At 30.8% G+C, this 205,243-nt stretch carries 154 protein-coding genes and 2 tRNA genes; 101 read left to right on the forward strand and 55 right to left on the reverse strand.

Annotated features, from left to right (window positions below; translation table 11 throughout):
• The 5 genes from BVC87_RS07455 to BVC87_RS07475 all read left to right on the forward strand — a co-directional run.
• Nucleotides 1–1,213 (forward strand): non-ribosomal peptide synthetase (locus tag BVC87_RS07455; protein ID WP_143569737.1); only part of this gene is annotated, 1,213 nt, incomplete at its 5' end.
• Nucleotides 1,210–5,919 (forward strand): non-ribosomal peptide synthetase, encoded by a 4,710-nt coding sequence (locus BVC87_RS07460; RefSeq protein WP_075341742.1) that lies wholly within the window; start codon nt 1,210–1,212, stop codon nt 5,917–5,919. The genes BVC87_RS07455 and BVC87_RS07460, both read left to right, overlap by 4 nt.
• Before the next feature lie 123 nt (nt 5,920–6,042).
• Nucleotides 6,043–9,063 (forward strand): cyclic peptide export ABC transporter, encoded by a 3,021-nt coding sequence (locus BVC87_RS07465; protein ID WP_159439334.1) that lies wholly within the window; start codon nt 6,043–6,045, stop codon nt 9,061–9,063.
• 450 nt (nt 9,064–9,513) lie between these two features.
• Nucleotides 9,514–10,632 carry a glycosyltransferase family 9 protein gene (locus BVC87_RS07470; protein WP_143569738.1) on the forward strand — a complete coding sequence of 373 codons (1,119 nt, stop codon included), beginning with the start codon at nt 9,514–9,516 and terminating at the stop codon, nt 10,630–10,632.
• Nucleotides 10,633–10,645: 13 nt separating this feature from the next.
• Nucleotides 10,646–11,365, forward strand: a complete 720-nt coding sequence (locus BVC87_RS07475; protein ID WP_075341745.1) for a thioesterase II family protein — start codon at nt 10,646–10,648, stop codon at nt 11,363–11,365.
• A 121-nt stretch (nt 11,366–11,486) separates the two neighbouring features.
• Here the strand turns inward: BVC87_RS07475 and BVC87_RS07480 are convergent, their stop codons facing one another.
• Nucleotides 11,487–12,833 carry a sensor histidine kinase gene (locus BVC87_RS07480; protein ID WP_075341746.1) on the reverse strand — a complete coding sequence of 449 codons (1,347 nt, stop codon included), beginning with the start codon at nt 12,831–12,833 and terminating at the stop codon, nt 11,487–11,489.
• Between the two features lie 9 nt (nt 12,834–12,842).
• Nucleotides 12,843–14,201 carry a sigma-54-dependent transcriptional regulator gene (locus BVC87_RS07485; RefSeq protein WP_317041727.1) on the reverse strand — a complete coding sequence of 453 codons (1,359 nt, stop codon included), beginning with the start codon at nt 14,199–14,201 and terminating at the stop codon, nt 12,843–12,845.
• A gap of 206 nt (nt 14,202–14,407) precedes the next feature.
• On the opposite strand from BVC87_RS07485, the gene BVC87_RS07490 reads away from it, so the two are divergent.
• From BVC87_RS07490 to BVC87_RS07515, 6 genes are all read left to right on the forward strand, one after another.
• The gene (locus tag BVC87_RS07490; RefSeq protein ID WP_075341748.1) at nt 14,408–15,766 is read left to right on the forward strand and encodes a TolC family protein; all 1,359 of its coding nucleotides are present in this window, start codon (nt 14,408–14,410) and stop codon (nt 15,764–15,766) included.
• Between the two features lie 3 nt (nt 15,767–15,769).
• Nucleotides 15,770–17,020: an efflux RND transporter periplasmic adaptor subunit gene (locus BVC87_RS07495; protein WP_075341749.1), complete on the forward strand. Its 1,251-nt coding sequence runs from the start codon at nt 15,770–15,772 to the stop codon at nt 17,018–17,020.
• A gap of 24 nt (nt 17,021–17,044) precedes the next feature.
• Complete coding sequence (locus BVC87_RS07500) at nt 17,045–17,746, forward strand: ABC transporter ATP-binding protein (RefSeq protein WP_075341750.1); 702 nt, start codon at nt 17,045–17,047, stop codon at nt 17,744–17,746.
• Between the two features lie 41 nt (nt 17,747–17,787).
• Nucleotides 17,788–20,205, forward strand: a complete 2,418-nt coding sequence (locus BVC87_RS07505) for an ABC transporter permease (RefSeq protein WP_075341751.1) — start codon at nt 17,788–17,790, stop codon at nt 20,203–20,205.
• A gap of 152 nt (nt 20,206–20,357) precedes the next feature.
• Entirely contained in the window at nt 20,358–21,089 is a 732-nt protein-coding gene (locus BVC87_RS07510) for a head GIN domain-containing protein (RefSeq protein ID WP_099098843.1), read from the forward strand.
• Between the two features lie 4 nt (nt 21,090–21,093).
• Nucleotides 21,094–21,756 carry a 4'-phosphopantetheinyl transferase family protein gene (locus tag BVC87_RS07515; protein WP_075341753.1) on the forward strand — a complete coding sequence of 221 codons (663 nt, stop codon included), beginning with the start codon at nt 21,094–21,096 and terminating at the stop codon, nt 21,754–21,756.
• A gap of 67 nt (nt 21,757–21,823) precedes the next feature.
• On the opposite strand, the gene BVC87_RS07520 is transcribed toward BVC87_RS07515, so the two are convergent.
• Both BVC87_RS07520 and BVC87_RS07525 read right to left on the reverse strand, forming a co-directional pair.
• The gene (locus BVC87_RS07520; protein ID WP_075341754.1) at nt 21,824–22,627 is read right to left on the reverse strand and encodes a hypothetical protein; all 804 of its coding nucleotides are present in this window, start codon (nt 22,625–22,627) and stop codon (nt 21,824–21,826) included.
• Entirely contained in the window at nt 22,624–23,208 is a 585-nt protein-coding gene (locus BVC87_RS07525) for an RNA polymerase sigma factor (RefSeq protein WP_075341755.1), read from the reverse strand. The genes BVC87_RS07520 and BVC87_RS07525 overlap by 4 nt, the downstream gene beginning before the upstream one ends.
• 85 nt (nt 23,209–23,293) lie before the next feature.
• Between BVC87_RS07525 and BVC87_RS07530 the strand changes: the two genes are divergently transcribed.
• Complete coding sequence (locus tag BVC87_RS07530; protein ID WP_075341756.1) at nt 23,294–23,809, forward strand: hypothetical protein; 516 nt, start codon at nt 23,294–23,296, stop codon at nt 23,807–23,809.
• 22 nt (nt 23,810–23,831) lie between these two features.
• Nucleotides 23,832–26,519, forward strand: coding sequence for a CHAT domain-containing protein (locus tag BVC87_RS07535; protein ID WP_143569739.1), 2,688 nt, complete (start codon nt 23,832–23,834; stop codon nt 26,517–26,519).
• A 229-nt stretch (nt 26,520–26,748) separates the two neighbouring features.
• On the opposite strand, the gene BVC87_RS07540 is transcribed toward BVC87_RS07535, so the two are convergent.
• The 8 genes from BVC87_RS07540 to BVC87_RS07575 all read right to left on the reverse strand — a co-directional run bounded on the left by BVC87_RS07540 (nt 26,749) and on the right by BVC87_RS07575 (nt 35,756).
• A complete protein-coding gene (locus tag BVC87_RS07540) occupies nt 26,749–26,955 on the reverse strand; it encodes a hypothetical protein (RefSeq protein WP_075341758.1) in 207 nt (68 codons plus the stop codon).
• Between the two features lie 57 nt (nt 26,956–27,012).
• Nucleotides 27,013–27,276 carry a hypothetical protein gene (locus tag BVC87_RS07545; RefSeq protein WP_075341759.1) on the reverse strand — a complete coding sequence of 88 codons (264 nt, stop codon included), beginning with the start codon at nt 27,274–27,276 and terminating at the stop codon, nt 27,013–27,015.
• A 447-nt stretch (nt 27,277–27,723) separates the two neighbouring features.
• Nucleotides 27,724–29,130: a vanadium-dependent haloperoxidase gene (locus BVC87_RS07550; RefSeq protein ID WP_075341760.1), complete on the reverse strand. Its 1,407-nt coding sequence runs from the start codon at nt 29,128–29,130 to the stop codon at nt 27,724–27,726.
• A gap of 439 nt (nt 29,131–29,569) precedes the next feature.
• Nucleotides 29,570–32,014 carry a TonB-dependent receptor plug domain-containing protein gene (locus tag BVC87_RS07555; RefSeq protein ID WP_075341761.1) on the reverse strand — a complete coding sequence of 815 codons (2,445 nt, stop codon included), beginning with the start codon at nt 32,012–32,014 and terminating at the stop codon, nt 29,570–29,572.
• A complete protein-coding gene (locus tag BVC87_RS07560) occupies nt 32,015–32,941 on the reverse strand; it encodes a FecR family protein (RefSeq protein ID WP_075341762.1) in 927 nt (308 codons plus the stop codon). It abuts the gene before it with no gap.
• A 56-nt stretch (nt 32,942–32,997) separates the two neighbouring features.
• Nucleotides 32,998–33,519, reverse strand: coding sequence for an RNA polymerase sigma factor (locus tag BVC87_RS07565; protein ID WP_075341763.1), 522 nt, complete (start codon nt 33,517–33,519; stop codon nt 32,998–33,000).
• Nucleotides 33,520–33,818: 299 nt separating this feature from the next.
• Nucleotides 33,819–34,982, reverse strand: a complete 1,164-nt coding sequence (locus tag BVC87_RS07570; RefSeq protein WP_075341764.1) for a cytochrome-c peroxidase — start codon at nt 34,980–34,982, stop codon at nt 33,819–33,821.
• Between the two features lie 246 nt (nt 34,983–35,228).
• Nucleotides 35,229–35,756 (reverse strand): LytR/AlgR family response regulator transcription factor, encoded by a 528-nt coding sequence (locus BVC87_RS07575; RefSeq protein WP_075341765.1) that lies wholly within the window; start codon nt 35,754–35,756, stop codon nt 35,229–35,231.
• Between the two features lie 408 nt (nt 35,757–36,164).
• Here BVC87_RS07575 and BVC87_RS07580 point away from each other — a divergent pair, with 408 nt between their 5' ends.
• The 27 genes from BVC87_RS07580 to BVC87_RS07705 all read left to right on the forward strand — a co-directional run bounded on the left by BVC87_RS07580 (nt 36,165) and on the right by BVC87_RS07705 (nt 70,248).
• A complete protein-coding gene (locus tag BVC87_RS07580; RefSeq protein ID WP_075341766.1) occupies nt 36,165–36,920 on the forward strand; it encodes a hypothetical protein in 756 nt (251 codons plus the stop codon).
• 42 nt (nt 36,921–36,962) lie between these two features.
• Nucleotides 36,963–38,189 (forward strand): DUF2586 family protein, encoded by a 1,227-nt coding sequence (locus tag BVC87_RS07585; protein WP_075341767.1) that lies wholly within the window; start codon nt 36,963–36,965, stop codon nt 38,187–38,189.
• A gap of 21 nt (nt 38,190–38,210) precedes the next feature.
• The gene (locus BVC87_RS07590; protein ID WP_075341768.1) at nt 38,211–38,636 is read left to right on the forward strand and encodes a hypothetical protein; all 426 of its coding nucleotides are present in this window, start codon (nt 38,211–38,213) and stop codon (nt 38,634–38,636) included.
• 128 nt (nt 38,637–38,764) lie between these two features.
• Complete coding sequence (locus BVC87_RS07595) at nt 38,765–39,109, forward strand: hypothetical protein (protein WP_075341769.1); 345 nt, start codon at nt 38,765–38,767, stop codon at nt 39,107–39,109.
• A 116-nt stretch (nt 39,110–39,225) separates the two neighbouring features.
• Nucleotides 39,226–39,324, forward strand: coding sequence for a DUF6890 family protein (locus BVC87_RS23940; RefSeq protein WP_394331629.1), 99 nt, complete (start codon nt 39,226–39,228; stop codon nt 39,322–39,324).
• Nucleotides 39,314–41,251 carry a phage tail tape measure protein gene (locus BVC87_RS07600; RefSeq protein ID WP_075341770.1) on the forward strand — a complete coding sequence of 646 codons (1,938 nt, stop codon included), beginning with the start codon at nt 39,314–39,316 and terminating at the stop codon, nt 41,249–41,251. Before BVC87_RS23940 ends, BVC87_RS07600 begins: the two co-directional genes overlap by 11 nt.
• Before the next feature lie 23 nt (nt 41,252–41,274).
• Nucleotides 41,275–42,042: a DUF6046 domain-containing protein gene (locus BVC87_RS07605; protein ID WP_075341771.1), complete on the forward strand. Its 768-nt coding sequence runs from the start codon at nt 41,275–41,277 to the stop codon at nt 42,040–42,042.
• Between the two features lie 12 nt (nt 42,043–42,054).
• Nucleotides 42,055–43,392, forward strand: a complete 1,338-nt coding sequence (locus BVC87_RS07610; protein ID WP_075341772.1) for a hypothetical protein — start codon at nt 42,055–42,057, stop codon at nt 43,390–43,392.
• 22 nt (nt 43,393–43,414) lie between these two features.
• Nucleotides 43,415–44,278 (forward strand): hypothetical protein, encoded by an 864-nt coding sequence (locus BVC87_RS07615; protein WP_075341773.1) that lies wholly within the window; start codon nt 43,415–43,417, stop codon nt 44,276–44,278.
• 7 nt (nt 44,279–44,285) lie between these two features.
• On the forward strand, nt 44,286–44,645 hold the full coding sequence (locus tag BVC87_RS07620) for a PAAR-like protein (RefSeq protein WP_075341774.1): 360 nt from the start codon (nt 44,286–44,288) through the stop codon (nt 44,643–44,645).
• 10 nt (nt 44,646–44,655) lie between these two features.
• Nucleotides 44,656–44,943 (forward strand): hypothetical protein, encoded by a 288-nt coding sequence (locus tag BVC87_RS07625; protein ID WP_075341775.1) that lies wholly within the window; start codon nt 44,656–44,658, stop codon nt 44,941–44,943.
• Nucleotides 44,930–45,184 (forward strand): hypothetical protein, encoded by a 255-nt coding sequence (locus BVC87_RS07630; protein ID WP_075341776.1) that lies wholly within the window; start codon nt 44,930–44,932, stop codon nt 45,182–45,184. Before BVC87_RS07625 ends, BVC87_RS07630 begins: the two co-directional genes overlap by 14 nt.
• A 31-nt stretch (nt 45,185–45,215) precedes the next feature.
• A complete protein-coding gene (locus BVC87_RS07635) occupies nt 45,216–46,208 on the forward strand; it encodes a hypothetical protein (RefSeq protein WP_075341777.1) in 993 nt (330 codons plus the stop codon).
• 6 nt (nt 46,209–46,214) lie between these two features.
• Nucleotides 46,215–46,865 (forward strand): hypothetical protein, encoded by a 651-nt coding sequence (locus tag BVC87_RS07640; protein ID WP_075341778.1) that lies wholly within the window; start codon nt 46,215–46,217, stop codon nt 46,863–46,865.
• Nucleotides 46,866–47,132: 267 nt separating this feature from the next.
• Nucleotides 47,133–49,646, forward strand: coding sequence for a PKD domain-containing protein (locus BVC87_RS07645; RefSeq protein ID WP_075341779.1), 2,514 nt, complete (start codon nt 47,133–47,135; stop codon nt 49,644–49,646).
• Nucleotides 49,647–49,695: 49 nt separating this feature from the next.
• Nucleotides 49,696–51,240: a PKD domain-containing protein gene (locus tag BVC87_RS07650; RefSeq protein WP_075341780.1), complete on the forward strand. Its 1,545-nt coding sequence runs from the start codon at nt 49,696–49,698 to the stop codon at nt 51,238–51,240.
• Nucleotides 51,241–51,572: 332 nt separating this feature from the next.
• Nucleotides 51,573–53,663: a cohesin domain-containing protein gene (locus BVC87_RS07655; RefSeq protein ID WP_075341781.1), complete on the forward strand. Its 2,091-nt coding sequence runs from the start codon at nt 51,573–51,575 to the stop codon at nt 53,661–53,663.
• A gap of 1 nt (nt 53,664) precedes the next feature.
• On the forward strand, nt 53,665–56,073 hold the full coding sequence (locus tag BVC87_RS07660; protein WP_075341782.1) for a hypothetical protein: 2,409 nt from the start codon (nt 53,665–53,667) through the stop codon (nt 56,071–56,073).
• 21 nt (nt 56,074–56,094) lie between these two features.
• Nucleotides 56,095–58,074: a carboxypeptidase regulatory-like domain-containing protein gene (locus tag BVC87_RS07665; RefSeq protein ID WP_075341783.1), complete on the forward strand. Its 1,980-nt coding sequence runs from the start codon at nt 56,095–56,097 to the stop codon at nt 58,072–58,074.
• 1,010 nt (nt 58,075–59,084) lie between these two features.
• Nucleotides 59,085–60,602: a pyridoxal phosphate-dependent decarboxylase family protein gene (locus BVC87_RS07670; RefSeq protein ID WP_075341784.1), complete on the forward strand. Its 1,518-nt coding sequence runs from the start codon at nt 59,085–59,087 to the stop codon at nt 60,600–60,602.
• Nucleotides 60,599–61,942 (forward strand): lysine N(6)-hydroxylase/L-ornithine N(5)-oxygenase family protein, encoded by a 1,344-nt coding sequence (locus tag BVC87_RS07675; RefSeq protein ID WP_075341785.1) that lies wholly within the window; start codon nt 60,599–60,601, stop codon nt 61,940–61,942. The genes BVC87_RS07670 and BVC87_RS07675 overlap by 4 nt, the downstream gene beginning before the upstream one ends.
• A gap of 299 nt (nt 61,943–62,241) precedes the next feature.
• A complete protein-coding gene (locus tag BVC87_RS07680) occupies nt 62,242–63,417 on the forward strand; it encodes an MFS transporter (protein ID WP_234974648.1) in 1,176 nt (391 codons plus the stop codon).
• Nucleotides 63,418–63,420: 3 nt separating this feature from the next.
• Nucleotides 63,421–65,841, forward strand: coding sequence for a GNAT family N-acetyltransferase (locus BVC87_RS07685; RefSeq protein WP_075341786.1), 2,421 nt, complete (start codon nt 63,421–63,423; stop codon nt 65,839–65,841).
• Nucleotides 65,838–66,404 carry a GNAT family N-acetyltransferase gene (locus BVC87_RS07690; RefSeq protein ID WP_075341787.1) on the forward strand — a complete coding sequence of 189 codons (567 nt, stop codon included), beginning with the start codon at nt 65,838–65,840 and terminating at the stop codon, nt 66,402–66,404. The genes BVC87_RS07685 and BVC87_RS07690 overlap by 4 nt, the downstream gene beginning before the upstream one ends.
• Before the next feature lie 330 nt (nt 66,405–66,734).
• Nucleotides 66,735–68,558, forward strand: coding sequence for an IucA/IucC family protein (locus BVC87_RS07695; protein WP_075341788.1), 1,824 nt, complete (start codon nt 66,735–66,737; stop codon nt 68,556–68,558).
• 1 nt (nt 68,559) lies between these two features.
• Nucleotides 68,560–69,138, forward strand: a complete 579-nt coding sequence (locus BVC87_RS07700; RefSeq protein ID WP_075341789.1) for a nitroreductase family protein — start codon at nt 68,560–68,562, stop codon at nt 69,136–69,138.
• 3 nt (nt 69,139–69,141) lie between these two features.
• Nucleotides 69,142–70,248 (forward strand): heparan-alpha-glucosaminide N-acetyltransferase domain-containing protein, encoded by a 1,107-nt coding sequence (locus BVC87_RS07705; protein ID WP_075341790.1) that lies wholly within the window; start codon nt 69,142–69,144, stop codon nt 70,246–70,248.
• A 1-nt stretch (nt 70,249) separates the two neighbouring features.
• On the opposite strand, the gene BVC87_RS07710 is transcribed toward BVC87_RS07705, so the two are convergent.
• A complete protein-coding gene (locus tag BVC87_RS07710; protein ID WP_075341791.1) occupies nt 70,250–71,215 on the reverse strand; it encodes a helix-turn-helix domain-containing protein in 966 nt (321 codons plus the stop codon).
• 167 nt (nt 71,216–71,382) lie between these two features.
• On the opposite strand from BVC87_RS07710, the gene BVC87_RS07715 reads away from it, so the two are divergent.
• A complete protein-coding gene (locus tag BVC87_RS07715; protein ID WP_075341792.1) occupies nt 71,383–73,782 on the forward strand; it encodes a TonB-dependent receptor in 2,400 nt (799 codons plus the stop codon).
• A gap of 78 nt (nt 73,783–73,860) precedes the next feature.
• Here the strand turns inward: BVC87_RS07715 and BVC87_RS07720 are convergent, their stop codons facing one another.
• Complete coding sequence (locus tag BVC87_RS07720; protein WP_143569740.1) at nt 73,861–74,085, reverse strand: hypothetical protein; 225 nt, start codon at nt 74,083–74,085, stop codon at nt 73,861–73,863.
• A gap of 113 nt (nt 74,086–74,198) precedes the next feature.
• Between BVC87_RS07720 and BVC87_RS07725 the strand changes: the two genes are divergently transcribed.
• Together BVC87_RS07725 and BVC87_RS07730 are read left to right on the forward strand one after the other, a co-directional pair.
• Nucleotides 74,199–74,501, forward strand: a complete 303-nt coding sequence (locus tag BVC87_RS07725; protein WP_075341794.1) for a hypothetical protein — start codon at nt 74,199–74,201, stop codon at nt 74,499–74,501.
• Nucleotides 74,501–76,540, forward strand: a complete 2,040-nt coding sequence (locus BVC87_RS07730; RefSeq protein ID WP_075341795.1) for a PepSY-associated TM helix domain-containing protein — start codon at nt 74,501–74,503, stop codon at nt 76,538–76,540. Before BVC87_RS07725 ends, BVC87_RS07730 begins: the two co-directional genes overlap by 1 nt.
• Before the next feature lie 89 nt (nt 76,541–76,629).
• Here the strand turns inward: BVC87_RS07730 and BVC87_RS07735 are convergent, their stop codons facing one another.
• The 4 genes from BVC87_RS07735 to BVC87_RS07750 form a co-directional block, all read right to left on the reverse strand.
• Nucleotides 76,630–79,302 (reverse strand): TonB-dependent receptor, encoded by a 2,673-nt coding sequence (locus tag BVC87_RS07735; RefSeq protein WP_075341796.1) that lies wholly within the window; start codon nt 79,300–79,302, stop codon nt 76,630–76,632.
• 16 nt (nt 79,303–79,318) lie between these two features.
• Entirely contained in the window at nt 79,319–80,083 is a 765-nt protein-coding gene (locus BVC87_RS07740; protein ID WP_075341797.1) for a GLPGLI family protein, read from the reverse strand.
• Nucleotides 80,084–80,144: 61 nt separating this feature from the next.
• Nucleotides 80,145–80,381 carry a hypothetical protein gene (locus BVC87_RS07745; RefSeq protein ID WP_075341798.1) on the reverse strand — a complete coding sequence of 79 codons (237 nt, stop codon included), beginning with the start codon at nt 80,379–80,381 and terminating at the stop codon, nt 80,145–80,147.
• A gap of 11 nt (nt 80,382–80,392) precedes the next feature.
• On the reverse strand, nt 80,393–80,629 hold the full coding sequence (locus tag BVC87_RS07750) for a hypothetical protein (RefSeq protein WP_075341799.1): 237 nt from the start codon (nt 80,627–80,629) through the stop codon (nt 80,393–80,395).
• A gap of 387 nt (nt 80,630–81,016) precedes the next feature.
• Between BVC87_RS07750 and BVC87_RS07755 the strand changes: the two genes are divergently transcribed.
• From BVC87_RS07755 to BVC87_RS07775, 5 genes are all read left to right on the forward strand, one after another.
• Complete coding sequence (locus tag BVC87_RS07755) at nt 81,017–83,251, forward strand: lantibiotic dehydratase family protein (protein WP_075341800.1); 2,235 nt, start codon at nt 81,017–81,019, stop codon at nt 83,249–83,251.
• Nucleotides 83,232–84,113 (forward strand): thiopeptide-type bacteriocin biosynthesis protein, encoded by an 882-nt coding sequence (locus tag BVC87_RS07760; protein ID WP_075341801.1) that lies wholly within the window; start codon nt 83,232–83,234, stop codon nt 84,111–84,113. Before BVC87_RS07755 ends, BVC87_RS07760 begins: the two co-directional genes overlap by 20 nt.
• Entirely contained in the window at nt 84,106–85,806 is a 1,701-nt protein-coding gene (locus BVC87_RS07765; RefSeq protein ID WP_075341802.1) for a tetratricopeptide repeat protein, read from the forward strand. Before BVC87_RS07760 ends, BVC87_RS07765 begins: the two co-directional genes overlap by 8 nt.
• A gap of 148 nt (nt 85,807–85,954) precedes the next feature.
• Nucleotides 85,955–86,143: a hypothetical protein gene (locus BVC87_RS07770; protein ID WP_075341803.1), complete on the forward strand. Its 189-nt coding sequence runs from the start codon at nt 85,955–85,957 to the stop codon at nt 86,141–86,143.
• Nucleotides 86,144–86,221: 78 nt separating this feature from the next.
• A complete protein-coding gene (locus BVC87_RS07775; protein ID WP_075341804.1) occupies nt 86,222–87,862 on the forward strand; it encodes a S8 family serine peptidase in 1,641 nt (546 codons plus the stop codon).
• A 31-nt stretch (nt 87,863–87,893) separates the two neighbouring features.
• Here BVC87_RS07775 and murI read toward each other — a convergent pair whose 3' ends face one another.
• From murI to BVC87_RS07815, 8 genes are all read right to left on the reverse strand, one after another.
• A complete protein-coding gene (murI, locus tag BVC87_RS07780; RefSeq protein WP_075341805.1) occupies nt 87,894–88,694 on the reverse strand; it encodes a glutamate racemase in 801 nt (266 codons plus the stop codon).
• A 72-nt stretch (nt 88,695–88,766) separates the two neighbouring features.
• Complete coding sequence (locus BVC87_RS07785) at nt 88,767–89,276, reverse strand: OmpH family outer membrane protein (RefSeq protein ID WP_075341806.1); 510 nt, start codon at nt 89,274–89,276, stop codon at nt 88,767–88,769.
• 51 nt (nt 89,277–89,327) lie between these two features.
• The gene (locus tag BVC87_RS07790; RefSeq protein ID WP_234974649.1) at nt 89,328–90,056 is read right to left on the reverse strand and encodes an OmpH family outer membrane protein; all 729 of its coding nucleotides are present in this window, start codon (nt 90,054–90,056) and stop codon (nt 89,328–89,330) included.
• Between the two features lie 151 nt (nt 90,057–90,207).
• Nucleotides 90,208–92,769, reverse strand: a complete 2,562-nt coding sequence (gene bamA / locus BVC87_RS07795) for an outer membrane protein assembly factor BamA (RefSeq protein ID WP_075341808.1) — start codon at nt 92,767–92,769, stop codon at nt 90,208–90,210.
• Entirely contained in the window at nt 92,762–93,514 is a 753-nt protein-coding gene (locus BVC87_RS07800) for an isoprenyl transferase (protein WP_075341809.1), read from the reverse strand. Before BVC87_RS07800 ends, bamA begins: the two co-directional genes overlap by 8 nt.
• 3 nt (nt 93,515–93,517) lie before the next feature.
• Nucleotides 93,518–94,201, reverse strand: coding sequence for a type IX secretion system protein PorG (gene porG / locus BVC87_RS07805; protein ID WP_075341810.1), 684 nt, complete (start codon nt 94,199–94,201; stop codon nt 93,518–93,520).
• 108 nt (nt 94,202–94,309) lie between these two features.
• Entirely contained in the window at nt 94,310–95,209 is a 900-nt protein-coding gene (locus BVC87_RS07810) for an NAD kinase (RefSeq protein ID WP_075341811.1), read from the reverse strand.
• 35 nt (nt 95,210–95,244) lie between these two features.
• Complete coding sequence (locus BVC87_RS07815) at nt 95,245–95,904, reverse strand: CBS domain-containing protein (RefSeq protein WP_075341812.1); 660 nt, start codon at nt 95,902–95,904, stop codon at nt 95,245–95,247.
• Nucleotides 95,905–95,964: 60 nt separating this feature from the next.
• Between BVC87_RS07815 and BVC87_RS07820 the strand changes: the two genes are divergently transcribed.
• Genes BVC87_RS07820 through BVC87_RS07830 form a run of 3 tightly spaced genes read left to right on the forward strand, consistent with a single transcriptional unit; the run spans nt 95,965 to nt 98,456 of the window.
• Nucleotides 95,965–96,678 (forward strand): pyridoxine 5'-phosphate synthase, encoded by a 714-nt coding sequence (locus tag BVC87_RS07820; RefSeq protein ID WP_075341813.1) that lies wholly within the window; start codon nt 95,965–95,967, stop codon nt 96,676–96,678.
• Nucleotides 96,678–97,451 carry an alpha/beta fold hydrolase gene (locus BVC87_RS07825; protein WP_075341814.1) on the forward strand — a complete coding sequence of 258 codons (774 nt, stop codon included), beginning with the start codon at nt 96,678–96,680 and terminating at the stop codon, nt 97,449–97,451. Before BVC87_RS07820 ends, BVC87_RS07825 begins: the two co-directional genes overlap by 1 nt.
• A 3-nt stretch (nt 97,452–97,454) precedes the next feature.
• Nucleotides 97,455–98,456: a hypothetical protein gene (locus BVC87_RS07830; RefSeq protein ID WP_075341815.1), complete on the forward strand. Its 1,002-nt coding sequence runs from the start codon at nt 97,455–97,457 to the stop codon at nt 98,454–98,456.
• Between the two features lie 70 nt (nt 98,457–98,526).
• On the opposite strand, the gene BVC87_RS07835 is transcribed toward BVC87_RS07830, so the two are convergent.
• From BVC87_RS07835 to BVC87_RS07850, 4 genes are all read right to left on the reverse strand, one after another.
• Nucleotides 98,527–99,231, reverse strand: coding sequence for a hypothetical protein (locus BVC87_RS07835; RefSeq protein WP_075341816.1), 705 nt, complete (start codon nt 99,229–99,231; stop codon nt 98,527–98,529).
• A gap of 63 nt (nt 99,232–99,294) precedes the next feature.
• Entirely contained in the window at nt 99,295–99,759 is a 465-nt protein-coding gene (locus BVC87_RS07840) for a hypothetical protein (RefSeq protein WP_143569741.1), read from the reverse strand.
• Nucleotides 99,760–99,819: 60 nt separating this feature from the next.
• A complete protein-coding gene (locus BVC87_RS07845) occupies nt 99,820–100,629 on the reverse strand; it encodes a TerC family protein (protein WP_075341818.1) in 810 nt (269 codons plus the stop codon).
• A 157-nt stretch (nt 100,630–100,786) separates the two neighbouring features.
• Nucleotides 100,787–101,086 (reverse strand): hypothetical protein, encoded by a 300-nt coding sequence (locus BVC87_RS07850; RefSeq protein WP_075341819.1) that lies wholly within the window; start codon nt 101,084–101,086, stop codon nt 100,787–100,789.
• A 101-nt stretch (nt 101,087–101,187) separates the two neighbouring features.
• Here BVC87_RS07850 and BVC87_RS07855 point away from each other — a divergent pair, with 101 nt between their 5' ends.
• Nucleotides 101,188–101,565 carry a hypothetical protein gene (locus BVC87_RS07855; protein ID WP_075341820.1) on the forward strand — a complete coding sequence of 126 codons (378 nt, stop codon included), beginning with the start codon at nt 101,188–101,190 and terminating at the stop codon, nt 101,563–101,565.
• A 4-nt stretch (nt 101,566–101,569) separates the two neighbouring features.
• Here the strand turns inward: BVC87_RS07855 and BVC87_RS07860 are convergent, their stop codons facing one another.
• Entirely contained in the window at nt 101,570–103,684 is a 2,115-nt protein-coding gene (locus tag BVC87_RS07860; RefSeq protein ID WP_075341821.1) for a M48 family metallopeptidase, read from the reverse strand.
• Between the two features lie 104 nt (nt 103,685–103,788).
• Here BVC87_RS07860 and BVC87_RS07865 point away from each other — a divergent pair, with 104 nt between their 5' ends.
• A complete protein-coding gene (locus BVC87_RS07865) occupies nt 103,789–104,136 on the forward strand; it encodes a phage holin family protein (RefSeq protein ID WP_075341822.1) in 348 nt (115 codons plus the stop codon).
• Between the two features lie 187 nt (nt 104,137–104,323).
• Complete coding sequence (tig, locus tag BVC87_RS07870) at nt 104,324–105,646, forward strand: trigger factor (protein WP_075341823.1); 1,323 nt, start codon at nt 104,324–104,326, stop codon at nt 105,644–105,646.
• Between the two features lie 64 nt (nt 105,647–105,710).
• On the opposite strand, the gene BVC87_RS07875 is transcribed toward tig, so the two are convergent.
• From BVC87_RS07875 to BVC87_RS07890, 4 genes are all read right to left on the reverse strand, one after another.
• On the reverse strand, nt 105,711–106,373 hold the full coding sequence (locus BVC87_RS07875) for a CPBP family intramembrane glutamic endopeptidase (RefSeq protein ID WP_075341824.1): 663 nt from the start codon (nt 106,371–106,373) through the stop codon (nt 105,711–105,713).
• A 108-nt stretch (nt 106,374–106,481) separates the two neighbouring features.
• Nucleotides 106,482–107,297 (reverse strand): LytR/AlgR family response regulator transcription factor, encoded by an 816-nt coding sequence (locus tag BVC87_RS07880; RefSeq protein ID WP_075341825.1) that lies wholly within the window; start codon nt 107,295–107,297, stop codon nt 106,482–106,484.
• Between the two features lie 6 nt (nt 107,298–107,303).
• Nucleotides 107,304–108,014 (reverse strand): DUF3592 domain-containing protein, encoded by a 711-nt coding sequence (locus BVC87_RS07885; RefSeq protein ID WP_075341826.1) that lies wholly within the window; start codon nt 108,012–108,014, stop codon nt 107,304–107,306.
• 33 nt (nt 108,015–108,047) lie between these two features.
• Entirely contained in the window at nt 108,048–108,509 is a 462-nt protein-coding gene (locus BVC87_RS07890; protein WP_075341827.1) for a Na(+)-translocating NADH-quinone reductase subunit F, read from the reverse strand.
• A gap of 68 nt (nt 108,510–108,577) precedes the next feature.
• On the opposite strand from BVC87_RS07890, the gene BVC87_RS07895 reads away from it, so the two are divergent.
• From BVC87_RS07895 to BVC87_RS07905, 3 genes are all read left to right on the forward strand, one after another.
• On the forward strand, nt 108,578–109,933 hold the full coding sequence (locus BVC87_RS07895; RefSeq protein ID WP_075341828.1) for a DEAD/DEAH box helicase: 1,356 nt from the start codon (nt 108,578–108,580) through the stop codon (nt 109,931–109,933).
• Nucleotides 109,933–110,292 (forward strand): Na(+)-translocating NADH-quinone reductase subunit F, encoded by a 360-nt coding sequence (locus BVC87_RS07900; RefSeq protein ID WP_075341829.1) that lies wholly within the window; start codon nt 109,933–109,935, stop codon nt 110,290–110,292. Before BVC87_RS07895 ends, BVC87_RS07900 begins: the two co-directional genes overlap by 1 nt.
• A gap of 465 nt (nt 110,293–110,757) precedes the next feature.
• A complete protein-coding gene (locus BVC87_RS07905; RefSeq protein ID WP_075341830.1) occupies nt 110,758–111,327 on the forward strand; it encodes a uracil-DNA glycosylase family protein in 570 nt (189 codons plus the stop codon).
• 16 nt (nt 111,328–111,343) lie between these two features.
• Here the strand turns inward: BVC87_RS07905 and BVC87_RS07910 are convergent, their stop codons facing one another.
• Complete coding sequence (locus BVC87_RS07910; protein WP_075341831.1) at nt 111,344–112,615, reverse strand: DUF6734 family protein; 1,272 nt, start codon at nt 112,613–112,615, stop codon at nt 111,344–111,346.
• An 84-nt stretch (nt 112,616–112,699) separates the two neighbouring features.
• Nucleotides 112,700–112,930 (reverse strand): hypothetical protein, encoded by a 231-nt coding sequence (locus BVC87_RS07915; RefSeq protein WP_159439335.1) that lies wholly within the window; start codon nt 112,928–112,930, stop codon nt 112,700–112,702.
• Between the two features lie 435 nt (nt 112,931–113,365).
• On the opposite strand from BVC87_RS07915, the gene BVC87_RS07920 reads away from it, so the two are divergent.
• Nucleotides 113,366–114,790, forward strand: a complete 1,425-nt coding sequence (locus BVC87_RS07920) for a KAP family P-loop NTPase fold protein (RefSeq protein WP_075341833.1) — start codon at nt 113,366–113,368, stop codon at nt 114,788–114,790.
• On the opposite strand, the gene BVC87_RS07925 is transcribed toward BVC87_RS07920, so the two are convergent.
• Complete coding sequence (locus tag BVC87_RS07925; protein WP_075341834.1) at nt 114,782–115,294, reverse strand: GNAT family N-acetyltransferase; 513 nt, start codon at nt 115,292–115,294, stop codon at nt 114,782–114,784. The two genes, BVC87_RS07920 and BVC87_RS07925, sit on opposite strands and share 9 nt — an antisense overlap.
• Before the next feature lie 12 nt (nt 115,295–115,306).
• Nucleotides 115,307–118,120: a DNA polymerase I gene (gene polA / locus BVC87_RS07930; RefSeq protein ID WP_075341835.1), complete on the reverse strand. Its 2,814-nt coding sequence runs from the start codon at nt 118,118–118,120 to the stop codon at nt 115,307–115,309.
• A gap of 123 nt (nt 118,121–118,243) precedes the next feature.
• Here polA and BVC87_RS07935 point away from each other — a divergent pair, with 123 nt between their 5' ends.
• The 3 genes from BVC87_RS07935 (at nt 118,244) to BVC87_RS07945 (ending at nt 121,042) form a co-directional block, all read left to right on the forward strand.
• Nucleotides 118,244–119,377, forward strand: a complete 1,134-nt coding sequence (locus tag BVC87_RS07935; protein WP_075341836.1) for a serine hydrolase domain-containing protein — start codon at nt 118,244–118,246, stop codon at nt 119,375–119,377.
• A 59-nt stretch (nt 119,378–119,436) separates the two neighbouring features.
• Complete coding sequence (locus tag BVC87_RS07940) at nt 119,437–120,660, forward strand: metallophosphoesterase (RefSeq protein WP_075341837.1); 1,224 nt, start codon at nt 119,437–119,439, stop codon at nt 120,658–120,660.
• A gap of 88 nt (nt 120,661–120,748) precedes the next feature.
• The gene (locus BVC87_RS07945; RefSeq protein WP_075341838.1) at nt 120,749–121,042 is read left to right on the forward strand and encodes a thioredoxin family protein; all 294 of its coding nucleotides are present in this window, start codon (nt 120,749–120,751) and stop codon (nt 121,040–121,042) included.
• 60 nt (nt 121,043–121,102) lie between these two features.
• On the opposite strand, the gene BVC87_RS07950 is transcribed toward BVC87_RS07945, so the two are convergent.
• The 3 genes from BVC87_RS07950 to BVC87_RS07960 all read right to left on the reverse strand — a co-directional run bounded on the left by BVC87_RS07950 (nt 121,103) and on the right by BVC87_RS07960 (nt 128,137).
• Complete coding sequence (locus BVC87_RS07950) at nt 121,103–122,143, reverse strand: NAD(P)/FAD-dependent oxidoreductase (RefSeq protein WP_075341839.1); 1,041 nt, start codon at nt 122,141–122,143, stop codon at nt 121,103–121,105.
• Between the two features lie 6 nt (nt 122,144–122,149).
• Nucleotides 122,150–124,576 (reverse strand): LodA/GoxA family CTQ-dependent oxidase, encoded by a 2,427-nt coding sequence (locus tag BVC87_RS07955; RefSeq protein WP_075341840.1) that lies wholly within the window; start codon nt 124,574–124,576, stop codon nt 122,150–122,152.
• 402 nt (nt 124,577–124,978) lie between these two features.
• Nucleotides 124,979–128,137, reverse strand: coding sequence for a DUF2723 domain-containing protein (locus BVC87_RS07960; RefSeq protein WP_075341841.1), 3,159 nt, complete (start codon nt 128,135–128,137; stop codon nt 124,979–124,981).
• Nucleotides 128,138–128,337: 200 nt separating this feature from the next.
• Between BVC87_RS07960 and BVC87_RS07965 the strand changes: the two genes are divergently transcribed.
• From BVC87_RS07965 to BVC87_RS07985, 4 genes are all read left to right on the forward strand, one after another.
• Nucleotides 128,338–128,408: transfer RNA gene (locus tag BVC87_RS07965), tRNA-Gln, on the forward strand.
• A gap of 315 nt (nt 128,409–128,723) precedes the next feature.
• Nucleotides 128,724–130,313 carry an alpha-L-fucosidase gene (locus tag BVC87_RS07970; protein ID WP_075341842.1) on the forward strand — a complete coding sequence of 530 codons (1,590 nt, stop codon included), beginning with the start codon at nt 128,724–128,726 and terminating at the stop codon, nt 130,311–130,313.
• Nucleotides 130,314–130,408: 95 nt separating this feature from the next.
• Nucleotides 130,409–130,732 carry a T9SS type A sorting domain-containing protein gene (locus BVC87_RS23680; RefSeq protein ID WP_075341843.1) on the forward strand — a complete coding sequence of 108 codons (324 nt, stop codon included), beginning with the start codon at nt 130,409–130,411 and terminating at the stop codon, nt 130,730–130,732.
• Between the two features lie 72 nt (nt 130,733–130,804).
• A tRNA-Gln gene (locus BVC87_RS07985) sits at nt 130,805–130,875 on the forward strand.
• A gap of 56 nt (nt 130,876–130,931) precedes the next feature.
• Here BVC87_RS07985 and BVC87_RS07990 read toward each other — a convergent pair.
• Nucleotides 130,932–131,525: an N-acetylmuramoyl-L-alanine amidase gene (locus BVC87_RS07990; protein ID WP_075341844.1), complete on the reverse strand. Its 594-nt coding sequence runs from the start codon at nt 131,523–131,525 to the stop codon at nt 130,932–130,934.
• Between the two features lie 212 nt (nt 131,526–131,737).
• Between BVC87_RS07990 and rimP the strand changes: the two genes are divergently transcribed.
• The 9 genes from rimP to BVC87_RS08035 all read left to right on the forward strand — a co-directional run bounded on the left by rimP (nt 131,738) and on the right by BVC87_RS08035 (nt 160,700).
• A complete protein-coding gene (rimP, locus tag BVC87_RS07995) occupies nt 131,738–132,199 on the forward strand; it encodes a ribosome assembly cofactor RimP (protein WP_075341845.1) in 462 nt (153 codons plus the stop codon).
• A gap of 10 nt (nt 132,200–132,209) precedes the next feature.
• Nucleotides 132,210–133,466, forward strand: coding sequence for a transcription termination factor NusA (gene nusA, locus BVC87_RS08000; protein WP_075341846.1), 1,257 nt, complete (start codon nt 132,210–132,212; stop codon nt 133,464–133,466).
• Nucleotides 133,467–133,556: 90 nt separating this feature from the next.
• A complete protein-coding gene (gene infB / locus BVC87_RS08005; RefSeq protein WP_075341847.1) occupies nt 133,557–136,424 on the forward strand; it encodes a translation initiation factor IF-2 in 2,868 nt (955 codons plus the stop codon).
• 296 nt (nt 136,425–136,720) lie between these two features.
• Nucleotides 136,721–141,478 (forward strand): hypothetical protein, encoded by a 4,758-nt coding sequence (locus tag BVC87_RS08010; RefSeq protein WP_075341848.1) that lies wholly within the window; start codon nt 136,721–136,723, stop codon nt 141,476–141,478.
• Between the two features lie 26 nt (nt 141,479–141,504).
• A complete protein-coding gene (locus BVC87_RS08015; protein ID WP_075341849.1) occupies nt 141,505–143,601 on the forward strand; it encodes a fibronectin type III domain-containing protein in 2,097 nt (698 codons plus the stop codon).
• Between the two features lie 3 nt (nt 143,602–143,604).
• Entirely contained in the window at nt 143,605–148,641 is a 5,037-nt protein-coding gene (locus tag BVC87_RS08020; protein WP_075341850.1) for a T9SS type A sorting domain-containing protein, read from the forward strand.
• 5 nt (nt 148,642–148,646) lie between these two features.
• Nucleotides 148,647–150,017, forward strand: a complete 1,371-nt coding sequence (locus BVC87_RS08025; RefSeq protein ID WP_075341851.1) for a PKD domain-containing protein — start codon at nt 148,647–148,649, stop codon at nt 150,015–150,017.
• A 1-nt stretch (nt 150,018) separates the two neighbouring features.
• Entirely contained in the window at nt 150,019–158,256 is an 8,238-nt protein-coding gene (locus BVC87_RS08030) for a ParB N-terminal domain-containing protein (RefSeq protein WP_143569742.1), read from the forward strand.
• 23 nt (nt 158,257–158,279) lie between these two features.
• Entirely contained in the window at nt 158,280–160,700 is a 2,421-nt protein-coding gene (locus BVC87_RS08035) for a hypothetical protein (RefSeq protein WP_075341853.1), read from the forward strand.
• Here the strand turns inward: BVC87_RS08035 and BVC87_RS08040 are convergent.
• The 4 genes from BVC87_RS08040 to BVC87_RS08055 all read right to left on the reverse strand — a co-directional run bounded on the left by BVC87_RS08040 (nt 160,687) and on the right by BVC87_RS08055 (nt 163,793).
• Nucleotides 160,687–161,073: a hypothetical protein gene (locus BVC87_RS08040; protein WP_075341854.1), complete on the reverse strand. Its 387-nt coding sequence runs from the start codon at nt 161,071–161,073 to the stop codon at nt 160,687–160,689. The two genes, BVC87_RS08035 and BVC87_RS08040, sit on opposite strands and share 14 nt — an antisense overlap.
• The gene (locus BVC87_RS08045) at nt 161,063–161,335 is read right to left on the reverse strand and encodes a hypothetical protein (protein WP_075341855.1); all 273 of its coding nucleotides are present in this window, start codon (nt 161,333–161,335) and stop codon (nt 161,063–161,065) included. Before BVC87_RS08045 ends, BVC87_RS08040 begins: the two co-directional genes overlap by 11 nt.
• 135 nt (nt 161,336–161,470) lie before the next feature.
• Complete coding sequence (locus tag BVC87_RS08050; protein ID WP_075341856.1) at nt 161,471–163,135, reverse strand: CRTAC1 family protein; 1,665 nt, start codon at nt 163,133–163,135, stop codon at nt 161,471–161,473.
• Nucleotide 163,136: 1 nt separating this feature from the next.
• Nucleotides 163,137–163,793 (reverse strand): DUF6796 family protein, encoded by a 657-nt coding sequence (locus tag BVC87_RS08055; RefSeq protein WP_075341857.1) that lies wholly within the window; start codon nt 163,791–163,793, stop codon nt 163,137–163,139.
• A 104-nt stretch (nt 163,794–163,897) separates the two neighbouring features.
• Between BVC87_RS08055 and BVC87_RS08060 the strand changes: the two genes are divergently transcribed.
• From BVC87_RS08060 to BVC87_RS08075, 4 genes are read left to right on the forward strand one after another with little or no spacing between them, the layout of a single operon-like run.
• Nucleotides 163,898–165,727 carry a fatty acid desaturase gene (locus BVC87_RS08060; RefSeq protein WP_075341858.1) on the forward strand — a complete coding sequence of 610 codons (1,830 nt, stop codon included), beginning with the start codon at nt 163,898–163,900 and terminating at the stop codon, nt 165,725–165,727.
• Nucleotides 165,728–165,730: 3 nt separating this feature from the next.
• Entirely contained in the window at nt 165,731–167,326 is a 1,596-nt protein-coding gene (locus tag BVC87_RS08065) for a GMC oxidoreductase (protein ID WP_075341859.1), read from the forward strand.
• Between the two features lie 6 nt (nt 167,327–167,332).
• Nucleotides 167,333–168,541: an NADH:flavin oxidoreductase/NADH oxidase family protein gene (locus tag BVC87_RS08070; protein ID WP_083629337.1), complete on the forward strand. Its 1,209-nt coding sequence runs from the start codon at nt 167,333–167,335 to the stop codon at nt 168,539–168,541.
• Between the two features lie 3 nt (nt 168,542–168,544).
• Complete coding sequence (locus BVC87_RS08075) at nt 168,545–169,144, forward strand: TetR/AcrR family transcriptional regulator (RefSeq protein ID WP_075341860.1); 600 nt, start codon at nt 168,545–168,547, stop codon at nt 169,142–169,144.
• Between the two features lie 51 nt (nt 169,145–169,195).
• Here BVC87_RS08075 and BVC87_RS08080 read toward each other — a convergent pair whose 3' ends face one another.
• Nucleotides 169,196–169,555, reverse strand: coding sequence for an SPOR domain-containing protein (locus BVC87_RS08080; RefSeq protein WP_075341861.1), 360 nt, complete (start codon nt 169,553–169,555; stop codon nt 169,196–169,198).
• 217 nt (nt 169,556–169,772) lie between these two features.
• Here BVC87_RS08080 and BVC87_RS08085 point away from each other — a divergent pair, with 217 nt between their 5' ends.
• The 14 genes from BVC87_RS08085 to BVC87_RS08150 all read left to right on the forward strand — a co-directional run bounded on the left by BVC87_RS08085 (nt 169,773) and on the right by BVC87_RS08150 (nt 188,511).
• The gene (locus BVC87_RS08085) at nt 169,773–171,071 is read left to right on the forward strand and encodes a c-type cytochrome (protein ID WP_075341891.1); all 1,299 of its coding nucleotides are present in this window, start codon (nt 169,773–169,775) and stop codon (nt 171,069–171,071) included.
• Nucleotides 171,072–171,138: 67 nt separating this feature from the next.
• The gene (locus BVC87_RS08090; protein WP_075341862.1) at nt 171,139–174,357 is read left to right on the forward strand and encodes a TAT-variant-translocated molybdopterin oxidoreductase; all 3,219 of its coding nucleotides are present in this window, start codon (nt 171,139–171,141) and stop codon (nt 174,355–174,357) included.
• A gap of 24 nt (nt 174,358–174,381) precedes the next feature.
• Nucleotides 174,382–175,782, forward strand: coding sequence for an NrfD/PsrC family molybdoenzyme membrane anchor subunit (nrfD, locus tag BVC87_RS08095; RefSeq protein ID WP_075341863.1), 1,401 nt, complete (start codon nt 174,382–174,384; stop codon nt 175,780–175,782).
• Nucleotides 175,772–176,299, forward strand: a complete 528-nt coding sequence (locus BVC87_RS08100; protein WP_075341864.1) for a DUF3341 domain-containing protein — start codon at nt 175,772–175,774, stop codon at nt 176,297–176,299. Before nrfD ends, BVC87_RS08100 begins: the two co-directional genes overlap by 11 nt.
• Nucleotides 176,300–176,308: 9 nt before the next feature.
• The gene (locus tag BVC87_RS08105) at nt 176,309–176,857 is read left to right on the forward strand and encodes a c-type cytochrome (protein WP_200799175.1); all 549 of its coding nucleotides are present in this window, start codon (nt 176,309–176,311) and stop codon (nt 176,855–176,857) included.
• A gap of 23 nt (nt 176,858–176,880) precedes the next feature.
• On the forward strand, nt 176,881–178,659 hold the full coding sequence (locus BVC87_RS08110) for a transporter permease (protein WP_075341865.1): 1,779 nt from the start codon (nt 176,881–176,883) through the stop codon (nt 178,657–178,659).
• A 27-nt stretch (nt 178,660–178,686) separates the two neighbouring features.
• Nucleotides 178,687–179,700 carry a cytochrome c oxidase subunit II gene (locus BVC87_RS08115; RefSeq protein ID WP_075341866.1) on the forward strand — a complete coding sequence of 338 codons (1,014 nt, stop codon included), beginning with the start codon at nt 178,687–178,689 and terminating at the stop codon, nt 179,698–179,700.
• Nucleotides 179,701–179,735: 35 nt separating this feature from the next.
• Nucleotides 179,736–181,514, forward strand: coding sequence for a cytochrome c oxidase subunit I (locus BVC87_RS08120; protein WP_075341867.1), 1,779 nt, complete (start codon nt 179,736–179,738; stop codon nt 181,512–181,514).
• Nucleotides 181,515–181,782: 268 nt separating this feature from the next.
• Nucleotides 181,783–182,970: a hypothetical protein gene (locus BVC87_RS08125; protein WP_075341868.1), complete on the forward strand. Its 1,188-nt coding sequence runs from the start codon at nt 181,783–181,785 to the stop codon at nt 182,968–182,970.
• 1 nt (nt 182,971) lies between these two features.
• A complete protein-coding gene (locus tag BVC87_RS08130) occupies nt 182,972–183,862 on the forward strand; it encodes a mechanosensitive ion channel domain-containing protein (RefSeq protein ID WP_075341869.1) in 891 nt (296 codons plus the stop codon).
• 89 nt (nt 183,863–183,951) lie between these two features.
• Nucleotides 183,952–184,977: a Holliday junction branch migration DNA helicase RuvB gene (gene ruvB, locus BVC87_RS08135; RefSeq protein WP_075341870.1), complete on the forward strand. Its 1,026-nt coding sequence runs from the start codon at nt 183,952–183,954 to the stop codon at nt 184,975–184,977.
• Complete coding sequence (locus tag BVC87_RS08140) at nt 184,978–186,705, forward strand: SulP family inorganic anion transporter (protein WP_075341871.1); 1,728 nt, start codon at nt 184,978–184,980, stop codon at nt 186,703–186,705.
• 12 nt (nt 186,706–186,717) lie between these two features.
• A complete protein-coding gene (locus BVC87_RS08145) occupies nt 186,718–188,118 on the forward strand; it encodes an MBL fold metallo-hydrolase (protein ID WP_075341872.1) in 1,401 nt (466 codons plus the stop codon).
• A 9-nt stretch (nt 188,119–188,127) separates the two neighbouring features.
• On the forward strand, nt 188,128–188,511 hold the full coding sequence (locus BVC87_RS08150; protein WP_075341873.1) for a rhodanese-like domain-containing protein: 384 nt from the start codon (nt 188,128–188,130) through the stop codon (nt 188,509–188,511).
• A gap of 99 nt (nt 188,512–188,610) precedes the next feature.
• Here the strand turns inward: BVC87_RS08150 and BVC87_RS08155 are convergent, their stop codons facing one another.
• From BVC87_RS08155 to BVC87_RS08180, 6 genes are all read right to left on the reverse strand, one after another.
• Nucleotides 188,611–191,025 carry a TonB-dependent receptor gene (locus tag BVC87_RS08155; RefSeq protein WP_075341893.1) on the reverse strand — a complete coding sequence of 805 codons (2,415 nt, stop codon included), beginning with the start codon at nt 191,023–191,025 and terminating at the stop codon, nt 188,611–188,613.
• Between the two features lie 341 nt (nt 191,026–191,366).
• The gene (gene arfB, locus BVC87_RS08160) at nt 191,367–191,771 is read right to left on the reverse strand and encodes an alternative ribosome rescue aminoacyl-tRNA hydrolase ArfB (RefSeq protein WP_075341874.1); all 405 of its coding nucleotides are present in this window, start codon (nt 191,769–191,771) and stop codon (nt 191,367–191,369) included.
• Between the two features lie 4 nt (nt 191,772–191,775).
• Complete coding sequence (locus BVC87_RS08165) at nt 191,776–192,429, reverse strand: AAA family ATPase (RefSeq protein ID WP_075341875.1); 654 nt, start codon at nt 192,427–192,429, stop codon at nt 191,776–191,778.
• Nucleotides 192,393–193,022 carry a nicotinamide riboside transporter PnuC gene (gene pnuC, locus BVC87_RS08170; protein WP_075341876.1) on the reverse strand — a complete coding sequence of 210 codons (630 nt, stop codon included), beginning with the start codon at nt 193,020–193,022 and terminating at the stop codon, nt 192,393–192,395. Before pnuC ends, BVC87_RS08165 begins: the two co-directional genes overlap by 37 nt.
• Nucleotides 193,006–193,266, reverse strand: a complete 261-nt coding sequence (locus BVC87_RS08175; RefSeq protein ID WP_075341877.1) for a thiamine-binding protein — start codon at nt 193,264–193,266, stop codon at nt 193,006–193,008. The genes pnuC and BVC87_RS08175 overlap by 17 nt, the downstream gene beginning before the upstream one ends.
• Before the next feature lie 488 nt (nt 193,267–193,754).
• Entirely contained in the window at nt 193,755–194,381 is a 627-nt protein-coding gene (locus tag BVC87_RS08180) for a 4'-phosphopantetheinyl transferase family protein (protein ID WP_075341878.1), read from the reverse strand.
• Between the two features lie 181 nt (nt 194,382–194,562).
• On the opposite strand from BVC87_RS08180, the gene ahcY reads away from it, so the two are divergent.
• The 3 genes from ahcY to BVC87_RS08195 all read left to right on the forward strand — a co-directional run bounded on the left by ahcY (nt 194,563) and on the right by BVC87_RS08195 (nt 199,007).
• Nucleotides 194,563–195,879, forward strand: a complete 1,317-nt coding sequence (gene ahcY, locus BVC87_RS08185; protein WP_075341879.1) for an adenosylhomocysteinase — start codon at nt 194,563–194,565, stop codon at nt 195,877–195,879.
• Between the two features lie 155 nt (nt 195,880–196,034).
• Complete coding sequence (locus BVC87_RS08190; protein WP_075341880.1) at nt 196,035–197,213, forward strand: DUF4200 domain-containing protein; 1,179 nt, start codon at nt 196,035–196,037, stop codon at nt 197,211–197,213.
• A 132-nt stretch (nt 197,214–197,345) separates the two neighbouring features.
• Nucleotides 197,346–199,007: a GAS domain-containing protein gene (locus tag BVC87_RS08195; protein ID WP_075341881.1), complete on the forward strand. Its 1,662-nt coding sequence runs from the start codon at nt 197,346–197,348 to the stop codon at nt 199,005–199,007.
• 83 nt (nt 199,008–199,090) lie between these two features.
• Here BVC87_RS08195 and BVC87_RS08200 read toward each other — a convergent pair whose 3' ends face one another.
• Nucleotides 199,091–200,125: a TlpA family protein disulfide reductase gene (locus tag BVC87_RS08200; protein ID WP_075341882.1), complete on the reverse strand. Its 1,035-nt coding sequence runs from the start codon at nt 200,123–200,125 to the stop codon at nt 199,091–199,093.
• A 132-nt stretch (nt 200,126–200,257) separates the two neighbouring features.
• Between BVC87_RS08200 and BVC87_RS08205 the strand changes: the two genes are divergently transcribed.
• The 6 genes from BVC87_RS08205 to BVC87_RS08230 are packed head-to-tail and all read left to right on the forward strand — an operon-like array spanning nt 200,258 to nt 205,127.
• Nucleotides 200,258–201,376: a DUF2891 domain-containing protein gene (locus tag BVC87_RS08205; protein WP_075341883.1), complete on the forward strand. Its 1,119-nt coding sequence runs from the start codon at nt 200,258–200,260 to the stop codon at nt 201,374–201,376.
• Nucleotides 201,369–202,595, forward strand: a complete 1,227-nt coding sequence (locus BVC87_RS08210; RefSeq protein WP_075341884.1) for an Nramp family divalent metal transporter — start codon at nt 201,369–201,371, stop codon at nt 202,593–202,595. The genes BVC87_RS08205 and BVC87_RS08210 overlap by 8 nt, the downstream gene beginning before the upstream one ends.
• Nucleotides 202,585–203,313 (forward strand): LamB/YcsF family protein, encoded by a 729-nt coding sequence (locus tag BVC87_RS08215; RefSeq protein WP_075341885.1) that lies wholly within the window; start codon nt 202,585–202,587, stop codon nt 203,311–203,313. The genes BVC87_RS08210 and BVC87_RS08215 overlap by 11 nt, the downstream gene beginning before the upstream one ends.
• The gene (gene pxpB / locus BVC87_RS08220) at nt 203,306–204,034 is read left to right on the forward strand and encodes a 5-oxoprolinase subunit PxpB (RefSeq protein WP_075341886.1); all 729 of its coding nucleotides are present in this window, start codon (nt 203,306–203,308) and stop codon (nt 204,032–204,034) included. The genes BVC87_RS08215 and pxpB overlap by 8 nt, the downstream gene beginning before the upstream one ends.
• A complete protein-coding gene (locus tag BVC87_RS08225) occupies nt 204,027–204,872 on the forward strand; it encodes a 5-oxoprolinase subunit C family protein (protein WP_075341887.1) in 846 nt (281 codons plus the stop codon). The genes pxpB and BVC87_RS08225 overlap by 8 nt, the downstream gene beginning before the upstream one ends.
• A 45-nt stretch (nt 204,873–204,917) precedes the next feature.
• The gene (locus tag BVC87_RS08230) at nt 204,918–205,127 is read left to right on the forward strand and encodes a hypothetical protein (RefSeq protein ID WP_075341888.1); all 210 of its coding nucleotides are present in this window, start codon (nt 204,918–204,920) and stop codon (nt 205,125–205,127) included.
• Nucleotides 205,128–205,243 lie beyond the last annotated feature (116 nt).

A 205,243-nucleotide genomic window follows, 5' to 3' on the forward strand; every position in this document is an offset into this window, starting at 1 on the left:
TGATAATAGTACAAAATATGCCGGTTTAGGCTTTGATGCTTCCGTATGGGAGATTTTCCCTTATCTTATTAAAGGTGCTACACTACATATCTTAGAAGATGCAATAAAGTATGATGTAGCAAAGCTTAATAGCTATTTTGAGACACATGATATTACTATTGCATTTTTACCTACACAATTATGTGAACATTTTATTAGATTAGAGAATAGTTCACTACGTTTTTTATTAACAGGAGGAGACGCATTAAAATCTATAGAAGCTACAAACTATAGCTTAGTAAATAACTATGGTCCTACCGAAAATACGGTAGTTACCACAAGCCATATTTTTACAAAAGATAAAACGTATAGTAGTTTACCTATAGGAAAACCAATAGCCAATACAAGTGTTTACATTTTAAATAAAGAAGGTAATCTAGTTCCGAGAGGAGTTATCGGTGAGTTATGCATAGGAGGCTCAGGTTTATCGCAGGGTTATATCAACAGAGCGGAGTTAACATCAGAGAAATTTATAGTTCACCCTTTTAAGGAAGGAGAACGCTTGTATCGTACAGGTGATTTAGCTCGTTGGTTAGAAGATGGTAATTTAGAGTTTTTAGGTCGTATAGATAGCCAGGTTAAGCTTAGAGGTTTTAGGATAGAGTTAGGAGAGATAGAGAATCAAGTGTTAGGTTACCCAAGTATTAGAGATGTAGTAGTAAATGTTGTAGAGCAAAATCAAGACAAGCATTTGGTAGGCTATTATGTATCAGAAACATCGATAGACTCATCAGCGTTACGTTCTTTTCTGCAAGGCAAGCTGCCGGAGTATATGCTACCTAGTTATTATGTGCATTTAGATGCCTTACCGATCACCGTGAATGGAAAGGTAGATCGTAAGAATTTACCACATCCAAGATTAGATATAGAAGATCATTATGTTGGTGCTTCTAATGCTACAGAAGAAACTTTAATTAAGATCTGGAGTGATGTTTTAGCTATAGAAGAGAACTTGATTAGTGTTGAGCGCAGCTTTTTTGAACTAGGCGGACACTCTTTAAAAGCTACGGTTATGGTGAATCAAGTATATAAAGAGCTAGAGGTAACTATAAACCTTAAAGATGTTTTTGAAAAACCAACAATAAAAGAAATCTCAGATTACATTATCACAATGACCCAAATAGGTGATGAAGTTTTAGAAAATGGATCAGATGTGATTAAAATAACGATATGAAAATAGACAAATTTATAACGGACTTAAGAACCAACAATAATATTATCATTTCTGTTACTGGTGATCAGTTAGATATTACTGCTGAACGACAAGCTTTAACACCGGATATTATTCAGGAAATTAAGGATAAAAAGGAAGAGATATTAGCATTTTTTAAGAAAGTAAAAGATGATAACAACACCATTCCTATTGTTTCAAAAAAAGAATATTATGAGCTATCACACGCTCAAAGAAGATTATGGGTGTTGGATCAGTTAGTAGAGACAAAAGGAATTTACAATGTACCGCTAATACATACTTTTAAAGAGCTTGATATTGGAGCGTTTAAAAAATCAATTATAGCTTTAATTGAACGACATGAAGTATTGCGTACAACAATTCAGATGATACAAGGGAAACCGATGCAAGTTGTTGAATCGATTGATGAATTTAAGTTTGAGATAATTCATAATAAAAAGAGTAATGAGGAATTAAATACCTTTATTAGAGAAGAGACATTCTTCCCTTTCGATTTAACTCGTTCTGCTGTAAGAGCGTCTATAATTGAAAAAACAGATGGTAGTGTAGTTTTTATCTTTATTTTACATCATATTGTTACAGATGGATGGTCATCAAAGGTATTACAGCATGATTTGAAGCTTTTTTATGATCATTATGCTAATAAAGCTTTACTACAATTACAACCATTAAGAATTCAATATAAAGACTACTCACATTGGCAAAATGGACAATTAAAGTTAGGTAAACTCGATGTTTCTCGTAAGTATTGGAAGAATAAACTATCTGGAGAAATTCCAGTTTTAGATTTACCATTGGATAGAAAAAGAGGAAAAGTTAAGAGTTATGAAGGAGCAAGTGTTAGTTATACTATTCCAGCTAGTCAAGTAGAAGATTTAATAGAATTAGGAAATGAGCATGGAACCACTTTATTTATGGTGTTAGTTACTATGCTGAATACATTGTTTTACCGCTATACCAATCAAACAGATATTATTCTTGGTACACCAGTTACAGGAAGAGATCATCCAGAATTAGAAGATCAGGTTGGATATTATAGCAATACTATTGTTTTCCGATCTACATTTAAAGCTACAGATACTTTTATAGAATCACTAGAAAATGTAGGTAAGGTAATGATAGGAGGGTATGAGCATCAATATTATCCTTTCGATCTATTAGTTGATGAGTTGAATTTGGACAGAGATATAAATAGAAATCCATTATTTGATGTAATGGTTTCATATAATGATATAACAGATCATTCAGTATCTCAAAAACAAAGAAATAAGTCTTCACAAAAGATAACTAGTTTGGAAGAAGATGTGAATAAATTTGATCTTTCTTTCTCTTTTATAAAAAATAATCTAGGAGCATTAGTTGTTCATATAAATTATGATAAAAGTATTTTCTTTAAGGCGAAAATACTAAGAATGGTAAAGCATATAGAAATACTGTTAACAGATATTTTAAAAACCCCAAATAGAAAATTAAATGAAATAACTTTATTATCGCATAGAGAACAGTTAGAAATCTTAGATACTTTTAACAACACTTCTAAGAATTATGATTTAGTTGAGAAATATAAAGTTGAAATAAACGATATTATCAGTTCTTTTAGGGAGCCAATCGCTAATTTGAAATTATATATTATTGATTCAAATAATCAATTATTACCAAAAGGAATTCCAGGAGAGATAGCAATTGGAGTGATGGGCTCGGTAAAAGAATATTTAAATCAAGATGAATTAATTACCGAGAAATTTATTTCTAATCCATATTGGTTAGAAAATAATCAAGAAATATATAAAACGGGAGATGTTGGGTGTTGGAATGAAGAAGGAAAAGTAAAATTTTTAGAAGGTCGAAATACTCAAAAACGTATATATGAATCAGATAAAAGATTAAGTGAAATAGAAAATATTTTAATAGAACACTCAAGAATCAAAAACGCAGCAGTAATTATAGAAAAAGACGAGGAAGGTGTAGATCATTTAGTTGCATATTATGTGAAAAATGAAGAGGAGTTAAAAAATAAAGAGATTAAAAATGAAAATATTGATTCTCGAGAAAAAAGGTATATAAATTCAGAACCAAGTTTTCCTAATGTCATTTATAGAGTAGATGAGTTGTTTGATCAAGCAGTTCAAAATTACAAGCATAATATTGCTATTAAGATAGAAGAAAGAGAAGTTACATATAAAGAGTTACAGAGTAAAGTAGATAAACTTGCAACGTATTTAAAAGTTGGATGTGGCGTACGTAAAGGAAGTACTATTGGTATCATGACAGGAAGATCTGAGAAAATGATCGTAGCTATGTTAGCAATACTTAAAGTAGGCGCCATTTTTGTTCCGATTGATGCAGAGTATCCAGAAGATAGGATTTCTTATATGGTTGATGATGCAGCTATACAATGGTTAATTGTAGATGAGAGTATAGTAATACCCAAAATTTCTGAAAAGGTAACTACAATATTTTATGAAAGTATAGAAGAGGAACCAATATATGATCTTTGGGATAAAGAACAGACTATATCATTATCTGATCTCTGTTACATTTGTTATACATCTGGTTCAACAGGCACTCCTAAAGGTGTAATGGTTGAGCATCAATCAGTATCGGATTATGTACAAACATTCACAAAATATTTTGATATTAAAGACACAGACGTTGTTATTCAACAATCATCTATTTCTTTTGATACTTCTATAGAAGAAATATTTCCAACTTTATGTGCAGGAGGAACGTTGGTAATTATTCCCAAAGGAGGTAGTGATATTGACGGTATAATACAGGCAATTAATGAAAAAGAAGTTACGTTGTTAAGTACTACTCCTTTAGTAATTAATGAGTTGAATTTAAGATATGAAGAGCTGAACCGTTTCCCTAAAACTATGATCAGTGGAGGAGATGCACTTCAGCTATCATACATAAACAAACTTATCAATCACACGAATTTCTATAATACTTATGGACCAACTGAGGCCACGGTATGTGCTACTTTTGGTTTGGTACATAGTTCAGCCAGTAACATTGGAAGCCCAATAGCAAACTATGCAGTATATATAGTAGATAATAATGAACAATTATTACCCGTAGGCTCTATTGGAGAAATATATCTTGCAGGACCAGGAATAGCAAGAGGTTATATTAATAAAGAAACAGAAACTCGAAAAAGTTTTATTTCAAACCCTTTCGGAGAAGGCAGATGTTACAAGACTGGAGATCTTGCCCGTTGGACAATGGATGGAACATTAGAATTCTGTGGAAGAAAAGATAATCAAGTAAAAATAAGAGGATATAGAGTAGAACCGAATGAAGTGAATATTAGTATAGCTAAACTTGAAGCAATAAAACAGTGCATTACGGTAGTTAAAAAAGATTCAGAGCAGAAGAATCATTTGGTAACATATTATATTTCTGAAAAAGAATTAAGTGGTGATACTATTCGTAACTTTATAAAAGAGAAGTTACCACATTATATGATTCCAAGGTATTATACCAATATCAAAGAATTTCCTAAAACAATTAATGGTAAAATTGATGTTAAAGCATTACCTACACCAGAAATTTTATCACAAGATATTTCCATTGATTTAGAATTAAAAAAACTTTTAAAAGAAAAGGTAGCGGGTTATATAGTACCTACTTATTATAGAAATTTGGAACGTCTTCCTATTACCATTACTGGAGAGGTAGATAGAAAAGAACTACAAAGAAGAGCAAGAAGACATATACAAAAGCGAATTAAAATTACACCAGTTAATAGCACAGAAAAGAAATTATTAGATATATGGGAAAAATATCTTAAGTTTTCAGGGATTAGTACAGATGATAATTTCTTTGAAATAGGAGGAGATTCACTAAAAGCGATGCAAATAGTATCTGCAATTTATAAAGAAATAGGAGGAGAGATTACGCTTAGAGATATTTTTAGTGCTCCAACGATTAAAGAACTATCAGAATTGATTCTTGGAGAACAAAAAGAAAAAACATTATTGCTTAAATTGAATAATGAAGTTGAAGGCTTACCAAACATCTTTTTTATACCTCCAATATTGGGTTCTTCTACAATTTTCAAGAGTTTAGCAATGAAAATGGACAAGGAATATAATGCTTATGGATTCCAATATAAAGGTTTTGATACAGAAGAAACTTTTGATACATCCATCAAAGCTATTGCTAAAACATTTATAGCTGAGTTAAAAGCAATGAATATTAAAGAGTCTATTTCTTTAGTAGGATATTCTATGGGAGTTCCTATTGCTTTTGAGATGGCAAAAATCTTAGAAAAAGAGCATGATCAGATATGTTTAGTATTTATTGATAGAGGAGTATACAATCAAAAAGTTTCTAAAAGTAATATGTTGCAAATTGATAAACTTTTAGAAAAGGAATTATCTTTTTGGTTAAGCACCACGTTGAATAATTCAGAACGTATCAAACGATTGATGAAACATAATCTAAATCTATTAGATAATTATAAAGTGAAAGGAAAGATAAAAAGTCGCATTTTAACTATAGAAGCAACAAGGAATGCTGTTTCTGCTTCCATGCAAGATTGGAAAAAACATACACGTAATGATATTGTTCATACCTTTATTGAAGCCAGTCATTATGAAATATTGAATAAAGAGAATGAAAATGTAGTATTAGAAATACTATCAAAAGAACCATATTTTCAAGTAAAAGAAGAATGGTTATAACTTTCTACACTGTCAATTTTATAACAAATCTTAACTAAATATTGCTAATACATTTTAAGCATGCAATGTACATCTATAAAAAAAGTGATGTTCTTACTTTTATTTCCACTGATGCTATTCAGTATGGAATACAAAAAAGAACCATCTGATAAGTCTACAAAATTACTCGATGTAGCATTTGAAGAGCAAATCTTAGAATTAATGAATTATGGAGATATTCCTGGATTGAGTATTGTGCTTATAAAAGGAAATCAATATAGTATCAAAAGCTTTGGTTATGCTAATGAGGAAAAGCAAATCCCAGTAACAGCCTCTACAAAATTTGAGCTAGGTTCTTGCAGTAAGGCTTTTACAGCTTTAGCGTTAACAATACTTGAAAAGCAAGGAAAAATAAATCTGGATAGTTATGTGTCAGACTATCTTCCATGGTTCTCAACAACATATAAAGGAAAATCGATTCGAATAAAACTCCGACAAGTACTACATCATACTAGTGGAATTCCTTGGGAAACCATCGCTGAAATTCCTGAGTCTAATGATAAAAATGCATTAGAACAAACTATCAAAAAACTTATAGGAGAAGAATTAGATACTCCTCCAGGAAAAGAATTTCAGTATGCCACAATTAACTATGATATTCTAGCATTAATTATACAAAAGGTTACAGGAATATCCTTTGAAAAGTATATGCAGACGTATGTTATTGATGCTTTAGGTTTAAAAGAAACTAGTATTGGAGAGGTAAAAAAGAACGCAACTAAAGCACAAGGATATAAAATAGGTTTTTTACAAGCTCGTCCTTATAGCGCTCCTAAATATAAAGGGAATAATGCAGCAGGATATGTTATTTCTGATGCTAAAGACGTAATGAAATGGCTAAAGTTTCAAATGGGAATGACTCCAAATCCATTATACAGTGAAGCAAAGATTACACATCAACGAGATGCCTCTGTCGCACTTCATAATATGTCGTCTTATGCTCGAGGATGGGAAATAAATCTTGACGGAACAGGGGAAATTTTCCATAACGGACTTAACCCAAATTTTAGTTCATATATCACATTTAGACCAGAAGAAAAAATAGCTGTAGCCGTAATGGCTAACTCTAATAGTAATTATACCACCTATATAGGTAATAAAATAATGAAGCATTTAGCTGAAGAAAGTATAGAAAAAGATTATAAGCCTGCTGATGGGGGAGACAAAACATATTCTGGTATATCTATAGCTATAGGATTTTATATTCTTATTGTGATGGCATTTTTAACTATGATTTTTATAGATGTATTTAATAAGAAACGTTCGTTTGAAAATATATCAGTTAAAAAATTATATAAGATTTTAGGAACTTTCATTTTAGTTGTTCCATTTTTATATGCGTTATATATATTTCCGAAAGCATTAGTGAATTTTACATGGGAAGCTATACTTGTATGGATGCCAGAGAGTTTTAAAATATTAATTATCTTACTCTTAATTGCTGTGGGAGTAAGCTTTTTAGCCTATGGTTTGTCATTATTTTTCCCGAATAAAGATTCGTTAAAACAAAAAGCTCCTATGATTTTACTAATGACCGTTTTATCAGGATTAGCTAATGTGTTGGTAATTGTTATGGTAACGGCTTTTGTAGGTTCAAATATTAATATGAAATACATGTTTCTTTATTTCGGACTAATAGTTGCTGTATATTTATTTGGAAGAAGATTTGTTCAAATAAGTTTAACAAAAATCACTAGAAGTATAGTATATGATTTACGTATACGATTGGTGAATAAAATATTTTCTGCTTCGTATGAAAAATTTGAGGGAATCGATAGAGGACGTGTTTACACAGCATTAAATGATGATGTAAATACCATTGGGGGCTCTATTAATGAAATTATTTTATTAATTACCAGTTTTATTACAGCGGTAGGTGCCTTTATTTATCTTGCTTCTTTAGCGTTTTGGGCAACTATTGTAGCCATTTTTATTATTGTTTCCATAGCCACATTATACTACATAGTAAGTAAAAATGTGAACCCTTATTTTGAAGAAGCTCGTAATTCAAGAGATGATTTCATGCGTTTAGTAAATGGAATGATAGATGGTTTCAAAGAATTAAGTCTACATCGTAATAAAAAAATAGAGTATAGAGGAGATATAGGAGAGAGTGCAGCGGAATTTAGAGATAAGATGACTACAGCTGATATAAAATTTACTAATGCTTTTATGGTAGGAGAATCTCAATTAGTAATTTTACTTGGGTTAGTTTCTATAAGTATGTCTGAAGTTTTCCCAAGTGTAAAAGCACATACGGTAATGAACTTTGTTGTTGTATTTTTATATCTAATTGCTCCAGTAAATGGAATCCTAAGTAGTATACCTAGTCTTATGAATTTACGTATAGCTTGGGATCGTGTTCAAAAGTTTACTCAGGAAATCCCTGAGAATATAGATCTTTCTGTAATTCCTGAAAAACTAATCGCAAAGGATTATGTGTTGGAGGCAAAAAATATTACATATCAATATCCAATTCCAGAAGGAGAAAAAGAAGGCTTTAGTGTTGGACCAATTAATTTAAAAATTAAAAGCGGTGAAATATTCTTTATTATTGGAGGAAATGGAAGTGGAAAAACAACATTAGCAAAGATGTTAACAGGGCTATATGAATCTCATAGCGGTCAAATTTTACTCAATAATAAAATACACAAAGGCCATGAACTAAGTGAGTATTTTTCATCAGTATTTAATCCAGCATATCTTTTTGAAAAGTTGTATAATATTAATACAAATGAAAAACAAGATGCAATAGATAAATATCTGAAAGTATTAAACCTCGATCATAAGGTTCAAATTGTAAACGGAAAGTATAATACTATTCATTTATCTAGTGGACAACGAAAAAGATTAGCTTTATTACAATGTTATTTAGAAGATTCACCAATATATCTATTTGATGAATGGGCTGCAGATCAAGATCCTGAATATAGGAATTTCTTTTATAGAAGTTTATTGCCAGAAATGAGGGCATTAGGAAAAATTGTTATTGCAATTACTCATGATGATCATTATTTTGATGTAGCAGATAAAGTAGTGAAACTTGATAGAGGTGAAATAGAAACTTTAGATCCGCTTTATATTATAAATCAAAGCATGAATTAAAAATATTAATCGTTATGTATATTACTAAAAATTATAAAAAAGAAAAACATTAAAATCAACTCAAGATATAAAACAAGTATTTAAACAAAGAATACTACATTAATAAATTTATAATATAAATATTTCCATCACTGGAGATAAACTGAATAAATCTGTCTAAAAATTTTATTGATAGAATACTATTATTGATTTAGTATTTTTAAATTCCAAAGTATTAGAATTACTTCAGAGCTTACTTTAATAATACTTATGAATGATAGTGTTGTACTAATTTATAATACTTTCTACTAAATTTAGAAAAAAGATAAGATAGATTATATCTTTAAAATCAAAACAGAATACCCTTAAAATTTATCAACCTTATATTTAAAAATTATGCTACAATTCATAAAAAAACAACTATTAAAAAACTATTTAAAAAAGCAATCGAAAAAATTTAATAGAGAGAAAATGAACTCTGTACTTATTTTTTTTGATTTTGAAACCTTTTTTGTAGGAGGAGCATTACGTCATACTTCTCAATTTAGATTGTTGCAACAGTTTTTTCCAAATGCAGAAATTCATTTTACTTCATCAGATTCTAGAGTAGTTGAATTAGCTTTGAATTCTCCTGAACTTAGAAGCCTTGAATTAAAGCAGTATAAAGAAGTACCTTATGATGAGTATGATTGTGTGGTTTTTCTGTCTGAAAGAGAAACAGAAATTGCAAATCATATAGTTAGTAAGTATTATAAATTATTTAGTCGTAAAATAGATACTATTATGTTTTCTATTAGTTCATTTTCTTATGCTGAAGACGTAAAAGTATTTTTTCCTGTATTATTGGAATTAGTAGGTATGAAATTCGATCAGGATATTAGACTAGATTGTCATAAGAATAAAGTTCACCTAAGTAAAGAAGAAATAGACTGGGCAAATACATATCTAGCAGAGAAAGGAGTGAAAAAAGATGATATGTTAGTTATAATTAATGATAGTAGTGCTTTAGATGGAAAGGTAATTAAGGAGGGAGAGTTTATAAATCTAATCAAGTTAATATTAGAAAAACAAGATACAAAAATATTAATTTACGATGTAAAGAACGTAGGGAAACGTTCACATTTTAAAGAGTATCTCAATGAAGAAATGCTAGATAGAATACTATTCGTGGCAGAAACATCACTTAGAGAAGATATATCCTTAATGGCAGGAAATAATGTAAAAGCAATTATAGGACCATGTACAGGAATGATGCATTGTGCTTCTGGAATTTATAATGTATCTAAAGATAAGAAAGCGCCTTTGATACTCGTTTATAAAGGAAATTTTGAAGACATGGGATCGGCATATGGAACCAATTATTGGTGGGGTAAGAATGACCTTGTAGATTGTGTGCTAAAAATGAAAGGAGTTGGAGAATTAATTCATTTATCTGATATAGAAGACCAAGATAATATTATCGATTATGAATTTTTATATGAAAAAGATATCCATTTAAATCAAAAACTAGATGATACAAAATTAATAACAGCCACAGATCTAATGGATAAGGTTACACCTAGTTTATTAATTGAAGTAGAACATTATTAATTAAAAACACCAATTGAAAACAAAACTATACTGTCTTCCTTACGCAGGAGGAACTTCCAAAATATTTAGCAGTTGGACAGCTTATTTGAATCCTCAAATTGAATTTGTTCCATTGGAATTATCAGGAAGAGGAAATCGTATGTTTGATGAATTATATGAAAATAGAGGGGAAGCTGTAGAAGATACTCTTTCTATGATTAAAGAAGATATTCTAAATAATAATCCGTATATGATTTTTGGCCATAGCTTAGGAGCTTTAATAGCTTATGAACTAGTACAAAAAATTAGAGCATTACAATTTCCCTCTCCATTACATATTTTCTTTTCAGGTTCAAGTGCCCCTCATTTACGTTCTGATGCAAAGAAATTCAGTTTATTAAATGATATAGACTTTAAAAAAGAAGTGCTTAATTTAGGAGGAACTCCTTCCGAGTTTTTTGAAAACCCAGAATTGATGGAGATTTTTTTACCTTTATTAAAAAACGATTTTAAATTAGCTGAAGAGCAAATAAAATTAGATAACACGTCTCCTTTAAATCAAGATATTACAGTCTTTTTTGGAACGGAAGATGAACTAACGAAAGGAAAATGTGAAGGATGGAAGGAACATACTCATGCAAAATGTCATTTATACCCATTTGTTGGTGGACATTTTTTTCTAAATGATCAACAAGAAAAATTAGTTGGACTTATAAATAAAATGTTTTCCAAAGATCAATATAAAGAGCATTAGATAAATAAATAGTCTTTGTAAATATAAAAAAGAGTGGTTTTTATTTTAGAGTAAACTTCCTAAGAAAATGAGATTTTATAATTAAACTAAAAAATATTCTCATTTTTTTAGGATTTTTTAATTAAAATTTTAAGGTAAAAGAACTTCCTTTATCAGGAATAGAATTCACAGTTAAATTGCCACTATGCATTTGCATTATTTGTCTTGAAAGACTCAAGCCAATTCCAGATCCATTTGACTTTGTAGTGAAGAAAGGTACAAATATCTGTTCTAACAAGTCAGCAGGAATACCAGTTCCATTATCGTTTACCTTAATAAATTTATCACCATTTTCTATACCAGATATAATCTCAATTACAGGACCTTCTTTACCTTCTAAAGATTGTATTGCATTTTTAATAAGATTAATAAGTGTTTGTGAAATCTGTTTTTTATCAGCAAAAATATCAAAATCACCTGAAAGATGTTTTATATTAAAAACAATCGCTTTAGATTCTTTTTCTTGAGAAGTTAAAACTTTTATTTCATCAATAAGTTGGGGAACGTTTACAGGTCTTTTATCTGGTATAGGTAAATTCAATATATCTCTGTAAGAATGCACAAAATCAACTAAACTATCACCTTGCTCTTTAATAATTTCTAATCCTTTTATTGTTTTTTTGATATGAAGTTCAGTAATCTGATTAAAAGGAATTTCTGTATTGTTATTTTTATAATAATTTAATATTGAGTCTGATATAGAGCTTAGTGGAGCAATTGCATTCATGATTTCATGTGTTAATACCCTAATTAATTTCATCCAAGAATCTGTTTCTTTTTCACTTAATTCACTATTAATATCTTGGATAGTAATTAAGTTCAATCTTTCTTCATTTAATAATGTGGTAGTAGTTTTTACAACAAGGCTTTTAGTTTCTCGTTCGTTAGTAAGTTGAAATAATTTTCTTTCAAAAGGTTCAAGCGTAGATAGTAAATTAAATAATTTTTCATCTACACGTTTCAATTGATTTAAATGGTTTAATTGAGGTGTGTTTAGTAAACGTTTAGCAGTAGGATTAACAAACAAAATGTGACCCTTTCTATTAATAGTAATTACACCTATATTAATCTCTTTAAGTAATTCTTGATAATAATTTTCTTGCTCTTTATTTCTAATCTGGGTTTCTCTAATGAGGCTTTTAACTTTATTAATACTTTTATGAAGTTCATTTAAAGAATCTGGACCTTTTTCTTCTAAAAAATGAACTGAAAAATCATTGTTGCTAATAGAGTCAAAGAAATAAGCTATTTTTCTATTGGTTTTGTTAAGGTACCTTATTAATAAAAAACCTTGCAAAAGTATAAGCAAACCACAAATTATAGTAAAATACAAAAAGTCTTCTTTCCACAAGAATGCAAAAAGTAAGGCAAATGCTATGATTATAGCTACTCGTAAAAGAATTTGAATGTAATAAACCTTGCTTGCCATTTATTACTTTTATTGTGCTTTTTTAATTTTATTATATAATGTTTGTCTAGAAATTCCCAATTCATTTGCAACGGCTGTATAATTTCCTTTGTGTTTGTGCATAGAATTAGTAATCATTTGTTCCTCAACTTCTCTTAAAGTTTTAGCTTCAAATTGTATTGAATGTTGAGGAGGAGGTAATAATAAGAAATCATTAGGTTTTAATATGGTATCTTCACTAAGAATAACAGCTCTTTCCATTGTATGTTGTAGTTCTCTAACATTACCAGGCCAATGGTATGAATTAAGCTTTTCTTTTCCTGGCGAATTTATCTTTAATACTCCTTTTCCATATTTTTTAGCAAACTTATTTAAAAAGAATTCAGCTAAAACTACAATATCATTACCGCGTTCTCGTAAACTAGGAACTTCTATTTGTATGGTATTTATTCTATACAATAAATCTTCTCTAAAAAGTCCATCTGCTACCATTTGATGTAAATTACAATTAGTAGCGCATATTAATCGTATATCAATTGGAATAGGAACATTAGATCCTACTTTAATGACCTTCCTTTGTTCTATAACGGATAACAATTTAGCTTGCATTTGTAGCGATAGGTTTCCAATTTCATCTAAGAAGAGTGTTCCTTCATTCGCAGCTTCAAATTTACCTATTCTGTCTTCTTTAGCATCTGTAAAGGCACCTTTAATATGGCCAAATAGCTCGCTTTCAAAAAGTGTTTCAGATATCGTTCCAACATCTACATTTATAAATACTTCATTATTTCTTTTAGAAGCATAATGAAGTTCTCTTGCAATAAGTTCTTTCCCAGTCCCATTTTCTCCGGTAATTAAAACACTAACATCAGTAGCTCCTATTTTTTCTGTTAGTTGTAATACTTCATGTATTGCTTTAGAATTACCAACAATGGTGTTTCTTTTTTCATTAATAACTTGTTTTAGTCTATTTTCTTTTTGTTTTAGCTGATTAATTTTTGCTTTAGATTTACGAAGTTCATAAGTAGCTTTTATAGTGGCTAATAACTTACTATTATTCCATGGTTTTAAAACAAAGTCTACAGCTCCATTTTTAAGAGCTTGTACAGCCAAATCTACGGAACCATATGCAGTCATCATAATAACAGGAAGGTCTGGAATTCTTTTTTTAATTTCATTTAACCAAAACAATCCTTCATTTCCTGAGTTAATTCCTGCAGAAAAATTCATATCTAATAATACAACATCTATTTCTTCTAAATTTGGGTAGGAAGTAATTTGATTAGGATTACTAATGGTATGCACTTCTTTACATTCAAATTGAAGCAAAATTTCTAGAGCATTTAAAATACTTTTATTATCGTCGATTATGAGAATTTTTGCATCCAAAATTCAATAGTTTTTTACTGTAATCAAAAATACAAATTGATTATTTAGATATAAAATGAGTGTAAAATTTTTTTACACTATTTGTATAGTTATTTTACACGTCTTCTTAGTTTTTTTATTAAGTTGAATTTTATATTGTTAATAATCAATCACTTATGTTTTTTGGCATAGCATTCGCTTACTATTTGGCATAATTATCTTTAAATATGTACAAATTACATAAACTAACTATTGCAATACTACTTTGTTTACAACTATCACTTTTAGCACAAGAAAAATGGACATTAGATACTTGCGTTGAGTATGCGCTAGAACATAATTTAAAGCTTAATGATTTAACATATGATACAGCTTCAAACAAAGAAAACTATAGACAAGCTTACAGAGAATTGTTCCCAACAATAAGTGCTGATGCTAGTTATAATATTCGAGGTGGTCGTTCTATTGACCCAAATACAAATCAAATTTCAACATCTAATTTTTTCTCTAATAATTATTCATTAAATGCTCAAATTGACCTTTTTCAAGGGTTTAAAAAGCTGAATACAATTACTGTAACACGTTTTTTGTACAAAGCAACTCAAAAAGGAAAGCAACAGGAAAAGTATTTATTAGCTTTTAGAGTTATGAGCGCTTTTTTTGATGTACTATTTAATCAAGAATTAATAAATATTTCTAAGGAGCAAGTTAACTTATCAGAGTCTAATTACAATTTCATAAAAAGACAAATAGAATTAGGACTTAAAGCTAAGGCTGATTTATATGAGTCAGAATCAGCACTCATTTCAGATCAATTAACGCAAATACAAAATGAAAACAACTTAAAGGCAGCTAAACTCAAGTTAATGCAAGAAATGAACCTTGAAAATAGTACAGATATAACAATAAATTCTTTTCATAATGCTCTTGAAGAAAGTTATGAAAAGCAACCTAAATTTCAAGCAGATTCAGTCTATCAAAAAGCACTTACGTTTATTCCTAGTATACAATCAGAGGAACTTAAAGTAAAAGCAGCTGAAAAAGATATAGCTGTGGCAAGAGGAGATCTATATCCTTCTTTATCATTGTATGCAGGATATGAAACAGGGTATTTTGAAACCAATGTAAATGATCAAGGAAATGTAATTCCTTTTAGAACACAAATAGATAATAATGCTTCTCAATATATTGGTATTTCTATTAGTATTCCAATAAGTAACCGTTGGAGTAGCCGTTCAAACATTAAACAAAAGAAAATATCATTGTCAAAAGCTACTAATAATCTCAAATTACAAAAGCAAATACTTAATAATACAATTCAAGAAGCTGTTAGATCATATGAGGCTTCATTAATAGAATACAAACAATCAAAACAAAGTGAAGTCTCTGCAGAAAATGCTTTTAAAATTGCTCAAAAGAGATATGAAAAAGGCTTAATTAGTATTTTAGAGCTTAATCAAGCTAAAAATTTATTTGCTACAGCTCAAAATAAAAATATACAAGTAAAATTTAAATTAAAAGTTCAAAAAAAGACTTTGGATTTCTATAAAGGAATTCCTGTGTTTAACATTATAGACAACGAATAGATTATGGATATACAATTAGAAAAAAAGAAAGGATTGCGTCCAAAGCATTATGGGTTTATATTACTTAGTTTAGTAATAGTATTTCTAATTTGGAAATTTATTACTAATAGCTCAACGTCTACTTTTAGAATTGAACGTGACAAACTTTCCATAGGTCAAGTTAAGCAAGGGAAATTTGATGATTATATAACAATTAATGGTTTTGTAGCTCCTATTACTACTATTTATATGGATGCATATGAAGGTGGAAGAGTAAAAGAAAAATTTATTGAAGAAGGAGCTACAGTAAAAAAAGGGGATATTATTTTACAACTAGAAAATATGGAGTTATATGAACAAATTCTAGCAAGTGAGAATAATTTAGCTTTGAAACAAAACGATTTACGTTCAACAAAATTAACATTTGATTCTAGACAAGTCTCAGGTAGGAAAGAACTTATTAAATTACAGTATGATCTTCAGAAAAATCAAAGGAGTTTTGAGCAAAATAAAGCATTATATGATGATGGTCTTATTTCTAAAGAACAATATTTGGTTGCTAAAGAAAATCTTGATTTTTCGAAAAAACAGTATGATCTTATAAAGATTCAAACCGAGCAAGATGATAATTTAAGAAGCACTTCGTTAAAAGATTTAGATTCAGATTTAGCCAGAATGCGTAAAACTTTGTCTATGGTATATGAACGTATAGATCATTTAAATGTTCGTGCTCCTGCAGATGGTCAGTTAGGTTTTTTAGATGCAGAAATTGGACAAAGTATTAATAAAGGACAACGTATAGGTCAGATTAATGTATTAACGAATTATAAGATTGAAGCTTCTATAGATGAGCATTATATAGATCGTGTAAAGAGAGATCTTACAGGAATTTTAGAACGAAACGGTAAAGCTTATGAACTTCGATTAAGAAAAGTATATCCTGAAGTTCGTAACGGAAAGTTTAAAGTCGATTTAGTTTTTACTTCTGAAAAACCAGAAACAATACGAACGGGACAGAGTTATAGTATTAAATTACAGCTAGGCGAATCTAATAAGGCTTTACTATTACCTAAAGGAAGCTTTTTTCAGAGTACAGGTGGGCAATGGATTTTTGTAGTAGAGCCTTCTGGTGAGGTTGCTTGGAAGCGACCTATTAGAATTGGAAAACAAAATTCAAGATTTTATGAACTAATTGAAGGTTTACAATCAGGAGAAAAAGTAATAACTTCAAGTTATTCAAATTTTGGAGATGCAGAAAAAATTATATTAAAATAACCAATAGTATAAAAACAAATAGAAATGATACAGATAAAAAATTTAAAGAAAACGTTTAGAACTGAAGAGGTAGAAACATTAGCACTTAATAATGTGAATTTAGACATTAAAGAAGGTGAATTTGTAGCTATTATGGGACCTTCTGGTTGTGGTAAATCTACATTACTAAACATTATTGGAATGTTAGATAATCCTACAGAAGGAAGTTATAAGTTTGGAGGACATGAAGTTGCAAATTTAAAGGAACGTCAACGAACTCATTTAAGAAAAGGAAATCTTGGTTTTGTTTTTCAAAGTTTTAATCTAATCGATGAATTAACCATCTTTGAAAATGTAGAACTTCCTTTAATTTATTTAAATGTAAAGAAAGAAGAACGTAGAGAACGTGTAAAAGAGGTTTTAGAACGTATGAATATTAGTCATAGAGAAAAGCACTTTCCACAACAATTATCAGGAGGTCAACAGCAACGTGTGGCAATTTCTAGAGCGGTAGTAACAAATCCAAAATTAATTCTTGCTGATGAGCCTACTGGGAATTTAGATTCTAAAAATGGTATTGAAGTAATGAACTTGTTAACAGAACTTAATAGAGATGATACTACTATTGTAATGGTAACACACTCTGATAGAGATTCACATTATGCACACCGAGTTATCAATCTTTTTGATGGACAAATTGTTACAGAAAGTCAAAATAAACCTATTACTGCTTCTGTGTTATCATAATTTGATTTTATAGTTACGTTTACCATATTAATATTTTTCCAATGCTTAATCTATATATAAAAATAGCTATCCGGTATTTATTAAAGAATCCGATGTATTCTCTTATAAACATAGGAGGTCTTTCTACAGGTATTGCCATATTTATATTAATTATGGCTTACGTTAAATATGAAAAAAGTTATGATAAATTTGAAGGATCTAGTTCAGTATACAGAGTATATTTAGATTATTTAGAAGGAGATTCTTTTGTGCCTGGTGATGCCATGACATACAATAAAACTGGGCTAACACTTAAGGAAATATTTCCCGAAATAGTTGAATATGTCAGATTATATTATTTCGAAAAAGTAACGTTTATAGTTGGTGATAAAATATTTGAACAGTCTTCAGGATCATTAGCAGATAAGAATTTTTTTAAAATTTTTTCCATTCCTTTAGTAAAAGGAGATCGCGAATTAGCTCTTCAAGAGCCCAATTCAATTGTTTTAAATGAATCTTTAGCTAAAAAACTATTTGGTGACGTAAATCCTATTAAAAAGACTTGTGAAATTTATCAAAACGGTAAAAAGATATTGGTAACAGTAACTGGAGTAATGAAAAACATTCCAGAAAATTCACATTATAAAAATTCATTTCTTATTTCATTTTCAACACAAAAAAAATGGGAAGCCTTTAGTAAGAATGACTACGAATTAAACTGGAATAACAATAATTGTTACACTTATATAAAAACAATACCTTCTACAAATGAAGAAGTTCTTAGGAATAAGATTATTGATAGTGATATTGAAAAAAATAAAGAAGAAAGACACAATATAGAGTCCATAGAAAGTATTCACTTACATTCTAATAAACCGTATGAAGTTAACGAAAATGGTAGTGCAAAACGTATTAAATTTCTTACAACTATTGCTTACATAATCATCATTATCTCTTGGCTTAATTATATTAATCTTTATTCTACAAAATTCTTAGATAGAGGAAAGGAAGTAGGAATGCGAAAAGTAGTTGGTGCCGTTCGTTATCAACTCATTATTCAATCTTTAATAGAACTAATGGTACTTAATAGTATCTCAATTATTATAGGAATTTCTGTTGCTATTATATTTTTACCTTTATACACATCCTTTTCAGGACATATATTATACTTTAGTTTTAATGATGTTATAAATCTCTTACCTACATTCTTATTTTTATTTTTTGGCGTTTTATTTATTGGTTTATACCCAGCTATATTATTAAGTAATTCGTCTCCTATTATTACTCTAAAGAAAAAAATAAATGCCTCTTCCCGTAAATTTAATATCAGAAAAATACTAGTTGTATTTCAGTTTATTATAACTACTTCTTTACTTATAGGAGCCATAGTTATTCATAAACAGATGCAGTTTATGGGAAAACAATCTACTGGAGTTAATCTTAATGGGGTGATAGCAGTAAAAGGTGAAGTTATTGGAGTTAAGAATGATTCATTATTAAAGAGAAAATTTAATGTTCTTAAAAATGAACTTGTAACCCTTCCTTTTGTTTCCAAAACAGCTGCTTCAGATACATATCCTGGAGATCATCAAGATAATTTATCCTCTAACAGAGGGATTATAATACCTAGTAAAAAGGAAAGTCTAAAAAAAGTATTTTACAATTATGCTGTTGACGAAAATTACTTTAGTATAACAGGAATGAAGTTTATTTCAGGAAAAACATTTAATCCTTCTGTAGAAAATTCTAATACTGAAGTTGTAGTCAATGAAACTTTTTTAAAAGAAATGGAGTTAGGTAATGCAAAAGATGCAATCGGTGAAACATTAAAATTTTGGAATATAAATTGGACAATTGTAGGTGTTATAGAAGATTACAATCATTTTGGTCTAAAGAAATCTATAACCCCAATGCTTATTCGTTATAAAGATAATTCGAAGAATCTTTTAGTACAATTAGAAGCACAAACCGAAGTAGAGTTTGCAGAAGTTTTAGAAAAAATAGAAAAAAAATGGAGTGCTATATTTCCAGTCAGTACTTTCAATTATGAGTTTCTAGAAAAAAAATATCAACTACTTTACAAGGATGATAAAAAATTTAGTGATGCTTTCCAAATATTTACTTTACTGGCTATTTTAATTGCTGCTATGGGGTTATTTGGACTTACTTCCTATACATGCTTTCTTCGTAAAAAAGAAATTGGAATAAGAAAAGCTAATGGAGCTTCTGTTTATCAAGTTGTTACGATTTTGAATAAAGATTTTATTAAATGGGCATTTTTAGGTTTTATAATATCTATTCCTATTTCTTTTTACACAATGAATATTTGGTTGGAAGATTTTGCTTATAGAATATCTATTAGTTCAGGTGTGATTATCCTAGCTGGAATTCTTACATTATGTATTACTATTTTTACAGTAAGCGGACAAAGTATTCAGGCTGCTTTAAATAATCCTACTAAAGTATTGAGAGAAGATTAATGAAGAGGTAATCTTATATATTATGATCTAAATAACTGATTGTTATTAAAATAAGAATGTAGAGGCTTGCTATTCTTCATTTGGAGTATAGCTTAAAATTATTGTTTAAAAATAAAATAATTAGAAATATGAAAAATACAATGCTAAAAATAATGATACTTAGTTTAATAATTATCATTGGTATACAAGACCTATTAGGGCAATCAAAAACTATTCAGTTAAATAGTTTTGATAAGGTAATTGTTAGTCCTCATATTGAGGCTGTTTTTAGAAAAGGAGAAAAAGAATCCGTTACAATTAACGAATTAAAAGTTCCTATGGAAAAACTTAATATCGAGGTTGAAAAGAATACCCTACACATATTTTTAGAAGGAGCCAAAATAACTACAAAAACAAAAGTCATTAAAGAAAATGGGTATAAAAAAAAGGAGCCTATTTATAAAGGAACACAAGCAAAAATTATAATAACATATAAAAATGTTGACGTTTATTCTTTAAGGGGAGAAGAAAAGTTTGAATTAGAGGGTGTTGTGGAACAAAATAAAGTTAAGTTTAATATTTATGGAGCTTCTCAAACTTTAATTAATGAATTAAATGTTGATGATTTACGAGTTACTATTTATGGAGAAAGTTTTCTAGAAATAAAGAAAGGTAATATTGATAGACAAAAATTTACTGCTTATGGGGAAAGTAAAATTAATACACTAGGAGTTGTTAATAATACTACAAAAATTACAGCATATGGAGATGGAGATTATCGGTTCAATGTTACAGATTTATTAAAAGTTACAGCTTACGGAGAGGCAGAAGTAGGATATAAAGGATCTCCTAAAATTAAAAAAGGATTAATTATTGGAAATACAACAATAAAGAGTATTGAGTAGTTCCATGGTTTACATTTATTATGCTTATATAGACGAGAAAAATCACCGTAACTTAATACAAAACAGTTTAACGAAGTTCTCTAAAAAGTATCAACAAAAAATTTTAAAATACCGTAGATGGCAAGATGCTCAATTGTCCTTATTAGGTAGGCTTTTATTATTAAACGGTATGAAAGATTTAAATAGTGAATTAGAAGTGTTTGAGTTAGAGTATACGGAATACAACAAACCCTTTTTTTCAAATTTAGACTTAAAATTTAATATTTCTCATTCGGGTAATATCGTTTTATGTGCTATTTCTAAATCTTACGATTTAGGAGTAGATATTGAACTCATTAAAGATGTGGAAATAGAAATTTTTAAAGATCAAATGACTATTTATGAATGGAAGAAAATAGAAAAGAATAATTATCCAGAAATTGCTTTTTATGAGTATTGGACACAAAAAGAAGCAATAATAAAGGCACATGGAAAAGGTTTATCTATACCGTTAAAATCATTTGAAGTAAAAGATAATAAAACACAAATTGATAATGATGTATTTTATGTTTCCAATATTACAATAGAAGAAGGGTACACTTGTAACATAGCCTCCCAAAATGCAATTCATAAAAAAGACATAATCATTAACAAAGTAGATACAAGGAATTTAGTTACTATACGGTAATTTACTTATGTACCTAGTGTTTTAACTTTTGAGTTATCAAGCTTTATTCTGTTTTTAGTGTAGAAGATTACAACTCTTTTAGAATTTTTTTCGCCTCTTTATACTTGTAATGGTTAGGATTAGTAATAATAAGATTAAGTACTTTTCGAGCACTTTCTCGATCTTCTTTTTTCAAAAATAATAATGCTTTATACCAATGTCCTTCCTGAGAAACAATATATGTGCTAGAACTAATTGTCTTGAAAATTTCTAGTGCTTGATCATAATTTTTGAGCTCTAAATATGCAATACCTTTATAAAGTAATGTAACTCCGCTAATTTTCTGTGTTATTTGTTCTTCTTTAAGAATAAGTTCTAACGCTTTTTGAAACTCTTTAGCTTCAAAGGCTTCTTGAGCTAAGTTAAGGTTTACAGCACTATTAGTATTTCGAACAACCATAGAAGGTAATTCTGATAAATCTATAGATTCAGCATACAACTCTTGTGAAGAACTTTTTCTAGGAAGTAAAAAAACTAAACTTCCAATAATAAGTATTGCAGCTGCAGCAGTATACCATTTTTTGAAACTTTTTTTAGAAGAGTTTCGTTGCGTACTTTGATATTCGGTGTTTACTTGTTCTAATGTCTTTTTAAAACCCTCAGTTGCCTTACTTTTATAAACTTTCTGATAAAGCTCTTTTTTTTCAGAGGAAATATTTTTAGCTAAACTCCATTCATCAGGATTCAATGTTTCAAATAGTTGTTGTTCTATAAGTACCTGTTCTCGAAATGTAGAATCAATACGCATGCGTTGCTCTACTTCTACAATTTGAGTAGAAGAAAGTCGATCATTGAGATAATCAGAAATTAATTCGTGCTCTTCACTAGTCATAATTCTTTCAAGTCTTTAAAACGAGGATCTTTAGTTATAATTTCAATAAGTTTATTTTTACATTTAAAAACACGTTGACGAACTACAGATTCAGAGTTATAATTAAATATATTCTTAATTTCTAGATACGATTTCTTCTTAAAATATAAAGATAAAACTTGTCTACAGTTTTCAGAGATTTGCTCTAATTTTTCATTGAATAATTCCCAACGTTCTTGCTCTAAAGCTAGTAAAGCAAGTTCATGCTCTTCATTTTGAAGTTCAAAAAAAGTGTCTTTTGTTACCTTAGTTTTCGAATTTTTAAGCTCTCGTCTCCAAATGTTTCTACAAACGGTGAAAAAATAAGCTTTAAAAGAACCATTAATTGTAAAAGGTTCATTTCTGTAACGAATCATGAGCTGTATTAATCCTTTCTGAAAAACATCTTCAGCGATCTCTTGGCTACCTCCGTTTTTTATAATGTAAGATTGTACACTAGGAAAAATACGATCATAAATTTCTCGTATAATTATAGAATCGTTAGCTACTAATGCTTCTAAGTATTCAGAGCTTTTTAACACTTCATTTTTTCTTTCTACCACTCACAAAAATAAACTTTTATATTTGCTAAGGTAACATTTGTGATTTTTTTAGCACAAATAGGTATATAAACCTAATTTGTATTTTATGAAGTTTTTTTTAAGAAAAAGCAAGCTTTTATTTTTAAGTATGTTTTTAACTCTTATTGCCTGCTCCTCAGATCGTCAATTAGATGAAGAAATCGTAATTATAGAGTCATTAAAAGTTAAGAATACTATTGTTTCCAAAAATAGAAATCCAAAAAATTATACAGGTATAATTGGTCAAGGTCGAATGTACGATTGTTCCTCAATTATTATGTCTGCAAATGAAGTGTTTTCATTTTATGTAGAGTGGGAAGATGGTGTAACAGAGGAAGAAAAGCATCAAGCACGATTAAGTCATTTAGCTACAGGGTATTTACTTTGTGTTGACTTAGATTTTTGTCCAGACAATCTTAATGGAGAGTTATGGAAGGTACAGGGATATTGTCCTGCAGAAGTTGAGTGTAAACCAAGGGTACAAATTCCAACACATCCAGATCTTAGACTTGCTGTTTTTGTAGATAATCCATCAACATTCAATTGTCCAGTATCAATTTTAACCCATCCTATTGACAACTAATATTAAAATACTTTTTTGGCTTTTGGTCTTACTTTTTGTAGTTGAGGTTAGAAGTCAAAATTATTTTAAAGAATACCAAAATCTTGATTTCACTAAAGAGTATCCTTTGCTTAAAAAGGAAGTCGATAGTTTGTTAAGATTGTGTGAGAATGAGATGACTTTTGTAAAAATATCAGGAGATTTTTCAAAAAGAATATGGTATTCACATTTAGATGATGCAATTTACTATGTAAATGTATCGATTACGTCTTTAGAATCAATTAAAAATCAAGAAACTGAACTATCTGCGCTATATTTTAGAAGAGGTTATTTTCACTACAGACAAGGCAAAAACTCACAAGCATTAATTAATTATAAAAAAGTAATAGCATTAAATGCTGTGCAAATAAGAGTTGCTCAGAGTTATTGTGAAATTGGTCGTATTTATTTGGATGAAGGAGATTTCTATGAAGCTGTTGAATATTATAAGGAAGGGATTCGGATTCTTGAAGAGTTAAAGGATTATAAAAAGATAATTAATCAATACCTAAACCTAGCTATTGTTTATGATGGGATTGGAGGGAAGAACGGCATAGAAAATAAGATTCGTTCATTACAAAAGGCAGAATCGTTATTAGCAAAAATCCCTTTTGATTATAATCAAGAAATTAGTTTAAATAATAGCCTAGCTTTTTTATACATAGAAAATGGTTTGTTTGATTTTAAGAAAGCTAGAAAATACCATTTCAAAAATTTAGCACTATATCGAGAAAATAACGATTCAGAAAATACATGTAATACATATGCAAACTTAGCTGACTTATATAATTTAGTTAAAAAAGATAGTGCCAAAGTATTTATAGAAAAAGGAATGAACTTTTGTAATGATTCTATAACAATAGCCAAATATAAGCATCAGTTGAGTACCTTTTTTAAGCATAAAAAAGAGTACACAAAAGCATTAGGTACATTACAGTCTACATTAAATACAATTGGAAATTTAAATGACGAAATTAAAGATGTTCAAAATATTTCAATCTTAAAAAAGTTATCCAATATTCCTTATATAGTAGATGTTTTAATAGACAAATCTAATCTTTTAATGTTAAGAGGAACATCTGAGAATGTTAATGATGATCTTGTCATAGCTCTTCAAAATATAAAATTGGCGGATCAGTTATTATCATATTTACATCAAGAAAACAGAGAGGAGCAATCGAAGCTCTATTGGAGGTCTAAAGCATCTCAATTATATGCATTAGGAGTTTCAATAGCAATGATTTTAAATGATCATAATGCGGCATTCTATTTTATTGAGAGAAATAAGGCCATTATACTTATTGAAGGAATTAAAGAGAATGTAGATGATAGACTTCCTTTAAGTGTAAAGGAGCGAAAACATACTTTGAAGAAGGAAATTTTAAAGAAGGAAAAAGAAGAACCCAATAGAATAGAAAGTGATTTATTTCAATATAAACAGCGTTATCAGAAATTTATAGATTCTTTAAAAGTAACTTTTCCTACATATAATGATGCAAAAAGTCAAGCAGAAGTTATTAGTGTAGAAGAAATACAACAGAAACTAGAAAAAAATACAGCAATTGTTTCTTACATATGGAATGCGGATGATAAAAATAACCCTACATTACATGGCGTACTAATAACTAAAGAAGAGGCTCATGTTTTTGATGTAAAAGAAACAAGAAATGTAATTTCCCTTGTAGCGGATTTTAGGCAACGTATTTCACAACCTTTTGAGACTATAACAAATAAAAAGAGCTTTCAAGAAACAGCTCATGATCTATATAAATTGTTATTTCCTGAAGAAAAAGTAAGAAGATTACTTACTGGAAAAAAACTTATTATTGTACCTGATGGAGAATTACAAAATATTCCGTTTGAAGCGTTGATTACGAATAAAAATACAAATGAATATTTGATAGAAACAAACCAAATTAGCTACGCATATTCAGTTTCTTTTTTAGTATATAATAGTAGTTTACAAAGAGAAGTTAAAAAAGGTTTTGTAGGATTTGCACCTATATCTTTTAGACATGATTCATTAAGTACTTTGAAAAAAACAGCTGATGAATTAAAAAGTATCCAAGCCGTAATGAATGGACGTAAGTTTTTACAGAATGAAGCTACAAAAAACACTTTTTTTTCCGAAGCACCAGGAAATAGTATGCTGCATTTAGCAACGCATGCAGAAGCATCAGGTAATCCATGGATTGCTTTTCATGATAGTAAATTGATGACTTATGAATTATATACAAGCTCTATTCCAGCTGAGCTAGTAGTTTTGAGTGGTTGCGGTACATCATTAGGAGAAATTTCACAAGGAGAAGGAGTGATGAGTTTGTCTCGCGGGTTTTTCCATGCTGGAGCGAATACGGTAGTATCTACTTTGTGGAACGTTAACGACAAAGCCACTGCTAAAATCATGGAGAGTTTTTATAAGAATTTAAAATCAGGACAATCAAAAGCTATGGCATTGCACAATGCAAAGTTACAGTATTTACAAACCACTAAAACTTCTGAAGTTGCTCCGTATTATTGGGCATCTATAATTTTAATGGGTGATGGAGAAATAGTTTTATACACATCATTTTTAGATAAATTTCTATGGGTACTGGGAGGAATTGTATTGTTTTTAGGCGTATTTTTTATCTTTATTAAGCGTAAACTAAACTCTTCTCGTTATTTCGAGCGTTTTTACGAAGCAATATGAAATAAAAGTGCTAAGAAGATTTATTAATTAAAACGCTACGTTTTCTATTGACAAGTTTTTTCCATAATATTTTGTGCTAATCTTTGAACAAGTTAAACTATAATCTTTCGCTTCTGTTTGTTTATACAATAGAAATTTAGGCAGTAAATAAATTGAGATATAAAGGCTATTTTATTTAATGTTAGATAATGACTCTCTAAATGGATATAAAGAGTCATTATCAATTAAATTAACATGTCGTTAGAATTGACATATGACATTGTTTATCTCGACTACAATAAACTTTATAACAAGTACTACCTGTTGGAGTGTGAACATAAACTGATTCTCCACAATCTTCATCAGTATCACATTGAGGAGCAAGTTTTAAACCACCACAAATTTCTTTTTGTTCTACTTTAGATAAGATTTTACCTACATTTTTTAAATTTTTCATAATTAAATATTGAGTTTTAAATTAAGTAAAAAGTTAATGCCCTCTGCCTGTTAATTATTAACATCCTGCAGGGGTTGGTATTATTGCACTAAAAGAAACAGGAAACATGTTTATTGTTGGATCAAATTCTGTAGTTGTATGAAAAGTAGATGTATCAGAATCATGATAGTCTGGATCGTTACGATCTGGGTGACTCCAATAACCATAAGTTATAGTATAACATACTACATAATTTTGTGGATTAGGATCTTTTATTCCTCCATTGATTGTTTTTTGTTCTACTTTAGTTAGGGGTTGCCCTATGTTTTTTAAATTTTTCATAATTAAAATATTAATAAAATGATATTTACTGTGAACATTTACAGACACTCACAGTTTGTGTCTATCCTTCTCGAGAGAATATTGTTTATGTAAAACTGTTTTGTTTGAGTTTCACTATTGTCTGTTAGTAATGTCTTGACATATTTTGTGGGTATAACTAAAGCGTGTATTAATTCATAGTGGTTGTTACCCTAAGAATTAATTTTTTTAATAAAAAAATGATTTGGAAGATAAGTTGGGGCAAATCAAATAGTAAGAAAAAAAAGAAGTATAATTAAATATAATGACTAAACAGAATTAAATCATTATACGTAAAACAAGAGAAATGTTTATTTATGGATAATTAGTAAATACCCCGAGACTAACTTTATTCTTATGAAACCAAAAACTACTATAAAAACCCTTAAAATATTATAAAGTTTCGTCTCGGAGAAATTTACCTAAACCCTAATTATTATGTAAATTAAAATTGTTTACAGCATTCGCAATTTCATATCCCAATCGTAAACCCTCAATTGCATCCTGTTCAATATGTACGCCCAAAGGCACTCGAGAATATGCATTTTCTCTTGCCATTTCAGTAAAAGAAGTAAAACTTCTTGCTGTTCCGTTAAATGAGATATTTATATAATCACTGTAAGTTTGATCTGTAAAATTGATACTATCGGTTTTAAAAAAGCCGATAAAAACACCTGCTGCTGCACCTGCAAATGTTGCATGTCCCGATGGATAACTTGGAAAAGCAGGATTTTCTTCGTCTATAAATCGTGATAAATTAGTTGTGAAATCTTCATCAATATATTTTGTAATATAATTGCTTGGACGCTCAATATTATAGGTGTACTTATCATCCCAAGCTGAAACAGCGGCATCATTAATCGCAAAACCTAATCGTAGTAAAAGTTCTAAGGCTTTATCATAATCTAGGTTATATTGCTCTATCAATTGTTTGGCAATTGAAAACTGTCTACCTGGAGGACTAATCATTAATCCTTCCACATCATCTGCCCAAAATTCTGCAATCCACAAATCTTCATTATTTTCTGCTGCTGCTGTAATTGTAGTTTGATATACCTCATTCATTTGTTGGTAATAAGCACTAGATGTATCTGTACTGTATTGCAAAACCGAATTAAAATCAACGCTACTAGACTCTTCAGGAGTAATGGTAAATGTTCTTACTTTTCGCCAATAAGGAAACCAAGCTTCTTCATTTCCATTTGCTTGCCATAAACCTGTACCAACAGGAGCTATGTAACTATTAGGTGTGGGATTATCAATTTGTATTTCGGCATCTCTATCAGTTTGACTATACTTAATGACACGTATTGCTACATACTTTCCCCATTTTTCTGAGTTTTCTATTTCAGATTGCGAAAGTTCTTGTATTAATTCTGTTTGTTTTTGATGATGAAAATTGAATATATTTTGTCTCACACCATCTTCAAGATTCATCATAAAATGATCAATAACCAATGCATATGCAGTATTCAAAGCCAAGTTTAAGTTAACATTGTCTTCTAAATTCGAAAGATTAATATTAAAGTCAGTTAACCTTTCGGTATTTGAAGAATAGTCATCCATAAAAGGAGCAGCTGTTTCATAACCTGTTAGGTGAATATATGCTAGAGCTCTGGTTATGGTATTAGGTCTCATACTTTTGGTATATTGATCTATAGATAACCAAAGATTCGTCCAATCTATAATTAATGCTGTAGTATTATCAGCTATTTCAAAAGATTCATTTGTTTCTTCAGTATCATTGATTAAAACGTCTTCCTCTGTATTACAAGACTGAAATATTATAATGTTTATGAATAATAAAGCTATCCACTTTACATATTTTGCTTTCATAATTTTAGCGTTTTTTAAAAACTTAAATCGTTTCAATTCAAGTTTATAATTCGTGAAAATGTGCTCTTTTCTCGTTTTTTTAGGCCGTAAATAATTTTGAAAAGGGTAATTGTATAATCAATAATTTAAATTTTATGTGTTCAAAATTTTTATTACCCTGAGTTCGATTGTACTAGAAAGTTAAATTCCCATAAACACTAATCCCCTAATTGGTTTCGGAATGTTATTTTCTAATAGTAGTTAATTTATCGAACTCAGGTCTTAATAAAAACTATATTACATCCATTTGTGTTTAATACGTCTGAATTGTTTTTTACCCAACCTCTTTTTTTAAAAAAAGTACTTTTTTTTAATATTAATGTGGGTTTTTAGGTGTAAGTAATTGTTAGTCAATAATTTGTTTAAAAAGAAGGATAAGGTGAGTTATTTTTTTATTGTATTAAAATGATAGATTAACCTGTAGATTAGGAGCAAAGCTGCTGGTTTTACGAAAAGTATTTGCAGTAGGATTTTGAAAAATATTTACGGTATTATCTTGATCATAAACATTTAAAATAGATAAACCAATTACCGTTTTAAAACTTTTTGAAGTATTATAAAAAGTATAAGAAGAAGAAAAATCCAGTTGATGAGATCCGTCAAAACGATCAGAAAGCATCAAATTAGAAGTATTAATAGTAGGATCGTTTGGATATATTACTGGCATTCCAGAAAAATAACGCCAAGAAAGTGCAAACTTCCATTTATTTAAATTTAGTAAGCTTGTTAAGTTTAGGATATGACGTTGGTCAAAAAAAGCATCTGAAGTAGTATTATCAAAAGTGGTTTCTGTTTTACTTAAAGAATAGCTAATCCATGCTTCTATTTTGTTCCATGTCTTTTTAACAAATACATCAGCGCCAATACTTGAAATACTTCCACGTTTATTATCGATCTTTTTTGTAATATTATTCGATTCCTTTTTGAAAAACTCTAAGTCAATTAACCATTTTTTAGGATTGAATACAGCACCAAACATAAATTGAGTTCCTTTTAAAGGAGCAATTTCTCTGTTGGGTAAAAACCAAAATTGATTGGTAATGTTAAAATCATCAAAATCATTTACGAATTTCTTTTGTATAAACTGATTAGAAGTTCCTAAAGAAGATTTTACATATAGTCTTTTATGTATAGCATAACTGGCTGTAAGTCTTGGATTCACATAAAAATCACCTGAAGGGGTGTAATAATTATTATGAAATCCAAAATTGATATTTAACTTATCATTCCAATTCTTTTGAAATGATAAGTAGGTTGAATGAATGGTTGCTTTTTGGTCTCTCCTTAGATCCAGGTTATTTTCTTGTTCCATCTCATTACTAGTTAATTCATGATTTATCACATTATAGCCACCTTCTAGTATGGTATTTGGATTGAAACTATAAGTAGCTTCAGCAATAAAACGCGTATCTGAAATTATATTTTCATATTTAAGAAAACTAAAGCGTTGATCTCTTGCAAAACCTTCACTAATATTATTGATTCGCATATTAGATTTGCTAAATCGTAATTCAGTACTCAATTTATCAGAAAATTGAGCTTTCCATTTACCAGTAATTCCCCAGTTGTCTAAGTCTAAATCTATAAAATCAGTTTGATTAGGATTTTGAACTTCTCTTACTTCAGCAAATAAATCATTTTCAATATTTATAAAACTTACTGTAGTGGAATGACGCTCGTTGATCTTATAATTCAGGGCAACATTCATATCCGAAAAACCAGTATCAAGATTAGTAGAACCAACCACAGTTTCGATACGACTTCCTTGAAATATTAACGTTGAAATGGTTTCTAATTTAGGAGAATTAATGCCTGGGTAACTTGTTCTGTAAGCAGCTAAAAGGGAAAGTTTATCTTCTAGAAGTTTTGTATTAATTGAAAGACCGGCAAATAAAGTATTTGCAATAATTTCATAACTGTTTTTGTGAGGAATTTTATTTTTTGTTTTCATATTAATCAATCCTCCAACACGACCACCAAACTTAACGGGTAGCATATTTCTCTGTATCTCAATATTATCAATAACAGCAGCATTGTAAGGGGAAATAGCTCCTAAAAAATGACCTGAATGATAAATAGGAATATCATCAATCTGAACCAAATTCTGATCATAGGTATTGCCTCTAAAATTTAAATTTCCTGATTTTCCACTCGGCGAATGTATACCTGGAATATTACTAATTACATTAAAAATATCGCCATCAGTTTCACCAGCTAACAAACCCAAGTTTTTTGTTTTAATTTGAATGCTATGATCGCTTATTTTTGAATCAATTCCCTTGGTTAAATAGTTGGTTAAAACAATTTCATTTAAACGAAATTGTTTGGTGTAAAATTTCAACAGACTATTTTTTTCTAAGTCTTTAGCTTGTATATGAATGGTTTTATGAAAGTAAGATTCTAAATGTATGGAATCTAACGGAAATATATTTTTAAGTGTAAAAACTTCGTTAGAAAGCGTAAGATTTTGCTTGGGTTTGTCCTGAATTTGATACACTAAAGAAGTAATAGGTTCATTTGTGTCATTTTCAACTATTGTAAAGCTGAAATCTTTTCTTAGAGGAATAATTAGATAATTAGTGTCATTCTTTTCAAATTTTACAGGAATTTTCTCTTCAATTATGGTAATACATTCTGAAATCGTAGTACAATTAAAATCACTCTCTAAAAAAATAGTGTTAAAAAAGGTGTGATTATAAGAAAGATTAACCTTGAATTTTTTTTCAATTTGATTCAGCTTATCTGAAAGTGTAATGCGATTACCCTTTTGTGCAAAAAGAGTATTAATAGTACATAACCAATAAATTAAAAAAAGTAATTTATAAGAGAAAAATCTCAAATTCATTTATTCAAAAATTACGGTATTATCTTTACCAATAACATACTTTATTTCCATAGTTACAAATAAAGTTTGTAATGCCGTATCTAAGTTTTTATGAGTTAAAGTTCCTGAGAATTCTAAATGTTCGTACTTTTTAGGTAATTGAATTTTAATATTATAGTATTTTTTTAAATCTGTAAGAACCTCTTGTAAGCTAGTCTTATTGTATTTACTATAACCATTTGTCCAATCTGGGGCAGTGTTAATATGTGTTGTTTCTTGTAATTCGTTTTTCTGAACCAAAGCAGATTCTCCTTTAGTTAAAATTAACTCATCATTTTGATAAGTAACTTTTACTTTACCTTCATAGCAGATTACTTCAAAAACAGCATTAGAAGTATTTACATTGAACTGTGTGCCTAATACATTAATATTTCCTCTATCTGTAATTACCTTGAACGAAGAACCTTTTGTAACATCAAAAAATGCTTGACCTTTTAAATGTATTGTTCGATCGTCATTCCAATTTTTTTCTTTGTAAGATATTTCAGATGCTGCGTCCAGTTTTATTGTGGAACCACTAGGTAATTCAATAGTTTTATTCTCTGCAATTTGTGTCTTTATTGTAATGGTTTGATTAAACAATAGATTCCATGAAAAATATCCCGCACTAACTAAAATTAGGATGCTTGCAGCAATTTGTAGCCAACGATTACTAAAACTAGATTTCTTTGGTGGAGGAGGAGCAATGACTAGTTTTTTTCGTTTCTTGAGTTCCACTAAACCGTTTTCAGTATCGAATTTTTTAACTTTCCAAGTATCAATTTCATCCAAAACGACCTTAAGCTCATCTAATTCGCCAGAGTTTTCTAGTTCCTTTTTTTGCTCATCGCTTACACTATTATCGAGCCATTTAGCAATTAAATTATCTTTAAGTAATTTTTTATTCACGCTTAAACATTTTACTATTCAGTTACTTAACGTTTTAAAAGTTCTATTACCCAACCTTATATGGAACGTTTTTGTAATTCAGTTATTTCTTTAAGTTTAATTAATGCTTTGCAAATACGTTTTTCAACAGCTGTTTGACTAATTTCAAGTTTTTCAGCTATTTCTTTATAAGTGAGTTTCTCAATTCTATTTAATAAAAATGCTTCTCTTTGTTTTTCTGGTAATTCCGAAATTACAGCTTCTAATTTTTGTTGAAACTCTTTCGTTCTTAAATGAAAATACGGATCCTCTATATCATGTGTTGGTAGACTATTTTTTTCAAATTTTAAGGCTACTTTTTTAGATCGTATTACATCAATAAATAAATTTTTAGAAACTGTATATAGAAAAGCAGCGGCTTTTCCATAAATAATACTGCTACATTTTTGCCAAAGCTTAATAAAAGCTTCCTGTACAATATCTTCAGCCTGATTTAAATCTCCAAACTTAAAGTATAAATGATTTCTTAAACTCTCAGCATGAGTTTTATATAATTCATCATAAACATCTTCCTGACAAACAGAGAAAGTACTTTCCATTGTGTCCAAATTAATTCAAGTAAAGATAGAATAATTTTAACGATTGTTATTTTTTGAATTGAGCAAATTCATAAAGGAATTTCAATGTTTTTTGAGGAGTTGTTTCTCTATTTTTTGATTTAGTTGAAATTTTAGGTTCTTTTTAAAAAGAGTTTTTTAACGCAAGATTGCTTCACTCTTTCTATATAGAAAAAATGTGAAGCAATCTTGCCATTTCCAAATTAAGAAGATCTTAGTTTTAACTAGGTTCCTTAATTTTATTACGTTTAATTACCATTTGAGAGAATAAACATAGTAACTTATTGAATAAAAGGATCGCCATATTTCTCGTCGTTAATAAAGTTATTATCAGTAAGTGTTAATAGAAAATCAATTAAGGATTGTTTTTCTGCATCAGATAAATTTAAACGACGTACGCCATTTCCTCTTCGTAATCTATTATCCAAGTTAGGATTATTTTGTACACCATTATCGTAATGTTCAATTACTGCAGCTAAAGAGGTAAAACGGCCATCATGCATGTATGGAGCAGTCAATTCAATATTTCTTAATGAAGGCACTTTAAACTTTCCTAAATCATTTGGGTTTTCTGTAACTCCTCCAAGACCTTCGTCAGTAATGGTCGGATCTAAACCAATGTTTCTTGGAGCATCTCCAACAAATACCGTAGTGTTATGACATTGAAAACATTGTGTTCGATTACTCATAAAAAGTGTTTTTCCCATGTTTTCAGACGCTGTAAAATTGGGGAAATTATCAGCAATATTATTTACTTGAGCTAAACCTTCGTCAAATTTAGATTCATAAGAAACCATAGAACGTATAAATTGTGATAATGCTAAAGCAACTCTTTCGCTGGTGATAATTTCATCACCAAAAGCATTGGTGAATAATTGGTTGTAATAATCTTCTTGTGCTAATTTATTTTCTAATTCAGGAAGAGTTAATCCCATTTCTACTAAATCCTGTACAGGCATTAACGTTTGGTCTTCTAAACTTTCTGCTCTTTCATCCCAGAAAAAACGACCATTATCATAAAATCTAGCATTAGCTAACCCCATTGAATTTCTAGCAGTTAAGCCACCTTCAAAACCTGTGCTAAATTGATTAGGATCTGAGAATCCATTTGCTTGAACATGACAAGAGGCACAAGAAATCGTATTGTTTTTTGAAAGATTAGTGTCGTAGAATAAAACTCTCCCTAAGGTAGCTCCATGATCCGTAATAGGATTGTTATTAGGAGTATTATCTTCATCTCGTACGAGGTTATTTAAAAAAGAGTTTGGCAACTCGATATTTGCATAATTAAATGGCGATTCTGGTAAGTTTAAAATCGTAGAATTAATAACTAAATCAGTCGTTTCATTATCTTCAATAAGTGCAACATAATCATCTCCGTCATCATTAGAACAAGATGTAAAAACTAATAGAGATACTATTATATGGATAAAACATTTTTTCATACGTTAAGGTTAAATTAACTTGTTAGTTTTTATGTGTAATTTCTTGTAATACGTTGCAGAAACTATTTTACCCAACCTCTATGAATTGTTTTATTCTAAATTTTTATATAAAATATTTATTAGTCGCTTAAAATCAGAAGTATATAAATATATAAAGGCTCTCAATTTTGAAAGCCTTTTAACTTGTTCTTAAATATGAAAGTATACTAAGAGTTTTTTTTAATACTAAATAAAGTTCAGGTTTATTTATTTTTTTGAAGAAAGTAATTTTAAAAACAGTTCTTTTTTTCGAGAAGCTAAGGGAGTTTTATACCCATTTTTTAAAACTAAAAAATCACCTTCTCTTTTATCATAGCGAATCAAATGATTTAAATTAACAATATAAGATTGATGAGACCTAAAAAAATTAGCACTAGGTAGTACATTTTGATATTCTTTCAGGCATTTTGAAGTCACTAAACTATCTTGATCCTTTATAAAAAATTCTGTATAACTTCCATTAGCTTGCAAATAGTAAATATCATTAATATTAACTATTTGTATCCCATACTTATCTTTCAAGATTATTTTTTCTGAAAAGCTAATTGTACTTGTAGTTGTTTTTTTTTGATGTTGATACGTGAGTAGTTCAGTCTTTACTTTTTCAGCTAAAGCAGTAAAATTATTTACATTTAAAAAATTCAGTAGATAATCAAAGATGTTTTTGTTAGTAGCATTCTTCTCAAATAGAGAAATGTAATTGTATGATTCTAAACGTTGCTCATTAGTCTTCATAACATGTGTTTTATTTAGATTGGTTAGTTGATTTCATATCCATAATTCCCATATTTAGAGAAAATAGGTATTTAAATGTTTGGTGATTTTTTTCTTAGAGCTGTTCACAAAATTACCCTATATCCTTTAAAAACAAATCACCCAAAAAGGGCTATTTTTAATAATTAACAGTAACGATATTTAATATTTTTTCTTGTTAAGAATTAAGAACATATTACTATAATTATAAACCATTTTTTACACTTACCAACTTAGATATTACACTTACAAAAGAATCGTATTCGAATATCAAATAAGCAAAATTTAGAGTTAACCAGACTATATATTTGGAGTGAATTAAAGCCAAATAAACAATTCATATCACATTACAAATAATTGTTTTTAGGGGGGCGAAAAGAAAAAAGAAAGATGGTATTATTAGATTTTTACAATCAAATAAAAGAACGATTACGTATAGTAAATAGTTCAGAAAATGGCAAAGCAGTTAAAACTGTTTTGTATAATGACACTGTTTTTTTATCTGAGCAATTAAATGATTTTCCTTCATTCTTATTTAAGTATAAAGATATAGAATGGCAAACATCATCTGAAAGGGAGTATAAAGCTTCCGTATTGTTTAGCATCTATATTGTTTTACCACCTAACGCAACTCAAGATTATACTACAGGATTACAACTAGCACAAACAGTTAATAAAGTTTTATTGTCAAAACCTTCGACATTTATAATTAAGGAGGAAAAAGAAGAGACGGTTTTAAAAGAAGAAATAAAAGAAACTTTTGAAGAGGTGCCAGTAGAAGAAGCAGAACTAGGGCAACTGGCAGGAGAAGACCTTATTACTGATTCCATTCAAAAACTACGAGAAAAACAATGCACTGTAGAAGGAGAGTATTGGAAGAAAAATGATTTTTTCATTTGGGAAATTCAATATAAAACAACGCTAGTAGAAAAAAGTTACAAGAAAAGGTACACACTACTAACCAACGATGCTTTCAAAATAGAAGATTTAAATAATCCTATCAATAAAGAAAAAATACGTCTACTCTTAGCAGAAATAGGAATCAATTTAGAAGACTATTTGGGATTAGATGAAAAGGAAAAAGTACGATTACTAGAGCAAAGTATACAACACATTATTCAAACAGGAAAAGAATTCACTCTATAACAAACTAGAGTTAAAAATTAATCAATAAATAAAATAAATACTATGGGCGTACTATTAAACGATGTAGTCATAAACAAACTATCTGGTGGGTTGGGAAGAAGAAGTCCTAGCCAAGATATGGTTTCTGGGTTACTATTCAATGGGGCTGATGCTACTGGTCCTAAATTAGGAAATGATGATCCATTAAAATTGGAAGACAAGAAACTATACCGACTAGCTTCTGTTGAAGATGCAGCATTAATTGGAATTACTAAAGAATATGATACAGGAGGAGAGTCAGCCTTTTATCAAATTTCTCAGTTTTTTAGAATGAATCCATCAGGAGACCTATTCATTTACAAAGATAGTACTGCAAAAACATATGCAGATCTAGTAAAAGAAGCAGGGACAATGCAAATGGAAGCTAATGGAGAGATGCGTCAATTAGCCGTTATTTTCAAAGGAGAATATAGTGCTAAATCAAAATCAGATTCACCTTTTAATCAAACATTACAAGCGGTTGCAACTGCAAAAACTGCAACAGAAAATGCATTTACAGCTCATAGACCGTTAGAGATTTTATTAGAAGGAAAAGGCTTTGATGCTTCTCAAAATGCTGTTGATTTATCTGGAAACGGAGCCGCAGGAGTTTCAGTTGTAGTAGCAATGGATGCAGAAAAAGCGAATGAAGCAACCTACAAAAATACCGCTGCAGTAGGAGTGTTATTAGGAGCAGTATCTAAAGCAAAAGTTTCAGAAAACATTGCTTGGATAGAAAAATTTAACCTTTCTGGAGAAGGATTTAGATCTGTTGGTTTTGTAGGTGGTAAAAAGCTTGCAACAGAAGGAGCAATGAAAACATTGAATGATAATAGATACATTTTTACACGTTCGCATATCGGTATTGGTGGAGTATATTTTAATGATAGTCATACCTGTACTAAAAAAGAATCTGACTTTGCGTATATCGAAGCTAACCGTACCATACATAAAGCGACAAGATTAGTAAGACAAGCTTTATTACCAAAGGTAAATTCACCAGTTTTGGTAGATCCAGAAAATGGAACATTACCACCATCTGTAGTAAAAGGATATGAAACATTATGCCGTTCAGCATTAGAAAATATGTTGTCTAATGGAGAAATTTCTGCAATGGATGTGTTTGTAGATCCATTACAAAATATTTTATCTACTAGTGAATTAAAAGTAAAAGTAGAGGTTATTCCTACGGGAACAGCTCGTAGAATAGTAGTAGATCTTGGCTTTAAAAATCCATTTGGAAGAAACTAATAATTTAAAAAGAATTGTATTATGGATCACTTACCATTAGTAAATGGCCAACGTCATGCTTGGTCTTCTGTAGAAGTAAATATTTTAGACAGAATTGTTACGGGAATAACTGCGATTAGTTATGATGATGCCCAAATTAAAGAAAATCATTATGGAGCTGGAGATATGCCAGTATTCAGAGGAAGAGGGAAATACGAAGCAAAAGCCTCTATAACATTATTCGATTATGAGGTAGAAGCAATACAAAAAGCATTACCAAAAGGAAAACGAATTCAAGATGTGCCTTTATTTGATATTAAGGTAAGCTTTTTAGATAACAGTAGCGATATCATTACACATGTAATTCGTAATTGTGAATTTAAAAGTAACAAAAGAGATATGAAACAAGGAGATACTAAAATTGAAGTACAACTAGATTTGATAGTGTCTCACATAGAGTGGAATTAATACAATACTCTATAGTAAAAACCATTTACTGGGGAATCTTTGAAGGGGGATTAAAAATGGGGGTTCCTTTTTATGAGGAACTCCTCCAGTAAATAAAAATAAAACCAAAAATATTTAAAAACGAAAACATGGAAGCAGTAGCAGACAAAACAGTAAAAGTAATAGACGGTAACATCACAGAATCACAGTTATACGCTTGGAAAAATAAATTTGGAAAATTGATTAAAGTGGAAGGAGAAAATGATGAAGGGGAACCTCGTTTTGCCTATTTCAGAAAACCTACGATGGCCACTAGAGCAGCAGTTTTACAAACTTCAAAAGCTGATGAATTCAAAGCCTTAGAAGTATTGTTTAAAAACTGTTACTTAGGAGGAGACGAAGAAGTAGAACAAGATGATGACTTAAAGTTATCTATGATTACTGCTTTTGCAGACCTAACACAACCAAAAGAGGCTAAGGCAAAAAAGATCTAGATCCTTTCCTTATTTCTTCTGAAGAGGGAGAGGACGACCTACTAAAAGCGGCTGCCTTAATACGCTATTATTTTAAGGTAGATCCATACCAACAATCTGATGAAAATTTTCACAGGATGTTAGGGGAAGCCATCTGGTTACAAGAATATTTAGATACAAAACAAGAACATATTATGGCAAGTGCCATAGCTAAAGCATTTGGGGATGACGGATAAACAGTTACAAGAGATAAAAAAATCAATTTCTAAGGTTAGCCTTGGTATAAGTGGTGTTAATGGAGCGATTGATACTACTAATGAAAAATTAGATATTGTAAAGTTTTCCATTGATAAACTAGCTAATATTACACTTAGAGGAATTGCTGCAGAAATACAAACTGGTAATAAACATTTAGAAAAAAGTTATCAAAGTATTGATAAAGGCTTTAAAAGTATTATAACTGCTATAACAAAACCATCAGCTAAAAGTCCAGCTAAAAAAGATACGGTAGGACTTACAGTTTCCAAAGGAATAGGACTTAAGGTTATTAAAAATGATAAACCAGAATCCAAAGTTACACCTATACGAAAAGAAAATGCAGGTTTAATTAGGAGTATTCCTCAGCAAAAAGGATCTCCCCTAAGTGTAGTAAGTAAAAATTCAAGTACTACCGTTAGGACTATTTCGGGAGCCCTAAAACCAGGCGAATTAAAGTTAACTCCTTTATTAAAACCCCTGAATGTATTAGAGAAAACAATTCACAAAATTTCAGGAGTTGCTAAAAAAGGTTTTGACGAAGTACAAAAGTATCATAAACATTGGGAAAAAGATCTTGCAAAGTTTAGCGAAGGAGATAAACCACCTAATAAAGCGGAAAGAACAATTAATAAGCAATTAGGAGCTTTGTTTGGAAATGTGGCATTAACCTATGATAAAACAATCGGGAAAGTTCTAAGTACAAATTATAAAGCTTTATTTGGTAAAATAGGAAAAACTTTTGGATCTGAAAACAGAAAAAAGTTATCTGAAAAGATTAAAAGTAGGGGAGCAAAGTTAAATGAAAAAAGGAAAAAAGTAGGGGCCGCAGCAATTTCAGCAACAACAAAAACAGTCAAATTTGCAGTAAAAGCAGTAGGCGTTGTAACTGGAGCAAGTTTACTTTCTGTTTCATGGTGGAGAAAAAGGCTAGGTGCAGTTAAAAAGTTTTCTTTAAAATCTATAAAGGGATTAAAAAAGAAAATAGAAAACATGACTATCAATCCCAAAAAGATGGTAGCAGGTTTAAAAAAGGGATTCGATAATATTTCTAAATCTTTTGCTAAGGGGGTTGAAGGAATGACCAATGTCAAGTCAGGATTAGAAGGTATGAATTCCCTAATGAAATCTGCAGGAATAGAATCCGAAGGAATGTCTAAAGCCATCAAGGGAGTTACACTAGTTTTAACCATATTGTCTACAGCGCAAGCCATAGCAGCAGCAGGAAAATGGGCAATGTCTTTAGCGCAATGGAATCTAAATGCAGCCATAGCAGCGAATCCAGTAGGAGCGATTGTCTTAGGAATTATTGGATTAATAACAGTTATAGCTATTGCATGGGATAAATTTGAAGGATTTAGAACTACTGTGATGGGAATGTGGGAAGTACTAAAATCTTTTGGATCTGTGATTAAAGATTTTGTGATTAATAGAATAAAAGGAATATTATCTGGAATTACTGGTTTAGGATCAGCATTGGTGAAATTGTTTTCAGGAGACTTCAGTGGAGCATGGAAAACAGCAAAACAAGCGGTAAAAGATTTTGTAGGAGTAGATGATTACGTGAAAGCGGGTAAAGGATTGGCAAATGCGGCAACAAATATTAAGGAAAATTTTAAAGAAGGTCAGAGGAAAGGAGTGAATGCTAAAATTGGACCTGAGTTAAAAAAAATCCTTTCTGGAGGAAAAGTATTACCTCCTAAACCAACTGGGACTAACGGAGGTAAGACAGGTGGAGGGAATCTCCCTGCAACAGGAAAGACAATTCAGATTAATACACCACTAGTAGAAGAAATAAATGTCTATAATCAGAACAAGGGCACTCTGAAAGAAACTTCGGCTACCATAAAACAAGAAATCATAAAAGTTCTAAAAATTGCATTACAAGATACCACTCAAACCGCATAATGTAGAATCAACTATTTATAATTATGAGTTTTTCATACAATATACCTAATTTATTGAATAGTCTAAAGTTACAACAAAGTAGAGGATTACTAAGGAATGTAGCAAATGTATTAACAGCTTCAGATGCTAATACTTATAATGACAGTCTTAAAAATTTAACTGAAGAGTATTTTTTTCAACCCTTAAAAGATTATACTGAAGTAGATGAATTTATAATGGCAGGAGGAAGCTTTAACTTACCTGTTTTTGCCCCTTTAATTATAGAATTACCCCAAGCAGAATTACTTGAAAAAACAAGAGGGACTAAATTAGGAGAGGAGTTAAAATCAAATAGTTTTTTAACGGAACTTTCGAGTGCTTTAATAGGTTTTCGGTTAGATGGTGTTGCCATTTCTGTAAGTAGAAGTAAAAATATAGTGACTACTGCAATTCAAGGAAGAAACCATACAGTTAAAGAGTTTATTTCTAATGGAGATCATGAAATTACTGTAGAAGGCGTATTGGCTACAAATGGGAAAGGATATCCTACCGCACAGGTAGTTCAACTTAGACGAATTTTTGATAGTAATAAGTCACTAAAGGTAATTAATGTGCTGTTACAGAAGATGGGAATCTTTGAATTGGTGATTACTAATTATGATTTTCCAAGCAACGATGGATTAAAGAATATTCAGCCTTTTAGTTTTAGTGCATTATCAGAGCAGCCTTTAGAAATAAAGAAAAAAATCAATGAAGAATCATTAAAGGATATAAAGGAAACTATCGCAATATCAGTTGCCTCACGTTTTTAATTCCATAGAATTATGTTGACATTAAACTGTAAGATCATCATCCATGAAGTAAATGAAAAAGGTCTACTTACCAACAATGAAATTAGTATTGATTTTGTGAATCAAGTAGAAATAGAGAGTAGTTGGAAAGAGTTTACAGATATAGCTACAATTACTTTACCAAGAAATATTGTACCTGCGATAAAAGAGGGAGTAAATAGTAAAACTGAGGTATCTAACGTTTCTAAAAAAACGTTTAGACAACATTTACAATTATGGGCTAAATATCATCCACATATTGAAATTTATTTAGGGTATAACGGTAGAGAAAATCTAGCTTTTAAAGGAATTGTTAGAGATGTAAAAGGTGGAGTTCCAGTTACCTTAACTTGTGAAGATGATATGTACCATTTTAAAACCAAAATGATAACCTATTCATCTAAAGAAGCAAGTCTTAAAAGTATTGTTGATAGTTTTGGAGTTACTGAGAATGCAAAAAAAGAATTAATACATGTAGACTTTGAAGAAGAAAAATTAGGCGCTTTTATTACAGAAGAACCTATGACACCTGTACAAGTATTAGAAAAACTGAAAGACGATTTTGGTATTTATAGTTTTATAAGATACGATAAAGATGGAAAATCACATTTAGTTATTGGTAAGGAGTATGAAATAAATCATGGTAGTAATGTTTCAGGTATCAAAACTAAGTTCGGAGGTAATTTTATTTTTCATCATACAATTATTGAAGATGATTTAGAGTATAAGTTCAAAGAGGATATTAAAGTAAAGGTTACCTATGTGGCTAAAGGAATAGATGAAAATGATGAAGTCAAAGCAACCTATCCAGATAAAGATGCAAATAAAGATCAATTTACAGGGATAGATACAACAGGATTGAGTAATGATTTAGACTTTTTCTTAAATGACCCTTTATTAGATGAAAATCAACCAACAGAGCGTGTATTAACAAATCAATCTTATGAAGACTTATCTGAAGAAGCGGAGGAACTTACTTTTTACATTTTTGAACATGATCTTAAGAAGAAAATGAAAGACGGTATTATGTTAGGAGAGCTAAAAGAAAAACTAAGAAAGATGGCAAAAAGACGTCTTGAAATTATGAAATATAACGGTTTTAGAGGCGGATTTACCTCTTTTGGAGATGTCTTATCTGAAAATGATGATCCTAAAAATACTATTGGAGGGTTTGTAAAGCATGGTGATTATATCCAATTAAGAGAACAATTCAAAAGATTCGATTTAGGAGTGATTAAAAGAAATCAGAATTATTTTGTAGATGCAGTTACGTACAGTTTTGGCGAAAGTGGTTTTAGACAACAAATACAATTAGGAAGAGAAAAAAGTTAGAGTAGAAAGAAAATAAAGAAGGATGGATAACATAAGTGGCTTACTAAGAGAGTTTATAAAGAAAAATATGGTTTCTGATACTTTTCCAGCTATTGTTGTAGGATATGGAGAAGAATCAAAAGATGGAATAAAAGAATATACTGTTGATGTTCAGAAAATTCCACAAAATGTAGAAGATAAAGTTCAAGTATATAAGCAAATACAAGTAGGTTTAGACTCTACCTATGTTACTGATGCAGACAAGAAAAATACTAAGATAGAAGAAAAAGAGCATAAAAATTCAGATATAATATTTCATGGAGTACGCTTAAAAGCCTCTGTAAATGATTTAGATGAAGGAATAATATGCATACCTCGTATAGGAAGTTGGGTGTTGGTTTCAACAATAGAAAAGGCAAAAAAACAATTCTTTATTTCACAATATTCAGAAGTAGATCGTGTAATCTTCCGTATGAATAATATGAAAGATACAGATGGAGGGAATAAGAAACCTAAAGAATTCTTCGATATTGATATTGATACCAAATCTTTAAAAATAAATTACGGAGATGTCTTTCAGGCTGAGATGAATAAAGAGGCGCTAAATATTAACTTTTTAAAAGCTAAAGGAGATAATGATAAAGATGCAGAAGCTAAGATTCAATCGCAGCTTACTTATTCAAAAGAGGAGTTAGGTATAGCTTTTTTAGATGCTAAAGAAAAACCAACTTTTAAGGCAACGTTCGGAAAAGATAAAGCATCATTAGAAACTGCAAACGCAGCAAAAAAAATAGCAATTGTAAATTCTGGAGACAAGAAAGGAATAGAGCTAATAAGTGATGAACATATAACTATTGAAGGAAAAATAGTAACTATTAAAGGAACAGAAGAGATCAATCTAAACTAAAAGTGACATGACTAAAATAACTGAATACGCAAAGAACGGAGCTAAGGTTATTTGTGATCAAGCTAATCTACCAGTACCACCAGCGAAACCACCAACATATACAATTATAACGAGTAATAAAACGATAAAAGGTCAATCAGAACCTTTGGCAAATCAAAAAGACACAAGTGTGGGAGCAAATATACCTCTTTTTGGAACTTGTAAACAATTGAATAATGGAGCTTGTACACCAATATTTAATAGAGATTGGGACATGGTAAAAAATAAAGTAAAAATAAAAGGTGAGAATGCATTACTAATATCATCAGAGCTTAAATGCAATGTAGGATCAGGAGGAAAAATCACATTTTCAAAAAAAGAAGAATAAAGATATATACATGAACGATTTTATAATAGACGAAGATTTAGAATTTAAGAACGGAGACCTACACATAGCCGAATCAAGTCAGCAAAATATAGGACATATGTTAGTTTCTCAAAAAGGATCATACAAAGAATATCCACTATTAGGTGTTGGAATCGAAAATTACTTAAAAGGAAATTCAACCATAAACAGATTACGCTTAGAAGCTGAAATAGAAAAACAATTATTGTATGATAATTTCAATGTCAAAATAATTGATGTTTCAGACATACAAAACATAACTATCGATGGAAACTATTAAACCACAACAAAATCAGAATATTCTAGATATCAGTTTACAGGAATATGGCAGTATCGAAATGATATTTGATATCGTAGAAAAAAACGGATTTAAAACATTAACACCAGAGATATCGGTGTATGAGGATGTGCTACTACCCAACAAAACAATAGAAGAAGATATAACAGGATACTACAAGGCTTCGGGGCTTTATCCTGCTACATTGCATAGCCAAGAAGATTTGGATGCACTACAAAAATAACAAGCTTTAACCATTACTTAGTATACAAACTATGGCACGAACAATTGCAGAAATACAAAAAGAAATCATACAACGAAAAAATAGTATTGCAGAGCTAAATCAATTAGATAATACCTCAAAAACTTCCATATGGAAACTTTGGGCTTATGTAACGGCTACAGCAATCTGGTCACATGAACGTATTGTAGAACGTAATACATTAGTTTCTCGTCCGCATACATTAAACTGGTACAGAGAACAAGCATTAAATTTTGTATATGGACATCCATTAATATGGGAAGAAGGTTTTTTCAAGTTTGATAGCATGGGGCTGTCAGAGGCTGAATTAATCGCCAAAAAGGTAGTAAAACATTGTGCAGTAGGTGAAGTAGATTTAGAGACTATTTTAAGTGAAGAATTACCCAAAACACAAGATGATGTAAATAATACGATTGCACAATACTTCCATAATCAAGTTGGGGTTATTTTTATGAAGGTTGCGGGAGAAAATGGTGCAGGAAACATAGAAAAGTTATCTAAAGATGAGTTAACCATCTTTAGAGAATATACGCGTCAAATAAAAGATGCAGGGAATCAAATTCAAATTATTTCTGTAGATGGAGATCAATTACATCTAAAAATAGACGCATATATAGATCCGCTAAAAATATATGTGAACCCTTCGGATGTAGAACATTATACAAATCCAGATCCAGCTTTAGATCATCAATTTGATACAAATAATGGAGTGTTAATTGCTGATTCAGGCGTTCGTCCAATAGAGTTAGCTATTCAAAACTTTTTAAAAGGCTTAGAATTTAATGGAGGTTTAGTGAGAACTTTTCTTACAGATGCCATTCAACAAGCAGAAGGCGTAAAAATTCCAATCATTAGAGAAATTAAAACAGCTGCAGCTTCATTAGATGTAGAAATTGTACCTAATGAAAGAGAATACTTCATTCCACAATCGGGGTACTTTGATATTGAAAAATTGAATATAGAAATCAAGTATATCCCTTATACATTTTATAGAAATTACATATAAAAACTGATGAAAAGTTATTTAACAATCAACTGGAATAAAATGCTGTTATGGATGGTGCCATCTATACTAAGAAAGCAAAAGCACCTATTATTGCTACAAACTTTTTTAGAACCGCTTTTTAATTTATATCAAACAAATCTGTACAAAACACAACATAGCGGACAAGTAATTTATTTAGAAAAAGTATTAAATGAGCAATTCAATCCAGAAAAAAAATACGATCCGAATTACAGTACACAACAAAAAAAACAAGAAGAACTGATATATATAGCCGAATCTTTAAAGCCTAGTTTACAACACATTTATTTACATGAAGAACATGATCTGGGTTATGAAGCACCTCTAGTTTATAAACGTAATGAAGTGACTCCAGATTCAGGAAAAGGGATGTATTTGGTTGGAGTAAAAGATTACACAGAAATAGAATATGCCAATTTCCGAATCATGATTCCAGAATCCTTAAATATTAAAGAGAAACTAGACGGAATTGAAGGTGCAGAAAAAATTCAAAAACTAACAAACGAATTATATTTTACCGACAACGCAAATTCTCAACATCAAGAATTAGGACCAGTAGATGTAAAAACATCAAAATTTCATGAGCTAATACGCTTCTATAAGTTAGCAGGAAAAACCTACGAAACCTATAAGTATTAGTAGATAAACTGATTTCGACTGTTTTTTGATATGTAAGTTATAGTAGATAAATGATTGTCAGTTCGAGTATCGACCTTTGGGAGATGTATCGAGAACTATTTGATAATGTTTCGATAGTTCTGCTGAATCTGATTCAGTACATTTTTTCCCTCCCTTTAGTTTGAAAAACCAATCAATGTGACAAAAAGAATATACAAGTAATTAATTATCATAAGAATAGTAATCGAATTCAGATAAATAATAATAAAATCAGAAAAAATTCAAGTTATGAATCATGTAGATTTTACCCAACCGGGTGGATTTCCCCTAGAACAAAATACATTAGCAAGATTACAAGCAGCATATAAAGATGAGTTATTTATGGTCTTTAAAAAACACTTGGGTGTTAAAGAAGACAAAAATTATCTGTTATATCCAGCATCTAAGGAAGAGAAAGGATGGTTAATCATTCAAGGAAATTTAATACCTGTAGATGCTATTGAAAATCCTACTGGATTTATTCAAATGACAGAAACACATGATGAGCTTGTTTTTCGTTCAGGTAAAAAACATAAAGTATTCATAACAAGAGTTGCTGAACATGTAGATAGCATACCAACAGATGTAACAGTATTTCATCAGTTTGAAAAACAAGATGTATATGTTACATACTATAAATTAGAAGATTTAGAGGTAATTACCAATATCCCAGATTTAGGGAACATATACTTGCCTCTGGATGGAAGCACCGCAATGACTGGGGATTTAAATTTAGGAGGACATAAAATCAGTGCTTTAGATGTACAAGAACAACAACAGGCAACGATTCGTTCGAAAGAAATTCTAATAGGTCATACTACAGGAAAAGGAACGGTAACTCCAAGTAATCCATTAGGAAGAGTATTAGTAGATGAAGGAGCTACATTGAGTATTAATCATGAAGCAGACTGGGAATATCTTCAATTGAGCGGTAATATAAATATGCCTCAATTACCGGATACTGTTGGGAATGACAAGAATCCAATTTTGGTTGATGAAAATGGCGTATTAACCAGAAGTAAAGGAAGTTTTGTAGGAAGTATCATTCCAGGATTAATAGCCTTATGGGATCAGGCAGAGATCCCTTTTGGCTGGATTTTATGTGATGGTTACTTAGGAAGAAGTGTCAACGGCTTTACAATTCCTGATTTACGCAACGACTTTTTTAATAACGTACGATATATTATGTACGTAGGTAGATATAATAAGTATCCAATAGTAGATATAAAAAGTACGAAAATAATAAATGATAAAATCGATATAGAACTACCGTGGTTACTAAATGATCCTGAGTATATTACGTTGTTTGGAGAAGTGAGTGATGAAGATGGAACAGTAGAAAGTTTTAATTGGAGTTATACTACAGTCCCTAGTGGATTAACTTGTACTATAGAGTATCCTGATCCTACTAATAAACTAGAATTAAGAGTGAGTGATATTCAAATAGGAGTGTATGTTTTTAAACTTTCAGCAAAAGATAATGAAGGCCTAGAGTGGTTCGATGAAGTTACATTAAACGTTACTCCAAATCAACAACCTACCCTCAGAGTAGATGGAAATATTACCCTAAAGGTAAATAAAGACCAAGACACAACTGCAACAACCCTTACTGCTGTTGTAAGTGATGATAATATACCAGGGATAAAATATGAATGGATTAATTTATCTAATAGTAAGGTAGTTGGAACGGGTAAAGCATATACAACTCCACAATTAAAAATTGGGACTTATAATTATAAAGTTGTAATAACTGACGATAGAGGACAATCTGAGGAACAAACGGTAACAGTTAATGTAGAAAAAAATAAACAACCGCCTACAGCTATTATTAATGTAATACCCCGTAATGATTACGATACATCAGTTACTTTGATGGGAGATAAGTCAAAAGATGAAACAAACGGAGATTCAATTATAGAATATAGTTGGACAAGTAATCCTCCAATATCGATAAATTCCAATAGTACGCCTAATATAACAGTACATGGATTGCAGGTAGGGATAGAATATACATTTACACTTACAGTTACAGATTCAGATGGCCAAACGGGAAGTACTAGTACAAAAGTTAAGGTAAGCCCAAAGCCTAATACAAAACCAGTAGTAAAAGCAGGTTTGGATCAAAGCTTCACAAAAATAGTAGAAAATATAGAATATACAGGAAGTGCTTTAGGTAGTGTAATACTATATGGAGAAATTACTGATAATGAAACAAGTCCAGAAATACTAGATGCTACTTGGATACAAGAACCAGGAGGAAATACAGCTGTAATTGAATCTGCAAAAAATTATAAGCAATCTAGAGTAAGTAGTTTACAGGAAGGTCAGTATAAATTTAAATTACAAGTAGTAGATGGAGTATATACTGTTACTTCTGGAGTACTAACAGTTAATGTTATTAGAAAACCAGAGCTTGTAATGACTTCACAAGAAGTAGGCCTTGGAGAGTTTTTTATTATAATCACAGGAGTTGCTGGAAAGAAATTCACATTAAAAGGTAAACTTAATACAGATAAAGCTCTGATGACTCTTGGAACTGGTTCTACAAGTGATTCATCTAAGGAGATAGAATTAACGAATCAACAAATACCAACTGGCCAAATTAGAAAGACATATAACGTTTATCTTTCTCCTGGAACAGCTGGTAATAATAGAGATTTAGTCAAAAATCCACTTACTGTATCTGGTAATATAACACTTATAGTAGATGGTAAACTTGAAGATAGAGTTAATGTCAGACATACATTCGATGGAAGATTTTAGAGTTTGATTGATCAGATGTATATTATTTTATTTAAATAATTAGAAGAGGATGAACACAATTGATTTCACCAAAGCAGGAGGTTTCTTATTAGAGCAAGAAACCTTGGAGATGATGCAAGATTCCTATGCAAAAGATTTATTTAATAGCTTTAAAAAGCAATTAGGAATTAAAGAAGCACAAAATTACAGTTATAAGCGAGCTACAGCAGATGCATTCGGTTGGATTTCTATTCAAGGAGAATTAATACCAGTTGTACCTGCTACTAAAATTACGCCGTATGTTGAGGTAAAAACAATATATGAAGCTTTAGTTTTTGGATCTGGAGAACATCGAAAAATATATTCACGTTCAGAAGCAACTCATATTGATGAAATTCCTTCTATAGTTCCACAACCCATAGAAAATGATGAAGAACGAGTAGAGTTTTCATATCACACTATCGATACTTTTTTGGAGGTAACTCATATACAAGATTTGTATAAGCACTTACTCCCTTTAGATGGAAGTGGAACTATGCGTGGAGATTTACATTTAGGAGGACATAAAATCAGTAATTTAGATGTAAAAGAACAAGAGTTAGCTAAAATAAGAACTGCAGCTTTATTCTTTGGAGAAAATGCACTTGGAAAAACAATTTCTGATCAGAAAAACAGACTGGTAATTAATGAAACAGAGGCTTGGTCAAAAGTAGTTTTGCATGGAAAACCAAATCTCACAACAATACCTGAAAATCCAAATACTCATAATCATACCTTACTTATAGATGGTCAAGGAAATATATCCAAAAGTATAGGAGCGTATATCGGAGGAATTCCATTAGGGTTAATCTTGGCATGGAACACAGATACACCACCATACGGATGGGTGTGGTGTGATGGAAATAACGGAAAAACAATTCAAGGAATTAGCATACCAGATTTAAGAGCCTATGCAAAAGGAACGACACAATATATCATCTATGTTAGATATACCAATCGTCCACCTGAAGGTTTAGTGATTCAAGGAGAAACTCAATTGACATATACAGCTCAAGAAGGTAGTGCAAGTACTATGCTTATAGCTTATGCGGAAGATCCTGATGGAGATACGTTAAATTACAATTGGACTATGCTTTCTGGAAGTACAACTATTTCAGAAGTAAATACACCAAAAATAGAGTTATTTGGATTAACTGCTGGAACCTATTTGTTTAATGTATCCGCATCAGATAAAGAAAATTTAAAAGTTGAAACCATAGTTACAATTGAAGTAAGCCAAGTATCTACTTCATCTTTATCGGTAAACAGATTACTAACAGGAGATTTGTTGAAAATAGAATCTTATGAGATAGTGGTTGAAGGAACGCCTAATGAAGAAATAATATTCTTTGCAAAAATGGAAGAGAATACTTCACAAGGTAATATTCATATTCATACATCAAACTCAGGGCTATTAATTGATGAAAAGGAATTTTCTCTTGTGTTAAATGCAGATGGAAAAACGTCATTTTTTGTATCTGTTGGAGCAGGAAATACGCCAGGAATAATTAAAGGAAGTATTCAAATTAAAGGAGATGATAGTAGCAAAGTTATAGTAGAAGCTATTCAGAGGTAAAACCTTAATTTTTAATTTATATGATATAAAAGATATATAACGAATCTAATTTAAGAAAAAGAATATCACTTCGATTGATTTTACTGGTGATTGAGTTTATCGAAATCAAAAGTAAAATTGTACTGAATCAAGTTCAGTAGAGTTATCGAGAATAAAATTGATCTTAAATATCAATTCAGAAAGTCATAAATAATCGAATTCAATTTTAAAATAATGTATTAATCGTGCATTATGAGATCATAGTCAAACTATGGTAATGGGATAACTATGTCTTTTTTTAGAAGAATGTAAGCAACGAAAATAAGTATAACTAATAATTAGAAATAGTAAAAATGAAACAAAATTATTTTAAAAAAAGTGCCACAATTGTATTGGTGTTGTATGGATTATTAAGCACTATTTGGGCAACGGCTCAAGTAAACTTTAAAGTGGGAAATATACTAGCATCTTCTGGAGATGTTATTGAAGTTCCAGTACTAGTAGAAAACTTCACAGAGATTACAGCTTTTCAATTGGAGATTAATATTCCATTGGACAAAGCTACATTTATGGATGTAACTAATGTAAATACTGAATTGTTTGAATTTAAGCCTCAAAATTATAATCAAACAGCAGAGGGAGCTATTAAAATTTTATGGGGAGATATTGAATTTAAAGGAAGAACTGTAGCAGATGGAGAACCTCTGTTTACCATAAAAATGGAAGTAAATACACAAGAGGAAGTATTTGCTATTGATTTAAATTTGAGTAACGCAGCTAATACAAAAGAGGTATTAGAAACGACCAAAGAGTCAGGAAGTGTTAGTGTAGATGCCTTACAATTTAAGATGGAAGATCAAATTGTAGGAGTAGGTACTACATTTGATATTCCAGTAAAAGCACAAGGATTTTTAAATGTTGCAGGATTTCAATTAAAAATTCAATTTCCTAAAGAGTTTGCTGAGTTTGTAACTATTGAAAATCCAAATGCAGCCTTAACTAATTTTGGATCGGCAAACTACTACTCACCAGAACCAGGCTTAATTAATGTAGTATGGGATGAGCCTAGTTTAGTAAGCACAACAATAGACAACGATGCGGTATTATTCACAATACAATTAAAAGCAGCTGATACAGCAGGTACGTTTCCAGTAGATATTACAAATACAAGTGTTTTTGATAACCAACCCCAAAGCATCTTTTCAATAGATTCTTCAGCAGACATTACAATCAAAGAGTTTGTTACAGTTTCAGGAATAGTTAAGAATGAAAAAGGAGAAGGTGTTGCTAAAACACTCGTAACACTACAAAATAGTAAAGCAACACAAGAAGTGATCAATAATAATGATGGTACTTTTTCTTTTACAGCACTACCAGGTGATAATTTTGAATTAATTCCAACAAGAGAGGAAGAAATTAATAACGGAATTAATGTAGCAGACATTTTAATTACAAGACAGCACATTCTTGGACAAACAACATTATCTCCTTATAAAAACATAGCTGCCGACGTAGACAATTCATTAGCTGTAGATGTAGCTGATATTATAACAATACGAAAATTCTTATTAGGTACAGTTACTTCTTTTTATCGCAATTGGGTTTTTACACCTGAGAGTTTTAGCTTTCCAGATCCATTAAATCCTTTATCAACAGCTTTTCCAAATACCATTGAATATTCAATTTTAGATGAGAATAAAGAAGATCAAAATTTTATCGCCATAAAAATAGGAGATGTTAATGATGATCATGATGTGCTTTTAAAAGGAGGAGAAATTACTACAGAGTTAGTTATGGAAGACATAAAAGTTTTTTCAGGAAACCAAGTACGTATACCTGTTAAGTCAAAAGAAGGATATATAAATATTGCCGGATGGCAAAGTACTATTGAGTTTAATCCTGACGTTTTATCGTTTTCAAAAATAGAATCAGGGGTACTTCCAATAACAACAGCAAACTACGGAATGCAAAAAGCAAGTGAAGGGAAAGTAGCTTTTGTTTATGATCAACAAGCGTCAAAAGGAGAAAGCTTTACAAATAAAGAAACACTTTTTTATTTAGTATTTGATGTGATTGGTGCTTCAGAAGATAAAAGTGACATTTCATTTACAAATGCTGAAATTCCTACAATGACTTTTTCTGAAGGATTAATACGAGGAGAGTTAGCAGTACAATCGTCAAAAATTAAGGTAGAAGAGTTAGAAGTGTTTGTTTTTCCTAATCCAGGAACCAAATTTACAATCCAATTTACAACACCAACAGTTAATACTGTAAAGTGGCAAGTAATGAACATGTCAGGAGCAATACTATTTCAAGAAGAAAGAAATGTAGAAGGAGGAACCAATACAATTCAATTTAATGCTGAGAATTTAGCAAGAGGAGTATATTTCTTGAACTACGAAATAGGTAATGAGAATAAAAGCCAAAAAATTATTGTAAACTAAGATGAGAAAGAGAATAATTTTAAGTCTAGTATGCCTAATTTTTATTGGCTTACAAAAGATTAAGGCCCAATATGTACAATGGGCATTTAATACCGAGAGTGGAAATTCTAAAGTATTTGGAATGGATATGGATGCTGATGGCAATACCTATACAACAGGTCATTATTATTCAGGTATTCAATTAAGTAAACGTCATAGTAATGTCGGTTTTTACATAGCTAAATATGATACAGATGGAAATGCAGTTTGGTCTCATGTTGCTGGAGCTGGAAATACGAGAGGATTGGCGATTGCAGTAGATAATAATGGAAATAGTTTTGTAGCAGGATATTTTCAAACAGATATAACCTTCGGAGAAGGTCCTACACAAGTTACGTTAACAACAACCCAAAATTTTCCAGCAGGTTTCATAGCAAAATATGATTCAAATGGTGTTTTCTTGTGGGCACAAAAAATACCCGGAGATCAAAATAATGAAGAAATTAGAGAGATTGAGGTGGATCAATCGGGAGATTGTTATGTTTTAGGTACTGCAAATGGAAATAATTATTTAGCAAAACACAGTGGTGTTGACGGAAGCGTAATTTGGTCTAGAAATGATACTGGAGCTCAAGATATCAGTACAGATGGAACTAACCTATATTTCACAGGTACATTTAGGGGTACAAAAATGTTAGATGGAAACACTATTACCAGTAGTGAGCGATTTAAAACTAATATTTTCTATGGTAAAATGAACGGTGGAGGAAGCATAATTTCATTATTGAGCAGTGGTGGAATAAATACTTCGGATGCAGTTCGAATCTCAAGTGATACATCGGGTAATGTGTATATTTTAGGAAGTAGATTCAGAGAAGAATCAAGCTTTGGAGGAAATCCATTGACATATAAAGATTTTAATAACATTTTTATTGCAAAATTTGGAGCTTCAGGAAATCAACTTTGGGCAAGACAGGCAGATGGAGTAGGTAATCCAGGTCCTGCAGCTAGAGATATTGTTGCAGATGAGTATGGAGTATATATTACAGGATATTTTCATACAACATTGGATTTTGGAAGTGTTGTTGTGAAAGGAAAAAATGCATTTTCAATACTATTTAAATCATATGTAGCAAAGTATGATATCAATGGAAGTAATCAATGGGTAAAAGTTTCTGGAGGTGTAAGTTTTGATGAACCTTATAGAGTAGCAACAAACGGAAAAGGAAAAGTTACCATTTCAGGAAGAACAGGAGCGAAAGCTACGTATGAATGCGTAGAGTTAGATTATGCTTCGCAGTCGTATTGGGGGTATAATGTACGTTATCATGATGCAACACATCCTTTAGCAGGTAGTTTGCCTGCAAATGCAGCACAAAAGCCAGCACCAGCAAATCCTATATCAGGAGATACCGTAGTATGTGCAGGTCAAAGTGGAGTTATATATACTACTGATCCTATTACACAAGGAAATGTAATTTATTATAAATGGGAGTTACCCGCAGGAGCGACTATAATTTCAGGAAAAGATACGAATTCTATTACTGTAGATTTCTCAGGAAGTGCAACTAGTGGAATTATAAAAGTTTCAGGAGTTAGTTTGTCTTGTGAGTCTGAGCCTGCAGAATTAGCGCTACAAGTTAAAAATATACCTTCAAATAGTGGAATGGTAAAAGGATTGACGCAAGTAGTATCCGGTCAAACTAATGTAACATATACTCTTGAAGGAGTAAGTGATGCAGATCAATATCAATGGACATTGCCTTCAGGGATTACTTCATCTAGTGGAACAACTACAACCACATCAAATTCAATACAACTAAATTTTCCTAATGCATCGGGTCAAGGTACGCTGCAAGTAAAAGGAGTAAATAGTTGTGGAGAAAGTAATGTGTATGCTTTAGATATAACCTATCAAGCTTTTTCAATTAGTGGAAATATTATTAATGAAAAAGGAAACGCTATTTCGGATGTAAATTTGGTGTTGACTACAGGTACTGATAAGCAAGAACAATTAACAAGCACTGGGACGTATCAATTTTTATCATTATCAAGAGAAGATTACATACTAAAACCAGAAAGAAATGACGCCGATCTAGATCCAACAGTAGGTTTTTTCGACTATGTAACATTATTGCAATATAATGCTGGATTTGCAACATTGAACGCTTATAAAACTATAGCTGCTGACCTAAATAATGATAATAAAGTTACTAATGACGATCTTAATTTACTACAAAATATTTTAAATGATGTAACTACTCCAATAATTACTTGGCGATTTGTTCCAGAAAATTACATGTTTACAGATACAAATCTGCCATTTACTTCAGGAATTGCTTTTCCAGAGGAATTACAATATACACCATTGAATGGGGAGAAAGTAGATCAAAACTTTATAGCAATACCTGTAGGTAAACTAGTCAATTAATCTAAGAGAAAAGAAATTACAATGAAAAAATATACGTTTTTGCTGTGTGCTATTTTATGTTATCTAGCCTCAGCTTCACAAACCTTATCAGAACCTTTATGGGCGACGTATTTTGGTAGTTCATCTGCAGATAGAACAATGGATGTAAAAGCAGCATGTAATGGTGATGTTTTTATTACAGGAAGTACAAATGGAACCAGTTTTACCATGTCAACAACAATACCACCTAAAATATACGGAAGCTTAGGAAATACCAATACTTATGTTGCGAGATTAAAGAGTGATGGGAGTACAGTTATATGGTGGGCTATTATAGGTACTACAGCATTTGATATGGCTTGTAGATTAGCTGTCGATTTAGAAGATAATGTATACTTAGCAGGACCTTCTTATGCGGATTTTGGCATAAGCTCACCAGCACCAGTTGCAGCCCATCAAGGAGGTGAAGATGCATTTTGTGCAAAATTTAATGGAGAAGATGGAGATTTACTGTGGCATACTTTTATTGGTGGAACTGGTAATGATTCTGGTGAAGGGATAGAGGTTGATCTAACCACAAATCAAGTAATTATCGGAGGAAGTACAACTTCTGCTAGTTTACCCTTACAGCACCCAGATACTGGCCATGCAGGCGATCAAGATATTTTTTGCGCTAAATTAACCGCGGATGAAGGAACATTAAAATGGACCTCACAACTTGGTGGAATCTACAGAGATATGGGATGGGGAGCTGCCATAGACTCTAATGGAGATGCCTATGTTACAGGGATGAAAGTGGGAGGAGTTACCGCAACAGCTCCCAATAATGGGTATGGAATGTTGAATGGAGGAGGAGATATGATATGTGCAAAATTTGAAGAGAATACTGGAAAAATATTATGGTATTCAGTGATTGGAGATGCAGGTACTGAAATTGCATGGGAAGTAGAAGTGAATAGTAGAGATGAGGTATTAATAGCAGGACAAGCTTCTGGTTCTTCTGTGTATCCATTTCCATGGAATGTAACTGCTGCAAGTCAGGCTTTATTAGTTAGTTTTAATGGAACTGATGGTACATTATTATATGAAAGGAGATATGGAGGAAGTAATGCAGAAAATGCATATCATTTGGCTTTAGATGGAAAAGATAATATTTACATATCTGGACAAACAAGAAGTAATGATTTACTAACAGTTGAAGTTGCAGCAAATAACACGCCATATAATGATACGTTTACGGGTTCAGATGATGTATTCTTAGCGATGTTTGAAGATAATAATGGTTCAGTGCCTTCACTACATTGGCATACGTATTACAGTACAACTGATCCAAGTTCATCTCGTGATGTAACGAATGGAATGACTATTGCGCCAGATGGTAGTATTTACATTGCAGGTGATACTTCAAGTACTAATTTTGAAGTGTTGAATAGTACTATACAAACAACTAAACTTGCAGGAACTGATGGTTTTGTAGTGAAGTTTAAACCTATTTATAATTTCTATACAATCTCTGGACGTATCTTAACAGATACAGGAGTTCCAGTTCCAGGGGTAACACTAAATTTAGAAGGAACAAATACAGCAAACTCAAGGCAAACAGTAACCTTAGCATCTGGTGAATACAAATTTCAATTGCTATCTCAAGATGATTATATATTGACCCCTTCAAGAAATGACGGAGAATATGATCAGAGTATTGTCACATTTAATGATTTATTTGCGATCGGAAATCATGTGTTTGGAGGGAATCGTTTAACTGAATATCGAATGATAGCTGCTGATATGGATAACGATAATGATGTAGATAGACAGGATTATTTTGCGTTTACTATAAATTACAACCTCACTAATTTAATTCATACATGGCGATTTGTAACTGCAGATTATATGTTTCAGGATAGAGATAATCCTTTCATAGATACGCCTCCTTTTCCAGAGACTATATCATTTTTAACTTTAAATCAAAACTTTATTAATCAGGATTTTATTGGAATGCGCATCGGTGATGTTATGGACTAATAATTTCTTATTGGTTAAGCATTAGTTAATGTGAATTTGGTATCATAAAATTTGTATCGAGAAGTTATAAAACTATTCTCGATACATTTTTTATTCCGTTAACTCTTTATAAAAAATACTCGAACTGACAAGAGTTTGTTATCCAAGATTGATATTGAATAAAAAAGGTATTCATTTAAACTTAAGTAACATGAGTCTTGTTTAATAATAAGAGTATTACTTCGAGACCTCTGACAAAAATTTTGAGAAATGACTCTAATAGTATTTAAGTAACTAAAATTCGATCTATTGATAAGAATTACTAAAAATCAAGGTAGCAGGGCTGGAGTTAAGGTGAAAAGCTGTTTGAGCGATAGCGAGTTCTTTTCATCTGTGGCTGACGATACTGTAGTATTTTTTAATTCGTATCATAAATCTTGATTTTTGCTCCTTTGTATCAAGGCAAAGGAGGGAGTAAATCATTAATTCATAGTTTGTTGTGAGTGGTTTGTTTTCAGTCTATAACAGAAGATGCTAATGGTAGTGAAATTATTCGTATTACAATGGAGAATAATTCTGTGTAGAGAAGTTATCAAACTATTCTCGATAGCTCTGCTTAACTTGATTCAGTACATTTTTATTCCGTTAACTCTTTATAAAAAATACTCGAACTGACAAGAGTTTGTTATCCAAGATTGATATTGAATAAAAAAGTATTCATCTAAACTTAAGTAATGAGAATCTTGCTTATCAATAAGAGTGTCACTTCGAGTGAAATTCATTGGGGTAGAACAGAAATGAATTTTGTATCGAGAAGTAGGAATAGTATTCTAGATACTCCCGACTGCTTGGGATTACCTCATTATCATTCTGTAAAATTACTTGAACTGACAAGGACTTCTTTTCCCAGATTACATTAGGTATTTTCTAGATCATTTCTTCTGTCACGTCTTTTTTAATCCTTATTTCGTCATTTTTCATTTTTCGTTTAGCCTTAATTTTGCTTCATTATTAAGACTAAATAAAAATAAATGATCCTTAACGAAGCGACCTCTTTAAAGGAATTATCATTAAATAATTACTTATTCAATGAGGAATCAGCCAAACTATATGAAGAATATACGTTAAAAACACTTAACCATATTCAACAATTTTTATCTCAAAGAAAATTTTATAAAGGAGATAATTTAGAAGAAATTCAAGCGCATAGAAATAAAGCTAAACTTTATGATATTGAGTTGCCAAATTCAATAGATAATGCCTTAACAGAGTTAAATGAGTTGTATATTCAAAATGCAATTTCATTTCATAATCCAAATTATGTGGCGCATTTAAATTGCCCAATTACACTACCATCTATAGTTGCTGAAATGATAGCTACTACCATAAATACAGCGGTAGAGACTTGGGATCAAAGCACATCTGCAACATTTATAGAACAAGAAGTAATTCGTTGGATTTGCAATGAATATAGTTTCGATAAAAATTCGGATGGTGTTTTTACAAGTGGAGGTACGCAATCTAATTTCATGGCGCTATTAATGGCGCGAGATCATTACGCATATGAACATTTTGGGATAAATATAAAACAAAATGGTTGGTCAGATGAGATCAGTAAGTTCAGAATATTCTGTTCAGAAAAGTCGCACTTTAGTATAAAGAAAAACGCAGCATTACTAGGTATGGGATACGATGCCGTAATACCAGTAAAAGTGGATGATAAAATGCGAATGGATACTGAAGCATTATATGTAGCCATAGAAAAAACGAAACAAGAAGGAAATATTCCTGTTGCTGTAGTAGCTACATTAGGAACTACAGATTACGGAAGTTTTGATCCTTTAGAAACTATTGGGAAAATAGCTAAAGAACAAGACATGTGGTTGCATATAGATGGTGCTTATGGAGGATGTTTTGTGCTAGCTGAATCACACAAACATTATTTTGAAGGTATTGAAATGGCTGATTCTGTTACAGTTGATTTTCATAAAACCTTATTTCAACCTGTGAGTTGTAGTGCTTTCTTAGCTAAAAATAAGCAACATTTTCAATACGTATCATACTATGCAGATTATTTAAATCCAATTGAAGATAAAGATCCTGAACGTCCTAATTTAATTGAAAAATCAATGCAAACTACTCGACGTTTTGATGCATTAAAAGTATGGTTAACCCTAAAAACTTTAGGTACAAAAACGATAGCCACATATCTAGAAGAAGTACATCAGTTAGCAAAACAAGTGTATCATCATATACTTAACAATCCAAATTTTGAAGTTGCTCATGTGCCTGAGTTAAGTACTGTAGTGTTTAGATATAAAAATTCTGAGGCTCAGCATGAACCGACTCATGATGATGTAAATCTATATATCAAAAGCTTTTTATACAGATCGGGTAAAGCCTCAATAGCAAGCACAAAACTGAATGGAAATATTTATTTGAAATTCACCTTGTTAAACCCTAAAAATACAATTAATAACCTGTTGAATATTATCAAGATGATTGAAGAAACAGGAAAACAATACCAACCGAAAACAGAAGCATTATGAAACAGAGCAATGTAGTTGATTTTGTAGCCATTGGAGTAGGACCTTTTAATTTGGGTTTAGCTTGTTTAACAGAACCAATTAAAGACCTTAATGGAATCTTTTTAGATAAAAAAGAAAAATTCAATTGGCACCCAGGTATGTTATTACAAGATACCACTTTGCAGGTTCCTTTTCTATCAGATTTAGTGACCTTAGCAGATCCTACTAATCCTTTTAGTTTTCTAAATTATATAAAACAAAAAGGAAGAATGTATTCATTTTACATTAGAGAAAATTTCTTGTTACTTAGAAATGAATACAATCAATATTGTCAATGGGCAATTGAAAAATTGTCTAATATTTACTTTAATACCGAAGTAACACATGTAAATTTTGATGAAAATGAAAATATCTATATAGTAACCTCAAGGTGTACAAAAACGGGTGAAATCAAAATTTATAAAGCAAAAAAACTAGTTTTAGGTACAGGAACACCTCCATATATTCCGGAATCATGTAAAAAATTAAAAGGAAAAGCTGTTCATTCTTCACAATATTTAGATCATAAGGAAAACTTACAAAAACAGCGTAAAATTACCGTATTAGGTAGTGGACAAAGTGCAGCAGAGATTTTCTATGATTTATTACAAGAGGTAGATACTATTGGATATGAATTGAATTGGATTACTAGATCTCCTAGATTTTTTCCTTTAGAATACTCAAAGTTAACTTTAGAAATGACATCGCCTGAGTATGTGGATTATTTCTATGATCTACCTGCTGAAAAAAGAGATGATTTAATTAAAAATCAAAAACATTTATACAAAGGAATAAATAGTGATTTAATAGCTGCTATTCATGAAAGTTTATATACTAAAAGGGTTGTTGCTGAAGATAAAATAAATGTGTCTTTAAGAACAAATACGGAATTAATAAACACGGAATTAAAACAAGATTCAATTCAGTTAGATCTACACCAAGTAGAACAAGATAAATACTTTACACATGAAACTGAAGGATTGGTTTTAGCTACGGGATATGCGTATCAACTTCCTGATTTTGTAGAAGGAATTTCAAATAGAGTAATGTGGGACGATAAGGAGCGTTTTGATGTCGCTAGAAACTATAGTATTGATAAAAACAAGAGTGAAATTTTTGTTCAAAATGCGGAGTTACATACTCACGGATTTGTTACACCAGATTTAGGAATGGCAGCATATCGTAATTCTTATATCATTAAAGAAATGACAGGTGTTGAGCATTATCCTATTGAAACCAGTATAGCTTTCCAACAATTTAGAGTAAGTAAAGAAGAGGAAATCATGTATGCCAGTTCGAGATTTCCAACAAAAATTTTGTGAAACGGATTTTGATGACATCAAATTTAAACGGTCATTACGATGAACGAAAGATAGTGAAGTGAAGAAGTAATCTGTTGATCTAAGAGTGAGAATTTCGTTTTTTAAGATAAAGATTGCTTCATCCGTTGCACTTTTTCGCAATGACAGTATTAGAAAAGTAAATGTCAGTTCGAGTGATTTTTATAAAGTGATAACGGAATAAAAATCGTATCGAGAACAGTTCATAAACAAAACATTTCTTGATAAAAAGTATTACGAAGAATTTCATTTGAAGTGATAATAAAGTTTATAATAAAAGCATGAAACTTAAAAATTTTTTAATTGTAATGACATTGGTTGCAGTGGTAAGTGATTATTTACTGCATCCTTTTTATCCACAATTTTTTGAGCTTCGTTTTGGAATCAAAGATCCAGAATTAGTCGGGTACTACTTTGCTGCAATTTGTTTTATGGTAATGATTGCATTCCCTTTTTGGGCATACATATCTAAAAAAGTAGCAGAACTAAACATATTAATATATACACAGTGTATAGCAGGAATATTAGCATTGTATTGTTGGTATACAAATTCATATCTTAATTTCTGGATTGTATCTCTTATCATGATTATTTTTAAAGGAAGCTATTTACTAGTATATCCCTACATACTTAAAATAATTACAAAAGAAGAGCATCCAAAAACCATTGGTTTACTATCAGTAGTTGTGCATTTAGGTGGGATTTTAGGAGCAGTTATCGGTGGGTTAACGGTTGATCTTATAGATCCAAGAAATATCTTTCTAATTATGGCAGCCGGAGATTTTATTCAAATGGTAATGAGTGCTTATGTACTTAAAAAAGATGCTTATGATACAGGATTAGTTGTTGCAGAAGAAGTACAAAAAGATAGAAGATTAATACCTAAAGGCTTCATTTTAAAGCTAGGTTTAATAACAATGATATTATATTTCAGTGATTTCTTAATAAGACCTTTCTTTTCGTTATACTGGGAAAGCTTTTCGTCCTTTAAAACCAAATTTGTTTCAGGATCTGTCTATGCCATTCCTGGTTTTGTAGCATTAATTACGTTGTGGGTTAATAATAGGCGAAAAACAGAAGAAGGCTATAAAGGTATTATTAATGCTTTATGTGTTGCATTAATTGGTCTTTTCTTGCAAGGTATTCCTTCAGATATTTTTGTAGTTACTGGAAGAATAATTTACGGTTGGGCTATATTCCAAGGTGTAGTAAAATTCGATATTTTATTATTTGAGTTAAGTACTCCTGAATCTTATGCTATAGATTATAGTAAAATTCATTTTTTTCAAAATTTAGGAGTGCTATTAGCTTCTTTAAGTGTAGGGGTAGTAGTCGATAATTTTGGTTTACAAATACCATTTACTATTGCTTTATCAGGATTTATTATAACACTGATGTTATACTTCTTTGTATTTAAATCAGTAAGAGTTACCCACAAACAATTAGCTAAAACCTAAATTATGAAAGATGAAAATATAATCTTTAACACAAAATATAAAGGTTTTGGAACAATCTCAATTCGTCCTTTTAGTGTAGAAGAAGACAGTCAGTTTTTACACACTTGGGTTACGCAAGAATATGCAGTCTTCTGGGAAATGCAGAACGCAACTTTAGCAGATGTAAAAGAAGAATATACAAAGTTATTAGAGCCAGATCATTATGGTGTTTATGTGGGACTATTTAATAATGAACCAGCTTTTGTACTAGAACGTTACGATCCTAAACAAGATATCATTACTAATTATTACAATGCTAAGTCCACTGATAGTGGTGTACATATTATTGTGGCCCCACCAAAGCAACCTAAAGTAGCTAATTTTACTTGGTATATGTTTCGATCGATAATGGATTTTGTCTTCCAAAATTCAAAAATCAATAGAATACTTGTAGAACCAGATATTCGAAATAAAAAAATGTTTGCGCTATGCCAAAGAATTGGTTTTACACTGGATGAAGTTGTTGAGTTACCTCATAAAACAGCACAACTAGCATTTTTAACCAAAGAAAATTACGTAGAAAAAATACAATCATTTTTACCTTCAAAACGAACTCCGATGAACACGTTAGATAATGTGGTATCTCCACAGCAATCCACTCAACATATACAACCAAAAGTTTGGCAACAAGCCAATAGATTATTAATCAAAAAAGCATTATGTGAGTTTTCACATGAGTTGTTAATTCAACCTGAAGCTATTAGTGAACTAGAAAACGGTTATAAACATTATAAAGTTTCGGCAGATAACGCAGAAATTATATATGAATTTAATGCGAAGCCAATGGCCTTAAATCACTATGTAATTGATGAGTATTCTATTCAAAAAACAAATAAAGGTGAATCAACAGAGTTGGATGCTATATTCTTTATTAAAGAATTTAGAAAAGCGTTAGGTATTGCAGATGAAAAAATGCCTGTTTATCTAGAAGAAATCATAAGTACATTATATGGAAGTGCATTCAAAATTACGAAAGGTAATCCCACTGCTGAGGAGTTGGCCGCAGCTGATTTTCAAACGATAGAACAATCAATGACCGAAGGACATCCTGGTTTTGTAGCTAACAATGGAAGAATCGGTTTTGATAGCACAGATTATAGATCTTACGCTCCCGAAGCAGGGAATTCATTTTCTTTATTATGGTTAGCAGGACATAAGAGTAAGGCAGTATATGCAGCTTTAGAATCGTTACCCTATGAGAAATTAATTCAACAAGAATTAGATACCAATACTATTGAGAAGTTTAACTCAATTATAGAAGAAAAGGGAGGTAATCCAAAAGATTATTTATTTCTTCCAATACATCCATGGCAATGGTTCAATAAATTGGCCAATATTTTTGCACCTGAAGTAGCAAAACGAGATTTAATTTGTTTAGGTTATAGTCCAGATCAATATTTGGCGCAGCAATCTATTAGAACATTATTCAATACAACAGATCCCCAAAAATTCTACACCAAATCTGCCTTATCAATTTTAAATATGGGCTTTATGAGAGGTTTACCATTATATTACCTTGGTACAGCTCCTAAGATGGCAGTTTGGTTGGAGAATTTGTTGTATAACGATCCTTATATCCAAGAAAATGGATTCAGAATGTTAAGTGAAATAGGATCTATAAGTTATGTAAATCCATATTTTGAAGAGTTTGGACCACACAACGATTATAATAAAATGTTAGCTTCATTATGGAGAGAAAGTCCTTATTCAGTAGTAAAAGATAATCAAAAGCCAATAACTATGGCAGCTTTACTCCATATTGATCATCATGGTAATGCATTGCTACCAGAATTAATAAAAGATTCTGGATTATCTGTAGACAATTGGATTCGTCAATATTTGAAAACATATTTGAGTCCAATGTTACATTGTTTCTACTACTATGACTTAGTATTTATGCCACATGGAGAAAATATAATCATGGTTTTAGAAAATAATATTCCTGTATATGCTTTACTGAAAGATATTACTGAAGAAGCCTGTATTTTAAGTTCAGAGGTTGAATTGCCAGAGCATTTAAAAAGAATGTATGCTCCAGTGCCTGAAGATGTAAAATTATTGTCAATTTTTACAGATATGTTTGATGGATTCTTCCGTTTTCTAGCGCCAATACTATATGAGCATGCAAATTATGGAGAACATCATTTTTGGGAACTTGTGGCGGAAAATGTATTAGAGTATCAAGCTAAATTTCCACAATTATCAGATAAATTTGAACGCTATGATATGTTTGCTAGCGATTTTAAATTGTCATGTTTAAATAGGTTACAATTGAATAATCATAAGCAGATGATTGATTTAGACGATCCTGTTGCTTTATTACAATTTGCAGGAAAATTAATGAATCCAATAGCTCAGTTTAAATCTTTAGAAATATCATTATGATTTCAACAACAAAAATAATTTTCACTAAAAATATTGAAGGTTTAGGAGAAATGAGTATACGATCATTTGATATTGAAACAGATATTGAATTATTGTATAGCTGGGTAACCAAACCCTATGCAAAATACTGGGGAATGTTAGGGCATACTATTGATGAAGTAAAGGCAGAGTATCAAGAAATAGAAGAAAACCCACATCATCATACATTTATTGGAATGTTAAATGACCAACCTATCTTTTTAATGGAGCGTTATAAGGCAGATAAAGATATTATAGCAGAACATTACGATGCAAAAGATGATGATTACGGAATGCACATTCTTGTAGCACCAGTACAAAAAAGAATATCGCAATTCACATGGCATGTATTTTCTACGGTTATGGAGTATTTTTTCAGTTTACCGTATGTGAATAGAGTAGTGGTGGAACCAGACATGAATAATGAAAAAATACATGTTTTAAATAAAAAGGCAGGGTTTGTATATCAAAAAAATATAGAGCTGCCAGATAAAGTAGCTTCCTTGGCTTTTTGTACGAGATATGATTTTTACACATCACTTTAAAGATTTGGAAACTTATAAAATGTCATTACGCTGTTCGAAAAAAAATACTAAGAATGGTTAATGACATTTAAGTAACTAAATTCTTATCCTAAATCTTGATTTTTGCGAATCCTGTCTTGAGCGAAGCCGAAAGGTTGTATCAAGACAAAGGAGGGTAGAAATTATTAATTCACGAATCATTTTAAGTGACTCATTTAAAATATATAATAAAAAGATATCATTGCTAGCGCGATCTGAACAAAGTCGAAGTGTAAAAGAAGTAATCTGTTTCTCGAATATGAGATTGCTTCACTACGTTTTACTTCGTTCGCAATTACAAACAGAATAAAAATGACAAATACAAACATATTGCATCTACAACTCGACTCTTGGGAATATGTTAACAGACAACTCATTAAAAAAGCAATTAGTGAATTTTCTCATGAGTTAATTCTAAAGCCTGTAACCGTTGAAAACAAAGTAAGCGGTAACAGGTATTCAATTACAACCGATGATCTTCAATATGTATATCATTTCGAAGCCAAGATTTTTATGTTAGATCATTGGTTTGTAGATGCTGATAGTATTAGTAAGACAGATGAAAATGATAATGAAATTCTGCTAGATGCTTTACAATTCATAACAGAATTTAAGAGCAAACTAGGAATTCCTGATGAGTTTTTAGCTACGTATTTAGAAGAAATTACAAGTACACTTTCTGGAGCAGCATATAAGTATACTAATGAGGAATTTTCAGCTGCTGAATTAGCATTACAAAGTTTTCAAGAAATAGAGCATGCAATGACTGAAGGACATCCTTGTTTTGTAGCTAATAATGGAAGAATCGGTTTTACTATTAATGATTATCATTCATACGCACCAGAAACAAATAAACCTTTCAATATATTTTGGATTGCAGCTCATAAAAAGTATGCAACATATACAGCTATTGAAAGTTTTGAATATAAATCATTATTAGAAAATGAACTTGGCCCTTTTAAAATAGCTGCATTTAAACAAGAAATTGAGAATAACCATTGTAATGTAGACGATTATATTTTAATGCCAGTCCATCCATGGCAATGGACGAATAAAGTTGTGCATGTATTCGCAGCAGATATCGCTCAAAAAAATATTATTCTTGTTGGACAAAGTGAAGATAAATTCTCAGCGCAACAGTCTATTAGAACTTTGTTTAATATAAGTAATCCACATAAACTGTATACCAAAACAGCACTTTCTATCCTAAATATGGGATTCATGCGTGGTCTTTCTCCTTATTATATGCAAAGTACACCACCTATTACTCAATGGATTACTGATTTATTAGAAAATGATTCGTATTTGAATGCTAATGGCTTTACCATGTTAGGTGAAGTGGCTACTGTGGGGTATCATAATCATTATTACGAAGTATTAGGAAAAACAAATCCACACAATAAAATGTTATCAGCATTATGGCGAGAAAGTCCTTTCACTAAAATAGCTTCTAATCAACGCGTATTAACTATGGCTGCTTTATTGCATGTAGACGCTAAAGAAAATTCATTAGTAGCTGGTTTGATAAAAGCATCTCCATACAATGCAACTACTTGGGTAAAACACTATTTAAAAGCATATTTAGCACCATTATTACATTGTTTTTACAAATATGAGTTTGTGTTTATGCCGCATGGAGAAAATTTAATTTTAGTATTGGAAAACCATACACCAACATATGCTTTAATGAAAGATATTACTGAAGAAGTAATTGTATTTAATAAAGAAATGGAACTTCCAAAGCATGTGGACCGTTTATATACAGAAACTTCAGACAAAATGAAGGTGTTGTCCATATTTACTGATGTTTTTGATTGCTTTTTCAGATTTCTAGGACAACAATTAGATAGTTATGCTAATTTATCTGAAGATCGATTCTGGAAGTTAGTTGCAGATTGTATCTATGAGTATCAAGAAGAATTTCCTGAGTTCAAAGATAAATATGAGCGATACGATTTATTTGTTGATGAGTTTGATCGTTGTTGTTTAAACAGATTACAATTGGGAAATACAAAGCAAATGTTGAATCTAGCAGATCCAATTGAGAGCTTAAAACTTGTTGGAACTCTTGAAAACCCAATAGCTAAATTTAAAAAAAGAACCATTATTTCTAATACCATTTCAGCATTTAGTTAAGATGAATTTTGAAGAAATTACAAAACTAATCAGAGAACGAAAAACGACATATGCGTATGATTTCTCTGATCAAAAAGTTGATAAAGAAACTATTGAAGCCGTAGTTTCAAATGCACTTTGGGCGCCAACACATAAATTAACACAGCCATGGCGTTTTGTAGTGTTACAGGGAAAACATCAACAAGAATTAGGAGAGTTTATGGCAGAGTATTATAGGAGACTATATTCTGAAGAGGATTTTCCTAATGATCGTTATGAAGCAACTAAAAGGTATGCAGAAAATGCCACTTTACTAGCGCTAATATTTCAACCTAGCAAAAGAGCACAACTGCCAGAATGGGAAGAAGTTGCTGCTATTTCATGTGCTGTACAGAATATGTGGTTAAGTTGTACGGCTTTGGATATAGGTTGCTATTGGGATACTGCTGGAGCAACTATGGAATATGGTAAAAGAATAGCATTAGATGAAGGAGAAAGATTTCTTGGAATCTTTTTTATGGGACATTTAAAAGATGAAATAGAATCAGGTAATCGAAGAAGAAAACCATTATCTAAAAAATTAAGTTGGACAAAAAACTAAATCATGAATCAAACAACAACTAAAAGAATACTAGAATTAGATTTAACAAAAGGTTTAGGTGTATTTCTAATTCCAATGGCACATACATTATTAATCTATGGAACTTCTCAAACACAAGAGACTGATTGGTTAGGACTTATAGTTCATTTTTTTGGAAAATGGGCAGGTATTTTTATTATTTCAATGGGGTTTTCCTATGCACTTTCTAATAAGCATACCATAAAAAGTTCAATAAAGCGAGGTTTATTATTACTTGGAGCAGGATATGTGATGAACTTTTTAAAATTTATAGTACCGTTATTTTTAGGCTTAATTCCTGATAGCTTTATAGAAGCTTATGGATGGACATCACCACCTACTTTTAATAACATGGTATATATGATACTTACCGGTGATATTCTACAATTTGCAGGAATGTGTTTATTATTTATGGGTATAGTAGATAAACTAGTGAAAAAGTTTAATAAATGGATACCAATTTATATTGCTATTGCAGTATTAGTTTTAGTAGAATTTATTAGAGGTTTTAGATTAGGAATATCTGGTGTAGATTATATATTAGATTTACTTTGGGGTAATCAATGGAATGTGTATTTTCCTGTCTTTCCATGGATTGGATTCATTTTAGTGGGAATGTTTTTTGGATATTGGTTCAAAGAAGTGAAAAGGGATATTAGAATGATATTTTTACGAATGTTTCACTTTGGTTTGCCACTAACAATTATTGGAGTAGTATTATGTTATATGAATTATGATTTTCATATGCGAGATTATTTTCATCTAGGTATCGGTGGATTTATCTATTTATTGGGATGGAATTTAATGTCTTTTACTTTGTGTTACTATCTAGTAAAAAAGTATAAAGGAAATAAAGTATTAGACTTTTTTTATTACTGTAGTCAAAAAATTACATCTATCTACATCATCCAATGGGTAGTTATTTGTTGGGGTATGGGAATTTTCGGATATCATAATCAAACAACTAAAGGAGTAATTCCATTAATGATTGTATTTACCGTAATAACGTTTGGAATTCAAAAAATTATAGATCAAATTTCATTTAAAAATCAAAAACACAAGCAAAAATCACTTAAAGATGTTCCTGTATAACTTATAAGTTCTCTTTTCTGAATTTTTTTGGAGTAATACCTTCAGTTTTTTTAAAAGCAGCTGTAAAATGTGTAGGATTTTTATAGCCTACTAATTCTGCTATTTCATAAATAGGTTTTGAACTCGTTAATAATAAGTCTTTGGCAGCTATCATTCGTTCATGAGATGCAAATTCAAAAATGGTGACTCCAAAATTATTCTTAAACTCTTTTTTCAATTGAAATTCATTCAAGTATACTTTTCTAGAAAGCTCATGAATTGAAAACTGTACATCCAAGTTGTTTTTAATAAGGTCTTTGGCTAAATAAATTTTCTTTACTACGGTTGAGTTATTCATACCTTTTTTTTCATTTTCAAACTGAAGCATGAGTAACTCCAATACTTTAGATTCTAAAAAAAGACGTTTTAATAAACCTTTTTTATCATCAGAAAGTATTTCATTGATAATCGATTGTGTCTTATAATCTAAATGATTAGAAAAGTTTTCTTTTAAGTTTTCAATTGAAAAATTCTTGTAAATAGGAAAAGAGTTGGCTAACTGATGTTTTTGTATGAATGTATCAGATATTTTAATGATAATTTCATGTATTAGTGTTTTTCTAGGATAGAAAATATAGCCGTTAGTGGTATTAACAAATGTAATACAGCTTTCCATCTCTTCTTGGACTAATTCAATCTGTGGCTCAGATACATAGATTTTTTTCTCGCCTTTCACTAAAAAAGAAAGAAGTAATGAATCTTTTTCAAAAAAGCCATTAATTTTAATATCATGATGAAACTCTACTTCTCTTTTTATAAGCATTAAGCCATCAAAATTCCAACAAAAAATTTCGCCTGTTCCAAAAGAGTTTTTAATGGAATAATGCTCAGTAGTTAAACCACAATTTTGATTTTTCACTTTTGTAACAAGGAGATCATTTAAAATCTGTTGATTATCTGAACCAACTTGTATGTTGATAGTTTGCATAGTTCGTCATTTTTTTTCCCACATACGTCATTTATTAGAGGCATTCAGTTGATACTTTTGCGGACAGAATATTCTATTTAAAATAATTCTAAATAAATTTTGCAACTTCAGGGGAACAGTATACATCTGTTGCGAAAATAATATTTAATAAGTCTAAATAAAAATAAATGAAAAAATTTATACTTTTAATTTTACTGTCGATGTGCAGTGTTATAAGTTATGCTCAGCTAAATGGAAAAGTTGTAGATAATAACAATGAGCCTATTCCGGGGGTAAGGGTCTCAATAAAAAATTCAGACAAAGAAGTAATAACCGATATCGAAGGGAAATTCAAAATTGAAACAACTTCAAATGACAAGGAGTTAATTTTCTCTTTCTTAGGATTTAAAACAAAAGTCATTACAATTGCGGATTTACAAAATGATACAACAGTAGTTTTATATGAGGGGAATGAGCTTTTAGAAGAAGTAGCGATTACCAATTTGAAAAATAAGTTTTCAAGAAAAAAGACGGCTTATGTAGCTAAATTACCTTTAAAAAATATTGAAAATTCTCAGGTATATAGCACTATAACTAATCAATTATTAATCTCTCAAAACGTTAATAATTTTGAAGATGCATTAAAAAATGCAGTAGGAGTAGATAAATTATGGCAGTCAACAGGTAGAGCAGGAGATGGTGCAGGTTTTTATTCTATAAGAGGATTTGCAACACAGCCTCAATTGGTAAATGGGATGCCAGGTATAACTAACGGATTCATTAATCCGCTTAACGTAGAAAGAGTAGAAGTAATAAAAGGACCTTCAGCAACTTTATTCGGTAGTACTATAACATCTTATGGAGGTTTAATTAACATTGTAACTAAAAAACCTTACAAAGGTACTGGCGGTACTATATCTCTAGGAGGCGGATCTTTTGGATTTAAGAAATTAGCTTTAGATGTAAACACTACCGATGCTAGTGAAAAATTTTCAATACGATTTAATGCAGGTTTCCAATCAGAAGATAGTTTTCAAGATGCAGGTTTAAGAGAATCGGTATTTATGGCACCAGCAATTTCTTACCAAGTAAATGATAAATTAACTTTAAACTTCAATTATGAAGTTTCAGGAAATAAGCAAACAAATCCAGTATTCTTATTCTTTAATAGATCTGTGCCATTAGCATTTAATAATTTAGAGCAGTTAAATTATGATCCAAATTTATCATTAACAGATAATAGTATTCTAATAAAAAATCCTACACAAAATTATAGAGGAGAAATTGCTTATAAAATTACAGACAACTGGTCTTCTCAAACTATAGTTTCTGGTGGTAGAGCTGAGTCTAAAGGTATTTATACATTCTTATGGAACTTTGCAGATTTTACAACTAATCCAGCTGCACCAGCACCAACACCTTTCTTCAGTGTTTTTGCGCAAAGATCAGATGCAGAAACAAACTCGTTCGATATCCAACAAAACTTTACAGGAGACTTTAAAATAGGAGAAGTACGTAATAGATTATTAGTAGGAGTAGATTATTTAGAAACTCAAAATATAGATAAAAGCTCAGAGTTTAGAACTTTAAATGCTATAACAGCTCAAGGACAACTTTTACAAGGATTACCAACAAATGCTAATAGTGTTAATTTAGCATTAACTGGTGTGCCAAATTCAGATATCAATGTAAATCAAAATGTATTAAGTGCTTATGTTTCTGATGTTGTTAATATTTTACCTGAGTTATCTGTAATGGCAGGAATTAGATATGATCGATTCGACTATCAAGGAGATAAAAATACAGATGTAGACGATGCTACTGAATATACTAAATCAACATTTTCACCAAAAGTAGGGGTAGTATATCAACCTATTTTAAACAAGGTTTCTGTTTTTGCGAATTATCAAAATGGATTTAATTATGTAAATCCTGAATTAGCACCAGTAAGTTTAACAGATCCAACAGCAGGTTTACAATTACGTTCTTTCGATTTAGAAAATGCAGATCAATTTGAAGGTGGAGTAAAAACAAATTTATTTAGTAATAAACTAGAAGCAACACTGAGTTATTATAATATTACTGTGAGTAATAAAATCATAGGTTTTGGACCAGGAAAACAACAAGATGGTGAAATAAAAAGTCAAGGGGTTGAATTAGACTTTAATGCGTACCCAGTTGATGGTTTAAACCTTAGAGGAGGTATTGCATATAATGATTCAGAAATAGTAGAGTCAACATCAAACCCATTACTAGTTGGTGAAAGATTTGGAGAAGCAGGAGCTGAGTTTACCTATAACTTTTGGGCAGATTATAGATTCCAAGAAGGAACGATTAAAAACTTAGGAATTACAGCAGGATTCAACGGTTCTAGCGATTACAATACCATGGAAGGATATCCTAATGTAGGAGAGTTTATATTACCAGCATATACGGTTTTTAATGCAGGATTGTATTATGACCATGCAAAATTTAGAGTAAGTTTTAATGTAAATAATTTAACTAACGAGGAGTATTACAAAGGCTGGAGCACTGTTACTCCTCAACAACCAAGAGCTTACTTTGGAACTCTAACCTATAAGTTTTAGTGTATAGTTGTGTATCAGTTTAATCCTTTTTATAACAAAACTCTAAACTATTTTGGTTTGGAGTTTTGTGGTTAATAATTATGAAATGATTAGTGTTTTACTTTTACTAACAGTAATAGGAACTTTTTTAAGGTATAGTACCTCAGAAAAAGTTGTAGTATCTAAAAAAACGTTTTTAGATGTATTGCTAAATAAATCCTTTGCGTATAAAAAAATAGTAGGAGGATCATTGCTTATTGCCGCATTGCTGGTATCAATTCTATGTAATGGAGTAACCTCAGGTGTATTTATATGGCTATTCATGATTACCATAGTGATAAGTTTGTTAGTAACTCTATATCCTTTACAATTGATAAAAACAGTTTATGTTTTCAGCTTTTTAGTATTGTTAATACTAACAGAATTAATTTTAAATTATGCCAGCTAATCCAAAATATTTAAATAAATCTCCTTGGCAACAATTTGCAAAGGTCTCAGCAGGAATTTTAGGTGGGTATATAGTCACAGCACTTTTGCATATGTGCTTACCATTATGGTTTCCTTACCCTAAAGAGATTTTAATCACTTCTATTTTTACAGTTTTTATTGTTTGGGGAGCCTTGTTAATCTTTCCCTTTTTATTTAAAAATGGTTGGAAAGCTTGGGGAATGTATATGATATTGATACTGATTTTATATATAATTTATGAATTAGGTAATTCAAAAAATCCCTTTATTTAATGAGTAAGCGGAATTATAATGTGTTTTTTAATACACATACAGTAAGCGGAATTGTTATTAGTTTTGCCTTATATATTATTTTCTTTGCAGGAGCTTTTGCTTTGTTTAAAGATGAAATTAAGATTTGGGAAGAAGGCAAGTCTGTAAACCATATCAATAGAAAAGATGTTAACTTTGATCAGTTATTTGAAAAATTAGATAAAGATTTTGATTTAATCGGTAGAGATTTAGAAATTGGTCTTGGCAAAAATGAAGATGAACTATATGTATATCTGTTGCCTAGTCAGGATACCACGGCTTCTGAGAGAAGTAAGCAACCTCAGTTTTTCTCTTTAAACATCCAAACAGAAGAAAGAAAACAGTATCATGAATATTATGGAATAGGGGAGTTCTTATATCGACTCCATTTTTTTCATCAAATTCCTACTATCGGAATTTATTTAGCGGGTTTTGTAGCTATATTTTTTCTGTTCGCAATAGTAACTGGAGTTATTGTACATTGGAAAAAAATAATAACTAATTTTTATCATTTTAATCCGAAGAATGCTTTAAAAAGGGTTTGGTCTGAAGCACATACTGCTTTAGGTATTATAGGATTACCATTTCAATTTATTTTTGCAGTAACTGGAGCTTACTTTTGTCTTTCAATTTTAGTATTACTTCCTGCTAATTTTCTTTATAATGGAGATCAACAAAAGTTAATAGAAAATATTCGTCCAGAGCGAAAAACATATGCTTGGGTTGAAAAAATAGATACAGAACTACCAAGTTTCAACAGTTTTATAAAAGAGTCAGATAGTTTTTGGAATGATTTCCAATTTTCTAATGCCTACATAAGGAACTACAGAGGAAGTAATATGAAATATATTCTTCAAGGCGAGCTAAATGATAAGGATAGGTTTGTAGGAGTAGGAAGAATAGTATTCGATTACGAAAATGGAAAGATAAATGCAGTAAAAAATCCTGAAAAATTAAATTATGTTGAAGATATACAAGGGGTATTAACTCGACTACATTTTGGAAATTTCGGAGGGGTGATTGTAAAAATCATCTACTTTATTTTAGCTTTAATTACCTGCTTTGTTATACTGTCTGGAGTATTATTGTGGATAGAGTCTAGAAATAAAAAAAGTATGACTATTCAACAGCGGTTGTTCACAGCCAATGTTGGACATATTTATTTAGCTATTTGTTTATCAATGCTACCAGTAACTGCAATTTCATTCCTTTTTAGCAAAATCTTTCATGGTTATTTTCAGAATAAACAGTCGTTTATATATTATTTCTATTTCTTGTCTTGGTTAATTTTCATTATTTATTTCCGTTATAAAAGAGATAATTATAAGATTAATAAACAGAGTCTACTAATAGGTGGATTAGTAGGATTGCTAATTCCAATAGTAAACGGAGTTGTATCTAACCAGTGGATATGGAAATCAATAGAGAATGGACAGTCTGATATGCTAACTATAGATATACTTTGGTTGTGTATTGGAATAACAAGTTTAGTAGTGTATACAAAGGTCTCAGAAAAGGTGAAAGAACAAAGTGCATTTTCAAAATATCCTATCGATTATAAAAACGTAAACAATTTAGAAGAATCAATACATAAAAACTTAATAATTAAAGATAAGAATCACATACCTATGAGAACAAAAATTATAATGTTGTGGGTTATACTTGTAATAGGGTTTATCATACATCATGTATATGGAATAGCAGACGTTTACTTTAAAGAATCATTACTTATAGAAGGTTCAAACGGAGAAATACCAGGATGGGCGCATCAATGGAGAATTCAATTAGAAGGGGTAGCTTTTTTATTTGCAGTGCTAACTATTCAACTCTCAAAAAACTGGTTTAAATGGGTTTCTTTAGTTTGGGCAATTTTAGTTGGTTTATTTAATATATATCATTTTATAACAGCCTTAATCTATGAAATTACAAACGTATCTGAAATATTAGTTTTAGCGACTATGGCCATTGCTAATATCTTTTTAATTAAAGAATTATTTACTTGGAAACCGTATACTAAGTAGAGGCTAAAAAAGTCTTCTAAAAGTATGATTCAGAATCTAAAAAAGGAAATTATTCAATTTTAAATCATACTTTTAGAAAGTCTTTCAAGTTAAAATTGATACTTTAATGTAAGCATTACATATCTTGATAATAATCTATAATCAGTTATAGAACTACCATTGTCATTTATTGTAAATTCTTGAAAAGTATCAGTATTAAATAGGTTTTTACCTACAAGAGAGATACTGATTTTAGGTGATTTAATTTTATATTCAGCACTAAAATCTGCAAAATAATAGACACTATTTTTTGGATTTAAATTGCCGAAAGAATAACGTTCTGTTTGGATATCAAAATTGAATGTATCATTAAAAATAAAAGATAAGTCTAAAAATGTATTATTGTTTGTATAAGATTGGTTAAAAGTAGTAGCTATAGAATTGGTGGTCCATTTAGTTCCCAAGTGATAATTAAACATACTATTAAAACCTGATCGCATTTCTACACCATAGCTATAATTATCTGTTTTTACTTCCCTTAGGTTTGAGTCGTTAATAATATTTTTATAATTAGAACTAGAATAACCTAAAACTAATTTTATGTTAGAAGATAAGCTATTGACAAATCTGTTTAAATTTGAAGAAATACCTAATAGACTCTTATCTTCAATTAGAATTTTACTTGATTGAGTATAATTTTGTGTTAATTGTGTATTAGTAGAAAAGAAATCATGATACTTATTGTAAAATATAATTGTATTAGCAAAAAACTTTCCTCCCCAGTCCCCAAATTGATGATTTAAATTAAAACTAGAAGCATTAGTTTGATTAAAAGTACCAGTTCCTCTATTAAAATTCTGATATCCTGTTAAAACGTAATTATTATATACATCTAAAACATTCGCATTGGTTCTATTTATAGAAGCTCCCATTGTTAATTCATTCTTTTCTCCAATATTCCATTTGAATTCAAATTCAGGATTAAAAAATATAGGAACTTCCTCATTTGAGTTGTTTTCTGTATTAAAACGATTATATAATACGTGAACTCCTAAGTTCCCCATTAGAGCGAGTTTATTAAACTTTAGTAAATACTTACCTTTAATAAAAGTATCATTAGTAAAATAAGTTAAATCGTTAGAATACTCGTTTGGGGCAATTTCTACATTTAGATTCTGTTTTAATAATAAATCAGAATTCAAAACATCCTGTCTTAAAGAATTTCCAAATCTTAACTCTAATAAATTACCACCTTTTTTTCTATTAAGAAAATGCCCTTCAAAAGCAATAAAATTCATAGTATTTTCAATTAACTGAGAAGCAGCATTAGCATTTGTGTTAGGAAATAAATCTTCGAATAAAAAAGAGTTAAAATCTACCAAGTAGTTTTGAGGTGATTTATCAAAAATGTATCTACCCGTTAATAAAAAGACTTTTCTTTTATTTAATTTGTTAGTGTAAACAATTTTTTGATCAAAAAAAGTGTTCTTGCCTTGTAGAAATTCGTCAATGCCTTCATTATTAAAAACTAAATTACTACTTTCAGTATAATTACGATAATTAAATTTTGAGGTTAACTCTAGCGTTTTTGTTTTTGAAAAATCATAATTTAGGTCAAACCTTCCAAAAGCTATTTTTTTCTTTTTTCTTAAAAAATAACTTTCTGTATTCATAAAGTCAGTATTACGAACTTGATAGTTTTCAATTGAATTCCTGAAAAAGTTATTTTCATCTGAATTTAAAAAAACTAATGACTTAATCTTTAATTTTTTTGATGGATTAAAAATTGCGTTTAATGAAAGCAATTCGGCATTATTAAAATTAGTTCTAGTTTCTTTAAACTTTGGAACAAAAGCGTCTAAAGATACTAAAGAACCTGTAGTTTGTTCATCTCCTAAACTAGAAACTTCATTCATTCTGTAAGGTCTAATTAGATGTTCAATTTCTCCAATTACATCTGTACCAGTATTATTAAGATTAGTTAAGAAATAATATTTATTTTTTTTCCCAAAGTTCATTAAGTTTCCTTTCATAGTATAAATATTTTCAGAACCTAAACCATATCCTAATGCCGAATTACCAAACCATATTCTTTTAGCCTTTTCATTTAAGATTAAATTTAAGGCAACTTTTTTGCTATTTTCTATTCCTTTTAAATGTTTGTTTTTAGAGTAATTTTTTAATAATTCTACTTTTTTGATAGGATCATTGGGCATATTCTTTGTTAATAGTTTATACCCTTTTTCAAAAAAATCATCGCCTTCAACCATTACTTTTTCTATTTCTTTATTTCCCACTCTAATTGTGCCATCCGCATCAACTTCAACTCCTGGTAAATTTTTCAAAACATCTTCAACTACTTGTTCATTACCTCTTAAAAAAGATTTAACATTAAACGTAACAGTATCCTTTTTCACTTTTATAGACTTATTTGCTTTGATCACAACTTCTTGTAATTCAAGTTTCTTTTCTGTTAAATTCAGATTTACAATTAAGTTTTTATCAAACTTTTTAATGTCTATTTTCTGATCCTGATATCCTAAAGAAGAATAGTTTATCACAAAACTTTTTTGATTAGAAACATTTAAAAGATAAGATCCATCAATGTCTGTATAGGTGAATGCAATTATTTTATTACTTAAACTATCTTTCTTAGCTACAACATTAACAAAAGGTATTGGCTTTTTTTCAGCGTCAACAATTTTCCCGCTAATAGTTTGCCCTACAGAAACTCCAATGGAGTATAAAAAAATGAATATTAAAAAACCTACCTTTTTTCCCATCTTCTATATTGAATAATTATTCAAATGTTTTTTCAATATTATGATCAGTTACTGAATTTACTGTTATTCTAGCTCCTCTAGGTAGTTTAGCATATAGCTTTTTTAATAACTCATCTGTTGAATTGTTTTTATAGCTAGCATATTCTTTAAAAGAAATTTCTTTTCCATTACTAGGAATTTTTAACTCAACAGAAGTACTGTTTTTAGTAGCTATACTGCTTAATGAGAACTTAATATTTGTATCTTTTGACTCTATTTGCACTATTAAACCAGGTAGTCCATGGAATTTCCAAGGTCCATGTATTGTTGGTATTTCAGAAGTATACCATACTTCAAATTCTCTTCCTCTAAATTTTAGTTCTGCTTTTTTACAAGTATAGTTGCCGAATTTTTTTTCCTCAGAACGAAGTTCCCAGTTCATTGCAGGTAGATCTTCCTTAACTATGTATGGTAAAAAATTACCGTTTTTAGTCGCAAAATCTCTAAATACAATTTCCTTTGTAGTTAAATTTTTATAATATTTTTTTCCAATACTATCTTTTACAACTTTGGTGAATCTTCCAACTCCTGTATCATCCATATGAGCAGAAGTTTCAGTAGAATCCATGCGTTTAAATGTAGAAAGAGATTCTTTCCCTAAAACTTCTAATTCTATATTATAAAATTCTTTTAAACCAAAATTAGAATACGTATAGTTTGCCCTTAAGTAGGTTTTCTTTTGGCCGAAAATAGTAGATGATAATAGAAGTATTATCGCTAAAAAGAAATATTTATTTTTCATGATTGTGGTATTTTAAAAGAGGTCGAAAAGTTTCGACCTCTTGTAGTTAAAATAATTAAGGTTACTCAACTAATAATTTAATTGCTTGACACTTAAGCCAACTAACATCAGTAATAGTAATATCTAAATTATATTCTTTTCCATCGTCAGTAGTTCCCTCTACATGAATTGTGCAGTCTCTGAACTCTGTAGAATCTTCTGATAAGTTAAATTCTGATTCAGTATTTTTAATCTTGTTGTCGCTAAACCCTTGAAAAGAAAATAACGAAACTGCTAAAATTAAGGCTAGTTTTTTCATGGTTGAAATAATTATTGTTTCATAACTTCCTTAAGCATTGTACCAGCTGCTTTAGCACAGTCGTCAGCCTCAACAGTTACTACTAAATCTACTTCTTTCCCATCATAAGTACCTTTAATAGTGACTGGACATGATTTAAAATCTTCGATAGATTCTGTATCAATCTTGTTAACTAATCCATTTTCAGTGTTGATTGCGAAGATGTTTGTAGCAAAAACGAATGCTCCTAATAAAAATAATTTTTTCATTTTTTTAAATTTTTAAAGTTGTGCTTACTCTTTTTTTAAGGTTTTTCAGCTTCCCTCCCTTTTGTTGCAACAGTTAGATTTTATTCTTAAAATCATGAAATGATGAATAGAAGTGTATAAGTATTATTCTAAATTTATTTTTTGATTTTTAGTATAATAAGTTGAGTTATTCAACTGCTACTGCATCATTTACACTGGCAAATATATAGGCGGTTTTTAGTGTTCACAAGAAGTCTATATCTCCATTCATGAATAGCGACTCTGTATTCACGAATTCAGACTCTGTATTCATGAATGAAGGTGTTTTATTTGTTGATTTTCAAAGCTTTGTTTGTTTGGTTTAGAATTTGAAGACTATTAAGTATTTTTGTTGTCAAATTGATAAGAATGCACAAAAATCCGTATCAAGTTTTTAGTAATTATATTTTAAGAACACCGATGTTTTCATTGAATAGTTATAATAAGCTTACTAAATTTGATATGATAGATGAATTATCTTTTAATTCATTTATTACTTCAAGCATATTTAAAGAAGCTATCTACTTAGCATCACCTGAATTTTTCACAATTTTTGAAAGATATATTAATAATGATATAAAAGACTCTAAGAAAAAACAGCGTATAAGAAATTCGATTCTTAAATATATTACTAGAACTTGTAGTAGATGTACTCCTTTTGGACTATTTACAAATTGTAGTGTTGGTAGTTTTTCTGATAAAACTGAGATTCAGTTTGAAACCAGCAAGATGTATAAACGGGTTACACGTTTAAGCATGGATGTACTTGATGAACTATGCAGAAATTTACTGCAAAATGAAGAAGTTAAAGAAAAAATAAAATTTTATACTAATAATAGTTTATACGCATTAAGTAATCAATTTAGATATATTTCATATGAAATTCAAAATGGAAAACGTATTTATAATTTAGATGGTGCTGTAAAAACAGAATATTTAGAGGCGATTATAGAAGAAGCTAAAAAAGGCAAAAGCATAGATGAATTAATAACGTTAATTGTTAAGGATAACATAACCAAGACAGAAGCGAAAGAATATATAAGTGCTCTTGTAGACTGCCAAATTTTAGTACCAGAACTAGGAATAAATCTTACAGGAAAAAACAGTTTAGATCATCTGATAGATATACTAAAATTAAGACATATCGATTCCAATATTATTAATAGATTACAGCAATATCAGAAATCACTACTTAATTTAGATGAAAATTTTAGCAATACGAAAATAGATTATAACCTATTAATCGAGCAATTAAAGAATAAAGATAGTTTATCTAATCATAAATCTTTTTTCCAAACAGATGTCATGGCAACATTGCAAAGTAATGTGTTGGATAAGTCAATAGTACATCAACTAAAAAAAGCTATGGTAATTTTAAATAAAATGTCTTTACCTTATGAAATTGAACGATTAGCTAATTTTAAAAGAATATTTAAAAAGCGCTTTGAAAGTCAAGAGGTAGCTCTTAGTTATGTTTTAGATACTGAATTAGGACTAGGGTATGATATGGCTAAAGATACCATAACTCCTTTATTAGATGATTTAAAATTAACTCAGCCCAAAAAGCTATATAAAAGTATTATATGGACAGAGGTTGATGAGATATTATTAAAAAAGGTGTTATTTACTTTAAAAAATGGATCTAAAATAATAGAATTAACTCATGATGATTTCAAAGATTTTGAGTCAAAATGGGATGATCTTCCAGATACTATATCCACTGTAATTGAAATAGTAAATTTGGAAAGTGGTAGTCAAATTTTTTGTAACATGATAGGTGGAAGTAGTGCGGCAAATTTAATTTCAAGATTTAGTCATTTGGACAGCTCCATAGACAATCATGTTTCGCAAATACTTTCATTGGAAGAATCCATAAATCAAGAAAAAATCATAGCAGATATAGTTCACTTACCTCAGTCTAAAGCGGGTAATTTTATCTATCGTCCTACACAAAGATCTTATGAAATTCCTTATTTAGGGAAATCAATATTATCTTCGAAAAGACAAATAGATATAAACGATATTATGATTTCTATGCATGGAGAAGAAATCATACTAAGATCTAAAAAATTTAATTGCCAAATTTTACCAAGACTTACAAATGCGCATGTACCTAGCTCGCAATCTCTACCTTTGTATCGATTTTTATGTGATATTCAATTAGAAAAGAAAAGAGAAGGAGTTTGCTTTAAATGGCATAGTTTATTTAATAGTTTTTCATTTCTGCCAAGAGTAACTTTTCAGAATATTATTTTTTCTAAAGCTAAATGGATAATTAATATTTTAGAAATACAGCATTTGTATAAATTGTCAAATAAAGATGATGTATTTAAAGAGTTTCTAGATTGGGGAAAAACTCTTGAATTACCAAAATATGTTCAATTGGTAGAAGGGGATAATACTTTATTAATTCATACTCATAATTCAGATTGTATAAATATGTTATTGGCAACTGTAAAGAATAAAAAAAGTTTTGTTTTAGAAGAGTTCTTATTCCATAATACTAATCTGGTAACAGACAATAGAGATTTTTTCTGCAATGAATTTGTTGTTTCTTTTTTTAATAATAAAAAACTAAAGGATATTGAAATTAAAGAAAACTAGGAAGCTTAGAAGAAGTTTTACCATTGGAGAAGAATGGATATACTATAAAATTTATAGTGGTATTTCTGTTTCAGATACTATTTTAATAGATGTGCTTAAGAATATAACCGATCAGTTAATTGAAAACAATATAATTCTAAAGTGGTTTTTCATTAGATACTCTGATCCAGAACCACATTTAAGAGTTCGTTTTTTAATTAAAGATATCTCAGATTTTGGATTGGTAGTAAATAGTATTAGAAAAGATTTGTCAGTATTTATTAATAGTGGAGAGATTTGGGATATACAGTTGCACAGCTATAATAGAGAGCTGGAACGTTATGGAGAAACTACAATTAATTTGGCAGAATCTATGTTTTTTTACGATACTGATATGGTATTGAATCTCATAAGATATAACCTTGACTCTGAAGACTATTTTATGTACATATTAAAAGCAGTTAATGATACTTTAACTTTTTTTGAAATAGATGAACATAAAAAACTTAATTTAATAACTCAAGTAAGAAATTCTTTCAGAAAAGAGTTTAATATAGAAAAGACTTTGAATAAGCAATTAGATAAAAAATTTAGAAGATTAGAGCCTAAAGTATCTAGTATTCTGAATTTCAGTAAAAATGATTTTAATTTACCTGCATTGAAATCTATTGATGGTAGAAACGTAAATTATAGACCTATAATTGATGAATTTGTTATGATGAATATGAATAAAGAATTATCAGTTCATATGGATGAATTAATAACAAGTTTTATCCATATGACAATAAATAGAAGTTTTCGTTCAAAACAACGGTTACATGAAATGTTAATATATGATGTACTATATCGTTACTATAAATCTAAAATAGCCAGAAATGAATAAAATACGATTGTTATTTTTCTTTTTAATCATAGTTACATTTTGTAATGCTCAAAAAGTTCCTGATTCGCTTCTGCAGAGATCATATGATAAGCTTTTTGATTTATACAATAGTGGCGATAAACTAGAAAATACTTATAATTATGCCCAAGCGTATTTGAGAAAGGCTCTGGGTGATAGAGATACTACAAAAATATTGACTGGATATTATTTAAATGCCTTACTATGTAAAGAGAAGAAGCGTTTACAATATTATGACAGTATTCTTGATCTTACAAAGTACTATCAAGATGAGACTTACCCGACTGCAATTTATATATCCCAAGGTGACTTCTATTACAGAAAAAAAGATTTTAATACAGCTTTAGATTATTATTTAAAAGCTAAATCAACAGCAGAAAAAACAGATAATAAATTCTTAATTTATAACAGTAATTGTTTTATTGGTAAAGTTAGGGATAGAACAAAAGATTCTATAGCAGCTTTAAATATTCACAGAGAAAATTTTGTATTTGTAAAAAATAATATTTCAAAGTTTCCATCGGCAATTCATTTACAAGCATTATATGCTTTAGCCAACGCATATAATAACACACAGGTATTAGATTCTGCATTATATTATAATAAAATAGGTTTAGAGTTAGCTCGTAAAACTAATTCAACAAATGAGTTACATCTTCTTTTATTAAATGATGGTACTACACAGTACTATTTAAAAAATTATGGAAGTGCTATTCAAAGTTTGAGTAAAGCTAGGGATTACTTCAAAAAAATAAATAATAAATCTAACTTATCGGAGAGTCTTTATTTTTTGGGAAAAAGTCAAATGAATGTAAATGAAAAAGAAGAAGCTATCAACAATTTTAAAATCATTGATACTATTTTTCAAAAAACAAATGACTTATTACCAAGATTAAGAGATTCCTATGAATTACTTATTAATTACTCTAAAGAAACTAAAAATTTAAATCAACAGTTATATTTTTTAAATAACTTAATTAAACTAGATAGTATAATTACAACTAATGAAAGTTACCTTACAAACAAATTAATTAAGAAGTATGATATTCCAAAGATTGTAGCAGAAAAAGAAGCAGTTATTAACGAACTTGAAAGTAAAAATACTATCAATAAAAAAATTATTTTATTAATCGTTTTTGTTCTTATGGTGGTATCAATTTTATTATATCTACAATCGGTTAAGAAAAAGAAGTATAAAGAGCGTTTCGAAGCAATTATAGAACAAAGTAAAATAAATATACAAAAACAAAAAGTAGTAGAACAAGATCAAAAAAATGATCCAAAAATTAATGAAAAAGTTAAAAAAACTATTAATGTTCCAGAGGATATTGTAAATGAAATTTTTAAGTGCTTAGATAAGTTTGAAGCAGAAAAAGGATATCTGAATACAAATGTGAATATTCAAGAACTAGCAAAAAATTTTAAAACGAATGCTAACTATTTATCCAAAGTAATTAATCATTATAAAAAACAAAACTTTACTACTTATATTAATTATTTAAGAATAGACTATGTAATTGACGAATTACAAACAAATAAAACGTATCGAAAATTTACGATTAGAGCACTGGCTAGAGAGATTGGTTTTAAATCTTCAGAGTCTTTTTCCAAATCTTTTTATAAAAAAACAGGGATTAAACCCTCTTATTTTATAGAAAATATAGAAAAGAGTTAACTTGTTAATTGTTTGTTTATTAGTGTTTTATATAGTGTTATTCATGAATCAAGACAAGCATTTATAAAATGGTAAGCTTTTAGTTGAGTTTCATTCGTAATTTTGGATTGACTAAAATTTAATTACTCACTAATCAAAAAACCATATCATGAAAACATTAAAATTAGACAACTTTAGAGTATCTGCTTTATCAAACTTACATGCAGTTAGAGGTGGAGATGATGATTCAGAAACTGGACCAAGTATATGTGTGGAGTCATCTAGTAAATGGGTTACACCATCTCAAGCAGGTGGTGGTGGAGGAAATGGTAAAGTAAGTGCAGTTATAATAAGATAAATTATATAAATGCTTTTTAATAATGCAAAGATATGGTTCATATTCTTTGCATTTTTACAATTTTAATAAGTTTAAAATATGTTTACTTCCCAAATATCCATTAATCATATATATATTATAGTATTGATTTTATTATCAAGCTGTAATAATAGTAAGTACATATCTATAGAAGATCAAAATATACCTCTATCACAAGTAGTAAAGGAAGAAAAAGTTAAAGATTGGAGTCATAAAGATATTTTACTTGATTCTATACCTGGGATTAGTTTAGAAAGGGCATATAATACTATTTTAAAAAACAAATCAGGAAAAGAGGTCATTGTAGCTTTAATCGATACAGGTGTTGATATAAATCACAAGAATTTAAAAGATCACATTTGGATTAATGATGATGAAATTTTAGATAATAATCTTGATGATGATAAGAATGGTCATATAGATGATATTCAGGGGTGGAATTTTTCAGGTAATGATAAGGAAGAGACTAATAAATATAATCATTATGATTACACTAGAATTGTAAGCGCATTTCGTGATAAATACAAGAATAAGGATGAAGATGATATTAATTCTTCTGATTTAAATGAATTTAAGATGTATAAAAGAGCTGAAAAAAGATTAAAGGAGAAAACCAAATCTGTGGCTCAAGAAAAAGAATATGCACAAAATGTTTTTATATGGAAAAACAAGGCTATTGAGATTTTAAAAAATAAAACCAAAATCGAAAATATTACAATTCAAAAGCTCGATAGTATAAAGAAATTGTATGCAAAAGATTCTATTATACAATTAAATATTAAGATTGCAACTGGTTTCATAAAAAATGGGTACACTGATGATTATATAGATGGATTAAAGTTAAGAGCAAGTAATATGCTATCAAAACAACTTAATGTTAATTATAATGAACGGAAGGTAACTGGAGATGACCCTAATGATATGGCTAACACTAATTATGGGAATTCTGAAATTAATGCAGACATTAACTTTTTTACTCATGGAACTATAGTAGCAGGCGTTATAGCTAAAAACACGCCTGAAATTAAAGTAATGCCGCTTTGTATTTCTGGTTTTGGTACTAAACATGATAAAGATATAGCACAAGCTATTTATTATGCTGTAAATAATGGTGCGAAAGTTATTAATATGAGTTTTGGTAAAGATTTTTCTTTACACAAAGAGTGGATAGATGATGCTATCAAATATGCAGAAAAGCATAATGTTTTAATTGTAACTTCAGCAGGAAATGACAATGATGATATGGATAATATAGAAAAGTTTAATTATCCAGATGATAGAGATGAAAATGGAAAAGAAATTGTTTCCAATTTTTTGAAAGTAGGAGGATCTACATACAATATAAATGAAGATTTAAAGTATGGATATAGCAATTACGGTTTGAAAAATGTAGATCTATTTGCGCCTGCAGAAAAGATATATACTACTTTTCCTGATAATAAATTTAAATATGATACAGGTACTTCTTTAGCTTCTGCAATAACAGCTAAGATTGGAGCATTGTTGTATTCATATTATCCAAAATTGACATCTTCTGAAGTGAAAAACATACTTATGGATTCAGGAATCAAATATAACTTCAATGTGAAAGTTTCTTCAAAAGAAAACAAAACTATTCCTTTTGATAAACTTTCAAAGTCAGGTAGGGTTTTAAATGCTTATAATGCTTTTATAATGGCTGATAGCATTATATCCCATTAATTTTTATTTGGTAGCTGAATTAAAATGTATATCAAAACTCTTTCCTTTCAACTATTATATTTTTAAAATCCTTTACTAAAGTTTGTAGTAGTCTTTTATCAGAATTTGTATAAAATATATTTGGATTTATTTGAGATGAATTAGTGTTTAGTAGGTCTTCTTGAGATAATATTCTCTTAGTTTGTCTAGCTACGGCTTCACCAGAATCAATTATATTTATAGAGTTGTTTGTAATTCTTTTGATAACTGGTATTAAAAAAGGGTAGTGAGTACACCCTAGAACTAAGCAATCTATATTTTGATCTAGCATTGGGTTTAAGTATTTCTCGAGTAATAGGTACATTTCTTCAGAGTCTATTTTACCCGCTTCTATTAGTTCTACTAAACCTTCACCAACTTGTTCTATAATATTGATATTATCATCAATTTTTGAAGATGTTTTTTCAAACAGTTCGCTATTTAATGTGCCTTTAGTTGCAAGTATACCAACAGTTTTTGTTTTAGTTTGTAATGATGCTGGTTTTATAGCGGGTTCAATGCCAATAAACGGTATGTTATAAGAGTTTCTTAAATGTTTTATTGCGTTTGTAGTAGCAGTGTTACAGGCAACAATAATAAGCTTGCAATTTCTCTTTAATAGATATTCTGTATTCTTAATAGATAATTCAGTAATTCTTTCCTTGGATTTTTGTCCATATGGAGCATTAATGCTATCTGATAAATAGATAGTTTGTTCATTAGGTAAAGCTTTATGAACTTCTTTCCATATTGAAATTCCTCCAACACCAGAATCAAATATACCTATGGGGTTTTCAGCTTCTAAGATCATCATTACTTCAAAAATAAAAATCCTACCTCAAAGAAGCAGGATTTTCTATATTTATTATTGTTTACTATCGTTAGATTAGAATCCTAATTTAGCTTTTACAGCATTAAAGATATCTTCACCTTTTTCAAAAACGATTAAACCTTTACCTGGTGCAGCGTCTAATACATAAACAATATTCTTTTCAGCAGCTACAGCTTTAATTGCATTTTCAGCTTTTTCAAGAATAGGTCTAGTTTTTTCTTGGTATTTTTTAGCCATCTCTTGATTCATAGTTTGCTCAGCTTGAGCTATCTTTTGACGATCTTGTTGAACTTCAAGAGCTCTCTTTTGATTTGTCTCTTGAGTTTGACTCTTTCCTTCAGCTTCGTATTTTTTTACTTTAGCTTCTAAGGCTTTAAACATACCTTCAATATCAGCTCTATATGTTTTTTGTAATTTTTCTAATTCAGCTTTCAATGCCTTAGTTTCCGGCATTTCAGCAAGTAATTTGTCGGTATTAATATGTGCAGTTTTCTGTGCATTTACCACTCCACCTAAACCAACCGTAAAAATTGCAGCTAATAATAACGTCTTTAAATGTTTCATGTTTACTTTAATTTAAATTTTTGTTCTCTTTTCTATTTTGTTAAATTGTGTTTATTCCTTTTTTTCTTCTGATCCTGATGACTCTTCAAGTTTCTTTTTCTTAGCTTCTTCTCTTGCCTTTTTTAAAGCTTCTTTCTTCTCTAATAACAATCTTCTTTTTTCTTCTCTAGCCTTTAAGCGCTCTTGCCTTTTTTCTTCAATGGCTTTTAATTTAGCTTCTCGGTCACTTAATCTTTTTTGTTTTAAAGCTTCTTTCTTTGCTTCTCTAGCCTTAGCTTCTTCAGATTTTCCTTCGCTATCTAATAGCTTCTTTCTTTCAGCTATCTTATCACGCTTGTCTTGCTTTTTTACATCTATTTTAATGAGTTTTAAAACTAGTGGGCTAATATCGTGTTTTTTATTAGAATATAACATCACCAACTCACTTGATTTGTCAAAAACAAAATCATATTTTTTTCTTGAAGCTATTGTTTGAATAGCATTATAAACTTGATCTTGGATAGGTTGAATTAACTTCTTTCTCATGATATACATATCACCATCAGGTCCAAAGTATAATGATTCAAGTTTTCTAAGTGCTTGTTGTTTAACTTCAATATCCTCTTCGCGTTCTTCAATTAACTCTTGAGTTAAAATAGCTTTTTCGTTAGACAAATCAGTTTTCATTACTTCAATTTGTCTAGCCTCTTTATCTAAATTAGCTCTCCATTTGGCAACTTTATCATTTAAGGCGTTTTGAGCTTCTATATATTGTGGAATACTTTGTAAAATGTAATCCATGTCTATGTAAGCAAGCCTTTGATTTCTTTGCGCACTGCAAATACTTATTACAAAAAGTAAAAGAACGAAGGTTAAATTAATTTTTTTCATTATTTATAATGTATTTAGAAAAAACCGTGCCAAAAAACCAAACTCTTGCAAATGTAGTATTTTAGAACTGTCTTCCAATGATAAAATGCGTCTGCCAACCAGATTTTTCTGTAAATCCTGGTAGAGGATCAAATCCATGAGCGAAATCTATACCTAATAAACCGAAAGCAGGCATAAAAATTCTAACCCCTAATCCAGCAGAACGTTTTAACTCAAACGGATTAAATGTACTAAAATTGTCATAAGCATTTCCAGCTTCTAAAAAGCCTAAAGTATATATAGATGCACTTGGTTTATCTGTAATTGAATAACGTAATTCTAATTGGAACTTATTGTAAATAGATCCTCCATTAGCAGAAGAGATTCTTTGGTTTTGATATCCACGTAAACCTACAATTTCTCTACCGTCTAATTGTCCTTGAGCAATACCATCACCACCAACAAAATAACGCTCTACAGGAGTTAATCCTAAATCATCATTATATGATCCTAAAAATCCCATTTCAAAGTTAGACATTAATACTAACTTGTTAGCTAAAGATGTATACCATTTCCCTTTAGCTGATAATTTATAGTATTCTAACCACTTAAATCGATCTGCTAAAAAGTCTTGAAACTCACTTTCAGTTAAACCGTCAGAACTATTTGATAAATCTTTACCATTAATTAAAGAGTAAGGTAAAGTAGCTTTTGCCCTTATGCTGAACTCAGAACCATAAGTTGGGAAAATTAAACTTGGTCCAGCTGAGTTTCTACTCAATGCTATAGTATATGCTAAGTTGTTTAAGTCCCCATTACTTAAAATAGCGTTAGAAGACCCAACTCGGTATTGGAAGTTGTTTAATCCAATTCTTTGATAACTTATACTTTGAGAAAGTGAGAAGAAATCATCAGGCCACTGTAATCTTTTTCCAAGTCCAACTGTTGCTCCAAAAATATCTAAACTTCTATCACGATTAACCTGTCTAGTTTGAAAATCAAATTGAAACTGATTTGAGTAGAAGAAAGAGAATTGTAAAGATTGAGGTTTTTTACCACCTAACCAAGGCTCAGAAAAAGATAAACTATAGGTACTATTGGTTCTACTTGCCTGTAATCGTAAAGATAAACTTTGTCCATCTCCCATAGGAAGAGGTTGGTAAGCATCTTTATTAAAAATGTTACGGATAGAGAAGTTGTTAAATGAAAGTCCTAATGTACCGATGAAAGCACCACCACCAAAACCTCCTTGAAGTTCTATTTGGCTTCCTCCTTTTTCAACAACCGCAAATTCTACATCAGCTGTCTTATTTTGATAATCAGGTTTTACATCAGGAGTTACATTTGTATCAAAGAATCCTAACTGACCAATTTCACGAATAGATCTGATAATATTCTGTCTACTAAATAAATCACCTGGTTTTACACGAAGTTCTCTATAAATAACATGATCATTGGTTTTATCATTACCAACAACAGTAACTTTTCGAATAGTAGCCGGTTCATCTTCTCTAATTCTAATTTCTACAGTAATAGAATCATTTTGAACTCTTGTTTCTACAGCATTTACAGAAGAGAATAAATAACCGTTATTGTGATATAATGTCTGAATGTCTTGTGAATCAGGTGTTCCATCTCCAGAAATTCTTTCTTTAAGAACTTTTCCGTTGTAAACGTCCCCTTTTTCTATTCTTAAGTAACGTTTTAGGAAATCATCAGTATATTTTTGGTTTCCAACAAAAAGAATATCGCTAAATCTGTATTGTCTACCTTCCTCTAATTCTATTTCAAGATTAATAGTGTTATCATCATTCCAAACTAATCTATTATCTAAAATTCTAGCATCTCTATACCCTAATTCGCTATATCTTTCAAGTACTGATTCTAAATCTTCTTTAAAATCATCTTCAATATATTTTGAAGATTTCCAAAAACGACCTAAAAATTTTCGTTTGGTATTTTTCATTACACCTCTTAACTTACCGTTAGAAAGTGCTTCATTACCAATAAAGTTGATGTTTTTAATTTTAATTCGATCACCTCTATCAATATGAATAAACATATCTACGGTATTCGTATCTGAAGTGTCTTTTTTGGTAGTTAAAGATACTTTAGTTTTTAAGTATCCTTTATCGGTATATTTTTTCTTAAAGTAATTTCTAGTTGTTACAATTAAGTTGTCCGTTACTTGAATACCTTTTTTTAATTCTGCTTCATTTTGAAGTTCCCTAGCTTTCGCTTTTCTAATACCAGTAATTTTAATATTATTTAGCTTAGGGAGCTCAATAACATCAAACTGTAGATATATAGTATTACCATCAATTTTAGACAAATAAACATCTACTTCACTAAACTGTTTACTTTCATACAGTTTTTTAATCGCACTAGTTAGTTTATCTCCCGGAAGTTTTATAGGCTGACCAATAAGTAGTCCTGTATATACTTTAACAGCATCTTCACTAAACTTTTGAAGTCCAGTTACTGAAATGCCTCCTAAAATATATTCTTTGCCTCTTTCGTAATTAAGTTTAGTTGGTTTTGTTGTTTCACCTGGACTAATAGTGTCTTTAGGTGATTCTTCTTGAGCTTTAGCAATTGTAATAAAAGCAATAAAAAATACGATAAAAAATAAACTTTTACCCATTGGTATCAATCTGTTCACTGGTCTTTCCAAATCTTCGTTCTCTATTTTGATAATCTAATATTGCGTCAAATAAATGATCTTTTCTAAAGTCAGGCCACAGTACATCAGTAAAGTAAAGTTCGGCGTAAGCCATTTGCCATAGCAAAAAATTACTTATTCTCTGTTCCCCACTTGTGCGTATCATTAAATCAACATCGGGCAAATTAAATGTATATAAATGATTATTTATAATTTTTTCGTCAATTTTTTTTATATCAATTTCGTTATTAACAACTTTTTTAGATATGTTTTTGATAGCATTAACAATTTCCTCACGACTACCATAACTTAGTGCGAATGTTAATGTTATCTTAGTATTTTTACTGGTTTCATCTATGACGTGTTGGAGTACTTTTTGAGCCTTTTTAGGTAGTTGTTCTAAAGCCCCAATACTATTTACTTTTATCCCGTTTTTATGAAAATCTGGAAGTTCTTTCTTTAAAGAAGAAATTAAAAGTCCCATTAAAGTGTCTACTTCTAATTTCGGTCTTTTCCAATTTTCAGTAGAAAAAGCGTAAAGTGTGATAAATTTTGAGCCAATTTCTGAAGCTCCGGCAACTGCCTCTCTAACTGCAGTTAATGCGTTTTTATGGCCGAAAACACGTTGCATCCCTTTGTTTTTAGCCCAACGACCATTTCCGTCCATAATAACGGCAATATGATTGGGGATTTTATTTAGGTTGATGCTTTGTAGTTTTTCACTCATATATTATTCCGGTTCTGCATAACAAGCGGGCCTACCAAATGTATAGACAATTGAAAACCCAATAAAGTTGTAAAAATCATTTCCATTTCCCGGATTTAAATCTGGGATTACTCCTGCTATATTTTCTGAGGTAAAATCGATATCGTCCTTAAAAGTTAATCGTATTCCTGATTCAACAGCATATGCTAAATGATCAGAAATTCTACCTTTAAAACCTACTCCCAAAGGTATTGATACACTGAAACTATTCTCTAAATTAATAACACTTCCTGTAGCAGAAACAGGTGTTTTGTAACTGAAAGCAGCTAACTGTGCTAAAATATAAGGAGTATAGGTTATTCCTAACTCACGAACGTTGTAATCGAAAAAATTAAATTCTATTCCGGCAGCTAATTCATGAATGTTATTAGTAAACTGTAATCCTCTGCTTTGTCTGAAAGGATTTCCAGAATCTACATCAAAACCTTTTGCTGGTATATAGCTATAGTTTCCTCTTAAAGCTATTCTTGGATTTAGATTGTACTTGTAGACAAGTCCTCCGGCCAATGCGTTAGGTAATATGTAATTGGTTCTTCCAATATCACCAATGAAATTAGAACCACCAATAAATACCCCAACTTCGTGAATTTGGGCAAATGATATACTTGAAATACAAGTTACTATTAATGTTAAAATAATACTCCTCATCTTTAGAAATAGCGTGCAAATATATGGAATTGAATTTGCTTTAAAAAGTTAATAATCTGTCTTTTTTGATTAACTTTATTTTTTGAAATTTATTGTAATTTTTATGATTTAAGAAGAATACTTATTTCTAGTATCTTCTCCCCATAATAGTTTTTTTCGTAATGTTTTTAAATAAGATTGATGCTCTAATTGTATTGTTTTTACAGTAAAAGGAGCCTTTTGAATATGTACTTTAGTCTCTTGAGGTACAGTTGCTATTCTAGAATCTAAAGAAATTAAAAAATCTTTTTCTCTAGCACTTACTTCTAATTGGATACTTGTACTTTCAGGAATAACTATAGGTCTGGCATTTAAATTGTGTGGCGCTATTGGTGTAATAACCAATCCAGGTGAATCAGGTAAAATTACGGGGCCTCCACAACTTAATGAATACCCTGTAGATCCTGTTGGCGTAGAAATGATTAAACCATCCGCCCAATAGTTAGTCAAATACTCATCATCTAAATAAGTCTTTACACCAATCATAGAAGTAGTATTTCTTCTAGCAATAGTTACTTCGTTTAATGCAAAGTTTAGCTCAGAAAAAGTATCTGTCTCAGGTGTAGTTTTTATCTGTAATAATGATCTCTCTTGAAGTGAGTAGTTTCCTTCAACTAAACAAACTACAGCTTCTTTAATTTCTTTCTTTTGAACTGTAGCTAAAAAACCTAATCTGCCAGTATTGATACCCAAAATAGGGATGTTTAGATCTCTAATATAGGTTACAGCTCTTAATATTGTTCCATCTCCTCCAACAGTAAATAATACATCAAAAGAATCAGATAAGTCATTAAAATGAGAAAAAACAGGATATTCTTCGGCTAAAAGGTCATGATCTTTTAGAAGCTGGTAATATTCACTTTCTATATAGATAGCGACATTATATTTCTCTAAAGATTTAATTAATAATTTAATCTCCTTTTCAGCATTAACAGAGTAAGACTGTGCGTATATGGCTGCTTTTTTCAATAGTTTTAGTTTTAAATGGCGAAGGTTAGATAGGTTTACATATCTAAATATTTTTTCAGATAATCTGCTCTGTCTTTCAATTCTTCTAAATAGATATCATCTTCATGTTGAGAAATTACTGTGTAGTCGTATCTTCTAAAAGTTTGTATCACTTCGTTAACTTCATTAGAAGATAATTTAATCACTACTTCTATTGTATCTCTACTTTCTTTAGAAACATATAAACCTAACAATTTAGCTTTATTACTTTCTACAATTTGAGAAACTTGACTCATAGAAAAATCAAGTTTAGGTTTTGAAACTATTAATGTATCATTATCCTGATGCATAAAAGGACTATCAGCAAAAACATCTAAAATATCTCTTAACTCATAATAACCTATGTAGTTTTGATTTTTATCTAGAACTGGAATAATATTACAGTCATTTTCAGCAAATAAAGTAATTAGATCTAATAATGTTGTTTTGGTATTGGTGTGGAATTGATGAAGTAAATACGTATATTCTTTAAGTGATATTTCTTTGTTTTCAATAGTTTGTATATCGTCTTCAGCAAAACAACCAATAAGCTTGTTATTTTCTACAATTGGAATATGAGTGATAGGTAAATCTTTACATAAATCTTGAGCAATATACACTGTGTCATCCAATGTAAGTGCCTTTATTTCTTTGAGGATATAGTCATTAATATTCATCACTACGAATATAGTTTAAAAACTTTTAATACATTATTTTTGTAGCCTTAAAATAGAATAATGACAAAGTTAAGCGTAAATATTAACAAAATTGCAACATTAAGAAACTCAAGAGGGGGAAATGTGCCAAATCTTCTACAGGTCGCTACAGATATTCAGGAGTTTGGAGCCAATGGAATTACAATACATCCAAGACCTGATGAGCGTCATATTCGTTATCAAGATGCTTACGATTTAAAACCAATAGTAACTACAGAATATAATATTGAAGGAAATCCAATTCAAAAGTTTATTGATTTGGTCCTGGAGATAAAACCTACTCAAGTTACTTTAGTACCTGATGCTGTAGATGTGCTTACATCTAATGCTGGTTGGGATACTATTAAGCATGAACACTATTTAAAAGAAGTGATTTCTGAGTTTAAAAATGCAGGAATTAGAACGTCAATTTTTATTGAAACTGATTTGAAGTTGATTGAAGGTGCTGCTAAAACAGGAACTGATAGAATTGAATTGTACACCGAAAATTATGCGTCTGAATTTGAAAAAGGAAATAAAGAAGCAATAAAACCATATACCGAAGCTGCAATTTTAGCACATGATTTAGGTTTAGGTATTAATGCTGGACATGATTTAAATCTTGAGAATATTAAGTTCTTTAAAGAGAATATTCCAAATTTAGCAGAAGTTTCTATTGGGCATGCATTAATTTCTGAAAGTATTTATCTGGGAATTCAAAACGTAGTGAATTTGTATCTACATAAATTACAATAATGAGTGAGATTTTACATAGCAAGATTGTAGGGGAGGGAAAACCTCTTTTAATTCTTCACGGTTTTTTTGGAATGGGAGATAACTGGAAAAGTCATGCGAATAAGTTTGCTGAAGATGGTTTTCAAGTACATTTAATTGATCAAAGAAATCATGGTAGAAGCTTTCATGCGGATGAATTTAACTATTCAATTTTAGTTGAAGATTTATTAGGGTATATTCAATTTCATAATTTAGAAGAAATTGATCTTATTGGTCATTCTATGGGAGGAAAAACAGCAATGTTATTTGCTACTATGTATCCTGAAAAAATGCATAAGTTAATTGTAGCAGATATTGCTCCAAAAGAATATCCACCCCATCATCAAGATATTATTGCAGCTTTAGAGTCTATTGATTTTTCTATTCATCATACAAGAAAACTGATTGATAGTAAATTGCAAGAATTGATTCCAGAAGTTGGAGTTAGACACTTTATTTTGAAAAACACCTATAGAAAGACTAAAGATGAATTAGCATTCCGATTTAATTTAAAGTCATTATCTGAGAATTACAGCGAGGTTGTTAAAGGTTTACCATCAAATACTGTTTTTAATGGAGAAGTATTGTTTTTAAGAGGAGGTAAATCCGGGTATATCTTATCGGAGGATGAACCGCTAGTAAAAATGCATTTTCCAAAGGCTGAAATAGATACGGTTCCAAATGCAGGACATTGGTTGCATGCTGAAAACCCAACTGATTTTTATACCAAAGCTTTTAACTTTTTAGTGAAATAGATCATGAGAAAAATTAAGCATACTGTTTTATTTCTATTATTAGTTGTTTCAGTGCTCAATGCTCAAAATGCTAATGAAATATTGATAAATGCAAATAATATAGATTACTTAATTAAAGATGATTTTTCCTTAAGCCTAAGTAATCTTATACTTAAAAAGGTTCCGTTTAAAGAATCATACATTAAAGAGAATAAAATAAAATCAATAACTTTAGTTGTAGAAAAGAAAAGAGATACGAACTTAACTAAGTATAGTTTTAATGCTCAAGGAGGTTTAATTGAAGTTAAAAAGTTTGCTAAAGTAGATGCAGATGTAGAAACATTTAAATTTAATAGTCATTCTGCTGATAAAGTTATATATAATCAAAGATATATTGGAGAGTACATAGATATGAACTATGATTATGAAGGGAGATATCAAAATGATAAGATTACCTTCTATAAAAATGTTGAGCGTATTCAAGATGTAACTCTTGAAGATCGAATAAAAAGTACTCAAGAAGGAGAATATATTTTTATAAAAGATGATCTTTTTGTAACAAAGTGTTTCTTTTATCTAAAAGATGAGGAGTATATAAAAGATGCTAAGTTGCTAAAAAATATCGCTAAAAAAGTTATTAAAGAAAACGAAGCAAATTATCGAAGAGGAGTTCATTTTCTTTTTCATTATTACAAGGATAATAAATTAGATAAATTGTTAGAGTTTAAAAGTAAAGATGAAGAAGAGAATATTTTACTAAGTAATTTTACTTATGATACTAAAGGATTCCTAATTAAGAAAAGTTTAAATAATTTCTTTGCACCTCAAGAAACTATTTTTCAAAATTTTCAATATGATAAAGACGGTTACTTATTAATATATTCTTCTAATACTTTTGGAAAAGAGAAAAAATCAATTTTTAGTTATCAAGATAAAAAGATTTTAGAAGTGAAAAATTATGAAGTAAAAGATGGAGAACGTTCTTTAAAAAACATAGTAAAGTATTTATATGAATATATGCAATAAATAAAGAAACCTCAGAAATTAATCTAAGGTTCCTTCTTTCAAAAAGTGTTAAAAGGCGGGTGAGTTATAATTAACTCCTTTTATCTTCTCTTCTTTCTCTTATATCTTCTATTACTTCTTTTCTGTCTTCTTTAAGTTCTATTTTTGTAGCCCTAATGTCAGCTTCCATAGTTTTTGAAAATTCTTGAAGTAATTTTGTGTTTGTTATTAGCTTTCGCTTACCAGAAACTTTTTTATTGGATACATTAAAAGCTTTTATTTTTTTTAGAATTTCTTCTTGACGCTCAGTTCGAGCAATTTGAGCTTTCAAATCTCTAATGTCATCATTTTTATCTCTTACATCATCTCGTTTATCTCTTCTATCGTCTCTGACTTCTCTTCGGTTTCGTATAGAGTTGTTGTAATACTTATCTCTTTGAGAATTTCTTAACTCTTTTCTAGAGCTTCTTAATTCTGCTTTACTTTGTCTTAATTCTCGTTCATCTTGCTTTATCTTTCGTTTGCTTTCCGCTATTTCTCTTTTCATATCAGATAGAATATCTTTTTTTATTGTCTTTAAACGTTTTCTATCATGATCAATAAAAGCATCTTCAAAAGCAATTATTTTTTCTTTGAAAGCTTTCAATTGAATTTGATCTTTTACCAATTGATTTTTTCCCGTTTTAATAGCTATCTTGTTATCAATAGCTTCTTTTGTATTTCTTGCCACCTGTGCATTTGCTAAACTAACTGTAAATGCAAAAACTGAAAATAAAGTAATTTGTAATGTCTTCATAATTCTCTGTTTTATTAGTAAGACATTCAAATTTTAAAAAGGTTTAATGAGAAAATAAAAAAATTAAGGAATATGTATTTTGTAGATTCCTAAATCAGTGTCAAAAGTAAAATCGTTTCCTGTAATTTTTACGTCATTGGTTAAGAATGATTCACAACAATCACTTATACTTTTTTCACCAGATATATTAAGTTGAAATAAGTTTTTCGATAAAGAATTTATATCTAATTCTATCTGAATATTAGACACATCAACGTTGCTGATGTTATTAATATCTTCATTAATAGTTAGAATATTTGTGTTAGTATTAAAGTCAAAATTTAAGGCTGCATTATTTTGATTGTTGATAATTTTAATATTATCAACAGTTATTGAACCATTTTCAACTAAATTTTCATCAGTATTAGCATCCAAAAGTTCAAAAGAAAGAATAAGGTTATTTGAAACGCATGATACAGCACTGCAATCTGTTTTACAGGATTGAAATAATAAAACTATTAAGGTATTGATTAAAAGAAATTTTTTCATGTTTAGCATTTATATATTCTACTTAACAGATACCAATACCTTAATAGGGTTGCTTGTGGATTAAGATTTTTTTTGATTTTCTTTTTCTTTTAAAATTTTCTTTTGATAGCGACCTTGTGCTATATCAGAAAAAATTAAAACAAAGAGTACAAAGTAGAATGTAGTTTTACTCATTGACTCAATAGGCTCTCCAAATAATTTTATGTGTGCTAAGTGACCGCCTTCAGTAACTAACATAATACCAACTACAAGTAATATAAATAAACCTAAAACTTCATACATTCTATTTTTTGCAAGAAAAGCAGATATTCTGTCTGCTAAAACTAACATTAATAAACCACTTATTACTATAGCAATGGCCATTACAATAAAAGCCGTTGTAGAGCTTTCTATTTCACTAGTTAACCCTATAGCAGCCAATATTGAATCAAAAGAAAAGACTAAATTCATAATTACAATGCTTGTAATTACTGCATTAGAAGATTTAGTTTTTTTATTAGAACCCTCAACATCATGATCTAAATCATCTATAGATACCATATGCCAAATTTCTTTTATAGCTGTATAAATAATGAATGCACCTCCAGCTAAAACAATTATGCTATGTCCGTTGAAAGCAAACTTTACAACATCTTTTATTTCACCAGTTAACCAAGAAAAAGGAGTTTGGAAAAAATCAATGATAGAAACTAAAATAAATAGTAGTACTATTCTTAAAGCTATAGCAATTAATATACCTACTTTTCTAACCCTTTTTTGATCAGCTACAGGGGCTTTTTTAGATTCTAAAGAAATATATAATAAGTTGTCAAAACCTAATACGGCTTGTAAAAAAACAAGCATTAGTAATGTGAAAATAATTTGAATCATTACAAGAAAAGTTTGTTAATAGTTTTTAGCTGCTAATTTATACGAAATTAGTTAAGTGTCAAATTTAATTTTTGGTATTGCATATAAAAAAACGAGACGAATAAACACTACGTTTATTGCCTCGTTGCCCCCGTCCTTATATAATCGAGTAGAAAACTTAAGGGATACCTTTATTAATTTGATCAATTACTTTATCAATACTTGAGTCAATCAGTTTCTTTTCTTCCATGTAATTACCGAAAACACTAATAATTGCTTTCTCAATAATTAAATTATTTCGTTTACCAGAGTAGACCTTTTGTATGGTCTCAATAGAAAAAATTTCACCCTTTTCTACTAGATATTCTCTAACTCTTTCTCTGTATTTAGGTGGTTTAATCTTTTCTAATTCTTTTCGTTGCATTGCTGTAATCATAAAAACTACAATTCTTTTTAAGTAAAAGCAGTACTTTTTCATTTATATTTGTACGAGTTTTGTACGTACTGCATTACAAATGTACAAACAAAATTCTAAAAATAGAAACAAAATTAAAATAATTTTAGAAAAAAGTTGTTTTTATGACTAACTACATTGATGAAACATATAAAAGAGTAGAACAGATAATTGTGTTTAAAAACATGAATATCAAGTCTTTTGAAGATAGGATCAATGTGTCAAATAATTCAATAGGTACAGCAATTAGAAGAAAAGCTTCATTTAAAAGCAATGTGTTAAACAAAATTCTAAATTCTTTTCCAGACATTAATCCAACTTGGTTGTTAACTGGCAAAGGAAAAATGTTAGTTGCGGATATTGTAGAAGAACCTAATTCACTTTATGCAAACGAAAATATTGAATTTAAAGTAAAAGAGGAACTTCTAAAGTTGTTGTTGAGTGATAAAGAAGTTAATACCTTATTAAAGGATAAGGTAAATAAGCTACTTAAAAAAGAGTAGACCTTTAACTTAGATTTTTTTGTAGCTCATGGTGCATCATTAAGATTAAACCAATACTTTTTTGTTCTAACCTTTGTAAATGAGAAGTTGCTGCGTCTAAGTTATTCATAATAAGGTTGAAAGATCCATTCTGGAAAATATTCCCTTCACCTCGTTCAAATTTTCCGCCATCGATGATAGCTTCTTTAAATTCGGTAGCATCATCAATGTTAGACATAGGAATAAATGTTTTCTCATCTATTTTATTGATCTCATCATTTAGCTTCACTACCATGTCTTTAATAACAGTACTGAAAGTTATTACTTGATGTTCTTCAACATCAGATTTTTCTTGTAGTTTATTGAATTCGTTAATAATGTGGTTTCTGGTGTTTATTACAGCTTGGTAAATCTCAATAATAACTTTATGCTGCCTATAAACATTCATTAAAGATTGTTCAGTGCCTATACTTTTTGCTAATGCATAATGAGTGGCGCAAAACTTAATATCCCAATTCTTGAAACTTTCATTTAAAAGTTTGTCTCTTTCGGCCAAGAGCACTTTATAACCTTCTTCAATTTGTTTTTTATGATATGTTTTTCCTTGGAATTCCAAAGTTCCTTCTTTAGTTGTTCCATTAGCAATATCCACGGCTTTAAGTATCAATGTCTCTATATCATTAACGGGAAGCATAAGTGTTGTTAACTCATCTTTTAGTACTTGAATACTAGACTTATTAATTTCAGTATAGTTTGAAGCACTTTTTTGTATCTCTTTTTCACTTTCAACATGTAAAAACCGATTCAAAAATGTATTTTGATATTCTTCCAATAACTCTTTCCCTTGAGTTTCTTGAGCAATAAAATTCTCAAATACCTCTACATTTGAATATTCCTCAGGTTTCTTCTGAATATACTTCTCATAAATAAGTTCACTCATTTCTTGTTGAAGTTTGGTCTGGTTATCAAAAAGAATCCATGGAGACCTTTCGTCTTCTATAGCATCAATAAAAGGAGCTTTCGCATTTTGCTCGCGTAGATTGTTTGGTGGATGACTAGCATACATATCAACCTTTGAATTTTCAGAAGAAGAAAAAAACTGTTTATTACCATTAGTGTCAATCGGTAAGCTGTTTAGTGTTTCATACTGTTTTTCCTTAATGTTGCTTAAAGCTATAAGATTGTGCTCGTATAAATTTTTAGAAAATACTTTTTTCTTAGAAGCTAAGTACGCATGTCCAATAGTATCATTCCATTTTTCAAAGCCAGTGTCTAATTTCCATAATGCAGATACAATAGCTTGGCTACCAGATGTGCTTACTGCCACTTTATCAGCATTAAATTCCATTTCTCTAGATAGAGAAGAATACATGATATTTAAAAATTGATAAAATAATGACAATATGCTACGTATTAGCCAAATAATTGGAGTAATTACCCAAGCTGCTGCAGATAAACGAATATCAGAAGCTCTCCATTGATCTAGAAGGTCATCCCATTTATCTCTAGAAAAAATCATATCATGAATAATAGTGTTAGCAGAGTTGATATAACTTCCAATTTTCATGGCTTTTTGAGCAAAATGTCCAAATTCATGACTAATAACTGCTTTAAATTCAGTTAAGTTAAGTGTGTTTACTAATCCTAATCCGATAGTAAGCTCTTTTTTCATAGGTAAAAAGAGGCTTAACCAAATATTAGTATAAGACACATAAGCATTAACATCAGGATCTACATAAATGTTCTTAGGCTTTGGAGCTCCAGTATCTTCACAAATTTTAAATACAAAATCCCAAATATTTTTATACTCCTCTTTATTAAGTTTGATTCTATTTTCAGGCTTTGGATTTTTTAGTTTAAATAAAAACTTTAAGGTAAATACAAAAAGCATTGCACTACCAGCTATAGCTCCAATTTTAATTAAAATAGTTATTTTATTGATATTTTCTATTTCATAAATCACAGCTTTGTAGGTTAAAAGTCCTAAACCGAATACTAACCCTGCATACAAAACAAAAAATAAAATAATAGCTAAAATAGCTAGGAACGCTCTTGTTTTGTATGAAGAATGTAGTTTGGTAAATTCTTTAGAAATGTTTTCAGGATTTTTAGGATAAAAATCTAAGGTCTTAGTATTCATAGTTTTCAATTTTTTGGAAAAATACAAAAAAATATAAAGCTGCCAAAGTTTCCTGTTTTATGCTTTGGTATAGTTATCGCTATTAATAAATTCAAAAAATAAGAATGAAACTCGTATTAAAATTATTATTAACAGCTTTTGCTGTAATTGTACTTTCAAACGTATTAGATGGAATTATTGTAAATGATTATTTAACAGCTATAATTGTAGCATTTGTAATAGCCGGACTCAATATGTTTGTTCGTCCAATATTGGTTATTTTAACATTGCCAGTAACCATACTTACATTAGGAGGATTTCTATTTGTAATTAATGCAATTGTTATTCTACTAGCAGGAAAATTAGTGACAGGATTTTATGTAAGTGGTTTTTTCTCAGCCTTGATATTTAGTCTTTTATTATCATTATTTAGGTCTATTTTATTTAAGTTGTTAAAAGACGAAGAAAAATAGAAGACAAGTAAAAGACTGTTTTTATTAAGTGTATTTGTAGCTTAATTCTCTACTCTAATAGGAAAGAGGTCTAAAGTATAAATAGAAAGATAGTAAGTATCTTAATTTCAATTGTATAAAACGCTTGGTAGTAAAATATAAAAATAGTAATTTTGCAGCCAATTTTTTTAAGAAGAATAGTAGTCAAATGAATATAACAAAAGAAAACGTAGACGCGTTAAACGCCATTGTAAAAGTTGATATTGTTGCCGAAGATTATAAAGATAAAGTAACTGATATCTTAAATGATTATCGTAAAAAAGCTAACATTCCTGGTTTTAGAAAAGGTAATGTACCAATGGGAATGGTTAGAAAACAGTATGGTAAAGCTGTTTTGATAGATGAAGTTAATAAACTTTTACAAGAGAGTTTAAACAAATTTCTAGTTGAAGAAAAGTTAGATATTCTTGGTAATCCATTACCTGTAGTAAAAGATGATTTTTCTTGGGATACTGAGCAGTTTTCTTTTGAGTTTGAATTAGGATTAGCACCTGAATTTGATGTAGATTTAGATGGTAAAAACAAAATTAAAGAGTATAAGATTGTTGCTACTGAAGACTTACTAGAAAAAGAAGTTGAAAATATTCAATCTCGTTATGGTAAGTTGATTTCTTTAGAAGAAGCTGAAGAGCATTCTAATGTTACTGGAACTTTTGTAAACGAAGAAAAAGAAATCAACAAAAAATCTACATTCTTAGTTAACGATTTAAAAGGAAAGAAAAACGAAAAGAAATTAATCGGAGCTAAAGTTGGAGACGTTATTGAGTTAGATACTAAGAAACTTTTCGAAGAAGATACTAAATTATCTCAAGTATTAGGAGTTACTAACGAAGTCGCAGAAGAGTTAGATGTGAAAGTAACTTTTACAGTAGAAGAAATTAATAAAACTGAATTAGCTGATTTAGATCAAGAGTTGTTTGATAAATTATTCCCTGATGGAAGTGTAAAAACAGCTACTGAATTAAAAGAGAAGATTAAAGAAGATGCTGAAAAGCAATTTCAACAACAAGCAGATCAGCAATTATTAAATGCAATTACTGAGCATTTAATTGAAAACACAAAATTTGATTTACCTGAAGCTTTCTTACAAAAATGGTTACAAACTGCTGGAGAGAAAGAATTATCTCTAGAAGAAGCTAAAGAAGAATTTGACAAATCAGAAAAAGGATTACGTTATCAATTAATCGAAGGAAAGATTATGAAAGATAATGGAATTAATCTTGAATATGATGAGTTATTAGACTATGCTAAAGGTTTCATCAAAGCTCAAATGGCTCAATTTGGAAATATGAATCCAGAAGAAGAAGAGCTAAATAATATTGCAGGTAGAGTTTTATCTAATAAAGATGAAGCACAACGCTTACAAACGCAATTATTATCTCAAAAATTATTAGCTTTCTTTAAAGAAAAAATGAAGTTTAAAAGTAAAGAATTAAGTTACGAAGACTTTATTAAAGAGGTGTACAAATAATATATTTAATTATATAAATACCAAAGGCGAAGTGTTTCACTTCGCCTTTTTTATTTCGGAACTCTTATAAGAAACCAAAATAAAGGCCCATTAATGCAATGGAATCAAAAACACCGTGTACGATTATATTAAACCATAAATCGTATTTGTTTTTGTAAAAAATAAACCCAAGTATAGCCCCTAAAATTGCAGTTACTATTTGTCCTGTTATTCCTTGATATGCGTGAAAAAAACCAAAAAGAATTCCGAATAGAATAATGTTAATACCTATACTTAATTTCCCGTCACCGAAAAATTTAACAAACTGTTTCATAAAATAGCCTCTCCATACCATTTCTTCTCCAAATGCTGCAGAAACCCATATGAAAATCAAAGAAATTATAAGTAGAGTAGGATTGTTTTTAATGGTATTAAAACCAGAATAATCTATAGGCTGTTGTGTGATTTTTGTAATTACAGGAAGTAGTATATAAAAGTATAATATAAAAAGACCAATAGCGATCAGAGGAGCTTTTATCAGTAGATTTTTAATAGTAAAGTTCTTGCGGTGGAACCCTAATTTCTTTAAAAATTTAGATTTGAATTCAATGAAGCTACTTAGACAAATAATTATAGTTGCTATAATCATTTCGAAATAATTAAGCCCTAAAGGCAGTTTCCAAAAAACCAAAACAAGTATAATAGTTAATACCGGTAAAATTTTAGAAGTAAATAAAGAAGTATTCATGTGTGTTTGCTGTTAAATTCGAGGACGAAATAACAACAAGTAAAATCATGAAACTACTAATTTTGCTGGGTTTTTACTGAATGGTAGCAAAATAACGACTGAAAAACACTAGTTAGAAAGCTTATTTTCAAACCAAGCTAAAAACTCTTTCTTTTTGTAACGACTTATAATTAATTCAGATTGATTTTTTTCTGTTGGATCTGGGTTTAGAGATACAATTAATTTACCGTTTTGAGCAGAAATAATTTCTTGTATAGCATTTACATGAATTATAAACTGTCTGTTCGCTCTAAAAAATAATTGACTATTTAACTGCTCTTCTAGTTTTTGAAGTGTAAATTCTGTGCTCACTAACTCACTGTTGTTTTTTATTAAATACACAACCTTTTCTTGGCTATATAAATAAGCAATTTCTGAATATGGGATAACAGATGTTTTTCCGTTTTTTTTAATTTTCAAGTGATCTCCTAAAACACCGAATTTATGGAGTTTATAAATTTTTTCACCATAGAGTAATGCAATAGCAATGCAACTTAGAAGTAAGGTAGTTAATAATCCAATAAAGAAATAATAAAAAAGAAATGGAGTTCCAGCTAACCAAATAGCTAGAAGGTAAAAAGGAATATATAGTAAGGTGATTAAACCTAAAGTAGAAAAAACGTAATAAGATATTGTAGTCCAATTTACGGTAGCAAATATGTTTTTTCTTTCGAAATATTTAAAATTTAGGTCTGCTATAATTCCTATTACTGTACCTATTGCTATGGAAATTACTGTAGAAATTAATGGGAAGTTATAGTCTTCATTAGTGTTGTAATTTGTTAAGTGGCTTGTAAAAAGAGATAATGCAGTAAGAATAAACATATTCTTTATTATATTATTTTTATCTCTATAAAAACGTAATAATCGATCTTTAAAAAACATATACTCTTAATTCCTTTTTAAAAAGGATATATCCATCCAATATTTACTGTAATCATCAGTATCTACTTTAACTACTATTTGATTTTTTACTTTATCAGTTGGATTTTCCCATAAATTTTCACTTACAAATGTATGTGTTTCTTTGGTTTTATGATCGTGCCATTCTGCTTCAATGATATATGGTGATTCTCCGCTTACTACTAATGAATGATCTACATGTATTTTACTGATATTAGGATTTATAATTCTTGTGAAGTTTTTCGCGTTTCTTTTGTTGTAGATATCTATTATTACATTCCATAATAGCATAAAGCCAACAATAGTTGGTAAAATACCAATAGCGGCAAGTAGTATTGGCGGTCCCCACATATCAAAAAAATAGCTCGATATTCTTCCTTCATTACTCTTGCCAATTATGTAACGTACATTTACTTCATCGCCAATTTCATCAGTTACAAACGAAGAGGAACTTGAAGATCTTATATAGACAGTTTTGTTTGTATTATCTTTAAAATAAACATCTGTGTAATATGTATTACTATCTGAACTAGAACTACCATACTCTGTTGTAAAACCAAAAACATATCCTTTTGTTAGTGTAGACTTTTTAATAAAAGTACTAGTATCAATAATTTGTTTTGCAGAGAAATATAATAAAACAGCCCCAACGCAAAAAGGTATGCATTTAGCTAAATTAACAATAGTGTTTTTGGTCATAGCTATTTTAAGTACGAGTCTTAATAATGAATTTTAACTGTAAATAACATCAAATTTATAGACAGGATTTTCATCTTCAAACTCAAATATTTTAGAATAATCCATAACGTTTTGTATGCCCTCTAACTGACATAAGTAAGCAACAACTGAACATAAGCCATTAAATAAATTATCCTTATTTGTAGGATTATGAGGCTTTTGATTATAATGACATAAAGGCACTGTAAAACCACAAGCTTCTAAAAAAACTTTCTCAATATGTAATAGTTCTAAAGGAGAATATCCATTAAATCGTCTTCCTAATCGTTGATGTACTCTACCTACATAACTTAGTTCTAAAGAACCGTGTTCATCAGATAAATGTTTCCAGCTATCATGATTATCTAAAATATTTCCAACTGCACAAGCAGAGCAGCATTCAGGGTTCAATTCATTATTATGAAAAGCATTATATAATTTGATTAAAGCTTTCTCTAAACGTTTAGGTGTATTCATACTTACATTACTTTTAATCCGATTAAATATACAAAATAATGGTTGTACCTTTGCGGAAATTATGTTAAATGGTCACATTTGAAGATTTAGATTTATCTAACCCACTTAGAAACTCAATTGCAGATTTAGGTTTTGAAAAACCAACCCCAATTCAAGTTCAAGCTTTCCCAAAAGTAAGATCAGGAAAAGATGTTGTTGGTATAGCACAAACAGGTACAGGTAAAACTTTTGCTTATGTTTTACCAATATTGAGAGATTTAAAGTTTTCTAAACAGTTAACACCAAGAGTTTTGATTTTAGTGCCTACTCGTGAGCTCGTATTACAAGTGGTTGACGAAATAGAGAAATTAGCTAAATATATTACTTTAAGAGTGCTAGGTGTATATGGAGGAGTGAATTTAAATAGACATAAACAAGCAGTTGCAGAAGGAGCGGATATTATTGTAGCTACACCTGGTAGACTATATGATTTGGCTTTAAGTAGAGTGTTAAAGTTAAAATCGATACAAAAGTTAGTTATAGATGAAGTGGACGTAATGCTAGACTTAGGTTTTAGATTTCAACTATTGAATATTTTTGATTTATTACCTCCAAAGAGACAGAATATTATGTTTTCTGCTACCATGACAGAAGAAGTAGATGGGTTGATTGAAGATTTCTTTGTAGCACCCCAAAAAATAGCAATTGCAGTTAGTGGTACACCATTAGATAATATTGAACAGTCTACCTATAATACACCTAATTTTTATACTAAAATTAATTTAATAAATTTCTTGTTGTTTGATAAACAGGAATATAATAAAGTTCTAATCTTTGCTCCTAATAAAAGAAATGCAGATCGAATTTTTAATTTATTAGAAGAAGAATTTCCTGGACAAAATTGTGTAATTCATTCCAATAAAACTCAAAATTATCGTATTAAATCGATAGAGAATTTTAATGAAGGAAAACATAGAATCCTAATTGCAACTGATGTTATAGCAAGAGGATTAGATCTACAAGAAATATCTCATGTTATTAGTTTTAACCCAACACAATATGCAGAAAATTATATGCATAGAATTGGTAGAACGGGTAGGGCAGAGCATAAGGGGAAATCCATATTACTAGTAACCGAAAAAGAAAAGGAAGCAAAACAGAGTATTGAGACATTGATGGATTATGAAATTCCATTACTTGAAATTCCAGAACCTGTTGAAATATCAAAGCAACTTACCGAAGAGGAAAGACCTAAAGAAGATGCATCGCAATCTAGAAATAGAACTTCTCAAGAATATGTACCTGGACCAGCATTTCATGAAAAGAAGGAAAAAAATAAAAAGGTAAATCTTGGTGGTAGCTATAGAAGAGAAATTGCAAAAAAGTATAAAAAACCGAAAACAAAAGGGGATAAAAACTTCAATAAAAGAAATAAAAAGAAGTAATGAGAGCATTATCTGAGCAAGAATTACATAATCTGGCAATGAATATGGTAGGTAAGAAATTACAAGAAATGGGATATGAATTTGTAGCCATAAATAGTCAGCTTAAAAGGCATCCTCAGTTTGTGTTATTTAAAAAAGGAGAACCTACAATTTTCGTGTTGGTAAAAGCAACAAAAAACTTACAAAATCCTAATGATTATGATGTGCTATGGATGGAGACTTTTGTAGCGCATGCCAAGAAACAAAATGCCAAAGTTTGGTATGCAGGTGTTGGAATAGCTAATGCCGAAAGTGTAGATTTACCAGTTTTTAAAGATCAACCTTATTATTTTGCATTTGAAGATTTTGTAAAATTTTAAAGTGCAAATCAAGATTGGTTTAAAATAAAGGCTAATATGTTTCGTTTTAAGTAGTTAAAAGCTTGTTTTTGTTGTGTATTTGACAAAAAACACCTTTTAATGAACCAAAATGGTTGCCCGATTTATGGTAAAAACACCATGTTTTTAACTATTAACCTGTAATCTATAAAGATTTTTAATCCATTTATGCTAATTTTTTAACATTTAACACAGAATTAGGTAAAACCCTTTGAAAAACATGTGTTTAAGTCTTATCTTTGTATTGGGATTATTTTAAATTATTAACTATCATGGGGAAATTATTACTTAAGAAGGTTAATGGTTTTTTAAAAAATTTAGTTGGACTACTAGCTGACTTCGGAAGTGGAGCTAGTTACGCTTTAAGAAATTAATAAGAAAAATCGTTAACGAGGGCACTTACTATTTAGGAAAAATAGTAAGTGTTTTTTTTACCCAAAATACTAAATGCAAGAACTACTTTCAGAAATTAAAAATTGTACATTGTGTGAAGCTTATATAGAGCCAAGGCCAGTGGTACATGTGAATGAATTATCTAAAATAATGATTATTGGTCAAGCCCCAGGAACTAGGGTTCATAAAACAGGTATACCATGGAACGATCCAAGTGGAGTTCAATTGCGTAAGTGGTTAAATGTAAGTGATGATCAGTTTTATAATCCAGATTTATTTGGCATAATGCCAATGGGATTTTGTTATCCGGGTAAGGGAAAATCTGGAGATTTACCACCTCGTAAAGAATGTGCACCAAAGTGGCACAAACAAGTCTTGGATCATATGCCTAAATTAGAATTAACAATATTAATAGGAATGTATGCTCAGCAATATTATTTAGGTAAAGATGCTAAAAGAACATTAACAGAGACGGTGAATCATTACGAAGATTATTTTCCTAATTATTTTGTACTACCACATCCCTCACCAAGAAATAGATTTTGGTTAAAAAAGAATGAATGGTTTGAAAAATTTGTAGTTCCAGAATTGCAGTCAAGAGTAAGAGAAATTATACAAGAATAATAGAGGAATTTTTGTATTAGAGATGAACTGTAAGAATTTCAAGTAATAAAAGTTTATCCATTACAAATGAGATTAACTTATTTTTTAATTCATTCTTATTCATTTCTTTTAAGAAATCTTCGTCTTCACATAATTCGTCATATAATTCTTTTATGGTAGTTGGTTCTTCAAAGTACAATAGTATAGCTAACCAATCTTTTAGTTCTTCTTTTTGAAGTACTCCATTTTGAGGTAAAGAATATTGTAGGTAATAAGAATCATTTTCTTGTAAAACTTCTACACTAGAGTTGAGTTGAAACTGAGTATTAAAAATACCGTCTAAACTTGTTTGATTTAACCAATCATAAATTGTAAATAAGTATTCAAATCGTTGGTTAGAAAAATCACTTTCAAAATTGTCGTTAGGAAAATGAGTTTTTAAATTTTGATTTAATTGCAGGTAAAAATCTGGATAATGATATTTGAATCTAGCTTCGAGTTGTTCACAGGCAAATATCGATTTTTTAGCATAACCAATGCAATGCACATATTTAGATTTAAAAGGTACAGTGTGAAAATTAATTACCTGAGAAAAGTCAGAGTCTACATGATCTAAGTAATATTGAACAGGAATTTGCTTTTTTTGAGCTATAGCATAACCCAATTGTTGTTCAAAAATAGTATTAAAAATTCCAACATCTATTTGATGTAAAAGATGAGAATTTACATCAATAAATTTAAATACTCTTTCTTTTAAAAGCTGGAAGAAGTCTAAATCATGTCCACCAATAATTCCAGCATTAAAAGCGTGAATCTCTTTGTTTATATACAACGCATTAATAATTTCAGTAGGTACCCAATCAAAATGCTTTAAAATATCATCAAGAGCAGATTGATAAGCAGGAAAATTAATTTCTAAGTTTTGACTAAATAATCGACTAGAAGTTAAACCTTCAGGAAGTTTTTCCCATATGTATACATCAGAATCTGCATGAATAAATGGAGTATTTTGTGCTGCATAGGTCATTATTTTTCCTAAAGCCCATAATTTAGAATCGTAAGAGTCTATAGCGTCTAAAGTAATATGAGTTTTTGTGTAGGGAATGTGTAATGCATCTATAAAAAGTTCTTTTCCTTTTTGGTCAGTATACAATTCAACATCAGCATAAAACTCTTTAAAGCTAAGGCAACTTAATGCTTGGCTATAAAAGGAGTATTTTTGATGTAACCACCCTCCTTTAAATCTAGAATTTGGGTCTTCAGATTGTTGTAGACTAGGTTTAGACCAATAGCTTTGAATTATTTTCATGTAGTAGTTTGTAGATAAATGGAGTTAAAGAATGAGATTCTCCTATATTGAAGAATCTCATGTATTTCATATTATTGGCTTAATTTATTGCCAGCAAAATAAAGATGGATTAGGTCTGTAAACATACAACCTTCTCCCAGAACTAGTTGTAGGACATCCAGGTTTACTTGCCCATCCAGCAGTATTTTGTTGTCCACCACATATAATAAATGAACAATTTCCAGTAAAAGAACCATTATAGCCTCCTACAATAGTTTGAGTTTCTTTTTTACTCAATACTGTAGCTTTAATTTGCTTTAGAATCTCTTTTTTCATGATTTGATTGATTAAGTTGTACCTACTCATAAGCTTTTCGGTTTCCGCTATATTTGAAAATCATAGTTTTTAGACCTTAATTTTATCGGTCTGGATTGCGCAATCTATTTTTGATTGATTCATTGTTCAGAGAAAGAATCAATTCATAACTAATGAATATTGTAAAAAGAGTAAAAAAGAATATTGGCTAACAATTCATATTTCTCAAAAAATCCCTCAAAACTTTCATAACTCTTTCGTGTTTTATGTGATTAATTGTTAAAATCACAAATAAATCAGTATTAAATGTACAAGAAAAAAGATTCGAAAAAGAGTAGGATATGTTAAAGAAAGCAACTAACACGTTTTCGTGTTGATAACTTTTATAGAGCAAATAAATAATATGTAGAATTTTAAAATCAAGAAATGATTTTTTTATATTTAATTAAAAACTAAATGACCAAATTACTCCCTAACCTACCTGTAGAAAATCTTACCAAAGAAAACGATTATATAGGAATTCTAAATAAAGGAAATATTATTAAATCCTTTTTTCTATCAAATAAACACCAGTTTAATAAAATTAAATTCTTTGCACTTTACGGAGAATGGGGGAGTGGTAAAAGTACTTTAATGAAGTATTTAAAAAAAGAGTTACATATTTCTTTTAATGCATTCTTTTTTGAAGCTTGGGAATATGAAAGTGATCATAATTTACCTAAGTCATTACTTGAATTTTTATATGAGAAATCAAATTCGGAATATGAGGCTTTTATTAAAAATGGTAAAAAATTAATGGAAGGTTTTGCAAAGTCTTTAACCTTTAAAACTCCTATTTTTAATATTAATGCGGGTCAAATAATTAAAGAGGTAGAAGAAGAATCTTTTTTTGAACGTAAAGAAAAATTCAAAAAAGATTTTGAAACTTGGGAAGAGAGTATAACCACAGAAGATAAGTCAGCAGAATATAATATCATATTTATTGATGATTTAGATAGATGCGAACCTGAGAGTGTTTTGAATTTACTTTCAGCAATTAAATTATTTTTCACGTTTGGTAAAAAAACAATATTTCTGTGTGGTATAGATAAGAAAGCAGTTAATGAGGCAGTTAAAACTAAATATGGTGATGTGGTAAAATCGAATGAATATTTAGAGAAAGTTTTTGACGTATCATTTACGATGCCTCAAGAGAATGATGTAGAAAAATTGGTAAGCTTCTATTTTGAAGGAGAAGAGTATACAGATACAAATGGAGAAGAAATCAATTTGATTAGAGAAATCTCAAACTTCTTTTGGGTATTAAAATTTGAAAATCCTAGAAGAGTAAAAAAGGTTTTGAATAGATATAAGATGATTGAATCTTTAATAGAGGAAGATTATTTAGGTTTTGACTTGCCAAACATAATAAGAAAAAATGGAGGAACATTATTTGAGACAATTTTAACTATATATCTTTTAATTTTAAAAGAGTTTGAACCTGAAATTTTTGATCAGTTCTTAAACTTATCCTTTAAAAGAGGGGTAATAGATAAAGTTCTTTATCAAAATAATGTAAAAGGAGATAGGGTAGCGCTGGCTAGATATGATAGTTTGAAGGATAAGTATTTTGATGTTGATGAAAATATGACTTCATTTACCACAGAAAACGGTGTATTCAGGAAGTCTATTTTAATTTTTGTTTTTTTTCCTACAAATCCTGTTAGTGTAGGGAATTTAGCTCTAAATAACTTTGATTTTTTTAAGACTAATTTAAGTGTATCTAAAAAGCGAGTAGACTACTATTTCGTTGAATACTTATTTAGATTTCCAATTTTTCGTAGAGATACCTACACTTACTCATTTCTTGATTATAAGAGGATGATTTTAAATTTAACTTAAAATACACTCCAACCTTTTCTCATAAAGATTGTTTAGAGAAAGTGGCATTTGTTTTTCACGGACTTTAGTAAAGCCTTGTTTTTCGTAGTAAGTACAAAGCTTTTGATTTTCAGCATTGCAGTCTAATCGTAATAGAAAAGTATTTTCCTGTATGGCAAGCTGACCAAGTTTTTCAATAACTCTTTTACCTAATTGAAGACCAGTAAATGCTTCTTTAATTACTAGTGAATGGATATATTTTGCTTTTTCATTTTGTACACCCCAATACAAATGATCTTCGTCTAGTAAACGAAACATTCCTAAAATGGTATCGGATTGCGTAATGAAATAGAATTCATGGTTATGAAAACCTTCCTCAATCCAATCGATTTTTTCTTGAGGAGGATTCAACCAATATTCCCATTGATTAATATTGTTAGTTTGAAGCTTTTTAGCAGCTTCTTTTAGCATAGTCAAAGCAATTTCTAGCTCATAAGTACTAGCTTTTCTAAACTGAAACTCCATACTATAACTTGTTTAGTGTGCTTCTAACCAGTTTTGACCTAAACCAATTTCCACATCTAAAGGAACAGAAAGTTGAAATGCATTTTCCATTTCCTGTTTAATAATAGGAGTTATGATATCTAACTCATCGTTATGAGCGTCAAATACCAATTCATCATGTACCTGTAATAACATTTTTGATTTGAATTGCTCTTGTTTAAAACGCTTATTAATATTAATCATAGCCAACTTAATAATGTCAGCAGCACTACCTTGTATTGGTGCATTTACAGCATTTCGTTCTGCAGCACCTCTAACAATAGCATTTCTAGAATTGATATCTTTTAAATAACGTTTTCTACCTAAAACAGTTTCTACATAACCATGTTCTCTAGCAAAATCTACTTGTTTTGCCATGTAGTTTTTCAACTTTGGATACGTTTCGTAATAGGCATCAATTAACTGTTTCGATTCAGAACGGGTTAGATTGGTTTGATTACTTAAACCAAAGGCAGAAACTCCATAAATGATTCCAAAATTTACGGTTTTAGCATTGCTACGCTGTTCTCTAGTTACTTCATCAAGCGCTACATTAAATACCTTAGCTGCTGTGGAAGCATGAATGTCTTCTCCATCTTGAAAGGCTTTAATCATAGTTTCTTCTTCGCTTAAAGCCGCTATAATTCGAAGTTCTATCTGACTATAATCGGCAGCTAATAAAGTATGATTTTCATCTCTTGGAATAAACGCTTTTCTAACTTGTTGTCCTCTCTCAGTTCGAATAGGAATATTCTGTAAATTAGGATTGTTAGAACTTAATCTTCCTGTTGCGGCAACTGCTTGTGCGTAAACCGTATGAACTCTTTTTGTTTTTGGATTCAATTCATTAGGTAAAGCATCTACATAGGTGCTTTGTAGCTTTTTACATTGGCGATACTCTAAGATATCTGCAATAATTTGATGCTCTTTCAATGAAGAGAGTACATCTTCAGCAGTAGAGTACTGACCTGTTTTCGTTTTTTTAGGTTTGTCTACTAATTTTAATTTTTCAAAAAGAATAGGACCTAATTGTTTAGGTGAAGCAATATTAAATTCTTCTCCTGCTTGTTCGTATATTTTTTGCTCTAAAGTTTGAATATCACTGGTTAATTCCTTTGACAAAGAAGCTAAATATTCGGTATTCAAATTAATACCTTCTATTTCCATGTCAGACAATACAGAAACTAGTGGTACTTCAACTGTGTTGAATAATTTCGTGAGTTTTCCTTCTTCTAATTCCTTTTCAAAATGTTCTTTGAGTTGTAAAGTAACATCGGCATCTTCAACGGCATATTCTGTTTGCTTTTCTAGAGCAACAGTACGCATAGATAATTGATTTTTACCTTTTTTACCAATAAGTTCAGTGATAGATACTGGTTGGTAATTTAAATAGGTTTCAGATAGAATATCCATATTATGTCGCATATCTGGATTAATCAAGTAATGCGCAATCATAGTATCGAATAATTTTCCTTGTACTGGAATATTATAGTTCGATAATACTTCAATATCATATTTAATATTGTGTCCTATTTTTTCAATGGCTTCATTTTCAAAAAATGGTAAAAACTCTTCAACAATGGTTTGCGTTTCATCTTGGTCTTCAGGGAAAGAAACATAATACCCTTTTCCTACTTCCCAAGAAAATGCAATACCAATTAACTCTACTTCAAGTGCTTTTAATCCCGTAGTTTCTGTGTCAAAACACACGGATTTTTGTAGTAACAACCTTTCTAATAAAAGTTTTCTAGCTAAGGATGTATTTACCAATTGATAAAAATGAGAGGTATTATTTATGGTTTTAAAACCATTAATTTCATTCGTTTGGCTAGTTCCTGAACCCGGAGTAGCAAACAAATCAAACTGATTAGTGTCAGTGGTTTTCGCTTTAGCAGAAGTTTGTGTAGTTTCAGTTGATAGTGCTGTTGTAAATGTTTTTACAAAGTTATCCGTAAGTCTTCTAAATTCTAACTCAGCAAAAATAGCCTTAGTTTTTTCTATATCTGGCTGTTCAAAAATTAGCTTGTCTTGTTCTAATTCCACAGGAACATCTAACATTATTGTAGCTAGTTTTTTAGATAATAGACCTAATTCTTGATTAGCTTCTACCTTTTCTTTCATTTTACCCTTAAGTTCATGAAGGTTAGCAAATAAACCTTCCATACTACCGTAGGCAGTAATAAATTTTTTAGCAGTTTTATCTCCAACACCAGGTAATCCAGGAATATTATCCACAGAATCCCCCATCATTCCTAAATAATCAATTACTTGTTCAGGTCTTTCAACTTCAAATTTTTGTTGTACTTCTTCAATTCCCCATTTTTCATATCCATTCCCCATTCTAGGAGGTTTGTACATAAAAATATTTTCTGAAACTAATTGCGCATAATCTTTATCAGGAGTCACCATGTAGGTAACCAAATCTTCTTTTTCTGCTTTTTTGGCTAAAGTTCCAATAATATCATCGGCTTCATATCCCTCTTTAACAATTGCAGGAATATTCATAGCTTCTAAAATCTGTTCAATATAAGGGACAGCTATTTTTATAGCTTCAGGTGTTTCTTGCCTGTTAGCTTTGTATTCAGGAAACATTTCATTTCGATCTACACTACCACCTTTATCAAAACAAACCGCTAAATAATCTGGCTTTTCTTTTTTTATAACATCCAATAAAGAATTTGTAAAACCTAAAATAGCAGATGTGTCTAAGCCTTTAGAGTTAATTCTAGGATTTTTAATAAAAGCATAATATCCTCTGAAAATAAGTGCATATGCGTCTAATAAGAAAAGTCTTTTTTTAGTATTCATCAGTTATAAAATTGAAGATTGTAAAACTACAAAATAATAATGCTGTTCGGAAAAAAATACAAGAATTTGAAACAATGGAATATTATTTGCTTCCAAAGATTTAAATTTAAAAAACTATTTATTATGAAAATTATTAAGAAAACTATGATCGGATTTATCCTGTTTGGAAGTGTTGCCTTTTTAGCGTTGAGCTTTTGGGCATGTAAACAAATAGCGAATGTAGATGATTTGATAATCGATGAAAACGATACTCAAATCGAGAAAGTAAAAAATGCAGATGAATGGCTTGCTAAACTTCAAGAAGATAATAAGTTTAACGGAGCTGTACTATTGATTAAGAATGACGAAGTTTTGTTGAAAAAGACGTATGGTTATACCAATTACACTAGAAATGAAAGATTAACGAATCAATCTTCCTTTCGATTAGCATCAGTATCAAAACAATTCACAGCAGTTGGAATTATGTTGTTAAAAGAGCAAGAGAAACTCGATTTTGATGATTCAATTGTAAAGTATCTGCCCGAACTTCCATATCAAAATGTTACCATAAGAAATTTATTGACGCATACTTCTGGAATTCCAGATATTTATATGGGATTTCCGAGTAAATATGAAGAAGAAATAGGAAATGTACTCACCATTTCGAAAACAGAAGAATTACTAGCCAAAGAAAGTTTACCATTAGTAAATTCACCTAATGAAGTATATACATATAATAATACATGCTATGTTTTATTAGCAAGAATTATTGAAAAAGTTTCAGGGAAGTCATTTGAGGAATTTATGCAAACAGAATTGTTTGATAAGTTAAATATGAAAAATACCAGAGTTTGGAATTTAGTATCTAATGATAAAGATTTTGCACATAAAACATCGTCTTTTAAAAATGTATCAGGAGATTTAATAGAAATAAAACCAGGGATTTTAGATGGAGTTGCAGGAGACGGAGGTGTATTTTCTAGTATTGATGATTTAATTATTTGGGATAGATTTTGGAATCACAATACATTACTTTCAGAAGATACAATGAACGAAGCTTTTAAAACAACAGTTTTAAAGGATGGCGAAATTTCTAATTATGGTTTTGGATGGATAATACTAAGTGAGGATGCACATATCCATAATGGTTCTTGGTTAGGGGCCAGAACAAGTTTTGTGAGAAATAAAAAATTAAAGAACTGTATTATAGTACTAGATAATTCTTCAAGTAAAAATATTGAAGCAATTGTTAAAGAATTAGTTAAAGTTTTAAAATAAATCCTACATAAAAGACGCAAAAGATAAAAGTAGTATTTTTGATCATTTAAATATTTATTATGCCGCGTTGGGTGATCCCTGTACTTATTATTTCTACTCTAATCATCATTTTAGAGGTTTATGCTTTTCAAGCAATTAAAATGGTTACAAAAAATAAATGGATTAAATATAGTTGGCTAGCTTTTGGAGTATTAGCATATCTAAATTTTTTCTATGTTATTTTTTCATCAGATAGAAGCTCTGGTCAAACAAGACAGTTCCAATGGGCAGCAGGTTTTATGCTGCTAGCATTATTGCCAAAGCTATTCGTGTTATTATTCATGTTTGGAGAAGATGTTGTACGATTGATAAGGAAAGGAATTTCATTTTTTTCTAATCAAACAACACAACCTTTAGCAAGTAGAAGAAAATTTATAGCACAATTGGCTTTAGGAGTAGCTGCTATTCCATTTGTAAGTATGCTGTATGGAATTTTTAGAGGTAAGTACAATTACAAAGTATTGAAATATCAACTTTCATTTAAAGATTTACCTGAAACTTTTGATGGTTTTACGATCACGCAAATCACAGATATTCACTCTGGAAGTTTTGATAATAAAGAGAAGATTCAGTATGGAGTTGACTTAATTAATGAACAAGAGTCTGATGTGGTATTATTTACAGGAGATATTGTAAATAATTTTGCTCATGAAATGGACGATTGGATTCCGATGTTTAAAGAACTAAAAGCTTCTAGAGGTAAGTTCTCTATCTTAGGAAATCATGATTATGGAGATTACTCTCAATGGGATTCTGAAGAAGACAAAAAAGCAAATTTTGATGCAATCAAAAAGATTCATCCTCAAATAGGTTTTGACTTACTGCTAAATGAACATCGTTATCTAGAAAAAGATGGAGAACGAATTGCTTTAGTAGGTGTTGAAAACTGGGGGAAAGGATTTAATCAAGCAGGAGATTTAGCAAAAGCTTCAGAAGGAATTCATAAGGATGATTTTAAAATTTTACTGAGTCATGATCCGAGTCACTGGGAATATAAGGTAAAGAAAGATGATTTTAATTATCAACTTACTTTGAGTGGTCATACACATGGTTTGCAATTTGGAATTGAAATACCTGGCTTTTTTAGATGGAGTCCTTCGCAATATGTGTACAAACAATGGGCAGGATTATATGAAGAATTTGGTCGTTATATTAATGTAAACAGAGGATTTGGCTACCATGCATTTCCCGGTAGAGTGGGTATCTGGCCTGAAATTACCGTTATTGAGTTAAAAAAAGGTTGATTTTCAGTATATTTTAATATTAAGTTAAGGCTTACTTAACAAAAAAATAGTACTTTTAAGCTCTATATAGGACAAAACAAAGTTTAGAATGACAAAGTTTGGTGAAATCATTAATATAGATAAGCCTGTATTAATTGACTTTTATTTTGACTGGGACGATTCAGAGAATAGTATCGATACACTACGTGACGTTGCTGCAGCTTTAGGAGATAAAGCGAAGGTGATAAAAATTGATATCAAAAAAAACGAAATATTAGCTTCTGCCTTAAGAGTGAAAGGAAATCCTACTTTTATGATTTATAAAAATGGGGAAATGAAATGGAGGAAAACAGGAGAGCAAGATGCTAACACCTTAATAGGATTAGTACAACAATACTTTTAATAAATATAAAAACAAGTAAAAAAGGCTGAAGCAATAATCACTTCAGCCTTTTTTATTTAATTATAGTTGATATAGTTTTTCTTTCTGATTAAAATATTCCTTAAAAATAGTGTGCATTTTTTTATCGTAGTTGACTAAGCTATACTTATTACTAGTCATATGTTTCTCTATTGCTAAAGCAGCTTCTTTAGCAGTATAAATTGCGTTTGAAACTCCGTGAGAAGAAATAGGATTAAACGACATAGCAGCATCTCCAATACTTATTATATTTTGGAATGTGATTTTTGATGGAACAGAAGAATTGGCTAGCTTACCATAAACTTTAAAATTACCATTTCTAGGAATACATAGTTTTAATAATTCAGTTTTATCAAGTAAATAACTCCAGTTAGTAAAGTCTTTGAATAACTTGTACGATTCGTTTTCTTTAGATGTATATAATGAAACAATTCTGGTGGTCTCATTTAAGTCAGATATTGTTCCCCAAGCATTTTCAAAAGATTCTGTAAAAAAACCATATTTTAATGATGGACCTTTTTTAGGAACGTAACACAAATAGGCAAGATTGCTATCATATTCAATACTATTGATATTGACTTGTTTTAAAATATGTCTTTTTCTACCTGTGGCATCCACAATTATATTACTTTCGATACTTGTAATTTTATCATTAAGCTTTTTTATAAGTATAGTATTGGTATTCTTTTTTGTTTCTAATTGAGAAATATCTTTGACAGAAATAATGCGATTACTTTGTTGTTGTAAAGCGCTAATTATTTTTTGCTTATTTATTTTTAAACCGTAACCATATTTTCCTTTTAAAAAGAAATTTTCATCACTGATTTGTGAACTATTCCATTTGGATTGATATCCATAGGTTTTTGTTGAAAATGTTTCGAAAAGGGGTAGAAAATCAATTTCTTCTAGCAATGTTAACGTGCTAGGAGGGATGGTTTCAGCTAAAGGCAAGTTCTGTTTTGAGCTGACTTTATCAATAAGGATACTCTTTATTCCTTTTCTTTCTAAGAGTAAGTGTAAAATGAGTCCTGAGACTCCTTTACCAATAATTAAAACTTCCGTTTTTAGGGTTTCAGGACTCATTTTTTATTATTTAAAGATTAGATAGAATTCAGAAGCACCTTCAGATCCTCCACATTTATCTTTATAATTTACTTCTATAGTTACAAAAGAATTTGCAACTTCTTTCAGGTTTGAAGTAATGTCAATTGGAGCTTCAGGAGTAATTCTTCCACTGCAATTATTGCTGAAGTCATGTGTAAAAACAATGTTTCCATTAATTTTCATTTCAAAAACATCATCTACATAAACATTGCCTGTTCCTTCAAGATTAGAAGATAGGAATGCAGATGCATTTTCTGGAATCCAAATCATTTCTCTAGTATTTGAATAGAAAACACTTGGAGGAGCTAAGGTAACAGGCTTTGCAGGAATAGCTTTTCCTAAGAATATTGAAGTTAGATTTTTTACATTTTTACTTTCAGCAGCAACGTAAACAAGTTCAGGAATTCCATTAACATTAGATTTTCTTCCTGCAACAACACCAACGTTTTTCCATTTGTAAACCATATTAATTAAACCATTCATATAGCCACCTTCAGCATGATAACCCACATAACCTGTATCAGTAGTCATTAGCCAAGGTAATCTGTTGGCATATACATATTGAATGGTTTCTGGTTTTAAATCAGAATTCCGCATAGCTACTAAACTTTCTTCGGTTAACACATCTACAGGCAAGTTTGCTGCCCACCAAGCTGGAATTGGATATTGGCTGTCTAAAAATACTTTCTGACAGCTACCTGCATCGGATTGCCAAGGAATTCCCATCCATTTTGTTAAATCACCCGGAGTACTTTTCCATAACCAACCTTTAGCATTGTTAGTACTAATTGATTCTTTTACATCATCAGAGTTCATTTGGAAACCAAAATCATTATAAAATATTTGACTTTGTTCTTCTGGAGTTGCAGCTCCAATTCTGATTTCACGTAAACCAAAGAAAGAATTTCCTTGCGTAACGTTAGCATAAGCTAAAGAATTCTCAGCATACATTTGTGCATGACGCATAGGCCAGGTTAATTCCACACCAGGGTGGAATCCTCCACCGTATAGTGTTTCTAATACAGCACGAGTCATTAATAAAGCTGTTTTGGCAGGGTCTTTTGCTGCTTCTAAATATTGATTTTGATAATATTTTCCAAGTTCATCCATGGTAGAGTAGTTACCATCAAGTGAAGTAAAATTTCCATCTCTCCATTTTCTCAATTCTTCATATAAAACAGGAGGGATAGCAAACCACTGTGCTGGACTTCCGGGATAGTTAATCCCATCTCCAGGATAAAAAGGATATTTTAACTCTTGTGTTCCACTTCCTATGTTAGTAATGTCTGTTTTACTTTTACTAGGTATAATAGGTTCGTTATTATAGTTGTATAATGGATCTCTAAATAACTGGAATATTTTATTTCTTACTGGTTGTGCAGCTTCTGAATTATTATATAAAGCTTTAAACTCTTCAGGAGTTAATTCATCTATAGTTTCTCTGAAAGAAGGAGCAAGGAAGTCACTTAAGTTTACCCACTGCATTCTGTATAATCTATACAATACAGGAAAGATTAAACTAAAATCGGTTGTAAAACTTTCATTAGCAATACCACAAATAAGATCATACATTGTAGCTAGAGGTTGAATTTGTGGAGCATAATCAGGTGGGGCAGAAGCAACCCAAGCAGCAGTACTAGCATCATTAAGTTCATATGTTGTTCCATTCATCGTTACTTTAGCAGTAACTTTTCCATCACAAATGTCATCGTACCAATTTGAATTATCAGCAAAGTCAGTGTTCAGGTCAGATGGATTTAAAGCTGCTGATATTCCATCTCCAGGATAAAAAATAAGAGAGCCTTCATCATATTCAATAGCGCCTAGATTAACATCTCTTGTATTTAAATTCATTGCTGATGCAATAAAACTATTGTTCTGCCCTTCTAAAGGAAAAGGAAATTTTCCACCTAATGGTACAGGGGCTATGTTTTTGGCTGTAATAGTTGTCGGAGCTGGACTATTTACTAATTCTTTTCGATAATCATAATCTTTATTATTGATTAATTGCTCGTTAAGTACATTAGGATTTCTTCTTGAAGTGCTAATACCAGGAGCGATTTTTTCAGTGAAAAAATTAGGGCTTAAGTTATGATTATCTGTGTTTACAGATAAATCTAAGCTGTTATTAAAATCGTACCAAAAAGGTTTTTTATTCGCAACTTCAACAGTCCATTCAATATCGCAAGAAGCTGGATCTATTTTTCGAAGAGGTTTACCATTATCATCACATTCATAAATATAAAAACGTTGTGCCTGTTTCTTTAAAGCCCCGTCTTTTGTGTGAAATTCTAAGTTTTCTTCATATAAGTTTGCCCATGGTACTTCAGGAGTGAAAACAACATCGCTTTTATTGGTAGGACCATTTCCAAGTCTAGCAATTCCTATTGATGGATAAATTCGTAGTTTCATTGTTATCTAATTTAAGGTTTGTAATCAAATTTAATTTTAGAAACAATGAGGTTAGAAATAAATGCAATGAGGTGTTAAAAATGAGGAATAAGAATAGTTTTTTTAGGGATAAATGTTATTGATAAAATTAACGAATGAAGTAGGATGATCATATAAACAAAAAAAGAGTGTCTATTTGTAGACACTCTCTTAGTTTACTAATATAACGTGAATCTCGGATAAACTTTTTTGTCAGTTCGAGTGATTTTACAAAGTGCTAACGGCGTAAAATTTTATCGAGAACTAGTGAAATACTTCTCGATACAAAATTATTTTCCATTTTATTACAAATAATTTTACTCGAAGTGACAGGAGTTTCTTTAAGCAAGATTTGCGTTAATACATTATTTGTATGTTGTTTGATTACTCATTTATTAAGGAATCTATCATTTGCTTACGTTGAGTTTCTAAGGAGTCGATCATTTGAAGTTCTTCTTCTAAACCGCCACTAGTAATAAATAATCGTTCTTTTTCGATAAATTCTTTAATGGCATTTTCTACGTACTCGCCATCATCATACCTAGTAATTTGATTCACAACTAGAGTTCTATACATAAACAAATAAGTCTCAATTTCATCTTTAACTAAATGAATGTCATCAACATCATAAGTGTAATAATAATCAAGATATTGTCTAAATATTTTAATAAGGGTGTCAGCTGTTTCTCTTGCTTTGTCTGTGTCTCCTATTTTATAATATAATTCTGGATAACCTAAAGAAATACTATAATGTCCAAAATCTTCTATAGGCATTTTATGAAGTGATAAATCCAGTACTTCTTTAGCAGTAGCTGTATCCCCTTTAATTAAAAACTCATCAGATAAACGCATTAAATTATTTCGTAAGGATATTGCATTACGTTTCGCTTGTTCATCTAAATATATTTTTCCGTTATTAATTGTTTTCCAATCCCATTTTTTTACGTTGGCATACATTTTTTCAGGATCTATTCTTCCCATATCAAACATAGAACGTTCAGCAATAGGAGTACGGATAGGAACTAGCTTAAATGACATTCCATCCAACTGTAAATAATCTTTCAACCATATATATTCTTCATCAGCATTTGCTCCACCTGTAAAATAAATCGGTCTTTTCCAATCAAAATTATTAAGAATATCTAACATTAAAATCCTATTTTTTGTAATGGCATCATCAATTTTAATATCAATGTAGTCTACCATTTTATCAGCGTCTTTAGGACTTACAATACCATACTTTAAAGCATTCTCTTTATTAACAGGAATTCGAATTCTATTTGTTGGGTATATTTTCTCTTTTAAACCATTTTCGGTTTCATAATAAGTGGCTTCGTGATCATTCGCAACCCAATCCATGAAGAACTTCAGAGGGATTACAGAGTCTTTTAATTTTGGATGTGGTAAATGATACGCTACATCTAGTGTACCATGTCTATATTGAGCATGTTTAAGTTGAGATGGTATAGGATCAGCATCATACGTTTTCTTTTTCATTTGATCGATATACCAGTCTGTTGCAAATAAACTAGTATTTACAATTTTAATATCCCTTCTAACTCCTTCCATTTGCTGCATGTACCATAACGGGAAAGTGTCATTATCTCCAATGGTGAAAATGATAGCATTTTTATCACAACTTTCTAAATAAGTTTGTGCATTCAATTGAGCAATATAACGATCAGCTCTATCATGATCATCCCAGTTTTGGAATCCCATTAATACAGGCACTGCCAGTAGAGAAATACCAGAAATAAGTAAAGCAAATAATGGTTTTTTAGCTTTTTGTTGTAAAGCATCGTATAAGCCTAATACTCCAAAACCAATCCAAATTGCAAATACGTAAAAAGAGCCTACTACAGCATAGTCACGTTCTCTAGGTTCAAAAGGTTTAGGGTTGGTGTAGAAGATAATTGCAAAACCAGTAAAAACAAAGAATAGAGCCAAGGTATACCATCTGTTTTTATCTTCACGTAAATGATATAATAAGCCAATAATACCTAAAATTAAAGGAAGGAAAAAGTACGTGTTTCTTCCTTTGTTATGCTTAACATCGTCCGGTAATGCTTCTTGAGATCCTAAGAAAAATTCATCTACAGGCGTTATTCCGCTTAACCAATTTCCATTATTGTCTAAATGACCTTGAATATCGTCTTGTCTCCCAACAAAATTCCACATAAAGTATCTTCCATACATATATCCAAATTGGAAATTGACCATAAACTTTATGTTTTCAAAAAATGTAGGTCTTCTTTTACTTCGTAATGGTATGCCTGCTATTTGTTTGTAATACTGTTCTGCAGCAGGATCAACCATTCTAGGAATGAATCCTTTATGTTTATCAGACCACTTAGGTAAAGCATTTTTGTAATTATTTACAATTTCATACTTACCATTTAATTTTTCATATTTTGGTTTGTCATCTTTGTATACATTTTCTAATTCTCCAATTTCATTTCTTTTAGTTTCCTGTTCTCTATTGTATGCAAAAGAATAGTATTTATCATAAAAAACATTAGCGTCTCCATATTGTTCACGATTATAGTATGCTAATAGTTCTCGAGCACTAGATGGATTATTTTCATTAATAATAGTATCTGCATTTGCTCTAATAGGTAGCATTAACCAAGAAGAAAAACCAATAACAATAAAAAGTATAGATAAAATAGCAGTATTAGCTACTATTAATTTCTTTTCTCTAGTATATTTCAAACCAAAAGCAAAAAGGCCTATTAAGAAAAGCCCTGCTATTATAGTTCCTGAATTATATGGTAGTCCAATAGAATTGATGAAGAATAACTCTGCAACACTAAAAAACTTAAGTGTAAATGGAAATAGAAGTTTAAAAACAAAAGCTAATACCAAAATAGAAATTACTGATGCTATAGCAGTAGTTTTTAGAGTAATATTTTTATATGTTTTAAAGAAGTATAACATTACAATTGAAGGAATAACCAACAATGAAAGTATGTGTACTCCAAAAGATAATCCTACAACATAGCTAATTAAAATAAGCCATTTATTTCCTCTAGGAAGATCAATTTCACTTTCCCATTTTAACCCAAGCCAGAATAAAACAGCCATTAAAAAAGACGACATAGCATATACTTCACCTTCAACTGCGCTAAACCAAAAGCTATCAGAAAAAGTATATGCAAGAGAACCTACTAATCCACTTCCTAAAACTGCAATTTTCTCTCCTGTGTTAAAACCATTTTTAATGACTAAGCGTTTAGCTAGATTGGTGATGGTCCAAAACATAAATAGTATTGTAAATGCACTGGCTAACCCAGACATAAAGTTTACCATTTTTGCCCATTGACTGGGATCATTACTAAACATGGCAAAAAATGCACCTAGCATTTGAAATAAAGGAGCGCCTGGTGGGTGACCAACTTCTAAATTTACAGCAGTTGAAATATATTCTCCACAATCCCAAAAGCTAACTGTAGGTTCTAAGGTAAGTGTATAGGTTATCAATGCAATTCCAAATGAAACCCAACCTAAAATTACGTTCCACTTACTAAAATTAAAGTCTTTCATAATTCAGTCAAAAAATCAATGCGAATGTACTATAATTTATTATCAATATAGTAGATATATTATTTTAAAGGTATAAACAAAAGTACAGTATAAGTTATTTGGTGTTAATTTTTACTTTTTAAAGTAATGTTAAAAATAAAAAAGTAAAAATTTTGTTTGTAATTTGAAAAATGTTGTATATTCGCGTCCGCATTTGTAATTGGCCTATGGTGTAATGGTAACACACCGGTTTTTGGTACCGATATTCAAGGTTCGAGTCCTTGTAGGCCAACGTTGAAAGCTTCAGTAGTATTGCTGAAGCTTTTTTTTATACTTCTATTTTAGATGCCAGAATTGATATTTAGGGCATTCACGATTGTTTTGGTTATGCAAAAGAATGCGTTGATCTAAAAATGAAAACTTCTACATTCCTTACACTTCTAAATCACAGGTTTTACAAGGTGGTAGAGTCTGTGGTATATATCGCTCTTTTTATTATAGTTTTAATTGTTTAGAAAGATTTCTGATTTTGATGAGGTTAACAAAATATCTATTTTAGTAATACTAAATATTTAAATATAAATTAACCAGACCAAATAGATTTAATATGAAAAAAATGAATTTCATTACTCAAAATTATAAAAGTTTTTTAATTGTTATATTATTTTTTATTAGTTGTGGAAAAAGTAAATCAAGTAGTATAGAAAAAAAGTATATGCCAACAGAGAGTTCTCTTTCTAAGCATAATGCTTCTCCAGATTGGTTTAGAAACGCAAAACTGGGTATTTATTTTACTTGGGGGCCTTACACTGTGGCCGCAAATACAAATGAATGGTATCCCCGTTGGATGCATTTTGGTATTGATTCAATTGAATGGAATGGTAAAAAACCAGGTTATCACATTAATCGATTAGATTGGCATACAAGAAAGTTTGGTCATCCTTCAAAATTTGGGTATCATGATATGATTAAAGAGTTTACAGCTGAAAAATTTAATGCTGACGAATGGGCAAAATTATTTCAGAAATCTGGCGCCAAATTTGCAGGTCCTGTAGCAATGCATCATGATGGGTATGCTTTGTGGGGTAGTAAGTTGACTCCTTGGAATTCAGTAGATATAGGACCTAATCGGGATATTACGGGAGAATTGTTCGCTGCTTTAAGAAAACGAGATATGAAAGTGATTACGACTTTTCATCACGCCCGACATCTTCAAAGATATAAAGGAAAAAACCTACAAGAAGCGACTCAAAGGTATGGACATTTAGATTCTTATCATATGTTTTGGAATTCTCATTATCCGTGGATTCCTGGTTTACCGACTAGTTCGGAAGATCCAAAACTTCGTATACTATATGGTAATATTCCTGAAAAAGAATGGCTTAATTTTTTTTGGTTAGGTGTACTTAAAGAAGTGATAGATAAATATCAACCAGATATGATTTGGTTTGATACATGGTTAGATTTAATACCTGAAAAACAACGATTTGAATTTGCTTCTTATTATTTAAATAAAGCAGAAACTTGGGGGAAAGAAGTTATGATGACGCATAAAAATGAAGATATGCCTCATACATTTTCTACAGAAGATTTCGAGCAAGGAAGACGTGATAAACTAACTGGAGCTCCTTGGTTAACAGATGATACTATTTCAAAGTTTAGTTGGTCTTATATAGATGGGTTATCAGTTAAACCTGCTGAATGGGTAATACATGACTTTATTGATATAGTATCAAAAAATGGACAATTACTTTTAAATATATCACCTAAATTTGATGGCTCTATACCTGATGATCAAAAAGCTGTGTTAATGGAATTAGGTAGTTGGTTAAAAGTTAATGGAGAAGCGATATACAATACAAGGCCTTGGAAAATTTATGGAGAGGGGCCCTCTAAAATGAAAAACTCTGGACATTTTACCGAGCATATAGATTATACATCAAACGATATACGGTTTACTAAAAAGAAAGAAGCAATTTATGCAATTTCCTTAGGTACACCTAAAGAAGAGCTTAATATCATTGCATTAGCAAAAAACAATAGTTTAGAACTTCCTGATATAAAATCAGTAATCTCACTTAATGGCGATCATATTAAATCTTGGAATCAAGATGATGAAGGGTTAAAAATAGAATTAAATAAAAATGCTCCTAATCAAATAGCTTATGCTTTTAAAATAACTACAGCAAAAGAATAATTTTAGGTTTTGAAGACATAAGGAGAGATTATGAGAGTTGTGATAATGATTTTAATGATGCGGTATTTTATATTACAGATACTCCTTTTGAAGTAATGAGAATTAATAACGTAGCTTTTAAAGCAAATAATTCGGTGTTATCAGTAGATGATTTTACTATAGCCTCAGATGAGACAATATCGAATTACCCAAATCCTTTTAGAGGTCAAACTACAATAACGTTAGCACAAGAATCAGATAAAGTTACTTTACTAGTGTATGACATTTTAGGAAGAGCAATTTTTAATGGAGATTTAGAAACTAATAGTAATAGAAAAGAGGTGGTTTTTAACTTACAATCAGATAAAAAAGGAATGTTTAAGTATATAGTTGTTGATAGTGCAGGTTTAGCCTATAAAGGCACGTTGGTTGCAGAATAAGGTTTTTTAAAAAAAATAATGATTTTTAATTTTAGAAATCATTATTTTGTTTTATATTTGCACCCACAAATTTGGCCTATGGTGTAATGGTAACACACCGGTTTTTGGTACCGATATTCAAGGTTCGAGTCCTTGTAGGCCAACGAAAGCTTCTAACATTGTTAGAAGCTTTTTTGTTTTGTTAGTAATGACGTTTGATTTAAAAAATCTCTTTTTTTGTTCTAACAATAGCTTGAACATGGTAATTAACTATTCTTTGTCTGCCTTCTCTAGTGTTTAAAAGAGTTTTGAACTCTTCTTTATTATCCATAAAAAAACTTTCAGTCAAAATTGCAGGCATTTTAGTTCTAGTAAGTACATAAAATCTACGTTCTTTATCTAAATCTCCGTCACTAAAATCAGTTCTTAGTCTTCTATTTGGAAATTCCTTTTTGAATTCTTGTCCGAAAATTGTGGCAATTTTATCACTTTTAGTATTTCCCGGAGAAGTAAAAATTTCACTTCCATGTCCACCTCCAGCATTTGAATGCAAGCTTAGATAAAAGCAAGGACTGTTAGCATATTTGTTTGCTCTAATCATTCTAGTTTCCAGTCGTACATCTCTGTATTCAGGAGCAATATTGATGTAAGGGATTTTAAGTTTCGTAAGTTCTTCAATTATTCCACCAACAATAGCTCTATTGAATTCTCCTTCGTAAATTATTCCATCTGCACCCCAGTCTTTTCTTTTTCCTGGGGTTTGGTATTTGCCATTTATTAGTCCTCCGTGACCATTATCAAGTAATACAATCATAACATTTATTTTCTGTGATATAAATTTAGGTATTAATTCTTTAGTAGATGATAGGGATATTCTTAAATTTTAAATAGGATAAACACTAAAATTTAATAGAAAATAGAATGTTTCCGTTTACTTGCTTAATAAATGATAAGTTATTATATTTGCACTGAAATTCTCGAAGAGATGAATGCAGGGGACGAAAGTCCCCTCTTTTTATACCTAAAATGGATCAAGACAAAGTAAGAATATTATTAGATGAAGCTCTAGACGAAAATCCATCTTTATTCCTTATAGATTTACAATTTCTTGCAAATAATAAGATAAAGGTAATCGTGGATGGTGATTCTGGAATTCCACTTAATGAGTGTATAAGAATAAGTAGGAATATAGAGCATAATTTAGATAGAGAAGAAGAGGATTTTTCTTTGGAAGTAACCTCTCCCGATATAGCACACCCTTTAAAAGTTAAAAGGCAGTACAATAAAAATGTAAATAGAACTTTAAAGGTTAAAACAAATGATGAAGAATTTGAAGGTATATTGTCAGAAGTTAATGAAGACAATATTACTTTAAAATGGAAAGCAAGAGAGCCTAAACCTGTAGGGAAAGGTAAACATACAGTAGAGAAAGAAGCGGTAATACCGTTTGTAGATATTAAAGAAGCAAAAGTGAAGATTATATTTTAACAGCAAGAAAATGGAAAACATTGCATTAATTGAGTCATTTTCAGATTTTAAAGATAATAAAAGTATAGACAGGGTAACACTAATGTCTATCTTAGAGGAAGTGTTCAGGTCAGCCCTTAAACGTAAATATGGTTCTGATGATAACTTTGATATTATCATCAACCCAGATAAAGGGGATTTAGAAATTTGGAGAAATAGAATTGTAGTAGCAGACGGAGATGTTGAAGATCCAAATGAAGAAATAGAACTAACGGAAGCGAGAAGAATTGAACCTGACTTTGAAATCGGAGAAGATGTTTCTGAAGAAGTGAAGCTTATCGATTTAGGAAGAAGAGCTATTCTTGCGTTAAGACAAAACTTAATATCTAAAATACACGAGCACGATAGTACTAATGTATTTAAGCAATTTAAAGATTTAGAGGGCGAAATTTACAGTGCTGAAGTTCATCATATTCGTCATAATGCTGTTATTTTGTTAGATGACGAAGGAAATGAAATAGTACTACCGAAAAATGAACAAATCCGATCTGATTTCTTTAGAAAAGGAGATTCAGTAAGAGGAGTGATTAAAAAGGTAGAATTAAAAGGTAACAAGCCTGCGATTATTTTATCAAGAACAGCGCCAGCTTTCTTAGTTAAATTATTTGAGCAAGAGATTCCTGAAGTTTTTGATGGTTTAATTACTATAGAAGGAGTGGCTAGAATACCAGGAGATAAAGCAAAAATAGCTGTAGATTCGTATGATGATAGAATTGACCCTGTTGGAGCTTGTGTAGGAGTTAAAGGTTCTCGTATCCATGGAATTGTTCGTGAATTAGGTAATGAAAACATTGATGTAATCAATTTTACAAAGAATGAACAACTATTTATATCTAGAGCATTAAGCCCAGCAAAAGTAACTTCAGTAGAAATTATTAAATTCGACGAAGAAAAGAATGGTAAGAAAGGACGAGTGAATGTATTATTAAAACCAGAAGAAGTATCAAAAGCAATTGGTAGATCAGGAGTTAATATTCGTTTAGCAAGTCAACTTACAGGATATGAAATCGATGTTCAAAGAGAAGGACTTGAAGAAGAAGATGTAGAGTTAACAGAATTCTCTGATGAAATTGAAGCATGGGTAATAGAAGAGTTTAAGAAAATTGGACTTGATACTGCTAAAAGTGTACTAGAAAAAGATGTATCTGAACTTGTAAAGAGAACAGATTTAGAAGAAGAAACAATAGTAGATGTTCAACGAATTTTAAGAGAAGAATTCGAGGAATAACATAAATATAAAGGTTGCCGATACCTTAAAAATCGGAATATGTCTTCAAATTAAATAAAGGCATATTAATATTAAGTATAATAACTATATATGGCTGAAGCTAAAACATTAAGACTAAACAGAGTTTTAAGAGAATTAAACATCTCTTTAGATAGAGCAGTGGAGCACTTGGCTAAAAGTGGTCATGAAATTGAGGCACGTCCTACAACTAAAATTTCTGACACTGAATACCAAATTCTACTCGATGGTTTCCAAACGGACAAATCTAAAAGAGTGGCTTCTCAAGAAGTAAGCGAAGAAAAGCGAAAGGAGAAAGAGCAGATTCGTAAAAGATTAGAAGCAGAACAAGAAGCTAAACGTTTACAAGAAGAAGTAAAGAAACAAGAAGTTTTAAAAGCTAAAGCTGCAAAACCTCAACTAAAAACTGTTGGTAAAATTGATATTAATACATCTAAACCAGTAGTTGAAAAACAGGAAAAAAGCACACCTCCACCACCTAAAGAGGAAAAACCTGTTGAAGTTAAAGTTGAGAAAAAAGAAGTTCCTAAGCAAGAAAAGCCCAAGGAAGTACCAGCTCCTAAAGAACCTCAAAAGCCAAAAGAAAAACCAGTTGAAGTAAAGAAAACTGAGCCTAAGAAATTTGAGCCTAAGAAAATAGAAGTTCAAAAACCAGAAGCTAAGAAAAAACCAGTTGTTAAGGAGATTACTCCTGAAAATGCTGAAAAGATAAAGACAAAATATCAAAAGCTTGATGGTCCTAAAATGACAGGTCAGAAAATTGATTTAAAGCAATTCGAACGACCTAAAAAGAAAAAGCCTGAAGCTAAGCAAGACAACAACGATAAGAAAAAGCGCAAGAGAATCACCAAACCTGGCACTGGAAACAATAACCAGCAAGGTAACAACAATAATAATAACCGAGGAGGTCAAGGAAATAACCGTGGCGGACAAGGTAATAACCGAGGAGGTCAAGGTAACAATCGTGGAGGACAAGGTGGAAACCGAAGAGGAAATCAACGTGGTAGAGGAAGAAGACCAGAGGTTAAGAAGGAAGAGCTTACAGAAGCAGAAATCCAAAAACAAGTAAGAGAAACTCTTGAAAAACTTCAAGGGAAATCTAATAAAGGTAAAGGAGCTAAGTATCGTAGAGAGAAGAGAGATCAACACCGTCAACAAGCTGAAGCAGAAATGCAAGCAGCACAAGAGAAAGTACTTAAAGTTACTGAGTTTGTAACAGTAAGTGAGGTGGCGACTATGATGGATAAGCCAGTTACAGATATTATTTCTGCATGTATGATGTTAGGAATGATGGTAACTATGAACCAACGTTTAGATGCTGAAACATTACAAATTGTAGCTGAAGAATTTAACTATAAAGTAGAATTTGTTGGTGCTGAAGTTGAAGAGTCAATTGAAGAAGTTGAAGATAAGCCAGAAGATTTATTACCTAGAGCTCCAATTATTACAGTAATGGGACACGTAGATCATGGTAAAACATCTTTATTAGATTATGTTCGTAAAGCTAATGTAATTGCAGGTGAGAGTGGAGGAATTACTCAACATATTGGAGCCTATAGTGTAACATTAGAAGACGGACAAAAAATAGCGTTTTTAGATACACCAGGTCACGAAGCCTTTACAGCAATGCGTGCACGTGGTGCTCAGGTAACGGATTTAGTAATTATTGTAATTGCTGCAGATGATGATGTGATGCCACAAACTAAAGAAGCAATTTCACATGCACAAGCAGCCAATGTACCAATAGTATTTGCAATTAATAAGGTAGATAAGCCAAATGCAAATCCTGATAATATTAAAACACAATTATCTACTATGAATTTATTAGTAGAAGATTGGGGTGGAGATATTCAATCACAAGAAATTTCTGCTAAAACAGGGCAAGGAATAGACGAATTATTAGAAAAAGTATTATTAGAAGCTGAGGTATTAGAGCTTAAAGCAAATCCTGATAAAAACGCGATAGGTACTGTAGTAGAGGCACAATTAGATAAAGGTAGAGGATATGTTTCTACGATTTTAGTACAAGCAGGAACATTAAAAATTGGTGATTACTTATTAGCTGGAAAGCATAGTGGTAAAGTAAGAGCAATGTTCGATGAGCGTGGTAACAAAGTTAAAGTCGCTGGACCATCAACACCTGTATCTATTTTAGGTTTAGACGGAGCACCACAAGCAGGTGATAAGTTTAATGTATTTGAAGATGAGAGAGAAGCAAAACAAATTGCAGCTAAACGTTCTCAGTTACAACGTGAGCAATCTGTTAGAACTCAGAAAACACTAACACTTGATGAGATTGGACGTCGTATCGCATTAGGAGACTTCAAAGAGTTAAATATTATCTTAAAAGGAGATGTGGATGGTTCTGTAGAAGCATTAACAGATTCTTTCCAGAAGTTGTCTACGGAAGAAATCCAAGTGAATATACTTCACAAAGGAGTTGGTGCAATTACTGAGTCTGATGTATTATTAGCTTCTGCTTCAGATGCAATCATTATTGGATTTAATGTACGTCCTCAATCTAATGCTAGAACAATAGCTGATAGAGAAGAGGTAGATATTAGAACATACTCAATTATCTATGATGCAATTAATGATCTGAAAGATGCAATGGAAGGAATGTTATCTCCTGAAATGAAAGAAGAGGTTATCGGTAATGTAGAAATTAGAGAAGTATATAAAATTTCTAAGATTGGAAACATTGCAGGATGTATGGTAATGAGTGGAAAAATTACCAGAGATGCTAATGTTAGAATCATTAGAGAGGGAATAGTAGTTCATGATGGTGAGTTAACTTCATTAAAACGTTTCAAAGACGATGTAAAAGAAGTGACGAAAGGTTATGATTGTGGATTACAAATTAAAGGTTATAACGATATCAAAGTTGATGATGTTATAGAAGTGTATATCGAAGTAGCTGTTAAGAAAAAGCTGAAATAGCTGAAATAAAATTCATAAAATTAAAAGCCTATTAACTTTAGTTAGTAGGCTTTTTTTTGTTTTTATACTTGGTTGATTGTTAGTGTTTTAAAGTATTTGTGTGGTATTAAAATAACATTTTATGATATTATTTTTTTATTTAACACTTTAGCACTTTAACACAATTTTTAGATTCTTTTTTCGATGTAAATAAAATATTGGCGAATATAAGTTACAACCTATCGATTATGAATTAGATATTATTTCTCCCTCTTATATTCTCTAGTTTTGAATCAACATCAACCAACATAAATTTTATGAAAAGGATATTCCTATTTACTTTTTTGTATGTTTATACTGTTTCCTTTGGAGCTACAATTTATCCAAAAGATTCTTTACATGCAATCCCTGAAAAGGTTAATAATCTATATCGAGTTTCTTCAACTATAGCAGAGAATCAAAAGTTTTCATGGGAAAATATTTATAAATGGTACCCTGTTACAACTACAATAATTAATGATAGAGATAAAGCTTCAAGTTCTTTTAAAGTAATAGAAGAACATGAATCTTGGGTGGATACCTTTTCTAATGAAGATATTCAAGAACTACCAGTAGGTGTAAAATATACCAAAGGAAATATTCAGTATGCTATTGGAATCACACATGCGAATATTTATAAGAATTATACAGAACTAACAGTATTTGCTCGAGTTCGTTTACCACAAACCAATCAAAATGGAATTCCTGTAGAACTTTTTTTTGGAGCTAATAATGTGAAATTATCGCATCAAGGAGGAATTATTGGTGATGCAAATTTAGTTTTGTTGGGAGATATGCATATTCCATTAAATTCAGGCAAATGGATGCTTACTTTAAATGGTGGTTTCGATTATAAATCTGGGAAAACTGAAAATAAAACTTATGTAACCATTACATGTGATGGTATTAAAGAGTTGGCTATTGAAGGAGAAGTTGAGTTTTCTAGAAGTTTAATTCTTCCTGTAGAGCGTGATGGAAAAGTTAATGAAACCAAAACTCAGGTTACTAAAAACATAGAAACAGAAAATGGAACACAATCAGTTCAAGTTCCCTATCGAGTAAAGGGAGGATTTAAAGTAATTGCTTCTGATTGGAACGATTTATTAGTTGGAATTAACCTACAACCCTTTGTACTCGCTAAAAAAAGGAATCAAAAGAATTATGAAGGGAATTTTCAGTTTCATGTTAATGAAGCAGTTTTAGATTTTAGTGATTTAAGAAACGATACAAAAGTAGTATTTCCAAAAAGCTATCAAGAAAAAGGATTATTACTCCCTGCAGAGGAAACTTGGAGGGGGGTCTATATAAATACAATAGAAGTACGTCTTCCTAAAGAATTTAAAACGTCTGAAAGCATTTCTCAAAATAAACGAATAGGCTTTGGAGCACATCATTTATTATTAGATAATTATGGTGTATCGGGATCTTTTTATGCAGAGAATATTTTTTCAATAGATAAAGGAAGAACTAATAAAGAAAAAGCGTGGGCATATTCTTTAGACAGAATAGAAGTAACGTTAGATGCAAACAAGTTAAAAAAGGCTTCTTTTAATGGGAAGATACAATTACCAGTTTCTAAAAACGATAAAAGAGTAGGTTTAAATTACAAAGGATTAATTTCTGATGAAGAATACTCGCTTACAGTTAGTAACGACTCTGTAGTTGATTTTAATCTTTGGAAAGCAAAAGGAGAATTATTACCCAATAGCGCAATAGAATTAAAAGTTAAAGATGGTGAATTTAGACCTAAAGCTGTATTACATGGTAGATTAGCAATAAGCGCAAGCCAAAAAGAAAGTCTAGAAAATGAAGGAAAAGAAATAGTAGATGCTAAAGGCAAAAAACAGTTTGTAGAGTTTAAAGGAATAGAATTTCAGAATTTAGTTTTAAAAACTGAAGGTAGAGTCTTTTCGGTAGACTATATGGGATATAAAGGGCAAAGTTTACTAGGAAATTTCCCAATTTCTATTTCTAAAATAGGAATAACAGCTAATGAAACTAATGCTAATCTGTATTTCGATATCGGGTTGAATTTAATGGGAGAGAATAATGGTTTCGCTGCCAATACTAGCCTAGCAATTATTGGATCCTTTGAAGAAAGAAACTACAAGCAACGTTGGAAATTTGAAAAGTTAAAGCTTGAAGCTATAGGATTAAAAGCTGATTTAGGAGGCTTTTCTATGGAAGGAGCTTTAAAGTTCATGAATAATGATCCTGAATATGGAGATGGTTTTGCAGCCAATTTAAAGGTAGAATTTAAATCAGGAAAAGGAATTAGGGTTAGAGCTAAAGGTATTTTTGGAAGAAAAGACTTTAGGTACTGGCAATTTGAAGCTATGGTGGATAATTTGCCACCAGGAGCAGGAACAGGATTAATTAATTTAGAAGGTTTTTCTGGTGGAGCATCTTACAGAATGCGTAGAACAGATTTTAGTTCTTCTTTTTCTCCCTCAGGTATTGGCTATACTCCTGATCGAAAAGTCGGCTTAGGAGTTAAGGCTATGGTAATGTTTAATGCAATTAAAAAAGAGGTTATAAAGGGAGGTGCAGGTTTTGAAATTGTATTTAATAGGAATGGAGGGATAAATTTCTTAGGTTTTTATGGTCAAGCAACTTTTATGGACGTAAAAATCCCAGGAATGGACAAGGTGAGTGGGTTAATGTCTAAGGTTAAAGCAAACACTGTAGCCAGAAAAAAGTTCTTAGGAGTAACCGATGAAAACGTATCTAATTCTTGGGTAGGTAGAAATTTACTAGATAAAGCTTCAGGAGACTTTCCTCAAACACCACCAGATAAAATGGAAATTAGTGCCAAAGTAGCCATAACCTATGATTTTCAAAATAATGTACTTCATGGAGAATTAGACTCTTTTGTTAATGTCATTGGAGGTTTTGTTAAAGGAGTGGGGCCTGGAGGAAGAGCAGGTTGGGCAGTATTACATTTTGGACCAAAAGAATGGTATGTCTATGTAGGAACACCTGAAGACCGTTTAGGCCTACAAATAGGAGTGGGACCTATACGTGTGAAAACTGGAGGATACTTTATGACAGGTTCTAAACTCTTACCCTCACCACCACCGCCACCCTTAGTTGCTGAAATTGTTAGAGTAGATCGAAAGGAACTAGACTATATGCGTGATGAAAATGCAATTGCAAGTGGAGCAGGTTTTGCTTTCGGAACCAATATTTCTGTAGATACAGGAGATTTACGATTCTTAATTTTTTATGCAAGGTTTAGAGCAGAAGCTGGTTTTGATATTATGCTAAGAAATTACGGGGAAGCAAAATGTAAAAATACAGGAAGAAGAGTAGGAGTTAATGGTTGGTATGCTAATGGACAAGCCTATGCTGCTATGCAAGGAGAATTAGGACTTAGAATTAAGTTGTTTTTTATCAAAAAGAAAATTCCAATAATAAAAGGAGCAGCCGCAGTTCTTTTACAAGCAAAAGCCCCAAATCCAATTTGGATGCGTGGATATTTAGCAGGAGAGTTTGATTTGTTAGGAGGGTTGGTTAAAGGAGGTTTCCGATTTAAATTGAGTCTAGGGGAACAGTGTGAGTTTGATAATGGCGCTCCACTTGGAGGGTTAAAAATCATTTCTGACGTAACTCCTAAAAATGATTCTAGAGATATTGATGTATTTGCGATACCTCAAGCAAGTTTTAGTATAAAAGTAGGAGAGCCAGTTGTAATTCCTGAAGATGATGGCGATAAAACGTATAAAATTATTTTAGAACAATATAAGGTATTTCATAAAGGAAAAGAAATACCTGGAGTTATAGAATGGTCGAGACATAAGGATAGAGCAAATTTTGTATCCACTGATATCTTACCACCACATCAGCAATTAAAAGTACAGGTAGAAGTATCATTTAAAGAAAAAATTAATGGAATTTTTAGAACCATTATGGTAGATGGTAAACCTGCTGTAGAAATAGAAGAGCGCACATTTACTACAGGCGATGCACCAAGTAATATTCCACTACATAATATTACCTATGCGTATCCTGTACTAAATCAAAAATACTTTTTAGAAGACGAGTACAAACAAGGATATATTCAATTAAAAAGAGGTCAAGATTATTTATTTGATAACACACAATGGAAAAGTTCTTTAGCCTATTATGATAATGAAAAGTTAATTGCAGAAAAAACATTTAATTACCATACGGGTGACAATATAATTACATATGATTTACCTAATGTTTCTCAAAAATCGAAATATCATATTAGTATTGTTAGCAAACCTAAAAATGGAAATAATTCATCAAATAACTCAAATAATGACGATGCTTATGAGAAAGTAGATTTAAATAATTCAGAAGGAAACTCTGTAGAAATACAAAAAATTAAATCAGCAAATATTTCCAAAGAAAGCGGGTCTATAGAACGTTTAGCCTATGATTTTGCCACCTCGGAATACAAAACGTTCAAGAAAAAAATCAATTCAATGAGAGTGAATGATTATAGATGGGGTGTAGTGTATTCTGATGTCATCTATTTGAATAATATGATAAAAAATCACGAACCATTTGATTTGGTTGACTTAAGAGGAGATGTGTATACAAATAATAAACCTTTGGTAATAATTGAAGCTACTTTAAAAGACGATTATTTTACTAAAGATATTAATCCTCCTTTTTATGCAAAATATCCAATGTTTGGGTATCGATTTAAAAATAGAGACGAAAATGTTCTAGGAGCTCCTCCAAAGTACGCATTACCGATAATTGAAAGTTACTTAACCAATTTAGAATATGATGTTAATACACATGAATTGGAAACAACATTCCCATTTCGATATAATTTAGGTTTAATCTATAAAACAGATTGGGTTGATCTACATTCACAGATAGTGAATGCACATATTGAAGGAGAGATAAAATCAAATAATCCAATACTAAACTTTTTAGATGAAGATTATCTGTTTATGAGACATGGTTTTTATGAAACTAAACTGATATATAATTTGCCAGGAGGAAAAAAAGGCTCAGAAGCTTTATTTAGATATAAAAACCCAAACAAGTTTAGATAAAATATAACTCCCTATTTAATTGTATTATGAACATTAGAATATTATTCAGAAAGAAGTATCTAACAATTTTGTTAGTCTTGATAACTACACATGTTTTTGGACAAGAAAAGCAACAACAAACAGATCCAACAATACAAATTTTATCTAGAATACAAAAAGATAGAGTGTTACTACGTTGGGCAGCAAGTACCCCTAGTGCTTGGAAGAAGACTAATAAAACTGGTTTTGTCTTAGAAAAATATGTGTTAGCTCGTGATGGCAAACGCTTATCTAGCTTAGAGAAAGTTTGGACAAAACCAATAAAAGCTGATCCTTTAGAAACTTGGGAAGAACTAGTGAAAACTGATAATAATGCAGCTGTAATAGCTCAAGCCATTTTCGGAGATAGTTTTTATGTAAGTGGAGGAAAAACTACTCAGTTGATGGATATTTATAACCTTTCCAATGAAATTACACAACGTTTTTCTTTTTCATTGGTTGCAGCTGAAGCAAACTTTGAAGCAGCTAAAAAAGCGGGTTGGGGTTATGTTGATACAGAACTAAAAGCAAATGAAAAATATGTATATAAAATAAAGTCTGCTGTAACCTCAGAAAAACAATCGATCAAAGGAACAGCAGTTATTGTTTCTCTACAAGATTATCAAAAATTACCAGAACCCATAGATCTAAGAGGGATTTTTGGAGACAAAAGTGTTGTTTTAACTTGGGAATATGAGTTGTTTAAAAGAATATATACATCCTATAGTATAGAACGATCAGAGGATGGTGTAAACTTTAAAGCATTAAGTAAAGAACCGATTGTTAATTTAAACGATATTCCAAATGCTCCAGCAAAACGAATGTTTTATATTGATTCATTAGCATCAAATGATAAAACCTATTACTATCGTGTAAATGGAGTAACATCATTTGGAGAGAAAAGTGGATACTCTAAAGTAATCTCAGGAAAAGGAAGTCCTATTTTACCTTACACACCTAGAATTACTGATGTAAAGCTTACAAAAAACGCTAATGAAGCAGCAATTTTTTGGGACTTTCCTAAAAAAGGAGAAGATATTATTCAAAAGTTTCAACTATTAATAGCCTCTAAAGATGAAGGTCCATATAAAATAGGAATGGATAATATTGGTGTTACTAAACGTAAACTTATAGTATCTCAGTTAGATGCATCAAATTACATAAAAATAAAAGCAATTGGTAAAAATCCAAAACAGCAAAAAACCTCTTTTTCAACTCTAGTGCAACCTGTAGATACGATTCCACCTGCTGTGCCAATAGATCTGGAAGGAAAGATTGATAGTTTAGGTGTGGTTAGAGTTTCTTGGAAGCAAAATGAAGAAAGTGATTTATTAGGATATAGAATTTTTAGAGGATTTACTCAAGAAGAAGAACCATCACAAATTACAAAATCCCCTGTTGAAATCAATTCTTTTATTGACTCAGTAGAAGTTGAAAATTTAAATTCAAGAGTTTTCTATCAAGTAGTTGCCGTAGATAAACGATTTAATCACTCTGAAAAATCTTCAGTTTTAATTTTAGAAAAACCAGATGTAATTCCTCCAACAGCTCCTGTATTCTCAGACTATACTATAGAAGATGGGAAAATTCAATTACACTGGATTCGTTCTTCAGAAGAAGGAGAAGTAACTCATGAATTGATTAGAAAAGATCTAACAGACAACTCTGAATGGAATACTGTTTTTAAAACAAAAGATACCATACAACAGTTTGTGGATAAACAATTGCAAAATAATCATACATATAGATACCATATACGTGCTATTGATAAAGTAGGATTACAATCAAAACCATCTACACCATTAACAATTCAAGCAGAAGTATCAGAAGTTATAACAGGTATAAAAGGTTTGAACTATATCGTGAATCGAGTAACCAATCAAATAGAACTTTTCTGGAGAGCTAATGAAAAAGAGATTTCAGAATATACTTTATATAAACAGTTAAAAGCAGATAAACCGAGTACTTGGCGTGTGTTGCCAAGTACTGTAAAAAAGGTAATAGATAAAGAAGTAAGTCCGAATGAGACTTATATCTATCATGTTAGAGCATCATTAGTAAATGGTGAATTTTCAAAAGTAAAAACGATTGAAGTAAAATTTTAGAAGATGAGAAAGATCATAAAAATAATCATAGTCATACAAATCTTTTTCTCTAGTATTCATTTTATAAATGGGCAGGAGTCTTACTATGAGTTAGATATTACAGGCTATGTAGGTGATGGAGGGAGAAGTTGTGGTACTCAGAGAGGATTACAATGGATTGAGTTAGTTTATGAAAATGGAGCAAGAGATACGTATTTTAATCCTGGTATTTATGAAAACAGAGCATTAGTTACTCCAAGAGTTAAATTTTACAGGAATAATAGAATAATACAAATAAGATTTCATACTAATAGTAGATATAGAGACTTTGGGTGTAAATCAAGGAGAAGTACTTTAAATCTTAATATTTCAAATTTAGATTGTACAAACCATTCATTTGATTTTTCTGCTTCGGGATTGACAGTGGCAGGTAATGCAAAAGTAGTTATTAAACCAATAATAAAACTAAGAGATCCTGGGGCAAATAATAATTTTGGATCAAATGATTATATAAATATCGCAGGAGGAACTGGGGTAGATAATGGTCGTTACTTTTGGGAATATTCATTTAGATCATTTGGTAGTTATAATTTATTACCTAGTTATACATGGAGAAATAATAATCTAAGAGTAAGAGGTCTAGATTTCCTTAATGAAGCTAGAGATCATGGTAAATTGGTGTATTTCAGAGTAAATACATACTGTAATAGTTCTGTTTCAAATCCTGTAGCATATCGCTTTCTCAGAGACGCGCCAAGATTTGTGTCCTCCCAAAGCGATAATACCAAATGTTATGGTACAAATGATGGAAAAGTAAAGTTAACTTTTGATAGACGATTATCGCCAGGCGAAACCTTAAGTTTAACAAGTACAAATCCTAATTTTCCAGGCACACATGTGAATTTAACATCAGCTGATTTTGATAGTAGTAATGCTATAACTATTGAAGGTTTAGCTCCAGGAACGTATCCAATTAGAATGGTAGGTTTTTATAGAGGATTTAACACCTTTATTAATACTTCCGATCATAGGAGAACAATAACTATAAACCGCCCAGATCCTGTTGAGTTTTTTTTGAATAAAACTGATGTATTTTGTCATGGAGGAGCTGACGGTGCAGTAAAGATTTCAGCAAAAGGAGGCCGAAGTGGAGTTTTTCAATATACGTTTAAGGAAGTGAATGATACAAGTCCTATACAAGATAGTGATTGGAAAACCTTTACAAATTCTGGAGTATGGCCTTATTATCAAGTAGCCGAAGTTGTAGAAAATTTAAAAGAAGGAAAGTATAAAGTTAGCGTTAGAGATGCTAATGGTTGTGAAGCTAAGGAAGTAAAAAGAGATGGTGCTGGCCGTATTATAGGGATTAATCCTATTGTTAATAAGGAAATAGAAGTTAAGCAACCCGATAAGCCGTTACGTATTGAACTTACCAGTGGAGGAACAATAAATCCAAGTGGTTTTGGGTTTTCAGATGGTCAGATTGTGGCTCATGTTACCGGAGGTACTCCTTTAGGAGGAGGGAAATATAACTATACTTGGACGCACGAAAAAAATGGTGTGCTAACCACATGGACCAATTTTAAAGAAGAAATAGTTTCAGGTGAAGAAGGATGGTTTATTACATTAGAAAATGCCATTGATGGTAAGTATTCATTAACAGTAACTGATGAAAACTTTAGTGGAGCAACGAACAAAGGAGGATGTAACGCTAATATAGAAGTAACATTAACAGAACCCAATGAGTTAACCGTAACAATTCAGAAAACAAATGCTATTTCGTGTAATCCTAATAATACTTTTGGTGATACCGCAGATGATGGTGAATTAACAGCTATTGCTGATGGAGGAATTCCATTTGACCCTTTACTTGATGGAAAATATAAATATGAGTACACTTGGAAGAAAAAAGATGCTTCAGGGAACTATCAAGTTATACCAGGAGAAAACGGAAATGTACTTAGTATGCAAGAAACAGGAGAGTATGCGGTAAACATTAAAGATCAAAATGGAGTTATTGTAGGTACTTATGTTAACAATATTTTAGATAAAGCAAATGATGCTACCTATAATCTAACACCACCAGATTTACTAAAAATAGAATATACCAAACAAAATGTATTTTGTTATCAAGGTACAGATGGATCAATTGATGTCACAATTACAGGAGGAACAGGAGCATATACCGTAAAATGGAGTAATAACAAAACTACAGAAGATATAGATGGACTTATTGCTGGTAGTTATATGATTAAGGTAACAGATGATAAAGGTTGTCAAGCAGAAAAAACCATACAAATAGAAGAGCCAAAAGAACCGTTAAAAATAGTCTATAGTTTTTTTGAGCCTACATTTGCGGGTGCTACAAACGGTTGGTTAGAGGCTACAATCACTGGAGGAACACCTTTAGATACTGATGAATACACATATTTCTGGAAAGATAGTAATGGTAATAATTTAAACGGGCAAGTAAGTTCTAGTGTTACAAGCGCTGGAAATGTATTGACATTAACAGGGTTAGGAGAAGGTGAGTACTATCTGACTATCCAAGATAAAAATTACCCATTAGCTACAGATAAGCCTAGTTGTACCATTATTGAAAGCGAATATATATTAGATGATCCAGAACCATTGGAAGCCATTATACAGATACAGAAACCTATATCTTGTAGTGGAACCAATATTTATGGAGATCCCTATACCGATGGGGTGTTGGAAGTGTTAGCTTCTGGAGGGATAAAATTACAGCCCAATCAGAATAATGGATTATCGTATTATTATACTTGGAAAAAAGAAACAAGTCCTGGAGTGTGGACAGTTCTACCTTTACAAACTACAAACATTGCTTCGGGGCTAGGAGAAGGAAATTATGCAGTAAATATAAAAGATGCTAACGGTATTGTATTAGGAGAATATCAAAATAATGTTTTAGTACAAGAAAAAGATATTACTCAAAGTATCAAAGAACCAGAATTATTAGAAGTAGAAATAAAGAAACAAAATGCATATTGTATTGGCGGTAGTGATGGTTGGATTGAAGCTAAAGCAATAGGAGGAACAGCTCCGTATACTTTTGAATGGGAAGATGGAAGAAAAACTCCTAGAATAAATGATTTATCACAAGGGTTTTATAAATTGATAATAACTGACAAGAGAGGGTGTAGAGTTGAAGTAGAGGTGCCTATCGAAGAACCTAAAGAACCACTGAAAATTACGTTCTCTGAATTTGCAACACCTTCCACTAAAGATGCTTCTAATGGATGGATAAAAGCAATTGTTGAAGGAGGAACACCTGATACGTTAGGAGCATATACCTATTATTGGCAAGATGAATCAGGGAATTTATTAAATGCACAAACAGTAGCCCAATTCATCAATAATACATATGAAATTACTTTAAATACAATACCTAAAGGAAAGTATTATTTAACCATAGAAGATGCGAATTACAATATAGCAACAACTAAGGAAGGATGTACTCATATTGATGAAGAATTTATTTTATATGATCCAATAGAAGCTACAATTAGTGTTGAAACACCAATTTCTTGTAATCAGAATAATGTATTTAACAATCCGTTTTCAGATGGAGCGCTAAAGGTTGAAGTAACTGGAGGTTTACCTTTTGCTTCGGGGAATCCTTATGTATACACATGGAAAAAACAAAATAGTGCAGGGGTGTATGAAGATTTAGGAGTAGACAGCCTAGTAGTTTCTGGTATCTCTGAAGGTAATTATGCAGTAAATGTAGAAGATAGTAGAGGTGTAATTATTGGAGAGTATAACAGTCTTAATTTAATTAAACCTTCAGATGAGTTATTTGCTTTTAAAGAACCAGAGCTATTAACTGTTTCATTAACTGCTACAGAGATTTCTTGTGAAGCAGGAAACAACGGAACAGCAACTGTTACAATTTTTGGAGGAATTCCACCTTATGATATTCAATGGTCTAATGGAGATATTACTGAAACAGCAACAAATTTAATAGCTACGAATTATGTAGTATTTGTTACTGATGCAAGAGGTTGCCAAGCAACAGGTAATATTACACTAACTCCGCCTGGTGGTTTAAAAATAGAACCGATAGTAAAGAAAGATCCAACCTGTTTTAATGGGAGCGACGGTGAAATTCAATTGCAAATTTCAGGAGGAGTAACGCCATACACATATTCTTGGGATACAGGAGAAACTACAACATCAATTTCAAATTTAGAAAAAGGATCTTATAGCTTTTCTTTAGAAGATGCTAAAGGGTGTAAAGCTTTTGTAGAATTTATATTAGAAGATCCAGAGGAAATTATAATTGATTTAGGAGAAGATAAAACGCTGTGCAATAATCAATCTTTTGTTCTAAATGGAAGTATAAATGATGCCAATGCTACCTATGTATGGACCTCTGATAAAGGGTTTACAAGTACAGATGCTGAAGTTACTGTAACTGAAGGAGGAACCTATACTGTTACAGCTACTTCTAAAGAAGGGTGTACAGCAACTGATACAATTACTATTTCTTATAGTAATCTTGATATTGATGCAGAACTAATTATGTCTTCTCAAGCTTTTGTGAATGAAGAAGTAGTAATTTTTAATGGGAGTAATCATAGTCCAGAATCCTTTGAGTGGATCTTACCAGATAATATCACATTAGTAGAAGAAAGATCCAACTCAATTGTTGTAAAATTTACAACTGCTGATAGTTATGAAATAGGACTGACTTCTAAACAAGGAGAATGTTTTCAAACTACATATAAAACTATTGTAATTGAAGAAACAGATGTGATTATAGATGACGATAATAAAGATTTACCTTTTATAGAATCGTTTACCATTTCTCCAAATCCAAACTCTGGTGTATTTACCTCTTATGTAAAACTAGCAGATCCAAGTAAAATTTCGATACGAATATTCAATTTACACGGTGAATTGATGAAGAAAAGCGAAATGCCTGAAATCATAGACGAACACGAAACAAAATTTAATGTTCCAATGTCATCAGGTATGTATATCGTGGTCTTAGAAACACCAAAACAAACTCAGGTAAGAAGAATGATTGTAAAGTAAACGAAATGAAAATAGAATCACTTAAACTTAAAATTTTTGTCTTCATTTTAGTGAGTGTAGTCATCACTTCATGTTATGAGGAAACTGCCATTACGGTAAATTCTGTATTTGATATTACTTATGTAAATGGAGATCAATCTGTACCAGTAGGGATTAAAATATCAAATAAAACAGAAGGCGCAGATCAATACGAATGGACTTTTGAAGGAGGGAATGTAACTTCTTCAACAGAAAAAAATCCACGAACTATTATTTATAATGAAGCGGGGACCTATAAAATAGTATTAAAAGCTAGTAATATAGATGGAGAAGAAGATGTTTTTGAAAAAGAAATTACAGTTTTAGAAGCTATAGATATTAACTTTTCAATAGCAGTTATAGAGAATAGTTTTTCTCCTGTAACAGTGAAGATTACGAATGAAACTGTGGGGAATGATTTAACATATGTATGGAGTTTTGAAGGAGGTGTACCAGCAACTTCATCAAAGAAAACTCCAGATAATATAACTTTCACTTCAGTGGGAATGCATCAAATTCAACTAAAGGTTTCCAATGGTTTTGAAACACTAGAAAAAACACAAACCATTGAGGTATTACCACCACTTCTTGTTGATTTTGATTGGGAACTAGATACTTTTGATGATGATTCGCAAGCTCCAGTAAATATTACCTTAACGAATAAATCAGTCAGTGCAACGTCTTTTTTATGGACTTTCACGGGAGGTAGCCCAACGACAAGTACAGTAGAAAATCCTAAAGTACTTTTTTCAACACCAGGAGAACATACAATAAAATTAGAGGCATCTAACGGAAAAGAAACGAAATCATTTAGTACTACAATTACCATTTTACCAGACACAAATCTTCGAATTTTTGAAGATGTTCAATTAGGAATAAATATAGCACATAATACCAATTCGATTGGGGCATTTTTTTCAAGTGAATTAAGAAAAACATTAACAGCTAATGAAGTTACAGCAACCAATGGAAGTATAATTGATCTTGCATTTTTAGGCTTAAATAACACATTTAGTTTTAACAAATTTGTAAGTCCAACTGAAGTGAATACGAATGGTTTTGTAGCGATACCAAACGCTTCCAAAACAAAATATATCAATTCTATAGAAAATTGTAATTGTGGGATTAGCTTTTCAGAAGCACAATTTAATGCAATGATAAACGATCAACCTTTACAAAGTTTAACCTTAACAGAAACTCCTGAAGGATTATTGCATTTTGATAATACTACAGTTCCTCGGATTGTGTTATTTCAAACACAAGATGGAAGAAAAGGAGCGATAAAAATTAAGCAATTCGTGGAGGGTGACAACAACTCACATATTATTTGCGACATAAAAATTCAAAAATTGCCGTAACATGAAAACACTAATCAACCTCATTATAAAATCATGCTTTTTAATGTTGTGTATTACTATTAATGCACAACGATACCCTGTACAAGTTACACAAACCATCATACCACCGTACTCTTCAAGATTGAGTGATTATACTACGGCCACAAATGTGAAGTTAAGATTAGACTTGTTACTTACAGATGTAGTTTTAAATAATCGACAAGTACGTTTAAGATTACGTATTAAAGGAAATGGTTTCGATATACGATCTAGAGAGGTGGTTTCTGGAGGCCCACAAATATTTTTAAATGGAGGTGTTTTACAGCAATTTACCAATTTAGACTTAAGTGCGTATTTTCAACTTAATAATTTAGTAGGAATTTCTCCGCAAGATTATAATAAACCGTTGCCCGAAGGAGTGTATAGTATTTGTTGGGAAGTATATGATGTTATCACAAATCAACAAATTAATAATCCAGCTACGGGATGTTCAGATGTATTTATCATTTTAAATGATCCTCCTTTTTTAAATCTACCTTTTAGAGGAGATCAATTGGTAGCTAAGGATCCTATGAATATTATTTTTCAATGGACACCTAGACATGTAAATGCAACTAATGTAAGCTACGATTTTGAGTTGCGAGAAATATGGGATCGTAATGTGGATCCACAAGCTGCTTTTCTGGCTTCACCAAATTACTACACAGAAACGCTTAGAACTACTACCTTACTGTATGATATTAGTAAACCTGTTTTATTACCAAAAAAAATGTATGGTTGGAGAGTAAGAGCAAAATCTCTTACTGGAATTTCAGAAAATTCAATCTTTAAAAATAATGGTTATAGTGAAATCTATTATTTTACCTATACCAATAAATGTGATGCACCTACCTTTATTTTATCTGAAGCATTAAATAGTAGTGGGGTTAAAATTACTTGGCAAGGAAACTTTGAACATCGAAAATTTCATGTTCAATATAAAAGAGAAGATATTCCTGATGCTGAATGGTTTGATGTATATACATATAACAATCAAGCTCAAATATCAAACTTAAAAGAAGGAAAAACATATCTCTTTAGAGTAGGAGGTTCATGTAATGAATTAAACGATTTTCAACAAGTTTATTCGTATAGCCCCATCAGTCAGTTTACTATGCCAAGAAAGGAAGAGGTCGCAACTTATAATTGTGGGATAATTCCTGAAATTGATATAAAAAACTTTGAGCCTCTCCAAAATATAGGAGTGAATGAAACCTTTACTGCAGGGGATTTTCCGATTACAATTAAACAAATTCAAGGAGGAAATGGTGTTTTTTCAGGAAAAGGATTTATCGTTGTTCCTTATTTAGCAGATACTAAGATTGCCGTTACGTTTTCATCAATAAAAATTAACGATAATTATCAATTAGTTGATGGAGTGATCAAAACTACATACGATCCTACTTGGGGAGGTGTCAGTGATGTAAACGATGCTTTTGTCGGAAACGACGGAACTGTACAGACAAATACCGTAGACTTTGTTATAGCCGATGTTCAAGTAGATCCGAATGGCGATGTTATAGTTATAGGGATCAATGGAGAAATAGTAGAATTACCTGGGGGACAAGATCAAGTAATTACAGATGCTAATGGACAAACATGGACCGTAGATGAAGAAGGTAATGTAACGCAAACAGGGGAAGTAGCAGAAGGAGGTGCAACTAATTCACAAAATACCAATGGCGTAAATAATCAAGGAGAAGCCATTGCTATTACTGCTGAAGGAGTAGTAGTAACATTTGAAAATGCTTCAGATAGTATCTATGGTTTTGATGCTTATGATAAGTCAGATGAAGCAACAGAAGGCTTGTATAAAAAGTTAAATGATAACTATTATATTCCATACAAAGCTGTAGCGAATGGAAAAACAGATAGAGTTATAGCGAATTTAGCAATTACTGATGCTAAAGTAAAGCCGCAAGACATCATATTTAAAACTAAAGATGGTGTTGCAATTAAAAAAGTGGATAGTACATCAACTTCTTATACTTTAGAGTTACAAGGAACTTTTTCAGATGTAAGTATAGAAACACAGGCGTTAATTAAACAAAAAGAAAAGTATGAGGTAGCAGGAGCTTTTATTCAATATCATGCTGAAATTAAAGAAGTAGCTGTTACACTAGTAAATACATCAAATAGTAGTACTCGAAAAATTAAGGAATCACTCCAAACTATTTATGAAAAAGCATTAGTAAAGTTAGATATTAAAGAAATCAATGATTTTACAAATGATTTAGAAAGTATTGTTTCAGGTAATACGATTACTAGTGGAGAAAGTGGTTTTCTAGAAAAATACACTGATCAACAAAAGCAGATCAATAAAGCATTAAAAGACCGTAAAGATTTTAATCAAAGTGCATATTATCTAATTCTAACAGATAAAAAATCATCAACAAGTGGAGAAAAAGGATTTATGCCTTTAGGAAAACAGTTTGGTTATATCTATATGGGAAATGGTGCTAGCGAGGAAACTGTAGCTCATGAATTAGGGCATGGAGCTTTTCAGTTAAAACATCCTTTCTCTCCTAAAAGTTATGGTTATGATGAAGCTACTATAAGCTGGTTGTTAGATTATAATGGAGGAGATAAAATACCTTATGTACATTGGAAAGAAATTCATAATCCGAAGCTACGTTTTGGAATTTTTGATAAAGATGAAGATGCGCAAAGTGTTACAACCACAATGCCTATTGAATTGTCAATTAATAAAAAGAAATACAATGGTAAATATTACTATGGATACTTAACACCTTCTGGAGAACGAATTATTTTATCTCAAGACTATAGACCTATTTTTTTCCATGGAATAGCAGATGATACTTATAATAATGTAGTTGCGGGTACATTAATAGGGTTCAAGAAGAAATTTAAAAATATTGAAGGCAAAGTAGAAGAGATAAAGTATAGAGCTACTATAGTAAATAATGAGTTTTTAGGCTACAGTGATTTTAAATATGAAAATCCTGATATAAAAGATGATAAGCATAAATCTTTTGTGATGGGGTTACCATACGGAGAACCTGATGTAGATAATGGGCATTGGAAAAATTATAAGTTTAAAGGAGAAACAATCCCAGAATATAAAGGACAAGACAAACCAATTTTAAATATTATTTCTGATCGTTTTCAAAACTTAGGATTGTTTAATACTATCGAATTGATTAAGTCTATAAAATATGTAAACCCAACTAAAGTATTAGGTGAAGGACAGATAAAAATTACAGACAGGGAAATAAAATTATTAAGTGGATATTACAATAGTGACGAGGGCCAATGGTTTAAAGATTTATTAGCAAATGCTGGTAGAGGTAGCTATACAATAAGTCATAATGAACGTAGGGAAGTATTTTTAATTATAAAGATCGCTGAGATTTATAATAGATACCCTAAAATTTTTAGAGAGTTTACAAAGTTTTTTAATAATTGGGATTTATGTAGTATTAAGGATGTTACGTTTAATTACGGAAAGTGGGATAAAGAGAATATACCATTTGGTTTACATCCAAGTAAAAAATACACTACTTGGAAGAAAAATTTAACCCTAACAGAATCTAATGATGAATTGTATAATTTTTATCAGCAGTTTCTAATTGAATTATTCGAGTTTGTCCAAAAAGAAGCTAAAGCTAATGTGGCTTGTTTAAATCAAGATTTTGAAAGTAAAAATAAGCATGAATTATATGAATGTATTCTAAGAGCTAGTGAGTTTGAACTAAGAGATCTTCCTGTACAAAAGCAACTTATAGCAATTAAAAAGATATTGTCAACTTCGAATAGTGGAGGAGAAATATCAGATGAAAAAGAAATACAAATCGCTAGAGTGTTCCAAGCAATTAGTAAAAATAAAAATTCATATACTGAAACTTTAAAGTATTTAGAGAATGAAAAGATAACTTACAATTGGTCTATACAAACCAAGAATACTCAGCTTCCTCAAGAAAAAACACAGCCACTTTGGCGAGCATTATTCGAAAATGTGGAGGATGAAATCTTTATTGTGGGAGAAGATAACAGACAAAGTATTGTAAGATCTATAGGACAAATATTTTTAGGATCTAAAGAATACTTTGTAAAACAATTACAAGAAAATATTAATCCTGAACTCTTAACATCAATGACTTTTAAAGATTTAAAGTCATTACATGATAATTTTTTTACGTATGAAAATGATTATCAGAATATTTTTAGAAGAGGTTGGAGTGATATAGAAGCTACAGCTCAAGGAGTAGGAGGGATAACTATTTATGATGAAGAAGATTTATACAAGAGTGTAGATACCAAAATAACAGACCAAGATTTAATCAATGTTAGACAAAAAGTTAAGTGGGGATTATTTAATAGTACGACATTAAAAAATGAAGATTTAACTCCATTTCAACTAGTATCTTTTATTAATATTTCTAAGAATAATTTATTAAAATCATTCACAGCTAAAGATGAACAAGGAAATCCACAAGCACTTTTCATTCCTGCTTTTACATTGCATTATGCTAGTGAAACTGATAGGTTAACTACCAAGTCAGATATTATAATAACAACAATAGATTTGCTTGCATTTTTACCAAGTGGAGGTGTAGCTTCATTAAATACATTCGGAAAGTTTGTATACTATGCAGATAAAGTAAGTTCTATTTCCAGTATGGCAGGAACTGCTTTTAAAGAAACCGACCCTACACTTACAGAGTTTTCAAATCATTTAAGTTTAGTTTCTGGTATAGCAAGTTTGGGTGGCTTATCTAAGAAAATGACGAGGTTAAGTGCTCAAGAAAAATTAGTAGATGTAATTAAACCTGATGTTGTTTTAAGAGATGTAATTCATAAAGACGTTTTAAAATCAACAAATAATCAAGTTGAAAACGTAAATAACTTTGCAGAAAGAATCTTAAAAAAGGAGTTTGATTTATCAGCAATAACCAAAGAACAAATTGATGTTACTAAAGAAATTCTAGAAAATGAAATTAAATATTTAAGAGATTTTCCAGATTTTAAAGCTACAAAAGTTAGAGAAGCGATTGCCAAAGTAGATCAATTAGGACTTGAAAAATTAAATATTACATACAAATCTGTTGTAGATGCAAATTTAGTCTCTAAAGAAAAAATAGCTAATGCTTTAATAGAATTAAATAAGATAAATAATGATGGATTCATAGACATTGTCATTCATGGTTCTAAAAATAAATTTGTTTTAGATCTTCCTAATGGAGTTAATGAACTTGAAGCTTCAAATTTAGTAGACTATATCAAGAATGAAAAGGCTTATGAAAATGTAAAAAATTTTAGGTTATTAACTTGTGCTAATATAGATTTAGCGAAAGATTTTGCAAGGCTTTTACCTGAAGGTTATACAGTAAGAGCAGTTGATGATATTGTTAGAATTCACTCAGATGGAGGTATTACAACAGTGTCAAGAGATTCTAATAAATCAGTTGGTGAATGGAAAGACTTCACGAAGCAAAAAGACGGAACTGTAAAACAAAAGTCAGCTCAATCACCTAAGAAACCAACGACCGAACATCTTACTGATTTTGTACAGTTAGGAGGGAATAAAGCGAAGTACAAGAATATTCGTATAGTACCAGAAGGAAAACCATATCCTGAGGATTTTTCAGATATTGAAATATCAGAATTAACTCCAATGCATCCAGCTCCAAGAGCAAGCCAATCAGATGCTGTTGAAAAGTACATAAAGAAAATAAAAGAAGATGGCTTTAAAGTAGTGAACGCTGAAGATGGAATAAACCCTGTAAGAGTAGTTAAACTACCAGACGGAACCAATATTGTAATGGATGGGATGCACAGAGTAGAGGCTATGAGGCAATTAGAGGAAAACTATATCCCAGTATTATTTATCACTTATGAAAGCTTAGAAGATGCTGTAAAAAAGGGAATGGGTATAGCATTACTAGAAAATGTATATCAAGTACTGCATATAGGAAAAAGAACAGGGTATTATAAAGGTACATGGATGCCAGAAATACCGAATATGAAAAAATGGAAACGAAATGAAATTCTTGAAGAAGTAAATGACTTTATGAGTAAAGAGTTTCCTGATTTAGCTGGTGCTGAGGATAAAGTATTTGAATCTTTGAAAAATCTAATACCAAAAGATAAAATACAAGCCTTTACAAAAGAGTTTAAAGGTCAAAAAAAGAAGCTTCTTGAGCTAGCAGAAAATCCAGATATAATAGATACTTGGATTGCAATAGAAAAATTGATAGAAAATAATACAAATAGCTTCCCAAAAAATATAGTATTTACAGGTTCTGATAGATTTAAAACAGGAGATGATTTTACGGATATCATTATTCACTTTGATGATAGCGGTAAATTTATGATGAACGTTGAAGGAGAAGAAAAAGTAGTGTCATTATACATGCTGAGTAAGGTAATCAACAATATATCTTCCAGTGAAAAAATACGTTTATTGTCGTGTAATAACGAAAAGGCAGTAATAGAACTTTCTAAGATAATTGATAAACCGATCTATGCTAGTGATGGGCCTGTTTTATTATATCCAGATGGAGTAGTTCATCATACAGAACCATTTAGAAAATATCACAAAGGAGCACGTAGTGACTTAGATGAAATTCCACCTTCTTTAGAAAGAGGAAAAGGAACTCCATTTGTTTTAGGAAAATTAGAAGGTGATATAGATGCATTTAATAAAGTATTCGAACAAAATTCGGATAATGTAAAAGCAAAAGTCAAAGAGTTAGGATTTGATTCAGAGACAACAAATAACTTTATTGAAAATTTCTCGAACCTAGAAAAAGATCTTGTAGAAGAAATAGGAAATAATACTTCATTAGTTGCTTCATGGAAAGCACTATATGACATAAACAGATCAACACCTTTAGAAGTAATTTCATTAGAAGATTTAAAGGATACAGATGAGGTTTTAGCAAGTATAGGTGGGTACATGAAATGGAAATTAACTCCAGAAGGAAAAGAAAATAGACTGTGGAAACAGATTGAAATGAGAGATGGTCATTTTGAACTTTTTGTTTTAGGAGGTAAAAAAATAGATCTTGCTGATTTTACAGTATCTGATATAGGTGAACTAGAATTGGATATAGCACTAGCTCCTTATCTTAGAAAACAAGGTATTGCTTCCAAAGTTTTCGAACAACTTCGTAAAAAATACAATCCTAAAGAATTTATAGCAAATTGGATAGATTCCGATTATTATAAAGAAGGTAGATCAACTAATTTATCACAATACCTAGAGTATGAACATTTAGGTGATAAAAAAGCAGCTTTTAAAACACCTTCTGGAAAGTTAGCAGAGAAAAATGGTTTTACAGGTGAACCTATTTTTATTTTAAAAAAGGAAGATCAAATAAAAGTAGTGTTCACAAAACCAGAGAACCAAATTCGTTCAAAATTTAGAGAAATGATAGTTGGGGTCGGGGATAATATTTATCACGAAGTAAATCTTGAAAAATCTATTATAAAGATAGAATCTTTAAAGGAAGATGTAGCGGTTAGTTTGATCAATGCTTTAAAGAAAGCAAAATCAAATGTAGTTAGAGCTTTTATAGAAGATTTAGAATTGTGGGAAAGTTGGCAAATACTAAAAAATGATGCTAATAGTTTGGAACTAGATTTTCTGAATTTATTTACAACTAAATCAGTAATTTATTCTTATCAAAAACAGATTAAAAGTAAAATAGAAAAACTTAAAACTTTATTTCCAGATTCCCCACAATCTGAATTAGCCGTAATATTTGATTATACAAAGGTTGCGTATGTAGATTTAAATCAGGCGTTAAGAGGTAAAATTTTAATGACTGATAGAATACAAGGATTTGCTAACGCATTAGAAAAATCTTTAAAGAAATTTCCAAAATATTCAGGAAATACCTATAGAGGAACTTCTGTGTTAGAAACTAGGATTGCAGAGTATAAAAATGCTTTTGAAAATAAAATACCAGTATTGGAAAAAGCCTATAGTTCTTCTAGTAAAAAATTAGAAATAGCAAACAAGCATTTATTGAAAAGACCTAAAACGGGTAGAAAACGAATTCTTTTTACAATTAAAAGTAAAAGAGGAATTGACATTGAAGATGTTTCAGCTTTTGGTCCAACCTTTAGAGAGCCTTCACAGACTGAAGCAGAAGTTTTACACCTTGCTAACACAAAATTTCTTGTAACGAAATATGAAGAGGTTACTGATAAGAATGGGGAAGACTTAATACTGATAACTTTTAAAGATATATAAGAGGCTATTTTAACAAAGAAAAGGTGAAAAGAGTTATATTTAAAATACTTATAGTAGTAATGCTATGCTTTAATTTTAAGGCAAAAGCTCAAAACTTAGATATAGAAGGTATTACAAAATCAACCAAATTGAAGGTGAATGGAAATGTAAATGCGAATACTATTTATTACAATTCAAATAATAGAAATGCTCGTACTCCATTTACCTATTTTGTACAAGGAACAATTAATGTAAGTTGGTTAAGATTTAATGTGCCATTTACCTATAGCTATTCTAACCAAGGAGATAATTTTGATTATCAATTGCCATTTAATTTTAATAGACTAAGTCTACATCCACGTTATAAATGGATACAAGCACATATAGGAGATGTTACTATGAATTTTTCTCCCTACACGTTAAGCGGACATCAATTTACAGGAGGAGGAATTGAGTTAACACCAAACTCTCCATTGCAGTTTAGTGCCATGTATGGAAGGTTGTTAAAAGCTACTGAAGATGATGGCAATGAGCAAACGTTACCAGCATATAAAAGAGTAGGATATGGTGCTAAATTAGGGTGGCAAAAACCAAATTATAAAATTGGAGTTATTGGATTTTATGCTAAAGATAATATCAATTCAGTAGCGCTTATTCCAGAAGAAAGAAATATTAAACCTAAAGAAAATTTAGTCATAAGTGTGCTAGGTGAAACCACAATTGCAAAACGATATACTATTAGGGCAGAATATGCGTCTACTGCAATAACCCAAGATTTGAGAGCAGATAAAAGCACAATTTCATCTGGAAATTTAGCAGGATTTTTATTTGATAATAGAACATCTACCGAATTTTATAATGCAATAAAAGCGGGATTAGATGTAAATTTAGGAGGAATGAAAGTCGGAGTAGGATATGAAAGAATTGATCCAAATTACGAAACACTAGGAGCATATTATTTCAATAACGATTTTGAAAACATAACATTGAATCTAGCACGTTCTCTATTAAAGAATAAAATTAGTATTTCATTTAACTTAGGATATCAAAGGGATAATTTAAATAACCAGAAAACACAATCTTTAGGACGAACAGTTGGAAGTGTAAATGCAAGCTATCAAATGACAGAAAACATTACGTTAACGGGAATGTATTCTAACTTTACATCATTTACCAATCAAAACTTAAATCAATTTGATGATATTAATGATAATGACCTTACAGACGAAGAACAAGAAGCATTAAATTACAGACAACTGTCTCAAAATGCGAATGCAAATCTAAATTGGGTAGTCTCTAAAAAGAAAAATTCAACTCAAACAGTAAATTTAAATTACTCCTTAGCGTCATCTGCAAATGAAGAAAATGGAGTGATACGAGTTGGACAAGCAAACAATTTTCATAATGGGAATGCGGTCTATACCATTGGTTTTCCTCAAAATTCATTTACAGTATCCTCTTCGTTTAATTACAGTTACAATGATATTGGTAGAGATAATAGTGATGCTTGGGGAACCTCGATAAATCTAAATAAATTATTTTTCAAAAATAAATTGAATACCACCTTTGGAACAGCCTATAATAATAGTGTTAACAAAGAAATAAAAACAGGAGTATTAAATTTTAGGGCAAGTGCAGGTACGGTACTAGCCAAAAAACATAATATAAGTTTAAATGCTATTCAACTGTTTAGGAATACTACTAATCAGCAAGACCTAAGTGAGTTTACATTAACCTTCAATTATAGTTATGCTTTTGATGTGACTAAACCTGAAATATCACTAAATAGAAAACCTAGAGAAAGAAAAAAACGAAAGAAAAAAGATAAGATCTTTAAATTTTCATATAGAGAGCACCTTTTTCAAGGTGAACATTCAAAAATTAGTGATGAAATTACTTCTTTAATTCATTTGGAGGATTTTAAAACGGTTAGAAGTTTAGAACAAATAATGAATGATCTAGAATTACTGTCATTAGATATAAAAGACAATGAAAATTCTAGTAACAAAAAATATAAAAAATCAGCTATCAACTATTTAGACTTATTGTATAAGTACAAAGATTTTTCTGATGCATACCATAAAATAGCAACAAAGAGTTTACAAAACTTATATAAACAAGCTGTAGTATTAGATGAACGATTAAAACAAGATTATGCTAGGTTACGTAATTTAGTTACTGCAGAAAAACGAAAAGGACGTTTCGTACTAGAGAGTGATATGAAAGATTTAAAGGCAAGAGAACGAAAATACAAAGCGCATGTATGGATGCAAGAACAACTTTCTGGACTAACCTATCAAGATGTATTAAAAGATAAAGGACTTTTAAAAGCGTTTAAAGAAAAATATATAAACAAGGTTTTTATGTTGTTAAAAGAAAAGAAAACTGAAAAAGAAATAGAGGATTACTTCTCTTTAAAATATGCAAAGTTTTATCATGATAATGCGCCTGTTAATATGCCTTAGTTTTGCTACTCTTTACGTAAAAAATATTCAATAGTATTAAACTAAAAAAAATCAAAAAAGAAAAATAACACATAGGAGTGCCATTAGAATCTTTTGGACACTCCGCATTATTTGTAAATTGTAATATTGATGCAATTGTAGCAATTAGTAAGGCACTTCCTGTAAAAAAGAAATACAGAAAATTCCATTTTTTATATATATGAGAAAGAAGGGGAGCGATAAAGCAGATTAGTATAACTACACACATCGGTATACTTAAAATTTTAGGGCAACCGTTGCCTGTTTGTATTTCAGTAACCACTAAACCGCTAACACCAATAATTCCAATAGCCAGTAGTGTATATATGAAAAATGATAGGATATTATTTTTCATTTTTCTTCATGTAACAAGTAGGACATTCGCTTCCTTCAATAGTGCTTTTTAGTTTAATACCCTTCATGTAGGTCACTATAAAATTTTGAACAAAAGCATAATTTGCACTATGATTGTTGACGTCAATTTGTTTGTCCTTATACTTTACACGAATTAAATTATCATATTCTTGGTCACCCCAACAATTAGGGCAGTATCCATCAGATAATTCAGCGTTTATTTTTTCAGACCTTGTTCCAAATAATTTAGTTAAAAAATTCATTGTATTGTTTTTTATGTTTAACTATCTATGTTTTAACTCTATTCTTGTGAGCCTAAACTTACATGTGTTAAATTTGATTCGATACATGCAAGTTTGGATCACATAAATATTGTAATGCGATTAAAAATAGCTGGTTTAGTTATTTTTGTTTGCAAGTTCAAGTTCTTCTTTTACTATCTCTTCCAATTCCTTAATTTTTGGTGTAAGATTTAGAATACTATTAATTTGAGGTTTAACTATATTAATTTCTTTACCATTATTGAGACATAATGAAACTTCCAAAATTTCAGTTTCCTGACCCAATCCAAAATGCAATAAAGCAGTTTGGTCAGAAGCTAATCCTTCACCCGTAACTAAGTATTCTGTTAAAACTTTATTTTTTGTTGTAACAGTTACAGATATTCCGTGACTAGCATGGTTTTCTCCGATGTTCACTTTTAAATAATTATTATTTCCTCCTTTATTAATGTAGGCTAAGGAAGGAGTGTTGATATTGGTCCAAATAAAATCCAAATATCCATCATTATTAAAATCACTAGTTAAAGCAGTAATTGCAAAATGAGGATTCACTAAATTGCTTTGAGTTTCAGTAGCTGAAAATGTATGATCTTCTTTCTGAATTAATACTCTACTTGGTAGTCTAAATAATTTGTTTGGAGCTAAATCTACATAGTTTTCAGCAACAATTAAATCTTGTAATCCATCATTATTTAAATCTGCAAAAACAGTTCCCCAAGAAAATTCATAATTGGCAATTTTAGCTTCCTCAGCTACATCAGTAAATTTAAAATCACCATCATTTCTAAAAAGAATCCATTTTTCATTAAACTTGGAAGCGTCTTTAATATCACCTTTAGCTACAAATCGTGGTAAGGTGCTACCGGTGTTGGAAAACATAAAATCGACATTGCCATCATTGTTGTAATCACCAACAGCAATTCCCATTGGGTAAGCAAACTTTTTAGTTAGCGGGTTTTCTTGTAAACTATAGGTTAAGTTACCGTTGTTTTTATAAGTTCTCACTTCGCCAGTATCATGAGCAACAACCAAATCTAACCAACTATCATTATCAATGTCTACAAAAACACCTTGAAAAGTATTATGTACATAATCTAACCCCGCTTTCTTAGTGATACTAACGAAATTCTCATTTCCAGTATTTAACAACAATTCACTTGTTGAACCATAATTATAATCTTCAAAAATAGTTTGCCCTTCCATTAACTCCTTTTTAATGTAAGTGGCCAAGAAAATATCCAAATCGCCATCCTTATCAATATCCCCAACAGTGATACCTGCAGGAGTTGATTTTTCATTCATAGGAGTATTGATTTTTTTAGGTGTAAGCGTTCCATTAGAATTATAATAAATTGTTAATCCATCTTCTCTGCTTATAATTAAATCTGTAAATCCGTTATTATCAAAGTCAGCAGAAACAACTCCAATTGTGGTAGCGTTAAGCTCTTTCTTTGGAAGACTAACTTGATCTGAAATCTTTACAAAAGCATTGTTCTTAAAGGCATAAATAGCATCATCTTGCCCCATACCACCGCCAAAAAATACTTCGTCAATATTATCGTTATCAATATCGATTAAAGCAGATGGGGCAATAGGTAGTGATTTTTCATTGTTATACTGATGTTGGAAATCTAACGGTATTTTTTCAAATACAGGGATTTTTTCGTCTGCTATTGAGTTGTCATATTTATCAGCATTAGCGTCTCGCCAAAAGAACCCTAAAATAAAAACTACTCCTACAATTAGGACAAGGGCAATAAGTTTAAGTACTTTTTTTAACATGTTATTTTGATTTTATGTAAAGATGTAATTGATATAATGATATAAAGAATAAAATGAAATGAGTAACATTCATCAAAATAGGTAGCATATGTTTTCCTATGCTAGGGATTAATTTGCCGATGATTACTAGTGTAATGAGTATGGTAATAGGATTAAAAATAGCCATCCATTTCTTGTAAAATGTGTTTCCTTTTACAATAGCTGTAACAAAGAATACAGATAGTAAAGCTATAATAATACGTAAGACTTTTACTAAAATTTCCATGTGATCAGTATAATGTGCTAACAAATTTTGATAATTCTCATTCGATAAAGAATCTTTTAACAGTACAATGTTGCCTATAGATGCCCTAGAACCAATCCAAACTCCACCTACAGCAAAGGCAATAAATCCTACTGCTAAAACAATTTTTGAAAGTATTGGATTTCCACTTTTCAACATTCTATATATATGCAAGTAACCACCAAAGTAAAAAGGTAATCCAATAATGGCTAAAAAATGCCCATAAGTTAAGTTTGAAGTGTTTACAAAAGAGAAAAATTCATAATGATCTGCATGATTTAGAATATTAGGAGAATAATGAAGGTAGTATTCACCCAATCCTACTAAAACAGACGCAATAAGACCTAAGTAGCCTAATAGTTTGGTTAATTTCATGATTTAATGTTAATTACTTAGCATTGGTCGTTAGTAATTATGTGAGCTTACATAATTTGATTTTATAAAAAAATCGAACTATATTTGAAAAAATAGTTCGATTTATGATTTCAAACTCAAAAACATCTATAGCATATCCTACAATTTTTCTTTTTTTAGTGTTACTGATCTCTTATGGGGTTTTGTATTATCTATTTGATTCTAGAGTTATAAATGAATTAATTACTATTTTAATCGGTGCTTTTTTAGCCTACAGTATGTTTACTGTAGTTCACGAATCTAGCCATGGTAATATTTCAAGAGGTAATTCAAGAATCAACAAAATTGAAAACTGGATTGGATGGATATCGGCAAGCTTTCTCTTCTTTCCTTTTAGTGCATTTAAAATTATTCATTTACAACATCATGCACATACCAATGATTCTGAAGAAGATCCAGATGGTTACGTAAGAGGTAAAAATTGGTTATCGGTTTTTCTACGATGTTTAACTTTAATAGGACATTATTATAAGGCTTCATTAGGAAGTGAGAGTAAGCAAAACGAAGCTATGCGAAACACAAGAAATCAGACTTTAATTTTTATTATAACAATAATAATAGCTTTAATTGTAGTTATAAAATTAAACCTTCACTATAATTTTCTAATTGTGTTATTGCTGCCTGCTCTAGTAGCTGCACCCATTTTAGGCTTTACATTCGATTGGCTTCCGCATTATCCACATCATAATATGGATAAATATCATAACACTAGAATTGTAACCATGCCTGGATTAGAGTTTTTATCTTTTTTTCAAAGTTATCATTTAATCCATCACCTATATCCTAGAGTACCATTCTATTTATACAAGAAAAAGTATCAACTTATTGAACAAGAACTAAAACAAAAGCAATCACCAGTTGAAGGTTTTGGAAATGGTGAGCTGAATATACTCAAAAGTACAAACACCTATGCGGATATTTTAGAAGGAAAAACTTGGAAATACTCATTAGAAGTTGATCAAGTAAGAAAACTAACACACGATGCAGTTGAAGTTCAATTTAAGAATGTTGGAGATATTCCTTTTCAATTTGAAGCAGGGCAATATGTGGTAATTTCTATGTTAGTTAATGGTGAAAAAGTGAGTAGATGTTATTCTATTTGTTCTAATCCAAATTCAGGAGTATTAAAAATAGGAGTAAAAAGAGTGGTTGGAGGAAAACTATCCAATCAAATAGTAGATTATGTATCAAAAGGAAAATATGTGAATGTTTCTGGACCTTTCGGGGCATTCAGATTTAAAGAAGAAAAAGACATCAATAATCATATTTTTATAGCAGGAGGAAGTGGTATAACACCAATTATTTCAATCATTCAAAAAGTGCTAGAAGATGATGTGTCTAATGTGAGTTTACTGTATGGGTGTAAATCAGAAAAAGATGTAATGTTTCATAAAGAATTACTGGACCTTGAAAAACAGTATTCACATCAATTTTCATTAACAATTACGTATGATTTGTTAACCAAAGAGTACCAAGAAAAACTATTAAAAAACACAAATCAAACAAATTATTACATATGTGGCCCAACACCTATGATGGAAGCCTCAAAAGAAGTACTTACCATTATAGGAGTAACCTCAAACAATATAATTATTGAAGAATTTGCATACGAAACAATTATACCATCAGGTAACATGTACCAAGTGGAAATTAATCACAAACATTTTTCCGTTTATGAATCAGAAACCATCTTAGAAGGAGCAAAAAGGAATAATATTTCAATTCCATATGCATGTAGTATGGGACAATGTGGAACATGTAAAAGTGAATTGAAAGAAGGTAAAGTACATTGGAAAACAGAAGAGCAATCCGTTTTACTAACTAACGAAAAAAAGGAAGGTTTTATACTTACTTGTATGTGTAAACCTAAATCAGATATTAAACTAAAATCGTAAAATATGACGACGAAAGATACATACGATTATGTAATTATTGGTAGCGGCTTTGGAGGCTCAGTAAGTGCATTACGATTGGCTGAAAAAGGATATACCGTATTGGTAATTGAAAAAGGAAAATGGTTTACACCCAAAGACTTTCCTAAAACAAATTGGAACTTAAAGAAATGGCTTTGGGAACCTCGATTACGATTATTCGGGTTTTTTAAAATGACCTATTTAAACCATGTAAGTATACTCTCAGGAGTTGGAGTTGGAGGAGGATCATTAACGTATGCCAATACGCTACCCATACCCAAAAAAGAATTCTTCACTTCTGGAAGTTGGAATGGTTTGCAAAATTGGGAAGAAGAGTTAGCACCACATTATAAAGAAGCCTACCGAATGTTAGGTGCTGAAGAAAATCCATATTTTGGTCCAGCGGATCATTTAATACAAGACCTATCTAAAACGTTAGAAAGAGAAGAACACTTTTCTACCACTAAAGTAGCCGTACATTTTGGAAAACCTGGAGAAAAAGTAAAAGATCCATATTTTAATGGAGAAGGTCCAGACAGAGCAGCTTGTAATTATTGTGGAGCTTGTATGACTGGTTGCAGATTCAATGCAAAAAATACATTAGATAAAAATTACCTGTATTTTGCACAAAAGTTAGGAGTTGATATTGTAGCAGAACATGAAGTAATTGATGTTATACCAATAGATAATGAAAAAGGAAGCTCAGGATATACGATTTCATTCAAAAAAAGTACATCTAAGTTTGCTAAAGCTAAAGCAGTAATAGCTAAAGGAGTTGTTTTTTCAGGAGGTGTTTTAGGTACCGTACCTTTATTGTTACAATTGAAGCAAAAAAAATCATTGCCAAATTTATCGGATATGGTAGGTGGTAATATTAGAACAAACAATGAATCGTTGTTGTTAATAACATCAACAGAAAAAAAATCAAAAGACTATTCTAAAGGAATAGCTATTGGTTCAATTTTGCATATCGATAAGAATAGTCATTTAGAGCCTGTACGTTATGGAAAAGGTTCTGGTTTTTTTAGAACACTAACCATACCATCTGTACAGCATAAATATGCCATAGTTCGAATTTTAGGTGTTTTTGGAGTACTCTTTAAATATCCTATTCAACTGTTTAAAACCATATTCACCAAGGCATACAGTAAGCGAACTACGGTATTGCTTTTTATGCAAACCTTAGATAGTACTTTACGGTTAAAACTTGGAAAAGTTACCCAGTTAAAAACTGAAAAAGAATCTAAAGAAGCGCCGAGTGGTTTTATACCTGAAGCATCTAAATTAGCGAAAATACTGGGGCGAAAAGTAAAAGCAATTCCTTTCTCTAATTTTGCTGATGTATTATTGGGTACACCAACAACAGCGCATATTCTTGGAGGTGCTGTAATGGGTGAAACATCCAAAGAAGGAGTAATCAATAAAGATAATAAAGTATTCGGGTATGAGAATATGTATGTTTGTGATGGGGCTATGATTTCTGCCAATCCAGGAGTAAATCCTTCGTTGTCAATTACCGCAATTTCTGAACTTGCCATGTCTAAGATTCCTAGTAAGACTGAAATACAACCAACAAAATAACTAGCCTTGAAAACAAAACCAATTTTAGAAGAATTTACACTGCCGTGTGGAGTGATTATTAAAAATAGAATTGCTAAAGCTGCAATGACAGAGCGTTTAGCAAACAAAAAACAACAAGCAACTAAAGCAATTGTTGATTTGTATAAACATTGGTCTTCAAACGGAGCAGGACTATTGATTTCTGGAAATATTATGGTCGATGGTCGCTATAAGGAAGCCTCTGCAAATATTGTTTTAGAAGATGAATCAGGAATCGAATCGTTGAGAGAAGTTGCAAAAGTAGCTACTCAAAATAATACACAATTTTGGGCGCAAATTAATCATGCAGGTAGGCAAGCATCTATTTTTTCTACATTCAAACCTATAGCACCGTCTGCTATTCAACTTAAAAAGTTAATGTTGTTTGCAAAGCCAAAGGCTATGACTGTTGCCGAGATTAAAGATGTAGAAAATCGTTTTGTAACTACAGCTATTTTAGCAAAAAAAGCAGGATGTACAGGGGTTCAAATACATGCTGCTCATGGATATTTATTAAGTCAATTTTTATCTCCAAAAACAAACAAAAGAGAAGATGATTATGGAGGCAGTATAGAAAATAGAGCACGATTACTTTTTGATATTGTGAAACGAGTACGTGTAGAATTAGGGGATAATTTTCCAGTATCTGTTAAATTGAATAGTGCTGATTTTCAGCGAGGTGGTTTTAACGAAGAAGATGCAATGTATGTAATTCAATATTTGGAAACGTTGCATATCGATTTATTGGAAATTTCTGGAGGAACGTACGAAAATATTGTCTTTTTAACTGAGCGTTATGAACGAGAGTCTACTCGGCAACGAGAAGCTTATTTTTTAGATTTTGCTAAAAAAATTAAAAAACAAACCACATTGCCAATTATGGTTACAGGAGGATTTCGATCTCAGAAATTCTGTAACGAAGTATTAGCAAATAAAGAATTAGAAATGATAGGGTTTGCCCGTCCTTTTATTACAGATGAAAATTTTCCTAAAATATTTCTAGAAGATGAGAATTATAGAGTAGGAGATGCTACTTTTGATTTCAAAATTAAAAAGATGAAAGACTTTGCAGAAGCAGGTTTTTACGATTATCAAATTCATCAATTAGCAAAAGGAAAAAGATTAAACCCAAAGTATAATCCATATCTTGCCGTGCTAAGATTAACTAAAAACGAATTGGTAAAAGGCTGGTTATAACTCATGGGAAGAAAAGCATTAGATAGAGAACGAAAACAATTATCTAAAAAGGCAGAAGCTTGGGTAAAAGAATTATTCTATAAAGTACAATATGAAAAGCTAGATGCACTAACTTTAGATGATTTGGCGGCACTTATTCAAAAAAGTAAAAGTACAATTTATACCTATTTCAAAACTAAAGAGGAATTGTACGCTACAATGGTAGGTATGGTGTTAAAAGATTTGGAAGAAGTGGTTTTTGAAGAATTACCTGCTGATGCTGATTTAGTTCTATTATACGAATCTATTCTATTAAAAATTAGTGATAGTGTAGAAGGCATATCCATTTATTTTTTAGAAGAAATTCAAACCAATTTCCCTCAAATTTGGAATCAAATTAGAAAAACTACAAATCAGATTTTAAGCACATTTTCAATGATTTACACAAAAGGAATGCAGACAGGTGTTTTTGCTAAATTTAATGTTACTTTATTATTGGCTATGGATAATACATTTATCATGAATATCATGACTGATCATAGACATTTTAAAGAAGAGAATTTAAGTCTAAAAGATATTGTACATCAGTATTTAAAACTCAGAATTAATGCGTTAACAACATAAAAAAAGGTTCAAACATTGTTTGAACCTTTTTTTATGTATCATTAAAATTTTCTAATAAGGAATAACAATCGCTCCAGAAAATTTCTCTTTTATTTTATTTAAAGCTCTATCAGCTTCTAACTTGGTGTAATATCGCCCAACTTTTACTTTCCAGTCTGGAGCTTCGTAAGTCAACTCAGTACGCTCACCTGGAAATTTTATGTTAAAATTATAACGGATATTTCTAGCTCTTTTTTCAGCACCGTTGTACAATTGAATTCTATAGCCGCTACCATTCTTACTATTGTATTTTCTTTTCTTAGCTAACAATGAATTAATACTTTCATTATTAGTGTACTTAGATTGTGAGTTTAATTGCAAAAAACCTACAAAAACGAATACTATAAATGCTAAAGTTTTACTACTGTTCATTATTTAATAATTATGTCAACAAAAGTAACGACTTGTTATCGAATAGATTGCTAAAATAAGTTATTTAGAATTGATATAAATTACAAATTAGGAATCTCTTAACATTTCACAATTTCCAAAGAAGTAGTAATTTTGTCCGAGTTTAAACAGACGATATTTTAAGTATCGAAAGTGTAAACGTTGTACAAATTAGATGCAAAAATTATATTTTTATAGTATGAAAAGTGTGAATTATCACAGTAAACTTAGTCGAATACTTCTTAATAGCCTTACTTCGCTAGTTGTTTTTTTAGTAAGTTTTTCGGTAAATGCCCAAGATGTTGACGTAGAGCGTCAAAAAGCTGGTAGAAAGTTGTTTAACGCTAATTGTGCTTCTTGTCATAAGTTGAATAAGAAGTCAACAGGTCCGGCTTTAGCTGGTGTTGAAGAGCGTAGAAGCAATGAGTGGTTAAAGGCGTGGATTAAGAATAACGCAGCATTAAGAGCTTCTGGAGATGCAGATGCGATTGCTATTTATGAAGAGTACAATCAAGCGAACATGACTGCTTTTCCTCAGTTGAGTGAAAAACAGGTTGATGATATTTTATATTATACTACTGTTGGTGATCCAGTAACTTCAGGAGGAGGTTCAAAAGGACCAGATGCCCCAGTTTTAGAATCTGGAGCTCCAAAGTGGGTGATTTGGATTTTAGGAGCTGCAATAGTTGTTGCGTTCTTAATTATCTTTAACTTATTAAAAACAGTAAGTGAGTTAAAGGGTGCGCCAAAAACACCAGGTTTATTAGGTCAATCTGCTGAGCTTTGGGCTGGTATAAAAAAGAATACATTTTTACATGTGTTGTTTGTGATCTTTGGAGCACTAATTACTGCGTATTTCTTATTTGGGAACTTATCAAAAGTTGGTGTAGATCAAGGATATCAACCAGTACAACCAATTTTATTCTCACACAAAATTCATGCTGGAGATAATAAAATTGAATGTCAATATTGTCACTCTGCAGCGAAACATAGTAAGCATTCAGGTATTCCTTCTTTAAATATTTGTATGAACTGTCATAAAAATATTGCTGAAGTAGCTGAAGGAACTAAAGTTGTGCTAGAAGATGGAGGTCGTGTAGTAGGAAAAGCGGAGTTAGATAAAGAGATCGCTAAAATATATGAGCATGTAGGTTGGGATGCAAAAGAATTAAAGTATACAGGTGAAACTAAGCCAATCGAGTGGGTTAGAATTCATAATTTACCAGACTTTGCATATTTCAATCACTCACAGCACGTAACAGTTGCAGGAGTTAAGTGTCAGAAATGTCACGGTCCAGTGGAAGAAATGGAAGAGTTGTATCAATACGCTCCATTAACTATGGGATGGTGTATTAACTGTCACAAAGAAACAAATGTAGATTTAAAAGGTAATGAGTACTATGCTAAAATTCATAAAGAATTAGCAGAAAAGTACGGGGTAGAAAAGGTTACCATCGCTCAATTAGGTGGTAAAGAATGTGGAAAGTGTCATTACTAAAATTAATTAATTAAGAATTCAATAATTGAAAGATATACTTTCAATCATTAAATAAACACAATAATAAATGGCTTCAAACAAAAAATACTGGCAAAGTGTTGAAGAACTTAAAGAAGGTTCAGTTGTTGAAACGTTACGTGGTAAAGAGTTTGTTCAAGAACTTCCAACTGATGAGTTTTTAGGAGATAAAGAAACTCTTGAGAATTCTTCAACGTCTCGTAGAGATTTTTTAAAGTACGTAGGTTTCACAACAGCGGCAGCTTCTCTAGCAGCTTGTGAAGGTCCAGTGAGAGAATCGATTCCTTATGTAGTGCAACCTGATGATATTATAGTAGGTGTAGCAGATTGGTATGCTACTACTATTGCTGATGGTTTCGATTTTGCCAATGTATTAGTGAAAACTCGCGAAGGTCGTCCAATACAAATTATGCCTAACAAAGAGGCTAATGGAGTAACTAACGCAAGAGTTCAAGCATCTGTTCTATCTTTATACGATGAGAAATTACGTGTAAAGGAACCAAGAAAAGGAACTACTCAGGTTTCTTGGAATGATGCAAATCAAGAAATAATAGCACAGTTAGAGAGTTTAAAGGCATCTAACGGATTAGTGTATTTAATGACAGGTACTTTAGCAAGTCCTTCTACAGAGAAGATTATTGCTGATTTTACTGCTAAATATCCTAATGTTAAGCATGTGATTTACGATGCAGTATCTGAAAGTGCTACTGCTGATGCTTTTGAAGCTATGTATGGAAAACGTGCATTACCAAATTATGATTTAAGTAAAGCTAAAGTTATAGCTTCTTTTGGAGCAGATTTCTTAGGAGATTGGCAAGGAGGCTATGAGAAGTCATATGTAGAAGGTCGTCAAGTTGATTCAGGTAAAATGTCTTACCATGTTCAAATTGAGAGTAACATGTCGCTAGCAGGAGCGAATGCTGACAAGCGTATTGTGGCTAAACCTTCAACTCAATTACATGCTTTAGTTAATTTATACAATGCTATTACAGGAGGTAACTTACCATCTCAAGCTACACCAATTGATGGAGAAATTAAGCAATTAGCTGCTGACTTAAAGAAAGCGGGTAGTAAAGGAGTAGTATTAGCAGGAATTAACGATAAAAATGCACAGTTAATTGCATTAGCTATTAACAAAGCTTTAGCGAGTACAGTTATAGATACAAAGAATGTAAGCCTTACACGTCAAGGTAGTGATGCAAAAGTAGCGAAGTTAGTTGCTGATGTTACTTCCGGAGCGGCAAAAGGTTTAGTTACATATAATGTAAATCCAGCTTTCTCAATAGCTGGTTTTGGTGATGCAGTTAAAAAATTAGGTTTTTCTGTAGCAATTTCAACTCAAGATGATGCTACAGCAAATGCAACTCAATTTACATTACCTGCTCCTCACAGTTTAGAGAGTTGGGGAGATGTAATGGCTGTAGAAGGGAAGTATAGTTTAATACAACCAACTATAGCGCCATTATTCAATACACGTCAAGTTCAAGACATATTATTACAATGGTCAGGAGCTACAACAAACTATTACGATAGTTTAAAAGAGTTCTGGAGTACAAACGTACTTGGAGGAGCTTCTTGGAATAAAGCATTACATGATGGATTCTTTATGGCAGCTGTACCAGCTGTATCTGAAGAATCAACTTCAGAAGTAAGTGAAGAGGCGACAGGAGCTGGATTCAGTTTAAGCGCTGCAGCTTCTGCAATTGCAAAATTAGCGCCTTCTCAATATGAATTGAACTTATATACTTCAGTAGCATTAGGTGATGGTAAATTAGCAAATAACCCTTGGTTACAAGAGTTTCCAGATCCAATTACTCGTGCGTCATGGGATAACTATTTAACAATATCTCCAGCAGATGCTAAAGAATTAGGGTTTAAAAATCCAATTAAAGATAACGGGGCAATTGATGGTAATTACGCTAAAGTTACTGTTGATGGTACTTCTGTTACTGTACCAGTAATTATTCAGCCTGGACAAGCTACTGGATCTTTCGGTTTAGCATTAGGATACGGAAGAACTCAAAATTTAAAAGAAGAAATGCAGGTAGGTGTAAATGCTTACCCATTATATAAAAATGCAAATAACGTTCAGTTAGGTGTTACTATAGAGAAAGCAGGAGGAACACATAAATTTGCATGTATTCAAGTACAAAATACTTTAGCTGGTCGTCATGATATTCTAAGAGAAGCTAGTTTAAAAGATGTAAATGATACATCATTAAACCCTAAGCATACTTGGAATAAACCTTTCATGGTTTCTTATGATCACCAAGAAACTGAAGGAAGTGCTAGAAAAGTTGATTTATGGGATGAGCATGATAGAACTTTAGGGCATCATTTCAACTTATCTATTGATTTAAGTTCTTGTACAGGATGTGGTGCTTGTGTGGTAGCATGTCACGCAGAAAATAATGTTCCTGTAGTTGGTAAAGATGAAGTGCGTGTAGGTAGAGATATGCACTGGTTACGTATTGATCGTTACTATTCATCTACAGTACAAAATGATATGTCTATTGATGAATTCAAAGCTGAATTCAAAGCAAAATTAGTAGAGAAATATAAAAATGCTGGAGCTGCTTCTGAAGAGGAAGCTAAGCAAAAAGCAGAAAAAGAATTCCATAAGTTTGCTGATCAAGAGATTGAAAGAAGATATGCAACAGAGGTTTTAGGATTAAGTAAAGGAGATTTATTTGATGCTTTAGAGAATCCAGCTGATAATCCACAGGTGACATTCCAACCAATGATGTGTCAACACTGTAATCACGCACCATGTGAAACAGTATGTCCTGTAGCTGCTACGTCTCACGGTCGTCAAGGTCAAAACCAAATGGCATATAATCGTTGTGTAGGTACGCGTTACTGTGCAAACAACTGTCCTTACCGTGTGCGTCGTTTCAACTGGTTCAACTATGCAGAGAACAAAGAATTCGATTTCAATATGAACAATGAGTACGGTAAAATGGTGTTAAATCCAGATGTGACTGTACGTTCTAGAGGGGTTATGGAGAAATGTTCTATGTGTATCCAAATGACTCAAGCAACAATATTAAAAGCGAAGAGAGAAGGTAGAGCTGTTAAGAAAGATGAATTCCAAACAGCATGTTCTCAAGCTTGTTCAACTGGAGCAATGGTATTCGGAGATGTTAACTCTGAAGATACTGTAAGTAAGTTAAAAGAAGATAGAAGAGCTTTCTATGTGTTAGATTACATCGGTACAAAACCAAATGTAGTTTACCAAGTGAAAGTAAGAAATACAAACGAAGCCTAATTAAAATTATAAGCAATATAGATTATGTCGGGTCATTACGAATCGTCTTATAGAGAACCTCTAATACTTGGTGAAAAGAGTTACCATGATATCACAGAGGATATAGCAAGACCAATTGAAGGAAAAGCCAATAAAAACTGGTATATAGCATTCTACATCGCATTAGCAGCAATGTTATGGGGATTTGGATGTATTTTCTATACTGTTGGAACAGGAATAGGAGTGTGGGGATTAAGCAAGAACATTGGATGGGCTTGGGATATTACTAATTTCGTATGGTGGGTAGGTATCGGTCACGCAGGTACATTAATCTCAGCAGTACTTTTATTATTCCGTCAAAAATGGAGAATGGCAATTAACCGTTCTGCGGAAGCAATGACAATTTTTGCGGTATTTCAGGCAGGTTTATTCCCAATTATTCACATGGGACGTCCTTGGAATGGATACTGGGTATTACCAATTCCAAACCAATTCGGTTCTTTATGGGTAAACTTTAACTCTCCGCTTTTATGGGATGTATTTGCAATTTCAACATATTTATCAGTATCATTAGTGTTCTGGTGGACTGGTTTATTACCTGATTTCGCAACGATACGTGATAGAGCTGTTAAACCATTCCAAAAGAAGATTTATGCTTTATTATCATTCGGATGGTCTGGTAGAGCAAAAGATTGGCAACGTTTTGAAGAAGTATCTTTAGTGTTAGCAGGTTTAGCAACACCATTAGTACTTTCGGTACACACAATTGTATCGTTTGACTTCGCAACTTCGGTTAACCCAGGGTGGCACTCAACAATTTTCCCTCCTTACTTCGTAGCAGGAGCAATCTTCTCAGGATTTGCAATGGTACAGACTTTATTAGGAGTGATGCGTAAGGTAACAAATATGGAAGCTTACATTACTCGTTTACACATCGAGTACATGAATATCGTAATTATATTAACAGGAGGTATAGTAGCAGTAGCGTACGCTACTGAATTCTTCATTGCTTGGTATACTGGTTCTCCGTATGAAAATTACACATACTTATCATTTGGAGCAGAAGCTGGAGCATATGGATGGGCATTCTGGTCATTAATGATATTCAACATCATCATTCCACAAATTTTATGGATTAAGAAATTAAGAAGAAGTTTTATCGTATCTTTCTTAGTATCTATTGCTATAAATATTGGTATGTGGTTTGAGCGTTTTGATATTATTGCAATTGTATTAAGTAAAGGTCAATTACCATCTACTTGGTGGCGTTTTGAACCAACGTTTATAGATGTAGGTATCTTCATCGGAACTATCGGATTCTTCTTTGTGTTATTCTTATTATATGCAAGAACATTCCCAGTAATTCCTACAGCGGAGATTAAAACTATATTGAAATCTTCTGGAGAAAACTATAAAAAATTAAGAGACGAGAATAATGAGCACTAATAAAGTAATTCACGCTATATATAATGATGATGATATCTTAATGGATGCCGTTAAGAAAGTTAGAGGAGCACATCATCATATTGAAGAGGTTTATACACCTTTTCCAGTTCACGGACTAGACAAAGCATTAGGATTAGCTCCAACTCGTTTAGCAATTACAGCATTTTTATACGGAATCACAGGTACATCAGTTGCTGCTTGGTTAACTTGGTATACTATGATTGCAGATTGGCCACAAGATATTGGTGGTAAGCCAAGTTTTTCTTGGATAGAGAACATGCCAGCATTTGTACCAATTTTATTCGAATTAACCGTGTTTTTTGCAGCACACTTAATGGTAATTACTTTTTATATGAGAAGTAGAATATGGCCATTTAAAGAAGCAGAGAATCCAGATCCAAGAACTACAGATGATCATTTTTTAATGGAAATACCTGTACATGATAATGAAGATGAATTAACATCATTATTAGAGTCAACAGGAGCTGTAGAAATTAAAGTTGTAGATAAGCATTAATATAAGATTATGAAGAGTTTTAAAATAATTATTGCTTCGATAGTAGTTACTATGTTTGCTTCTTGTAAAGACAAGCGTAAACCTCAAGTACAGTATATGCCAGATATGTATGTTTCTGTGCCATATAACGCAAATGGCGTAGCTTCAGCAGGAGATGTTCCTGTAAATAGATTACCAGTAGCTGGTACTGTAAATAGAAATGGAGTTGTAGCTTATGATATTCCAAATACAAATGATGGATATGATAAGGCTAAAGCAGAATTAAAAAGTCCATTAGCTAAAAATGAAGAAAACTTAGCCAATGGTAAAAAGATGTACGGTATTTATTGTGCGGTTTGTCACGGAACCAAAGGAGATGGAAACGGAATTTTAATGCAAAGAGAGAAATTCTTAGGTATTCCGAATTATAAAGATAGAGATATTACTGAAGGAAGCATTTATCATGTATTAATGTATGGTAAAAATATGATGGGATCTCATTCTTCTCAATTAACGTACAAAGAGCGTTGGCAAGTTGTACAATATGTAGAAAAGTTAAGAAGCGAATTAAAAAAATAAGTCTGTAAATAGTTAGTAAAGATATGTACCAATTTTCAGGAAAATTAAAAATGCTTGCTATTGTTTTAATGGCCTTAGGTTTGTTAGGAACTGTAATTAGTTTTATGAACACACCGAGTACATTAGAAGAAGCAAAGGAGATTCTAGCAGCTCAAGAAGCATCTCATCATGGAGGTCATGGATCTTCTCATGGATCAGATGCACACCATGTAGGTGCTGATCATAAAACAGAAGATAAACATGTAACTGAACATAAAGAAGCTTCTAAAGATGATCATTCAAATGAAAAAGTTTCAGATCAAGTAGAGCACGTTGTAGGTGATCATGGTGATGAAACTGTTGCTGATCATGCAAAACATGATGATGGTAAAACATTAATCAATGAAACAAAAGAAGAGCATGCTAAGCACGTAGGTGACTCAACTCACGCTAAGGAAACAGTTACTGATCATGCAAAGCACGTGGTTGGTTCTCATGGAGATGAAACAGTAAAAGAGCATAGTGAGCATGCTAATGAAGATGCTGCTAATCATGCTGAAGATACACGTTTAACTGATAGCTTAAACGGGCATGTAACAGATAAAGCGCATACAAATCCAACTCACGGTTCGGAAGATCACGGAGGTGCAGATGCTCATCATGGTGATCATCATGCAGAACATGCTTTCCACCAAATGCAAAACAAGCCTTGGTCAGCAGTTTATGTATCTTTAATTTTCTTTCTAGGAATATCTTTATTAGTATTTGCTTTTTATGCAGCACAAAGAGTAGCACATGCAGGTTGGTCTGTAGTACTATTTAGAGTTATGGAAGCAATCACTGCCAATATTCATTATGTAAGTGTAGTAATGTTAATCTTTATTATTTTAACAGCAATGCACGCTAATCACTTATTCCCTTGGATGGCTGAAGGAACTTTTGATCCTTTAAGTGATAATTATGATCCAATCGTAGATGGGAAAAAATGGTGGATGAACTTACCAGGTTGGGTAATTAGAAGTGTATTCTACTTAGCAGCTTGGAATGTTTTCCGTTTCATTATCAGAAAAAAATCGATTCAACAAGATAATGGTGATTTAAAATTACACAAGAATCTTTATAATATCTCTGTAGGTTTTGTAGTGGTATTTATGATTACTGAAAGTATGATGTCTTGGGATTGGATTATGGGAATTGATCCTCACTGGTTCTCGACTTTATTTGGTTGGTATGTATTAGCTACTTTATTAGTTTCTGCATTAACAGTAATCTGTTTAGTAACATTATATTTAAGGTCTAGAGGACATTTACCATTAGTAAATGATAGTCATATCCATGATTTAGCTAAGTTTATGTTTGGTTTCTCAGTATTCTGGACGTATTTATGGTTTGCTCAATTCATGTTAATATGGTACGCAGATATGCCAGAAGAAACTGTATATTTTGCACTTCGTTTCAAAGAATATATTGTTCCATTTATTGGAATGTTAGCATTGAATTTTATTTTCCCTATTTTATTATTAATCAACAGTGACTTTAAAACTGTGCCATGGGTTATAGTAATTGCAGGTGCATTTATATTAGTAGGTCATTATGTAGATTTATATGTGATGATTATGCCTGGTACTGTTGGAGCTCAATGGGGAATTGGAATTGGAGAAATAAGCGCATTCTTATTCTTCTTAGGATTGTTCATCTTTGCTACGTTTAATGCGTTTTCAAAGGCAAATCCAGTACCTAAAGGGAATCCTTTCTTACATGAAAGCGAAACTCATCATTACTATATTATAGAACACAGAGGAGAAGATAACGCTCATCATTAATAAAAATTAAAAAATAAGTATATAAGTATGCTAGCTTTATTTTATATTTTCATTGCAGTAGCAGTAGGAGTAAGTTTTTGGCAAATCACACGCGTAATGAATTTACGTAATGTAATTGCTAATGATAGCGATAACAACAAACAGGGTAAAATTGCTTTAGGTTTTATGGTATTTTTATATGCCATGATGATATATTGCTTATTAGCAATGAACGTATTAATGTTACCTGAGAGTTCTTCTATAGAAGGAGAGCACGATGATAGATTATTTAATATCACATTTATTTTAATTGGTATTGTACAATTTATCATGCAATTTTTAATCTTCTATTTCACTTATAAGTATAGAGGTAGAAAAGATCAAAAGGCATTATTCTTTGCAGATAGCCACAAATTAGAGTTAATTTGGACTGTGATTCCAGCAATTACTATTGTATTATTAATAGGCTATGGATTATGGCAATGGAATGACGTAATGTATGTTGGAGATGATGAAAATCCAATTGTAATTGAAGTATATTCTCAACAATTCCGTTGGGATGCACGTTATGCTGGTGCTGATAATGAATTAGGATTAGGAAACGTAAACTTTATCGATATCAACAAACAGAATACAATGGGAGTTGATATGACAGATCCAAAGTCTCAAGATGATAAGCAAGTAACAGAATTATACTTACCTAAAGGAAAGAAGGTCTTATTCAAGTTCCGTTCACAAGATGTATTACACTCTGCTTATATGCCACACTTTAGAGCACAAATGAACTGTGTTCCTGGTATGGTTACACAATTTGCATTTACGCCGAAGTATACTACTGAAGAAATGCGTAAAAATCAAGAGGTAATAGATAAGACAAAAGGAATAAATAAAATTAGACAAGCAAAGGGAGAAGATCCTTATGTTTTCGATTATTTATTATTATGTAATAAAATTTGTGGTGCTTCTCACTATAACATGCAGATGAAAATCACTGTGGTAGAAGAAGAAGACTACAAAAAGTGGTTAGGAGAGCAAAAAACATTAGCTCAAGTTATTAAATAAGTTAAGTTGTAAAAATTTATAAAGAAATTTAAACTATGTCAGCAGAGCATCACCATCATAAAGAAACATTTGTTACTAAATATATTTTTAGTACAGATCATAAAATGATCTCGAAGCAGTTCTTGATCACAGGTATGTTTATGGGTATTATAGGAGTATTCATGTCTATGTTATTCCGTTTACAACTAGCTTGGCCTGAAAAGTCATTCTCAATTATTGAGGCGTTTTTAGGTTCACATCAACAAACTGATGGAGTAATGAATCCAGATACTTATCTTGCTTTAGTTACAATACATGGTACTATCATGGTATTCTTTGTATTAACAGCAGGTTTAAGTGGTACATTCTCAAACTTATTAATTCCATTACAAATTGGAGCAAGAGATATGGCATCAGGTTTCTTAAACATGGTATCATATTGGTTATTCTTCATCTCATCAGCTGTAATGGTTATCTCTTTATTTGTTGAAGCAGGCCCAGCTTCTGCAGGATGGACAATTTATCCGCCTTTATCTGCATTAAAACAAGCAATTCCAGGTTCTGGAATGGGGATGACTCTATGGTTAGTGTCTATGGCAATTTTCATTGCATCGTCATTAATTGGTTCATTAAACTATATTGTAACTGTATTAAATTTACGTACAAAAGGAATGAAGATGACAAGATTGCCTTTAACAATGTGGGCTTTCTTCGTAACAGCTATTATAGGTGTAATTTCATTCCCAGTATTATTATCTGCTGCATTGTTATTAATATTCGATAGAAGTTTTGGTACTTCGTTTTATTTGTCGGATATATTCATTGGAGGAGAAGTTTTACATTACCAAGGAGGATCACCAGTATTATTCGAACACTTATTCTGGTTCTTAGGTCACCCTGAAGTATATATCATATTACTACCTGCATTAGGAATTTCATCTGAAGTTATATCAACAAATTCTCGTAAACCAATTTTCGGTTATCGTGCAATGATTGGTTCTATTTTAGGTATTGCATTCCTTTCTACAATTGTATGGGGACACCATATGTTCGTATCAGGTATGAATCCTTTCTTAGGTTCAGTATTTACATTTACTACAGTATTAATTGCAATTCCATCTGCAGTAAAAGCATTTAACTATGTAACTACTCTATGGAAAGGTAACTTACAGTTAAATCCAGCAATGTTATTCTCTATTGGATTAGTATCTACTTTTGTAACAGGAGGTTTAACAGGATTAGTTCTTGGAGATTCAGCATTAGATATTGCAATACACGATACATACTTTGTGGTAGCACACTTCCACTTAGTAATGGGGGTATCTGCATTATTCGGTATGTTTGCTGGAGTATATCACTGGTACCCTAAGATGTACGGTAGAATGATGAATAAAGTAATGGGATACTGGCACTTCTGGTTAACTATTATTGCAGCATATGGAGTATTCTTCCCAATGCACTTTATTGGATTAGCAGGTTTACCAAGACGTTACTATACAAATACAAACTTCCCAATGTTTGATGACTTAGCAGATATTAACGTATTTATTACAGTTATGGCAATTATGGGTGGAGTAGCTCAGTTAATCTTTTTAGCAAACTTCTTCATTTCTATGTACAGAGGTCCTAAAGCAAGTCAGAATCCATGGAAGTCTAATACATTAGAGTGGACTACACCAGTTGAACATATTCATGGTAACTGGCCAGGTAAAATCCCTGAAGTTCATAGATGGGCTTATGATTATAGTAAAACTGATGAAAATGGAAACTATGTTCATGGTCAAGATTTTGTATTACAAACGACACCGTTAAAAGATGGAGAAGAACCATCTTAGATATAGATAAAAAATATCATATAGAAAAGCCTTACAATACAGTTGTGAGGCTTTTTTTATTTTAAAAATTAGGGTGTTTTTCTCCAACGATCTTACTTACTATAATTCTTTTTTTTAGTTAACTTTAATTGGTAGTAGTTAGTTTTAGTTTAAACCCTAAGAATTAAATTTTAGGTGCAAAAAGCTTTTCAGCTTGCTGAAAGGCTTTTTTGCGTATATTATTATGATGATGAAATGATTATATTAGCTTAATCCAAAAAGACAATAGATGTTGTTGCCTGAAAAGTTAAAAAGAATTAAAGAAGTAGTTTATAAAATTTTAGATATTGATATTAGCTCTGAATCTGTAGTGATAGAAGAAGCTAAAGAAGCTAATGAACTCCCTAATGAATACCTAGAAAGGTTCACCTTATATCCACTTCAAAATAAAGAGACACTAAAAGGCAGAGAGAATAGTTTATTAAGCTTAGAAAGAGCCTTTGAAAACTGGAAGATTCTTAAAACTCCAGTTTTAGTAGTTACACAACCAGGTGAAGGAGCTACTTCTTTATTGCATGCTAGTACATATATTTATCCGTCAGCTAAAATTTTGGAAACTAATGAAGCAATAGATAGCTACCAGAATTTGGTGTCATTGTTACAAAAATACTTGCAAGTAGAAGGAGAATTTAAAACGCTAAATGATTTAAAAAAAGAAGTTAACGCGAATTGTGAAAATGAAGTAATTATTATTGAAGATATTGAGAGACTATTCATACGAAAAATTAATGGGTTTAATTTATTAGAAGATTTCCTGTTGTTTTTACATGGAACTAAGAAGAATATTTTTTGGGTATTATCAATCAACAAATATTCCTTCTATTATTTGAATAGAGTTAAATATTTCTCTTCTAATTTTTCGTATATTATCAATTTAAATCCGATTGATAATGATTTACTAAGAGAAGAAATAACTTCAAGAAATGCAGGTTATACCACAATTTTCTTGAAGCCAGGTGATATTTCTAAAAAAGTAGAGAAAAAGCTAAAAGGTATTTCTAAGGAAGAAAGACAGCAATTATTAGAAGAGCTTTTTTATAAAAAACTATATAACTTTTCAAAAGGAAATATATCTAAAGCAATTTTATATGCTAAAAGATCAGCGTATAAGGTAAAAGAAAAAGTGGTATATATTAAACCCTATACGTCACAAGCAATAGAAGATTTAAACTTAAGTGATTTATTTACTCTAGAAGCTATTTTTCAGCATAGAGCATTAACCATACAAGAACTGAATATCGTATTAAGAAATACGAATAGAACAAGTAGATTAACCATAGAAAAATTACTTGAAAAAGATTTAATACAAATAGTAGAAAACAGTAAAAAGACCACTACAGAATATAAAATTAATTTAATGTTTCTAGAAACATTGAAAGATAAGTTAAGGTCAAGTTTAAATAGAAATATAAAATAAAATGAAGCGAATAGTAGTTTTTTTATTGCTATCTATTAGTACTATCATCTACGCACAACAGGAAACCGTTGAAGATGTTCAAGAAACCGTTGAAGACGTACAAAAGAATGTAGGAGATACAATAAACAATGCGAAAGAGATTATATCTTTTACTAAAATATTAACCATTTTAGTGGTTCTTCTATTAACTTTTGGATTTATAAAATTACTGAATTGGTTTTTCAAAAACATGGTTAAGAACTTCAATCGCCACCGATTGAAAATTTTAAGAATTCAACCTGTAGTAAATATTCTAGTATGGACATTAGCGATATATACTTTAATAATGACGCTTTTTAATCCTTCTGCAGAGGCTATTTATGCATTAATGGGTTCTTCTGCATTAGCATTAGGTTTTGCTATGCAAGACATCTTAAAAAACGTTTTTGGAGGACTATTAATAATTTTAGATAGACCATTTCAAATAGGTGATAGAATTAATATCAAAGGAAATTACGGTGAAGTAGTTAATATTGGCTTAAGAAATACACAAATTAATACGCTCGATGATAATTTAGTAACCATACCTAACTCAGCCATCATTTCAGATAACATATCTAATGCCAATTCAGGAGCTTTAGATTGTATGGTAGTAGTAAATCTATGGCTTCCTTTACATGTGAATGTAAATAAAGTAAGAAAGATAACGCATGAAGCGGCTATTACTTCAAGGTATTTAAATATTGATAAGCCAGTTACCATTTTGTTTTTTGATCATTTTGATCATCATCCGGCTACAAAGGTAGTTGTAAAGGCTTATGTTTTAGATGCCAGATATGAAAAGTTATTTGAAGCAGATGTAACTGAAGCTGCAAAAAAAGCATTTATGGAAGTAGGAATATATCAAAAATAATACTGTACCAGATTTCAAATCAAAAAGATAAATACTCACGATTGATTATGTATAAGTAAACATTTTATTTGAAGTATATTTGTACGAATATGAATGAACACCTAAATCCTGAAAATACAAATTACTCTAATGAAGAGATGGATGTAGAAAAAAAACTACGCCCGCTCTCGTTTGACGATTTTACAGGTCAGGATCAAGCTATAGAGAATCTTAAAATATTTGTTGAAGCTGCCAATCAAAGAGGTGAAGCTTTAGATCATACATTATTTCATGGACCTCCGGGTTTAGGAAAAACAACATTAGCCCATATTTTAGCCAATGAGTTAGGAGTTGGTATAAAAGTTACCTCAGGTCCAGTATTAGACAAACCAGGTGATTTAGCAGGTTTATTGACGAATCTTGATGAAAGAGATGTATTATTTATCGATGAAATTCACCGATTAAGCCCTATAGTAGAAGAATACTTGTATTCAGCAATGGAAGACTATAAAATTGATATTATGATAGAGTCTGGTCCTAATGCTAGAACAGTTCAAATCAATTTAGAACCTTTTACTTTAGTTGGAGCTACAACAAGATCAGGATTATTAACTGCTCCTATGCGAGCACGTTTTGGAATTAGTAGTCGTTTACATTATTATTCTACAGAGCTATTGACTACAATTATTCAGCGTAGTTCTGCAATTTTAGGTGTACCAATTTCGATGGAAGCAGCTATAGAAATAGCAGGACGAAGTAGAGGAACACCACGTATTGCCAATGCTTTACTTAGAAGAGTAAGAGACTTTGCTCAAATAAAAGGAGATGGGAACATTACAATAGAGATAGCAAAATTTGCGTTAAAAGCTTTAAATGTTGATGCTCATGGTTTAGATGAAATGGATAATAAAATTTTATCAACTATAATAGATAAATTTAAAGGTGGACCAGTTGGAATAACAACATTAGCGACTGCCGTAGCTGAAAATGCAGAAACTATTGAAGAAGTTTATGAACCTTTCCTAATTCAACAAGGTTTTATTATGAGAACCCCTAGAGGAAGAGAAGTTACAGATTTAGCATATAAACATTTAGGAAGAATAAAAGGAAGTAGAAGTCAAGGAGAATTATTTTAGGTGAAATTACACAGAATTATCCCCCTTTTAGAATGGTTGCCTAACTATAAAAAAACGCAATTTAAAGCAGATTTAATTGCGGGTTTAACAGTAGCAACTGTATTAATACCACAAGGAATAGCTTATGCTTTAATTGCCGGTTTGCCTCCTATTTATGGATTATATTCTGCATTAATTCCGCAAATTATTTATGCAATATTTGGCTCTTCACGTCAAGTTGCTATTGGCCCAGTAGCTACAGACTCTTTAATTGTTGCAGCTAGCGTGTCTACTATGGCGTTAATGGGATCAGAGAGTTATATTATGATTGCAATTTTTCTAGCTTTTTTAGTTGGAACTATTCAATTTTTAATGGGAGTTTTTAGACTAGGTTTTATCGTTAACTTTCTTTCCAGACCAGTAATAACTGGATTTACTTCGGCAGTAGCGGTAACTATAGGATTGAATCAATTGAGAAATTTTCTTGGAGTTGATTTTTTACAAAGTGATCAGGTTCATGTTTTACTAGAAGATATTTTTTCAAGAATATTAGAAGTTAATGTAAAAACTACAGTATTAGGAGGAATTACTTGTATAATCATCGTTATTTTAAGAAGAATTCATAAGAAGATACCTAATGCACTAATTGTAGTTGTACTTAGTATTATACTGATGTCGGTATTTAAAAACTTCTTTTCGGAAGTAGATATAGTAAAGGGTATACCTTCAGGCTTGCCTAGTTTTAGTTTGCCAGAATTGAACTTTGGATTGATAAGAGAGTTATTACCCATGGCATTTACATTGGTTATGGTTGGATATCTTGAAACTATTTCTATAGGGAAGTATTTAGAATCTCAACAAGAAGAATATAAAATAGATCCAAATCAAGAACTAATAGCTTTAGGTTTAAGTAATATTTTTGGTTCCTTTTTTAAATCGTATCCATCTACGTCAAGTTTTTCTAGATCTGCTATAAACTTCGATGCAGGAGCAAAAACAGGAATGGCAGCATTTATTTCTGCTGCATTAGTGATGTTAACATTATTATATTTAACTCCTGTATTTTATTATTTACCTAAAACAGTACTGGCTGCCATAATTATAGTTGCGGTTTTGCGATTAGTAAACGTGAAAGAAGCTAAGTTTTTATGGAAAGCCAATATCTTAGATTTTTGGCTGTTAATAGCCACTTTTTGCTCTACATTAATCTTTGGAATAGAATATGGTATTTTAATAGGTGTAAGTTTATCTCTAATTGTTTTAATTTTTAGAACCTCAAGACCCAATGTTGTAGAGTTAGGTAAAGTACCGGAATCAGATTTTTACAGAAATAAAAACAGATTCAGTGAAGTGGTTTTAGATGACGAAATTTTAGTTTTCCGTTTTGATGCTCAAATATTTTATGCAAATTCTAGCTATTTCAGAGAGCGACTTGAAGCTATGGTAGATCAAAAAGGAGGGCAATTAAAACTAATTGTTTTAGATGCTGAAAGCATAAATAGAGTAGATAGTACAGGAATAGAAATGTTAAAACAACAAATCCAATTCTATAAAAATAAAGGAATTACATTTTATTTAGCAGGTGTGAAGGGACCTGTTAGAGATGATTTATTTAGAGGAGGATTATTAAATATCATAGAACTTAACCATTTTTTCATGAGAGTAAATGGAGCGGTTACATTTTTTAAAACGGGAGACAATACAAATCAACAGAAATACGCGCAATATATTCATCAAGCGTATAAATAAAGTTTTTGAATTATGAAGATTGAACAAATTTATACCAACTGCTTATCTCAGGGAACATATTACATTGAGAGTAATGGAGAAGTAGCAGTAATAGATCCATTAAGAGAAGTACAAACTTATATAGATAAAGCAGAAAAGGAAAATGCTAAAATTAAGTATATTTTTGAAACTCATTTCCATGCTGATTTTGTTAGTGGTCATATAACACTAGCAGAAAAAACAGGAGCAACTATAGTATATGGTCCAACGGCACAAACCAGTTTTGATTCTTATATCGCAAAAGATAACGAGTCTTTTAAAGTAGGGAATATTGAAATTATAGCGCTACACACTCCTGGTCATACTATGGAAAGTACTACCTATTTGATTAAAGACGAAGAAGGGAAAAATCATGCAATTTTTAGTGGAGATACTTTATTTATTGGAGATGTAGGAAGACCAGATTTAGCTCAAAAAGGAGATATAACTCAAGAGGATTTAGCAGGATATTTATACGATAGTTTACGAGAAAAAATTATGATTCTTGAAGATGATGTAGTCGTATATCCAGCCCATGGTGCAGGTTCTGCTTGTGGCAAACACTTAAGTAAGGAAACCGTAAGTACAATTGGTGATCAAAAGAAAACTAATTACGCACTGAGAGCTAATATGACTAAAGAAGAGTTTATTAAAGAAGTAACTGATGGGCTTTTACCTCCTCCAGATTATTTCCCATTAAATGTTAAGCTGAATAAAGAAGGATATGAATCTATTGATAAAATCATACAAAAAGGAACTAAAGCATTAGACGTACATGAGTTTGAATCTTTAGCCAATTCCTACGGAGCGTTAGTATTAGATGTCAGGCATCAAAATGATTTTATAAAAGGATTTATACCTCAATCAATTTTTATTGGATTAAATGGAACTTTTGCACCTTGGGTAGGAGCATTGATTAAAAATACTGAGCAACCTATTTTATTGGTTACCCCTGAGGGAAAAGAGGAAGAAACAGTAACAAGATTAGCTAGAGTAGGTTTTGACAATGTCCTAGGGTATCTTAATGGTAGTTTTGAAGCATGGAAAAATTCAGAAAAAGAAATAGATAGTATACTATCTATTTCTGCAGAAGCATTAGAAGCTGCTCTGAATAATAAAGCTACTGTTTTTGATGTTAGGAAACCTGGAGAGTATGAAAAAGATCATATAAAAAATGTGGAAAATACACCGTTAGATTATATAAATCAGTATATTAGTGTTTTCCCTAAGTCCCTTAGTTTTCATTTACATTGTGCAGGAGGTTATCGTTCTGTAATAGCTGCTTCTATACTCAAAGCAAGAGGATTTCATAATGTAATCGATGTTGCTGGAGGGTATAAAGCAATCAAAGAAACCAATATTAAAAGAGTACAATCAGTTTGTACATCTAGTTAGCTTTATATAATGAAGAAGGTCATTCTTATTTTAATTTTCTTATGTCCTTTACTCTTTTCATGTGTAGAAACAGATGAAAGGGTTAAGAATATAACTGTGGATGAATTAAAGTTAGCAATACAGGGAAATAAGAATATCCAAATATTAGATGTACGGACATCTAAAGAAGCTGAAAATGGTATTATATTTAATGCAATTCAAATAAGTTTGATCGATAATAATTTTAAATCGAAAGTTATTGAATCATTAGATAATGAACAACCAGTTTATGTGTATTGTAGGTCAGGAAACAGAAGTAAGATAGCCGCTAATATACTAGCTGAAAATGGATATAATGTGTACAATGTAAAAGGGGGGTATGTGCAATGGAAAAAGCTAACAGGTTTAGATTAAGAAATTTTAAATGCTATTTTTAATAGTAAATAATAACGATAAACAAAAAGAACCGAGTTGTTAAAACTCGGTTCTTTTATCTAATAACATTATATATAACTAGAACTTAAATGTAACTCCTGCTAAAAAATTGATAGTAGCTTGTGGGTAAAATCCAGCCCCATCTACAGTTGTAGTAACACCAGGGTTGGACCAAGTATCATCAAAGAAGAAATAATATCCTCTATCTACGTACTCTTTATTGAAAATATTATTTACCAATCCAGTGAATACTATAGAATCGAAAATTTTGTTAGTTTTAACTTCATAGACAATATTTAAATCACTGGTAAAATAACTGTCTAATCTTTCATTATCTGAAATACGACCGCTTAAATTCCCCATAAATTGTTCTCCTACATATTTAGATAAAAATGCAATTTGAAGATTATCTGTAGGCGCATAAACCAATGAATTACCAACAATAACATCTGGAGAGAATGAAATATCAGTATTTCCTAAGTTTTGAATAACTCCATCAATAGGAACTTTAAACTCACGATTTTTATTGGTGCTTAACCCTAAGTTAGGTCGTAAAGAAACTTTTTCAGTAAGTCTAACATCAGCATCAATTTCTAAACCAAAGCGGAAGCTGCTTCCACTTGTTTCTCTTAATGGCTCACCAACATTATTAATGGCACCAGATAAAACCAACTGATTTGTATAATCCATATAAAATAAGTTAGTGTTTATTTTAATACTATTAGTAGCTAAACGCCATCCTAATTCAAAATCATCAAGAGTTTCATGTTGTGTGTTTCCGCCTTCAAAATCGTTTCTATTAGGTTCTCTGTTAGCTCTAGCATAAGATAGGTAAAAGCTATTCGCATCATTCAATCGATAGGTTAAACCAGCTTTAGGATTAAAGAAGTTGAAATCTTTATCCACATTTAAAGGATCTCTATCTGAAGTTAACCCATTGGTTCTATAATCAACAAACCTTCCTTGTAAATCAATATAGGCATTAAATTTATCATTAATACTTATGTTCGCTTTTATAAAAGAACTTAAATCGTGTTTTTTAGCATCACTAAAATAATAACGATCTCTAATATTAGTATTAGGTGCTAAATCACTTCCCCAGATTACTTCCCCATAATGATCATTACTATAATTACTGTAAGAACCACCAGCTATTATTTCTAAACCTTTTAAAGAATAAGTAGCAGAAGCATTAACTACATAAAAATGATTATCAAGCCATCTGCGAACAATTACATCACTACCATCTACAATAAGATTATCAAAATCTGCGGCATCTTCGCCTTCTTTAAATTGCTCAAAATATCCTTTACCACGCGTATAATTTAAACCAATGTTTGTCGATAATTTATCACTAAATTTTTCATTCCAGTGTAACTGATAGTGATCTTGCCAATAATTATCAGTTTCATTATCGTATAAATAGTGGTTATATCTTCTGTCAGAATTTCTAAGATTTTCTGCTTGTTCAGTGGTTAATCCATTGTTTACGATAAAATCTTCAATTCCTTGTTGATCTCCAGTTAGTCTTGCTTCAGGTGTTCCAAACCAAGCTTGATAGGTTTGTTCAGATCCACCAAAAACTACAGCTTTTACCAATGTGTTTTCATCAGTATAACTACCTTGTAAAAAATACGATTTTAAGTCAGTAAAAGCTCTATCTATGTATCCATCAGAATAGATGTTTGATAGTCTTCCAGAGAATTCAAAATGATCATTCAATTTACCTGTAGTAAATTTTACGGTGTGTTTTCTTGTACCAAAAGAACCAAATGAGTTCGAAATTTCTCCACCAGCTTCTTCAGAAACAGCGTCAGTTAAAATATTCAAACTAGCACCAAAAGCACCAGAACCATTAGTAGATGTTCCAACTCCTCTTTGTAACTGTAAACTTTGAGTAGAAGAAGCAAAATCTCCTAAATTTACCCAAAATGTACCCTGACTTTCTGCATCATTATACGGAATACCGTTTATGGTAACATTTATTCTAGAGGCGTCAGATCCTCTTACTCGCATGTAAGTATAACCTACACCTGCTCCAGCATCAGATGATGAAATTACAGAGGGTAAATAGTTTAGTAAAATAGGAATATCCTGACCTAAGTTACGTTTAGCAATTTCTTTTTTAGTTAAGTTAGAATGCGTAACAGGAGCATCTGATTTTACACGGATAGCTGATACTAAAACTTCATCTAGTACATCATCTTCAGAAGTTAATGTAATTACTAACTCTTTTATGTCAGACGAAATTTCCTTTTTTACGGTAGTATATCCTATATAAGAAACTTCTAAAATATGTTTTCCTTCAGGTATTTTAATTTTGAAATTCCCTTCAGAATCAGTAATTGAACCTTTTTGAAGTTCTCGAATTACCACAGTAGCACTAGTTAAAGGTTTTTGAGTATTATCTACTACTTTACCAGATAAAACCACACTTTGTGCTTGAATAGTCAATGTGATAGCAAAAAATAAAAGAGATACTAATATCTTCACTCTTTTATAAGTGTTTAGAAACGTCATTAAAACAAATGAATAAAAAGAGGTAATTATTCTTTTTTAATTTTTTGAATAATTTATTGTAGAGTGTTATTGTAAATGAAAAAACATAGCTTTTTAACCTACTAAGAATATCTAAAGATACTCTAGTAACACTCTTTTCCCTAAACAGCATTACCTGTTCTAGGTTCAATGGGTATGATCTCAGCCCGAATTTAATTATGAATTTTAAAAATCAAAAAACGTAATTTGATCATTCACAATTCAAACAAGGCACCCCTTTATGAGAACGCAACAAAGGTAAGGTGGTTTTTTGAAATAATAAACAAGAATTGTAGTTAATCAATATTAGGTTTTCGCCGTAATTGTTTCTTTAAAGATTGATTTTGTTTATTCTTTGCTTTTTTAAGAAGAGAACTTTTTGTTGGCTTTGTAGGTCTCCTTTTTTTCGTTTTTATTACGCTTTTTTTGAGTAAATCGAAAAATAGTTCAGTTATAATTTCTTTGTTTTTATGTTGTGATCTACTTTCTTGAGAGTACAGTGTAAGTATACCATTTTTTGAAATTCGATTTCTTAGTTTTACATGTATCAACTCTTTTTCATGAACTGTTAACCCTAAAGAATTATTGATGTCAAAAGACAATTCTATTTTAGAAGCAACTTTATTGACATGCTGGCCACCTGGACCAGAACTTTTTATTGCTTTAAATTGAATTTCTTTTTGAAGAATAGTTTTATCCAAAAGATCAGTGCATTAAAGTATTCGGATCAACATTTTGATGCAAAAAATGTAAATCTAAATCCACTAAAGAGTCTGAATACGAATATAAGTTTTTCTTTTTAGCTATTAAATCATCTATGATTTCTGTTGCCTTTTTCAACCGAGTCTCTTTATCTCCTTTGAGTAGCACATAAGGACGATTATATTTTTCTAATGTATTTTTAAAGGCAGTAAACATTTCTTCTCGCTGTTCAGGTCGATCACGTAGATCGTCTTCTTCCCAAGGTGTATCTATATAAGTTAAAAAATACATATCATATGTATTCGCAACGGCGAATTTATCTAGTAAAGGGTCAACAAACCCCCCGTAATATTCTTCAGAATATACCTTGGTCTCTAATAAATCCGTGTCACAAATCAATAATTTATCCGCTTTTTTGCTCAGAGAGTTTTCTAGATCCATTTGTCCAATAGCTATAGGAATCAAGTCACTTTCTTCACATGTTTTACGTTCGTTATTCCATTTGTCTTGTAAATATTCTCTTGCATATTCAGGAGCCCAAACTGTATTATAATGTCTAGCAAGTTGACGAGATAATGTTGTTTTACCAGTACTTTCTGGTCCAAATAAAACTACTTTTACTAAGTTAATATCGGATTGTCTAAGTTTTTCTTCCATGCTAAATATCCTGCTATTGCTATAAAGGTAAATATTAAATATTGAAAGCTTGTAAATACAAATCCCTTATAAAAATATAAAGGTACAGAAATAATGTCTCCAATAATCCAGTATATCCAATTCTCTATTTTTCGTCTGGCCATTAGCCACATTCCTACAAAAAATACAGCTGTTGTTACAGTATCTATATAGGCTGTCCAATGGGTCCATTTGTCGAAAGTTATATAAATAACATACACAAAAATCAATGTAGCAATGAAAATAGCAATACTAATTTTCTTTTCTTTTAAAGTAGTTCTTGAAATAGGGTGAGTTACCTGTCCGTCTTTAGTTTGTGTCCAAATGTACCACCCATATACACTCATGATAAAATAATACCCATTAATCATCATGTCTCCTAAAAGTCCCCATTTCAATAATAAATACACAAAAATGGCAGTGCTAATCATTCCAGTAGGAAACACCCAAATTTTATTCTGTTTAGAGTACCAAACAGAAAGAAAACCGAAAATAACAGCTATAATTTCTAAGGAAACATCTATAGTACTTGAATTAGCGTATTGCCCAAAAAGAAAATCAAAAATTTGGTTCATAGTCGCTTCTGTCAGATTTAACAATTTTCATATGTAATAAACCATTATCGATAGCTTCAAAAGCTTCTTTAACTTCTGTAGTTAATAGTTCCATCACTTTATCATATTCCCCATAGATTTGAGTACTTAAAGGATTTTCGAGTACGGTCAATCCAGAAGCTCTCAACTTTTTTATAAAGTCGATGATTGGCGTTTCAAAATTATCTTGAAGTGGAGTAAGAGTTAACTCTACTGAAATTTTCATTTGAATAGTATTTTCGACAAAAATAAAGACTATTATTCAAATAGGATTTTTAGATAACACCATATAGTGGTTTTTGATGCGAACTTATGATAAGACATTTGTTTTTGAAATCGGAGGTTAAGTAATATTATTAAAATAAAGTAATATTTAGTAAGTTTTTGATGTGAAATAACACAGTTTAGCTCACTCCGATTTCGACAAGTTCAATCTCCCTACATTAATGTGAATTTCTATTTTAAAATATGTTTTTTAATCTTTTAGTAAATCAGTTAATTACGTCTTTACGATAAACGAAACTAAGTGAAGTGAAGAAGTAATCTGTTAATTTAATAAAGAAACCCCCTTTTTAAGATAAAGATTGCTTCATCAGTTATACTTCTTCGCAATGACACACGTATATATAAGGAAGAAGGAAAGGTAAAATCACATTAAATCCACATTACGTTAATAATCAATACTTTAAGCGTCTTTATTTTTAGCTTTTTAAACTAAAGTGCATAGACACATGTAAAGTCTTCAATTTCTTCAAAATGCACATCATAATTAGAAGTAATACCTTCATATAAAATTTTAGCGGTAGTAGTACTATTATCAAAAGAAAAATCCTCAACGTACATGTGTTGTAAGAATAATAATTTCTTTTTTCCATAGATTTTGTACAAACTTTCTTTAGCTCCCCAAACTATAGTTAATTTACTCACTAAAGCATCGTGATTTGCAATAGACTTATATGCTTCAATAGGAGTGAACTTGTGTGCGATTTTTACAATTTTATCGCGCCTTTTTTCAATATCAATCCCTACTTTTTTATCTTTAGAAACAATTAAACCTGAAAAATTAAAAGAATGTGTAATAGAAATATGTGTTCCATCTTTCAAGTGAGGTTTACCAAACTCATCATAGAATAAATCATGATCAGTGTAACCAACTTCTTGTAATAAATGTCGTACACTTAAGAAACCTCTTTGATGCAATTCAGATTTCATAGCATTAACTCGCTTAGTACTTTGTGAGGTAAGCTCAATTCCTTTAGATAAGGTATCAAAAGACTCTTCAATCTTCCAAATCAAAACTTTAGAATCATTCGTAATATGGATTGTTTTGTATAGAGGCATGATTTAAATTCGTTTCAATGGTAATTAATTTAATAAAAAATTAAAGTATAATGCTAATCTATAGTTAAAACTCAAGCATAACTGAAAGAAAATGATTGAGTAATCGTAACTATGAATCGGTATTAGAAAGTTATTTCGTAATTTTGCGACTCAAATTCATGATAAATAAAGATACAAAAATATGAGCACAAAAACCGCTGCGTATGTTCCTTACAAAGTTAAAGATATTTCTTTAGCTGACTGGGGAAGAAAAGAAATTGAATTGGCTGAAGCAGAAATGCCAGGTTTAATGAGTCTACGTGAGGAATATAAAGATGAGCAACCGTTAAAAGGAGCAAGAATTGCTGGATGTTTACACATGACTATCCAAACTGCGGTTTTAATTGAAACATTACAAGCTTTAGGAGCAGAAGTAACTTGGAGTTCTTGTAATATTTTCTCTACTCAAGATCAAGCTGCTGCGGCTATTGCTGCTGCTGGTACTCCTGTATATGCTTGGAAAGGAATGAATGAAGAGGAGTTTGATTGGTGTATTGAGCAAACATTATTCTTTGGTGAGGAGAAAAAGCCATTAAACATGATCTTAGATGATGGTGGTGATTTAACAAATATGGTATTAGATAAATACCCTGAGTTAGCTGAAGGAATCAATGGATTATCTGAAGAAACTACCACAGGAGTTCACCGTTTATACGAGCGTGTTAAAAACGGAACATTACCAATGCCAGCTATTAACGTAAATGATTCTGTAACTAAATCTAAGTTTGATAATAAGTACGGATGTAAAGAATCTGCAGTTGATGCAATTCGTAGAGCTACAGATGTAATGTTAGCAGGAAAAAGAGTTGTGGTTTGTGGATATGGAGATGTTGGTAAAGGTACAGCTGCTTCTTTCCGTGGTGCGGGTTCTATTGTAACTGTTACTGAAATTGATCCAATTTGTGCTTTACAAGCTGCAATGGACGGTTTTGAAGTGAAGAAGTTAGAGACTGTTGTTGGTAATGCAGATATCGTTATTACAACTACAGGTAATAAAGATATTGTTCGTGGAGAACACTTTGAAGCATTAAAAGATAAAGCAATTGTGTGTAACATTGGTCACTTCGATAATGAAATTGATATGGCTTGGTTAAATGAAAAGTATGGAGACTCTAAGGTTGAAATCAAACCTCAAGTAGATAAGTACAATGTTAATGGAAATGACGTGATTATTTTAGCTGAAGGACGTTTAGTAAACTTAGGTTGTGCAACGGGACATCCTAGTTTTGTAATGTCTAATTCATTTACAAATCAAACGTTAGCACAAATCGAATTATGGAATAACGTTGAAGCTTACAAGAATGATGTTTATATGTTACCAAAACATTTAGATGAAAAAGTAGCAAAATTACATTTAGCTAAAATTGGAGTAGAGCTAACAGAATTACGTCAAGATCAAGCAGAATATATTGGTGTAACTGTTGAAGGACCATTTAAACCAGAACATTACAGATACTAGTAATAGTCAGTTCGTTATATAATCAAAAAACTCGCTTTTTAAGCGAGTTTTTTTAGTTTAATTTTATACTTTTGGCGAAAATATGCTATTTGAAAAAAGGAATACTTCACTTAGCATTGTATGCAATATTTTACGAATCAATTTAACTTAATAATATGAAAAAGACAGTTTTGATTGTTGTACTTTTTATAACAGTGTACTATGGAAATTCACAAATTACAGAGACCACTGATGGTAAGGTAGGTATAGGTATTACAACTCCTAAAGGAAAGTTACATGTAAATGGTAGTATTTATGGAGGAATGGGAGAAGGTTTTAAACTTTTCGGAGATGTAAATTATTTTGGACAATATCTAGATGGTATTATTTTTCAAATGGAAGATGCAAACGGTACAGGAGGTAACACAGATGGCGGTTTTGTGTTTAGGGGGTATACTCCTAAAGATGAAAAATTTAAAGAATGGATGACCATTAAAACTGGGGGGAAAGTTGGCATTGGAACGTTAACTCCAAGTGAAAATTTATCTGTTTTTGGTAATGCAGCTCGATTTTCAGTTACGGGTGTTTCTGGGAATAGTGCAATTTTAATGGGTAATCAAAACTCTGGAGGTGTCAATAACCCATCAGTAATTTGGGCTGCTAATGGGAACTTATTTTTTGGAGGAGGAAACAGTTGGAACAGAGGAGGAACCCTTTCAACTGCTATGTCGGTAGCTGATAATGGTAACGTTGGTATTGGAACCGGAACTGCGACTCCTTCCAGACTACTAGAAATTAAACAAAAAAATGACCCAAATTCAGATAGTGCTTTAATGATATCAGAGCCTAATAATAGCCAAAAAATATACTTACATCTAGCTAATAATTCTACTGGAGAATATGGTTTTTTCAGTTTAGGTGCAGATACTAATCTAAGAGGTAATGGACAATTATCAACATTTAAAGGAAGTGTAGGCATAGGAACCAAAAACACTAAAGGCTTCAAACTAGGCGTAAATGGAAAAATAGCCGCTACTGAAGTAAAAGTAGCAACCTATGCTAATTGGGCAGATTTCGTTTTTAAAAATGATTATGACTTACCTAGCTTAAAAGAAGTAGAAAATCATATAAAAGAAAACGGACATTTAGCGAATATTCCATCTGCAGAAGAGGTGAAAAAAAACGGGTTCTTCCTAGGAGAAATGGATGCTAAATTATTACAGAAAATCGAAGAATTAACCCTATATACAATTCAACAAGAGAAAGAATTAAGAAAAGCGTCAACCAACAATGATAAATTACTATCTATTATTGAGAAATTAGAAAAGAGAATAGAAAAACTAGAAAATAAATAATCTAGATATAGAATAATTATATGAGAGGTCTAAAAGTTTTATAATGTCATTTAAGAAAAACTTAAATTTTATAGAAATAACACCTCATCTAACATTAAATACAATACTTTACGAATCAATTTAATTCATAATATGAAAAAGACAATTTTATCAATTTTCTTATTAGGAGCTAGTTTTATCTCTAGTGCACAATGGACAAATACAGGTGATAATACTACTACAGGAAAAGTAACTGCTAAAGAATATACTTTTCCTCATTTACATTTTGATTTTTCTAAAATGCCAAGAACTCAAATTAGTCCAATGAGTATTAAGCTTTTTGATGATTATCATACCTATAGACCCGGTGGGTCATCCCCAGATAATAATGCATATGGGACATTATTAGCAATAAATGGGCGTACAAGTCATTGGGAAAATAATATATATTTCGGTGCAGTTACAAATAAAATGTATTTTAGAATTAGTAAATATCGTTTGCATACTGCTGAGAATGGTGTCCAAGGAGATTATAATAATTGGAGAACGTTATTAGATAATATGAGTGATGTAAAATCATCTAAATTATTAAAAATAGAAGGAGATGGAAATCACTACATATCTAAAGGTAAATTAGGTCTTGGGACCAATTCACCATCACAAAATTTGGAAATAGAAAGCGGTAGTAATGATGGTAGTAACCCTCCTGTAATTAGATTAACTAGTAAAGATGTAAATGCTGTAAACAATCAATTATTGGGAGAGATCCAGTTCTACAATAAAGATGCTGATGGAGCACATGTAAGCTCGTACATAAAAGGTTTAGCTGCTGAAACTTATGGAAGGCAAGGTCAATTAAGTTTTGGAACTACTGCAGGAAATAGTTTAAATGCTATTGAAAGAATGAGAATTAATGATAAAGGGATTATTGGGATTGGAACTAGTTCTCCTGGTGTTGGAACATCTCCAATGTCTGATTTAAAATTACATGTTAATGGTAGTATGACTGTGAATTCAGGAAAGAAAATAGCTGTGGATCAAAATTATTATTCTCACGGATATATTCAGTTTAATAGTTCATTACCAAAAGCACGTTTTTTAAGATATGGATATTATGGACATCGTTTTGACGATAATGGAGGAACTAGAATGGTAATTCAACAAGGTGGTAATGTTGGAATTGGTATATCAACACCAGAGGCAAAACTAGATGTTGCTGGTAACATAAAAGCAAAAAGCAGCATAGTATTAGATACAGGTAATACAGATTTACTTTTATATAGAGATGGAGATGTAGGTGATTGGTCTTTGCTAAGAAGTAATAAAGGAAATGGTATTGGAATAATAGGTCAGCCAGATCGTATGGCAATTTCAGTGTCTAGGACTACGAGTAATGTAGGTATCGGAACCACAGATACCAAAGGATACAAACTAGGTGTAAATGGAAAAATAGCAGCTACAGAAGTAAAAGTAGCTACGTATGCAAATTGGGCTGATTTCGTTTTTAAAAAGGATTATAGTTTACCAACACTTACAGAAGTCGAAAATCATATCAAAGAAAATGGGCATTTAGCTAATATTCCATCTGCAGAAGAGGTGAAAAAAGATGGGTTCTTTCTAGGGGAAATGGATGCCAAATTATTACAGAAAATAGAGGAGTTAACGTTATATACCATTCAGCAAGAGAAAGATTTAGAAAATCAAGATGAAAGAAGCAAGAAACAAGAGGCAAGAATGAAGAAATTGGAGGAAGAAAATGTTGTATTGAAATATCGTTTAGCTAAAATTGAAAAACTTTTACAGCAACTAAAATAATTTTTTTAGGCTATTAATTTCTCTTTAAACATAACAAACCCTCGCCAACAGCGAGGGTTTGTTATGTTAGATAATACTTTAAATTATATACTCAATGTATTCAATAACTCAAGTAATTTAGTATCGGATGGCCTTGGAGCATCTGGATTTACAATTTTACCTTCTTTATCAATTAAAATAAAGCGAGGAATACCGCTTACTCTGTAATCTTTAACAAACTTAGAATTCCAAGCCTGATCAGCGAATAATTGTACGCCTGCTAATTGTTTATCTGTAACCATTTTTTTCCATGCTTCATGGTCATTTTTATCATCAATAGAAATGCTTACAAAGGCAATGTTTTTATCGTGAAATTGCTTTTCAATTTTTTGTAAATGTGGAATTTCTTGTTTACAAGGATTACACCAAGTAGCCCATAAATCAATATAAACATATTTTCCTTTTAAATCTGCTAAAGAAGTTGTACCACCGTTAAAGTTCTCGTAGTTTTCAAAAATGGGAGATACAGTACCATTAGCAAGTTTGGTAGCAATGTATACTTTTTCTTCTCTCATTTGTTGTATACCAATTTGAAGCCTATCTAGGCTTTGTTTTTGCATATTTACAAATGCAGTATCTAAAGATGTGTTAGCAATTCTTTTATCAAAGTCGCTAACAAAATCATTCATTTTAGCATCAAAAGATTCTTCAGGAGAAGTAATTAAGTTACTTAGATCTTTAAAAAAGCGTTCTTGATTGAGTGCCGATTCGGCTAAAAAATTATTTTCATTAGCTCCTTTACCTGTAAAAGAAACAGTTTCATCAAACTCTTTAGTATCTAATGTAATATGTATATCTGCTCCATTCTTTAAATATAATGAGGTAAATTCTTTTCCGTCAAATAAACTGAATCCACCAGATTGAATTTTTAAGGTATCTTTAAAACTTCCATCCTCACTTACTTGTAAGACTTTTTTGTATTTTAATGATTCTCCATTTTTAGTTTGATATCCACTAATAACAATAGAATCAGAGTTTTTATTAGTAATTTTTCCAGAAACTGTTACAAAATCCTTTGGTGTATTATTACAGGATAATATAAGAGTAGCAGTGGCTATGCAAAAAAATAGCTTTTTCATAATTTAGAATATTAGGTTGAAATTGCAATTTATAGATTCTGTTTTGGTTTATACTGTTAATTTCGATTAAATAACGTTAATTCTTACTTTCTTTAAAAAAATGATACATTTATGACAATCAAATTATATATAATGAAATCTTTTTTTATAACATTCTCTTTATTACTATTAGTTTCCTGCAGTCAAACTAAAAAAAGTAGTTCCGAAGATAAGGTAACAGAAAATACAGTAGTTGAAATAGAAAGTTTATCGTTAAATATCGAGCAGGCAAATAAATTAGCCTCTCTTCCGATACACTGTATAAATGTTGAATATCCTAATAAATTGAATCAAACTATTGGAGGTACTAAAGATTTACAATCCCCTAAAGAATTACATCCTGCTTTTTATGGGTGTTTCGATTGGCATTCTTCAGTGCATGGCCATTGGAGTTTAGTTTCTTTGGTAAAACAGTTCCCTAGTTTAGAGAATGCAGAGACTATTAAACAACAATTATTACAAAATATTTCTAAAGAAAATATAGAAAAAGAAGTACAGTATTTTTATGGGAAATACAATAAAAGCTATGAAAGAACCTATGGTTGGGCTTGGTTATTAAAGTTAGCGGAAGAATTATATACTTGGAATGATCCTGTAGCTAAAGAATTAGAGAAAAATTTACAGCCACTTACAAATTTAATTGTACAGAAATACATTGAGTTTTTACCTAAATTAAGGTACCCAATTAGAGTTGGAGAGCATACCAATACAGCATTTGGATTAACCTTTGCTTGGGATTATGCCAATACAGTAAATAATAATGAGCTAAAATTATTGATAGAAACTCGTGCAAAAGCCTTTTATCTAAAAGATCAAAATTGTCCTTTGTCTTGGGAACCAAGTGGATTTGATTTTTTATCACCATGTCTACAAGAAGCAGCTATTATGAAACGTGTTTTACCTAAAGAATTATTTAATGATTGGTTTTCAAAATTTCTTCCACAATTAAAAGATCCAAATTTTGAATTTCCAGTAGGAGAAGTTTCTGATCGTAAAGATGGAAAATTGGTGCATTTGGATGGCGTAAATTTCTCTAGAGCTTGGGCATTGAATAAAATCATAGAAGGTTTACCCGAATATAATCACCTTAAAAGACTAGTGAATCAACATATCGAGTATTCTTTACCAAATTTAGTAGGTGATAGTTATGAAGGAGGACACTGGTTAGGAAGTTTTGCTATTTATGCGCTAAATTCAGCTAAGCATGATTAAAAAACTATTTAAAAATATAGGACCAGGAACTTTAGTAGCAGCTGCTTTTATTGGTCCCGGTACAGTAACTGTTTGTACGCTAGCAGGGGTGAATTTTGGTTTTCATTTACTATGGGCAATGCTAGTATCTATAATTGCTACGATTGTATTACAAGAAATGGCTGCTCGATTGGGAATTATAACTCAAAAAGGATTATCGGAACTCATTAGAGATGAGGTTAAAAATCGAATTATAAAACAATTATTAATCGTTTTAATACTTATAGCAATTGTTATTGGTAACTCATTATATGAAGCAGGAAATATAAGTGGAGGAGTGCTCGGTTTAGAAACCGTTACTGGAAAATTACAATATAGTTTAGGAAGCTTATCAATGAATTTTACGAGTATATTCATTGGGATAATTGCATTTCTATTATTGTATCTCGGAAATTATAAAATACTAGAAAAAGTGTTGGTAGGTTTAGTATTAGTAATGAGTTTATCTTTTGTAACTACGGCTGTAATTACAAAACCAAACCTAATAGCTATTAGTAAAGGATTATTTATTTTTAAAAGTCCTGAAGGTAGTTTATTAACCGTTATTGCTTTAATAGGGACAACAGTGGTACCGTACAATTTGTTTTTACATGCATCTTTAGTAAAAGAAAAGTGGAAAACTGCTGCTGATGTATCATTAGCTAAAAAAGATACTATAATTTCTATTGTATTAGGCGGTTTGGTTTCCATGGCTATTATCATCTCTGCTGCAGGAATCACATCCACAGAAATTAATTCTGTTACAGATTTAGCATTGGGTTTAGCACCTCTATATGGAAATCTAGCCAAATACTTTTTAGCCCTTGGGTTATTTGCAGCGGGAATTACCTCTGCGATAACAGCACCACTAGCAGCTGCTTATGTAGCCAAAGGATGTTTAGGATGGAAAGTATCGATGCAATCTTGGAAATTTAGAAGTGTTTGGATTTTTATTTTGATCTTAGGAATACTATTCTCATCTCTCGGTGTAAAGCCAATAGAGATTATAAAAGTGGCACAAGTAGCCAATGGATTATTACTACCATTAATTGCAGGAATCTTACTTTGGATTATGAATAATGAAAGTATATTAGGCGAATTTAAAAATAGTAAATGGCAGAATTTTTTAGGATTATGTATTGTAGCATTCACTATTTTTTTAGGATTAAAAAGTATTTTAAAAGTATTCCATGTCTTTTAATCGTGTAGATATCAATTGTGATTTGGGTGAGGGACTAAATAATGAAGAAATGTTAATGCCTTATTTAAATTCTTGTAACATAGCCTGTGGAGGTCATGCAGGAACTGTAGATAGTATTGATAGTGTATTAGATTTAACAGAGAAATACAAAGTTAAAGTTGGTGCACATCCTTCCTTTCCTGATCGAGAGAATTTTGGGCGAAAAAAAATAGAAATTTCATCTGAAGATTTATCGAATAGTTTAATAACACAATTAACAGTAATACAAGAAAGAGCTGAACTTAAAAACATAAGTATTCATCATGTAAAAGCACATGGAGCTTTATATAATTTAGCGGCTTCAGAAACGTATTATGCAGATATAGTTATAGAGGCAATCACTAAAGTATTTCCAAAAAAGTCAGTTTGTATATATGTGCCTTATCAATCTGTAATTGCTAAAAAAGCTTTTCAAGCAAATTTAGAAGTTAAATATGAAGCATTTATCGACAGAAGATATAATAATGATTTATCATTAGTGTCCAGAACATTACCTAATGCTGTTATTACAGATGTAAACTTAGCATGGAATCAATTGAAGAAAATGCTCACCGAAGATAAAGTAACTTCAGTACAGAATGATGAGGTTGAAATAAAAGCGGATACGTTTTGTGTTCATGGAGATCATGAAAATGCGGAAGTACTATTACAATTTTTAAATGAAAAATTGAATGCATAATCCTGATGATATCTCATACAAGCAATATGGAGAAAGAGGAATATTAGTGGAGTGGAAAGCAGAAATCAATCCAGCGACTATAAAAAAGATTGTTGACTTTAAATATAAAATTCAAAGTGAAGAAGAATTTATTGAAGATTGTATTGTAGGTTATAATTCTCTTTTAATTACATATAAGAATACTTTCAGTTTTAATGAAAAAGTAGAACGATTAATACAGATCAGTACAGCTACAATTAAAGTTACAAAAGAGAATTATCTCTGGAGAATCCCCGTATGTTATGCAGATGAATATGGTTTTGATCTGTCGGAACTATCAAAACAATTAAAACTGACCAAAGAAGAAATTATAAAATTGCACACAGGTACGAGTTACTTGGTGTATTTTATCGGTTTTTTACCAGGTTTTTTATACCTAGGAGGTTTAGATTCTCAACTTTTTATAGATAGAAAATCTACACCATTATTAAAAGTGCCTAAAGGAGCTGTAGCCATAGGCGGAGAACAAACGGGAATTTACCCAAATGAAAGCGCTGGTGGGTGGCATATTATAGGAAATACTCCTGTTTCTTTTTTTTCTATTAAAAATAATTCTCCATGTTTTGCGCAATCAGGAGACAAAATTCAATTTTTTCCCATTGATAAAGATGCATATCAAAATATAAAAGAATTAATTTCTGAAGGTAATTTTCAAATTGAAAAAGAAAGAATTCATGATTAAGGTAATTCATCCAGGTATTTTAATGACTATTCAAGATCAAGGTAGGGTAGGATTTGCACATCAAGGGGTTCCTATTTCTGGTGCTATGGATTTATATGCTCATAATATAGCAAATGCTTTGGTGAATAATGATGAAGATCAAGCAACAATAGAAATAACAATGGGGGCATGCACACTAGAATTTTTGACAGACTGTGAGGTTAGCCTAACCGGGGGAAATTTTTCACCAACATTAAATGAAAGTCCATTAGTTATGAATAAAAAGCTAAATGTTGCTGAAGGATCAATATTAAAACTAGGTAAACGAGTGTACGGAACTCGAACTTATTTAGCCATAGCTGGAGGAATTATTTCTGAAAAAATTCTTGGAAGTCAAAGCTATTATAAAAGTATAACGGATAGTTTCTTTTTAAAGAAAGGTGATCATATTCAAATTAGAAATAAAAAGACCACCAATAAAACATCTTATGCTAAATTAGGAGAAGGAGATATTTACACCAACGAACCGTTAACTTGTTATAAAGGACCAGAGTTTGAACGATTAACGAAAGAACAACAAGAAAGAATAGTAACTGAAGCTTTTACTATATCAAGAAATAATAGTCGAATGGGATATATTCTCAATGAAAGTTTAGAAAACAATTTAGGATCAATGTTGTCCTCAGGAGTATTACCAGGTACAGTACAATTAACTCCTTCAGGAAAATTAATCGTATTGATGAGAGATTGCCAAGTAACTGGAGGATACCCTAGAGTTTTACAACTTACAGAACAATCAATAAATAAATTAGCGCAAAAAACTACAGCGGAAAAAGTAAATTTCAAAATAGTTGGGTAACATAATGATGCTTCAATAACAATTAGTTATACAAAAGCATATAACATGAAAAAAACAATTTTAAATTTAGGAAAAGCATTAAAAACCGCTGAATTAAAAACGATACACGGAGGAACTGATACATCAAAAGGTAATCCAGGTGAAAGTTGTAGTCCAGAGTTATGCGCTGGAAGAGATTGTTTTTATAATGCTAGAGGAGAAATTACTTGTAAATTAAAAAAAGAGGAAATCATAGTAATAGGCTATGCACATTAAGAAAAACAAAAGAGCACCAATATTTAAGTGCTCTTTCTCTATTTTTTAGTTTTGCTAGAAGCTAGAAGGCGATTATCTATTTAATTTAGGTAAACAATTAAAAATTAATTTTGCCT

Source organism: Tenacibaculum agarivorans (assembly GCF_001936575.1).
Lineage (GTDB): Bacteria > Bacteroidota > Bacteroidia > Flavobacteriales > Flavobacteriaceae > Polaribacter > Polaribacter agarivorans.

Bases quoted from the DNA above. Each gene is read 5' to 3' on its own strand.
- BVC87_RS07700 (WP_075341789.1), top strand. From the start codon at position 68,560: ATGAATTTTGAAGAAATTACAAAACTAATCAGAGAACGAAAAACGACA.
- BVC87_RS07605 (WP_075341771.1), top strand. From the start codon at position 41,275: ATGAGTTTTTCATACAATATACCTAATTTATTGAATAGTCTAAAGTTA.
- BVC87_RS08015 (WP_075341849.1), top strand. From the start codon at position 141,505: ATGAACATTAGAATATTATTCAGAAAGAAGTATCTAACAATTTTGTTA.
- rimP (WP_075341845.1), top strand. From the start codon at position 131,738: ATGGATCAAGACAAAGTAAGAATATTATTAGATGAAGCTCTAGACGAA.
- BVC87_RS07890 (WP_075341827.1), bottom strand. From the start codon at position 108,509: ATGAATACACCTAAACGTTTAGAGAAAGCTTTAATCAAATTATATAAT.
- polA (WP_075341835.1), bottom strand. From the start codon at position 118,120: ATGAATACTAAAAAAAGACTTTTCTTATTAGACGCATATGCACTTATT.
- BVC87_RS08105 (WP_200799175.1), top strand. From the start codon at position 176,309: ATGAAGAGTTTTAAAATAATTATTGCTTCGATAGTAGTTACTATGTTT.
- BVC87_RS08040 (WP_075341854.1), bottom strand. From the start codon at position 161,073: ATGAAAAATAATATCCTATCATTTTTCATATATACACTACTGGCTATT.
- BVC87_RS08055 (WP_075341857.1), bottom strand. From the start codon at position 163,793: ATGAAATTAACCAAACTATTAGGCTACTTAGGTCTTATTGCGTCTGTT.
- BVC87_RS07955 (WP_075341840.1), bottom strand. From the start codon at position 124,576: ATGAAACTACGAATTTATCCATCAATAGGAATTGCTAGACTTGGAAAT.
- BVC87_RS08115 (WP_075341866.1), top strand. From the start codon at position 178,687: ATGCTAGCTTTATTTTATATTTTCATTGCAGTAGCAGTAGGAGTAAGT.
- BVC87_RS07915 (WP_159439335.1), bottom strand. From the start codon at position 112,930: ATGAAAAAAGAGATTCTAAAGCAAATTAAAGCTACAGTATTGAGTAAA.
- BVC87_RS08020 (WP_075341850.1), top strand. From the start codon at position 143,605: ATGAGAAAGATCATAAAAATAATCATAGTCATACAAATCTTTTTCTCT.
- BVC87_RS07490 (WP_075341748.1), top strand. From the start codon at position 14,408: ATGTACAAATTACATAAACTAACTATTGCAATACTACTTTGTTTACAA.
- BVC87_RS07865 (WP_075341822.1), top strand. From the start codon at position 103,789: ATGAAACTCGTATTAAAATTATTATTAACAGCTTTTGCTGTAATTGTA.
- BVC87_RS08025 (WP_075341851.1), top strand. From the start codon at position 148,647: ATGAAAATAGAATCACTTAAACTTAAAATTTTTGTCTTCATTTTAGTG.
- BVC87_RS07465 (WP_159439334.1), top strand. From the start codon at position 6,043: ATGGAATACAAAAAAGAACCATCTGATAAGTCTACAAAATTACTCGAT.
- BVC87_RS07740 (WP_075341797.1), bottom strand. From the start codon at position 80,083: ATGAAAAATAAATATTTCTTTTTAGCGATAATACTTCTATTATCATCT.
- BVC87_RS07825 (WP_075341814.1), top strand. From the start codon at position 96,678: ATGAGTGAGATTTTACATAGCAAGATTGTAGGGGAGGGAAAACCTCTT.
- BVC87_RS08195 (WP_075341881.1), top strand. From the start codon at position 197,346: ATGAAAAAGACAATTTTATCAATTTTCTTATTAGGAGCTAGTTTTATC.
- ruvB (WP_075341870.1), top strand. From the start codon at position 183,952: ATGAATGAACACCTAAATCCTGAAAATACAAATTACTCTAATGAAGAG.
- BVC87_RS07770 (WP_075341803.1), top strand. From the start codon at position 85,955: ATGAAAACATTAAAATTAGACAACTTTAGAGTATCTGCTTTATCAAAC.
- BVC87_RS07860 (WP_075341821.1), bottom strand. From the start codon at position 103,684: ATGAATACTAAGACCTTAGATTTTTATCCTAAAAATCCTGAAAACATT.
- BVC87_RS07705 (WP_075341790.1), top strand. From the start codon at position 69,142: ATGAATCAAACAACAACTAAAAGAATACTAGAATTAGATTTAACAAAA.
- BVC87_RS07710 (WP_075341791.1), bottom strand. From the start codon at position 71,215: ATGCAAACTATCAACATACAAGTTGGTTCAGATAATCAACAGATTTTA.
- BVC87_RS07675 (WP_075341785.1), top strand. From the start codon at position 60,599: ATGAAACAGAGCAATGTAGTTGATTTTGTAGCCATTGGAGTAGGACCT.
- BVC87_RS07680 (WP_234974648.1), top strand. From the start codon at position 62,242: ATGAAACTTAAAAATTTTTTAATTGTAATGACATTGGTTGCAGTGGTA.
- BVC87_RS08125 (WP_075341868.1), top strand. From the start codon at position 181,783: ATGTTGTTGCCTGAAAAGTTAAAAAGAATTAAAGAAGTAGTTTATAAA.
- BVC87_RS07670 (WP_075341784.1), top strand. From the start codon at position 59,085: ATGATCCTTAACGAAGCGACCTCTTTAAAGGAATTATCATTAAATAAT.
- BVC87_RS08150 (WP_075341873.1), top strand. From the start codon at position 188,128: ATGAAGAAGGTCATTCTTATTTTAATTTTCTTATGTCCTTTACTCTTT.
- BVC87_RS07830 (WP_075341815.1), top strand. From the start codon at position 97,455: ATGAGAAAAATTAAGCATACTGTTTTATTTCTATTATTAGTTGTTTCA.
- BVC87_RS07815 (WP_075341812.1), bottom strand. From the start codon at position 95,904: ATGAATATTAATGACTATATCCTCAAAGAAATAAAGGCACTTACATTG.
- BVC87_RS07640 (WP_075341778.1), top strand. From the start codon at position 46,215: ATGAAAAGTTATTTAACAATCAACTGGAATAAAATGCTGTTATGGATG.
- BVC87_RS08200 (WP_075341882.1), bottom strand. From the start codon at position 200,125: ATGAAAAAGCTATTTTTTTGCATAGCCACTGCTACTCTTATATTATCC.
- BVC87_RS08130 (WP_075341869.1), top strand. From the start codon at position 182,972: ATGAAGCGAATAGTAGTTTTTTTATTGCTATCTATTAGTACTATCATC.
- BVC87_RS07945 (WP_075341838.1), top strand. From the start codon at position 120,749: ATGACAAAGTTTGGTGAAATCATTAATATAGATAAGCCTGTATTAATT.
- BVC87_RS08210 (WP_075341884.1), top strand. From the start codon at position 201,369: ATGATTAAAAAACTATTTAAAAATATAGGACCAGGAACTTTAGTAGCA.
- BVC87_RS07610 (WP_075341772.1), top strand. From the start codon at position 42,055: ATGTTGACATTAAACTGTAAGATCATCATCCATGAAGTAAATGAAAAA.
- BVC87_RS23680 (WP_075341843.1), top strand. From the start codon at position 130,409: ATGAGAATTAATAACGTAGCTTTTAAAGCAAATAATTCGGTGTTATCA.
- BVC87_RS07800 (WP_075341809.1), bottom strand. From the start codon at position 93,514: ATGAGTGAAAAACTACAAAGCATCAACCTAAATAAAATCCCCAATCAT.
- BVC87_RS07820 (WP_075341813.1), top strand. From the start codon at position 95,965: ATGACAAAGTTAAGCGTAAATATTAACAAAATTGCAACATTAAGAAAC.
- BVC87_RS07550 (WP_075341760.1), bottom strand. From the start codon at position 29,130: ATGAAAGCAAAATATGTAAAGTGGATAGCTTTATTATTCATAAACATT.
- BVC87_RS07715 (WP_075341792.1), top strand. From the start codon at position 71,383: ATGAAAAAATTTATACTTTTAATTTTACTGTCGATGTGCAGTGTTATA.
- BVC87_RS08010 (WP_075341848.1), top strand. From the start codon at position 136,721: ATGAAAAGGATATTCCTATTTACTTTTTTGTATGTTTATACTGTTTCC.
- BVC87_RS07840 (WP_143569741.1), bottom strand. From the start codon at position 99,759: ATGAAAAAATTTCTTTTAATCAATACCTTAATAGTTTTATTATTTCAA.
- BVC87_RS07510 (WP_099098843.1), top strand. From the start codon at position 20,358: ATGATACTTAGTTTAATAATTATCATTGGTATACAAGACCTATTAGGG.
- BVC87_RS07530 (WP_075341756.1), top strand. From the start codon at position 23,294: ATGAAGTTTTTTTTAAGAAAAAGCAAGCTTTTATTTTTAAGTATGTTT.
- BVC87_RS08175 (WP_075341877.1), bottom strand. From the start codon at position 193,266: ATGAAAATTTCAGTAGAGTTAACTCTTACTCCACTTCAAGATAATTTT.
- BVC87_RS07695 (WP_075341788.1), top strand. From the start codon at position 66,735: ATGACAAATACAAACATATTGCATCTACAACTCGACTCTTGGGAATAT.
- BVC87_RS07750 (WP_075341799.1), bottom strand. From the start codon at position 80,629: ATGAAAAAATTATTTTTATTAGGAGCATTCGTTTTTGCTACAAACATC.
- pnuC (WP_075341876.1), bottom strand. From the start codon at position 193,022: ATGAACCAAATTTTTGATTTTCTTTTTGGGCAATACGCTAATTCAAGT.
- BVC87_RS07590 (WP_075341768.1), top strand. From the start codon at position 38,211: ATGGATCACTTACCATTAGTAAATGGCCAACGTCATGCTTGGTCTTCT.
- BVC87_RS08190 (WP_075341880.1), top strand. From the start codon at position 196,035: ATGAAAAAGACAGTTTTGATTGTTGTACTTTTTATAACAGTGTACTAT.
- BVC87_RS07880 (WP_075341825.1), bottom strand. From the start codon at position 107,297: ATGTTTTTTAAAGATCGATTATTACGTTTTTATAGAGATAAAAATAAT.
- BVC87_RS07920 (WP_075341833.1), top strand. From the start codon at position 113,366: ATGACCAAATTACTCCCTAACCTACCTGTAGAAAATCTTACCAAAGAA.
- BVC87_RS07655 (WP_075341781.1), top strand. From the start codon at position 51,573: ATGAAACAAAATTATTTTAAAAAAAGTGCCACAATTGTATTGGTGTTG.
- BVC87_RS08045 (WP_075341855.1), bottom strand. From the start codon at position 161,335: ATGAATTTTTTAACTAAATTATTTGGAACAAGGTCTGAAAAAATAAAC.
- BVC87_RS08165 (WP_075341875.1), bottom strand. From the start codon at position 192,429: ATGGAAGAAAAACTTAGACAATCCGATATTAACTTAGTAAAAGTAGTT.
- BVC87_RS07950 (WP_075341839.1), bottom strand. From the start codon at position 122,143: ATGAGTCCTGAAACCCTAAAAACGGAAGTTTTAATTATTGGTAAAGGA.
- BVC87_RS07645 (WP_075341779.1), top strand. From the start codon at position 47,133: ATGAATCATGTAGATTTTACCCAACCGGGTGGATTTCCCCTAGAACAA.
- BVC87_RS07785 (WP_075341806.1), bottom strand. From the start codon at position 89,276: ATGAAACATTTAAAGACGTTATTATTAGCTGCAATTTTTACGGTTGGT.
- BVC87_RS07470 (WP_143569738.1), top strand. From the start codon at position 9,514: ATGAACTCTGTACTTATTTTTTTTGATTTTGAAACCTTTTTTGTAGGA.
- BVC87_RS07520 (WP_075341754.1), bottom strand. From the start codon at position 22,627: ATGACTAGTGAAGAGCACGAATTAATTTCTGATTATCTCAATGATCGA.
- BVC87_RS08180 (WP_075341878.1), bottom strand. From the start codon at position 194,381: ATGCCTCTATACAAAACAATCCATATTACGAATGATTCTAAAGTTTTG.
- BVC87_RS07900 (WP_075341829.1), top strand. From the start codon at position 109,933: ATGAGAGCATTATCTGAGCAAGAATTACATAATCTGGCAATGAATATG.
- BVC87_RS07630 (WP_075341776.1), top strand. From the start codon at position 44,930: ATGGAAACTATTAAACCACAACAAAATCAGAATATTCTAGATATCAGT.
- murI (WP_075341805.1), bottom strand. From the start codon at position 88,694: ATGATGATCTTAGAAGCTGAAAACCCCATAGGTATATTTGATTCTGGT.
- BVC87_RS07990 (WP_075341844.1), bottom strand. From the start codon at position 131,525: ATGATTGTATTACTTGATAATGGTCACGGAGGACTAATAAATGGCAAA.
- BVC87_RS08120 (WP_075341867.1), top strand. From the start codon at position 179,736: ATGTCAGCAGAGCATCACCATCATAAAGAAACATTTGTTACTAAATAT.
- BVC87_RS07720 (WP_143569740.1), bottom strand. From the start codon at position 74,085: ATGAATAGCCATATAAATACACCTGAGGTTACTCCATTACATAGAATT.
- porG (WP_075341810.1), bottom strand. From the start codon at position 94,201: ATGAGGAGTATTATTTTAACATTAATAGTAACTTGTATTTCAAGTATA.
- BVC87_RS07460 (WP_075341742.1), top strand. From the start codon at position 1,210: ATGAAAATAGACAAATTTATAACGGACTTAAGAACCAACAATAATATT.
- BVC87_RS07500 (WP_075341750.1), top strand. From the start codon at position 17,045: ATGATACAGATAAAAAATTTAAAGAAAACGTTTAGAACTGAAGAGGTA.
- BVC87_RS08090 (WP_075341862.1), top strand. From the start codon at position 171,139: ATGGCTTCAAACAAAAAATACTGGCAAAGTGTTGAAGAACTTAAAGAA.
- BVC87_RS08215 (WP_075341885.1), top strand. From the start codon at position 202,585: ATGTCTTTTAATCGTGTAGATATCAATTGTGATTTGGGTGAGGGACTA.
- BVC87_RS07755 (WP_075341800.1), top strand. From the start codon at position 81,017: ATGCACAAAAATCCGTATCAAGTTTTTAGTAATTATATTTTAAGAACA.
- BVC87_RS08080 (WP_075341861.1), bottom strand. From the start codon at position 169,555: ATGAACAGTAGTAAAACTTTAGCATTTATAGTATTCGTTTTTGTAGGT.
- BVC87_RS07905 (WP_075341830.1), top strand. From the start codon at position 110,758: ATGCAAGAACTACTTTCAGAAATTAAAAATTGTACATTGTGTGAAGCT.
- BVC87_RS07970 (WP_075341842.1), top strand. From the start codon at position 128,724: ATGAAAAAAATGAATTTCATTACTCAAAATTATAAAAGTTTTTTAATT.
- BVC87_RS08065 (WP_075341859.1), top strand. From the start codon at position 165,731: ATGACGACGAAAGATACATACGATTATGTAATTATTGGTAGCGGCTTT.
- BVC87_RS07575 (WP_075341765.1), bottom strand. From the start codon at position 35,756: ATGAAGACTAATGAGCAACGTTTAGAATCATACAATTACATTTCTCTA.
- BVC87_RS07600 (WP_075341770.1), top strand. From the start codon at position 39,314: ATGACGGATAAACAGTTACAAGAGATAAAAAAATCAATTTCTAAGGTT.
- BVC87_RS07835 (WP_075341816.1), bottom strand. From the start codon at position 99,231: ATGAAGACATTACAAATTACTTTATTTTCAGTTTTTGCATTTACAGTT.
- BVC87_RS07545 (WP_075341759.1), bottom strand. From the start codon at position 27,276: ATGAAAAATTTAAAAAACATAGGGCAACCCCTAACTAAAGTAGAACAA.
- BVC87_RS07895 (WP_075341828.1), top strand. From the start codon at position 108,578: ATGGTCACATTTGAAGATTTAGATTTATCTAACCCACTTAGAAACTCA.
- BVC87_RS07885 (WP_075341826.1), bottom strand. From the start codon at position 108,014: ATGACCAAAAACACTATTGTTAATTTAGCTAAATGCATACCTTTTTGC.
- ahcY (WP_075341879.1), top strand. From the start codon at position 194,563: ATGAGCACAAAAACCGCTGCGTATGTTCCTTACAAAGTTAAAGATATT.
- BVC87_RS07665 (WP_075341783.1), top strand. From the start codon at position 56,095: ATGAAAAAATATACGTTTTTGCTGTGTGCTATTTTATGTTATCTAGCC.
- BVC87_RS07660 (WP_075341782.1), top strand. From the start codon at position 53,665: ATGAGAAAGAGAATAATTTTAAGTCTAGTATGCCTAATTTTTATTGGC.
- tig (WP_075341823.1), top strand. From the start codon at position 104,324: ATGAATATAACAAAAGAAAACGTAGACGCGTTAAACGCCATTGTAAAA.
- pxpB (WP_075341886.1), top strand. From the start codon at position 203,306: ATGCATAATCCTGATGATATCTCATACAAGCAATATGGAGAAAGAGGA.
- BVC87_RS08050 (WP_075341856.1), bottom strand. From the start codon at position 163,135: ATGTTAAAAAAAGTACTTAAACTTATTGCCCTTGTCCTAATTGTAGGA.
- BVC87_RS07690 (WP_075341787.1), top strand. From the start codon at position 65,838: ATGATTTCAACAACAAAAATAATTTTCACTAAAAATATTGAAGGTTTA.
- BVC87_RS08205 (WP_075341883.1), top strand. From the start codon at position 200,258: ATGAAATCTTTTTTTATAACATTCTCTTTATTACTATTAGTTTCCTGC.
- BVC87_RS07850 (WP_075341819.1), bottom strand. From the start codon at position 101,086: ATGAAAAAGTACTGCTTTTACTTAAAAAGAATTGTAGTTTTTATGATT.
- BVC87_RS08230 (WP_075341888.1), top strand. From the start codon at position 204,918: ATGAAAAAAACAATTTTAAATTTAGGAAAAGCATTAAAAACCGCTGAA.
- BVC87_RS07505 (WP_075341751.1), top strand. From the start codon at position 17,788: ATGCTTAATCTATATATAAAAATAGCTATCCGGTATTTATTAAAGAAT.
- BVC87_RS07685 (WP_075341786.1), top strand. From the start codon at position 63,421: ATGAAAGATGAAAATATAATCTTTAACACAAAATATAAAGGTTTTGGA.
- BVC87_RS08100 (WP_075341864.1), top strand. From the start codon at position 175,772: ATGAGCACTAATAAAGTAATTCACGCTATATATAATGATGATGATATC.
- BVC87_RS08075 (WP_075341860.1), top strand. From the start codon at position 168,545: ATGGGAAGAAAAGCATTAGATAGAGAACGAAAACAATTATCTAAAAAG.
- BVC87_RS07585 (WP_075341767.1), top strand. From the start codon at position 36,963: ATGGGCGTACTATTAAACGATGTAGTCATAAACAAACTATCTGGTGGG.
- BVC87_RS07620 (WP_075341774.1), top strand. From the start codon at position 44,286: ATGACTAAAATAACTGAATACGCAAAGAACGGAGCTAAGGTTATTTGT.
- BVC87_RS07940 (WP_075341837.1), top strand. From the start codon at position 119,437: ATGCCGCGTTGGGTGATCCCTGTACTTATTATTTCTACTCTAATCATC.
- BVC87_RS07565 (WP_075341763.1), bottom strand. From the start codon at position 33,519: ATGGAAAGTACTTTCTCTGTTTGTCAGGAAGATGTTTATGATGAATTA.
- BVC87_RS08110 (WP_075341865.1), top strand. From the start codon at position 176,881: ATGTACCAATTTTCAGGAAAATTAAAAATGCTTGCTATTGTTTTAATG.
- BVC87_RS07960 (WP_075341841.1), bottom strand. From the start codon at position 128,137: ATGAAAGACTTTAATTTTAGTAAGTGGAACGTAATTTTAGGTTGGGTT.
- infB (WP_075341847.1), top strand. From the start codon at position 133,557: ATGGCTGAAGCTAAAACATTAAGACTAAACAGAGTTTTAAGAGAATTA.
- BVC87_RS08060 (WP_075341858.1), top strand. From the start codon at position 163,898: ATGATTTCAAACTCAAAAACATCTATAGCATATCCTACAATTTTTCTT.
- BVC87_RS07745 (WP_075341798.1), bottom strand. From the start codon at position 80,381: ATGAAAAAACTAGCCTTAATTTTAGCAGTTTCGTTATTTTCTTTTCAA.
- BVC87_RS23940 (WP_394331629.1), top strand. From the start codon at position 39,226: ATGTTAGGGGAAGCCATCTGGTTACAAGAATATTTAGATACAAAACAA.
- BVC87_RS07935 (WP_075341836.1), top strand. From the start codon at position 118,244: ATGAAAATTATTAAGAAAACTATGATCGGATTTATCCTGTTTGGAAGT.
- BVC87_RS07925 (WP_075341834.1), bottom strand. From the start codon at position 115,294: ATGGAGTTTCAGTTTAGAAAAGCTAGTACTTATGAGCTAGAAATTGCT.
- nusA (WP_075341846.1), top strand. From the start codon at position 132,210: ATGGAAAACATTGCATTAATTGAGTCATTTTCAGATTTTAAAGATAAT.
- BVC87_RS07615 (WP_075341773.1), top strand. From the start codon at position 43,415: ATGGATAACATAAGTGGCTTACTAAGAGAGTTTATAAAGAAAAATATG.
- BVC87_RS07580 (WP_075341766.1), top strand. From the start codon at position 36,165: ATGGTATTATTAGATTTTTACAATCAAATAAAAGAACGATTACGTATA.
- BVC87_RS07735 (WP_075341796.1), bottom strand. From the start codon at position 79,302: ATGGGAAAAAAGGTAGGTTTTTTAATATTCATTTTTTTATACTCCATT.
- BVC87_RS07845 (WP_075341818.1), bottom strand. From the start codon at position 100,629: ATGATTCAAATTATTTTCACATTACTAATGCTTGTTTTTTTACAAGCC.
- BVC87_RS07765 (WP_075341802.1), top strand. From the start codon at position 84,106: ATGAATAAAATACGATTGTTATTTTTCTTTTTAATCATAGTTACATTT.
- BVC87_RS07570 (WP_075341764.1), bottom strand. From the start codon at position 34,982: ATGAAAAAATGTTTTATCCATATAATAGTATCTCTATTAGTTTTTACA.
- BVC87_RS08145 (WP_075341872.1), top strand. From the start codon at position 186,718: ATGAAGATTGAACAAATTTATACCAACTGCTTATCTCAGGGAACATAT.
- nrfD (WP_075341863.1), top strand. From the start codon at position 174,382: ATGTCGGGTCATTACGAATCGTCTTATAGAGAACCTCTAATACTTGGT.
- bamA (WP_075341808.1), bottom strand. From the start codon at position 92,769: ATGGGTAAAAGTTTATTTTTTATCGTATTTTTTATTGCTTTTATTACA.
- BVC87_RS07725 (WP_075341794.1), top strand. From the start codon at position 74,199: ATGCCAGCTAATCCAAAATATTTAAATAAATCTCCTTGGCAACAATTT.
- BVC87_RS07495 (WP_075341749.1), top strand. From the start codon at position 15,770: ATGGATATACAATTAGAAAAAAAGAAAGGATTGCGTCCAAAGCATTAT.
- BVC87_RS07775 (WP_075341804.1), top strand. From the start codon at position 86,222: ATGTTTACTTCCCAAATATCCATTAATCATATATATATTATAGTATTG.
- BVC87_RS07790 (WP_234974649.1), bottom strand. From the start codon at position 90,056: ATGGATTACATTTTACAAAGTATTCCACAATATATAGAAGCTCAAAAC.
- BVC87_RS07910 (WP_075341831.1), bottom strand. From the start codon at position 112,615: ATGAAAATAATTCAAAGCTATTGGTCTAAACCTAGTCTACAACAATCT.
- BVC87_RS07855 (WP_075341820.1), top strand. From the start codon at position 101,188: ATGACTAACTACATTGATGAAACATATAAAAGAGTAGAACAGATAATT.
- BVC87_RS08225 (WP_075341887.1), top strand. From the start codon at position 204,027: ATGATTAAGGTAATTCATCCAGGTATTTTAATGACTATTCAAGATCAA.
- BVC87_RS07480 (WP_075341746.1), bottom strand. From the start codon at position 12,833: ATGGCAAGCAAGGTTTATTACATTCAAATTCTTTTACGAGTAGCTATA.
- BVC87_RS07650 (WP_075341780.1), top strand. From the start codon at position 49,696: ATGAACACAATTGATTTCACCAAAGCAGGAGGTTTCTTATTAGAGCAA.
- BVC87_RS07540 (WP_075341758.1), bottom strand. From the start codon at position 26,955: ATGAAAAATTTAAAAAATGTAGGTAAAATCTTATCTAAAGTAGAACAA.
- BVC87_RS07730 (WP_075341795.1), top strand. From the start codon at position 74,501: ATGAGTAAGCGGAATTATAATGTGTTTTTTAATACACATACAGTAAGC.
- BVC87_RS08085 (WP_075341891.1), top strand. From the start codon at position 169,773: ATGAAAAGTGTGAATTATCACAGTAAACTTAGTCGAATACTTCTTAAT.
- BVC87_RS07555 (WP_075341761.1), bottom strand. From the start codon at position 32,014: ATGAATTTGAGATTTTTCTCTTATAAATTACTTTTTTTAATTTATTGG.
- BVC87_RS07515 (WP_075341753.1), top strand. From the start codon at position 21,094: ATGGTTTACATTTATTATGCTTATATAGACGAGAAAAATCACCGTAAC.
- BVC87_RS07625 (WP_075341775.1), top strand. From the start codon at position 44,656: ATGAACGATTTTATAATAGACGAAGATTTAGAATTTAAGAACGGAGAC.
- BVC87_RS07595 (WP_075341769.1), top strand. From the start codon at position 38,765: ATGGAAGCAGTAGCAGACAAAACAGTAAAAGTAATAGACGGTAACATC.
- BVC87_RS08030 (WP_143569742.1), top strand. From the start codon at position 150,019: ATGAAAACACTAATCAACCTCATTATAAAATCATGCTTTTTAATGTTG.
- BVC87_RS07635 (WP_075341777.1), top strand. From the start codon at position 45,216: ATGGCACGAACAATTGCAGAAATACAAAAAGAAATCATACAACGAAAA.
- BVC87_RS07875 (WP_075341824.1), bottom strand. From the start codon at position 106,373: ATGAATACTTCTTTATTTACTTCTAAAATTTTACCGGTATTAACTATT.